Annotated in this window: 217 protein-coding genes and 3 pseudogenes (1 of these 220 running past the window's edge); 83 read left to right on the plus strand and 137 right to left on the minus strand. The window is 70.5% G+C overall.

Annotated features, from left to right (window positions below; all coding sequences use genetic code 11):
- The 5 genes from cofH to ABEA33_RS10195 all read left to right on the plus strand — a co-directional run.
- Positions 1-1554 (plus strand): 5-amino-6-(D-ribitylamino)uracil--L-tyrosine 4-hydroxyphenyl transferase CofH (cofH, locus tag ABEA33_RS10175; RefSeq protein ID WP_345526654.1); only part of this gene is annotated, 1554 nt, incomplete at its 5' end.
- Complete coding sequence (locus ABEA33_RS10180; protein ID WP_345526655.1) at positions 1551-1994, plus strand: DUF5709 domain-containing protein; 444 nt, start codon at positions 1551-1553, stop codon at positions 1992-1994. The genes cofH and ABEA33_RS10180, both read left to right, overlap by 4 nt.
- Positions 1995-1998: 4 nt before the next feature.
- Complete coding sequence (locus ABEA33_RS10185) at positions 1999-2793, plus strand: SDR family NAD(P)-dependent oxidoreductase (RefSeq protein ID WP_345526656.1); 795 nt, start codon at positions 1999-2001, stop codon at positions 2791-2793.
- A 75-nt stretch (positions 2794-2868) separates the two neighbouring features.
- Positions 2869-3015, plus strand: coding sequence for a GPGG-motif small membrane protein (locus ABEA33_RS10190; protein ID WP_345526657.1), 147 nt, complete (start codon positions 2869-2871; stop codon positions 3013-3015).
- Between the two features lie 66 nt (positions 3016-3081).
- Positions 3082-3948: a TIGR03619 family F420-dependent LLM class oxidoreductase gene (locus tag ABEA33_RS10195; RefSeq protein WP_345526658.1), complete on the plus strand. Its 867-nt coding sequence runs from the start codon at positions 3082-3084 to the stop codon at positions 3946-3948.
- Positions 3949-3954: 6 nt separating this feature from the next.
- Here the strand turns inward: ABEA33_RS10195 and ABEA33_RS10200 are convergent, their stop codons facing one another.
- From ABEA33_RS10200 to ABEA33_RS10230, 7 genes are all read right to left on the minus strand, one after another.
- Positions 3955-4395: an SRPBCC family protein gene (locus ABEA33_RS10200; protein WP_345526659.1), complete on the minus strand. Its 441-nt coding sequence runs from the start codon at positions 4393-4395 to the stop codon at positions 3955-3957.
- A gap of 185 nt (positions 4396-4580) precedes the next feature.
- Positions 4581-6176, minus strand: a complete 1596-nt coding sequence (gene guaA, locus ABEA33_RS10205; RefSeq protein WP_345526660.1) for a glutamine-hydrolyzing GMP synthase — start codon at positions 6174-6176, stop codon at positions 4581-4583.
- 223 nt (positions 6177-6399) lie between these two features.
- Complete coding sequence (locus ABEA33_RS10210) at positions 6400-8118, minus strand: GMC oxidoreductase (RefSeq protein ID WP_345526661.1); 1719 nt, start codon at positions 8116-8118, stop codon at positions 6400-6402.
- 1 nt (position 8119) lies between these two features.
- The gene (locus ABEA33_RS10215) at positions 8120-9742 is read right to left on the minus strand and encodes a succinic semialdehyde dehydrogenase (protein ID WP_345526662.1); all 1623 of its coding nucleotides are present in this window, start codon (positions 9740-9742) and stop codon (positions 8120-8122) included.
- Positions 9743-9927: 185 nt separating this feature from the next.
- Positions 9928-11367 (minus strand): aldehyde dehydrogenase, encoded by a 1440-nt coding sequence (locus ABEA33_RS10220; protein WP_345526663.1) that lies wholly within the window; start codon positions 11365-11367, stop codon positions 9928-9930.
- 33 nt (positions 11368-11400) lie between these two features.
- Positions 11401-12507, minus strand: coding sequence for an Rv3169 family protein (locus tag ABEA33_RS10225; RefSeq protein WP_345526664.1), 1107 nt, complete (start codon positions 12505-12507; stop codon positions 11401-11403).
- Between the two features lie 4 nt (positions 12508-12511).
- Positions 12512-13639: a phosphotransferase family protein gene (locus ABEA33_RS10230; RefSeq protein WP_345526665.1), complete on the minus strand. Its 1128-nt coding sequence runs from the start codon at positions 13637-13639 to the stop codon at positions 12512-12514.
- 296 nt (positions 13640-13935) lie between these two features.
- On the opposite strand from ABEA33_RS10230, the gene ABEA33_RS10235 reads away from it, so the two are divergent.
- Positions 13936-14886 carry a hypothetical protein gene (locus ABEA33_RS10235; RefSeq protein ID WP_345526666.1) on the plus strand — a complete coding sequence of 317 codons (951 nt, stop codon included), beginning with the start codon at positions 13936-13938 and terminating at the stop codon, positions 14884-14886.
- A gap of 98 nt (positions 14887-14984) precedes the next feature.
- Here ABEA33_RS10235 and ABEA33_RS10240 read toward each other — a convergent pair whose 3' ends face one another.
- The gene (locus tag ABEA33_RS10240) at positions 14985-16736 is read right to left on the minus strand and encodes a glycerol-3-phosphate dehydrogenase/oxidase (protein ID WP_345526667.1); all 1752 of its coding nucleotides are present in this window, start codon (positions 16734-16736) and stop codon (positions 14985-14987) included.
- 71 nt (positions 16737-16807) lie between these two features.
- On the opposite strand from ABEA33_RS10240, the gene ABEA33_RS10245 reads away from it, so the two are divergent.
- Complete coding sequence (locus tag ABEA33_RS10245; protein ID WP_345526668.1) at positions 16808-17998, plus strand: CapA family protein; 1191 nt, start codon at positions 16808-16810, stop codon at positions 17996-17998.
- Here ABEA33_RS10245 and ABEA33_RS10250 read toward each other — a convergent pair.
- From ABEA33_RS10250 to ABEA33_RS10270, 5 genes are read right to left on the minus strand one after another with little or no spacing between them, the layout of a single operon-like run.
- Positions 17989-18783, minus strand: a complete 795-nt coding sequence (locus ABEA33_RS10250) for a carbon-nitrogen hydrolase family protein (RefSeq protein ID WP_345526669.1) — start codon at positions 18781-18783, stop codon at positions 17989-17991. The two genes, ABEA33_RS10245 and ABEA33_RS10250, sit on opposite strands and share 10 nt — an antisense overlap.
- Positions 18780-19241 (minus strand): ribonuclease HI, encoded by a 462-nt coding sequence (rnhA, locus tag ABEA33_RS10255; protein WP_345526670.1) that lies wholly within the window; start codon positions 19239-19241, stop codon positions 18780-18782. Before rnhA ends, ABEA33_RS10250 begins: the two co-directional genes overlap by 4 nt.
- A complete protein-coding gene (locus ABEA33_RS10260) occupies positions 19238-20344 on the minus strand; it encodes a GuaB3 family IMP dehydrogenase-related protein (protein WP_345526671.1) in 1107 nt (368 codons plus the stop codon). The genes rnhA and ABEA33_RS10260 overlap by 4 nt, the downstream gene beginning before the upstream one ends.
- A 4-nt stretch (positions 20345-20348) precedes the next feature.
- On the minus strand, positions 20349-21851 hold the full coding sequence (guaB, locus tag ABEA33_RS10265; protein WP_345526672.1) for an IMP dehydrogenase: 1503 nt from the start codon (positions 21849-21851) through the stop codon (positions 20349-20351).
- 26 nt (positions 21852-21877) lie between these two features.
- On the minus strand, positions 21878-22774 hold the full coding sequence (locus ABEA33_RS10270) for a GNAT family N-acetyltransferase (RefSeq protein ID WP_345526673.1): 897 nt from the start codon (positions 22772-22774) through the stop codon (positions 21878-21880).
- A 107-nt stretch (positions 22775-22881) separates the two neighbouring features.
- Between ABEA33_RS10270 and ABEA33_RS10275 the strand changes: the two genes are divergently transcribed.
- A complete protein-coding gene (locus ABEA33_RS10275) occupies positions 22882-23181 on the plus strand; it encodes a YciI family protein (RefSeq protein ID WP_345526674.1) in 300 nt (99 codons plus the stop codon).
- Between the two features lie 7 nt (positions 23182-23188).
- Entirely contained in the window at positions 23189-24691 is a 1503-nt protein-coding gene (locus ABEA33_RS10280; RefSeq protein ID WP_345526675.1) for an ArnT family glycosyltransferase, read from the plus strand.
- 83 nt (positions 24692-24774) lie between these two features.
- Here the strand turns inward: ABEA33_RS10280 and groL are convergent, their stop codons facing one another.
- Both groL and groES read right to left on the minus strand, forming a co-directional pair.
- Positions 24775-26397, minus strand: coding sequence for a chaperonin GroEL (groL, locus tag ABEA33_RS10285; RefSeq protein WP_345526676.1), 1623 nt, complete (start codon positions 26395-26397; stop codon positions 24775-24777).
- A gap of 78 nt (positions 26398-26475) precedes the next feature.
- On the minus strand, positions 26476-26769 hold the full coding sequence (groES, locus tag ABEA33_RS10290) for a co-chaperone GroES (protein WP_056153156.1): 294 nt from the start codon (positions 26767-26769) through the stop codon (positions 26476-26478).
- Between the two features lie 191 nt (positions 26770-26960).
- On the opposite strand from groES, the gene ABEA33_RS10295 reads away from it, so the two are divergent.
- Positions 26961-28118 carry a class I SAM-dependent methyltransferase gene (locus tag ABEA33_RS10295; RefSeq protein WP_345526677.1) on the plus strand — a complete coding sequence of 386 codons (1158 nt, stop codon included), beginning with the start codon at positions 26961-26963 and terminating at the stop codon, positions 28116-28118.
- 105 nt (positions 28119-28223) lie between these two features.
- On the opposite strand, the gene ABEA33_RS10300 is transcribed toward ABEA33_RS10295, so the two are convergent.
- Complete coding sequence (locus ABEA33_RS10300; protein WP_345526679.1) at positions 28224-28832, minus strand: MBL fold metallo-hydrolase; 609 nt, start codon at positions 28830-28832, stop codon at positions 28224-28226.
- Positions 28829-29941, minus strand: coding sequence for an S-(hydroxymethyl)mycothiol dehydrogenase (locus tag ABEA33_RS10305; protein ID WP_345527102.1), 1113 nt, complete (start codon positions 29939-29941; stop codon positions 28829-28831). The genes ABEA33_RS10300 and ABEA33_RS10305 overlap by 4 nt, the downstream gene beginning before the upstream one ends.
- 97 nt (positions 29942-30038) lie before the next feature.
- On the opposite strand from ABEA33_RS10305, the gene ABEA33_RS10310 reads away from it, so the two are divergent.
- The 4 genes from ABEA33_RS10310 to ABEA33_RS10325 all read left to right on the plus strand — a co-directional run bounded on the left by ABEA33_RS10310 (position 30039) and on the right by ABEA33_RS10325 (position 34150).
- Positions 30039-30173: a hypothetical protein gene (locus ABEA33_RS10310; RefSeq protein WP_345526680.1), complete on the plus strand. Its 135-nt coding sequence runs from the start codon at positions 30039-30041 to the stop codon at positions 30171-30173.
- Positions 30174-30243: 70 nt separating this feature from the next.
- A complete protein-coding gene (locus ABEA33_RS10315) occupies positions 30244-30762 on the plus strand; it encodes a SigE family RNA polymerase sigma factor (protein WP_345526681.1) in 519 nt (172 codons plus the stop codon).
- On the plus strand, positions 30759-31913 hold the full coding sequence (locus ABEA33_RS10320) for a hypothetical protein (protein ID WP_345526682.1): 1155 nt from the start codon (positions 30759-30761) through the stop codon (positions 31911-31913). The genes ABEA33_RS10315 and ABEA33_RS10320 overlap by 4 nt, the downstream gene beginning before the upstream one ends.
- Before the next feature lie 65 nt (positions 31914-31978).
- Positions 31979-34150, plus strand: a complete 2172-nt coding sequence (locus ABEA33_RS10325) for an MMPL family transporter (protein WP_345526683.1) — start codon at positions 31979-31981, stop codon at positions 34148-34150.
- An 86-nt stretch (positions 34151-34236) separates the two neighbouring features.
- Here ABEA33_RS10325 and tsaD read toward each other — a convergent pair whose 3' ends face one another.
- Positions 34237-35280: a tRNA (adenosine(37)-N6)-threonylcarbamoyltransferase complex transferase subunit TsaD gene (gene tsaD, locus ABEA33_RS10330; protein ID WP_345526684.1), complete on the minus strand. Its 1044-nt coding sequence runs from the start codon at positions 35278-35280 to the stop codon at positions 34237-34239.
- Positions 35281-35284: 4 nt separating this feature from the next.
- Positions 35285-36082: a helix-turn-helix transcriptional regulator gene (locus ABEA33_RS10335; RefSeq protein WP_345526685.1), complete on the minus strand. Its 798-nt coding sequence runs from the start codon at positions 36080-36082 to the stop codon at positions 35285-35287.
- On the opposite strand from ABEA33_RS10335, the gene ABEA33_RS10340 reads away from it, so the two are divergent.
- Together ABEA33_RS10340 and ABEA33_RS10345 are read left to right on the plus strand one after the other, a co-directional pair.
- A complete protein-coding gene (locus ABEA33_RS10340) occupies positions 36081-36542 on the plus strand; it encodes a DUF2000 family protein (protein ID WP_345526686.1) in 462 nt (153 codons plus the stop codon). The two genes, ABEA33_RS10335 and ABEA33_RS10340, sit on opposite strands and share 2 nt — an antisense overlap.
- Before the next feature lie 53 nt (positions 36543-36595).
- Positions 36596-38242, plus strand: a complete 1647-nt coding sequence (locus ABEA33_RS10345; protein WP_345526687.1) for an HAD family acid phosphatase — start codon at positions 36596-36598, stop codon at positions 38240-38242.
- Here the strand turns inward: ABEA33_RS10345 and ABEA33_RS10350 are convergent.
- The 4 genes from ABEA33_RS10350 to ABEA33_RS10365 all read right to left on the minus strand — a co-directional run bounded on the left by ABEA33_RS10350 (position 38230) and on the right by ABEA33_RS10365 (position 41202).
- A complete protein-coding gene (locus tag ABEA33_RS10350) occupies positions 38230-38700 on the minus strand; it encodes a GNAT family N-acetyltransferase (protein WP_345526688.1) in 471 nt (156 codons plus the stop codon). The genes ABEA33_RS10345 and ABEA33_RS10350 overlap by 13 nt on opposite strands.
- Positions 38697-39359, minus strand: a complete 663-nt coding sequence (tsaB, locus tag ABEA33_RS10355) for a tRNA (adenosine(37)-N6)-threonylcarbamoyltransferase complex dimerization subunit type 1 TsaB (protein ID WP_345526689.1) — start codon at positions 39357-39359, stop codon at positions 38697-38699. Before tsaB ends, ABEA33_RS10350 begins: the two co-directional genes overlap by 4 nt.
- Before the next feature lie 209 nt (positions 39360-39568).
- Positions 39569-39958 (minus strand): mycothiol transferase, encoded by a 390-nt coding sequence (locus ABEA33_RS10360; RefSeq protein ID WP_345526690.1) that lies wholly within the window; start codon positions 39956-39958, stop codon positions 39569-39571.
- A 161-nt stretch (positions 39959-40119) separates the two neighbouring features.
- Entirely contained in the window at positions 40120-41202 is a 1083-nt protein-coding gene (locus ABEA33_RS10365; protein ID WP_345526691.1) for a DNA polymerase domain-containing protein, read from the minus strand.
- A 137-nt stretch (positions 41203-41339) separates the two neighbouring features.
- Between ABEA33_RS10365 and msrB the strand changes: the two genes are divergently transcribed.
- Positions 41340-41741 carry a peptide-methionine (R)-S-oxide reductase MsrB gene (gene msrB, locus ABEA33_RS10370; RefSeq protein ID WP_345526692.1) on the plus strand — a complete coding sequence of 134 codons (402 nt, stop codon included), beginning with the start codon at positions 41340-41342 and terminating at the stop codon, positions 41739-41741.
- Between the two features lie 188 nt (positions 41742-41929).
- Here msrB and ABEA33_RS10375 read toward each other — a convergent pair whose 3' ends face one another.
- The 8 genes and pseudogenes from ABEA33_RS10375 to ABEA33_RS10405 form a co-directional block, all read right to left on the minus strand.
- Positions 41930-42553, minus strand: coding sequence for a hypothetical protein (locus ABEA33_RS10375; RefSeq protein WP_345526693.1), 624 nt, complete (start codon positions 42551-42553; stop codon positions 41930-41932).
- A 49-nt stretch (positions 42554-42602) separates the two neighbouring features.
- Positions 42603-43310: a hydrogen peroxide-dependent heme synthase gene (hemQ, locus tag ABEA33_RS10380; RefSeq protein ID WP_345526694.1), complete on the minus strand. Its 708-nt coding sequence runs from the start codon at positions 43308-43310 to the stop codon at positions 42603-42605.
- Positions 43311-43446: 136 nt separating this feature from the next.
- Positions 43447-43692 (minus strand): annotated as a pseudogene (locus tag ABEA33_RS27445) (LuxR C-terminal-related transcriptional regulator); the annotation flags it as partial.
- A complete protein-coding gene (gene hemG, locus ABEA33_RS10385) occupies positions 43670-45016 on the minus strand; it encodes a protoporphyrinogen oxidase (RefSeq protein ID WP_345526695.1) in 1347 nt (448 codons plus the stop codon). The gene hemG and the pseudogene ABEA33_RS27445, both read right to left, overlap by 23 nt.
- A 79-nt stretch (positions 45017-45095) precedes the next feature.
- Positions 45096-45620, minus strand: a complete 525-nt coding sequence (locus tag ABEA33_RS10390) for a flavin reductase family protein (RefSeq protein ID WP_345526696.1) — start codon at positions 45618-45620, stop codon at positions 45096-45098.
- Positions 45617-46141, minus strand: a complete 525-nt coding sequence (locus tag ABEA33_RS10395; RefSeq protein WP_345526697.1) for an NADPH-dependent FMN reductase — start codon at positions 46139-46141, stop codon at positions 45617-45619. The genes ABEA33_RS10390 and ABEA33_RS10395 overlap by 4 nt, the downstream gene beginning before the upstream one ends.
- Positions 46138-47295, minus strand: a complete 1158-nt coding sequence (locus tag ABEA33_RS10400; protein ID WP_345526698.1) for an LLM class flavin-dependent oxidoreductase — start codon at positions 47293-47295, stop codon at positions 46138-46140. Before ABEA33_RS10400 ends, ABEA33_RS10395 begins: the two co-directional genes overlap by 4 nt.
- Positions 47289-48335: an acyl-CoA dehydrogenase family protein gene (locus tag ABEA33_RS10405; protein WP_345526699.1), complete on the minus strand. Its 1047-nt coding sequence runs from the start codon at positions 48333-48335 to the stop codon at positions 47289-47291. Before ABEA33_RS10405 ends, ABEA33_RS10400 begins: the two co-directional genes overlap by 7 nt.
- A 149-nt stretch (positions 48336-48484) precedes the next feature.
- Here ABEA33_RS10405 and ABEA33_RS10410 point away from each other — a divergent pair, with 149 nt between their 5' ends.
- Complete coding sequence (locus ABEA33_RS10410; protein ID WP_345526700.1) at positions 48485-49429, plus strand: LysR family transcriptional regulator; 945 nt, start codon at positions 48485-48487, stop codon at positions 49427-49429.
- A 13-nt stretch (positions 49430-49442) separates the two neighbouring features.
- Positions 49443-50429 carry a DUF4349 domain-containing protein gene (locus ABEA33_RS10415; RefSeq protein WP_345526701.1) on the plus strand — a complete coding sequence of 329 codons (987 nt, stop codon included), beginning with the start codon at positions 49443-49445 and terminating at the stop codon, positions 50427-50429.
- Here the strand turns inward: ABEA33_RS10415 and hemE are convergent.
- Positions 50426-51469 (minus strand): uroporphyrinogen decarboxylase, encoded by a 1044-nt coding sequence (gene hemE / locus ABEA33_RS10420; protein WP_345526702.1) that lies wholly within the window; start codon positions 51467-51469, stop codon positions 50426-50428. The genes ABEA33_RS10415 and hemE overlap by 4 nt on opposite strands.
- A gap of 70 nt (positions 51470-51539) precedes the next feature.
- Here hemE and ABEA33_RS10425 point away from each other — a divergent pair, with 70 nt between their 5' ends.
- The 3 genes from ABEA33_RS10425 (at position 51540) to ABEA33_RS10435 (ending at position 55187) form a co-directional block, all read left to right on the plus strand.
- Positions 51540-52178, plus strand: a complete 639-nt coding sequence (locus tag ABEA33_RS10425) for a DUF3000 domain-containing protein (RefSeq protein ID WP_345526703.1) — start codon at positions 51540-51542, stop codon at positions 52176-52178.
- 4 nt (positions 52179-52182) lie between these two features.
- Positions 52183-53493 (plus strand): ribonuclease D, encoded by a 1311-nt coding sequence (locus ABEA33_RS10430; RefSeq protein ID WP_345526704.1) that lies wholly within the window; start codon positions 52183-52185, stop codon positions 53491-53493.
- Between the two features lie 296 nt (positions 53494-53789).
- Entirely contained in the window at positions 53790-55187 is a 1398-nt protein-coding gene (locus ABEA33_RS10435) for a serine hydrolase domain-containing protein (protein WP_345526705.1), read from the plus strand.
- A gap of 3 nt (positions 55188-55190) precedes the next feature.
- Here the strand turns inward: ABEA33_RS10435 and ABEA33_RS10440 are convergent, their stop codons facing one another.
- The 5 genes from ABEA33_RS10440 to hrpA all read right to left on the minus strand — a co-directional run bounded on the left by ABEA33_RS10440 (position 55191) and on the right by hrpA (position 63242).
- The gene (locus ABEA33_RS10440) at positions 55191-56444 is read right to left on the minus strand and encodes an HNH endonuclease signature motif containing protein (protein WP_345526706.1); all 1254 of its coding nucleotides are present in this window, start codon (positions 56442-56444) and stop codon (positions 55191-55193) included.
- Positions 56445-56819: 375 nt separating this feature from the next.
- Positions 56820-58190 (minus strand): ABC transporter substrate-binding protein, encoded by a 1371-nt coding sequence (locus tag ABEA33_RS10445; protein WP_345526707.1) that lies wholly within the window; start codon positions 58188-58190, stop codon positions 56820-56822.
- 59 nt (positions 58191-58249) lie between these two features.
- Positions 58250-58714: a type II toxin-antitoxin system PemK/MazF family toxin gene (locus ABEA33_RS10450; protein WP_345526708.1), complete on the minus strand. Its 465-nt coding sequence runs from the start codon at positions 58712-58714 to the stop codon at positions 58250-58252.
- A gap of 150 nt (positions 58715-58864) precedes the next feature.
- Entirely contained in the window at positions 58865-59461 is a 597-nt protein-coding gene (locus ABEA33_RS10455; protein ID WP_345526709.1) for a hypothetical protein, read from the minus strand.
- 10 nt (positions 59462-59471) lie between these two features.
- Positions 59472-63242 (minus strand): ATP-dependent RNA helicase HrpA, encoded by a 3771-nt coding sequence (gene hrpA / locus ABEA33_RS10460; protein WP_345526710.1) that lies wholly within the window; start codon positions 63240-63242, stop codon positions 59472-59474.
- Between the two features lie 65 nt (positions 63243-63307).
- On the opposite strand from hrpA, the gene ABEA33_RS10465 reads away from it, so the two are divergent.
- Positions 63308-64819: an FAD-dependent oxidoreductase gene (locus tag ABEA33_RS10465; protein WP_345526711.1), complete on the plus strand. Its 1512-nt coding sequence runs from the start codon at positions 63308-63310 to the stop codon at positions 64817-64819.
- An 88-nt stretch (positions 64820-64907) separates the two neighbouring features.
- Here the strand turns inward: ABEA33_RS10465 and ABEA33_RS10470 are convergent, their stop codons facing one another.
- Positions 64908-65222: a hypothetical protein gene (locus ABEA33_RS10470; RefSeq protein ID WP_345526712.1), complete on the minus strand. Its 315-nt coding sequence runs from the start codon at positions 65220-65222 to the stop codon at positions 64908-64910.
- Positions 65223-65339: 117 nt separating this feature from the next.
- Between ABEA33_RS10470 and ABEA33_RS10475 the strand changes: the two genes are divergently transcribed.
- Positions 65340-66050, plus strand: coding sequence for a response regulator transcription factor (locus tag ABEA33_RS10475; RefSeq protein ID WP_345526713.1), 711 nt, complete (start codon positions 65340-65342; stop codon positions 66048-66050).
- Positions 66047-67507 (plus strand): sensor histidine kinase, encoded by a 1461-nt coding sequence (locus ABEA33_RS10480; RefSeq protein WP_345526714.1) that lies wholly within the window; start codon positions 66047-66049, stop codon positions 67505-67507. The genes ABEA33_RS10475 and ABEA33_RS10480 overlap by 4 nt, the downstream gene beginning before the upstream one ends.
- On the opposite strand, the gene ABEA33_RS10485 is transcribed toward ABEA33_RS10480, so the two are convergent.
- Complete coding sequence (locus ABEA33_RS10485; protein ID WP_345526715.1) at positions 67508-68119, minus strand: TetR/AcrR family transcriptional regulator; 612 nt, start codon at positions 68117-68119, stop codon at positions 67508-67510. It abuts the gene before it with no gap.
- A 49-nt stretch (positions 68120-68168) separates the two neighbouring features.
- On the opposite strand from ABEA33_RS10485, the gene ABEA33_RS10490 reads away from it, so the two are divergent.
- Positions 68169-69713 (plus strand): flavin-containing monooxygenase, encoded by a 1545-nt coding sequence (locus ABEA33_RS10490; protein ID WP_345526716.1) that lies wholly within the window; start codon positions 68169-68171, stop codon positions 69711-69713.
- Positions 69710-70546, plus strand: coding sequence for an SDR family NAD(P)-dependent oxidoreductase (locus tag ABEA33_RS10495; protein ID WP_345526717.1), 837 nt, complete (start codon positions 69710-69712; stop codon positions 70544-70546). Before ABEA33_RS10490 ends, ABEA33_RS10495 begins: the two co-directional genes overlap by 4 nt.
- Here ABEA33_RS10495 and ABEA33_RS10500 read toward each other — a convergent pair.
- Positions 70543-71907, minus strand: a complete 1365-nt coding sequence (locus ABEA33_RS10500) for a threonine/serine exporter family protein (RefSeq protein ID WP_345526718.1) — start codon at positions 71905-71907, stop codon at positions 70543-70545. The two genes, ABEA33_RS10495 and ABEA33_RS10500, sit on opposite strands and share 4 nt — an antisense overlap.
- Positions 71908-71944: 37 nt before the next feature.
- On the opposite strand from ABEA33_RS10500, the gene ABEA33_RS10505 reads away from it, so the two are divergent.
- A complete protein-coding gene (locus tag ABEA33_RS10505; protein WP_345526719.1) occupies positions 71945-72490 on the plus strand; it encodes a DUF402 domain-containing protein in 546 nt (181 codons plus the stop codon).
- A 20-nt stretch (positions 72491-72510) separates the two neighbouring features.
- Positions 72511-73638: a glutamate--cysteine ligase gene (locus tag ABEA33_RS10510; protein ID WP_345526720.1), complete on the plus strand. Its 1128-nt coding sequence runs from the start codon at positions 72511-72513 to the stop codon at positions 73636-73638.
- Between the two features lie 8 nt (positions 73639-73646).
- Here ABEA33_RS10510 and ABEA33_RS10515 read toward each other — a convergent pair whose 3' ends face one another.
- The 5 genes from ABEA33_RS10515 to ABEA33_RS10535 form a co-directional block, all read right to left on the minus strand.
- Positions 73647-74720 carry a DNA polymerase IV gene (locus ABEA33_RS10515; RefSeq protein WP_345526721.1) on the minus strand — a complete coding sequence of 358 codons (1074 nt, stop codon included), beginning with the start codon at positions 74718-74720 and terminating at the stop codon, positions 73647-73649.
- Positions 74717-75817, minus strand: a complete 1101-nt coding sequence (locus ABEA33_RS10520) for an FUSC family protein (RefSeq protein WP_345526722.1) — start codon at positions 75815-75817, stop codon at positions 74717-74719. Before ABEA33_RS10520 ends, ABEA33_RS10515 begins: the two co-directional genes overlap by 4 nt.
- A gap of 40 nt (positions 75818-75857) precedes the next feature.
- Positions 75858-76175 carry a hypothetical protein gene (locus ABEA33_RS10525; RefSeq protein WP_345526723.1) on the minus strand — a complete coding sequence of 106 codons (318 nt, stop codon included), beginning with the start codon at positions 76173-76175 and terminating at the stop codon, positions 75858-75860.
- A 194-nt stretch (positions 76176-76369) separates the two neighbouring features.
- Positions 76370-76729 carry a hypothetical protein gene (locus ABEA33_RS10530; RefSeq protein WP_345526724.1) on the minus strand — a complete coding sequence of 120 codons (360 nt, stop codon included), beginning with the start codon at positions 76727-76729 and terminating at the stop codon, positions 76370-76372.
- Positions 76730-76780: 51 nt separating this feature from the next.
- Complete coding sequence (locus ABEA33_RS10535; RefSeq protein WP_345526725.1) at positions 76781-78715, minus strand: hypothetical protein; 1935 nt, start codon at positions 78713-78715, stop codon at positions 76781-76783.
- 140 nt (positions 78716-78855) lie between these two features.
- Here ABEA33_RS10535 and ABEA33_RS10540 point away from each other — a divergent pair, with 140 nt between their 5' ends.
- Positions 78856-80262, plus strand: coding sequence for a WS/DGAT/MGAT family O-acyltransferase (locus ABEA33_RS10540; RefSeq protein ID WP_345526726.1), 1407 nt, complete (start codon positions 78856-78858; stop codon positions 80260-80262).
- Here ABEA33_RS10540 and ABEA33_RS10545 read toward each other — a convergent pair.
- Positions 80206-81117: an EamA family transporter gene (locus ABEA33_RS10545; RefSeq protein WP_345526727.1), complete on the minus strand. Its 912-nt coding sequence runs from the start codon at positions 81115-81117 to the stop codon at positions 80206-80208. The genes ABEA33_RS10540 and ABEA33_RS10545 overlap by 57 nt on opposite strands.
- A 68-nt stretch (positions 81118-81185) precedes the next feature.
- Here ABEA33_RS10545 and ABEA33_RS10550 point away from each other — a divergent pair, with 68 nt between their 5' ends.
- On the plus strand, positions 81186-82061 hold the full coding sequence (locus tag ABEA33_RS10550) for a LysR family transcriptional regulator (RefSeq protein ID WP_345526728.1): 876 nt from the start codon (positions 81186-81188) through the stop codon (positions 82059-82061).
- A gap of 130 nt (positions 82062-82191) precedes the next feature.
- Here the strand turns inward: ABEA33_RS10550 and ABEA33_RS10555 are convergent, their stop codons facing one another.
- Complete coding sequence (locus ABEA33_RS10555; RefSeq protein ID WP_345526729.1) at positions 82192-83379, minus strand: site-specific DNA-methyltransferase; 1188 nt, start codon at positions 83377-83379, stop codon at positions 82192-82194.
- Between the two features lie 69 nt (positions 83380-83448).
- Here ABEA33_RS10555 and ABEA33_RS10560 point away from each other — a divergent pair, with 69 nt between their 5' ends.
- Positions 83449-84696, plus strand: a complete 1248-nt coding sequence (locus ABEA33_RS10560; protein WP_345526730.1) for a phosphodiester glycosidase family protein — start codon at positions 83449-83451, stop codon at positions 84694-84696.
- A 2-nt stretch (positions 84697-84698) separates the two neighbouring features.
- Here the strand turns inward: ABEA33_RS10560 and ABEA33_RS10565 are convergent, their stop codons facing one another.
- Positions 84699-85142 carry a hypothetical protein gene (locus ABEA33_RS10565; RefSeq protein ID WP_345526731.1) on the minus strand — a complete coding sequence of 148 codons (444 nt, stop codon included), beginning with the start codon at positions 85140-85142 and terminating at the stop codon, positions 84699-84701.
- A 67-nt stretch (positions 85143-85209) separates the two neighbouring features.
- Between ABEA33_RS10565 and ABEA33_RS10570 the strand changes: the two genes are divergently transcribed.
- Positions 85210-85776 (plus strand): mismatch-specific DNA-glycosylase, encoded by a 567-nt coding sequence (locus ABEA33_RS10570; protein WP_345526733.1) that lies wholly within the window; start codon positions 85210-85212, stop codon positions 85774-85776.
- Here the strand turns inward: ABEA33_RS10570 and glgC are convergent.
- Positions 85773-87020, minus strand: coding sequence for a glucose-1-phosphate adenylyltransferase (gene glgC / locus ABEA33_RS10575; RefSeq protein ID WP_345526734.1), 1248 nt, complete (start codon positions 87018-87020; stop codon positions 85773-85775). The genes ABEA33_RS10570 and glgC overlap by 4 nt on opposite strands.
- 62 nt (positions 87021-87082) lie before the next feature.
- Here glgC and glgA point away from each other — a divergent pair, with 62 nt between their 5' ends.
- Both glgA and ABEA33_RS10585 read left to right on the plus strand, forming a co-directional pair.
- On the plus strand, positions 87083-88270 hold the full coding sequence (glgA, locus tag ABEA33_RS10580) for a glycogen synthase (RefSeq protein ID WP_345526735.1): 1188 nt from the start codon (positions 87083-87085) through the stop codon (positions 88268-88270).
- Positions 88271-88436: 166 nt separating this feature from the next.
- Positions 88437-89105 carry a hypothetical protein gene (locus tag ABEA33_RS10585; RefSeq protein WP_345526736.1) on the plus strand — a complete coding sequence of 223 codons (669 nt, stop codon included), beginning with the start codon at positions 88437-88439 and terminating at the stop codon, positions 89103-89105.
- Here the strand turns inward: ABEA33_RS10585 and ABEA33_RS10590 are convergent.
- The 6 genes from ABEA33_RS10590 to ABEA33_RS10615 all read right to left on the minus strand — a co-directional run bounded on the left by ABEA33_RS10590 (position 89090) and on the right by ABEA33_RS10615 (position 96604).
- Positions 89090-89470, minus strand: coding sequence for a DUF427 domain-containing protein (locus ABEA33_RS10590; protein WP_345526737.1), 381 nt, complete (start codon positions 89468-89470; stop codon positions 89090-89092). The two genes, ABEA33_RS10585 and ABEA33_RS10590, sit on opposite strands and share 16 nt — an antisense overlap.
- Positions 89471-89527: 57 nt before the next feature.
- Positions 89528-92440, minus strand: a complete 2913-nt coding sequence (locus tag ABEA33_RS10595) for a glycosyl hydrolase (protein ID WP_345526738.1) — start codon at positions 92438-92440, stop codon at positions 89528-89530.
- A 156-nt stretch (positions 92441-92596) separates the two neighbouring features.
- On the minus strand, positions 92597-93964 hold the full coding sequence (locus tag ABEA33_RS10600) for a GntP family permease (protein ID WP_345526739.1): 1368 nt from the start codon (positions 93962-93964) through the stop codon (positions 92597-92599).
- Positions 93964-94467, minus strand: a complete 504-nt coding sequence (locus ABEA33_RS10605) for a gluconokinase (RefSeq protein WP_345526740.1) — start codon at positions 94465-94467, stop codon at positions 93964-93966. The genes ABEA33_RS10600 and ABEA33_RS10605 overlap by 1 nt, the downstream gene beginning before the upstream one ends.
- A gap of 22 nt (positions 94468-94489) precedes the next feature.
- The gene (locus ABEA33_RS10610; protein WP_345526741.1) at positions 94490-95764 is read right to left on the minus strand and encodes a hypothetical protein; all 1275 of its coding nucleotides are present in this window, start codon (positions 95762-95764) and stop codon (positions 94490-94492) included.
- A gap of 69 nt (positions 95765-95833) precedes the next feature.
- Complete coding sequence (locus ABEA33_RS10615) at positions 95834-96604, minus strand: hypothetical protein (protein WP_345526742.1); 771 nt, start codon at positions 96602-96604, stop codon at positions 95834-95836.
- A gap of 149 nt (positions 96605-96753) precedes the next feature.
- Between ABEA33_RS10615 and ABEA33_RS10620 the strand changes: the two genes are divergently transcribed.
- The 6 genes from ABEA33_RS10620 (at position 96754) to ABEA33_RS10645 (ending at position 101464) form a co-directional block, all read left to right on the plus strand.
- On the plus strand, positions 96754-97929 hold the full coding sequence (locus ABEA33_RS10620) for an acyl-CoA dehydrogenase family protein (RefSeq protein WP_345526743.1): 1176 nt from the start codon (positions 96754-96756) through the stop codon (positions 97927-97929).
- A gap of 9 nt (positions 97930-97938) precedes the next feature.
- Positions 97939-99081, plus strand: coding sequence for an acyl-CoA dehydrogenase family protein (locus ABEA33_RS10625; protein ID WP_345526744.1), 1143 nt, complete (start codon positions 97939-97941; stop codon positions 99079-99081).
- 75 nt (positions 99082-99156) lie between these two features.
- Entirely contained in the window at positions 99157-99465 is a 309-nt protein-coding gene (locus ABEA33_RS10630; RefSeq protein ID WP_345526745.1) for a WXG100 family type VII secretion target, read from the plus strand.
- Positions 99465-99770, plus strand: coding sequence for a WXG100 family type VII secretion target (locus ABEA33_RS10635; RefSeq protein ID WP_345526746.1), 306 nt, complete (start codon positions 99465-99467; stop codon positions 99768-99770). The genes ABEA33_RS10630 and ABEA33_RS10635 overlap by 1 nt, the downstream gene beginning before the upstream one ends.
- Positions 99767-101164 (plus strand): RNase A-like domain-containing protein, encoded by a 1398-nt coding sequence (locus ABEA33_RS10640; protein WP_345526747.1) that lies wholly within the window; start codon positions 99767-99769, stop codon positions 101162-101164. The genes ABEA33_RS10635 and ABEA33_RS10640 overlap by 4 nt, the downstream gene beginning before the upstream one ends.
- A 15-nt stretch (positions 101165-101179) precedes the next feature.
- Positions 101180-101464, plus strand: coding sequence for a contact-dependent growth inhibition system immunity protein (locus ABEA33_RS10645; RefSeq protein WP_345526748.1), 285 nt, complete (start codon positions 101180-101182; stop codon positions 101462-101464).
- A gap of 94 nt (positions 101465-101558) precedes the next feature.
- On the opposite strand, the gene ABEA33_RS10650 is transcribed toward ABEA33_RS10645, so the two are convergent.
- Both ABEA33_RS10650 and ABEA33_RS10655 read right to left on the minus strand, forming a co-directional pair.
- The gene (locus ABEA33_RS10650) at positions 101559-101702 is read right to left on the minus strand and encodes a hypothetical protein (RefSeq protein WP_345526749.1); all 144 of its coding nucleotides are present in this window, start codon (positions 101700-101702) and stop codon (positions 101559-101561) included.
- Positions 101703-101796: 94 nt separating this feature from the next.
- Positions 101797-101958, minus strand: a complete 162-nt coding sequence (locus tag ABEA33_RS10655) for a hypothetical protein (RefSeq protein WP_345526750.1) — start codon at positions 101956-101958, stop codon at positions 101797-101799.
- A 29-nt stretch (positions 101959-101987) separates the two neighbouring features.
- Between ABEA33_RS10655 and ABEA33_RS10660 the strand changes: the two genes are divergently transcribed.
- Complete coding sequence (locus ABEA33_RS10660) at positions 101988-102590, plus strand: hypothetical protein (RefSeq protein ID WP_345526751.1); 603 nt, start codon at positions 101988-101990, stop codon at positions 102588-102590.
- Here the strand turns inward: ABEA33_RS10660 and ABEA33_RS10665 are convergent.
- The 8 genes from ABEA33_RS10665 to ABEA33_RS10700 form a co-directional block, all read right to left on the minus strand.
- Complete coding sequence (locus ABEA33_RS10665; protein ID WP_345526752.1) at positions 102583-104748, minus strand: glycoside hydrolase family 15 protein; 2166 nt, start codon at positions 104746-104748, stop codon at positions 102583-102585. The two genes, ABEA33_RS10660 and ABEA33_RS10665, sit on opposite strands and share 8 nt — an antisense overlap.
- Positions 104749-104787: 39 nt before the next feature.
- Positions 104788-105285: a DUF4234 domain-containing protein gene (locus ABEA33_RS10670; protein WP_345526753.1), complete on the minus strand. Its 498-nt coding sequence runs from the start codon at positions 105283-105285 to the stop codon at positions 104788-104790.
- Between the two features lie 103 nt (positions 105286-105388).
- Complete coding sequence (locus ABEA33_RS10675) at positions 105389-107227, minus strand: GH39 family glycosyl hydrolase (protein WP_345526754.1); 1839 nt, start codon at positions 107225-107227, stop codon at positions 105389-105391.
- Entirely contained in the window at positions 107224-108777 is a 1554-nt protein-coding gene (locus tag ABEA33_RS10680; RefSeq protein ID WP_345526755.1) for a glucoamylase family protein, read from the minus strand. The genes ABEA33_RS10675 and ABEA33_RS10680 overlap by 4 nt, the downstream gene beginning before the upstream one ends.
- 21 nt (positions 108778-108798) lie before the next feature.
- Positions 108799-109698 (minus strand): carbohydrate ABC transporter permease, encoded by a 900-nt coding sequence (locus ABEA33_RS10685; RefSeq protein WP_345526756.1) that lies wholly within the window; start codon positions 109696-109698, stop codon positions 108799-108801.
- A gap of 5 nt (positions 109699-109703) precedes the next feature.
- Complete coding sequence (locus ABEA33_RS10690) at positions 109704-110636, minus strand: carbohydrate ABC transporter permease (protein WP_345526757.1); 933 nt, start codon at positions 110634-110636, stop codon at positions 109704-109706.
- A gap of 1 nt (position 110637) precedes the next feature.
- Positions 110638-111921: a sugar ABC transporter substrate-binding protein gene (locus ABEA33_RS10695; protein WP_345526758.1), complete on the minus strand. Its 1284-nt coding sequence runs from the start codon at positions 111919-111921 to the stop codon at positions 110638-110640.
- On the minus strand, positions 111918-112895 hold the full coding sequence (locus tag ABEA33_RS10700) for a LacI family DNA-binding transcriptional regulator (RefSeq protein WP_345526759.1): 978 nt from the start codon (positions 112893-112895) through the stop codon (positions 111918-111920). The genes ABEA33_RS10695 and ABEA33_RS10700 overlap by 4 nt, the downstream gene beginning before the upstream one ends.
- Positions 112896-113084: 189 nt before the next feature.
- On the opposite strand from ABEA33_RS10700, the gene ABEA33_RS10705 reads away from it, so the two are divergent.
- The gene (locus ABEA33_RS10705) at positions 113085-113714 is read left to right on the plus strand and encodes a maleylpyruvate isomerase N-terminal domain-containing protein (protein ID WP_345526760.1); all 630 of its coding nucleotides are present in this window, start codon (positions 113085-113087) and stop codon (positions 113712-113714) included.
- A 7-nt stretch (positions 113715-113721) separates the two neighbouring features.
- Here ABEA33_RS10705 and ABEA33_RS10710 read toward each other — a convergent pair whose 3' ends face one another.
- From ABEA33_RS10710 to ABEA33_RS10720, 3 genes are read right to left on the minus strand one after another with little or no spacing between them, the layout of a single operon-like run.
- Complete coding sequence (locus tag ABEA33_RS10710; protein ID WP_345526761.1) at positions 113722-114111, minus strand: DUF2237 family protein; 390 nt, start codon at positions 114109-114111, stop codon at positions 113722-113724.
- A 12-nt stretch (positions 114112-114123) separates the two neighbouring features.
- Positions 114124-114552, minus strand: a complete 429-nt coding sequence (locus ABEA33_RS10715) for a hypothetical protein (RefSeq protein WP_345526762.1) — start codon at positions 114550-114552, stop codon at positions 114124-114126.
- An 11-nt stretch (positions 114553-114563) separates the two neighbouring features.
- Positions 114564-117731 carry a heavy metal translocating P-type ATPase gene (locus ABEA33_RS10720; protein WP_345526763.1) on the minus strand — a complete coding sequence of 1056 codons (3168 nt, stop codon included), beginning with the start codon at positions 117729-117731 and terminating at the stop codon, positions 114564-114566.
- 174 nt (positions 117732-117905) lie between these two features.
- Here ABEA33_RS10720 and ABEA33_RS10725 point away from each other — a divergent pair, with 174 nt between their 5' ends.
- Positions 117906-118064: a hypothetical protein gene (locus ABEA33_RS10725; protein WP_345526764.1), complete on the plus strand. Its 159-nt coding sequence runs from the start codon at positions 117906-117908 to the stop codon at positions 118062-118064.
- A gap of 18 nt (positions 118065-118082) precedes the next feature.
- Here ABEA33_RS10725 and ABEA33_RS10730 read toward each other — a convergent pair whose 3' ends face one another.
- The 3 genes from ABEA33_RS10730 to ABEA33_RS10740 all read right to left on the minus strand — a co-directional run bounded on the left by ABEA33_RS10730 (position 118083) and on the right by ABEA33_RS10740 (position 120408).
- The gene (locus ABEA33_RS10730; protein WP_345526765.1) at positions 118083-119072 is read right to left on the minus strand and encodes an aldo/keto reductase; all 990 of its coding nucleotides are present in this window, start codon (positions 119070-119072) and stop codon (positions 118083-118085) included.
- A 17-nt stretch (positions 119073-119089) separates the two neighbouring features.
- On the minus strand, positions 119090-119233 hold the full coding sequence (locus ABEA33_RS10735; protein WP_345526766.1) for a DUF1289 domain-containing protein: 144 nt from the start codon (positions 119231-119233) through the stop codon (positions 119090-119092).
- 338 nt (positions 119234-119571) lie between these two features.
- A complete protein-coding gene (locus tag ABEA33_RS10740) occupies positions 119572-120408 on the minus strand; it encodes a methyltransferase domain-containing protein (protein WP_345526767.1) in 837 nt (278 codons plus the stop codon).
- 31 nt (positions 120409-120439) lie between these two features.
- Between ABEA33_RS10740 and ABEA33_RS10745 the strand changes: the two genes are divergently transcribed.
- Positions 120440-120772 carry a TfoX/Sxy family protein gene (locus ABEA33_RS10745; RefSeq protein ID WP_345526768.1) on the plus strand — a complete coding sequence of 111 codons (333 nt, stop codon included), beginning with the start codon at positions 120440-120442 and terminating at the stop codon, positions 120770-120772.
- On the opposite strand, the gene ABEA33_RS10750 is transcribed toward ABEA33_RS10745, so the two are convergent.
- Together ABEA33_RS10750 and rlmC are read right to left on the minus strand one after the other, a co-directional pair.
- Entirely contained in the window at positions 120741-121097 is a 357-nt protein-coding gene (locus tag ABEA33_RS10750) for a TraR/DksA family transcriptional regulator (protein WP_345526769.1), read from the minus strand. The genes ABEA33_RS10745 and ABEA33_RS10750 overlap by 32 nt on opposite strands.
- Complete coding sequence (gene rlmC / locus ABEA33_RS10755) at positions 121094-122230, minus strand: 23S rRNA (uracil(747)-C(5))-methyltransferase RlmC (RefSeq protein ID WP_345526770.1); 1137 nt, start codon at positions 122228-122230, stop codon at positions 121094-121096. The genes ABEA33_RS10750 and rlmC overlap by 4 nt, the downstream gene beginning before the upstream one ends.
- Before the next feature lie 124 nt (positions 122231-122354).
- On the opposite strand from rlmC, the gene ABEA33_RS10760 reads away from it, so the two are divergent.
- The gene (locus tag ABEA33_RS10760; RefSeq protein WP_345526771.1) at positions 122355-123821 is read left to right on the plus strand and encodes an MFS transporter; all 1467 of its coding nucleotides are present in this window, start codon (positions 122355-122357) and stop codon (positions 123819-123821) included.
- Here the strand turns inward: ABEA33_RS10760 and ABEA33_RS10765 are convergent.
- On the minus strand, positions 123796-125430 hold the full coding sequence (locus ABEA33_RS10765; protein ID WP_345526772.1) for an alpha/beta hydrolase: 1635 nt from the start codon (positions 125428-125430) through the stop codon (positions 123796-123798). The two genes, ABEA33_RS10760 and ABEA33_RS10765, sit on opposite strands and share 26 nt — an antisense overlap.
- An 82-nt stretch (positions 125431-125512) precedes the next feature.
- Positions 125513-127819 carry an immune inhibitor A domain-containing protein gene (locus tag ABEA33_RS10770; protein ID WP_345526773.1) on the minus strand — a complete coding sequence of 769 codons (2307 nt, stop codon included), beginning with the start codon at positions 127817-127819 and terminating at the stop codon, positions 125513-125515.
- Between the two features lie 153 nt (positions 127820-127972).
- Here ABEA33_RS10770 and ABEA33_RS10775 point away from each other — a divergent pair, with 153 nt between their 5' ends.
- The gene (locus tag ABEA33_RS10775) at positions 127973-128398 is read left to right on the plus strand and encodes a DoxX family protein (protein ID WP_345526774.1); all 426 of its coding nucleotides are present in this window, start codon (positions 127973-127975) and stop codon (positions 128396-128398) included.
- An 18-nt stretch (positions 128399-128416) separates the two neighbouring features.
- Here the strand turns inward: ABEA33_RS10775 and ABEA33_RS10780 are convergent, their stop codons facing one another.
- On the minus strand, positions 128417-128581 hold the full coding sequence (locus tag ABEA33_RS10780) for a hypothetical protein (protein WP_345526775.1): 165 nt from the start codon (positions 128579-128581) through the stop codon (positions 128417-128419).
- A 145-nt stretch (positions 128582-128726) separates the two neighbouring features.
- On the opposite strand from ABEA33_RS10780, the gene ABEA33_RS10785 reads away from it, so the two are divergent.
- Positions 128727-129146, plus strand: coding sequence for an ATP-binding protein (locus ABEA33_RS10785; protein WP_345526776.1), 420 nt, complete (start codon positions 128727-128729; stop codon positions 129144-129146).
- Positions 129147-129236: 90 nt separating this feature from the next.
- Positions 129237-129488 carry a hypothetical protein gene (locus ABEA33_RS10790; RefSeq protein WP_345526777.1) on the plus strand — a complete coding sequence of 84 codons (252 nt, stop codon included), beginning with the start codon at positions 129237-129239 and terminating at the stop codon, positions 129486-129488.
- A 44-nt stretch (positions 129489-129532) separates the two neighbouring features.
- On the opposite strand, the gene ABEA33_RS10795 is transcribed toward ABEA33_RS10790, so the two are convergent.
- The 5 genes from ABEA33_RS10795 to ABEA33_RS10815 all read right to left on the minus strand — a co-directional run bounded on the left by ABEA33_RS10795 (position 129533) and on the right by ABEA33_RS10815 (position 134758).
- A complete protein-coding gene (locus ABEA33_RS10795; RefSeq protein ID WP_345526779.1) occupies positions 129533-130687 on the minus strand; it encodes a fatty acid desaturase family protein in 1155 nt (384 codons plus the stop codon).
- Positions 130688-130796: 109 nt separating this feature from the next.
- Positions 130797-132347 (minus strand): alkaline phosphatase D family protein, encoded by a 1551-nt coding sequence (locus ABEA33_RS10800; protein ID WP_345526780.1) that lies wholly within the window; start codon positions 132345-132347, stop codon positions 130797-130799.
- A 73-nt stretch (positions 132348-132420) separates the two neighbouring features.
- A complete protein-coding gene (locus ABEA33_RS10805; RefSeq protein ID WP_345526781.1) occupies positions 132421-133371 on the minus strand; it encodes a hypothetical protein in 951 nt (316 codons plus the stop codon).
- The gene (locus ABEA33_RS10810; RefSeq protein WP_345526782.1) at positions 133371-133775 is read right to left on the minus strand and encodes a hypothetical protein; all 405 of its coding nucleotides are present in this window, start codon (positions 133773-133775) and stop codon (positions 133371-133373) included. Before ABEA33_RS10810 ends, ABEA33_RS10805 begins: the two co-directional genes overlap by 1 nt.
- 38 nt (positions 133776-133813) lie before the next feature.
- Complete coding sequence (locus tag ABEA33_RS10815) at positions 133814-134758, minus strand: NERD domain-containing protein (RefSeq protein ID WP_345526783.1); 945 nt, start codon at positions 134756-134758, stop codon at positions 133814-133816.
- A 131-nt stretch (positions 134759-134889) separates the two neighbouring features.
- Here ABEA33_RS10815 and glsA point away from each other — a divergent pair, with 131 nt between their 5' ends.
- Positions 134890-135906, plus strand: coding sequence for a glutaminase A (glsA, locus tag ABEA33_RS10820; protein ID WP_345526784.1), 1017 nt, complete (start codon positions 134890-134892; stop codon positions 135904-135906).
- On the opposite strand, the gene ABEA33_RS10825 is transcribed toward glsA, so the two are convergent.
- Entirely contained in the window at positions 135903-137282 is a 1380-nt protein-coding gene (locus ABEA33_RS10825; protein ID WP_345526785.1) for an NAD-dependent succinate-semialdehyde dehydrogenase, read from the minus strand. The two genes, glsA and ABEA33_RS10825, sit on opposite strands and share 4 nt — an antisense overlap.
- A 129-nt stretch (positions 137283-137411) precedes the next feature.
- Here ABEA33_RS10825 and ABEA33_RS10830 point away from each other — a divergent pair, with 129 nt between their 5' ends.
- A complete protein-coding gene (locus ABEA33_RS10830) occupies positions 137412-137831 on the plus strand; it encodes a ScoMcrA-related endonuclease (protein WP_345526786.1) in 420 nt (139 codons plus the stop codon).
- 168 nt (positions 137832-137999) lie between these two features.
- On the opposite strand, the gene ABEA33_RS10835 is transcribed toward ABEA33_RS10830, so the two are convergent.
- From ABEA33_RS10835 to ABEA33_RS10845, 3 genes are all read right to left on the minus strand, one after another.
- The gene (locus ABEA33_RS10835; RefSeq protein ID WP_345526787.1) at positions 138000-138245 is read right to left on the minus strand and encodes a type II toxin-antitoxin system Phd/YefM family antitoxin; all 246 of its coding nucleotides are present in this window, start codon (positions 138243-138245) and stop codon (positions 138000-138002) included.
- A 36-nt stretch (positions 138246-138281) separates the two neighbouring features.
- The gene (locus ABEA33_RS10840; RefSeq protein ID WP_345526788.1) at positions 138282-139460 is read right to left on the minus strand and encodes a hypothetical protein; all 1179 of its coding nucleotides are present in this window, start codon (positions 139458-139460) and stop codon (positions 138282-138284) included.
- 119 nt (positions 139461-139579) lie between these two features.
- Positions 139580-140500 (minus strand): calcium-binding protein, encoded by a 921-nt coding sequence (locus tag ABEA33_RS10845; RefSeq protein WP_345526789.1) that lies wholly within the window; start codon positions 140498-140500, stop codon positions 139580-139582.
- A gap of 211 nt (positions 140501-140711) precedes the next feature.
- On the opposite strand from ABEA33_RS10845, the gene ABEA33_RS10850 reads away from it, so the two are divergent.
- Positions 140712-140996, plus strand: coding sequence for a hypothetical protein (locus ABEA33_RS10850; RefSeq protein WP_345526790.1), 285 nt, complete (start codon positions 140712-140714; stop codon positions 140994-140996).
- A gap of 211 nt (positions 140997-141207) precedes the next feature.
- On the opposite strand, the gene ABEA33_RS10855 is transcribed toward ABEA33_RS10850, so the two are convergent.
- Genes ABEA33_RS10855 through ABEA33_RS10865 form a run of 3 tightly spaced genes read right to left on the minus strand, consistent with a single transcriptional unit; the run spans position 141208 to position 144053 of the window.
- Positions 141208-142407, minus strand: coding sequence for a cysteine desulfurase-like protein (locus ABEA33_RS10855; protein ID WP_345526791.1), 1200 nt, complete (start codon positions 142405-142407; stop codon positions 141208-141210).
- A gap of 7 nt (positions 142408-142414) precedes the next feature.
- Positions 142415-143254: a helix-turn-helix transcriptional regulator gene (locus tag ABEA33_RS10860; RefSeq protein WP_345526792.1), complete on the minus strand. Its 840-nt coding sequence runs from the start codon at positions 143252-143254 to the stop codon at positions 142415-142417.
- Between the two features lie 22 nt (positions 143255-143276).
- Entirely contained in the window at positions 143277-144053 is a 777-nt protein-coding gene (locus ABEA33_RS10865) for an SDR family NAD(P)-dependent oxidoreductase (RefSeq protein ID WP_345526793.1), read from the minus strand.
- A 174-nt stretch (positions 144054-144227) separates the two neighbouring features.
- Between ABEA33_RS10865 and ABEA33_RS10870 the strand changes: the two genes are divergently transcribed.
- Together ABEA33_RS10870 and ABEA33_RS10875 are read left to right on the plus strand one after the other, a co-directional pair.
- Positions 144228-145217, plus strand: coding sequence for a hypothetical protein (locus ABEA33_RS10870; RefSeq protein WP_345526794.1), 990 nt, complete (start codon positions 144228-144230; stop codon positions 145215-145217).
- A gap of 15 nt (positions 145218-145232) precedes the next feature.
- Entirely contained in the window at positions 145233-145784 is a 552-nt protein-coding gene (locus ABEA33_RS10875; protein WP_345526795.1) for a Uma2 family endonuclease, read from the plus strand.
- Positions 145785-145825: 41 nt separating this feature from the next.
- On the opposite strand, the pseudogene ABEA33_RS10880 reads toward ABEA33_RS10875, so the two are convergent.
- Positions 145826-146966 (minus strand): annotated as a pseudogene (locus ABEA33_RS10880) (IS3 family transposase); the annotation flags it as partial.
- A 336-nt stretch (positions 146967-147302) separates the two neighbouring features.
- Between ABEA33_RS10880 and ABEA33_RS10885 the strand changes: the two are divergent.
- The gene (locus tag ABEA33_RS10885) at positions 147303-147530 is read left to right on the plus strand and encodes a ferredoxin (RefSeq protein ID WP_345526796.1); all 228 of its coding nucleotides are present in this window, start codon (positions 147303-147305) and stop codon (positions 147528-147530) included.
- A gap of 102 nt (positions 147531-147632) precedes the next feature.
- On the opposite strand, the gene ABEA33_RS10890 is transcribed toward ABEA33_RS10885, so the two are convergent.
- On the minus strand, positions 147633-148130 hold the full coding sequence (locus ABEA33_RS10890) for a group I truncated hemoglobin (protein ID WP_345526797.1): 498 nt from the start codon (positions 148128-148130) through the stop codon (positions 147633-147635).
- A gap of 112 nt (positions 148131-148242) precedes the next feature.
- Between ABEA33_RS10890 and ABEA33_RS10895 the strand changes: the two genes are divergently transcribed.
- Positions 148243-149187: a helix-turn-helix domain-containing protein gene (locus ABEA33_RS10895; RefSeq protein WP_345526798.1), complete on the plus strand. Its 945-nt coding sequence runs from the start codon at positions 148243-148245 to the stop codon at positions 149185-149187.
- Here ABEA33_RS10895 and ABEA33_RS10900 read toward each other — a convergent pair.
- The 13 genes from ABEA33_RS10900 to nrdR all read right to left on the minus strand — a co-directional run bounded on the left by ABEA33_RS10900 (position 149159) and on the right by nrdR (position 163255).
- On the minus strand, positions 149159-149389 hold the full coding sequence (locus ABEA33_RS10900; RefSeq protein WP_345526799.1) for an SDR family oxidoreductase: 231 nt from the start codon (positions 149387-149389) through the stop codon (positions 149159-149161). The two genes, ABEA33_RS10895 and ABEA33_RS10900, sit on opposite strands and share 29 nt — an antisense overlap.
- Before the next feature lie 115 nt (positions 149390-149504).
- The gene (locus ABEA33_RS10905; RefSeq protein ID WP_345526800.1) at positions 149505-150674 is read right to left on the minus strand and encodes an acyl-CoA dehydrogenase family protein; all 1170 of its coding nucleotides are present in this window, start codon (positions 150672-150674) and stop codon (positions 149505-149507) included.
- A gap of 81 nt (positions 150675-150755) precedes the next feature.
- The gene (locus tag ABEA33_RS10910) at positions 150756-152480 is read right to left on the minus strand and encodes an AMP-binding protein (RefSeq protein WP_345526801.1); all 1725 of its coding nucleotides are present in this window, start codon (positions 152478-152480) and stop codon (positions 150756-150758) included.
- Between the two features lie 134 nt (positions 152481-152614).
- On the minus strand, positions 152615-153607 hold the full coding sequence (locus tag ABEA33_RS10915) for a phenylacetaldoxime dehydratase family protein (protein WP_345526802.1): 993 nt from the start codon (positions 153605-153607) through the stop codon (positions 152615-152617).
- A gap of 129 nt (positions 153608-153736) precedes the next feature.
- Positions 153737-154135, minus strand: coding sequence for a (2Fe-2S) ferredoxin domain-containing protein (locus ABEA33_RS10920; protein ID WP_345526803.1), 399 nt, complete (start codon positions 154133-154135; stop codon positions 153737-153739).
- Positions 154136-154141: 6 nt separating this feature from the next.
- On the minus strand, positions 154142-154948 hold the full coding sequence (locus ABEA33_RS10925; protein WP_345526804.1) for a CbtA family protein: 807 nt from the start codon (positions 154946-154948) through the stop codon (positions 154142-154144).
- Positions 154949-154964: 16 nt separating this feature from the next.
- Positions 154965-155180, minus strand: a complete 216-nt coding sequence (locus ABEA33_RS10930) for a CbtB domain-containing protein (RefSeq protein WP_345526805.1) — start codon at positions 155178-155180, stop codon at positions 154965-154967.
- A gap of 44 nt (positions 155181-155224) precedes the next feature.
- On the minus strand, positions 155225-155698 hold the full coding sequence (locus tag ABEA33_RS10935) for a nitrile hydratase accessory protein (RefSeq protein WP_345526806.1): 474 nt from the start codon (positions 155696-155698) through the stop codon (positions 155225-155227).
- Positions 155698-156297: a nitrile hydratase subunit alpha gene (nthA, locus tag ABEA33_RS10940; protein WP_345526807.1), complete on the minus strand. Its 600-nt coding sequence runs from the start codon at positions 156295-156297 to the stop codon at positions 155698-155700. Before nthA ends, ABEA33_RS10935 begins: the two co-directional genes overlap by 1 nt.
- Positions 156294-157025, minus strand: coding sequence for a nitrile hydratase subunit beta (gene nthB, locus ABEA33_RS10945; RefSeq protein WP_345526808.1), 732 nt, complete (start codon positions 157023-157025; stop codon positions 156294-156296). The genes nthA and nthB overlap by 4 nt, the downstream gene beginning before the upstream one ends.
- Before the next feature lie 43 nt (positions 157026-157068).
- Positions 157069-158589, minus strand: coding sequence for an amidase (locus ABEA33_RS10950; RefSeq protein ID WP_345526809.1), 1521 nt, complete (start codon positions 158587-158589; stop codon positions 157069-157071).
- Positions 158590-159727: 1138 nt separating this feature from the next.
- The gene (locus ABEA33_RS10955) at positions 159728-162649 is read right to left on the minus strand and encodes a vitamin B12-dependent ribonucleotide reductase (protein ID WP_345526810.1); all 2922 of its coding nucleotides are present in this window, start codon (positions 162647-162649) and stop codon (positions 159728-159730) included.
- Between the two features lie 135 nt (positions 162650-162784).
- Positions 162785-163255, minus strand: coding sequence for a transcriptional regulator NrdR (nrdR, locus tag ABEA33_RS10960; RefSeq protein WP_345526811.1), 471 nt, complete (start codon positions 163253-163255; stop codon positions 162785-162787).
- A 379-nt stretch (positions 163256-163634) separates the two neighbouring features.
- On the opposite strand from nrdR, the gene ABEA33_RS10965 reads away from it, so the two are divergent.
- Positions 163635-164417, plus strand: coding sequence for a sigma-70 family RNA polymerase sigma factor (locus ABEA33_RS10965; protein ID WP_345526812.1), 783 nt, complete (start codon positions 163635-163637; stop codon positions 164415-164417).
- Positions 164418-164442: 25 nt separating this feature from the next.
- Here ABEA33_RS10965 and ABEA33_RS10970 read toward each other — a convergent pair whose 3' ends face one another.
- Positions 164443-165387, minus strand: a complete 945-nt coding sequence (locus ABEA33_RS10970) for an ATP-binding protein (RefSeq protein ID WP_345526813.1) — start codon at positions 165385-165387, stop codon at positions 164443-164445.
- A 78-nt stretch (positions 165388-165465) separates the two neighbouring features.
- On the opposite strand from ABEA33_RS10970, the gene ABEA33_RS10975 reads away from it, so the two are divergent.
- Positions 165466-165831, plus strand: coding sequence for a hypothetical protein (locus tag ABEA33_RS10975; RefSeq protein ID WP_345526814.1), 366 nt, complete (start codon positions 165466-165468; stop codon positions 165829-165831).
- On the opposite strand, the gene ABEA33_RS10980 is transcribed toward ABEA33_RS10975, so the two are convergent.
- Both ABEA33_RS10980 and ABEA33_RS10985 read right to left on the minus strand, forming a co-directional pair.
- A complete protein-coding gene (locus tag ABEA33_RS10980; RefSeq protein ID WP_345526815.1) occupies positions 165828-166235 on the minus strand; it encodes a DUF3052 domain-containing protein in 408 nt (135 codons plus the stop codon). The two genes, ABEA33_RS10975 and ABEA33_RS10980, sit on opposite strands and share 4 nt — an antisense overlap.
- Before the next feature lie 118 nt (positions 166236-166353).
- Positions 166354-166698 carry a LysM peptidoglycan-binding domain-containing protein gene (locus tag ABEA33_RS10985; RefSeq protein WP_345526816.1) on the minus strand — a complete coding sequence of 115 codons (345 nt, stop codon included), beginning with the start codon at positions 166696-166698 and terminating at the stop codon, positions 166354-166356.
- A 256-nt stretch (positions 166699-166954) separates the two neighbouring features.
- On the opposite strand from ABEA33_RS10985, the gene lexA reads away from it, so the two are divergent.
- The 3 genes from lexA (at position 166955) to ABEA33_RS11000 (ending at position 170291) form a co-directional block, all read left to right on the plus strand.
- Positions 166955-167671, plus strand: a complete 717-nt coding sequence (gene lexA, locus ABEA33_RS10990) for a transcriptional repressor LexA (RefSeq protein WP_345526817.1) — start codon at positions 166955-166957, stop codon at positions 167669-167671.
- Positions 167672-167759: 88 nt separating this feature from the next.
- Positions 167760-168584: a phosphatase PAP2 family protein gene (locus ABEA33_RS10995; protein ID WP_345526818.1), complete on the plus strand. Its 825-nt coding sequence runs from the start codon at positions 167760-167762 to the stop codon at positions 168582-168584.
- A gap of 138 nt (positions 168585-168722) precedes the next feature.
- Positions 168723-170291, plus strand: coding sequence for an MXAN_6640 family putative metalloprotease (locus tag ABEA33_RS11000; protein ID WP_345526819.1), 1569 nt, complete (start codon positions 168723-168725; stop codon positions 170289-170291).
- Here ABEA33_RS11000 and ABEA33_RS11005 read toward each other — a convergent pair.
- The 11 genes from ABEA33_RS11005 to ABEA33_RS11055 all read right to left on the minus strand — a co-directional run bounded on the left by ABEA33_RS11005 (position 170275) and on the right by ABEA33_RS11055 (position 183356).
- Positions 170275-172245, minus strand: a complete 1971-nt coding sequence (locus ABEA33_RS11005) for an ATP-dependent DNA helicase (protein ID WP_345526820.1) — start codon at positions 172243-172245, stop codon at positions 170275-170277. The genes ABEA33_RS11000 and ABEA33_RS11005 overlap by 17 nt on opposite strands.
- Positions 172246-172415: 170 nt before the next feature.
- Positions 172416-173102, minus strand: coding sequence for a sugar phosphate isomerase/epimerase family protein (locus tag ABEA33_RS11010; RefSeq protein WP_345527103.1), 687 nt, complete (start codon positions 173100-173102; stop codon positions 172416-172418).
- Positions 173103-173431: 329 nt separating this feature from the next.
- Positions 173432-174439, minus strand: coding sequence for a sugar phosphate isomerase/epimerase family protein (locus ABEA33_RS11015; RefSeq protein WP_345526821.1), 1008 nt, complete (start codon positions 174437-174439; stop codon positions 173432-173434).
- A gap of 11 nt (positions 174440-174450) precedes the next feature.
- Positions 174451-175614 carry a xylose isomerase gene (gene xylA, locus ABEA33_RS11020; RefSeq protein WP_345526822.1) on the minus strand — a complete coding sequence of 388 codons (1164 nt, stop codon included), beginning with the start codon at positions 175612-175614 and terminating at the stop codon, positions 174451-174453.
- Positions 175611-176804 (minus strand): Gfo/Idh/MocA family protein, encoded by a 1194-nt coding sequence (locus tag ABEA33_RS11025; RefSeq protein WP_345526823.1) that lies wholly within the window; start codon positions 176802-176804, stop codon positions 175611-175613. Before ABEA33_RS11025 ends, xylA begins: the two co-directional genes overlap by 4 nt.
- 70 nt (positions 176805-176874) lie before the next feature.
- The gene (locus ABEA33_RS11030; RefSeq protein ID WP_345526824.1) at positions 176875-177945 is read right to left on the minus strand and encodes a substrate-binding domain-containing protein; all 1071 of its coding nucleotides are present in this window, start codon (positions 177943-177945) and stop codon (positions 176875-176877) included.
- A 77-nt stretch (positions 177946-178022) separates the two neighbouring features.
- The gene (locus tag ABEA33_RS11035; protein ID WP_345526825.1) at positions 178023-179063 is read right to left on the minus strand and encodes an ABC transporter permease; all 1041 of its coding nucleotides are present in this window, start codon (positions 179061-179063) and stop codon (positions 178023-178025) included.
- Complete coding sequence (locus ABEA33_RS11040; protein ID WP_345526826.1) at positions 179060-180571, minus strand: sugar ABC transporter ATP-binding protein; 1512 nt, start codon at positions 180569-180571, stop codon at positions 179060-179062. Before ABEA33_RS11040 ends, ABEA33_RS11035 begins: the two co-directional genes overlap by 4 nt.
- On the minus strand, positions 180568-181779 hold the full coding sequence (locus ABEA33_RS11045; RefSeq protein ID WP_345526827.1) for an ROK family protein: 1212 nt from the start codon (positions 181777-181779) through the stop codon (positions 180568-180570). The genes ABEA33_RS11040 and ABEA33_RS11045 overlap by 4 nt, the downstream gene beginning before the upstream one ends.
- A gap of 182 nt (positions 181780-181961) precedes the next feature.
- Complete coding sequence (locus ABEA33_RS11050; RefSeq protein WP_345526828.1) at positions 181962-183152, minus strand: ROK family transcriptional regulator; 1191 nt, start codon at positions 183150-183152, stop codon at positions 181962-181964.
- Positions 183153-183200: 48 nt separating this feature from the next.
- A complete protein-coding gene (locus ABEA33_RS11055) occupies positions 183201-183356 on the minus strand; it encodes a hypothetical protein (protein ID WP_345526829.1) in 156 nt (51 codons plus the stop codon).
- A gap of 44 nt (positions 183357-183400) precedes the next feature.
- Here ABEA33_RS11055 and ABEA33_RS27450 point away from each other — a divergent pair.
- Positions 183401-183527: pseudogene (locus ABEA33_RS27450) on the plus strand (IS30 family transposase); the annotation flags it as partial.
- Between the two features lie 291 nt (positions 183528-183818).
- Here ABEA33_RS27450 and ABEA33_RS11060 read toward each other — a convergent pair.
- A complete protein-coding gene (locus tag ABEA33_RS11060) occupies positions 183819-184475 on the minus strand; it encodes an SGNH/GDSL hydrolase family protein (RefSeq protein WP_345526830.1) in 657 nt (218 codons plus the stop codon).
- A gap of 159 nt (positions 184476-184634) precedes the next feature.
- On the opposite strand from ABEA33_RS11060, the gene ABEA33_RS11065 reads away from it, so the two are divergent.
- Positions 184635-185519, plus strand: coding sequence for an alpha/beta fold hydrolase (locus ABEA33_RS11065; RefSeq protein ID WP_345526831.1), 885 nt, complete (start codon positions 184635-184637; stop codon positions 185517-185519).
- A 173-nt stretch (positions 185520-185692) separates the two neighbouring features.
- Here ABEA33_RS11065 and hflX read toward each other — a convergent pair whose 3' ends face one another.
- Complete coding sequence (gene hflX / locus ABEA33_RS11070; protein WP_345526832.1) at positions 185693-187177, minus strand: GTPase HflX; 1485 nt, start codon at positions 187175-187177, stop codon at positions 185693-185695.
- A 76-nt stretch (positions 187178-187253) separates the two neighbouring features.
- On the opposite strand from hflX, the gene ABEA33_RS11075 reads away from it, so the two are divergent.
- Positions 187254-188636: a Vgb family protein gene (locus tag ABEA33_RS11075; protein ID WP_345526833.1), complete on the plus strand. Its 1383-nt coding sequence runs from the start codon at positions 187254-187256 to the stop codon at positions 188634-188636.
- A gap of 4 nt (positions 188637-188640) precedes the next feature.
- Positions 188641-189240 carry a nucleoside/nucleotide kinase family protein gene (locus ABEA33_RS11080; protein ID WP_345526834.1) on the plus strand — a complete coding sequence of 200 codons (600 nt, stop codon included), beginning with the start codon at positions 188641-188643 and terminating at the stop codon, positions 189238-189240.
- Here the strand turns inward: ABEA33_RS11080 and ABEA33_RS11085 are convergent.
- Positions 189197-190006, minus strand: a complete 810-nt coding sequence (locus ABEA33_RS11085; RefSeq protein ID WP_345526835.1) for an AraC family transcriptional regulator — start codon at positions 190004-190006, stop codon at positions 189197-189199. The two genes, ABEA33_RS11080 and ABEA33_RS11085, sit on opposite strands and share 44 nt — an antisense overlap.
- A gap of 50 nt (positions 190007-190056) precedes the next feature.
- Between ABEA33_RS11085 and ABEA33_RS11090 the strand changes: the two genes are divergently transcribed.
- The gene (locus ABEA33_RS11090; RefSeq protein ID WP_345526836.1) at positions 190057-190581 is read left to right on the plus strand and encodes a maleylpyruvate isomerase family mycothiol-dependent enzyme; all 525 of its coding nucleotides are present in this window, start codon (positions 190057-190059) and stop codon (positions 190579-190581) included.
- Between the two features lie 60 nt (positions 190582-190641).
- Here ABEA33_RS11090 and ABEA33_RS11095 read toward each other — a convergent pair whose 3' ends face one another.
- The 7 genes from ABEA33_RS11095 to miaA form a co-directional block, all read right to left on the minus strand.
- The gene (locus ABEA33_RS11095; protein WP_345526837.1) at positions 190642-191418 is read right to left on the minus strand and encodes an SDR family NAD(P)-dependent oxidoreductase; all 777 of its coding nucleotides are present in this window, start codon (positions 191416-191418) and stop codon (positions 190642-190644) included.
- A gap of 21 nt (positions 191419-191439) precedes the next feature.
- Complete coding sequence (gene dapF, locus ABEA33_RS11100) at positions 191440-192273, minus strand: diaminopimelate epimerase (protein ID WP_345526838.1); 834 nt, start codon at positions 192271-192273, stop codon at positions 191440-191442.
- Positions 192266-192916, minus strand: a complete 651-nt coding sequence (locus ABEA33_RS11105; RefSeq protein WP_345526839.1) for an MSMEG_1061 family FMN-dependent PPOX-type flavoprotein — start codon at positions 192914-192916, stop codon at positions 192266-192268. The genes dapF and ABEA33_RS11105 overlap by 8 nt, the downstream gene beginning before the upstream one ends.
- Before the next feature lie 21 nt (positions 192917-192937).
- A complete protein-coding gene (gene ggt, locus ABEA33_RS11110) occupies positions 192938-194764 on the minus strand; it encodes a gamma-glutamyltransferase (protein ID WP_345526840.1) in 1827 nt (608 codons plus the stop codon).
- Between the two features lie 43 nt (positions 194765-194807).
- On the minus strand, positions 194808-195359 hold the full coding sequence (locus tag ABEA33_RS11115; protein WP_345526841.1) for a dihydrofolate reductase family protein: 552 nt from the start codon (positions 195357-195359) through the stop codon (positions 194808-194810).
- Positions 195356-196273 (minus strand): helix-turn-helix domain-containing protein, encoded by a 918-nt coding sequence (locus tag ABEA33_RS11120; protein ID WP_345526842.1) that lies wholly within the window; start codon positions 196271-196273, stop codon positions 195356-195358. The genes ABEA33_RS11115 and ABEA33_RS11120 overlap by 4 nt, the downstream gene beginning before the upstream one ends.
- 85 nt (positions 196274-196358) lie before the next feature.
- Positions 196359-197321 carry a tRNA (adenosine(37)-N6)-dimethylallyltransferase MiaA gene (gene miaA, locus ABEA33_RS11125; RefSeq protein WP_345526843.1) on the minus strand — a complete coding sequence of 321 codons (963 nt, stop codon included), beginning with the start codon at positions 197319-197321 and terminating at the stop codon, positions 196359-196361.
- Between the two features lie 18 nt (positions 197322-197339).
- Here miaA and ABEA33_RS11130 point away from each other — a divergent pair, with 18 nt between their 5' ends.
- From ABEA33_RS11130 to ABEA33_RS11155, 6 genes are read left to right on the plus strand one after another with little or no spacing between them, the layout of a single operon-like run.
- Complete coding sequence (locus ABEA33_RS11130; RefSeq protein WP_345526844.1) at positions 197340-197480, plus strand: hypothetical protein; 141 nt, start codon at positions 197340-197342, stop codon at positions 197478-197480.
- A gap of 1 nt (position 197481) precedes the next feature.
- Complete coding sequence (locus ABEA33_RS11135; protein ID WP_345526845.1) at positions 197482-197685, plus strand: antitoxin; 204 nt, start codon at positions 197482-197484, stop codon at positions 197683-197685.
- A gap of 9 nt (positions 197686-197694) precedes the next feature.
- Positions 197695-197847, plus strand: a complete 153-nt coding sequence (locus ABEA33_RS11140) for a hypothetical protein (protein ID WP_345526847.1) — start codon at positions 197695-197697, stop codon at positions 197845-197847.
- Positions 197844-198317: an NUDIX hydrolase gene (locus ABEA33_RS11145; RefSeq protein WP_345526848.1), complete on the plus strand. Its 474-nt coding sequence runs from the start codon at positions 197844-197846 to the stop codon at positions 198315-198317. Before ABEA33_RS11140 ends, ABEA33_RS11145 begins: the two co-directional genes overlap by 4 nt.
- Positions 198318-198327: 10 nt before the next feature.
- Positions 198328-198600, plus strand: coding sequence for a hypothetical protein (locus ABEA33_RS11150; RefSeq protein WP_345526849.1), 273 nt, complete (start codon positions 198328-198330; stop codon positions 198598-198600).
- Positions 198597-198872 carry a hypothetical protein gene (locus ABEA33_RS11155; protein ID WP_345526850.1) on the plus strand — a complete coding sequence of 92 codons (276 nt, stop codon included), beginning with the start codon at positions 198597-198599 and terminating at the stop codon, positions 198870-198872. The genes ABEA33_RS11150 and ABEA33_RS11155 overlap by 4 nt, the downstream gene beginning before the upstream one ends.
- Before the next feature lie 19 nt (positions 198873-198891).
- Here ABEA33_RS11155 and miaB read toward each other — a convergent pair whose 3' ends face one another.
- On the minus strand, positions 198892-200367 hold the full coding sequence (miaB, locus tag ABEA33_RS11160; RefSeq protein ID WP_345526851.1) for a tRNA (N6-isopentenyl adenosine(37)-C2)-methylthiotransferase MiaB: 1476 nt from the start codon (positions 200365-200367) through the stop codon (positions 198892-198894).
- A gap of 113 nt (positions 200368-200480) precedes the next feature.
- Here miaB and ABEA33_RS11165 point away from each other — a divergent pair, with 113 nt between their 5' ends.
- The 5 genes from ABEA33_RS11165 to ABEA33_RS11185 are packed head-to-tail and all read left to right on the plus strand — an operon-like array spanning position 200481 to position 205231.
- Positions 200481-201257, plus strand: coding sequence for an amino acid ABC transporter ATP-binding protein (locus tag ABEA33_RS11165; RefSeq protein ID WP_425577391.1), 777 nt, complete (start codon positions 200481-200483; stop codon positions 201255-201257).
- Between the two features lie 46 nt (positions 201258-201303).
- Positions 201304-202197, plus strand: a complete 894-nt coding sequence (locus tag ABEA33_RS11170) for a glutamate ABC transporter substrate-binding protein (RefSeq protein WP_345526852.1) — start codon at positions 201304-201306, stop codon at positions 202195-202197.
- 1 nt (position 202198) lies between these two features.
- Positions 202199-202849, plus strand: coding sequence for an amino acid ABC transporter permease (locus tag ABEA33_RS11175; protein ID WP_345526853.1), 651 nt, complete (start codon positions 202199-202201; stop codon positions 202847-202849).
- A complete protein-coding gene (locus tag ABEA33_RS11180; RefSeq protein ID WP_345526854.1) occupies positions 202846-203691 on the plus strand; it encodes an amino acid ABC transporter permease in 846 nt (281 codons plus the stop codon). Before ABEA33_RS11175 ends, ABEA33_RS11180 begins: the two co-directional genes overlap by 4 nt.
- A gap of 52 nt (positions 203692-203743) precedes the next feature.
- Positions 203744-205231 carry a CehA/McbA family metallohydrolase gene (locus tag ABEA33_RS11185; RefSeq protein ID WP_345526855.1) on the plus strand — a complete coding sequence of 496 codons (1488 nt, stop codon included), beginning with the start codon at positions 203744-203746 and terminating at the stop codon, positions 205229-205231.
- On the opposite strand, the gene ABEA33_RS11190 is transcribed toward ABEA33_RS11185, so the two are convergent.
- Entirely contained in the window at positions 205212-205676 is a 465-nt protein-coding gene (locus tag ABEA33_RS11190) for a hotdog fold domain-containing protein (RefSeq protein ID WP_345526856.1), read from the minus strand. The genes ABEA33_RS11185 and ABEA33_RS11190 overlap by 20 nt on opposite strands.
- Positions 205677-205993: 317 nt before the next feature.
- Between ABEA33_RS11190 and ABEA33_RS11195 the strand changes: the two genes are divergently transcribed.
- Together ABEA33_RS11195 and ABEA33_RS11200 are read left to right on the plus strand one after the other, a co-directional pair.
- Complete coding sequence (locus ABEA33_RS11195; RefSeq protein WP_345526857.1) at positions 205994-206839, plus strand: patatin-like phospholipase family protein; 846 nt, start codon at positions 205994-205996, stop codon at positions 206837-206839.
- Complete coding sequence (locus ABEA33_RS11200; RefSeq protein ID WP_345526858.1) at positions 206836-207009, plus strand: hypothetical protein; 174 nt, start codon at positions 206836-206838, stop codon at positions 207007-207009. Before ABEA33_RS11195 ends, ABEA33_RS11200 begins: the two co-directional genes overlap by 4 nt.
- 57 nt (positions 207010-207066) lie before the next feature.
- Here ABEA33_RS11200 and ABEA33_RS11205 read toward each other — a convergent pair whose 3' ends face one another.
- A complete protein-coding gene (locus ABEA33_RS11205; RefSeq protein WP_345526859.1) occupies positions 207067-207837 on the minus strand; it encodes a trans-aconitate 2-methyltransferase in 771 nt (256 codons plus the stop codon).
- Between the two features lie 65 nt (positions 207838-207902).
- Between ABEA33_RS11205 and ABEA33_RS11210 the strand changes: the two genes are divergently transcribed.
- A complete protein-coding gene (locus tag ABEA33_RS11210) occupies positions 207903-208391 on the plus strand; it encodes a MarR family winged helix-turn-helix transcriptional regulator (RefSeq protein WP_345526860.1) in 489 nt (162 codons plus the stop codon).
- A 46-nt stretch (positions 208392-208437) separates the two neighbouring features.
- Here the strand turns inward: ABEA33_RS11210 and ABEA33_RS11215 are convergent, their stop codons facing one another.
- From ABEA33_RS11215 to rsmA, 3 genes are read right to left on the minus strand one after another with little or no spacing between them, the layout of a single operon-like run.
- Entirely contained in the window at positions 208438-210228 is a 1791-nt protein-coding gene (locus ABEA33_RS11215) for an ABC-F family ATP-binding cassette domain-containing protein (protein WP_345526861.1), read from the minus strand.
- Complete coding sequence (locus ABEA33_RS11220; protein WP_345526862.1) at positions 210221-211135, minus strand: 4-(cytidine 5'-diphospho)-2-C-methyl-D-erythritol kinase; 915 nt, start codon at positions 211133-211135, stop codon at positions 210221-210223. The genes ABEA33_RS11215 and ABEA33_RS11220 overlap by 8 nt, the downstream gene beginning before the upstream one ends.
- Complete coding sequence (rsmA, locus tag ABEA33_RS11225) at positions 211132-212010, minus strand: 16S rRNA (adenine(1518)-N(6)/adenine(1519)-N(6))-dimethyltransferase RsmA (RefSeq protein WP_345526863.1); 879 nt, start codon at positions 212008-212010, stop codon at positions 211132-211134. Before rsmA ends, ABEA33_RS11220 begins: the two co-directional genes overlap by 4 nt.
- Before the next feature lie 119 nt (positions 212011-212129).
- On the opposite strand from rsmA, the gene ABEA33_RS11230 reads away from it, so the two are divergent.
- Positions 212130-215870 (plus strand): immune inhibitor A domain-containing protein, encoded by a 3741-nt coding sequence (locus ABEA33_RS11230; protein ID WP_345526864.1) that lies wholly within the window; start codon positions 212130-212132, stop codon positions 215868-215870.
- A gap of 60 nt (positions 215871-215930) precedes the next feature.
- On the opposite strand, the gene ABEA33_RS11235 is transcribed toward ABEA33_RS11230, so the two are convergent.
- Positions 215931-217076 carry a resuscitation-promoting factor gene (locus ABEA33_RS11235; protein WP_345526865.1) on the minus strand — a complete coding sequence of 382 codons (1146 nt, stop codon included), beginning with the start codon at positions 217074-217076 and terminating at the stop codon, positions 215931-215933.
- 190 nt (positions 217077-217266) lie between these two features.
- Between ABEA33_RS11235 and ABEA33_RS11240 the strand changes: the two genes are divergently transcribed.
- Positions 217267-218556, plus strand: coding sequence for an alpha/beta hydrolase domain-containing protein (locus ABEA33_RS11240; protein ID WP_345526866.1), 1290 nt, complete (start codon positions 217267-217269; stop codon positions 218554-218556).
- Positions 218557-218638: 82 nt separating this feature from the next.
- On the opposite strand, the gene ABEA33_RS11245 is transcribed toward ABEA33_RS11240, so the two are convergent.
- Genes ABEA33_RS11245 through rsmI form a run of 3 tightly spaced genes read right to left on the minus strand, consistent with a single transcriptional unit; the run spans position 218639 to position 221162 of the window.
- Positions 218639-219460: a TatD family hydrolase gene (locus tag ABEA33_RS11245; RefSeq protein ID WP_345526867.1), complete on the minus strand. Its 822-nt coding sequence runs from the start codon at positions 219458-219460 to the stop codon at positions 218639-218641.
- Entirely contained in the window at positions 219457-220308 is an 852-nt protein-coding gene (locus ABEA33_RS11250) for an alpha/beta fold hydrolase (protein WP_345526868.1), read from the minus strand. The genes ABEA33_RS11245 and ABEA33_RS11250 overlap by 4 nt, the downstream gene beginning before the upstream one ends.
- Positions 220305-221162 carry a 16S rRNA (cytidine(1402)-2'-O)-methyltransferase gene (gene rsmI, locus ABEA33_RS11255; RefSeq protein ID WP_345527105.1) on the minus strand — a complete coding sequence of 286 codons (858 nt, stop codon included), beginning with the start codon at positions 221160-221162 and terminating at the stop codon, positions 220305-220307. Before rsmI ends, ABEA33_RS11250 begins: the two co-directional genes overlap by 4 nt.
- A gap of 15 nt (positions 221163-221177) precedes the next feature.
- On the opposite strand from rsmI, the gene ABEA33_RS11260 reads away from it, so the two are divergent.
- A protein-coding gene (locus ABEA33_RS11260) for a dolichyl-phosphate-mannose--protein mannosyltransferase (RefSeq protein ID WP_345526869.1) crosses the window boundary here: on the plus strand, positions 221178-222689 show its 5' portion. 168 nt of this gene lie beyond the right edge of the window; only the first 1512 of its 1680 coding nucleotides appear in the window; its start codon is at positions 221178-221180; the stop codon falls past the right edge of the window.

A 222689-nucleotide genomic window follows, 5' to 3' on the forward strand; every position in this document is an offset into this window, starting at 1 on the left:
ACCCCCGACCACGTCAACCCCGAGCGGCCGTGGCCCTCGCTCGAGCGGCTGCGCGACCTGACCGCGCAGTGCGGCTTCGAGCTCACCGCCCGGTTGACCGTGCACCCCGAGTACGTCCGAGCGGCCCTCGCAGGTGGCAGCCCGTGGCTGGACCCGCGGGTCTCGGCCCACGTGGCCGCGCTCGCGACCGAGGACGGGCTCGCCCGGCCCGGCGTACGCCCCGTCGGCCTGCCCTGGCAGGAGCCCGACGGCGGGTTCGCGTCGCTGCAGACCAGCACCGGCCGCACCGACCTCTTCGAGGCCGTCGACCGGGAAGGACCCGGTGGGGGCCGCACCGACGACCGGCGCTCGGACTTCGCCAACGTCTACGGCGACTGGGACGAGGTCCAGCACGCGGCCGACCGCACCGCCGAGCACAGTGGCGGACCGGCCGTGCTGCACGCCGAGGGCGGCGAGGCACTGAAGGCAGCCGAGAAGGACCCCGGCAACCTCTCCGACGAGCACGCCCTGACCCTGATGACCGCCGAGGGCGACCTGCTGCGCGAGGTCTGCCGCCTCGCCGACGACCTGCGCCGCGAGACCGTCGGCGACGACGTGACCTACGTCGTCAACCGCAACATCAACTTCACCAACGTCTGTTACGTCGGCTGCAGGTTCTGCGCTTTCGCGCAGCGGCGCACCGACGCCGACGCCTACTCGCTGTCCCTCGACGAGGTCGCCGACCGCGCCCAGGAGGCCTGGGAGCTCGGCGCCACCGAGGTCTGCATGCAGGGCGGCATCGACCCCGAGCTGCCCGCGACGGCGTACTTCGACCTGGCCTCCGCCGTGAAGCAGCGGGTCCCGCAGATGCACGTGCACGCCTTCTCACCCATGGAGATCGTCAACGGCACCGCCCGCACCGGCCTCTCGATCGAGGACTTCCTGATCAAGGCCCGCGAGGCCGGCCTCGGCTCGCTGCCCGGCACCGCCGCCGAGATCCTCGACGACGAGGTCCGCTGGGTCCTCACCAAGGGCAAGCTCCCCACCCGCACCTGGGTCGAGATCGTCTCCACCGCCCACCGGGTGGGGCTGCCGACGACCTCGACGATGATGTACGGCCACGTCGACCACCCCCGCCACTGGGTCGGCCACCTCAAGGTGCTCGCCCGGATGCAGGACGCCGCCTTCGAGGCGGGTGCCGCGAGCTTCACCGAGTTCGTGCCGCTCCCGTTCGTCCACACCTCGGCGCCGATCTACCTCGCCGGCGTGGCCCGGCCGGGCCCGACGCTGCGCGACAACCTCGCCGTCCACGCGATGGCGCGGATCATGCTGCACGGCCGGATCCACAACATCCAGACGTCCTGGGTCAAGCTCGGCGTCGACGGCACCCGCGCCATGCTCCAATCGGGCGCCAACGACGTCGGTGGCACCCTGATGGAGGAGACGATCTCCCGGATGGCGGGCTCGGAGCACGGCTCCGCGAAGACCGTCGAGGAGCTCGTCGAGATCGGAGCCGGCATCGGCCGGCCCGTCCGCGAACGCACGACGACGTACGGCGAAGGGATACGACGGTGAGCAGCTCGGACAACGGCGACCAGGAGATCTACGGCGGCTACAGCGTCGACGACGAGGACCAGCCCGGCAACATCGACGACCTCGGCGACCCTTCGGTCGCCGACGAGCTCGACCGCGGCTACTCCCCGCCGGAGAAGTACTCCGCCGGCCAGGGCTACGGCAACACGCCCTGGGAGGAGGAGCACCGCGAGGGGATCGACCAGCGCATCGCCCAGGAGGACCCCGACATCGACCCGTACGCCGAGACGGGCGACGACGACTTCCTGGACGACGCCGAGGTCGGCGACAAGCGGGCCGGACGGTTGGTGGACACCGACCAGGGCCTCGGCGAGGACGAGGAGAAGGACCTGGTCGGCGACGACGTCGGGATCGACGACGGCGCGGCTTCGGCCGAGGAGGCCGCGATGCACGTGGTCGAGGACTACACCGAGGGCGACTGACGTCGTGCGGATCGACCTCCAGGGGCGGACCGCGCTCGTCACCGGCTCGACCCAGGGCATCGGCCTGGCCATCGCGCGCGGGCTGGCCGAGGCCGGCGCTCGCGTCGGGGTCAACGGCCGCTCGACCGCCTCGGTCGAGCATGCGATCGCAGAGCTCCACGGCGAGCTCCCGGACGCCGACCTGGTCCCGGTGGTCGCCGACGTGGCGTCCGAGGACGGCTTCGAGGCCGCCGTCGCGGCACTGCCCGCGGTGGACGTGCTGGTCAACAACCTCGGCATCTTCGAGTCCCGGCCGGCGCTGGAGATCACCGATGACGAGTGGCGGCGGTTCTTCGAGGTCAACGTGCTGGCCGCCGTACGCCTGACGCGGCACCACCTCCCCCGGATGGCCGGCCGCGGCTGGGGCCGGATCCTCTACATCGCAAGCGACTCCGCCGTGGTGATCCCCGCGGAGATGATCCACTACGGCATGTCCAAGACGGCCCTGCTCGCGGTCTCCCGCGGCTTCGCCAAGGAAGCGGCGGGCACCGGCGTGACCGTGAACTCGGTGATCGCCGGCCCCACGCACACCGGTGGCGTCGAGGAGTTCGTCTACCAGCTCGTCGACCGTGACCTGCCGTGGGACGAGGCGCAGCGCGAGTTCATGCGCAAGCACCGCCCGCAGTCGCTGATCCAGCGCCTGATCGAACCGGAGGAGATCGCCCACCTGGTGACCTACCTCAGCTCGCCGCTGTCTTCGGCCACGACCGGCGGCGCGCTCCGGGTCGACGGCGGGTACGTCGACAGCATCCTGCCCTGACCGGGGACTGAGACTCGTCGCACCGGGGTACAGACCTTCCGGCGCGGAGACTCCGCTGCCAAGGGAGGGAAAACCGTGCTGTTCCTGTTGTGGATCCTGGCCGTCATTCTCGTTGTCGGCGGCATCGTCCAGCTCTTCCGCGGCCAGCTGCTGTTCGGGATCGTGCTGATCATCGTCGGCCTGCTCGTCGGACCCGGTGGTGTCAGCATCTTCTCCAAGTAGTGCAACGACCCCACCCGACCGGCCACGTTGCTAGAACACGTTCTACCTTGGCCCTAGGGTGGGGTCGTGCGCTTCGCCATCAGCACCGCCTTCCAGCCGGTCGACCACCTGATCCCCCTGGCCCGCGCGGCCGACGAGCTCGGCTACCACTCGATCGCCGTGCCCGACCACGTGGTCGACCTCGAGGAGCTGGCGACGCCGTACCCCTACACGTCGGACGGCGCCCGTCGCTGGGACCACGACGCCGCGTGGCCCGACCCATGGGTGTTGATCGGCTCCCTGTCCGCCGTGACGACCCGGCTGCGCTTCCTCACCTCGGTCTATGTGCCGGCCATCCGCAACCCTTTCCAGGTCGCCAAGAGCGTCGGCACGGCTGCCGTGCTGTCGGGCAACCGGGTCAGCCTGGGGGTCGGGATCGGCTGGTGTCGCGAGGAGTTCGAGCTGCTCGGGCAGGACTTCTCGACGCGCGGGAAGCGCACCGACGAGGCGCTGGCCCTGATGGTCGAGCTCTGGAAGCCGGGCTGGACGGAGTTCGAGGGCACGTTCTACACCGCCCCGCGAATGGTCATGGAGCCGACCCCGAGCGAGCCGATCCCGATCATCGTCGGCGGACTGTCCGACATCGCCTTCCGCCGCGCCGCGCGCCATGACGGCTGGGTCGGCGACCTCTACTCGGTCGAGGAGGCGACGTCGATCGCCGGCAGGCTGGCAGCAGCACGGGCCGAGATCGGCGCGGAGGGCGACTTCTCGGTGATCACCGCGCTCAACGACGCCTTCCTGCCCGAGCACTTCGAGCAGGCCCGGTCCGGTGGCGTCACCGACTGCTGGACCATGCCGTGGGCCTACTACTTCGACCTCGGCGCCACCCTGGAGCAGAAGCTCGAGGCGATGGAGCGGTTCGCCGCCGACGTACTGCGGCCGCTGAACGGGTAGTCGGCCTCAGGCCGCAGAGCGACGCTCGGCGACGTACGCCAGGCGCCGCAGCGTCTCGACGTTGCGCCAGGTCAGCGGCGGGGTGCGCAGCACCTTCGGCACCAGCCGGCTCGGCCCGGAGATGACGTCCTCCTCGATGACGACGTTCGTCTCGGTGCCGATCGGCTCCAGCCGGATCGTGACCTCGGCCGTCCCGGCCGGACGGGAGCGGGCGTGCAGCCGCAGCATCGAGCCCGGCACCAGGTCGACCACCTCGGTGGTGTCGTCCAGGAGCAGCGGCCAGCTGCCGACCGAGTGGTGGAGCTTGGCGCCGACCGCGGGCCAGCGGTCGTCGACCTCCCGCATCCGGGACGCTCCGACCACCCAGAGGGGGTAGAGCCAGCCATCGGCGAGCACGTCCCAGACCTGCTCCGGTGTCGCCTGGATCCGCCGCGTGTTGGTCGCCATGGACCGTCCAGTACCCCGCGCTGGCGACTCACACGCACGACCGCGACCAGGTCCGGAAATGGAAAGAACCGCCGGGGTCTCGGGTCCCCGGCGGTTCGTGACAACTCTATGGGCTCGGACCCCGGTTGTCCGCCTACTTGCAGAAATCTTGAGAAAACTCCTGCGAACCGACGGATCCCGTCGGGTCACTCCCACTCGATGGTCCCCGGCGGCTTCGAGGTGATGTCGACGGTCACCCGGTTGATCTCGCGGACCTCGTTGGTGATGCGAGTCGAGATCCGCTCCATCAGGTCGTAGGGCAGCCGCGCCCAGTCTGCCGTCATCGCATCCTCGGAGGTGACCGGACGCAGCACGACCGGGTGCCCGTAGGTGCGGCCGTCGCCCTGGACGCCGACGGAGCGTACGTCGGCCAGCAGCACGACCGGCATCTGCCAGATGTCGCGGTCCAGGCCCGAGCGGGTCAGCTCCTCGCGGGCGATCGCGTCGGCCTCGCGCAGGATGTCGAGACGCTCACGGGTCACCTCGCCGATGATCCGGATGCCCAGGCCCGGTCCCGGGAACGGGTGCCGCCAGACGATCTCGCCCGGGAGGCCGAGCTGCTCGCCGACCAGCCGGACCTCGTCCTTGAAGAGCGTCCGCAGCGGCTCGACCAGCTCGAACTCGAGGTCGTCCGGGAGTCCGCCGACGTTGTGGTGGGACTTGATGTTGGAGGTACCCGCTCCCCCGCCCGACTCGACGACGTCGGGGTAGAGCGTGCCCTGCACCAGGAACGCGACCTTTTCGGCGCCGTCGCCCGTGACGGCACTCTGCTCGATTTCCGGGGCAAGGACCTCGGCCTCGGCGGCCTCGAAGGTGCGGATGAACTCGCGGCCGATGATCTTGCGCTTCTCCTCGGGGTCGGTGACCCCGGCGAGCGCGTCGAGGAACTGCTTCTCCGCGTCGACGACGACCAGCTCGGCACCGGTCGCGGCGACGAAGTCGCGCTCGATCTGCTCGGTCTCACCCTTGCGCATCAGCCCGTGGTCGACGTACACGCAGGTCAGCCGGTCGCCGATCGCGCGCTGCACGATCGCCGCGGCCACCGCCGAGTCGACGCCGCCGGACAGGCCGCAGATCGCCTTGCCGCGCTCGCCGATCTGGGTGCGGATCTTCTCGATCTGCTCGTCGACGATGTTGACCATGGTCCAGGTCTGGCGGCAGTGGGCGATGTCGACCAGGAAGTGCTCGAGCACCTTCTGACCGTGCTCGGTGTGCAGCACCTCCGGATGCCACTGCACGCCCGCGAGGCCACGCTCGACGTCCTCGAACGCCGCGACCGGCGTGACGTTCGTCGAGGCCAGCACGTCGAAGCCCGCCGGAGCCGCGACCACCGAGTCGCCGTGGGACATCCACACGGTGTGCGCGGACGGAATGTCGCCGAGGAGGGTGCCACCCTCGCTGACCGTGACCGCGGTGCGGCCGTACTCGCGGGCGCCCGTGGGGGCCACCTCGCCGCCGAGACCGCGCGCCATCAGCTGGAAGCCGTAGCACATGCCGAAGACGGGGGTGCCCGCCGTGAAGACCGCCGTGTCGATCCCCGGGGCGCCCTCGGCGTACACCGACGACGGTCCGCCGGACAGGACGATCGCCTTGGGGTTGCGCGCCAGCATCTCGGAGACGGGCATCGTGTGCGGCACGATCTCGGAGTAGACCCGCGCCTCGCGCACGCGGCGCGCGATCAGCTGGGCGTACTGCGCCCCGAAGTCGACCACCAGGACCAGGTCATGCTCAGCCGCCGTCATGTGCGAAGCCTATCGATCCTCCCCGCCAGGACCCGGCCGGGGAGGGAGGGATGGCCGGGCCCTGACCGTCCCTGCAACTGCGGAACAGCGCCTGGACATGGGACCCGGCGGTGGGAGGGAGCATGCTTGCCGGGTCCGCTGGCTCAACGAGAGGTAAAGACCCGGGTCACGGGAGCCACGGCCCCTTTTTTGGCATGGCTCTCGTCGAGCGTCGGGCCGACGCTCAGCTGACGCCGACGATCGGCAGGCGAAGCGCCCCCGGCGCGTGGTCCGGGACGACCGGCGAGACCGGACGGACCGGATTGATCCGGGTGTACGGCGACCCCAGGTCGGGGCGCCGATCGGAGTCGCCCTTGTTGGGCCAGAACGCCATCGCCCGCTCAGCTTGGGCAGTGATCGTCAGCGAGGGGTTGACCCCCAGGTTGGCGGTCACCGCGGAGCCATCGGCGACGTGCAGCCCGGGGTGGCCGTAGAGCCGCTGGTAGGGGTCGACCACACCGGTCGCGGGCGAGTCACCGATCGCGCAGCCACCGATGAAGTGCGCGGTCAGCGGCTTGTTGAAGGCGTCGCCGACCGCGCTGCCGGGGAAGCCGTTCATGATCTTGGCCATCGTCCGGATGGCCTCGTTGCCCGCGGGGATCCAGGTCGGGTTGGGCACGCCGTGACCCTGCTTCGAGGTGACGTACCGCTTGCGGGTGAGGGGGATCCGCTTCGTGTACGTCGTGATCGAGTTGTCGAGGCTCTGCATCACCAGGGCGATGACGGTGCGCTCCGACCAGTGCTTCATGTCGTAGAGGTTGGCGATGTCGCGCCGCTGCGCCCACATCTCCCGCAGCCAGGTGCGCCAGCGCGGCTCGTCGCCGTCGCCGTCGGTGAGCACCGACTGCAGCAGGGACATCAGGTTGCTGCCGGGCCCGTAGCGGACCGGCTCGATGTGCGTGTTGGCGTCGGGGTGGAAGCTCGAGGTGATCGCGATGCCCTGGCTGTAGTCGACGTCGGTGCCGCGAGGTGCGATGACCCCGCCGATGGACTCCGAGTTGGTGCGCGAGAGGTAGCCGATCCGGTCGGAGACCTGCGGCAGGTGCCCCTCGTCCTTCATCTGGTGCAGCAGCCGCTGCGTGCCGAGCGCGGACGCCGCGAACACGACCTGCTCCGCGGTGAGCACGCGCCTCGCCGTACGCCGGTTGATCTTGGCCTTCGTGTAGCGGACGTGCACGTCGTACCCACCGCTCTGACGGGGCGCCACCCGGGTGACCGTGGTGAGCGGCAGCACCTTCGCGCCGTTGCTCTCAGCGAGGTGGAGGTAGTTCTTGACCAGGGTGTTCTTCGCGTTGTGGCGGCAGCCCGTCATGCAGGAGCCGCAGCCGATGCAGGTCTTGCGCGCGGGCCCCGCACCGCCGAAGAACGGGTCGTCGACCGTCTGACCCATGCCGGTGCCCTCGTCGCCGAAGTAGACGCCGACCGGGGTCGGATGGAACGTGTCGGCCACGCCCATCTCGGTCGCGACCTTCTCCATCACGTCGTCGGACGGAGTGCGGAGGGGATTCTCGACCACGCCGAGCATCCGCTTGGCCTGGTCGTAGTACGGCGCGAGCTCGTCGCGCCAGTCGGTGATGTGGCTCCACTGCGCGTCGTCGTAGAACGGCGACATCGGTTCGTAGAGCGTGTTGGCGTAGACCAGCGAGCCGCCGCCCACTCCCGCGCCGGAGACGATCAGGCAGTCGCGGAGCGCGTCGATGCGCTGGATGCCGTAGCAGCCGACCTCGGGACGGAAGAGATACTTCGAGACCTCGAACGACGTCTCGGGCAGGTCCCCGTCCTCGAACCGGGCGCCGGCCTCGATCACGCCGACCCGGTAGCCCTTCTCGGTGAGCCGCAGGGCCGTGACCGAGCCGCCGAAGCCCGAGCCGATGACCAGGACGTCGAAGTCGCACTCCGCCACGTCAGGCCCGACCGAGCTTCTTGAGCAGGCGCAGGTTGAAGGTCATCACCTTCGCGTAGAGCTCGTCGGACATGCCGAGCTGCGGCCCGAGAGGCATCACCCGCTGGGTCGCGACCGACTGCGTCTCCGTGAACCGCAGCACCCCCTCCGCGCCCTGGCGCCGGCCGGTGCCGGACTCGCGCATGCCACCCATCGGGGTGTCGAGGCTGGCGAAGGTGGCGCCGAAGGCCTCGTTGATGTTGACCGTGCCGCACTTGATGTGGCGGGCAATGATGCGGGCGCGGGCGCCGTCCTGGCTGTAGATCGAGGCGTTCAGCCCGTACTCGCCGCCGTTGGCGCGCGCGACCGCGTCGGCCTCGTCGTGGAACCGGTAGAGCGACACGACCGGGCCGAAGGTCTCCTTGCCGAAGCAGGTCATGTCGGGCGTGACGCCCTCGAGGATCGTGGGCTCGAAGTAGTAGGGACCGAGGTCCGGACGGTGGTTGCCGCCGGTGAGCACCCGGGCGCCCTTGGCGACGGCGTCCTCGACGTGCGCGACGACGGTGTCGAGCTGCGCCTGGGAGATGAGCGTGCCCATGTCGTTGCCCCAGTCGAGGGTCGCACCCAGGGTCATCGCCTGGGTGCGGGCCACGAAGCGCTCGACGAACCGGTCGTAGACCTGGTCGGCGACGAACATCCGCTCGGTCGACACGCAGAGCTGGCCGGAGCTGGAGAACGACGCACGCACCGCGCCCTCGGCCGCCTTCTCCAGGTCGGCGTCTCGCAGCACGAGCAGGGGGTTCTTGCCACCCAGCTCGAGGGAGCTGCCGATCAGCCGGTCCGCACACGCCTTCGCGACGACGCGGCCGGTCGCGGTGGAGCCGGTGAAGCAGACGTAGTCGGCGCGCTCGATGATCGCGCCGCCGATCTCCGGTCCGGAGCCGGCCACGACCTGCCAGATGTCCTTCGGGAACCCGGCCTCCTCGAGCAGCTCGGCACCCAGCAGCGCGGACAGCATCGTCTGGGCGTCGGGCTTCGTGACGACGGCGTTGCCGGCGACGATCGCGGCCAGGCCGTCGATGAGCGCGAGGTCGAAGGGGTAGTTCCAGGGCGAGATGATCCCGACGACACCCTTGGGCACCCGGCTGATCTCGGCTCGGGTGAGCACGGGGAACACGCCGGGGACGCGGCGGGTGCCGAGGTGGCGGCTCGCCGTACGGCCGTAGTAGCGGGCGGTCAGCGCGACGTGCAGCGGCTCGTCGAAGGCGTGCTTGCGGGCCTTGCCGTTCTCCCACACGATCAGGTCGACGATCTCGTCCTGGCGGTCGAGCACGATGTCGTGCAGGCGCAGCAGCATCGCGGCCCGTACGTCGACAGGCGTGCGCGCCCAGGCGACCTGAGCCGGACGCGCCCGCGCGAACGCCTCGGCGACGTCTCGCGGCGTCGACTGCGGGATGTGCGCCAGCGGGGCGTCGTTGAGCGGCGACCGCACCTCGGCTGTCGTGCCGCTGGTCGCGACGAGGCGGGCGGTGAGCGCTGCGACGTACTCCGGCTCCAGCGCGTACGACGCCCGCGGGTCGTGCTCGGGGTCGGGCGGCCCGTCGAGGGCCGGATCGCCAGCGGGGTTCGGGTTCTGGGCGCTCATGGTGCTGAGGGTATGTGACCCGGATCTCCCGCACTACCTATCGGTAGGTTCCTGTGGGGTCTTACACATCGCCGCAGAGTGTCAAGCCTCGCGCAATGCGGGTTTCCCCGGCCGACCGGGGAAACCCGCGCGACACACCGACGGGGGCGGCGTGTCGCGCGGGTTTCGGCTGACAAGTCCCGGTGTCAGGGCTTGTAGATCGACTTCAGCTCTGTGTACTGCGACAGGCCCTCGGGGCCGAACTCGCGGCCGATGCCGGAGTTCTTGAAGCCGCCGAAGGGGGCAGCGAAGTCCATCGTGTACGTGTTCACGCCGTACGTGCCGGCACGCACCTGGCGGGCCACGTCGAGACCGGCCTCGACGTCGCCGGTCCACACGGTGCCGGCGAGGCCGTACTCCGAGTCGTTGGCGATCCGGACCGCGTCGTCCACGTCGTCGAAGGGGATCACCGAGAGGACCGGTCCGAAGATCTCCTCCTGCGCGATCCGCATCCCGTTGTTGACGTCGGCGAAGATCGTCGGCCGCACGTACCAGCCGGACGACAGTCCGTCGGGCATGCCGTTGCCGCCGAGGACCACGCGGGCGCCCTCCTCCTGGCCGAGCGCGATGTACTTCTCGACGCGCTCCTGCTGGCGCTGCGCGACCATCGGGCCGATCTCGGTGGCGGGGTCGAGCGGGTCGCCGACCTGCATGGCGCCCACGCCCGCCGCGAGCGCATCGACGACGTTGTCGTAGTTGGCGCGCGAGGCCAGAATCCGGGTCTGCGCGACGCAGGCCTGCCCGGAGTTCATCAGGGCGGTGAACTTGAGGCCCTCCACCGTCGCGTCGAGGTCGGCGTCGTCGAGGACGATGGCCGCCGACTTGCCGCCGAGCTCGAGCGAGACCCGCTTCAGCTGCTCGCCGCAGACCGCACCGATCTTGCGGCCGGCGGCGGTCGAGCCGGTGAACGCGACCTTGTCGATGCCCGGGTGCGCCACCAGGTGCTCGCCGACCTCACGACCCGCGGTCACGATGTTGACGACACCAGCGGGTACGCCGGCCTCCTGCAACAGCTCGGCCATCAGGTAGGTGTCGAGAGGGGTCTCCGGGGCAGGCTTGACCACGATCGTGCAGCCCGCGAGCAGCGCCGGGATCAGCTTGGACGTGATCGTGAACTGTGGGACGTTCCACGGCGGGATGGCCGCGACGACCCCGACAGGCTCGTGCCGGACGATGACCTCGCCGAGCGAGCCGGCGCGGGCCTCCTCCCAGGGGAAGGCGCGCGCGATGTTCAGGAACGCCTCGATCTGCATCCACGGCGCCGGCGCCTGGGCGAGGTTGGAGAAGGACAGCGGCGCGCCCATCTCGGTCGAGATGATCTCGGCCATGTCGCCGAGCTTGCCGGCGTACAGGTTCGAGAAGTTCTGCACGACGTCGATGCGTTCCTGCGGGCTCAGCCGCGGCCAGGGGCCGGAGTCGAAGGCACGACGGGCGGCTACGACGGCGGCGTCGATGTCCGCTTTGCTGCCCTCGGGCACGGTCGCGACGACCTGCTCGGAGTGGGGCGAGACGACCTGGATGGTGTCGCCGGTGGCGGGCGCGGCCCAATCGCCGTCGATGAAGAACGTGCTGCGGTCGAGGCTCATTGCGATCTCCTGGGTTCGGTGCTGTGAAGGCGGTCAGGGGGCGAGGGTGAAGAAGTCGGTGAAGCCCGAGGGGTCGTGGCGACCGATGCAGAAGTGCTCGAAGAGGCCGAAGCCCTCGGCGCCGTCGAGGGTCGCCCGTCCGACGTGGTCGACGCAGCCGAACATGAAGCGTCCCTGCACGGCCTGGTCGGCCATGTCGTACGTGACCCGCTCGGTGAAGCTCTCGCCCTTCCACATGCCGTGGGTCCAGTCGGGGTCGCCGCCGTACCCGCCGCCGACGTGGAGAGGTACGGCGAGGCGCGACTCGACCTCGATCACGACCGGCTTGCCCTCGGGCGTCGCAGCCGTGATGGTCGCGCCGGTGGGGATCCGGGTGCCCGAGGCGTAGTGGATGTCGATCAACGGCCAGCCGAGCTGCTCGACCCGGCCGTCCTTCCACATACGGGTGCAGTCGTTGAGCGTGCGGAAGCCGTCGGGGTCCTCCTGGACGATGATCACGACCGCGAAGTCCTCGAACTGCATCGGGACGTAGAGCCACCACATGCCCTCGAACGGCGGATCGGCCGGCGCTCCCGGAGGTTCCGCCTCCCCCACGGGGCGGATCCCCCAGGAACGGTCCCGGCTCCCGAGCCAGGTGGCCGGGTCGACGGTGATCTCCTCGCCGTCGACCACGATGGTGCCGCTCCAGGTGCCCAGCTGGGCGAAGCGCTGGGCGTCGAGCGTGACCCGGCTGCCCGAGCGCAGCACGTGCGGCTGCTCCTGGACGATGGGGCAGGTGCCCTCCCACGTCAGGTCCGCGGACATGCCCTCGGTCTCCTCGAGGACGATCCGGACCTTCTTGAGCGGGTCGGGGACCTCGATGCGGTAGTTGCCGACACGGGGGTTCATCCGGTCCTGGTCGATCAGGTCGGACAGGTGGACCGCGGTCTGCTTGCCGTTGCGCGCGACCAGGATGAAGGCGTCCTTGGTGCCGAGGTTGGGGTAGTAGCCGAGGCCGCTGATCACCATGATCTCGCCGGTGCGGTCGTGGGCGTTGAAGTACGACCGGTCGTAGAAGTTGCGGTCGCTGCTGTTGGCCCACGCGAGTGGTAGCGGTGCCTGGTGCAGCGGGAACTCGTCCAGCGGGCCGATGCCACTCACGTCGTCACGCTCCTGCTTCGCTGAGGAGCCGCTCGAGGAGCGGCTTGTGGTGGAAGAGCGACTCGACGTCCTCGGGACGCTCGATCTCGCCGAAGTGGATCTGGCGGGCGCCGGTGCGCATGAACACGATCGCCCACTGGACGCCGTTGTAGACGTGGTACCAGTGCAGGTCACCGAGCTCGACGCCCGCGATCTCCTCGTACGTCGCCACCACGTCCGCCTCGGCCAGGAAGTGCGGCATGCCGGGCATCTCGAGCATGCCGGTGATGGACTCGAAGACCTGGTGCGCGAAGAGGATCCAGCTGACGTCGAGCTCGCGCGGCCCGATCGCCGCCATCTCCCAGTCGAGCACCGCGACCGGCTCGAAGTCGGCGTACATCACGTTGCCGATCCGGGAGTCGCCCCAGCACAAGACGGTCTCGCCGGTCTCGGGGAGGTTGGCCTCCAACCACGCGAGCGCTCGCTCGATCATCGGCGAGCGGCCGATGTCGGGGACGGCGAAGTCGTACCAGGCGCGGGTGCGGGCGAGGTTCTTCTCGAGCAGCGTCGAGCCCGCATGGTGCGGCTCGAGGAACCCGAACGTCGTCGCGGCGTCCGGGATCGCGTGCAGCTTGGCGAGCACCTCGACGCTCGCGTCCTGCAGGCGGCGCTGGTCCTCGAGGGACGCGTCGTGCAGCCAGTTGTCGCCGAAGTTGTAGGGCAGCACGTCCTGCGGCACGACCCCCTCGATGCGGTCCATCAGGAAGAACGGCGTGCCCAGCACCTCACCGGTCGGCTCCATCCAGCGCACGGCCGGCACCGGTACGTCGGTCTGCTCACCGACGATCCGCATGGCGTCGTACTGGTCCTGCAGCGCGTAGTTGGGGAAGACGGGCAAGTCCTCCGCCGACGGTGCCACGCGCGCGACGTACTTCCCGGAACGGGCCTCGCCGCCCTCGGTCCAGGCGGCGTCGAGGATCAGGGTCTCCGACGACATCCCGTTGGTGTCGATACCGCTGTGCAGCGTGACGACCGGGTCGGCGCCCTCGGGCAGCTCGGTCGCCAGCCACTCGGCCAGTCGCGCGGGCAGCGTGCTCGCATCTCGGCTCGAGCGCTGCATCTTCAAGTCGGCTGGCGGTGGCGCCTGCGTCACGTGTCCCTCCCAGGATCTGCGTGTGACCTCGATCTCACACGTGACTGTCAGCATCGGTGGAACGTGTTCTAGTTGTCAACGGGAACCGCCGGTTTCCCCGGCTGCCCGGGGAAACCTGCCAACACGCCGCCAGCGGCACGGCGCGTCCGCAGTTTCCGGCTGACGACCCGTCTTTGTGACCTCAAGGACCGCACGGATCGAGCCGACAACCGTCCACAGGCAGCTCAGCAGCGTCGTTCTCCACAGTCGGCGGGGCCTGCGGGGTGAGCGTGAACCCGAACGGCGATCGATCTGCCATGAACTCCATCTCTGGTATCGACCTCCGACACGACAACCTGTTCCCGACCCGCGAGCTCCTGGCCGCCGGTCAGACCGACAAGAGCATCGCCGCCATGCTCCAGGCCGACGTGCTGCACCGGGTCCGACATGGCGCCTACACCTACGCCGCCCATTGGAACGAGCTCGACGAGGTCGAGAAGCGCATGCTCGTCGCTCACGCGGTGTTGTTGAATGCGCGAGCACCCGTCGCGCTCGCGGGCCCGAGCGCGGCGGACGTGTTCGGCGTTCCCGTCTGGCAGATGGGCGAGGAGGTCCATCTCGCGCGCCTGGACGGCAAGGCCGGCAGGCGCGAAGCAGGGCGGGTCGAGCACCGCGGCCACACCGTCTGCGAGGACCTCACCATCAGGAACGGCATCCCGGTCACCAGCGGAACACGCACGGCCGTCGACATGATCGCGCTGGCCGACACCGAACACGCCCTCGTGACGGTGAACGGATTGCTGCATGCCAAAGAGACTTCCATCGAGCTCATCCAGCGCCGGCTCGAGTCGATGACCTACGACCCACACACTCTCAACGCACCGGTTGTCCTAGGCCTCGCGGATGGCCGCTGCGAGTCTGCGGGAGAGACCCGGACCTTCTGCCTGTGTCGGCGACACCGGCTGCCGATGCCGATCCCGCAGGTCGAGATCCGCAACGGCAGCGGCAAAGTGGTGGCGCGGGTGGACTTCGCATGGCCAGAGCTCGGGGTGTTCGCGGAGTTCGACGGCAACGTGAAGTACCTGCGCCTGCGACGACCTGGTGAGTCGATCGAGCAGGTGGTGCTCCGGGAGAAGCGACGCGAGGAGCTGATCTGCGGGCTGACTGGATGGCGGTGCATCCGCATCATCTGGGCCGACCTGCATCATGCCGAGCGCACGGCTGCCCGGATCAGGGCGACCCTGGACGGTCTCCCCTGGGCCGCGTGAGCCCGGAGTCGTCAGCCAAAACCTGCGGACGCGCCGTTGCAGCAACGGCGTGTTGGCGGGTTTCCCCGGGCGGCCGGGGAAACCCCGCCGGGCCCCGGTCACACGATGTCGGCGACCTTCACCCGGGCCTCGTCGGCCTCCTGGTCGGTGAGCTTCAGCTGCGACTGCCGCTCGGCCTCGACCCGGCGGAGGTAGTGGTCGACCTCGTCCTCGGTCCGGGCGGAGTCCCAGCCGAGCTCGGCGGCCATCAGGCGGGCGGCGGCGGGGGCGGCACCGACGCCGCGGTCGAAGGTCTCGATCGAGATGCGGGTACGGCGGGTGAGGACGTCGTCGAGGTGCCGGGCGCCCTCGTGGGTGACGGCGTAGACGACCTCCGCGGCGAGGTAGTCCTCGGCCCCCTCCAACGGCAGCGCCAGGGACCGCCGGGACTCGACGAGCGAGAGCAGGTCGTCCACCAGGCCGCCGTACCGGCCGAGCAGGTGGTCGATCCGGGCGACGTGCAGCCCGGATCGACGGGCCAACAGCACCCGCTGGTTGGAGCGGGTCTCCCAGTCGGCGGCCCCGAGCAGGGGCACCCGGTCGGTGATCGAGTCGCGCACCCGCAGACCCAGCGTTGCCGAGAGCGAGTGCGCGGCCGCATCGACCGCGTCGCGACCCATCACGCGGTACGTCGTGAGCTTGCCGCCGGCGATCATGACGAGGCCGGGCACCGGCGTGACGACCGTGTGCTCGCGCGAGATCCGGGAGGTCGGCTCCGACTCTCCGGAGAGCAGTGGCCGCAGCCCGGCGTACACACCCTCGACGTCCTCGTGGTCGAGCGGCTCGCGGAGGATCGCGTTGACGTGCTCGAGGATGTAGTCGATGTCGGCCTTCGAGGCCGCGGGGTGCGCCTTGTCGAGGCTCCACGGCGTGTCCGTGGTGCCGATGATCCAGTGCCGGCCCCACGGGATCACGAACAGCACCGACTTCTCGGTGCGCACGATGAAGCCCGCCTCGGAGCGGATCCGGTCGCGCGGGACGACCAGGTGGATGCCCTTGGACGCCTGCACGTGCAGCGAGCCGCGACCGCCGACCATCTCCTGGATCTCGTCGGTCCAGACACCGGCGGCGTTCACCACGACCCGGGCGCGGATCTCGATCTCGGGGCTGTCCGGACCGGCCTCCAGGTCACGCGCGCGTACGCCGACGACGCGCTCACCCTCGCGCAGGAAGCCGATCACTTTGACCCGCGTCGCGACGTGCGCGCCGTGGGCGGCGGCCGTGCGGGCGATCGTGAGCGCGAGACGGGCGTCGTCGACCTGGCAGTCGTAGTACTTGATCGCCCCGCTGATCGTCTCGGTCTTGAAGTCGGGCGCGATCCGGGCGACCTGGCGCCGGAAGAGGTGCCGGTGCCGCGGCACCCCCATCTCGCGCCCAGAAATCGACAGAGCCCCGATCATCGCCATGCCGTCGTACAGCGCGAGCCCGGCGCCGACGTACGGCCGCTCCCACCCGCGGTGCGTCAGCGGGTAGAGGAACGGCACCGGCCGGACCAGGTGCGGCGCCAGCCGGGTGAGCAGCAGCCCGCGTTCCTGCAGCGCCTCGCGGACCAGTCCGAAGTCGAGCATCTCCAGGTAGCGCAGACCACCGTGGATCAGCTTGCTGCTCCGGCTGCTGGTGCCGCTCGCGATGTCGCGCTGCTCGAGGAGCCCGGTGCTCAGGCCGCGGGTCACGGCGTCCAGGGCGGTGCCCACCCCGACAATCCCGCCGCCGACGACCAGGACGTCGAGCTCGCCCTGGCCGCCGACGCCCGCCATCGAGGCGAGCGCCTGTTCGCGGGCTTCTGGACCGAGCGCACCGGAGCGGGTCATGCGTGCAGTCTTGCAAACCCGTATGTCTGCATTGTGACCCGCCGACGCGCGCGACCGTCCACACTGGCCGCGTGAACGTCCGACGCTGCCTGGCGATGGTGGGCGTCGCGGTGCTCGTGGCGCTCCTCGCGTCTGCATGCTCCGACGCGAACGGGATCGTGGACGGGATCGGCGGTCCGGCCGAGGGCGCGGCACCGACCAGCCCGGCCGTCGTCGAGCCGTCCGAGGACGTGACCGAGGAGCCGGGGCCGCGTACGGCGTCCGTCGTCATGGGTGGCGACCTGCTGTGGCACAACACCGTCTGGCACTCCGCGGCGGAGGACCACCACAGCACCGGACGCGGCGCCCGCTACGACTGGGACCCGATGTTCGCCGCGCTCAAGCCGCTCATCGAGTCGGCGGACCTCGCGATCTGCCATTCCGAAGTGCCCTTCGCCGCCCCGGGTGCGGCGCCGAAGAACTACCCGGTCTTCGCCGCACCGAGGTCCATCGCACCGTGGGTCGCGAGCATGGGCTGGGACGCCTGCACCACTGCCTCCAACCACAGCTGGGACCAAGGCTTCGACGGCGTGACCACGACGGCCAAGCTGTTCGAGGCCAACGACATTCCCTACATCGGCACGTTCCGCAACGAGGCCGAGCGCGATCAGCCGGTGATCCTGACGACGGCTGACGGGGTCGAGGTGGGCGTCGTCGCGGCGACGTACGGCCTCAACGGCTTCGTGACGCCGGACGACCAGTGGTGGGCGGTCTCGCAGACCACCGAGGTCCGCGACGACCTGCTCGACCAGGCCGCCCGCGCCCGGGCCGCCGGCGCCGACATCGTGATCGCGCACGTGCACTGGGGCACGGAGTACGACCACCTCCCCAACGCCGACCAGCTTGCCCTGGCCGATGCCCTCACTGCCTCGCCGAACGTCGACCTCGTGCTCGGCGAGCACGCCCACGTCGTCCAGCCGATCACCCAGGTCAACGGCAAATGGGTCGTCTACGGCTTCGGCAACATGGTCGCGCAGAACGAGGTCAAGCGGCCCGACGCGTACGAGGGCATCGCCATCGACTTCGAGTTCACCGAGCGGCCGGACGGCGGGTGGCTGGTCACCCGCGCCGCCTACGTGCCGACGCAGTGGAACCACTACAGGTCCGGCCACCCGATCCGGATCGTGGACGCCGCCGGGTCCCACCTCGACTCGGTCCGCAGAGCCGTCAACGGCGTCGGTCACAACCGCGGGCTGCGCGAGGAGAAGCTGACTCAGTCGTAGACGCGCGCGCCAAGCGTCGCCCGGTGGTCGTGGACCATCGTGTGCGTGGCGCGGGTCTGCTCGACGACGTCGGTGTCGAGCTCGGCGATCGCCAGGCCCTCCTCCTCGCCGAGGCGCGCGATCGGCCGACCCTCGGGGTCGTAGACCGCCGAGCCGCCGATGAACTCGTAGTCGCCGCACCGGCCGGTGAGTCCGGCGAACACGACGTACATGCCGTTCTCGACGGCGCGGGCCGCGTAGTAGAGGTCGCGGCGGTGCGCGCCGCCCGGGAAGTACGCCGACGAGCTCAGGTAGCCCATCGCTCCGTCACGCGCAGCCGCCTGCGCGTGCTCGGGGAAGCAGCCGTCGTAGCAGATCGACAACCCGAGCTCGACGCCGTCGACGGTGATCGAGGCACCGTGGTCGCCGGCCGTGAAGAGCTGCTTCTCGACGCCGTCGAGGTGCTGCTTGTCGTACGGCGCCGTGGCGGTGCCGTCCGGACGGACGACGACCTGCGACAGCCGGCGGGCGCCGCCGCGGCGCAGCGCCGTACCAGCCACGACGGTGACGCCGGCGGCCGCGGCCTCCCGGACCGGGTCGAGCCACGGACCGAGGTCGACGGCGTCCGGCAGCGCCCGGTCGAACGCGGCCACGTCGTACCCGGTCAGGAAGGCCTCGGGCAACACCAGCAGGCGCACGTCCTGGGTCGCCGCGAGCGCCGTCAGCCGGGCCGCCGTCGCGACGTTGGCACCAACGTCGCCCGAGACGGACGCCGCCTGGCCGGCGGCGACGAGAAGGCGCGTCACGTCCGGGCCGCCTCGACCGCCTCGGTGAGCCCGCGCGCCGCAAGCCGATCGGCGCGCTCGTTGCCCTCGTCGCCTGCGTGGCCCTTGACCCAGTGCCACTCGACGTCGTGCTTCTCGCACGCGGCGACCAGCTCCTGCCAGAGGTCGACGTTCTTGACCGGCTGCTTGGCCGACGTCTTCCAGCCGTTCTTGGCCCAGCCGGCGCACCACTTCATGATGCCGCTGCGGACGTAGGTGCTGTCGGTGTAGATGTGCACCACCGAGCGGCGGTTGAGCACGCCCAACGCCTTGATCGGCGCGGTCAGCTCCATCCGGTTGTTGGTGGTCTCGCCGGCCTCGCCGCCGCACAGCTCGAGCTCGCGGTCGCCGTACCGCAGCAGCGCACCCCAGCCGCCAGGCCCGGGGTTGGGGATGCAGGCACCGTCGGTGTGGATGGTGACGGGAGCCTCGTCTGTCACTCGACGACGACCTCGACCCGCTGGAACTCCTTGACCTCCGTGTAGCCGGTGGTGGCCATCGACCGACGCAGCGCGCCGACGAGGTTCATGGTGCCGTCGGCGACCCGCGACGGGCCGAAGAGGATCTCCTCGAGCGTGCCGACGGTCTCGAACTGCACCCGCTGCCCGCGCGGCAGGTCGTGGTGGTGCGCCTCGGTGCCCCAGTGGAACCCGCGACCTGGTGCGTCGGTGGCGCGCGCGAATGGCGAGCCCACCATCACCGCGTCGGCGCCACAGGCGATGGCCTTCGCGACATCGCCGGACTTGCCGATCGAGCCGTCGGCGATCACGTGGACATAGCGACCACCGGACTCGTCGAGATAGTCGCGGCGCGCGGCCGCAACGTCGGCGACCGCCGACGCCATCGGCACGGCGACGCCGAGCACGGTCCGCGTCGTGTGGGCCGCGCCCCCGCCGAACCCGACGAGTACGCCGGCCGCGCCGGTGCGCATCAGGTGCAGCGCGGCCTGATGGGTGGCGCAGCCACCGACGATGACCGGGACGTCGAGCTCGTAGATGAACTCCTTGAGGTTCAGCGGCTCCGCCTGCGACGACACGTGCTCAGCCGAGACCGTGGTACCGCGGATGACGAACATGTCGACACCGGCGTCGACGACCGCCTTGGCGAACTCCTTGGTGCGCTGCGGTGACAGCGAGCCGGCGACGGTGACGCCCGCGTCTCGGATCTGTCGCAGCCGCTCGGTGATCAGCTCGGACTTGATCGGCTCCGTGTAGATCTCCTGCATCCGCCGGGTCGCGTCCACACCCTGGAGCCCGGCGACCTCCTCGAGCAGCGGGTCCGGGTCGTCGTACCGCGTCCACAGGCCCTCGAGGTTGAGCACGCCGAGCCCGCCGAAGTTGCCCAGCGTGATCGCGGTCGCCGGCGACATCACCGAGTCCATCGGCGCGGCCAGCACGGGGATCTCGAACCGATAGGCGTCGATCTGCCAGGCGGTGCTGACCTCCTCGGGGTCGCGGGTGCGCCGCGAGGGCACGATCGCGATGTCGTCGAAGGAGTAGGCACGGCGCGCGCGCTTGGCCCGGCCGATCTCGATGTCCGTCACGTGATCAGCGTCCTGAGTAGTTGGGGGCTTCGACGGTCATCTGCACACCGTGCGGGTGGCTCTCCTGGAGCGAGGCCTGGGTGATCCGGACGAACCGGCCCTTCTCCTGCAGCTCGGGGACGGTCGCCGCGCCGACGTAGAACATCGACTGGGTGAGGCCGCCGATGAGCTGGTGGGCGACGGCGGCGAGCGGGCCGCGGAAGGCGACCTGGCCCTCGATGCCCTCGGGGACAATCTTGTCGTCGCTGGCAACCTCGGCCTGGAAGTAGCGGTCCTTGGAGTAGGACTTCTTGCCCCGGCTCGACATCGCGCCCAGCGAGCCCATGCCGCGGTAGGACTTGAACTGCTTGCCGTTGACGAACACCAGCTCTCCCGGCGACTCCTCGCAGCCCGCGAGCAGGGAGCCGAGCATCACGGTGTCGGCCCCGGCGACCAGCGCCTTGGCGATCTCGCCGGAGTACTTCATCCCGCCGTCGGCGATCACGGGCACGCCCGCGGGCTTGCACGCCAGCGAGGCCTCGTAGACGGCGGTGACCTGCGGGACGCCGACCCCGGTGACCACGCGCGTGGTGCAGATCGAGCCCGGTCCGACGCCGACCTTGACCGCGTCGGAGCCCGCGTCGACGAACGCCTGAGCGCCCTCGCGCGTCGCGACGTTGCCGCCGATCACCTGCACGTGTTTCGTGGCCGGGTCGGTCTTGAGGCGCTGGACCATGTCGAGCAGCATCCGGACGTTGCCGTGGGCGGTGTCGGCGACCAGCACGTCGACGCCGGCGTCGATGAGGGTGGTGGCGCGCTGCCAGGCGTCGCCGAAGTAGCCGATCGCCGCACCGACCATCAGCCGGCCGGCCCCGTCGTACGACGCGTTGGGGAACTGCTCGCCCTTGACGAAGTCCTTGACCGTGATCAACCCGGTGAGGTGGCCCGCGTCGTCGATGAGCGGGAGCCGCTCGCGCTTGTGTTGGCGCAGCAGGACCGTGGCGTCCTCGCGGCTGATGTCGGAGGGCCCGGTGATGAGCGGCATCGGCGTCATCACCTCGTCGACCTTGGTGGTCGCCCACTCGGCGACCGGGGTGAAGCGCAGGTCGCGGTTGGTGATCATGCCGATCAGCCGGTTGTCGGCGTCGACGACGGGGAAGCCGGAGATCCGGTACTCGCCGGCGAGCTTGTCGAGCTGCTCGAGCGTCGCGTCGCGGGAGATCGTGACCGGGTTGGAGATGATGCCGGTCTGGGTCCGCTTCACGAGGTCGACCTGGTAGGCCTGGTCCTCGATCGACAGGTTGCGGTGCAGCACGCCGAGGCCGCCCTGGCGGGCCATGGCGATCGCCATCCGCGACTCGGTGACGGTGTCCATCGCGGCGCTGACCAGCGGCACCCGCAGCGAGATCTCGCGCGTCAGCCGCGAGGTCATGTCGATGTCCGTGGGTGCCAGGTCGGAGTGACCCGGCAGCAGCAGGACGTCGTCGTAGGTCAGGCCCAGCGGGGCGAACTTCTCCGGCAGCTCCACTCCCCCAGCCTACCGGCGCCTCCCCCCTACAGACGAAGCGGCTTGAGGTCGCGGACGGGCACCCGCACGGTGAGTGTGTCCGACGCCATCCGGATCCGGCCCCGGAGGCCGGCGGCCATCACCATCGGGAGCACCGCCTGGTTGTCCGAGCGGGCGGTCAGCAGGATCTCGGTGGCGCCGAGCGAGTTGGCGAGCCGGGCCGCGTCGACGAGCAGCCGGGTGCCGATGCCTCGGCGCTGCCAGGCCGGGTCGACCCGCAGCGTGACCGGCCGTACGTCGGGCTCCTCGGCCGCGGGCCGGACCACGGCAAGACCGACGGCCTGACCGTCGATCATGGCCGAGACCGAGTCGTCGTCCGCGACGTAGTCGGGTGCGGCACCGCCGCCGACGCGGCGCCCCATGCTCGGCGCCAACGCGCTCTCGCGGGTGCGCTCGAGGACATCCGTGACCAGGTCGGCGATCGCCGCGCCTCGGGTGTGCTCGGTGGCGGTGAAGGGCGCCGTACGGCGCACCTGCACCTGGACGTCGCCGACGGTCATGTCCATCACGTCGACGCTGCTGTCCGGGCCTGCGGCCGGGTCGGACTCGGCGTCGAAGAGGCGGGCGACCACCTCCGGGAACGACGCGGGCTGGGCCAGGATCGTGCGGGCCGCCTGCACGTAGCGGGTCGGCTGGTCGGTCAGCGCGGCCTCCGTGCACGGCCCGGCGCTGACCGAGAGGCCGCCGGAGCGGCCGACCAGGTCGGCGAGGTCGGCCGCCGTCCAGTCGTCGGGGGTGCTGAGCACGAGCTCGTCGGTCACCGACTCCACACCCGGGAAGATCTGGAGACCCAGGATGTTGACGCCGGCCTCGCCACAGGTGGCCGCGAGCATGGCCAGTGCGCCCGGTCGGTCGGGCAGCGTCGTACGAACCCTCCACAGCATGCTTCCAGCGTGCGCGAGCGACGTTGCCGGATAGCAACCTGCACGTTTCCGGAGTGCTACGTCCTGCGTGCCACGTCCGCAGTGGTGGACCTGAGAGGCTGGGGTCCGTGCCCAGCTGGATCTACTTCCTCCACCCACCCCGGCCGGACTTCGCGGCAACGATGACCGCCGAGGAGTCGGCGGCCTTCGCCGAGCACTTCGACCACCTCCAGCGGCTGCTGGCAGACGGCGTGCTGGTGCTGGCCGGTCCCACCCTCGGCGAGACCAACACCGGCATCGCGGTCTTCGAGGCCGAGGACGAGGCCGCAGCGCGCCGGGTGATGGAGTCCGATCCGGCGATCTCCCGTGGCGTGGTCACCGGAGAGCTGCGGGAGATGCGCGTCTCGCTGCTGCGCGGACGCGACTGACCGCCAGATGAACCCAGGCACCAGCAGAGCCTCCCTGAGCGACTTCTGCCAGCGGCACGCGGTGGCGATCGCGGTCGTGCTGACCGTGGTGGCCCGGCTACCCGCACTGACTCGGCCGGTCCGCGCCGACGAGGCCGGCTTCCTGCTCGTAGCACGGGCATGGAGCCCGCAGACCGACAGCCTGTTCGGGGCGTACTGGGTGGACCGGCCGCCACCGCTGATCGCCGTCTTCGGCGCGGTCGATGCAATCGGCGGCGTGACCACGCTGCGTCTGCTGGGCGCGGTGATCGCCGGGCTCACGGTGCTGCTTGCCGCGGCCGTGGCGGGGACCGTGAGCGGACCCCGGGCGACCGTGTGGACCGCCGCTCTCGTCGCGGCCCTGCTCTCCAACCCGATGATCGACGTGGTCGCGGTCAAGGGCGAGCTCCTCGCCCTCCCCTGCGTGCTCGGCAGCATCCTGCTGACGCTGCTCGCCGTACGACGGCGAGCCTGGCCGCTCGCGTTCGTGGCCGGGGTCGCGGCCGCCCTCGCCATCGGCCTCAAGCAGAACCTCGCGACCGGGCTGGTCTTCGCCGGCGTGCTGCTGCTCGTCGGGTGGCGAACCGGATCGATCCCCGGCCGCTCCACGGCCGCGCTCGCGGCGGCCGGGCTGGCCGGTGCCGCGGTGCCCGTGCTCGCCACCATCGCCTGGGCGGAGGCCGCGGGCGTGCGGCTGTCGACACTCTGGGACACCGTCTATGGGTTCCGCGCGGACGCCGCGCGGGTGATCGCCGACGGCACGACCGACGCCCCCGAGCGCCGGGCCTGGATCCTGCTCGCGATCGCGCTCGGCACCGGGCTGCTGCTGGTGCTCGCCGGACCGTTCGCCCGGCTGCGCGAGCTGTGGCGCGACGACCCGCCGGTCACGGCGGCCACCATCGCCGTCGTGGCGGTCGACGTGGCCTCGCTCGCGGCCGGCGGCAGCTTCTGGCAGGACTACCTGCTCCCGCTCGTCCCCGGCGCCGCGCTGTGCACCGCCCTGCTCGCCGGCCGCGACGGGCGCACCGGTCGCACCATGCGCGGGCTCGTCGTCGCCGCGATCGTCTCGGCCGTGCTGGCGATGGCCTTCTGGCTGGTCTGGAACGCCACCGGACACCAGGAGTTCGACGAGGTCCGCACCGGCGAGGCGATCGCCGAGTCCGCCGAGCCGGGCGACACGCTCGTGGTCTTCGGCGGCCGCGCCGACCTCCAGCGGGTCAGCGGCCTCGACTCGCCGTACCCCTATCTCTGGAGCCTCCCGATGCGCACCCGGGACCCGGAGTACGCCGACCTCACGGCGCTCCTCGGGAGCAGCGAGGCCCCGACGTGGCTGGTCGAGTGGGTCGACCTCGATGCCTGGGCCGACGCCGGCGTGCCCGAGCTGCGCCGGGCGATCGACGAGCACTACGTCGAGGTCGGCACCACCTGCAACGGCAAGCCGATCTACCTGCTCCGCGGCGTCGACCGCCCGGAGGTCACGCCCGCCTGCTGAAATGCCGAGTCGGCGCAAAGTGACACCTGGTGAGGTCACTTTGCGCCGACTCGTGGGTCAATCAGCGCCGACTCGGCGGTTGATCAGTGGCCGTGGCCGTGCCCGTGGCCTGCGGCCGGGGCGTCGTCCTCTTCCTCGGGCTTCTCGACGATCAGCGTCTCGGTCGTGAGCAGCATGCCCGCGATCGAGGTGGCGTTGACCAGCGCGGAGCGGGTGACCTTGACCGGGTCCAGGACACCCTGGGCGACCAGGTCGCCGTACTCCTCGGTGGCGGCGTTGTAGCCGTTGCCGAGGCCGAGCTCGCGGACCTTGGTGGTCACGACGTAGCCGTTGACGCCGCCGTTCTCGGCGATCCAGCGCAGCGGCTCGTCGGCCGACTTGCGCACGATGCGCACGCCCGCCGCCTCGTCGCCCGTCAGGCCGAGGTCGTCGGAGAGGACCGACACCGCGTGGATGAGCGCGGAGCCACCGCCGGGGACGATGCCCTCCTCGATCGCGGCGCGCGTCGCGGAGACGGCGTCCTCGATGCGGTGCTTCTTCTCCTTGAGCTCCACCTCGGTGGCGGCGCCGACCTTGATCACGCAGACGCCCCCGGCGAGCTTCGCGAGGCGCTCCTGGAGCTTCTCGCGGTCCCAGTCGGAGTCGGTCGACTCGATCTCGGCCTTGATCTGGTTGACGCGACCGTCGACCTCGGCGCTGTCGCCAGCACCGTCGACGATCGTGGTGTCGTCCTTGGTGATCACGACGCGCCGGGCCTGGCCCAGCACCTCGAGACCCACCTGGTCGAGCTTGAGGCCGACCTCAGGAGCGACGATCTGACCACCGGTCAGGGTCGCGATGTCCTGCATCATCGCCTTGCGACGGTCACCGAAGGCCGGAGCCTTCACCGCGACGGCGTTGAACGTGCCGCGGATCTTGTTGACCACCAGGGTCGACAGCGCTTCGCCGTCGACGTCCTCGGCCAGGATGAAGAGCGGCTTGCCGGCGGCGATGACCTTCTCGAGCAGCGGGAGCAGCTCTGAGACCGACGAGATCTTGCCCTGGTGCAGCAGGATGTACGGGTCGTCGAGGACGGCCTCCATCCGCTCCGGGTCGGACACGAAGTACTGGCTGATGTAGCCCTTGTCGAACTGCATGCCCTCGGTGAACTCGAGCTCGGTGCCCATCGAGTTGGACTCCTCGACGGTGATGACACCGTCCTTGCCCACCTTGTCGAAGGCCTGCGAGAGCAGGTCGCCGATCACGCTGTCGCGGCTGGAGATGGTGGCGACGGACGCCATGTCCTCCACCGACTCGACCTCGCGGGCGGCCTCCTTGAGCGCGTCGCCGACGGCCTCGGCCGCGGCGTCCATGCCCCGCTTGAGGCCCATCGGGTTGGCACCCGCGGCCACGGCCCGGAGGCCCTCGTGGACCATCGCCTGGGCGAGCACGGTGGCGGTGGTGGTGCCGTCACCAGCGATGTCGTTGGTCTTGGTGGCCACCTCCTTGCACAGCTGCGCGCCGAGGTTCTCGAAGGGGTCGTCGAGCTCGATCTCACGGGCGACGGTCACACCGTCGTTCGTGATGGTCGGCGCGCCCCACTTCTTGTCGAGGACGACGTAGCGGCCCTTGGGGCCGAGCGTCACCTTGACGGCGTTGGCGAGCTTGTCCACGCCGCGCTCGAGGCTGCGGCGGGCGTTCTCGTCGAACTCCAGGATCTTGGGCATTGCTCTCCTCTAGAACGAGTTCGGGTCGTGAGTCCCAGCGGGCGCGTCAGCGCTCGCTGGGACTCACGACCCGGGAAATCAGGAAACGATCGCGAGGACGTCGCGGGCCGAGAGGATGAGGTACTCCTCGCCGGCGTACTTGACCTCGGTGCCGCCGTACTTGCTGTAGATGACCTTGTCGCCGACGCTGACGTCGAGCGGGACGCGGTTGCCGTTGTCGTCGATGCGACCGGGACCAACGCTCAGGACCTCGCCCTCCTGGGGCTTCTCCTTGGCGGTGTCCGGGATGACCAGGCCGGAAGCCGTGGTCTGCTCGGCCTCGAGGGCCTTGACAACGATCCGGTCCTCGAGAGGCTTGATGTTGACCGACACGATGTCGACCTCCACTTTCTGGCACTTCGATGGTGGGTGATGCACGTCTGGCGCCTGCGGTTCTGGTACGCCGTCGCGGGGGTCGCACCGGGACGCAGGCGCTGGCACACTCGCGGGGAGAGTGCCAGTTCAGAAACTAGCACTCTCCCCAACGGAGTGCCAGAGCACCCCCGTCCTGACAGGATCGGACCGTGGACCTCGACGCCTTCCGGTGGCTGCTGACCGACGACGGACAACAGCTGCTCGCCGCCGCAGTCGATGCGGGTGACGACTCCCTGGCCACGCAGACCCGGCTGCGGCGGACGGCGAAGCCGGCGCAGGTCGCCGTCGCGCTGACCCAGGCCACCCTGCGGGTCAAGGGGCGCGCGAAGTTCGGCGAGCTGGCTGACCGGATGTACTTCACGTCCGAGGGCCTCGAGCAAGCCACGCGGCTGCGAGTCGGCGAGCACCGGGCCGCGCGCCTAGTCGCGTCCTCCGCGCAGACCATGATCGACCTCGGCTGCGGGATCGGCGGCGACCTGATCGCCAGCGCCCGAGCCGGGCTCATCTGCGCCGGTGTCGACCTGGACCCGGTGCGCGTCGAGGTCGCCCGGGCCAACCTCGCCGCCCTCGGGCTCCCGGGTGCCGTCGAGGTTGCGGACGCGACGACGGTCGACCCGACACCGTTCGACGTGGCCTTCGCCGACCCCGCCCGACGGAGCGCGCGCGGCCGCAGCTTCGACGTCGACGACTGGACGCCGCCGTGGCCCTTCGTCGAACGACTCCTCACCCGCGACGCGTGCGTGAAGGTCGCGCCCGGCATCCCCCACGAGCTGGTCCCCCCTGGCGTAGAGGCCGAGTGGGTCAGCCACCACGGCGAGGTCAAGGAGGCCGCACTGTGGTCCGGGCGGCTCGCGACCACGGGCCGCCGGGCGACCGTGATCGGCGAGTCCGGGCTGGCGACGATCACCGACGAGGACGACCCTGGCGGCGACGTACGCCCGGTGGGTGAGTACCTCTACGAGCCCGACGGCGCGGTGATCCGCGCCGGGCTCGTCACCGCCGTCGCCGCCGGGGTCAACGGCGGGCTCGTCGACGAGCACATCGCCTACGTGACCTCCGACGAGTCGTTCCGTACGCCGTTCGCCCGCGGCTACCGCGTCATCGAGGAGCTCCCCTACCGGGAGAAGCAGCTGCGCGCGGCGCTGCGCGAGCGCGGCGTCGGTCGCCTGACCATCAAGAAGCGCGGCGTCGACATCGTGCCCGAGCAGCTGCGTAAGCGCCTCGACCTGCACGGCGAGCAAGAGGCCACGATCGTGCTGACCCGGGTCGCCGGGTCGGGCGTGGTCCTCCACGTGGCGCCGTTCTGAGGCCGCGGGTTTCCCCGGCTGCCCGGGGAAACCCGCCGACACGCCGTTGCCGCAACGGCGTGTCGGCGGGTTTCGGCTGACAACCCCCTGGTGTCAGCCGAGCTGCTAGTCGAGAGCGGCCTTCTCGGCACCGATCGTCGTGTCGTCACCGTGGCCGGTGTGGACGACCGTGTCGTCGGGCAGGGCGAAGAGCTTCGCCCGGATCGACTCCTTGATGAGGTCGCTGTCGGAGTACGACCGGCCCGTGGCGCCGGGCCCGCCCTGGAAGAGGGTGTCGCCGGTGAAGACGCAGCCGAGGTCGGGCGCGTAGAGGCAGACCGCACCCGGGGCGTGGCCGGGGGTGTGCAGCACCTGCAGTGTCGTGCCGCCCACCTCGATGGTCACTCCATCGGCGAGGTCGAGGTCCCACAGGTAGTCGGTGTGGGTGAGCTCCCACAGCACCTTGTCGTCGGGGTGCAGCATGATCGGCGCGACGACCTCCTCGCGCAGCGCCGGCGCGACCCGCACGTGGTCGTCGTGGGCGTGGGTGCAGACGATCGCCTTGACCTTGCGATCGCCCACGACGGCGAGGATGTCGGACACGCTGTGCGGCGCGTCGATCACGACGCACTCGGTGTCGTCCCCGACGACCCAGATGTTGTTGTCGACCTCGTGGGTCTCGCCGTCGAGGCTGAACGTGCCGCTCGAGACGGCGTGGTCGACGCGGGCCGTCACAGGATCACGACCGACCGCAGCACGCCGCCCTCGTGCATCTTCTCGAACGCGGCCTCGATGTCGCCGATGCCGATCTCCTCGGTGACGAACGCGTCCAAGTCGAGCCGGCCCTGCTGGTAGAGATCGACCAGCATCGGGAAGTCGCGGTCGGGCAGGCAGTCGCCGTACCAGCTGGACTTGAGCGCACCACCACGGCCGAAGACGTCGATGAGCGGCAGGTCCGGGACCTTCATGTCCGGGGTGGGTACGCCGACCAGGACGACCGTGCCGGCGAGGTCACGGGCGTAGAACGCCTGCTTCCAGGTCTCGGGTCGACCGACTGCCTCGATGACCACGTCGGCGCCGTCGGCGCCGGCGTACGTCTGCGCACAGATCCGCTTGATCTCCTCGATCGGGTCGACCTTCGAGGAGTCGACCGTGTGCGTGGCGCCGAGCTTCTTCGCCGCTTCGAGCTTCTTGGCGTCGATGTCGACGGCGATGATCGGCGACGCACCGGCCAGTGCCGAACCGGCGATCGCGGCGACGCCGACACCACCGCAGCCGATGACCGCCACCGACTTGCCACGGGTGACCGCACCGGTGTTGATCGCGGCACCGATGCCAGCCATCACGCCGCAGCCGAGCAGGCCGACGGCCGCGGCCCGGGCCGAAGGGTCAACCTTGGTGCACTGGCCGGCCGCGACCAGCGTCTTCTCGGCGAACGCGCCGATGCCGAGAGCGGGCGACAGCTCGGTGCCGGCGTCCGGACCCTCAGCCAGCGTCATCTTCTGGGTCGCATTGTGGGTGTTGAAGCAGTACTGCAGGTCGCCGCGCTTGCAGGCCCGGCACTCGCCGCAGACCGCACGCCAGTTGAGGATCACGAAGTCGCCGGGCGCGATCGCGGTGACATCAGGTCCCACGGCCTCGACCACTCCCGCGGCCTCGTGGCCGAGCAGGAACGGGAAGTCGTCGTTGATGCCACCCTCGCGGTAGTGCAGGTCGGTGTGGCAGACCCCGCAGGCCTGCACCTGCACCAGCGCCTCGCCCGGACCGGGGTCCGGGACGTTGATGGTCGTGAGCTCGACCGGCTGACCCTTGGCACGGGCGACCACGGCCTTGACCTGCTGCATGTTGATCCCTCTCATCGTCTCGTCTGGGTCCATGCAACCGTATGCGCGCCCGCCTCGTGTAGGGGGTGTGCAGGAGACGCGTACGAGGAGCGGTGCGATGACGGACTTCGAGTCCTGGCTCGTCGCCCGGGAGCCCACCCTCCAGCGGCTCGACGGCCACCTCGAGCTCGCGACCAGCCCCGTGCCGATCAGCGGCGCCGGGCCAGGCTACGTGCTCGGGCCAGGTCGCTGAGCGAGAATTGCAACCATTCGCAACCGACTTGCGTCTAGGGCGTGTGACGGTGGCGGAGATGGGAGCAGCGATGACGGATCGGGACGCCGACTTCACGGCGTACCTCCAGGCCCGTCAGGGTCGACTGCTGCGTACGGCGTACCTGCTCACCGGTGACCAGCACCAGGCCGAGGACCTCCTGCAGACCTCGCTGGCCAAGCTCTACCTGGCGTGGGACCGGGTGCACGACCGCGAGTCGGTCGACGCCTACGTCCGCCGGATCATGGTGAATGAGAACAACTCGCTCTGGCGCCGCGGCTGGCGTCGCCGCGAGCACCCGACCGATGTGGTCCCGGAGCTGCCGCCGGAGTCACCGGCGTACGACGACGGGGCCGGCGCCGCTCTGTGGGCGGCGGTCCAGACCCTGCCGCGCAAAGCGCGAGCGGTGCTGGTGCTCCGCTACTACGAGGAGCTGACCGAGGCGGAGACGGCCGAGGTGCTCGGCATCGCGGTCGGCACCGTGAAGTCCCAGGCAAGCCGCGCGCTCGCGACCCTCCGGGAGCGGGTCGCCGACGACCAGACCATCGGACTCGGGGAGGAGGAGCGATGAGCACGGAGGAGCGGCTCGGCCGCACGCTGCACGAGCACGCCGACGGCGTCGACGGCCGGCCGCTGACGCTCGGAGACGTACGAGGACGCGCCCGGCAGATCCGCCGGCGCCGCGCCGCTGCCGCAGCCGGCGGTCTCGCCCTCGTCGCGGCGGTCGCGCTGCCCGTCGCACTGCTCAGCGGAGCCGGCGGCGACAGCTCCGATCCGGACCCGGCGAAGCCCAGCCCGACCCGGGCCGTCGACCCCAACACCGGTGTCCCGACCCTGCAGGACGGCGTCATCATCTACGCGGACGGCCCGCGGATCCCACTGCCGGGCGAACTCCGTCAGACCGCCGACGGCTTCGCCGTCCTCGGGACCGACCGCTACGTCGTCACCTCGCCCGCACCGGACGGCGAACGGGAAGCGACCCTGGTCGACGAGGCCGGCCGGCAGGTGGACCGGTTCCCGCTCTACAGCGGGATCACCGCCACACCGGACGGGACCTCGGTCGCGTGGATCGCCCCTGACCGGACGCTGCACCTGCTCGTGGCGGGTTCCGACGCACCGAGCATCATCGCCCTGGGCGACGTCCGACCGACCCAGACGACGGCGATCACCGGCGACTGCGCCGACGTGTGCACGGTCGCCGTCCGCACCGCCAGGGGCGGTGATCTCGGCGGGACCGTCGTGGTCACCTCGGACGGTGACGTCACCACCGGCCCGGCCGGCGTACCCGCGGTCGCCGCCGTGTCACCGAACGGCTCGCTCATCGCGGGCTTCGACTCCGTCGACGAAGACGGCATCCATGTCTGCGGCGGCATGTACGACGTCGGGGTCGGTGACTACGTCTGGGACGGGTGCGAGCACAACGTCTTCCAGTTCTCGCCGGACGGGGCGCTGGTGGCGACCTCCTTCGGCGAGGGACTCGGCCCCACCGCCGTACGCATCCGAGACGCTCGCAGCGGCGCGACCATCGCCGAGCTCGGCGGCAGCCGGATCGCCAGCACCGCTTGGGAAGACGCAACGCACCTGCTTGTCGTCGTGGTGGAGGACGACGGCTCCACGTCGCTCCAGCGGATCGGGCTCGACGGTCCCCCGGAGACAGTGCTCGACGGCTTCACGACCAGCGGCGACGACCTGTCACCGCCGATCATCCTTCCGTTCACGTAGGGACCTCCCGATGTAGCCAAAAGTCGGAGGCAACCGGACACCGATCGTCGCTAGAGTTTCGGACTGTGTTCGCATCTCTCGGCCGTCTGGCCTCTCGTCGTCCCTGGTTCGTCATCGCCGCATGGGTGGTGCTGGCGATCGCCGTCGTCTCCTTGGCCCCGGCCCTGACAACCACGCAAGAAGAGTCCGAGTTCCTGCCCGACCACTACGAGTCGGTCCAGGCAGCGAAGATCCAGGAGGAGAAGTTCCCGGGCGCCACGACGCCGGCCGCGCTGATCATCTTCGAGCGCGAGGACGGCGCCGCGCTGACCGCCGACGACCAGGCGACGGTCGACCAGATCTCCAAGGACCTCGGCCCGAAGCTCGGCAAGGACACCTTCGTCCAGCAGGTCGCGACGGTCGGTCCCGACGGCAAGCCCAACATCTCCGAGGACGGCAAGATCCTGCTCGGTGTCGTCGGGCTCGCCGACGGCTCGACCGGCTTCGACACCCAGGCCTTCGACGACGCCAAGGCGATGCGTGACGACATCGCGGACCTCAACGACGGCACCGACCTCAAGGTGACGACCACCGGCTCCGTGCCGCAGGGCCTGGACTCCCAGGAGTCCAGTGAGCAGGCGCTGGCCATCGTCGGCATCGCGACCGTCGTCCTCATCGTGCTGCTGCTCGCGATCATCTTCCGCAGCGTCATCATCTGCCTGATGCCGATCGTCATCGTCACCATCGTCTCGTTCGTGGCGACCGGCCTGATCGGCTGGGCCAACGAGGCGTTCGACCTCAAGGCGGACTCCTCGATCCAGACCATCCTGGTCGTCGTCCTGTACGGCATCGGCACCGACTACATCCTGTTCTTCCTCTTCCGCTACCGCGAGCGGCTGCGCCTCGGTGAGGACACCAAGACGGCCGTCGTCCACGCTCTCGAGCGCGCCGGCGAGGCGATCGCCTCGGCGGGTGGCGCCGTGATCGTCGCGTTCCTCGCGCTGCTGCTCAGCTCGCTCGGCATCTTCAAGGCCATCGGTCCCGCTCTGGCGATCGCCGTCGCCGTGACCCTGCTGGCGGCGCTCACCCTCGTGCCGGCCGTCGTGACGGTGCTCGGCCGTGGGCTCTTCTGGCCGTCGAAGAAGTGGCGCCAGGAGCCCAAGTCTGCCCGTTTCGGCAGGATCGGTGAGAACCTCGGCCGTCGTCCCGGCGTCTTCGCCGCCGCCTCCGGCCTGCTCCTGGCGGTGCTCGCGGTCTTCGCGTTCGGCTTCAACCCGTCGTTCGACTTCAACTCGAGCCTGCCCGACGACGTCGAGTCGACGGAGGCCCTGCACACGTTCCAGGATCACTTCGCCGCCGGTGCGAGCGAGCCCGTGCCGGTGATCGTGCAGGCCGAGGACGGCAAGCTCGACGAGGCCGAGCTGCAGACGTTCGGTGACGCCCTGAGCAAGGCCGACGGGGTCGCCCAGGTCTATCCCGCCACGCTGTCCGACGACGGCACGACCGCTCAGGTCAGCATCGTGCTCGACAGCGACCCGGTCTCCGACCAAGCGCTGCAGGACGTCAAGGGTCCGATCCGGGACGCGGCGCACGACGCCGCGCCTGACGGCGCCGAGGCGTTCGTCGGCGGTACGCCGGGCATCTTCGCCGACTTGCAGTCGGCGATGGTGCGCGACTACAAGGTCGTCTTCCCGGTCGCGGCCCTCGTGATCATGCTGATCCTCGCCCTCCTGCTGCGCAGCCTGGTGGCGCCGCTCTACCTGATGGCCGCGGTCGGGCTCAGCTTCGCCGCCACGCTCGGTGCGACGGTCATCGTCTTCCAGTACATCGGGGGCGACGACGGCCTGATCTTCATGCTGCCGATCTACATCTACCTCTTCGTGACAGCGCTCGGCACGGACTACAACATCCTGATGATCGCCCGGTTGCGCGAGGAGGCCCGCGAGGGCAAGGAGCCGCGTCCCGCGGCCGCCGAGGCTCTCAAGCATGCCGGCCCGACCATCGCCGCGGCGGGCGTCATCCTGGCCGGCACGTTCGCCTCGCTGATGCTCAGCGGCAACAGCCTGATGATGTCGATGGGCTTCGCGCTCTCCTTCGGCATCTTCATCGCGGCGTTCGTGATGGCGATGTTCTTCACCCCCGCCCTCACCGCGCTGATCGGGCACGCCGCCTGGTGGCCCGGCCACGGTGACAAGAAGGCTCCCAAGGAGCTCGTCGACGAGTCGCCGTCCTCCGAGGACGTGCCGGTCGGTCAGTAACGGCGGCGTACCCACGGACGGAATGGTCGTCAGGACACCCTGAGAACAGCCATTTCGTCCGTGGGTAGCCCAACGGAGCCTTGTTGCTACACCAGGACGGTCGTCACCGGCTGGGAGGAGTCGGCGGGGAGGTCGAGGAGGGACGGGGTACGCCCGCGGGCGACCATCTCAGCGCCGAGCGCGGCGACCATCGCGCCGTTGTCGGTGCACAGGCCGGGGCGCGGGACCCGCACTCGGATGCCGGCCGCGGTGGCGCGCTCCTCGGCCATCGCCCGGAGTCGTGAGTTCGCGGCGACGCCGCCGCCGATCAGGATGTCCTCGATGCCCTCGCTGGACGCGGCGTCGATCGCCTTGCGGGTGAGCACGTCGCAGACGGCCTCCTGGAAGCTCGCCGCCACGTCGGCGACGGGCACCGGCTCCCCCGACCGTTCGCGCGCCTCGACCCAGCGGGCGACTGCGGTCTTGAGCCCGGAGAACGAGTAGTCGAACCGATGCCGCTCCAGGTCGCGCCGGGCGGTCAGCCCGCGCGGGAAGTCGATGTAGACGCTGTCCCCGTCACGCGCCACGCGGTCGATGTGCGGGCCACCCGGGAACGGCAGTCCCAGCAGCCGCGCGACCTTGTCGAATGCCTCGCCCGCCGCGTCGTCGATCGTCGACCCCATCGGGTCGACGCCCACGGTGACGTCCTCGACGCGCAGCAGGCTCGAGTGGCCGCCGCTGACGAGCATCGCCAGGCACGGCTCCGGCAGCGGGCCGTGCTCGAGCTGGTCGACGGCGACGTGCGCAGCGAGGTGGTTGACGCCATAGATCGGCTTGCCCAGCCCGATGGCGAGGGCCTTGGCCGCGGCGACCCCGACCATCAGGGCGCCGGCCAGGCCGGGTCCGCTGGTCACCGCGATCGCATCGACGTCGGACAGCTGGATGCCGGCGGTCTCGCAGGCGCGATCGATGGTCGGCACCATCGCCTCGAGGTGAGCTCGGCTGGCGACCTCTGGCACCACACCACCGAAGCGGGCGTGTTCGTCGACGCTGCTCGCGACGGCGTCGGCGAGCAGGGTGTGGCCGCTGACGATCCCGACGCCGGTCTCGTCGCAGGAGGTCTCGATCCCGAGGATCAGCGGCTCAGTCACAGGCTCATTGTGCCGACCGGGCGTACGCCGTGGGAGTGACCCCCAGCAGACGACGGAAGTGCCGGGTCAGATGCGCCTGGTCGTGGAACCCGACGGCGACCGCGACGTCGGCGGCCCGCTCCCCCGCCAGCAGCAGCTGCCGGGCCCGGTCGAGCCGGCGGCCGGTGAGGTAGCGATGCGGCGGGATGCCGAACTCGGCCCCGAACGCCCGCACCAGGTGGGTCGGGTGCGCGCCGAGCGCCCGGGCCGCGACGGACAGCGAGACGCCCTCGACCACGTCGGCGTCGAGGAGGTCCCGGAGGCGGTGGGCGAGCCGCGGATCCCGTCGTACGCCGGCCGGGGCGGTCGCGCCCGCCAAGCGCTGCCCGAGAGCGTCGGCGACGAGCTGCAGTCGGACCTCCGCCTCCAGCTCGTCCCCCTCTCGGCCGAGGGCGCCGAGCAGCCCGTGGACCGAGCCCCGCAGCGCCGGGTCGGCCCAGCCAGGGTGGTCGACCGCAGCGCCGATCCGGGCGACGTCGAGGACGTCCTCGTCGAGATAGACCACGCGCTTGCGAAAGCCGGTCGCCTCGACGGATCGCCCGTCGTGGGCGACGTGCGGCGGCAGCAGCGTCACCCGGTCGCCGAGCGCACCGTGCTGGTGCCGGTCGAGGTCGTAGCGGACCGTCCCCGTGTCCACGAGCAGGAGGGTCCAGGTGCCGTGCGTGTGAGCCGGGTAGGCGTGCTCGACGAAGTGCGCGTGCAGCACCTCCGACACCCCGGCGACCCGCGGGCGCCAGGCACGGACGGTCGGCCGCGGAGGCATGTCAGGAACGTACAAGACGACGCCGTACGCCGACCGGCACCGTGGACCCATGGCCTTCGACACCAAGATCGCGGTGCTGCTCCGCGACGACCTCGAGACGTGGCAAGAGCTCAATGCGACCGCGTTCCTCGTCAGCGGCGTGACCGCGGCGTACCCCCAGCTCGTCGGTGAGGCGTACGGCGACGCCGACGGCACGCCGTACCTCGCGATGCTCGGGCAGCCGGTGATGGTCTTCCAGGGCGACGCGGCGATGCTGCGGACGGCCCACGAGCGAGCGGTACGCCGGGGCGAGACCATCGGCGTCTTCACGAGCGACCTCTTCCGCACCGGCAACGACGAGGACAACCGCGCCGCCGTCGCCGCCGTGCGACGCGACGACCTCGACCTCGTCGGGATCGCGGTGCACGCGCCTCGCAACGCCGTCGACAAGATCCTCAAGGGTGCGGTGCTGCATCCCTGACGGGATCGACGTAGGTTGACCTGGTCCAGACCACTTCACCAGCAGGAGAGTCCATGCCCGTCTCGGGACGCATCGTTGCTCGCTCGCTCGTCGCCACGACCGCCGTGGCCCTCATCGCCGGCGGCGCCGTGCCGGCCGCCCAAGCCAACGCATCAGCCGACCGACCATCCGACCGATCAGCGCGGGCCGCCCTAGCGCCACGCACCACCTTCACGATGGCCGCCGACGGCTCCACCGGCGCCAAGGTCGGTGGCGAGCGGATCCCCAACATCGACTCGGTGAAGTCCACGATCCGCGCCTACTACAACGCCAAGGACGGCATCGCCGACAAGACGACCTCGCCGTACATCAGCGAGATGGCCAAGATCACGGCGAAGTCCCTGGCCGGCCTCCCGACCGTGGACCCGGCCGCCAAGAAGGCCATCGTGCTGGACGCCGACGACACCACGCTGTGGACCTACGACATGGAGGACGCGGCGATGAAGTTCAACTTCGACCCCGCGCTCCAGGACGTGTGGGTGCAGGAGAAGCGCTTCCCGGCGACGCCGTCGATGGTCGCGTACGTCAACGCCGTGCAGGCCAAGGGATACGCCGTCTTCGGCCTGACCGGACGCAACTCGGCCCAGGAGGACGCGACCCTGGCCAACCTGAGCACTCTCGGCTACACCGGCTTCACCAACGCCAACTTCTTCACCAAGTGGGTCGCCCCGGCCGACCAGCCGTCCTATGTCACCTGCGCGGCGGCGAAGTGCACGACGGTGGAGTACAAGGCCAACACCCGCAAGAACATCGAGCAGGACCTCGGCTACGACATCGCGCTCAACGTCGGCGACCAGTGGTCCGACCTCCAGGGCGGGTACGCCGACGCGACGCTCAAGCTGCCCAACCCGACGTACTACCTGCCCAGCCCCAACATCGCCGGAGCGCCGGCGAGCGACGCCGCGATGACGCCGCGCACCCGCTTCTCGATGCGCCCCTCCGGCTCGAGCGGACGCACCCAGGGTGGTGAGGGCATCCCCAACATCGACTCGGTGAAGTCCACGATCCGCACGTACTACGACGCGACCGACGGCATCGCCGACAAGACGAGCTCGCCGTACATCTCCCACATGGACCAGCTCACGACCGGGTGGGCGCGGCAGGTCAAGACCTCCTGTGCGACGTACACCCGCCCGAAGCACCACGGCAAGCACCGCAAGGCCGCGATCGTCCTCGATGCCGACGACACGACGCTGTGGACCTACGACATGGAGGACGCGGCGATGCACTTCAGCTTCGACCCCACACTCCAGAACGAGTGGGTGCAGCAGAGGCGCTTCGTGGCGACGCCTCTGATGAAGCGCGTGGTCCGGGCGGCGAAGCGCGGTGGCTGCCAGATCGTAGGCCTCACCGGCCGCAACGACAGTCAGCGGAAGGCGACGATCGACAACCTCAACGCGCAGTACGGCGCCGGCACGTTCAAGCCCCGCCTCTACTTCACGAAGTGGACCGGCACCGGCAAGAGCCAGCAGCCGTCGTACATCACCTGCAAGACGACTCCGTGCACGACGGCCGCCTACAAGTCGCAGACGCGCAAGCACGTCCAGCGCGACCTGGGCCTGAAGATCCTGGCCAACTTCGGCGACCAGTTCAGCGACCTCAAGGGTGGTCAGGCCGAGCGCGCCTACAAGCTGCCGAACCCGACGTACTACCTGCCCTGAGCCCCACCACAGCCGCGGACCAGTCCGCGGCGCAGCACTACGGCCGTGGCGCCGTCGCGGTAGTAGCGGCGGCGCCGGTCGACCTCGACGAACTCGCGCGCGGCGTAGAACGCAATCGCGCCGTCGTTGTCCTCGCGCACCTCGAGCAGGAGCCGGTCGGCTCCTCCCTCGCGGGCGAGGGCGACGACGGCGTCGAGGAGCTCGGAGGCCACGCCGGTACGCCGGTGGCCGGGGTCGACCGCGATCCGCTGGAGCTCGGCGATGTCGGCGACCACGCTGGCGGTCGCGTGCCCTACGACGGCTCCGTCGACCTCGGCCACCAGGTAGCTGATCGTCGGCAGGTTGCCGACGACGCCCTCGCGCACCAGGCCCTCCGACCAGGCGTCGACGCCGAGGTTGTCGAGCTCGAGGTCGGCGATGGCGGGCACGTCGGCCGCGGTTGCCGGCCGGACCGTCACGAGACCGGCTTGGCGGCGTGCGCGGCCACCGCGTCGGGACGGCGCAGGTAGAGCGGCTCCGGGTCGGTCAGCTCGGCGCGCTCCTCGGCCACGCAGCGCGCCAGCCACCCGGCGCTGGGCCCCTCTGGCCCGACCCGGCGCGGGAACGCCTCCGGATAGAGCACGGCACCCTGGCCCACCACCGGTGCGTCGGTCGCGAGCGCCGCCGGCTTGTCGACCAGCGGGCCGTCGACGCGCACGCCGGCGGCGTCGTACCGCGCGAGGTAGACCTCCTTGCGGCGGGCGTCGGTGGCGACCACGAAGTCCTCGGTGACTGCGCCGGTGTCGGCAGCCTCGATCGCGAGCGCGTCGAGCGAGCAGACGCCGTACACGGGAATGTCGAGGACGAACGCCAGCGTCCGCGCCGTGACCAGGCCGACCCGCAGGCCCGTGAACGGGCCTGGTCCGGTGCCGACCGCGATCGCCGTGAGGTCCTGGCGGACGATGCCCGCTGTCGTCATCGCGAGCTCGATGAGCGGGGCGAGCTGTTCGGCGTGCTTCATCGGGCGCTCGGCGAGGTGCTCGGTGACCACCCCGCGGATCACACCGTCGGAATCTGCGTCGGCGTCGTACAGAGCCACGGAGACCAGCGGAGAGGCGGTGTCGAAGGCGAGGAGCACGCCACGAACCTAACGTGTGGACGAACCCTTGCCGTCCTGTGGATCTCTTGTTGCCCGCCTGTGAGAATCGGGGTCATAGTGTTCTGGATGTAACAACGGCCGTCGCGGGACGTGGGGATCCGCGGGCTCTGGGGGGAGTGCCTCGGCCGATTCCGGAAGACCCGCTCCGCGCGCTTGGCTTCGGCCCTGAAGGCGGACGGGTCTTCTGTCTATTTCCGGACTTCCAGAGCCACGTCGAGCTGGCCGGCGTGCCGCGCGTACTCCGCCGGCACGTCGTCGGCGGCAACCGCCCAGCGGCCCTCTTCCTGGTGCCACGGCTCGTCGACGGTCCAGTCGCCCCACGGCTCGTCCACCACCTCGCCCAGGAAGCCCCAGACGAACCAACGCTGCTCCATGTGCAGCGCGTGGCTGAGCAGCTCGATCGGCGTCCATCCGCTCGGCACGCTGCCGGTGCGCTGCTCGTCGGCCGGAAGCGCGAGCACGGCCGCAGCCAGATCCGCCCGGACCCAGTCGAGGTACGCCGTCCAGCGCGGCGCACCGGCCGCGCCGTGCTTGTCCGGCTCGAAGTCGTCGCGGTCCATCCGTTGGCCGTCGATCACCGCTCGAGCGTAGTGAGAAAGCTGTCTGGACCGGCCTCAGCTCCGGCGACACCCGTCCGATGAGTTCATTCGCAAAAGCCCCAGCTGCCACGCGCTCGGACTGACTCCCCCAGGTCGGTCCGAGAAGGTGGCAGCGGGGGCCTTGCGCATCTCGGCCGGTTTCAGTCCTCGATCCGGTTGCCGTCCTCGTCCCAGTGCGACTCGACCTTCTTGCTCGGCTGCACGCGCGGCGGCTCCCCCGGCATCTTGGGGTAGTCCGGCGGGAAGTTCAGCTCGCCACCGGGGAGCTCCTCCCAGAGCTTCAGCAGCGGCTCGAGCGAGTGCGCCGTGTCGTCGATGCCCGCCCACGGGTCGCCGTCGGCCACCCGGTCCGGGACCGTGAAGAGGTTGTAGTCGCGCGGGTCCGTGACGCCGGCCAGCTCGTCCCAGGTCATCGGCGTCGAGACCGGAGCGCCGGGCAGCGGGCGCAGGGAGTACGCCGAGGCGATCGTGCGGTCGCGGTTGTTCTGGTTGAAGTCGACGAAGATCCGCTCGCCGCGCTCCTCCTTCCACCATTCGACGGTCACGCCGTCGTCGCGGCGGGCGAGCTCGCGTCCGAAGCCGATCGCGGCGTGCCGGAGGTCGGTGAACTCCCACTCGGGCTTGACCCGCACGAAGATGTGGACGCCTCTGTTGCCGGAGGTCTTCGGGTAGCCCGTGATGCCGAGCTCCTCGAGCAGCTCGCGCGCGACCCCGGCCACGCGCACGGCGTCGGCGAACGTCGTGCCCGGCTGCGGGTCGAGGTCGATCCGGAGCTCATCGGGGTGGTCGACATCGGCGCGGCGTACCGGCCAGGGATGGAAGACCAGGGTGCCCATGTGCGCGCACCAGACCGGGACGGCGATCTCGGTCGGGCAGATCTCCTCTGCGGTCCGGCCGGACGGGAAGGTGATCTGCACCGTCTCGAGGTAGTCGGGAGCGCCCTTGGGCACCCTCTTCTGGTAGAACGCGTCGGCATCCTTGTCCTGCGGCCCGGTGGCCAGCCGCATGCCCTCGCGTACGCCGGACGTCCAGCGCTCAAGGGCGGTCGGCCGATCCCGGAGCGCCCGCATCAGGCCGTCGTCGACGCTCGCGAAGTACTCCGCGACCATCAGCTTGGTGACCTCGGGCGTGCTGTCGGTGGCCTCGTAGATCACCCGGTCCGGGCTGGAGACGCGTACAGCGCGGCCGCCCGCGTCGACCTCGGCAGCAGGTGTCTTCGGCATGGACCCACGCTAGCCGGGTCGTCCGCCTGAGGAGCACCTATAGCTAGCCGAGAGGCGGACGACCCGATCTACAGCACTCGTTTACACTCGGCGTCAACCTTTCTCGGAGGGCTTTGCCGACCGATTAGATTGGGGGCATGGCTTACAACGTGGCGAAGACCGACGAAGAGTGGCGCGAGGAGCTCTCGCCGGAGGAGTACGCCGTACTCCGCCAGGCCGGCACCGAGCGGGCGTTCGTCGGCGAGTACACCGACACCGAGACGAACGGCATCTACCGCTGCAAGGCATGCCAGGCCAAGCTCTTCGAGTCCGACACCAAGTTCCACTCGGGGTGCGGCTGGCCGTCGTTCTACCAGCCGATCTCGGACACGATCGAGTACATCGAGGACAACACCCACGGGATGAAGCGGGTCGAGGTCCGCTGCGCCAACTGCGGCTCGCACCTCGGACATGTCTTCCCCGACGGCTACGGCACCCCGACCGGCGACCGCTACTGCATCAACTCGATCAGCCTGACCCTCGAGCCGGCCGACAGGTAACGATCCCGGCTAGCGCCGCCGGACCACCTTCGTCCGCAGCGACGTCCGGACGAAGGTCTGGTACGCCGTCGCCGACGCCTCCACCCGTACGCTGACCCGCTTGCCCACCTGGCCCGGCTTCAGGGTCCAATCGTCAGGGGCAGCACCCTAGTCAGCGGGGCCTTGTCTCCGCAGCAAAAGCGACTAACTCAACTGACTAACATCGAATGGACGACCACGACGCTCTCTCCGTACGTCGTGTCCGCCCAGTCCTGCAGCGTGCCGTCGTCGTACGTGACATCGACGAGCACCCGCGGACCATCGACGTACGCGCCCTGGGCACCGGGCAGGTCCGCGACCTCGCCGCGGACGACCTCGAGCTCGGCCCCGTCGAGGCGCGCAGCCGGCGCGGGGTACGCCGGTCCCTCGACCGGCAGCGCGTCGTAGAGCGGAGCCGGGACGGCCTGCGTCGAGGTCAGGCGCTTGCCGTCCCAGGTCCCGGTGAGGGCGAACTGTCCCCAGCGGACGTCGCCCTGCTCCTCGAACATGCCGTCGTGATCACCCCAATCCCAGCCGAGCAGCTCGGGTCCACTGCACTGTGGCGGGTACGACTCGGCGACCGGACCGAGGCACACCTCGGGGGTCCCGGTGTCCATGACCGTCACGAGGCCGGCGGTGTGGACCGGGCCGGGAGCGGCCGGCACCGCGGTCGGGCGACCGGCGCTCGGTCGCGGTGCTGCCGGGTCCGTCGCGGTGGCGTCGCCGTCGCTTCCGCACGCGGCGAACAGCGCGGCGGTCAGGAGCAGGGCAGCACCGGCAAGGGCGGTCTTCATGCCGGTACGACGCGTTCGCCCGAGGTCTGGTTCCGGTGCAGACCTCAGATCAGGGCAGGCGGTCGACCAGCTCGGCGATCTCGACCCGGGCGCCGGTGTAGAACGGCACCTCCTCACGGACGTGCCGACGAGCCTCGGAGCCGCGCAGGTGCCGCATCAGGTCCACGATGCGGGAGAGGTCGTCGGCCTCGAACGCCAGGATCCACTCGTAGTCGCCGAGCGAGAAGCTGGCGACCGTGTTGGCGCGGACGTCCTTGTAGTCACGGGCCATCTTGCCGTGGTCGGCGAGCATCCGGCGGCGCTCGGAGTCCTCGAGGAGGTACCACTCGTAGGACCGTACGAAGGGGTAGACCGAGACGTGCTTCTTCGGCTCCTCGTCGCTCAGGAACGCCGGCACGTGGCTCTTGTTGAACTCCGCCGGGCGGTGCAGCGCCATCTGCGACCACACCGGGGAGAGTCGCATGCCGAACGCCGTACGGCGGAAGCGGTTGTAGGCGGCCTGCAGCTCCTCGGACGTGGTGGCGTGCCACCAGACCATCAGGTCGGCGTCGGCACGGATGCCGCTGACGTCGTACACGCCGCGGACGACGACGTCGGCCTCGGCGAGCTCGGCGAAGAGCTTCTCGACCTCGGCAGCCTCGGCCGCCCGGTCGGCGTCCTCGTCGTCCGAGAGAGTGATGTCGAGGCGGAACACCGACCACATCGTGTAGCGGATGGTGTCGTTGATGTCGCGGGCCTGCTGTGCCTTGGAGCTCATGCGTCCATTGTGACGCGCCCTCACTCGCGGCCGTAGCCCGCCTCCTCCCGGGCCGGGATGATCGCCTCGGCCCGGCCGGCGGCGTGCGGCTTGGCGTAGATGCCCGAGACGGCGTTGCGCACGGTCTGTTGGAGACGTAGAGCTCCCCCGCGATGGCGTCGTTAGACTTGCCGACCGCGAGCAGCCGCAACACGTCGCGCTCCCGGTCGGTGAGGTCGGGGAACGGCTCGGGCTGTACGTCGCCAAGCTCGTCGCGGCCTACGCCGAGCGCACGACTGTCGAGGGGACCCCGGTGGTCTGATCTCCCGTCGAGTGACGCGAGATCGCCCTCACTCGAGCCTTGTTGGGGCGAATTCGCGTCACTCGACGATCCTGGCGGCAGCCAGGTGCGCCGACGCGATCACAGCGGGGATGCCGACACCGTCGTAGGCGGCACCGCAGAGGGCGAGGCCGGGTACGGCGGCGACAGCCGCGCGGATCCGGGCGACCCGGTCGAGGTGGCCGACGGCGTACTGCGGGAGCCCGCCGCCCCAGCGCTGCACATGGGTGTCGACGGGCGCGGCCCGGACCCCCGCAGCGTCGCGCAGGTCGGCGAGCGACCAGGCGACCAGATCCTCGTCGGAGGTCTGGAGCGCGGTCTCCTCGCCGTACCGGCCCAACGAGGTGCGCAGCAGGAGCAGCCCGTCGCCCGCCTCACGCACCCAGCCCCACTTGGCGAAGGAGAAGGTCGCCGCCTTGATCCGGTGCCGCTCGAGCGGCGGGACCAGGAAGCCGGAGGAGTCGGTGGCGGCGAGCTCGGGCACCGACGACGCGTCGAAGGCGAAGGTCACCACCGCCATCGACGCGTACCCGATCCCGGCGAGCTCGACCGCGGCCACCGGCGCGACCGAGCCGAGGAGCCGGGCAGTCGGTGCCGCCGGGGTCGCCAGTACGACGGCGTCCGCGGTGACCAGCTCCGGCGAGGTCGTCGACCCGATCGTCAGGGAGAAGCCCGCGGCGGTGCGGACCAGCTCGCGCACGGTGGCATCGACCCGGACATCCAGCCCATCGGCCAGCGCCGTCGGCAGCTGCCCCATGCCACCGGGGATGCCGGCGAAGACCGGCGCGTCGGAGACGGGTACGGCGGCCCCCTGCTCCAGCACCGACCCGCGGCCGGCGTACGCGACCAGCTGGGGTACGGCGGCCCGGGCGGAGATCAGCCGGGCGTTGCCGGCGTACACCCCACCGAGCAGCGGCTCGACGAGCCGGTCGGTGACCTCCGGGCCGAAGCGCCGGTCGACCAGTGCACCGACGGAGACGTCGTCGACCAGCGGCTCCGGCGGGAGTCCCGGCTCGCGACGGACCCGCTCCAGGCCCTCGGGCGAGAGCACGCCCGACGCGGCGAGCTGGTCGAGGTCGAGCGGGACACCCATCAGCGAGCGTGGCAGCGGACGGAGCGAGCCGCCGGTCCAGATGCGCGACGAGGCGGAGGTCGGGTGCACGATCGGCAGGCCGAGCGAGCGCGCCAGCTGGATCCCTTCGGGCCGGCGGTTGAGCATCGCCTCGGCGCCGACGTCGACGCTCACTCCGCCGACGGTGGCCCGCAGCAGCTTGCCGCCGACGCGCGCCGACGACTCGAGCACGAGCACGTCGTGGCCGGCGGCGACCAGGTCGCGGGCCGCGGTCAGCCCGGCGACTCCGGCGCCGACCACCACGACTGTGCCCATGCCCTCACTCTGCCAAAGGCCAGCCCGGACCGCGGCGACGGGTGCGGCCGCCACGGCCCGGGGGTTCAACCCACCGCGGTCACGCGGAGTCGGCGAGAGTGCCGAACGCGCTGCGGTGGAAGACGAGTGGCCGTGCTGTGTCGGCGTGCTCGATCGCGTGCAGCTGGAGCAGCACGATGGTGTGGTCGCCGGCCTCGACCTCGCGGTAGACCGAGCAGTCGAACATCGCGAGGCCGTCGTCCAGCGTGACGGCGCCGTCGCCGGTCGCGGTGACGGCGATCCCGTCGAAGCGGTGCTCGACGGGGCCGGCCAGCTGGCGGCAGACCGCGCCGTGGTGGTCGGCGAGGATCGTGACGCCGAGGTGCGCCGCCTGCCGCAGGGTCGGCCAGGTCTTCGAGGTGTTGGCGACCGAGAACGACACCAGTGCCGGCTCGAGACTCACGGAGGTGAAGGAGCTCGCGGCGAGCCCGACCAGCTGCCCGTCGACCTCGGAGGCCACGGCGACCACGCCGCTCGGGAAGACGCCGAAGGCCTCGCGGAGCCGCACCGCGTCGAGGTCCTGGTTGGTGGTCAACACGGTGTCGACAGGCGCTGGGGTGGTCATGCCGAGCCCCCGGTCCTGCTCCCGAGCAGCGCGGTGACCGCGGGCTTCGAGATCTCGAGCCAGTGGGCGTACGCCGCCGGGTCGTCGTACGCCGAGTCCACGACGTAGAGGCCCTTGGTCGCGACCACGCCGCCGATCTCGGTGAGCACCGGGCGCAGCGACAGCTCCGGCGCGAGCGCGTGGCCCGGGCCGGCGCCGAGCATGAGGGGCACGGCGACGCCACGCAGCCCATCGGTCGCGAACCGGTCGAGGAAGAGCTTGAGCAGCCCGGTGTAGGTCCCCTTGTACGTCGGCGACGCGAAGACCACGAGGTCGGCGGACCCGACAGCGGCGACCAGCCCGGCCACTGTCTCGTCCTTCCAGTCGAGGATCGCCGCGCCGAGGTCGGCGAGGTCGACGACGAGCTCCGGCGCCTGGCCGGACAGCTCGGTGGCGACGTACGTCGCTGCGTCGAGCGTGCGGCTCTTCGGCTTGGGGTTGCCCACCACCACCGCCACCTCGAGGGCTCCCGTGCGGGTCACGACGCGGCAGCCTTCGACGAGCCGAACGGCACGGCGGCCGTGGTCGACTGCTGCGGCTCCGGATGCTCCCAGAGACCGCGCCGAGCCAGCTCGGGCAGCACGCCCTCGCCGAACCAGTAGGACTCCTCCAGGTGCGGATAGCCGGACAGCACGAACTCGTCGATGCCGACCGCCTGGTACTGCTCGATCAGGTCGGCGATCTCCGCGTCGCTGCCGACCATCGCGGTGCCCGCGCCACCGCGGACCAGACCGATGCCGGCCCAGAGGTTGGGGTGGATCTCGAGCCCGTCCTTGCAGCCCTGGTTGAGCTCGAGCATCCGGGCCTGGCCGACGGACTCGCTCTTCTTCAGGCCGGCCTGGACCCGGGCGACGTCCTCGTCGGAGATCCCGGCGAGCAGTCGATCCGCCTCGGCCCAGGCGGCTTCGGAGGTGTCGCGCGCGATGGTGTGCAGCCGGATGCCGAAGCGGATCTGGCCCTCACGCCCCTCGTCGGCCGCGAGCTTGCGGATCCACTCGACCTTCTCGGCCACGGCCGCCGGCGGCTCGCCCCAGGTGAGGTAGACGTCGACGTGCTTGGCCGCGACCTTCCCGGCCGCCGGCGACGAGCCACCGAAGTAGATCTCGGGCAGCGGGTCGGGGATCTGGCTGAGCACGGCCTCCTCGACGTGCAGGTGCTCGCCCTCGAAGGTCACCGGCTCGCCGGTCCAGAGCTTGCGCACGATCGTGAGGAACTCGTCGCACCGCTCGTAGCGGCCGTCCTTGTCGAGGAAGTCGCCGAACATCCGCTGCTCGTGGCTCTCCCCGCCGGTGACGACGTTGAGCGCGAGCCGCCCGCCGGAGAGGTTCTGGAAGGTCCCGGCCATCTGGGCCGCGATGAGGGGCGAGGTCAGGCCGGGACGGAACGCCACCAGGAACTTGAGCCGCTCGGAGACCTGGCTCAGCATCGCCGTGGACACCCAGGCGTCTTCGCACCAGGCACCGGTCGGAGTCAGCGCAGCCTCGAAGCCCAGCTGCTCGGCGCTGCGCGCGATCTGGCCGAGGTAGGGCACGGACGCCGGGCGACCAGAGGGGCCGGCCTCGACACCGTGGCCGCCGCCGACGACCTGACGGCCGTCGCCGCCGTTGGTGGGCAGGAACCAGTGGAACTTCAACATGGGTTGCCTTTCGTCTTGCGGGTCTCGACAAGCTCGATCACCGGGATCACAGCTGGCCGTGGTTGGGGGGCAGCGTCCCGTCGACGGCGTACCGCCCGAGGTGCTGAACCTTCCACAACGCGGGGTCGTGCAGGGTGTGCGTGCGTGCGTTGCGCCAGTGGCGGTCGAGGTTCAGCGAGCCCAGCGCGGAGCGAGTGCCGAACCCCGGCGTCCGGATAGCGGCGGCTCTTGGTGGTCACGAACGCCGCGGCCTCGTCGAGCGCGGCCCGGGCGATGCCGGCATCGATCGCGGCGTGCAGCAGCTGCGCGAACGCGCCGTACGTCTGCGGGCCCTCGAAGGTGTGGTGGTACGGCGTGATCCGCGACGTGTGCACGGCGACGTTGCGCAGCTGCACGGAGCCACTGGCGGTGGTCCGCTGGCCCATGCCGTCCCAATCGTCGACCACGGTGACGCCGTCGGCACGCCGGTCGACCCACGCCACGTGCATCGGCCCGTCCTCACCGAGGTGGGCGAGGACCGGGATCCAGTCCGCGAAGAGGGCGCCGGTGCTGTAGCCCTTGTCACCGTCGAGGCGCCACAGGTCCTCGCCGGCCGGGCGCAGCGTGGTGCGGTAGTCACGCACGTGCTTGGTGCCCACCTCGGACTGCGCGTTGCCGAACCGCCTGCCCTCCAGCGCCTCCCCGAAGAAGAACGCCTGCTGGGAGCGGGTGCCCCGGTGGCGCATCGCGTTGACGTAGACGAAGTGGCTGTGCGGGATCTGTGCGACGTTGGGGTCGCCGATCGCGAGCAGCCGGAACACCTCGGCGACGGCACCGGCGGGCAGGTCGGCGCCGCCGTACTCGCACGGGACGGTGATGCCCAGGAGACCGGACGCCGACAGCACCGCCAGCTGCTCGACCGGCAGGATCCGGAGAGCGTCCCGCTCGGCGGCACCCACGGCGAGCTCGGCGGAGACGGCAGCCGCGGCCGACACCGCCGACGCCGCGTCGAGCACGGGTACGGCGTGGTCGAGCTCGTCGAACGTCGTCGCTGCGCTCATCATGACTTCCTCCCCGGCCGATCGCTTATGTCTATCAGATTGCTTGACTTATAGTCGGAATGCAAGGCCAGGCGGGTCACCGTGCCGACGGTTCCGTCGAGAGGGTGACAGGCAGTGCCTTCCACAACGCCCCAACAGGAGGAGACCGGGTGCGTATCGAACAGCTGGAGTACCTCGCGGCGGTGACCCAGCACGGGTCGCTGCGCCGCGCGAGCGAGCAGCTGCACATCTCGCAGCCGGCGCTCAGCGAGGCGGTCACGAAGCTCGAGCGCGAGCTCGGGGTCACCCTCCTGGACCGGCGCCGCTCCGGAGCGCGAATCAGTCAGCGCGGTGGCGAGCTCCAGCAGTACATGGTCGAGGTGCTCGAGGCCGTCGACCGCCTGCGCACCGCCGCGGGCGACCAGCAGGCCGGGCACCCGGTGGTCCGCATCGGCACCGTGAGCACGGCGACGTCGACCCTGCTGGTGCCGGCGGTGCGGGAGTTCCGTGGCACCCACAGCGGCAGCACCGTCGAGGTCCTCAACCTTCAGCAGGCCGAGATCGACCAGGGCTTGCGGGAGGGCATCCTCGACCTCGGCCTGGTCAACACGCTCGCCGGCGACGACCCGCCGACCGACCTCGTCAGCACCACCCTCGTGCACGGCCGGCCGGTCGCGGTGCTGTCGGCCGGGCACCCGCTGACGGCGTACGACGAGGTCACCCCCGACCAGCTGCGCGCCGAGCCGTTCGTTGCGATGCGCGCGGGCTATCTGATGCACCGCTTCGTCCACCGGCTCTTCGGGCAGGACATGCCGTCGGTCTCGTACACGACCGACGGCGCCGAGCTCGGCAAGATCATGGTCGCCGAGGGACTCGGCCCGACCGTACTGCCGGACTACAGCGTCGTCGGAGACCCGATGGAGCGCGCCGGGCTGATCACCTACCGCCCGCTCGCCGGTGACCGCACGTCGGTCAGCCTGGTGCTGCGGCAACGCCGCCAGCAGCACGTGCCGCGGGCGGTGCGCGACCTCGAGACCGCGCTCCTCAGCCTGGCGCGGGCGCATCGGAACGGCTCTACTGGAACGGATCGGTCGGAACCGAACGGGAGCCGGTGACGTCCGAGCGGACATGACCCTGACACCCGCCCGCATCCTGATCCCGGCGCTGCTCGTCGCGGCGCTCGCCCTGACCGGCTGTGCCTCCGGCAACGACGACTCGGACGACGGCGGGTCGAGCGCCGGCGTCCCCGACGCCCCGGCCCCCGCGTCCCAGCAGCGAGAGCTCGCCAACGCTTTGGAGGGGGACGTCGACGCCGAGCTCGCCGACGAGGCCGCCGCCGACAGCGACTCGGCCGGGAAGCCCGCCGAGTCCGCCGCGAAGTCCGACACCTACACCGCCCCGGAGCAGGCGCTGATCCGCAAGGGCAACGTGGCGCTGCGCGCCGACGACGTCGGGAGGGCGCAGATCGAGGTGCAGAAGGTCGTCGACAAGCATGCCGGGCAGGTCACCGACGAGAAGTCACAGTCCGACGACGACGGCAAGGCGGCGTTCACCAGGATGGTCCTGCGGGTCCCCTCGGAGGACTTCCCGAAGGCGGTCGAGGAGCTCAAGGAGATCGGCGAGCTGGAGTCGGCCACCACCAACCAGGACGACGTCACCTCCGAGGTGATCGACGTGCAGACCCGGCTGAAGGTGCAGAAGCGCAGCATCGCGCGGATCTCGGTGCTCTTCCAGCGGGCGCAGAACATCCGCGACATCATGGCGATCGAGTCGGAGCTCTCGCAGCGGCAGGCGGACCTCGAGGCGCTCGAGCAGCAGGCGGCGTACCTCGCCAACCAGACCTCGCTGTCCACGATCGTGGTCAGCATCGACCTGATCCCGGACAAGAAGGCGGAGCCGAAGGACGAGGACGACGCCGGGTTCGTGGCCGGGCTCAGCGCCGGTTGGGGCGCCCTGTCGACCTTCGCCGTCGGCCTGGCCACCGCCGTCGGAGCGCTGCTGCCATGGCTGGTCGTGCTCGGGCTGGTCGGCGTCCCGACCCTGCTGCTGGTGCGGTCGCTGCGACGTCGTACGCCGACTCCCGCCGCCGCCGAGGCGGCGCCGCCGACCGACTAGTCGAGCGAGTAGCCCTGGACGAACTCGGTCAGCCGCTTGAGCTGGTCGGGGTTCGTCGCGGGGAGCACGCCGTGGCCCAGGTTGAACACGTGGCCGCGAGCGGCGCGCCCCGCCTCGATGATCTCGCCGGCGCGGGCGGTCATCACCTCGGTCGGGGCGAAGACGAGGGTCGGGTCGAGGTTGCCCTGCACCGAGCGGTCGCCGACCCGGGCGATGGCGTCATCGAGGGGCGTGCGCCAGTCGACACCGACCACGTCGGCGCCGGCCTCCCCCATCAGGCCGAGCAGGTTCGACGTACCTACGCCGAAGTGGATGCGCGGCACGCCGAGCTCCCCGGCGCGCGCGAGCACCCGGGCGGAGTGCGGCATCACGTGCTCGCGGTAGTCGCGGGGGGTGAGCGCGCCGGCCCACGAGTCGAAGAGCTGGATCGCCGAGGCCCCCGCCTCGACCTGCACCTCGAGGTAGGCCGCCGAGATGCCGGCGATCTTGCGCATCAGCGCGTCCCAGACGTCGGGGGCGCCGAACATCATCGCCTTGGTCTTCGCGTGGTCCTTCGAGGGACCGCCCTCGACGAGGTACGACGCGACCGTGAACGGCGCACCCGCGAACCCGATCAGCGGCGTGCCACCGAGCTCTCCGACCAGCTCGCGCACGGCGGCGGTGATGAACGGCACCTGCTCAGGCGTGAGGTCAGGGATCGCCGCGACGTCGGTGAGGGTGCGCACCGGGCTCGCGACGACCGGGCCGATGCCGGGCTTGATGTCGAGATCGACGCCGATGGCCTTGAGCGGCAGCACGATGTCGGAGAAGAAGATGGCGGCGTCGACGCCGTACCGGCGGACCGGCTGGAGGGTTATCTCCACCACCAGGGCGGGGTCCATGCAGGACTCCAGCATGCCCACGCCCTCGCGGACGGCGAGGTACTCCGGCAGCGACCGACCCGCCTGGCGCATGAACCAGACCGGCGTGTGCGGCACCGGTTGGCCGCGGACCGCCTTGAGGAAGGCGCTGCTCGCGAGGTCGTCATGCGGGTCGGGCATGACCGAAGCCTCGCAGGTCAGTCGGCGTGTTCGCACATCCGCAGCGCGCGGACCGACCTACTGTGAACACATGGTGGTCGGTCAGGAGACACACCCGGCGACGGGTGCGAGCGCGGCTCCGGTCGAGTTCCGTGAGGCCGTGGCCACGATGCACGCTGCCCGGTTGCGCCCGGAGATCCTCTGCGAGGAGATGCCGGCGCCACAGCGAATCGCCCCGTGGGCGTCGGCGCTGTCCGCCGACGTCACCGTCGACGGCGTCGACGTCGGGACCGGCCGGATCATCCTGCTGCACGACCCCGCCGGCAACGAGGCGTGGTCGGGCACCTTCCGCTGCGTCGCCTACGCCCGCGCCGAGGTCGACCTCGAGCTGATCACCGACCCGATGCTGGCGATGGTCGGCTGGACCTGGCTGACAGAGGCACTGGACGAGCACGGCGCGGCGTACCTCGCCGCCTCGGGCACAGTCACCCGGGTCGCGACCGAGAGCTTCGGCGGGATGGCCGACGAAGGTGGGACCGCCCAGATCGAGATCCGCGCCTCCTGGACGCCGGTGACGCCCGATGACGCCCCCGATCTGGCGCCGCTCGACCTCGCTCCCCACGTCGAGGCCTGGGGCGAGCTCCTGTGCACCTCGGCCGGACTTCCTCCCGTGCCCGACGGCGTGGCCCTGATGCCCAGCCGCCGCGGCCAACGGGGCGGCGGACGCTGACCTGATGTCCGACGAAGAAGTAGGCACCACCCCCGCTCCACCCTCGGAAACGACACCTGAGACGGCGCCGCCGCCGATGCTCACCCTGCGCGACGGCATGCCGCCGCTGGTCGAGACGCCACCGGCCCTCGCCGAGATGTGCGAGCTGCTCGCTGCAGGCACCGGGCCGGTCGCCATCGACGCCGAGCGCGCGTCCGGCTACCGCTACTCCTCGCGGGCCTACCTGATCCAGCTGCGCCGCGAGGGCTCCGGGTCGTTCATGGTCGACCCGATCGGCTTCGAGTCGCTCGAACCGCTGCATCGCACGCTCGAGGGCACCGAGTGGATCCTGCACGCCGCGACCCAGGACCTGCCGTGCCTCAACGAGGTCGGGCTCTACCCCACCGCACTCTTCGACACCGAGCTCGCCGGCCGTCTGCTCGGCTATCCTCGCGTCGGCCTGGCCACCCTGGTCGAGACGCTGCTCGGCTTCCGCCTGGCCAAGGAGCACTCCGCCGTCGACTGGTCGACCCGACCGCTGCCGTTGCCGTGGCTGGAGTACGCCGCGCTCGACGTCGAGGTGCTGGTCGAGCTGCGTGACCTGCTGGCCGCCGAGCTCATCGAGACCGGCAAGGACGAGTGGGCCCGCCAGGAGTTCGACTACCTGCGCAGCTTCGTCCCCGCCGTACGCACCGATGCCTGGCGCCGGACGTCCGGGGTGCATCGGGTGCGCGGTCGACGCGCGCTGGCCGCCGTACGCGAGCTCTGGGAGACCCGCAACGAGATCGCCGAGCAGCGCGACGTGACGCCCGGCCGGATCCTCCCCGACGCCGCGATCGTGGTCGCCGCCACCGCACTGCCGACCGACCGCGACGCCCTGATGGCCACGAAGGGCTTCCACGGCCGCGGTGCCGACCGCTACGCCTCCCGCTGGGTCGCCGCTCTCAACCGCGCCGCCCAGATGGACGAGGAGGACCTGCCGACCCGCACCCCCCGCGGTGACGGGCCACCGCTGCCGCGCGCCTGGGCAGAGAAGGACCCCGTCGCCGCCCGCCGGCTCGTGCTGGCTCGCGAGGCGCTGACCGCCGTCGCCGAGGAGCACCACCTCCCCGTCGAGAACGTCCTCACCCCCGACTACCTGCGCCGCACGCTCTGGACTCCACCGAAGGCGCGCGAGCCCGAGGCGCTCGCCGCCGCCGTCGCGGACCAGCTCGCCGGGTACGGCGCGCGCCCGTGGCAGGTCGAGCTCGCCGGCCCGGTCCTGGTCGACGCGATCCTCACCGCCGACGCCGAGCCCGAAGTCGTCGTACCTCCCGCCGCCCTGACCGACGACTGAACGTCAGGTCTGGACTCGGCGAGCGAGGAAGACCAGTTCCTTCCCGGGCCGCTCCGGAGCATCGCGCACCTCGTCGACCTGGAAGCCGTGCGCGGCGAGGTCCGCCTCGTCTCCTCCCGAGGACGGAAGCGCAGCGTGGAGGGAGCCAAGCCAGGTGTGGATCGGGCTAGGCCCGGTCAGGTGAGCGCACGGCGGTGACGCGGGTCGCGAGCTGGGTGACATCGGATGAGCAGCGTCGGTGGACGTGACGTCTGATGGCATGCTCCTGAGAGCGCGATCCGCACCAGGAGGGCACCATGGCCGCAACCAGTGTCCTTCGAGTGCGGCACCGACTGGCCGAACTCGCCGAAGCCCACGATGTCCCGGGTGCGTCGGTCTCGGTGTTCGCCGACGGTGAGGTCGTCGACGCGGCCGTGGGGACGGTCAACCTCCGGACTGGCGTCGAGGTGCGGCCCGATTCGCCGTTCATGATCCAGTCGATCACGAAGGTGTGGACCGCGACCCTCGTGATGCAGCTGGTCGACGAGGACCTCGTCGCCCTGGACGAACCCATCACCCGATACCTGCCCGGCTTCCGGACCGCCGACCGGCCGGCGAGCGCAGGCATCACGGTCCGCCACCTGCTCACGCACACCGGCGGCTTCGAGGGTGACCTCTGGGCTGCGACGACCACCGATGACGACGCACTGAAGCTCTTCGTCGACGAGCACGTCTCACGTGCCACCCAGTACCTCGAGCCGGGTCGCGCCTACTCCTACTGCAGCGCGGGTCTCGGAGTGCTGGGACGGCTGGTCGAGGCGCTCCGCGGCACGACGTACGCCGTGGCCCTGCGTCGCTACCTGACCGATCCACTCGGCGTCGACGAGGTGGCCTTCGATGCTGGTGAGGCGATGGGCTTCCGCACCGCGATCGGCCATGTCCGTCCCGGACCGGGCGAGCCGTTGAGAACGCTGCCGACCTGGGCCGTGCTGCCGCTGTCCAACCCTGCCGCCGGCAACCAGCTCGCCATGCCGGCACGCGGTCTGATCGAGTTCGCTCAGATGCACCTGGCTGACGGTCGGGCACCGCGGGGAGCCCGGCTGCTCTCGGCTGAGAGTGCCCGGATGATGCGGACGCCTCAAGTCGCCGTACCGGCGACCTTCGGCGGACCCGTGGACCAGGGTCTGGGGTGGCGACTCACGGCCGCGGGGCGCGTGGCTGAGCACGGCGGCGACGCCCCAGGATGCGCAGCGATGCTGCGACTGGTGCCGGATCGGCAGGTCGCTGTCGCAGTGTTGGGCAATGGCGGCGACATGACCGGCCTGGTGAGTACATTGTGCGACGAGCTGCTCAGCGAACTGGCCGGCGTCGCACCGCGGGTGCTCGGCTCGGTGCCGCACCAGACAGCTGTCGATGACCCGGACCGCTACTGCGGGAGGTACGAGCTCCGCAACCGGGTCGCCGAGGTCTCCACCGACGATCAGCGGCGCCTGTGGCTCACCCAAGAGGAGCGCAACGAAGCAGCCTGGATGTCTATGCTCGCTGGCATTGACTCCCGACCGGAGACCTTCGAGCTGCGGAGGGTCGAAGGCGGGCGGTTCGCGCGGCTCGACCGTGAAGGCGAGATGGCGGGCGTCGTCGAGTTCATCGACACCGACAGCATGGGGCGGGCTCGCTTCCTGCACGACGGTCGAGCTGCGCCGAGGGTCGACTGAGCTCTAGGGCCGTCGGTGGAAGCTGACCTTGCGTCCTGGGTGTCGGGTCAGCTCGTAGGTGGGGTCGTGGGCTCGGGCGTGGTGTCTCGGGCAGAGGAGTCCGCCGTTGTGGAGGTCCGTTGCGCCACCGTCGGCCCATCGCTGCCAGTGGTGTGCGTGACACATCCAGGGTGGCCAGTCACAGCCCTCGGCGACACAGCCGCCGTCGCGGAGGGCCATCGCGAGCAGCTGGGCCTTGCTGAACAGGCGGCGGGCACGTCCGACATCGAGGACCTGGGAGTCGCCGTCGAGGACGACGGGGATGATCCGGGCGGTGCAGGCGAGCCGGCGTGCTTCCCTCGGGCTGATCCGGTCGCCGGTGTCGAGGAGACCGGCCTTCGCCAGCTTCCCGGTGAGGGTGTCGAGGTCGATGGTCACGACGATGGTGGCGTCGGTGCCGCCGACCTTCGGCAGGTGCTTGGCGGTGATGCGTTCGATGAGCTCGGCCAACGCCCTCCCCAGCCGCTCCGGCCCCGGCCGGCGTTCCACACCTGCGCCCGCACCGTGGGTCGCGGCCTGGTGCTTGGGGGCGGCGATCGCCAGCAGCATCTTCCGCAACCTGGCGGCCTGCGCCGTGGGCAGGGTGAACCGTCCGTAGGTCTTGCCGTGCCCGTCGTCGGTCATCGTCAACCGGGCCGCCAGGGCCGCCTTGGCCTCTTCCCTCTCGAGGAGGTCGGCCTCGTGGGCATCGGCCAGCTCGGGTGCCACCACCTCGAGCAGCCGGTGGCCGAGGATCCTCAGGGTGCGGGCGTCGTGCTCCTGCGCCGCGGCGACCAGGTGCCGCTCGGCTCTGATCACCAGGTCCGGGTCCAGGTCCTCGGGCAGGTCCTTGACCGCGCGGATGATCACCTGGGCCTGCTCGACCCGCAGATCCCCGCGCGCCAACGCGGCACGGACCAGGTCGTGCGTGGCCAGGTCGTAGCCCAACCGCACCGTCCGCGCAGCCGCCGGGCGGGTCTCCTTCACCGTGTGCGCGAGCCAGTTCGCCGTCGACGTGGCACCCACCTCCTGGCCGACCTGCAGCTCGTCGGCGTGCGCCGCGACCCGGGACCGCAGTTCGGCGACCTGCGCTTCGAGGCGGGTCAGCTCCACCAAAGTCGATGCGGTCTCGGCAGCATCCATCGACCACACCGACGCGTCGACCAGGGTGTCGACGATGTGGCGCAGGTGCGCGGTCGCCGAGGCCACCTGGTGGCGAGGTGTGGTCATCGCGGTCATGGGTCCAGCCAACCCGTTCCCACCGATGTCCGCATCCCGGCGCCGTCGGCCCGTGGACAACGCTGCCGCAAGCAGCGTTGTGGACGACAAGTGGCCCGGGTGGTGGTGGCTTCGAGGCTCGGGCCCGGCGGCCCTCACACCTCAACCACCGTGGCCCAAACGCGGCACACCGGTCCGACCAGGGGGCCGGCGTCCATCCGATAGGCGCGCTCTTCTCGGCTGGAGACGGTGGGGTCAAGGGCGCGAAGCGGCGAAGCGAACCCTTGACCCCACCGGCGGAAGCCGCACCATGGCGCCGTACGGAAGGACGACGAACCAGCACACCCCGACACTCACCGCGGGCCTGGCGGCCCTCACACCTCAACCACCGGGTGCTTACTCCGAAGGTGACTCCGACGGGCTGGGGGCGTCCGCGGCCGACTCGGGGTCGAGGACCGGCTTGGACTCGTCATCGATCTGGGTCGTGATCGCGTCGAGGTCGAGGACACCGACGCCATAGACCATCTGCTCCAGGCTCGGAGCGACGGTCTCCTCGAGCTCCGGCATGGTGTCGATCAGTGGCGGCTCCACCATCGAGCGGACGCTGGAGTTGAAGAACGTGGCGTGCTCGGGGCGGCGGCCGGGCTGCAGGAAGTCGTCGGCGAGCGCGACCTCGACGTTGGCGGGCTGCAGGTAGCCGGTACTCGCGACCAGGCCGACCCAGTCGGAGGAGACCTCGTGGACGATGAAGTCCGCGGCGATGGCAGGGCTCGCCGTCTGCGCCGACATGCACAAGGCGGTCACGTCGCCGACGGTCGCGGCGCCGTCGAGCTTCGGCATCGGCATCACGTCGAAGTCGAGGTTGTTCTTCTGGCGCAGGATCGGCGTCAGTGAGCGGTCGCCGGCGATCATGCCGAGCTTGCCACGCAGGAACCACCGCAAGGCCGCCGCCTGGTCGAGCTGGGACTCGTCGAGCGTCACCTGCGGGTTGCGGAGCAGCTCGAGGGTGCGTTCGAGTGCGTCCTTGCTGCTGTCACTGGAGAACGCGAGCGACGTCGGCGGGTCGGCTTCGTCGAAGACAGTGCCACCACCGGAGAGGATGAAAGGCGACAGTCCGTCGATCGTCGGCGCGATGTGCACGCCCTTGGACCCGCGGGCCGGCCGGCTGGCGAACTCCGCCGCGGCGGTGAACTGGTCGAAGGACCAGCTGGTCGCTTCCTCGTCGGGCGCGTCCAGGCCGCGGTTGCGCATCCGGTCGAAGTTGACCAGCCGCTTGTTGTAGTAGATGACCTTCGGCGTAACGCCGTACGGCATGCACTGCAGGTGGTCGTCGGTGCTGAGCGCCTGCAGGGCGTCGCGCGAGTAGGTGTCGCCGAACTCGACACCGCGCTCGTCGAGCAGCTCGTCGACCGGCTGGGTGTAGCCGTTCTCGAGCAGCCACGACAGGTCGGACCGCGACGACATGAAGATGTCGGGGACGGCCGCGCCACCCTCGATGTCGGCGCGCATCGCGGCCTGGGTCGGCCAGCTCTCAATGGTGACGTCGGTGGAGTCGGGGTCGAGGTTCCAGGCATCGACGGTGGCCCGGAACGCCCGCTGGACGTCGCGCGGCCCCACGACACCGAACACGAGCTTGTCCGGAGGTGCCGTCGAGCTCGGGCTCGGGGTGGGAGGAGTCGGGTCGTCCGGCGAGTCGTCCGTGCAGGCGGCGGTGGCCAACACCGACGCCACGGCAACGCACGCCAGCAGTCCCCGGGTAACCCTCACCAGACCTCCTCAGACCCGTACTCATAGGCGCGCCCGGGCAGTCCCGGGCGCCGCCCACCCTAGCGACCCAGCGGATGGAACCGGCTCGCAGCAGCCACCACTCGGTCGAACGTCACACGGTCCAGCGCCGCACCCTCACGCCGTACGGCGGACGTGTCGAGCCGGATCAGCCGATCGAGCCGGACCTCGCTGGGCCGGCGCTGCCGGTCCCACCCGCCCGCGCCGACATCCATCCAGTGCCGACCCCACCGGGCCTCGTCGGCCGCGTCGCGGTCGTGGTCCTTGCTGGTGAGCATCAGGCCCAGGAACTGACCGTCCTGGACGCCGATCAGCAGCACCGGCCGGTCCTTGCCCTGCTGCGGGTCGTCCTCGAACGGCACCCACCCCCACACGACCTCACCGGGGTCGGGGCGGCCGTCGGCGCGCGGCGCGTACGAGACGCCAGCGGGATCCGACGAGATGAGATCGGACGAGGCGGGAGCGGACGGGACAGGGCGGCGGAAGAGTCGCCGGAGCAGTCGCATGCCCGAAGCGTAGGACTCGGACCTGGATGTGCGAGCCGGAAGAAGAAGTACGCCGGACCGGGAGCGCCTCACGGCGCGTGGCCGCTCGTGGCGGCTAATTTTGGGACCCGGGGCTGCCGCGGTCCGGCGTACTCAGAGAGTCTAACCGGGTCAGGCCAGCCCTTGTTCCAGTTCGAGGTGTCCGGCTTCCTCGAGCTGCTCGGAGAGCAGCAGCATCCGCTGCACCTCCGCGTCGGTGGGGTCGCTCAACGAGGCCCGACCGGCCGCGACGACCCGCGCGAAGGCGGCCGCGCGCAGCAGCACGTCGGCGAAGTCACTTCCCGCGATCCCCCGGAGCACCTGGTCGATCATCGCCTTGAGCTGCTCCGGTCCGGGCGGGTCCGCCACTCCCGCGACCACCCGTGCGACCTGGGCACTGCGCTGCCCGGCCTCGAACTGGCGCGAGACGGCGAGCGGGTCGGCGTACACCCACGAGCGCAGCAGGTAGAGCCGCCACAGGCAGCCGGCCAGCGAGTCCGCGGGCGAGCCCGACCAGACCTCGGCGATGGTCTCGATGCCCTCGGTGTCGGCGAGGTGCAGCAGCCGCTCGGACACCTCGGCGTCGTCCGCTGCGCGCGTGCCGCGCACCAGGAGCTGCGCGGCGCGGTCGGCCGCCTCGCTGACCAGGGCCGGGTCCGTGCCGCCGACCAGCGCCTCGAAGTAGTTGGCCCCGGGCGTCATCGGGCGGTGGTGGGGGCGGTCGTTCACGCTCTGCACACTACGTGGCGAGGCTACCTCGGATGCGTTGGTCACTCACCGGGTACGGCGTCCCGAGCTGCTGGGCCCACAGCGAGACCCGGTACTCCTCGAGCATCCACCGCACCTGGCGCAGTTGCTCCCCCGGCGGCCGACCGGCCGGGAGCGCCTCGACCTGGTGCAGATAGGCGTCCTGGAGGTCGGCGACCTGGTCCATCAGCTGTCGGTCGCGGTTGAGCTGGCCGTCGAGGCGCTCCCGGCGCTGCTCGAGCGCAGTGAGGTACGTCGGGTAGCGCCGCAGCTGGGTCGCGCCGGCTTCGCCCACGAACCCGGCGTGCACCAGTCGAGCGAGCTGCGCGCGCATGTCGGTGAGGGCGGGCAGCATCAGCATCTCGGCGCGACCGCTCAGCGCCTTCTCCGCCTGCCGCCATGCACCGAGCACGCGGATCACGTCGGCCATCGTGGCGCGTAGGTGCGCCTCGTGGTCGCGCCGCGCCTCGGCCAGCAGAGCGTCGTACGACGCCCGGTCGTGCACCACCGGTCGGGCATCCACTACGGCCTGCACGACCGCGGCGCGGCAGTCCTCAAGCAGCTCGGAGACGTTCGGGTACGGCGACCCGGCGAGGCCGAGCTTCTCCACGTTGGTCAGGTCAGGGAGGATCGCCGGCACCGGCGAGGGGATGGCGAGGAGCAGCAGGCGTCGTACGCCCAGCCGATGCCGCGCCTCCTGCTCGTCCTCGGACCCGAAGACCTGCAGCCCGACCGTCGCGCCCTCGTCGACGAGGGCTGGGAAGACCCGCACCTGGTGGCCGGCCCGCACCTGCTCGAAGGACGCCTCGATCGTGTCGAAGGCCCACGTCGTCTCGCCGGTGCGCGCCAGCCCGCTGTCGGTCGCGACCTCCGCGATGGCGGCGGCGAACTGCGGCCGCAGCGGCTCCTTCAACGCCTCCAGGTCCTTGCCGCGTGCCTGCTCGTGGCCGTGCTCGTCGACGACGCGGTACGTCGGGCGCAGGTGCTCGGGGATCTTGGACCAGTCCCAGGCCTCGCGGGGCACGACGACGCCGGTCGTCGAGCGGCACCAGCGCTCGAGGGCGTCGAGCAGCGGCTCCTCCCCCGGTGGCACGGCCGCGAGGAACTCCCGCGCCTTGTTGGGCGCGGGCACGAACGTGACCCGGAGGTTCTTCGGCAGGCTGCGGATCAGGCTGGTGACCAGCTCCTCGCGCAGGCCGGGGACGTTCCAGGAGAAGTCGTCGGCCTCGACGCGGTTGAGGGTCGCGACCGGCACGTCGATGGTGAGTCCGTCGTCCGCGGCACCCGGCTCGAAGTGGTAGCTGATCGGGAAGGTGAGGCCTCCTCCGTCCCACCGCTCGGGGTAGTCGGCCTCGGTCACCTGGTCGGCCGCGTCGTGGGTCAACATCGACGGGTCGAAGTCGAGCAGGTCGGGACGCTGCCGTCGTTCGTCCTTCCACCACCGGTCGAAGTGCGCTCCACTCACCACGTCAGGGCCGACCCGGGCGTCGTAGAAGTCGAAGAGCGTGTGCTCGTCGACCACGATGTCGCGGCGGCGGGCGCGGTGCTCGAGCTCCTCGGCCTCCTCCAGCAGGCGCCGATTGGTCTCCGTGAAGCGGTGGCGGGTGTGCCACTCGCCGTACACCAGTGCGTGCCGGATGAAGAGCTCCCGGGCAAGGGGGACGTCGACCTTGCCGTAGGAGACGAGACGGTCGGCGACGAGCGGTACGCCGTACAGCGTGACGCGCTCGTGGGCCATCACGGAGGCGCGCTTCTTGGACCAGTGCGGCTCGGAGTAGGTGCGCTTGGCGAGGTCGCCGGCGAGGCGCTCGGCCCACTCGGGCTTGATCGCGGCGTTCTGCCGGGCCCAGAGGCGGCTGGTCTCGACGAGCTCGCCCGCCATCAGGAACTGCGGCTGCTTCCGAGCCAGCCCGCTGCCCGGGAAGATCGCGAACTTCGCGCCCCGGGCGCCGAGGTACTCCCGCATCGGCCGCCGGCCACCGCCGCTCCCGGTGGTCGAGCCTGTCGAGACCCGCTCCTCGAGCAGCCCGATGTGGGAGAGCAGACCCGAGAGCAGCGCCTGGTGGATCCCGTCCGCGTCCGGGTTGTCTGCCGGGTGCCCGACGTCGATCTTCATCTCCTTCGCGACCTGGCGCAGCTGGGACTCGAAGTCCTGCCACTCACGGACGCGGAGGTAGTTCAGGTACTCGCGCTTGCACATCCGGCGGAACGCCGACGAGGAGAGCTCCTTCTGCTGCTCCTTGAGGTAGCGCCAGAGGTTGAGCCAGGTCAGGAAGTCGCTCCCCTCGGCCTTGAAGCGCGCGTGCTGCTGGTCTGCCTGCGCCTGGAACTCCGCCGGTCGCTCACGCGGGTCCTGCAGCGACAGCGCAGCCGCGATCACGATCACCTCGCGCACACAGCCGAGCCGCTCGGCCTCGAGGATCATCCGCGCGAGCCGCGGGTCGATCGGCAACCGGGCCAGGCGGCGTCCGACCTTGGTGAGCCGGGCGTCTCCGGTGGATAGCGCGCCGAGCTCCTCCAGCAGCTGCACGCCGGCCGACACGTTGCGCTTGTCCGGCGGCTCCACGAACGGGAACCTGGCGATGTCGCCGAGCCCGAGCGAGGTCATCTGCAGGATCACGCTGGCCAGGTTGGTGCGCAGGATCTCCGGGTCGGTGAACTCGGGGCGGCCCTCGAAGTCCTCCTCCGAGTAGAGACGTACGGCGATGCCGGCCTCGACGCGACCGCACCGGCCCGAGCGCTGGTTGGCCGAGGCCTGGCTGATCGGCTCGATCGGCAGGCGCTGGACCTTGGTGCGCACCGAGTAGCGGCTGATCCGCGCGACGCCGGTGTCCACGACGTACCGGATGCCCGGGACGGTCAGCGAGGTCTCCGCCACGTTGGTGGCGAGCACGACCCGGCGTACCGACGCACCGTGTGAGGAGAACACGCGGTGCTGCTCGGCGGCCGAGAGTCGCGAGTAGAGGGGGACGATCTCGGTCCGCACCAGGTCCTTCATCGCGTCGGCGGTGTCGCGGATCTCTCGCTCGCCGGGCAGGAACACCAGGACGTCACCCGGCCCCTCGGCGGAGAGCTCCTTGACCGCGTCGACGATCGCCTCGGTCTGGTCACGTACGACGACCTCGCCCTCGTCGTCCTCCTCGTCGAAGGCCATCAACGGTCGATAGCGCACCTCGACCGGGTAGGTGCGCCCGGAGACCTCGATGACGGGCGCGTCGAAGTGCTTGGCGAACCGGTCCACATCGATGGTCGCCGAGGTGATGATCAGCTTCAGGTCCGGTCGCCGCGGCAGCAGCCGCTTGAGGTAGCCGAGCAGGAAGTCGATGTTGAGGCTGCGCTCGTGAGCCTCGTCGATGATGATCGTGTCGTACTTCTTGAGCATCCGGTCGCGCTGCAGCTCCGCGAGCAGGATGCCGTCGGTCATCAGCTTGACCCGGCTCGACCTCGACGTCCGGTCGGTGAAGCGGACCTGGTAGCCGACCAGGTCGCCCAGCTCGGTGCCCAGCTCGCTCGCGATCCGCTCGGCCACCGAACGTGCCGCGATCCGTCGCGGCTGGGTGTGCCCGATCAGGCCGCCACCGTCCTTGCCGCGCACGCCGCGGCCGAGCTCGAGGCAGATCTTCGGGAGCTGGGTGGTCTTCCCCGACCCGGTCTCGCCCGCCACGATCACGACCTGGTGGTCTCGGATCGCCTCGGCGATGTCGTCGCGACGCTGGCTGACCGGCAGCTCCGGCGGATACGTGATCTGGAGCTCGTCGGTCATGGCGGTTCCATTCTGCCCGGGCCGTCCACAGGGTTTGCAGTTAGAACGTGTTCTAGTATTCGACCATGACCGAGGAGCGCGAGTACGACGTCGTCGTGGTGGGTTCGGGTGGCGGGGCCATGACCGGGGCGTTCCTCGCCCAGAAGGCCGGCCTGTCGACCGTCGTCGTCGAGAAGACGCCGCTCATCGGCGGCACCTCGGCGTACTCCGGCGGCGCCTGCTGGCTCCCGGGCAGCCAGGTGCAGCAGCGCGCCGGGATCGGCGACTCGACCGAAGGTGCCCGCGACTACCTCGGTGCGATCCTCGAGGACCCGGACGCCGCCAAGATCGAGGCGTTCCTGGCGCACTCCCCCGAGCTGGTGGCCGAGCTCGAGGAGGCGGGGCTGCCCTTCGAGTGGCTCCCGTTCGCGGAGTACTACGACGCCCCCGGCCGGGTCGCCATGGGCCGGTCCATCCAGCCGGCCAGCATCAAGCGTGGGGAGCTGCCTCCCGAGGTCGCCGAGCTGGTGCGGCCTCCGGTCGAGCGCGACCGGGTCGGCGAGGGCGGCCGCAACACCCTCAGCGGCGGACAGGCGCTGATCGCCCGGCTGGCCGCGCTGCACGCCGCGGCCGGCGGTGAGATCCGCACCAACCTGCCCGTCACCGGACTGGTCGTCGACGACGAGCGCGTCGTCGGCGTCGCGGCGATGACGCCCGAAGGCCCGGTCGAGATCCGGGCGCGTCGCGGCGTCCTGGTCGCCGCGGGCGGATTCGAGGGCAACGCGGCGCTGCGTGCCGAGCACGGGGTGCCCGGCGACGTGGCCTGGACGATGGCGCCTCGCCAGACCAACACCGGCGAGCCGATCGAGGCCGGCATCGCGATCGGCGCGGCCGCCGACTTCCGGGGCGTGGGCTGGTTCTGCCCCGGCCTGGAGCAGCCCGACGGCAGGGGCTCGTTCACGCTCGGGTTCCGGTCCGGGCTGATGGTCGACGCGAGCGGCAACCGCTACGCCAACGAGTGCCTGCCCTACGACCGGTTCGGCCGCGAGATGGCGAAGGCACCGGAGCGGATCCCGTCCTGGTACGTCTTCGACTCCCGCGAGGGCGGGCGGCTGCCGGCGATCGCGATGCCCGAGGGTGACCCGGCCGAGCACCTCGCTGCCGGCACCTGGGTGCGGGCCGACACGCTCGCCGAGCTGGCCGACCTGACCGGCGTACCCACCGACGCGCTCGCCGCCACCGTCGAGCGCTACAACGGCTTCTGCAAGACCGGCGTCGACGAGGACTTCGGTCGCGGCGAGGACGAGTACGACACGTTCTTCGCCGGCGGCACCGGACCCAACAAAGCACTCACTGCATGCGACCAGCCGCCGTACTTCGCGGCACGCTTCGTGCTCTCCGACCTCGGCACCAAGGGCGGCCTCGTCACCGACGCCTCGGGCCGGGTGCTGCGCGAGGACGGCACGGCGATCGCCGGGCTCTACGCCTCGTCGAACTCGGCCGCCTCGGTGTTCGGCGGCGTCTACCCCGGTCCGGGCGCCCCGCTCGGCTCGGCGATGGTGTTCGCGTCGCTCGCCGTGCGCGACATCACCGCCTGAGCGTCGCCCCGCTGGTCGAGCAGCGAAGGCGCCCTGGCGCCTGAGTGTCGTCGAGACCCCGCAACCGGCCCGCCTCCTCAACCACCGATCAGCTGTCGGTGTCGTCGTCCTGCTGTTGTCCCTGCTGGCCAGCGGGCGGCTGCGGCATCCCGTTGCCGTTGCCGGGACCGCCATGCTGGAACCGCTGGCCGGGCCCACCGTCACGGAAGTCGTTGTCGGGGCCGTCGGAGTGCACCGCGTACCCGATGATGCCGCCGGCGAGACCGCCGATCAGCAGCGTGGCCACGGCGATGGCGGCGACCACCGGGAGGCCGAGGGTGCGGCGCACCTTCGGCGCCGGCGGCTCGACAGGCGGAGGCGGAAGCGGAGGCTCGGACGCAAGAGGCACGGTCTGCTCGGTCATGGCCCGAGGGTGACCGGACGACCTGTGCTGGACCTGTGCGCGGGCGGTGAGCAGGTCGTGAACTCGCCACAGGAAGCTCACAGGAAAGGCACAAGTACTGTCGGCAAGGTGTCAGCCATGGACCTGACCCGCCCCGATGGCACTCCCTTGCGCGTGCTGGTCGTCGACGACGAGATCAACATCGCCGAGCTGGTGTCGATGGCGCTGCGCTACGAGGGCTGGGACGTGCGCGCGGCGCACACCGGCTCGAAGGCAGTAGCCGCGGCCAAGGACATGAGGCCCGACGCCGTGGTGCTCGACATGATGCTGCCGGACTTCGACGGGCTCGAGGTGCTGCGCCGGATGCGCGCCACCCAGCCCGACCTCCCGGTCGTCTTCCTCACCGCGCGCGACGCCGTCGAGGACCGGATCGCCGGCCTGACCGCCGGCGGCGACGACTACGTCACCAAGCCGTTCTCGCTCGAGGAGCTGGTCGCCCGGCTGCGCGCCCTGATGCGCCGGGCCGGCGCCCAGCAGGCGGTGACGTCGTCCGTCCTCACCGTCGGCGACCTCGAGCTCGACGAGGACAGCCACGAGGTACGCCGCGGCGGGCAGGACATCATGCTGACGGCGACCGAGTTCGAGCTGCTGCGATTCCTGATGCGCAACCCGCGCCGGGTGCTGAGCAAGGCCCAGATACTCGACCGGGTCTGGAACTACGACTTCGGCGGCCAGGCCAACATCGTCGAGCTCTACATCTCCTACCTGCGCAAGAAGATCGACGCCGGTCGCGAGCCGATGATCCACACCATGCGCGGTGCGGGATACGTGCTGAAGCCGGCGTCGTGACCAAGGTCCGCGACCGCTTCGCGTCGCTGACCTCCAGGTTGGTCGTCACGACGGTCCTGTTGGTCCTGGTGGTGTCGGTGCTCATCGGGACCGCGACTACGTTCGCGGTCCGCAGCTATCTCACGGACCAGCTCGACCATGACGTCGCCTCAGCGCTCGTCCGCGCCGAGCGGCCGCCGATCGGAGGCAACCTGCCCTCCCCTGACGGTGCCGGCAACGCCCGTCAGTTCCAGGAGCGACCAGGCTTCGCGCCGGGTGGATTGACGGCCTACCACTTCGAGGACTACGACCCTCCGTGGTTCGGCTGGGTGACGCGCCAGCAGGAGGACGGGACGATCGGAGACGTCCAACTGTCGGACGACGCGCTCGCTGAGCTCGCGGCGCTCCCGTCGGACGAGGAGCCGCGGCAGGTAGACCTCGACGGCGTCGGCAGCTATCGCGTGCTGGTCAACGAACAGGGCACCGTCGTCGCCGGACTCCCGACGGCCGACGTCGATGACGTCGTCGCCAACCTGATCTGGTGGGAGGCCCTGCTCGCGGGCATGGCAGTGCTGGCGAGCGCCGGCGCAGCCCTGCTCGTCGTACGCCGCCAGCTGCGTCCCTTGCGCGAGGTCGCGGCGACCGCGCACACCGTCGCCGAACTACCGCTCGCGGAGGGCGAGATCGACCTCACCGAGCGAGTCCCCGACCACCTCACCGACGAGCGCACCGAGGTCGGCCAGGTGGGCTCGGCCCTCAACACCCTGCTCGAGCACGTCGAGACCTCGCTGGCAGCAAGACACCGCAGCGAGCAGCAGGTGCGGCAGTTCGTCGCCGATGCCTCGCACGAGCTGCGCACTCCACTGGCGACGATCGCCGGCTACACCGAGCTCGCCCGCCGGCGACCGGACGACGCCGCGATGCTCGGGACCGCCCTCGACAAGGTCGAGGAGGAGTCGGGACGGATGACCTCGCTGGTCGAGGACCTGCTGCTGCTGGCCCGCCTCGACGCCGGCCGCCCGCTCGAGCGCAAGCCCGTCGACCTCACCCGCCTGCTGGTGGAAGCGGTCTCCGACGCGCGTGTGATCGACCCGGACCACCGGTGGCGGGTCGACATCCCCGACGACCTCATCGACTGCCCCGCCCTCGTCACCGGCGACGAGCTGCGACTGCACCAGGTCATCACCAACCTGCTCACCAACGCCCGCAAGTACACGCCGGACGGCACCACGGTGACGGTGTCGGTACGCCGCGGCGGGTTCGCCGTCCACGACGACGGCCCGGGCTTCCCGCCGGACCTGGTAGACCACGCCTTCGAGCGGTTCGCCCGCGGCGACGCCGCTCGCACCCGCGGCCAGGAGATGGGCGTCGGCCTCGGGCTCGCGCTGGTCGACGCGATCGTGTCCGCGCACGGCGGCCGGGTGACGCTCCGGTCAGTCCCCGGCGACACCACGGTGGACGTCACGTTGGCGGGCTAGCTAGTCCGGAATCGCCTCGACGACGGCGCGCAGCGAGCCCGCGATGATCGCGAGCAGCTGGTCGCGAGTGACGCCGCCAGGGTCGTCGATCCAGGCGAGCACGAGCTCCTCGGTCATCGCCGACCAGCCGCGCACGACGAGGCGGGTCGCCGGAGTGTCAGGGACAATCTCGCCCTCCCCAGAATCCGCGACGGCGTCCTCGCGGAAGATCCGGCTGTTGAGAGCTGCCCTGGCCTCTTCGTAGATCGCCCGCAGGCTCTCGTTGCCACCGGCGGCGGCCTTGACCAGGGAGACGTAGCCCTCGTGGTTGGCCACCACGTAGTCGACGTACGCCCTCACCGACGTGAGCAGTCGCTCCAGCGGCTCACCGTCGGTCGGCGGCGTGGTCTGCGCGATCAGGTCGTCAGCGGCGTGACGTACGACGGCCTCGTGGAAGGCCTGCTTGCTGCCGAAGTAGTGGTAGAGCAGGCCACGCGAAATGCCTGCCTCCTCGGCGAGCAGGTCGATCGACAGCTCGTCCAGGGAGCGGTGCGCCAGCAGTCGCACGCCGAGGTCGAGCAGCTGCTCACGACGCTGCTCCGGTGAGAGCCGGGTGCGGGGGGTGGTGGTCACGGTCCTCACTCTATTGACGGTCGTTCAATAACGGAAGTACGGTCGGCGCATGACTGCACCGCAGGTTGGCGCGCAGGTCGGCCAGCACGTCGACCATCTCATCGTCGGCGCCGGATTCGCGGGACTTTGCGCCGCGATCAAGCTCCAGGAGGACGGGGAGCGCGACTTCCTCGTCATCGAGAAGGCCGCCGAGGTCGGCGGCACCTGGCGCGACAACACCTATCCGGGCGCGGCCTGCGACGTACCGAGCCAGCTCTACTCGTTCTCGTTCGCGCCCAACCCGGAGTGGAGCAGCTCCTACTCCCCCGGCGCCGAGATCCAGGAGTACATCCGCGGAGTAGCCGAGCGGTCGGGGACACTGGACCGCTTCCACTTCGACACCAGCTTCGACGACGCCGCCTGGGACGAGGCATCCGGTCGCTGGACCGTGCAGGTCACCGGGCCGACCGGCTCTCGCACCCTGACCGCCACCACCCTGATCCTCGGGGCCGGCGGCCTCTCCGAACCGCGCCTCCCCGACCTCGAGGGCATCGCGGACTTCCAGGGAGAGCTCTTCCACTCGGCCCGCTGGGATCACTCCGTCGACCTGACCGGCAAGCGGGTCGCCGTGATCGGCACCGGCGCCTCAGCGATCCAGATCGTGCCCGAGATGCAGCAGGCTCTGCAATCCACTGGCGGTCACCTCGACGTCTACCAGCGCACCGCGCCGTGGGTGATCCCGCGCAACGACCGGGTCTACGGGAAGCTCGAGCGACAAGCGCTGCGGCGGATCCCCATGCTCGGCAGGCTCTACCGGACCGGCATCTACTGGGCCCACGAGGGCTACGTGCCGGCGTTCACGATCGAGCCGAAGATGGCGGCACCGGCGAAGAAGGCGGCCGCCGCCAACATCGCCAAGGGCATCAAGGACCCGGCGCTGCGCGCCCAGGTCACGCCGTACTTCGAATTCGGCTGCAAGCGGGTGCTGCGGTCCAACACCTACTACCCGGCGCTCGCGGCCGGCAACACCGAGCTCGTGACCGACCGGATCGCGAAGGTCACCGGCGACGCGATCGTCACCGCCGACGGTGTGGAGCGACCGGTCGACGTGATTGTCGTGGCGACCGGCTTCTACACGACCGAGCTGCCCGTGACCGAGCACATCAGGGGCACGAGTGGACGCACGCTCGCCGACACCTGGCGCGAGAGCGGCATGGCGGCCTACAAGGGCACGACCGTGCCCGGCTTCCCCAACCTCTTCATGCTCGTCGGCCCCAACACCGGCCAGGGCCACACCAGCATGGTCTTCATCATCGAGTCGCAGGTCGCCTACGTCCGCGACGCCATCCGCACGATGCGCGCCCGGGGCTGGGCATCCGTCGAGCCGCGGCCGCGCGCCGCCAAGCGGTGGAACGCCGATCTCCAGCGCCGGATGAAGCGCACGGTGTGGACCCGAGGTGGCTGCCAGAGCTGGTACCTCGACGAGCACGGTCGCAACACGACCCTGTGGCCCAAGTCGACCGTCACCTTCCGACGCCAGCTCGCCAGGTTCGACGCCGACGCCTACGACGTACGTCGCACCAACGCCCCGAGCCGAGAGGACGTCCCCGCATGAAGAGCTTCGACGGCAAGGTCGCCGTGATCACCGGCGCCGGATCAGGCATCGGCCGCGCGCTGGCCGTCAACCTCGCCGGCAAGGGAGCACGGCTCGCACTGTCTGACGTGAACGACGACGGCCTGGCGCAGACCGTCGACCTGGTCAAGAACGCCGGCGCTCGTGAGGTGCGCTCCGACCACCTCGACGTGGCCGACCGCGCCGCGTTCACGGCGTACGCCGCCGTGGTCGTCGAGCACTTCGGTCGGGTCAATCTGGTGGTCAACAACGCAGGGGTGGCGCTCGCCGGGGACCTGGTCGACCTCGAGTACCCCGACATGGACTGGATCATGGGGATCAACTTCTGGGGGGTCGTACACGGCACCAAGGAGTTCCTGCCGCACCTGATCGCGTCCGGCGACGGCCACCTGGTCAACATCTCGTCGCTCTTCGGGCTGGTCTCGATGCCCGGGCAGAGCATGTACAACGCCGCGAAGTACGCCGTACGCGGGATGTCCGAGGCGGTCCGCGAGGAGATGCTCGTGGCCGGTCACCCGGTCGGGGTGACCGTCGTGCACCCCGGCGGCATCAAGACCGCGATCGCGCGCAACGCCCGCTACTCCGACCAGGAGGACGGCGTCGAGAGCGCGAAGTTCTTCGACAAGAAGCTCGCCCGGATGGCTCCCGAACGAGCGGCCGAGATCATCCTCAAGGGCGTCGAGACCGACAAGGCCCGCGTGCTGGTCGGGATCGACGCTCACGCCGTCCACCAGCTCGCGAAGCTGCTCGGCTCGCGCTACCAGGACGTCTTCGCCAACCGCGCCAAGAAGATCGCGCCGACGAAGATCGTCTAGGAGTCCTGGCGCTTGCGGCGCTCACGCCGGCCGGCGTGGGTCGGACGCCCCCGGAGCGGGCCGACCAGGCGCGGACCGGCCAGGCGGCTCTCGAGCCGTTGCGCCTCGCGGTGCACCGGCTGCGCGACGTACTCGCCGAGGATCACGCCCGCCGACAGCGCGGTCGCGACCGACGCCGCGGTGATCAGCGCCAGCAGTCCCTCGGATGTCTCCGTGCCGCCCTCGGTCAGCAGGCTGAGGCCGCGGTAGATCGAAAGTCCCGGCAGCAGCGGCACGACGGCGGAGACCACGATGACCAGCGGCGGGATCCGCAGCCTGGCGGCGATGCCGTAGCTGATGAAGCCGACGAAGACGGCCGCGAACGCCGTCGGCCAGGTGCGTCCGAACCCGCCGATGGTGATCGACTGCGTGATCGTCATCGCTGCGGCGGCGATCAGGCCGATCGGGACGAAGCTGCGCCGAGGCGCGTACGACGCGAACGCGAAGCCCGCGGCACAGATGGCGGCGCCGAGCGCCATGACCGGCACGCCCTCGAGGTCCCCGCCCAGACCGGGGTCGATCTGGCCGACGTCGACGCCGATCACCTGGCCGAAGGTGAGGCCACCGCTGACGCCGGCGATGATGCCCGCGGTGGCGAGCAGCGCCTCCGTCAGCCGTGCTCCCGCGGTGACGTAGAACCCGGACAGCGCGTCCTGGAGCGCGCCCATGAAGCCGATCCCGGCGAGCAGCATGACGATGTTGGCGGTCACGACCAGCGACGGGTCCAGGTCGAGCGGCGTCGCCTCCGCGACCGCCGCCGCGAGCACCGCGATCGCGGTCGCGACGCCGCCGCCCGCGACCTGCCGGTAGAACGCCGGCAGCCGACGCCGCGACATCACCAGCTGCAGCCGGTCGATGCTGACCGCGGCGACGAAGGCGATCGCGACGACCGGCAGGTTGCCGCCGAGCTGCAGTCCGACGCCCGCGCACATCACGCCCCAGCCGAGGCTGACCGCCCAGCGCGGCAGGATGTGGCCCGACGACACGATCCGACCGAGACGGTTGCGCGCCTCCTTCAGGTCGCAGTCGCCGTTGAGCACGTCGCGGGTCAGGTGGTCGACGAGCGTCAGGTCCTCGTAGTCGATGTCGCGGTGCTTCACCTGCCGGATCAGCACGTACGCCGGCTCCTCGGGATCGGCCTGATAGCTCATCGACAGCTGGGTGAAGGTGACGTCGACCTCCGGGTTGCGGGCGCCGAGCTGCCACGACAGCGACTGCATCGCGGCGGTGACGTCCGCCGCGCCAGCTCCCGACGAGAGCAGCAGCTCACCGACCCGGAGACAGAAGTCCAGGGTCAGGTTGAGCTCGCGTGCTTCCAGCATGGGCGCCATCGTGGCAGCCCCGTGGTAGACAACGCACGTGGCACCACCGAACCCCGGCGACGCCGTCCGCGTCGTCATGACCAAGTGGGGCGACCGGCCGCACTGGGAGTTCGACTGCCGCTTCCTGGGCAGTGACGACCACGGCGACTGGCTCGGCATCGCAGCGGGCACCACGATGACCCGACCGGGCGCGACGTACGTCGCGGGGACGAACCAGCTCGGCCTCGTACCCGCGCCCGGGCCCGACGTCGGACGCGGCTGGCTCGCGACCTTCCACGACGCCGGCGGGCCGCTGCGCGTGTACGTCGACATCACCTCGCCGCCGGTCTGGGACGGCGCGGTGGTGCGGGCGATCGACCTCGACCTCGACGTCCTCTGCGGACCGACCGGGCGGGTGTGGATCGACGACGAGGACGAGTTCGCCGACCACCGAGCCCGGTTCGGTTACCCCGACGACGTCTCCCGCGGGGCGATGAGGTCGTGCGACCTCGTGCACGCACAGGTCCTGGACCGGCGGCCGCCGTACGACGGTGACAGTGCCGCCGCCTGGCTCGCCCGACTGGGGGACCTGCTCGCGCCGTGACCTGTGGAACGCTGTACTACGTGCGCATCGACTTCCACGGATCTCCCGAGCCGACGCTCGGTGTCGAGTGGGAGCTCGCGCTGGTCGACAGGCGTACCCGCGACCTGCGCAACGACGCCACCCATCTCTTCGCCCGGGCCAAGCCCCGGCTCGCCGACCCGGGCAAGCTGCACAAGGAGCTGCTGCGCAACACGGTCGAGATCGTGAGCGGGATCTGCCACACGGTCGGCGAGGCGATGGACGACGTCCGCGGCACGCTCGAGGCGGTGATCCCGGCCGGCGACGAGCTCGACATCGACCTCTTCGGCGCAGGCACCCATCCCTTCGCGTCGTGGACGGTGCAGGAGCTGTCCGAGGGACATCGCTACGAGGAGCTGATCAACCGCACCCAGTGGTGGGGTCGGCAGATGCTGATCTGGGGCGTGCACGTGCATGTCGGTCTGCCGTCGCGGGAGCGGGTGATGCCGGTCCTGTCGGCGTTGCTCAACTACCACCCCCACCTGCAGGCGCTCTCTGCCTCGTCGCCGATCTGGGCCGGCGTCGACACCGGCTACGCCTCCAACCGTGCCCTGATGTTCCAGCAGCTGCCGACGGCGGGGCTGCCGTTCCAGTTCGCGCAGTGGTCGGAGTACGAGTCCTTCGTGCAGGACCAGCTGACCACCGGGGTCATCGACGAGCTCAACGAGATCCGGTGGGACGTCCGGCCGGCGGCCCACCTGGGCACCATCGAGAACCGGATCTGCGACGGCGTCTCGACGCTCCCCGAGCTGGCCGCCCTCACCGCGCTCACGCACTGCCTGGTCGTCGACCTCGACACCCGGCTCGCGGCCGGCGAGGACCTCCCCACGCTGCCGCCCTGGCACGTCCAGGAGAACAAGTGGCGCGCCGCGCGCTACGGCCTCGACGCGATCATCATCACCGATGCCGCGTCCAACGAGCGCCTGGTCACCGACGACCTCGCCGAGCTCGTCGAACGCCTCTCCCCCGTCGCTGACCGGCTGGGCTGCTCCGCCGAGCTCGCCTCGGTGATCGAGCTGCCGCAGCGCGGTGCGTCGTACCAGCGCCAACGCATGGTCGCCGCCGAGCACGAGGGCGACCTGGTCGCCGTCGTCGACTCGGTCGTCCGCGAGCTGAGAGAGGGGCTCTAGCCCCGGCCTCAGTAGCCCTCTGGTGGCGGCACCATCTCCAGGCGCACGCCGAGCAGCCGGACCGCCCGGTCGTGCTCGACCCGGTCGAGCAGCGAGACCGCCGCGGCCGCGAGCACCTCCGGGTCGTTGGTCGCCTCCGGGAGGGTGAGGCTGCGCGAGAGGGTGATGAACGGCCTGAGCCGGATCTTCAGTCCCACCCGCGCCGCCGGACGGCCCTCGCCGTCGATGTCGGCGACCACCCGCCGAGTGATGCGGCGGACGGCGTCGGCGACCTCGTCCCAGTCCTCGATGTCTGTCTGGAACGTCTCCTCCCGTCCGTGGGCGCGCGGCACCCACGGCGTCGGGTCCACCAGGCTGGGGTCCTCGCCCCGGCCGAGCCGGTGCAGCCATGGCCCGGTCGACGGACCGACCTCGGCGGCGAGCACCCGGACGTCGGAGTGGGCGAGCTGGTCGACGGTGTCGATGCCGAGAGCGGCCAATCGCTTGCCTGTCCTGCCACCGATGCCCCACAGCGCCGTCGTAGGTCGGTCCCCCATCACCTCTTCCCAGTTGTCGGCCGTCAGCTGCCACACCCCGCGCGGCTTGCCGAAGTCGGTCGCGATCTTGGCGCGGAGCTTGTTGTCACCGATGCCGACCGAGCAGTGCAGCTCGGTCGCCGCCAGCACCTCCGCGCGGATGTGCTCCGCGAACACCCGCGGGTCGCCCAGGTCTCCGTGCCCTGGACCTGCCGCGAGGAACGCCTCGTCCCAGCCGAGCACCTGCACGACCACCGGCACTCCGCCCCACTCCAGGGACCGCAGCGTGGCCATCACCTCCTCGGACGCGACGTTGTAGGCCTCGTGGTCGACCGGCAGGAAGACCGCCTCCGGGCACTTGCGCACCGCCACCCGCAGCGGCATCCCGGAGCCCACCCCGAAGGCGCGGGCGGCGTACGACGCCGTCGACACGACGCCCCGCTCCGTCGGGTCGCCCCGTCCGCCGACCACGACGGGCAGCCCGGCCAGCTCGGGGTGCCGCAGCACCTCGACCGCGGCGAGGAACTCGTCGAGGTCGACGTGCAGCACCCAGGGCTGGCCGCTCATCGTGGTGGCGGTGGCAGGGCGTCCGTGGACTCGAGCTGCCCGAGGCCGGTGACCATCAGCAGGTCGACGACGACCGAACGGATCTGGGCGAGCACCGCCTCCGCGGCCAGCACTTCGGTGCGCTCCACCTTGCCGGTCGCGTCGCCGACCGTCAGCAGCGCGTCCCGGGCAGCGACGGCCATCCGGTCGGAGGCAAGCTCGTCGGCCGCCATGTCGGCGGCGTCGGCGAGGTCGAGCGCCAGCAGCGAGTAGGAGTCCGGCACCGGACGCCGGTGGTAGGCGGCCACCGCCGTCTGCCGGACCAGGACGCGGGTGCTCCGCAGGGCGCGGTCGAGCGGGTCGACCAGGTCGACCATCTTGCGCAGGTCGCCCTTGTGCCGGACCCGGAAGGGCGACGACTCCACGACCGACAATCCCTCGTCGGCCGCGTCCTTCAGCTCTCGGATCAGCGAGTCCGTCGTCCGTGCGTCGGCCAGCAGGGCCATCGCCCGCTCCACTTCGCCGTCGGTCATCACCTCCCCCGCCGCTCGCAGGAGCGTCGAGATCTTGCGCATCACGACCGCGGCCTGCTCTCGGGGCCGACGTAGCGGCGCGGCGGGCACCACCGTGGCGGCCACCAGAGCCACCACTCCTCCGACCACCGCATCGGTCCAGCGCGTGAACGCCGCACCCGGGTCAGGCACCAGCGACGCGACCACGATCGACTGCACCGCCGCCTGGGTGACGAAGAGCTGCCCGCCGTCGAGCAGGAACGCCGCGGACATCGCGAGCGCGACGATCAGGGCGATCTGCCACCCGCCCGAGCCCAGCCAGGCCACCAGCAGATCCGCCAGGAACACGCCCACCGCGACGCCGACGGTGACCTCGGCGACCCGCCGCAGGCGCTGCCCGTACGACGTCCCGAGCGCGACCACGGCGGCGACCGGGGCGAAGAACGGCGTCGGGTGGCCGAGCAGGTCGGAGGCGATGAACCAGGCCACGCCGGCCGCCACCGCGCACTGCGCGATCTGCCAGCGCTTCGCCTCCCAGCGCTTGACCCGAGTCCGGACGGACGTCCGCCCGACGTGCCACATGCGGTCGAGCGGTCCGGCCTCCACGGGGCCGATCCTGCCACGCGCGAGCAGCGGCGACGGTCACTCATCCGGCGTGCGCCCACTCAAGTGCCTGTTGCAGGTCGGCGAGGTCGCGGTACCAGGTGCGCACCTCGGTCCGGCAGCGCACCCGATCGACCCGGGCGTCGTACTCACCGCACTCGGCGCGTGCCTCCGAGTCGGTCGGCGGATAGAGCGCCGAGCCGTCGTAGTGGCGGATCTCGAAGCCGTTGGCCGCGTCGCCGGTGACCTCGACGATCGTGTCACCGGGCGGCGAGTCGTCTGCGGCGACGGCGACCACGCCGAAGCCACAGCCGAGGGTGGCGACGATGCCGGCGACGATCAAGGCGGTCAGATGTCTCATGGGCTGCTCCCGGAGGTCGAGCACCGGCCGATCCGGTGCGCTGACGACGTTAGGAGCGGACGGGGACGTCGAGAGCCGTGACGTCCACCGCCTGTGGAGACCGGCGTCGGGAGCCGCGCTGTGGACGGCAGGCGGGCTCAGCCAGCGAGCTCCACCGAGATTCGTGGTGTCGTCGCACCCGCCGGCGATCGACGTCAGCGCACTCCCATGCCTCGGCGAGCGGCACCATGTGGTCGATGTCGAGATCGGCCGGGGGTATGTTGCGAGACCCCGTCGTAGTACGAGAACCAGCGCTCTCCGGTCAGTGCACAGCCCGACCCGACCGACGGTCTCTCCTCGGCTTCCGCGATCATCACCTCATGACGGGTGTTGCACCCGTCGCCGTCGGCGTCGACCCCCAGCGTGAAGAGGTCGCGGTCGTAGCCGGTGCGCACCTCGCTCGCCACCGGCAGGTCGGTGAGGCATGAGGGATCTCCCGAGACGAGGCCGACGGTGGTCCCCTCGACCTCACCGCGAGAGCCCGTCCCCGCGCAACGGTGAATCCCCTTGCTCACCGCTCCGTTCGCAAGGGGTTCACCGTACGGCGGGCTCAGGGCCCCAGGCACTCAGCTCGGGTCACGGGCCTCTCGAGGGTTCGGCAGGAACTGTCCGAGGAACACTCCGTCAATCAGCACCGGCCGACCGCTCGAGACCACGCGGAGCTGCAGGGTCCGCTTCTGGGACCTGAGCGAGTCGCGGTCGGCCGGCAGCGGCACCATTCGCTTGGCCGGCCCGGCCGTGCTCAGCGTGCGGATGCGCCGGCCGCCGAGCAGCACCTCGACCTTTCCGCCGCGCGGGACCTGGCGCACGAGGAGCATCAACGAGGTGAAGGGGTAATTGCGGAAGGTGAGCGTCGCCCCCTTGCGGGTGCTCCTCAGCAAGGTGTTCCGGTAGCTCTTGGCGTCGCGCACCCGCGACCATCCCTTCGACCGGTGCAGCCCACGGTCGTCCACCGGGGCCATCGTGCACCGTACGGGCGACTCGTCGCCGACGTTGCCGACGCCGTCCGTCGCGCGGGCCTGGAAGCAACGCGTGCTACCGGGCGCCACCCGGAGCGCCCGTTGGGTCCGACTGGTGGCGCCGACGGCGGTGCGCCACCGGAGGTCGCCGTTGCCCTGACGCGGACCGAAGTCAGCGACCTGGAGCCGGTACGACGCGACGCCGCTCCAGTCGTCTCGTCCCGACCACCGGGCGATCAGCCGGTTGTCGAGGTTCGCGCGGGACACGTTCCGAGGCGTCGTCATGGGGCCGACGTGGTCGTTCGCGCTGACCCGCACGTCGTCGCCCCCGTCGGTCCACGCCGTGGGCGCCACGCCGTCCTGGCTTCCCACGGCTGCGGGCGAGGGCGTCGCGAGGCGGGCGTCCGCCGCGGTCGCAACGGTGCCGAGGGTGGCGGTCGGTCCCCACGTCGTACCGGACCGGAAGGCCGCGCGCACGGTGCACCCCGCCGCGTCCGGGCGGCACCACGACACGGCCTGCCCGCCCGGGCCGGCGCTGGCGGCGAACTGGTCCGCGCCGAGCACGCCGGCGCCCGAGTCCAGCGTGACGGGTGCCGACCACGCGCCTGCGGTCGACACCCCGAGCGCCGACGACTTCACCGACCAGGTGCTGTCGTCCTGCTCCCGCCAGACGAGCACGTGATCCCCCGGTCCGAGGAACTTGGCGAGGGAAGGCTCAGCTGCGTTACCTGCCGAGGCGGGTACGCCGAAGACCTGCCACGACCCGAGCCGGTCCAGCAGAGCGGTCCGCACCTCGGCGGCGGCGGACCCCGCCTTCTCGACCCAGGCGATCTCACCCGATGCGCTGAAGGCGAGGTCCGCGTACGTCGAACCGGTCCGCCCGAGCGCCTGGGGGGATCGGTTGCCCACCATGTTGAGCAGCAGCTGCTGGCTGCGGTCAGGCGCCTGCGACACCCACACGACGTACGGGAAGTCGAACGGCGCGAGGCCACCGGCGGTCTCGACGAACGTCACCTCTGCCGCGGGCGCCACCTCGACCAACGAGGATCCGTTGCGGGCGACCAGTCGCTGCTTCCCGTCACCGAGGTCCTCGGCCCAGACGAGGTGCTCCCCGGCCGTGGTCACGGTGCCGGGGACGACGTGGTCGGCGACGACCGTCGGCAGCGTCGCCCCGAGGTCGCTCGGGCGCAGGCCGACCGTGCTCAGGGTGCTGCCGACGCTGTAGGACACGGTGAGTCCAGCCAGCTGCTCGAGGCGCGGCGCCCCCGTGGGGTCGGCAAGCGTGATCGGCGCGGACCAGGCGGCACCCGGACGTCGGTAGGCCAGCACGACGTCGTCGGTGGCGGCGTCGACCCAGGTGAGGACAGTCCCCTGCGCATGCGTCGACGGGTCGACAAAGGTGTCGACCTGCAGCTGGGTGACCTGGTCTCCGGTGTCGACCAGGTCGTCGGTGTCGACCCAGGTGGGTGCGGCCGACGCCGGCAGCACGGCCAACCCGGACAGGACCAGACCGGCGACGCCGGCCAGGGTGGTGCGCTTCATCAGCGACAACCTCTCACTCGGACGGCGCGCGTCCCGCGCCTCTCACCCTGGAGAGCGTCCAGGAACCAGAACGCGTTACATCCTTGTGGCGACGGTCACCGAGGTCCACACTCGGACGACTCACCAACGTAAGGGGCGGCGTGGTCTCACTGATCGATCCGACAGGTGCGTCGTTCCTCCTCGTCGAGAACCGCAGCATGCCGATGCACGTCGGCGGACTCCAGCTCTTCGAGAGGCCGGAGGGGGCCGGGCGCGGCTACGGCCGCGAGATGTACGAGTCGATGCGTGACGTGGAGGAGATCGCACCACTCTTCCTCAAGCGCCCGCACCGCTCCCTGTCGACCGCGGGCCAGCTCGCGTGGGTCGAGGACGAGCAGTTCGACATCGACCACCACATCCAGCACAGCGCGCTGCCGAAGCCCGGCCGGATCCGCGAGCTGCTCGACCTCAGCGGGCGGTTGCACAGCACCCGGCTGGCCTGGGAGCGGCCGCTGTGGGAGGCCCACGTCATCGAGGGACTGCGCGACGGCCGGGTCGCGCTCTACACGAAGATTCATCACTCCCTCGTCGACGGCGTCGCCGCGATGCGGCTGGTCCAGAGCACGCTCACCGACGATCCCGACCTGCGGGAGATGCCGCCGCCGTGGGACGCCCGGACCCGTCGCGGCCGCACCCGGACGCCGCGCAGCAGCGACGAGACCGGGCTCGCCGAGATCCCCACCCAGGTGCTGCGATCGGCCCTCGCCATCACCGCAGAGGCGGCCGGCATGCCGAGCGCTCTGATCAAGACCATCAGCAAGAGCGTGCGCAACGAGACCTCCTCGGTCTCGCTCTACGCACCGCGCACGATCTTCAACGAGAAGATCACGGCGTCGCGGCGGTTCGCGGCGCAGGACTGGCCGATCGAGCGGCTGCAGGCGATCGGCAAGGCGATCGGCACGACGATCAACGACGTCGTCCTCGCGATGTGCGGCGGCGCCGTACGCCGCTACCTGCTCGAGCTCGACGCACTCCCCGAGGCACCGCTGGTCGCGATGGTGCCGATCGGCCTGAAGGCGAAGGAGTCCCACCTCGCCTCCACCGACGGCGGCAACGCCGTCGGGTCGGTGATGTGCCAGCTCGGCACCGACCTCGAGGACCCCGTCGACCGGCTGATGGTGATCCACACCGCGATGCAGGACGGCAAGCAGGCACTGTCGACGATGACGCCCCTGCAGATCATCGCGATGAGCGCGCTGGGCCAGGCGCCCGCGATCGCCGCACCGATGCTGCGGATGTCGGGCCTGGTGCGGCCGCCGTACAACCTGATCATCAGCAACGTCCCCGGTCCCCGGACCACGCAGTACTGGAACGGCGCCCGGATGGTCGGCCACTACCCGCTGTCGATCCCGATCAACGGGATGGCTCTCAACATCACCTGCATCTCGTACGACGGCAACCTCGGCTTCGGCTTGATCGGCTGCCGCCGGACGGTGCCGCACCTGCAGCGGCTACTGACCTACCTCGACCGCGAGCTGGTCGCGCTGGAGCGAGCCGCCGGGGTCTGACGGCCGGTCTGACGGCAGGGCCTCTCGCGCGCCACTGCGCTCGGCACCGACACCCGCGGCGACGACGAGGCCGACGCCCAGCACGCCGAGCAGGTTCGGCACCTGGTGCAGCGCGACGAACCCGATCACCAGCGCGAACGCCGGCTCCAGCGCCATCAGCGTGCCGAAGGCACCCGCCGTCAATCGACGCAGCGCGAGCAGCTCGAGGGTGAACGGGACCACCGGGAGCAGGATCGCCAGTCCCAGACCGACCAGCAGCAGCTCGGGGCTCAACCGGCCGACGACGCTCGGCCCGGCGACCACCGTCGCAGTCAGGGCCGCGACCGGCATCGAGATCGCGAGCCCGGCGATGCCGCTGACCTCGTCGCCGACCCGCTGGGTGAGCAGGATGTACGCCGCCCAGCAGGCGGCTGCCCCGAGAGCGAACGCCACCCCGACCGGATCGGCGGTCCCCGCCCACGGCTGGGTCAGGAAGACGACTCCGGCTGCGGCGAGCAGCGCCCAGAGGCGGCCGGTGCCGCGACTGCGGACCACGGCCACGCCCAGCGGGCCGAGGAACTCCAGCGCACTCGCCGTACCCAGAGGCAGCCGGGCGACCGCCGCCATGAACAGCATGGTCAGGCCGGCCGTGACGACGCCGAGCGCGATGCCGGCTCGCAGCGCCTCACGGCTGAACGCCGACCGTCGCGGGCGCACGATCATCAGCATGAGCGCACCGGCCCACACGAGCCGGAGCCAGGCGGCGCCCTCGGCGCCGATCTGGTCGATCAGCCCGACGGAGGCGGCCAGGCCGAGCTGGACGCAGAGCATGGAGACGATCGCCATCGAGGCTCCGGCACGGGACTGGGACTTCATGCGTCCAGTACAGACCCGGACATTCGTCCACGTCCACGTGACTTTGCTGGACATATCGTTCAGCGATCGTGAACGATGCTGCCATGGACGTACGGCGCCTCCGGCTGCTCCTCGAGCTCTCCCGCCTGGGCTCGATGCACGAGGTCGCCGCCGAGCTCGGCACCACCACCTCGGCCGTGTCCCAGGGCATCGCGGCCCTGGCTCGCGAGGTCGGCACGCCACTTGTCGAGCCAGACGGCCGCCGGGTCCGCCTCACCCCGGCGGGGCACCGACTCGCCGAGCACGCGGTCGCCATCCTGGCCTCGGTCGAGGCCGCGCGGCTCGACCTCGACCCGGCCGCCGAACCCGCCGGAGTGGTGCGGGTCGCGGGGTTCGCGACCGCGATCCGTCGGTCCCTGCTCCCCGCGATGGACGACCTGGCGCGCACCCACCCCGGGATCGAGGTGCGGGTGCACGAGTACGAGCCGTTGGAGGCCTTCGACCTACTCGCCCGCGACGACGTCGATCTCGCGCTCACCTACGACTACAACCTCGCTCCCTCGTCCTGGCGCAGCGACCACGACGTCGCCGACCTCTGGAGCGTCGACTGGGGGCTCGGAGTTCCGGCCCGGGAGAGGCGCGCACCGTTCACGTCGTACGCCGAGCGCGACTGGATCGTGAACTCCCGCAACACCGCCGACGAGGAGGTGCTGCGCATGCTCGCGTCGATGGCCGGGTTCACGCCGCGCGTCGTGCACCGCATCGATGCGCTGGAGCTGGTCGACGACCTGATCGTCGCCGGTCGGGGCATCGGGCTGCTGCCCCGCGGGCGTGCCTCGCGCCGCGGGGTACGCGTGCTGCCGCTGACCGACCCACTCGTCACCATGCGGGCGTACGCCGTGACCCGCCGCGGCCGCGATCGGTGGCCGCCGTTGCGGGCAGTCCTGGACCGACTGACCGCCTGAGCCTGGTTGTCCCCGCCCGGAGACCCGTTGGTCGAGCTTGTCGAGACCCCGGCAGCCGAAGCCGACGTCCAGGCTGCGGGGTCTCGACGACGCTCGCTGGCGCTCGCTGCTCGACCACCGGCGGTCCGGCCTAGACGGACAGCTCCTCGTAGCCGCCGCCGACCGTGTCGGCGACCGCCTGCAGCCGGGCCCGGGTGATGTCGGCGACGGTGAGCAGACCGGCGGCGTGGGCGTTGGACCCGGCGCGGGTGGGCTCCGCGGAGTTGATGCTCACGCAGCGGCGCGAGCCGCCGTCGGCGGCGTTCTGGAGGGCGACAGCGTGCCCCGTCGTACCGCTCCCGGCGAAGAAGTCCACCACCAGCGCGTCGTCGGGCATGGTCCCGAGGATCCGGCGGATCAGCCCGGTCGGCTTCGGCGACTCGAAGACGTGGCCGACCAGCTCCTTGAGCTCGGCGACCGCGGTGTCGGTCGACCCGACCTCCTCGGCGAGCCAGATGGTGCGCAGCTTCTTGCGCCGCCCGCCCGGGGTGTCCCGGAGCATCCAGTCGCGCTGGTAGACGTCGATCCGGTCGCCGTTCTTGCCCTTGACCACCCGGCAGACCACGTCGTCCGGCCGCTCCTCGATGAGCGGCCTGCTCCACCGCCACACGGCGGGCCGGCCGTCGCCGAAGACCGGCTCGATCTCGACCGCGCCGTCGTACGGCGTCGTGCTCACCCGTCCGCTCTCCGGGTCGCCCCACACGGTGAAGTGCAGGGTCCGGGCGGTGAGCGGGTTGAACTTCTTGTTCGTGTTGCGCAGCGGCAGCAGCCGGTAGCGCCGGCCGTCGGGCGCGGTCAGGTTGAAGTCGCGCTCGTCGACGGAGTCGGAGCTGCTCGCGTCGAGGACGGTACGGCGGGCATCCCGGGCGTAGACGAGGACGTACTCATGGTTGGTGGCGAACCCCCGGCCGAGCTGGCGGCCCTTGGGGTTGAGGTTGACCACGACCTGGGCGAGCAGGTTGTCCTCGCCGAAGACCTCGTCCATCAGCAGCCGCAGGTGCGCGACCTCGTTGTCGTCGATGCTGACGAAGATCGCACCGGTGTCGGCGAGCACCTCGCGCGCCGCCACCAGACGCGGCTCCATCATCGCGATCCAGGCCTGGTGCCGGCTGCGGCGCGAACCGTCCGCGCGGAAGTCGTCGTGGTAGGCGAAGTCGTTGCCGGTGTTGTAGGGCGGGTCGATGTAGACCAGGTCGACCGGCCGCCCCAGGCGGACCGGCAGCGTCGGCAACACGTCGAGGTTGTCGCCCTCGACGAACACGTTCTGCGCCTCGCCCACAGGCTGAGAGTAGAGACACGCGCCACCGTGATGCCCCAACCTCGCCGAGCGCGACCTACTATCGGCCAGGTGCGTACTCGGGGGTCGATCGTCGTAGGGGTGCTGTCGTGCGCCCTCGTAGCGGGTGCGCCCGCCCTGGCCGAGGACGCCGGCAGGCCATCCGACCAGCAGTCGGCACGGCACGACGTACGCCGCGATCTGCACCCCGAGCACACCTCCGACGGTCAGCCCGGCTGGATCGCGCCGCCGACCAGCCCCTACGCCCGCTTCACCGCGCCGCGACGGATCGACGTCGCCGAGCACGAGATCGCCCCGGGCGTGACGCTCACGCAGTGGACGCAGATCGACTCCCGCGGCCCGATCCAGGCGCACCTGCTCGCGATCAACCCGAAGACTCCCGGCCTCCGGATCGACTACGCCGACTCCGGGACGGTCCGCGGGGTCGCGACCGTCCCTGAGATCCTCAAGCGCACCGCCCGCTCGGTGGCGGGAGTCAACGGCGACTTCTACGACATCGGGCGCACCGGCGCGCCGCTCGGCCTCGGCAAGGACCGGAAGCACGTCGTCCTCCACGGCCGCAAGACGGGCTGGAACTCGGCGTTCTACTTCGACAGCCGCAACCGGCCGACGATCGGCCAGCTGCCGCTCAACATGCGCGTGAAGCACCACCCGGAGATCCCGCTCACCGACCTGAACTCGCCGTACGTCGCCGCCGACAGCGTCGGCTACTACACCAAGCGCTGGGGCAAGACCGCCGGCTCCGCCATGACGCAGGGCCAGCGCACGAAGGTGCGCGCCGTGTGGATCCGCAACCGCAAGGTCGTGCGCGTGTCCACGAAGGTCAAGGCCGACAAGACGATCCCGGGCAGCGTGCTGATCGGCCGGGGGGCCGGCGCCCGCGCCCTGCGCGGTCTCAAGAAGGGCATGCGGGTCGTCGTCCGCGCCGGGCTCAAGGGCAAGCCCCGGATGGCGATCACCGGCAACCAGCTGCTGATCACCGACGGCGTCGTCAGCGTGATCGACAACCGGGTGATGCACCCGCGGACGGCGGTCGGGATCGACAACGACACCGGCGAGGTCCTGCTGCTCGTGATCGACGGTCGGAGCAAGGCCAGCCGCGGCTACACGATGCTGGAGCTCGCCAACCTGATGGTCGACCTGGGCGCCGACACGGCCCTCAACCTCGACGGCGGCGGCTCCTCGACGATGGTGGCCAGGAGCGCTGACGGCCGCAACCGCGTCGTCAACGTCCCCTCGGACGCCTACCTGCGCAAGGTGACGAACGCCCTAGCGGTCACCTACACCCCGCCGAAGTAGCCCTACGCCGGCACCAGCACCAGGGCGACCGTGGTGATCGGCGCGAAGCACTCCTTCGTCGGCGACGGGAGTACGGCGTGCAGGGCGACGTCATCGCCGGTGCCCGTGCCCACGACCCTCGTCGGCACCTCGCACCCGACCGCGACGACCGCGGCAGCGAGCTGCTGACCCTCGGGGACCTCGGTCTTGCCAGCGGCCGTCACGATCTCGCCCCCGAGCTCGTCGTTGCGGAACTGGTCGGCGTACGCCTGGACGGCGGCGTCGTCGGCGAGCACCGTCGGCTCGGTCGTGACCTCGCCGCCTGCGGAGGTGCCGGTCAGCAGGGCGACCTGGGTGACCGCTGGGCCGACACCCGGGTCCGGCGCGTCGTTTGCCGAGTCCTGGGCGTCACTGCCGCAGGCGGTGAGCGCCAAGAGAAGCCCGAGCGCACCGAGAGTTCGTCGCATGACCATGGGACGGTAGCCGGTCCGCCCGGGTTCCCAGAGAGACGGCAGAGCGTGGCAGGCTGCGCGGGTGCCCCGCTTCACCCGCGCCGAGCTCGAGTCCTACCGCGACGCCGAGGTGCCCGACCTCATCGGCCCCGACCTGCGGCTGCTCTTCGTCGGCATCAACCCCGGTCTGTGGACCGCAGCCACGCAGACGCACTTCGCGCACCCGGTCAACCGCTTCTACCCCGCGCTCCTCGAGGCCGGGATCGTCACCACGCCGATCAGCCCCTCGGCGGGCATGACCGACGAGGATCGCGGGCGCCTGCGCGCTCGCGGCATCGGCATCACCAACATCGTCCGCCGCGCCACCGCCAGGGCCTCCGAGCTCACCGACGAGGAGCTGCGGGCCGGCGGTGTCGAGCTGGCCGCGACGGTCCGGCGTACGGCGCCGAAGGTGGTGGCGATCGCCGGGATCACGGCGTACCGCACGGCCTTCGGGCGGCGGAAGGCCGTGCCCGGCAGGCAGCCCGACCCGTTCGAGGGCGCCGAGCTCTGGATCGTGCCGAACCCCAGCGGTCTCAACGCCCACGAGACCGTCCACACGCTTGCCGTCGCGTACGGCGCGGCCGCGCGGGCTGCAGGGGTCCTCTAGACCGGGAAGGCCTGGTCCTTGCCCAGCACCGTCAGCCCGTCCTCGACCAGGAACCCGCGCGCCCGGTCGTCGTCGGGATCGACTCCGAGGCGCGCGCCCGGCGGTACCACGACGTTCTTGTCCAGGATCGCGTTGCGGACGACGGCGCCGTCGCCGATCTGCACACCGTTCATCAGCACCGAGCCGGTCACCTCTGCACCGGCGCCGACCCACACCGCCGGGGACAGCACCGAGCTCTGGACGCGACCGCCCGTGACGACGACACCCGGCGAGAGCACAGCCTCGTCGACGAACGGCGTCTGCCCGGCGGCGCCCTTCACCAGCTTGGCCGGCGGCTGCGGGCCGTAGGAGGTGTAGATCGGCCAGTCGAAGTTGTAGAGGTTGAAGACCGGCAGTGGCGAGACGACGTCCATGTGCGCGTCGTAGTACGACGAGAGCGTCCCGACGTCGCGCCAGTAGCCACGGTCTCGGTCGGTCGAGCCCGCGACGTCGTTGTTCTTGTAGTCGTAGACGGCGGCCTGCTGGCGCCGTACGAACGACGGCACGATGTCGCCGCCCATGTCGTGCTTCGAGCCGATCTCCGTGGCGTCGCGGGTGACCGCCTCCACCAGCGCAGCGGCGTCGAACACGTAGTTGCCCATCGACGCGAGCACCTCGCCGGGGCTGTCCGGCAGACCGACCGGGCTGGTCGGCTTCTCGAGGAAGTCGCGGATCTTGGACGGGTCGTCGGGGTGCACGTCGATGACGCCGAACTGGTCGGCCAGCTCGATCGGCTGCCGGATCGCGGCGACCGTGCAGGCAGCCCCGCTCGCGACGTGCGCCTTCACCATCTGGTGGAAGTCCATCCGGTAGACGTGGTCGGCGCCCACCACGATCACGATGTCGGGCTTCTCGTCCTTGATCAGGTTCAGCGACTGGTAGATCGCGTCGGCACTGCCGAGGTACCAGTTCTTGCCGACCCGCTGCTGCGCCGGCACCGGGGTCACGTAGTTGCCGAGCATCGTCGACATCCGCCAGGTCTGGGTGACGTGCCGGTCGAGGCTGTGCGACTTGTACTGCGTCAGCACGACGACCTGGAGGTAGCCGCTGTTGACCACGTTGGAGAGCGCGAAGTCGATCAGCCGGTAGATGCCCGCAAAGGGCACCGCCGGCTTCGCCCGGTCCGCGGTGAGCGGCATCAGCCTCTTGCCCTCACCTCCCGCGAGGACGATCGCGAGGACCTTCTTGCGGGAACCGATAGCCATGGGGCCAACGTAGTCGGGCCCGCGGCCACCGCGAAGTGGGCCGGCGCGTTAGGTTCGGCATCGTGCGAGTCGACGTCCTTTCCCGTGAATATCCGCCCGAGGTGTACGGCGGCGCCGGCGTCCACGTCGCCGAGCTGGTCAGGGCACTCCGTGCCCGATCCGACGTCGAGGCACACGTGCACGCGTTCGGTGCTCTTCGGGACGAGCCGCTGACCTCGTCGTACGCCGACCTCACCGAGCTGTCCGGCGCCAACGCGGCGCTGCGCACCCTCGGCGTCGACCTGACCATCGCCGACGGCTGCGCCGGCACCGACCTGGTGCACTCGCACACCTGGTACGCCAACTTCGCCGGCCACCTCGCCTCGCTGCTACACGGCGTGCCGCACGTCGTCTCGGCGCACTCGCTCGAGCCGCTGCGGCCGTGGAAGGCCGAGCAGCTCGGTGGCGGCTACGCGGTCTCGTCGTACGTCGAGAAGACGTCGTACGAAGCGGCGGCTGCCGTCATCGCGGTGTCGGCGGCGATGCGTGACGACGTGCTCTCGTCGTACCCCTCGATCGACCCGGCGCGGGTGCACGTCGTGCACAACGGCATCGACACCGCCGACTGGGCGCCGATCGTGAACCCCGACCGGGTGCGCGAGCTGGGCGTCGACCCGGACCGGCCGTCGGTGGTGTTCGTCGGCCGGATCACCCGGCAGAAGGGACTGCCCCTCTTCCTGCGTGCCTGTGCCGAGCTGCCGTCGGAGGTGCAGGTGGTGCTGTGCGCGGGAGCGCCCGACACCCCGGAGATCATGGCTGAGGTCGAGGGCCTGGTCTCCGACCTCCGGGCCGGCCGCGACGGCGTGGTCTGGATCGCCGAGATGCTGCCGCGTCCCGACGTGGTCGCGCTGCTGACAGCCGCCACCGTGTTCGCGTGCCCGTCGATCTACGAGCCGCTCGGCATCGTCAACCTCGAAGCGATGGCCTGCGAGACCGCCGTCGTCGCCACCGCGACCGGCGGCATCCCCGAGGTCGTCGTCCACGGCGAGACCGGGAGGCTGGTCCCGATCCTCCAGGCCAGCGACGGCACCGGCACGCCGCTCGACCCGGAGCAGTACGTCGCCGACTTCGCCGAGGCGCTGATCGCAGTGGTCTCCGACCCCGCTCGAGCGGCCGAGATGGGTCGGGCCGGGCGGGCGCGGGCGATCTCCGACTTCTCGTGGGAAGCGATCGCCGAGCGGACGGTGGAGGTCTACCGTTCGGTGCTGTGACGCCTGCCGCCACGCGCCGGGACGTCATCCGAATCGTGGGCTAGAGGCCTCGATTCGTATGACGTCTTGAGGACAGCGCGCTCTGGCGACCGCGGCAACGAACGCGCCCCCGCCGGCAGCCGGATCTTCCTCGACACCGGAGCAGGATGCCCTACCGTGAGCGCTCGTGACCAAGACAATCTTCGTCGTCTGGGGAGACGACCTCCCGACCAGCCTGCGTGACCGCGGGCTGCACGCACGGCTCGCCGCGGCCGGCGTGCGCCGCCTCCAGGTCAACATCCAGGACGAGCACATCGCGGGAGCGATGCGGATCGACCACCTCGACGAGCCGATCGCGGGTTTCGTGACGGTCTGGGACGTCGAGGCGGCACCGGTCGCCGAGGTGCTGCGGACCGTCGCGACCAGCGTGCACGCGTACGCCGTCGACGAGCGCCGCCGCCTCGACCCGCCCGAGAGCTGGGACGGCAGCCGCGCCGACGCGCTCGCCAACGTCGCCGTTCTCCGGAGGCCGGACGAGCTCGACCAGGCGGAGTGGCTGCGGCGCTGGATGATCGACCACACCGCGGTCGGGATCCGCACCCAGGCCACGTTCGGCTACATCCAGAACATCGTCACGGCGCCCCTGACCGACGACGCACCACGCATCGACGGCATCGTCGAGGAGCTCTTCCCGAGCGCCGCGGTCACCGACATCCACGCGTTCTACGGCAGCGGCGGCGACGACGCCGAGCTCGGCCGTCGGATCGACGTGCTGATGGCGAGCGTCGGCCGGATCGGCGCCGACCGGCAGATCGACTTGGTGCCGACCAGCCGCTACCTCTACGCGCTCGGGTAGCTCCGCACGTCGACCACGTGGGGGTAGAACGCGACGTGACCGGCGATCGCGGCGACCGCGGCGTACGGCGCCTCGTAGGTCCACACGGCGTTGTCGTGGGTCTCACCGTCGGCGGCCAGGCTGTAGTAGGAGGCCTCGCCCTTGTAGGGGCAGTACGTCGCGTGGTCGGTGCGCTCCAGCAGGGTCGGGTCGACGTCGGACAGCGGCACGTACTGCACTGCCGGATAGCTCGCCTCCTGCAGTGTGAGCGCCGACGTGGTGTCGGCGACCGTGCGCTCCCCCAGCATCACGACGACCCGGTCGTCGTTGGGTGTGACGGTGATGGGGTGGTGGGCATCCGGGATCAGCACAGGCTTCTCGCTCATACCCGGAGAACACCGGCCGCCCGGCAAGGATTCCGGGCGGCCGGCATGTCGACCTGTTCAGCCCTTCGACTCCACCAGCCGCACCGGACCGAGAACCCCCGACGGCATCGCGTCCCAGTCCTGCGGCTTCTTGCCGGAGCGCCAGCTCATGAAGTGCGGCAGTTCGAGCTCGCCGCGCTGCGCCAGCGCACGGCACCGATTGGCAGCGAGGTTGGTGACCTCGAGCTCCAGCACGTTGCGGCCGCGACGGAGCGCGCCTCCCAGCGGGACCCGGTAGGGGATCGCCCACGCCGTCCCGACGTCCACCCCGTTGACGCGCACCCGCGCGCTCTCGCACAGCTCGCCGAGGTCGAGCAGCCAGTCGCGCTTCGCGTCGGCAGCATCGAGCTCGAGCGTCGTCCGGTAGAGCGCGGTGCCCGAGAACGCGACTTCGGCCGGTCCGAGCTCGGACCACGACACCAAGGCGTCGAGCCTTCGAGCGGCCGGCAGCTCCGGGCCGCCCTCCACGAAGGTGAGCTCCCACGGGCCGTCGACCGCTCGGGTGCGGCCGCCGGGGATCGCCAGGTCGGCGACGGGGCCGGCGAGCCGGCGCCGGTCGAACGTGCGCAGGATGACGCTCTGCCCGGGCTCCAGGTGCAGCCGCACCTGGGTACGACGACCCGCAGCCCGCTGCTCGGCTCGACCCCGCGTGTTGCGGAGCGGGTCGAGCAACCCGACCGAGCGCGCGTCGACGCCGATCTCCTGCCAGCCCGAGACGGTCTCGGCGCCGACGTTGGCGACGAAGTAGTGCCAACCCTGGCGATGCCGGCGGCGCAGCACCCGCAGCCCGGTGTCCGCGAGCGGCTCGCGCACCGCGCCTGCGCTCTCCAGCGCCGCGTCGAGCGCCGCACCCTGGGCAGCGACCACGACGTGGCCCCGACCGACTCGGTGCCAGCCGGTGCGTCCGCGCACCGGGCGGGCGGTCATCGCCTCGGCCAGCCGACGGAACCTGCGCCGACGGGAGGCCAGGTCGCCGTACCCCGGGACGTCGGAGGGCAGCCTGTCGACGAAGACGACGGTCCCGCCGCCAGCGGCCAGGTCGTGGAGCCGCTGCATGGTGTCGAGCGGGACGAGCTCGGCTCGCGGGACCACGACGACGGCGTACCGGCTGTGCCGGTTGCGGACCTCGCCACGACGACCCGAGAACTCCTGCAGCTGGGTGTCCGAGACCCAGTCGAGCTGCCAGCCGCGCTGCTCGATCGGCTCGACGACGGCGCCGGGCGACTCGGGGTCGCCGTACATCCACGGCGTGCCGCGCCAGGCGTAGTCGGGGGTGAGCTCGCGTTCCTCGCCGGCCAGACCGCCCTTCGGGCGCGACCACTGGTCGGCCTGCGGCCAGTAGACCAGGACGTCGTTGCCGTGCTCGCCGTCCTGGAGGATCGACTGGCAGCGGGTGATGTAGGCGTTCAGCTCGGGCAGGTCCCGCCACAGCGTGTTGGCGGGGCTGACCTCGGTCGAGGCGTAGAAGGAGAAGCCGGGCCAGGCGACGTCGTCCGGTGAGTACGCCGAACCGTGGAACAGCACGTGGTTGACGCCCGCCGAGAAGAGCAGGTCCACGGCGGGCTTCGCCTGCGACAGCGATACGTGGTAATGCTCGTCGCGCCAGGTGATCGTCTCCGCGCCGACCAGCGTCGTGCCCTTCAGGTGGGCCGACGAGGACGCCATCCGCCACACCAGCGACACCGGGGGCGCCGCCGTGCCGAGGCCCTGCCGGAGCCCGGGGATCGGCACGAGCTCGGCGCCGGTGTACTCGGTCTCCGGGATGTCGCTGGCCGCGTAGACGTCGAGCAGGTTGGCCGGCGACCCGTGGGCCTGGTTGCGGGTGAGCCAGCCGTGCCCCTTGCTCCACCTGCCCCAGGGCTTCGCGAACCGCTCGACGAAGAGCTCCGAGAAGGTCTGGCGTACGTCGGCCATCACCCGCAGCGCGGTGTCGTCGACGTCGCCCTCCGCGAAGACGTCGGGCAGGTACGGCGTGACGTCGTACCCGCGCAGCCGCTCGAAGTCGGCGAGGAACGTCCGGTGCCAGTCGGTCGCCTCCAGCTCGTAGGAGTCGTGGAACGACGCACGCAGGCCGCGCCGACCGGCGCCGAGCGCCGCGTCGAGTCGGTCGAGGTGCGGCCGCACCCCGGTGCCACCCGTGTAGTCCGACATCAGGCCCTTGCCGCCGGGCCCCGCGCGCTCGACCCGCTTGAGGGCGAGACCCGCGAAGACACCGGTGAGTTGCCAGCTGCCGGGAGGTGCCGTCCAGTCGAGCCGGCCGTCAGTGCCGACCTTGTCCGTCAGGACGACGGTCTCCCCGCTGGTCGCCTCGCGCGCCACCAGTGCGCTGAGCGGCGGCTCGGGCAGCGGGTCCATCGGCGGTCGCAGGTCGGGCCGCGACAGCTTCTCCTCATCGACGAGGCCAGGATGACCCGGCTGCTCGGTCCGCACCGGGTCCTCGAGCCGCTGCCCCTCAGTCAGCTGCCAGCGCGCGACGAGCGCCCGGCCGGCCGAGTGCTCCGGGGTGATCCACGGACCACCCATGGTCCACCCGGAGCCGCTGGTCAGGTCGACCTGCATGCCGAGCCGCGCCGCCTGCTTGGTCGTGTGGTCAAGCGCTGCCACCCACGGGGCGGAGAGGTACTCGAGGTCTCGGTCCTCGTACCCCTGGGCCTCGTAGATCGGCTGCACCTCGACCCCGCCGAGACCTGCCTGGTGCAGCTGGAGCAGGTTCCGGGTGAGCCCGGCACCGGTCACCGCGCTGCCGAGCCACCACCAGCGGACCCACGGCCGGGTCTCCGCGGTGAACCGCGGCCAGCGCAGGGCGGAGCTGCCGGTCTGGCGACCGTCCCCCGGCACCGGCGGCGCGGAGGAGGCCTCCCCTGGGGCGATGGTGGTGGAGACCGCAGCAGCTGCGACCGAACCCTGGACGAACGTACGTCGACGAAGCACGTGCACTTTCCCTTCCCGAGCAGGATGGTTGGCGTGAAACGCTGCCGCCGCTTGTGACGGCAGCCACACCCTGCCCAGTGGAAAGTGAATTGAAACGCTTCAATCGATCGCGGGTGTCCGATCGTCGGCTGAGAGCGTTGGAGACCTGGTCCCCAGCTAGATGAAGATCCCGAGGATCAGCACCACTATCAGGCCGGTCACCGACAGCACGGTCTCCATCAGCGACCAGGTCTTGATCGTCTGCCCGACGGTCATCCCGAAGTACTCCTTGACCAGCCAGAAGCCGGCGTCGTTGACGTGGGAGAAGAAGAGCGAACCCGCGCCGACCGCGAGCACGACGAGCGAGGTCTCACCCGTCGACAGGCCTTGGACGAGCCCGATCATCAACGAGCTCGCGGTGATCGTGGCGACCGTCGCCGAGCCGGTGGCGAGACGGATGAGTACGGCGAGCACCCAGGCGAGCAGCAGCACGGAGATGTTCGCGTCGCTGGCCCAGTCGGCCAGCCGGGTGCCGATGCCGGTGTCGACCAACACCTGCTTGAAGCCGCCGCCCGCGGACACGATCAGCAGGATGCCGGCGATCGGTGGGAGGGCGGCCGACACGGTGTCGGACAGCTTCTGCTTGTCCATCCCGACGCGGATGCCGAACGTGTACATCGCGACCAGGACCGAGATCAGCAGCGCGATGAACGGGTTGCCGATGACGTCGCCGACCTGCTGGACGTTGTTGTCGGGATCGTCGATGACGATGTCGACGATCGCCTTGCCGAGCATCAGCACGACCGGCAGCAGGACGGTGGCCAGGGTGACGGCGAACGACGGGCGGGTGATCGACTCGTCGCGCTCCGGAGCATCGAACGTGTCCGGCGCCTCGAGGGGCACCCAGCGGCCGGCGATGCTCCCGAAGAGCGGGCCGGCCACGACGATCGTCGGCACCGCGACGACCAGTCCGAGAGCGAGGGTGACGCCGAGGTCCGCGCCCAGGTAGTCGATGGCAGTGACCGGGCCGGGGTGCGGGGGCACGAAGCCGTGCATCGCGGACAGCCCGGCCAGGGCGGGGATGCCGACGGTGATCAGCGAGACCTGCGCACGCCTGGACACCAGGTAGATGACCGGCATCAGCAGCACCAGGCCGATCTCGAAGAACATCGGGAGTCCGATCAGCGCACCGACGCCGGCCATCGCCCAGGGCAACATCCGCCCGGACGCGTTGCCGACGATGGTGTCGACGATCTGGTCGGCGCCACCCGAGTCGGCCAGCAGCTTGGCGAACATCGCGCCCAGCGCGATCAGGGCGCCGACGCCCGCGGCCGTCGTACCGAAGCCGGTGGTGAAAGACACCAGGACGCCGTCATCGCCGCCGAGGTTCTCACCGGCGACGACGCCCACCGTGAGGGCGCCCAGGATCAGCGCGATGAAAGGGTGCAGCTTGAGCAGCGTGATCAGGACGACGATCACCGCGATGCCCGCGAGCGCCGCGGTGATCAGCTGCCAGCCTGCGGCTACCGGTTCGACGACGTCCATCAGGTCTGCTCGGTCTCACGGCTCATGTGGTCTACATACCCCTGCACGATGTCGTCGACACTCTGGTCCACATCGAGGACGATCCCGTCCTCGTCGGGCGCCAGCGGCTCCAGGGTCGCGAACTGCGAGGTGAGCAGCGAGGCCGGCATGAAGTGACCCGGTCTGGCGGCCTGCCGCGCGGCGATCACGTCACGTGTGCCCTCGAGCAGCAGGAACTGCACGTTCGGCGCGTGGTGCCGGATCTGGTCGCGGTACTTCCGCTTCAGGGCCGAGCAGCTCATCACACCGCCGTCCTCGTAGACGGCCAGCCACTCACCCACCAGCGCGAGCCACGGGAAGCGGTCCTCGTCGTTGAGCGCTTCGCCGCGGCTCATCTTGGCGATGTTGGCGGAGGGGTGGAGGTCGTCGGCGTCGGCGAACGGCACCCGGAACCGCTGCGCGATCGCCGCGCCGACGGTGGACTTGCCCGAGCCCGAGACGCCCATCACTACGAGAGGTCGCATGGACCTCAACCTAGCGCCCGAGCTAGTCGGAAGCGCCGCCCTCTGCTGACTCTGCCGGCGCCGACTGCTCGGCCGCGGGCGGGTCGGAGGCCGGGGTCGCCGGCTCGCTCGCGTGCTCGACCGCGGGTGGGGTCTCCTGCGCCGCGGGCTCCGCGGGCGGGGTCTCTGCGGCAGGCGTGGGGGTGTCCGCAGGCGGCTGGACCGGCGCCGCAGGCGCCTTCCTGGGCGCGTCCGAGGTGACCGGTGTCGACGGGTCGCCGGACGGCTCATCGCCCGCGGGCGGGTCGGACGGGTTCGCGGAGGGGTGCTCGCTGGGCTCCTCGGGGCCCACGACCTTGATGGTCATCGGCGCCGAGACGCTGCCCTCGAACCGGGCGCGGTCATAGAGCTTCCAGCGGTAGGTCGTGGACTCCTCGGGCCGTACGACGACCGACGGGTTCGGGCCGGGCGCGACGTCCACCGTCTCCCAGGGACCGTCGCCCGTCTTGGCCTCCAGGACGACCCGTCCGGTGACCGGGGCTCCCGAGCCGTCGACGACGCTGCCGGTCAGCGTGACCCGCTGCCCGGGCTCGACGGCGGCGTCCGGACCGGAGATCGTCGTACGCGTGGTGAAGCCCTCGAAGTCGTACGTCGTGACGCCGGTCGAGGTGCCGATCCGCCAGGAATCGGTGTTGAAGGCGTTGCCGTCACACCCGAACCCGACCATGTAGAAGCCGGCACCGTCGCCGCCCATGGCCTGGGTGAACGCCGAGATGCCCGACGACCCGACCACGCCACCGATCGGCTGCTGGGTCGACATGTCGTACTGCGTCCAGGCGAAGCCCTGCCCTGTCACGTTGACCGGGGTCCACACGCCTGCCGAGACGGCGAGTGGTGCGCGGCCGACCCACATCAGGCTGGTGCCGACGTCCTTCGGGGCCTGGTAGCCGACGTACGCCACACCGGTCGTCCCGGCGTCGGCGTGCACCGACATGCCAGCGGTCGTGGTGGCGGCGACCCGGTCGACGTAGCTGACCGACCCGATCGCATTGCCGCCCACGAGGTCGAAGCCGAGGCTGCGCCTGTTGCCGGGCCGACCGGGCACGACGCCGATCGTCGGGGCGACCGGCTCCGCCGTACGACCGAAGACAGAGTCGCAGCCGACCAGGTTGAGCTGGGACCGGCTGCCCTCGGGAAGGGCGGAGCCACGCACGACGACGGTCGAGTCACCGGACGCCTCGGCACCGGGCAGGGTCAGGGCGCCGGCCGCCACCACAGTCGCGACCGCCCCGGCCACGACCTTGAATCGCCGACGCACTCTGCTCTCCAGTTCCACCCGTTGCTCCCGAGATCCGGCTTACAGGCTACGTCGTATCCGGCTGGATGTTCAGGGAGTGGGCGAAGTAATCACCTGAGGTTCAGCGGGAGTTTCGCTCGGCGACGGGGTCGACGACTCCATGGGCGACGGGGTGGGCGCGTCGCTGGGGGTCGGCTCTCCCGTGGGTGACACGCCAGGGCTCTCACTCGGGGTCTCGCTCGGGCTTGCGTCGTCGGTCGGGTCCGGGCTATCGCTCGGGCCCGGGTCGTCACCCCTGCCCGGGCCGCCCTCGCGCACGTGGGTGATCGTCGTACCGCTGTCGTCGCTGGACCCGCCCGTGAACGAGGAGACCGACCGGCCGGCGATCACCTCGAACACGGTGATCACGACGACCGCGATCAGGAACAGCACTCCTGCGCCGAGGAGGATCCGTCGCCAGGGCAGCAGCGTCAGGCGCTCGCGCCAGCTCGGGGGCGCAGCCGCCAGCGCGGCGGCGTCCAGCTCTTCGTGCGCCTCCTCGAGCCGCTCGTCGGCGTGCTCCAGGTGGCCCTCCTGGGCCTCGACGTCGTCGGCGCGCTCGGCCCGGCGTACCTCTGCGTGCGCGATGCCGACCTTCTGCATCGCGCTCGCCTGCGCCTTGGCCAGGCTGCGCTTGCTGCTCGACAGGCCCTGGGTGAAGAGAGCGCTCGAGATGGTCACGACGATGCTGCCCACCGCCGCACCGATGATCGTCCCGACCGCGCCGAGCGTCGAGAGCAGGATCGCCGAGGCCACCGCCGCCAGCGCACCCGCGACCGTGCGGGTCCAGTCGATGTGGGCGCCATCGCTCTTGTCGTTCATCGCCGTCCAGTATGCCGAGCGCCTGGGCGCGCCAACTGCCTGTGCGCAGCGCCCAAGAAGGCCGTCTCAAGAGCCTACTGAGCGGTCACTTCGTGCAGGCGGCAGGCATGATGGGACCGTTCACCAGGAGCCACCCAGGAGGTGCACCGATGCAGCTGGCGCTGTCGGCCGAGGACGCCGAGTTCCGCGACCAGATGCGGGAGTTCTTCACCACGAAGATCCCGCAGGAGATCCGCGACGCCGTCCGTGATCGCCGCGAGCTCGGCAAGGACGCGTTCGTCCAGAGCATGCAGATCCTCAACGAGGCCGGCCTCGCGGTGCCGAACTGGCCCGTCGAGTGGGGTGGCCGGGACTGGACGCCGCTGCGCCGCCACATCTGGCACGAGGAGATGCAGCGCGCCTACGTGCCGACTCCCCTCGCGTTCAACGCCTCGATGATCGGGCCGGTGATCGCGCAGTTCGCCTCGCAGGAGATGAAGGAGCGGTTCCTCCCGAAGACCGCGAACCTCGACATCTGGTGGTCGCAGGGCTTCTCCGAGCCCGACGCCGGCTCCGACCTCGCGTCGCTGCGCACCAGCGCCGTACGCGACGGGGACGAGTACGTCGTCAACGGGCAGAAGACCTGGACCACGCTCGGCCAGTACGGCGACTGGATCTTCACCCTGGTCCGGACGAACCCCGACGTGAAGAGGCAGGCCGGCATCTCGCTGCTGCTGATCGACATGACCTCCGAGGGTGTCGACGTACGCCCGATCGAGCTGATCGACGGAGGCCACGAGGTCAACGAGGTCTGGTTCGACAACGTGCGCGTGCCCGTCGAGAACCTCGTCGGCGAGGAGAACCGCGCCTGGGACTACGCCAAGTTCCTGCTCGGCAACGAGCGCGTCGGCGTCGCCCCCGTGGGCGCCACCAAGAGCTCGCTCGCGCAGGCGAAGGAGTGGGCGGCCACCATCTCCGTCGGCGACGACAAGACGCTGCTCGACGACCCGCTCGTCTCGACCCGGATCGCCGAGCTCGAGAACGAGCTGCTCGCCCTCGAGCTCACCGCGCTGCGCGTGGTGGCCAACTCAACCGACGGCAAGCCGCACCCGGCCTCGTCAGTGCTCAAGCTCAAGGGCACCGAGCTCCAGCAGGCGGTGACCGAGCTGATCGTCGACCTCGCCGGCCCGGCCTCGGCCGCCAGCGGCGCCCGCGACGACTCGGACCTGCCCTGGTGGGCCACGCACTCCGTGCCGGTCTACCTCAACTTCCGCAAGGCCTCGATCTACGGCGGCTCCAACGAGGTGCAGCGCCAGATCATCGCCCGCACGATCCTGGGACTCTGAGGAGGAGACATGGACTTCACCTATGACGAGGAGCAGCAGGCGCTGCGCGAGGCCGTCCGCGGTCTGGTCGGCAAGGCCTACTCCGACTTCGAGAACCGCCGCCGGGCCGCAGCCGACGACCCCGGCTTCAGCGAGAAGGTCTGGACCCAGCTCGCCGAGATGGGCGTGCTGGGGTTGCCCTTCGACGAGGCGTACGGCGGCATGGGCGCCGGCGCGATCGAGGTGGGCATCGTCGCCCAGGAGCTCGGCCGGGTCGTCGCACCCGAGCCGTTCCTGACCTCGGTGGTGCTGGCCGGCGGCCTGATCGCCGCGACCGGCTCCGAGGAGCAGAAGACCGAGCTGCTCGGTGCGCTGTCGGCCGGCGAGCTGGTCCCGACCCTCGCGCACGCGGAGCCCGGCTCACGCTGGCAGCCGACCGCCTCGGCCGTCACGGCGACCGGCTCGGGTGACGCGTGGACCCTGTCCGGCGTCAAGGAGCCGGTGCCGAACGGCGTACGCGCGGACGTGCTCGTGGTGAGTGCCGCGCTGCCCGACGGCGGCACCGGTCTGTTCGTGGTCACCTCGGACGCGTCCGGGCTCACCCGCGACGGCTACCCGACCCACGACGGCGGCCGGGCCGCGAAGGTGACCTTCGCCGAGACCCCCGCCGTGCCGCTGGGCCCGGCCGAGGACCGCGCGGGTGTGGTCGCTCGGGTGCTCGACATCGCCCGGATCACCGCGTGCAATGAAGCGATCGGGCTGATGGAGGTAGCGCTCGAGAACACGACGGCGTACCTCAAGAGCCGCAAGCAGTTCGGCGTCACGCTGAACACCTTCCAGGCGCTGAACTTCCGCTCGGCCGACATGTACGTGTCGCTCGAGCTCGCCCGCAGCCTGGCGACCTGGGCGTCGATGGTGCTGGCCGAGGGCTCCGGCGAGGAGGCCGCCACCGCGGCAGCCCGCGCCTCGCTCGGCGTCAGCCGCGCCGGCCGGCACATCGGCCAGGAGGCGATCCAGCTCCACGGCGGCATCGGCATGACGGCGGAGTACAGCATCGGCACCTACACGAGCCGGCTCACCGCGCTCGACCACCTCTTCGGCGACGGCAACCACCACCTGGGGCTGCTCGCCGCGGGCATCGGCGGGTACGACGAGGTCGACCCGCTGCCCTGATCCCGCGGGCTGGGTTATCCACAGATCGACGAACGGTGGTGTCCCCGGGCCTCCGGCCCGGGGATGCTGCTTTTCATGGACGTCCGCCTCGAACATCCCGCCTTCCGGGCCACGGTCGCCGACGTCGCAGCCGCCGCTGACCGACTCCGCACCGACCGCGACCGGGTCACCCGCCAGGTCGACGTCCTGCTCGACGGCGGCTGGAGCGGACCGGCCGCTGCGGCGTACGCCGAGGGCTGGTCGGACTGGTGCGCGGGCGCCGAGCGGGTGCTCGACGGGCTGGTCGAGATGGGCCGGCTCCTCGCCGCGGTCCATGCGGACCTGACCGAGCGCGACCTCGGCTCACAGTCCGCGATAGATCGGCTGACGGCGAGGTTGGGCTGATGGCTGGGTTCGATTCTCTGGCGGTGGACCTCGATCTGCTCGACGAGACCGTCGCGGACATGGCTCGCTCGGGTGAGGCGCTCGACGTGCTGCTCGACGAGGTCTCGCGACGGGTGGCGGCGCTGCACGTGACCTGGGCCGGCTCGGCGGCCATCGCCCAGGAGGGCGCGCAGGCGGAGTGGGCGGCCGGGTTCCGCGACATGCGCGCGGCGCTCGCTGCAATGCGGGCCGTCGGTCGGACGGCCCACGACAGCTATCGCGACGCCGCCGCGACCAACCTGCAGATGTGGGAGCAGGTCTCGTGAGGCTGGCGGTCAGCGAACAGGGCTACTCCTCCGCGGTGGAGTCGCTGGTGAGCGGCAACAAGCTGGCCGCCCAGACCGCGACTCGCCTGGCCGGACGCCTCTGGGGGTACGGCGGGATGGCCGGCGACGACTCGACCGCCACCGACTTCGCGACGTCGTACGACGATGGTGCGGGTGCGTCGATCGAGGCGCTGGAGTCGATGGTCGGTGCCTTCGGCGCGCTCGGGAAGCTGGTCGAGGCGTCGTTGTCGAACCACGCCCACGCCGATGCGCGATCCACCCTGCCTGGTTGGGCGCGGTCGGTGGTCGGCCCTCCGACGGTGGCCGACCACGCCGTCGGCGTACTCCTGGCGCCGCCGCCCTCCTCGCTCGGCTCCGACTCCGGTGGACCGGGCGGCGCAGCCGGGCTCGTGCTCGACGTGCTGCAGGACGTGTTCTGGCCGAGCGCCGACACCGGCCGCTTGCGTGCGGCCGCCGACGCCTGGACCACCGCCGGCGTGGCCGTCGGCCTGCTGTCCGCCCACTGCGACTCGGCGCTCGCCGCTCTCGACGGCGAACGCTCCCCCGAGGTCCCGGTCGCCGTCGCCGTGATCCGCGACGTACGGTCCCGGGTCGTCGACCTCGCCGCCCAGCTCGACGCCCTCGGCGCCGCTTGCTCCGAGTACGCCGAGCACGTCGACACGAAGCGCTCCGAGCTCCTCTCGCTGCTGGAGGACCTGGCCCGGGAGCTCGCCCTCGGCGCGATCATCGCCGGCGGCATCTCGATCGTCTCCGGTGGTGCTGCCGCCGGAGCAGCCGGCGGCCTCGGCGCTGCTCGCCTCGCCGCCGCCAGCAGCAAGGCCCGCGGCATCCTCGACAGCCTGCGGGTCCTGGCGGGTGGCACCGCCCTCGGCGTGCGGCCGGTGGCCGTGACGGCGGGTGAGATCGGCGCGCGCACCGAGCGGATCAATGCCGCGCGGGTGATGTTGATGGAGGCAAGTGGGCAGGGCGTTGCCCGCGGGTATCAGCTAGGGAAACTCCGGCCGGGCTGGTTGCCAGCGCACGAGAAGTTCGGCCACACGATGGAACGACACGTCGGCAGGTCAGTCGAGTACCTACGGGGGCGGCTGCGAGACCAGCCACGACTAAAGGCCGCCTCCACCTTTCGCAATCAGAAGGAGGCAGAGACGGCGATCGAGCGCACCCTCCGGCGCAACGAGCAGGAAGTTCTCGACTGGCTCAAGACTGCCAAGGACAGCCAGGCGTTTCGGGCTGACCTCGGGAATGACATCGGCGACGTGTTGGTCCGAGCAACCGGTGAGGTCGTGCAGGCCCACAAGGTCAAAATCGTGCTTCTGCCGGACAGATCAGCGACCGGCGGCTGGCGGTTGATCACGGCCCATCCGTACCTCTGAGGCAGAATTGTGATCATGAGCCGCAGCGCACTCTCCACGTTCGTCGGCGTGTATCTCGACGAAGACATCTTCGAGAACTACGCCAACGAGTTCGAGGCTGTCGACGACTTCGCCGGCAAGAACCCTGAACTGGCCAGCAAGCTGCCCGCCGAGATCTTGAGCGTTCTCGGAACGCACGACGACGAGGCGAGTCTCGAAGCACTCCTCCAGGAGTTCGGAATCGGGATCGACACCGATGGCCTCACCTACCGCGAGTGGCTCACCCAGATCGCCGACCGGGTCCGAGCAGCGACCGTCTGAGCAGGACACCAGGCCTGGGAGGTCATACCAATCGTGGCGCAGAGACCACAATTCGTATGACGTCCCGGACCCGGAGGCGAGAAACGCACCGAAGTCATCGCACGTGCGTCTGGAGGCGCAGCATCTCGAACTCGACCTGGCGCTGCTGCTGCTGGCGCATCGCCTGAAGTCGCTGGTGCTTGTCCTCGTTCGACATCGCCCGCCACTGCTGACGGCGCTGCATGTGGATGGTGCTCATGACGTTCCTCTCGGGCAGATGCCCGCCACCCTGGCGAGCACGCCCATCGTGGGCTCCCCCGCTTGGGGGCCACTGGGAACCGACTTGAGGCGCGTCAGCCCGCGGGCTTCTCGCTCTCCGCGAGCCGCTCGTGCAGCCGGTCGCGGACCTGCTCGGGGGACAGCTGCGCCCGTTGGCGCTGGTCGCGCGCGATGATGGCCCCGGACGCGGCCACTCCGGCCACTCCTGCCAGCCCGAGAATCTTCCACAGCTTCACGAGGACTCCTCCATGACACTGGACCGTCGATGACAATCACGCTCGACCAGGCGGTCGACCTGACGCGCACCGGGGACCTGTGGCTGTTCCGCGGGTCCTCGGCCGCTGACCACGCTATCCGGATGGTGACGAACGCGCCCGTCAACCACGTGGGCATGGCGGTCGTGCTCGACGACCTGCCGCCGCTGATGTGGCACGCCGAGCTCGGCAAGGGGCTGCGCGACGTGTGGACGGACAACCACCACCGCGGCGTCCAGCTGCACGACCTGCGCGAGGCCGTGGTCCAGTGGACCGGGCGCTACGAGCAGCAGGCGTGGCTGCGCCAGCTCGACGCCCCGGTCACCCGCGAGATGGAGGACGCGGTGCTGCAGACGATCGCGCGGCTAGACGGCACGCCGTTCCCCTCCACGGCCAAGCTGGTCGGGCGCTGGGCGCGTGGTCGGGTACGGCGCGCCGCGTCGGCCGAGCTGACCTACTGCGCCGAGGTCGTCGCGGCTACGTACGAGGCGATGGGGCTGCTCGGCACCGGCCGCCCGACCAACTACTACGACCCGGGCCGGTTCTGGTCCGGCGACGACCTCGAGCTGCTCCGCGGAGCCCAGCTCGGCACCGAGATAGCGGTCGTCACCTGACGTAGCGATCGGCCACCACGGCAGGCTGGTCGACGGGGTGCCCACTCTGGATCGACCAGGCGAGGCGCACCAGCTGCGCGTGCGACCACACCAGCGGTGTGGCCGAACGTGTTCCCTCGCCTGCCGGGCAGCACGCCCGACCGCTCGGCGACCGCTGGTCCCAGACCTGCTCCGCGAGCATGTCGCTCGGGCCGGACGCCACCGCCATCGTGGCCAGGTACTGCGCGGCATCCTCCCCCGCGGCCACGGCGTACTCCCCTCGCTCGCCGGTGAGGATCGGCCACCCGCGGCCCAGCGTCTTGTGGGCGCCCGGGTCCGTGATCACCCACTGTCCGCCGGATCGCGTCTCGCCGTACCCGTCGCGGGTGAACCGGTGCCAGAACGGGCCGAGCGGGGTGTCGACCTTCAACCGAGCGTCCACGACGGCGAGGCTGTTGCGCACCGCCGGGTCGTCGGGCGAGAGGATGCCGAGGCGCACCAGGTCGAGGAAGCTCGGGTCCACCACTCGACGCTGGTCGATCTTCTTCGGACCACCGTCACCCATCTCGTACGTCGTGCCGCGGTTGGGCCGACCGTCCTTGGTCAGGCGCAGGAAGTACGGCGCGGCCGACAGCGGACCGTTGCGGGTCACCGTCCACCGCTTGACCCGTGACTGCCACCGGTCGGCGACGGCCAGCCACTGGCGCGCCAACCGAGGATGCCTCTTCACCCTGGCCAAATCGGCCGCTGAGACGAGCCCGGCGATCTGGGCGGCGATCGAGTTGGGCGAGTAGCCGGACTGGTTCTCCCACCTCTCCTGCGGGCTGTACGGCGCCCGCCGACCCGTGTCCTCGTCGCGGAAGGACACCAGGAAGCGGGCCGCCTTGCGCACGCCGCGCCAGGTCGCCGCGTCCCGCTTCCCGACGAGGTGCGCGAGCACGATCGGGAGCGCGACCTCGTCGAGCTGGAGCTCGCTCCACACCGGCTTGCCGGACACGTCGGAGTTCTGCGGGAAGGAGCCGTCCTTCTTCTGCTGGGTGCCGAACAGCCAGCCGACCATCCGGCGCGCGGCGGCTCGGTCGCCTATCGCCCACAGGGCTGTGCCGAACTGGTAGGCGTCGCGTGACCAGACGAGGTGGTAGGCCCCCGACGGCGACGACAGGTCCTTCACTTCGTCGCCCCACACCCACGGGGCCGACGGCGAGGCGATGAAGGCCCCGCGGTGCACCTTGTCCTCCGCGGCGGCGAGGACGAGCGCGGAGGCGAGGTACTGGTCGCGTACGGCGTCCGCGCTCGCCGGCACGTCCTTCAGCCCGGCGAGGTAGCGGTGCCAGCCGCGGTCGTAGCGCGCGCTCACGGCAGACCAGCTGGTCGTGGCGGTGCTCCCGGACGCCTCGGCCGCACCCTGCGGCCGCTTCCCGAAGCCCAGGGCCAGCCTCGCCTGGAGCGGCGCCGCCGGGCGTGCCGTGCCGCCGACTCGGCCGACCTGGACGACGTTGCCGGGCCCGGCAGGCTGGTCGACCCGGTCGAGGTCGCCGTCCTGGCGCAGGTCGCGCCACGGGTCGGAGCCCGTCCCCAGCAGCCCCGTCGCCGTCTGGGTGAACGCCGGGCGTGACCGCAGTGCGGTCGACACGTTGCCGTCGTGGGCGGCGAGGAAGTGGCGCCGGGTCGTGCCGTGGTCGTCCATGCCGTCGTTGCCGAGCGCGGGGTCGTAGAGCGCGTAGAGCCGGTAGCTGCCACCGTCCAGGGACTCGAGCCGTGCCCGGACCACGAGGCTGTCGTGCCGCGGGTCCGTGACGACCTCCTGGGTCAGCCGGTAGCGGTCCGGGTGGCGGTTGCCGGACTGCCGGAACCGCAGGCTGCGCGGGTCGGGTCGGGTGACAGCGGCAGCGGCCGTCGGACGGTCGACGAAGCCGTCGCCGACGACCACGAGCTCGAGGGTCCGCACACTCGGCGTCGACAGGTCGGGGTAGAAGACTTCACTGACCCGTCCGCCCTGGAGCGTGAACCAGACGTTGCTGCCGCGCGAACGCGCCGCACCGAAGCCGGTCTTGTCGGCCTCGGTCCAGGTGGACTTCGCACCTGGCGCCGGGGCGGACGCCGCGTTGACGGGAGCGAGGGAGACGCCGGCGACCGCGGTGGCGAGCACCGCGGCGCCGGCGATCAAGCGTGGGTCCATGAGGCGCCGGTACCCCGTGACCCGCGTCACAAACGACGATCAGGCAGGCGCGCCCTGCGACTTCCAGTACTCGTTGAGCGCACCGTTGGTCTTCACGAACCAGACGATCGCGCCAACGAAGAAGAACCAGCCGAGCAGCAGGAACCAGAGCCCGGTCGCGGCACTCACCGGCTTCTGCTGACCCTTGCGCGCGTAGAGGCCACCGACCTCGTTCGAGCTGAGGAAGGGCATCACGATCGAGACGACGATCGCGAGGATCAGTGCGATCGGGCCGCCGATGCCGTTGCCGGTGTGCTGCTTCATCTCGTCGTGGGTCTTGTAGTACCAGTACCAGGTGTAGAAGCCGAGCGTGACGATCGTCAGCAGGACGCAGGTGCCGGTGCTGCGGACCTTGCCGATCGGGCCGTCTGCGGGTCCGGCCATCGGCGCCAGCGCGCCGCCCGCCATTGCCGGCGCCGGGACGCCGCCGGTCGGAGCGGGTGCAGGGGTGCCGTACGGCGGAGGCGCGGAGGCGGTGGGGTCGTTGCTCTCGGTCATGACACAGTCCTCAGGTTGATGGGACGAACACCTGAGGCTAGGGCCGCTGCACCCCGTCGGCGGCCATTTCCGCCAAACCCTCGGGTGTGTCAGAGCCCGGTCGTCAGGTCAGGGTCAACAGGCTCATCGCCGGCATCGGGAGCGTCAGGTCGACGCTCACGGTGCCCGCGGCGTCGGCCATGACCGCCCGCGGGGACTCGATTTCGTCGAGCCGATCGGCCGCCTTGAGCTGCGCCCACTGCTCCGCGTCCGGCCAGTCCTGGCCGTCTTCACGCAGCCGACCCCAGGCCGCCGCGACGTTGGAGTGGTGCTGGTCCACCCGCTCGTGCACCAGCTGGTAGGTCGCTCCGGGCTCCAGCCCGGTGAGCTCCACGCGGACGTCACGGGCGAGCTCGTCCGATCCGGCCGCCTTGGTCTGGTCCAGCGTGAGGTTCCACAGCAGGGCGGTGACGCCGATCTCTCCGGTGGCCGCGATCACCTCGATGAGCGATCCGGCACCGTCGCCCGTCGACGACGCCGCCAGCCGGCGCGATCCGAGCCGCTCCAGCATCGCCAGCGCCCACCACCGTGGCTTGCGCAGCTCACCGACGGTGCGCAGCCCGAATCCACCGTGCAGCAGGGCAGGCGGCCGGCCCAGCTCCTCGAAGTGGTCGGAGACCACCCAGTAGGACAGCGCCTCGATGCGGCCCATCGCCGATGCCATCCCGCGCAGCAGGAAGGTGCCCGCGAAGACCGCGTCACTGACCTCGTTGAAGTGCGTCGGCGTGACACCCCACTCGGTCCACCAGATGGGCGTGCCCTCGTGGCCGTAGCGCGCGAGCGTCGGCCTGAAGTCCAACGGCGGCGAGCCGTAGGTGTGGGTCGAGATGAAGTCGACCGGGACGTCGGCCTCCTCGGCGTGCGCGAGCAGCTCCTCGACCCAGCCGGCCGCCGCGGACGACGGGCCGCCGACCACGAGCCGGTCGTCGACCGAGCGGACCGCGGCGACGGTGACGTCGTACATCTGGAGGTACTCCTCGGGCGTGCCCGACCAGAAGACCTCGAGGTTGGCCTCGTTCCAGACCTCGAACGACCAGTGCTCGACGACCTCGTCGCCGTACCTCTCGATGAGGTGCGCCGTCAGGTCGCGCACCAGGTCGTGCCAGCGGCTCCAGTCCTTCGGCGGCGAGACGATCGCGTCGTAGTCGAAGACCGTCTTCGACGGGTCGCTTGCCAGGTCGTGCGGCATGAAGGAGATCTCGACGACCGGATAGAGCCCGAGCGCGCGGACGTGGTCGTAGACCCGGTCCACTCCCCCGAAGTCGTGGACCGGGCCCCCGTCCACCTCGCGGTAGACGCCGAGGTCGTCGCAGAGGATCGCGTGCGCCCGCACATGGGTCACACCGAGCTCCTCGTGCGCGGCGCGCAGCGCCGCCGAGAGCTCCTCCCCGACCACGCTGCCTCCGGTGGTGTCGGTCGAGAGCGCGTGGGACAGGTGCTCGGACCCGATCATCGGCCGCCACGGCCGGTCCAGCTCACCGAGGTCCGAGCCGGTGTCGATCGAGACGGTCACCGACCCCGCCGTCGCGAGCGGCACCGCCGACACGGGCGCGGACAGCGGGCCCTCGACGTGCACGTCGGAGAGCGACGCGACGGCGTACCACCGCTCCACCCCCGGCGTCCCCGTCGTGTCGACGTACGGCGGGTGCGGGACCGCGAGCACGTCCCGGCCGGCGTGGTCGAGCTCCGACCACGGGCCGTTCGCGCTCTCGGCCACGTGGACCTGGTAGCCCACGGCGCCGTCGACCGGCTTCCAGTCGAGCGTCACCTGGGACCCGCCGGCGACTGCGACCGTGCCGTCGGGCGGATCGAGCTCTGGTGCGTTGCCGGCGAAGGAGACGCCGGTGCGCAGACCGATCCGGGAGTTCCAGTCAGCGCGTGCGTCGCTGTTGGCAGAGCTCATCGGGCGAACACCTCCTGCTTCATCAGCGGACGCAGGGAGGTCTCCAGGGCGCCCCGGGCGACGTAGCGCCGCATGTCGTCGTCGGCCAGCGCGTTGCCGAGCGCGGCCATCACCATCCCCTGGTCGAGGGACAGGTAGTGCTTCGAGACCTGGCCGCTGCGGACCGCGACGGCGTCGTAGAAGCCACCCCTGCCGTAGGCGTCGAAGTCGCGCTCGATCTTGGCCAGGTTGGCGCGCGCCGCCTTCGGCGCGTAGCGCAGCGCGAGGAACGACGCGTGCGGCGTCACCACCCCGTCGCCATACGACGTCGGCGCGGGCGAGCCCTCGCGACAACCCTCGAAGGGCTGGTCGACGGTCGTGCGCTCCTGGTCGGAGGTGTAGCCGGCACCGTCCAGGCCGAGCTGGTCGACGCCGTATTCGCGATACCCGCCGGCCGGGTTGTTGGAGGGCGAGAAGCCCCAGTAGCCGTAGGCCGCCTCATCCAGTCCGTGCTGGATCTGACCGCGCACGTAGCGCGGGTGGTTGACGCCCCACGACCGCGCGCCCCACCGCTCCTCGGGCACGAACAGCGGCACCATCAGCGCCTCGAACATGCTGCCGCCCCAGGTCGGCACGATGTTGGTGCCGCGATACGGCAGGGCACCCTCGAAGACGTCGATGCTCTCGCCGCCGGCGGAGTAGCTCTGCCACGAGCCGACCGGCTTGGTCTCCGTCCACGCCCAGTCGCAGGTGTCGTTGGGGAAGGTCCGGAACGTGCCGTAGTAGTGCTTGGCCGGGATCTGGCCGGACGCGATGCCGAGGTAGGACGCCATCCGCGGTTCGGTGTTGAACGCGCCGTAGTGGTGGCCGGTGTACCAGACGTCGGTGCCCATGTCGCAGTAGTCGCCGAGGACCGGCGCGGTCTCCTGCGGGTCCTCGTCCCAGAAGCCGCCGCGGATCTGGCCTCCCTGGCCTTCGGCCTCGTTGTAGTAGCAACCGAAGTCCATGCCGTCGCGGATCGCGTCGGCCCTCGGCTTCAGCTGCCGATCGGCGCGGGAGACCAGCAGCAGCGCGGTGGCGAGCCACCCGTTGTCGACGCTGGAGAGGAACGGCTTGATCGTGCTGCCGTCGGTCGGGAAGGTCCGGAGCTTCTCGCCGTTCGCCGGGCTGTACCAGTTGTAGAACATGCCGGACGCCTCGTGGCGCTCCAGGTCGGCGACCGTGCCGATGGTCCGCGCCATCCGGCGGTGCGCCTCACGCTTGTCGATCAGTCCGGTGTCGCGGGCGACGACCGTCGACCAGAGGTAGGCGCCGATGTTGGTGGGCGAGGTGTACGCCGCACGCGAGCCAGCGCTGAGATCGCCGCCGACGTTGTCGGCGGGCAGCCCGGTGCGGGGCACCACCATCGCCCGGACCGACCGCCATGTGTCCGCGGCGTACCTCTCCAGGGTGCGGTCACCACGGTCGTGGCCGCGTCGTTCGTTCTCGAGGTCGGCGCTCGCAACGGAGGCCGGAGCAAGCAGGACGGTCGCGAGAGCGGCGACCAGGACGGTGCGCACCGAGTTGCGCATGAGGATCTCCTGACGGGTTGGTTACTTCATGCCGGTCATGGCGACGCCCTGCATGATGTAGCGCTGCAGGAGCAGGAAGACGACGAGCACGGGGATGACGACGACGACCGAGCCGGCGAGCAGCAGGCCGTACTGGGTGGCGTTCTGGCCGACGGCGTACAGCGCGAGCGCGACGGGCAGGGTGAACTTGTCCTCCGAGGTGGCGACCACCAGCGGCCACAGGAAGTTGTTCCACGACGTGAGGAAGGTGAGCACGCCCAGCGTGGCGATCGCCGGCCCGCACAGCGGCATGATCACGCGGGCGAAGATCGTCAGCTCACCGGCGCCGTCGACGCGGGCGGCCTGGATCAGCTCGTCGGGCAGGCCGAGGATGTACTGCCGCATCAGGAACACCCCGAACGGCCCGGCCAGGAACGGCAGGATCATCCCGGGCAGCGTGTTGGTGAGGCCGAGGTTGGTGGTCAGCACGAAGAGCGGCACGAAGGTCACCACGCCGGGCACCATCAGCGTGCCGAGCACCAGCGCGAAGAGCACCCGCTTGCCGGGGAACTCCAGCTTGGCGAGGGCGTAGCCCAGCATCGAGCAGAAGACGACGTTGCCGAGCGTCACCGCGACGGCGACGATCGTGGAGTTCAAGAAGTACGTCGGGAAGTCGAGCCGGGTGAAGAGCTGGTCGTAGTTCTCCGTCGTCACGTCCTGCGGCCACCAGGTGGGCGGGATCGCGCGTACCTCGGCCTCGGGCTTGAACGACGACACCACCATCCAGATGAACGGGACGACGACCAGGAAGAGGCCGACCGCCATCACGACGTACAGCCAGCCGGGGGTGCGGATGCCGTCGGCACCACGCTTCTGCTTGGGGGCCTTCCAGTCCGCCGGCTCCTCCGGTACCGCGGTCGGGGTCGCGAGGGTTTGGGTCATGTCGATCAGTCCTTGGTCCGCAGCAGGCGGAACTGGAAGAAGGTGAGCAGCACGATCGCGAGGAAGAGCAGGTAGCTGGCGGCCGCGGCGTACCCGTAGTTGCCGTAGCCGAACTGGTCGAACGTGAAGAACGTGACCGACCGCGTCGAGTCGAGCGGCCCGCCCTTCGTCATCACGAACGCCTCCTCGAAGAACTGCAGGTAGCCGATGCCGGTGATGACGGCACCGAAGAGCAGCACCGGTCGCAGTGCCGGCAACGTGATGAACCGGAAGCGGCTCCAGCCGGACGCGCCGTCGACCTCGGCTGCCTCGACCTGCTCGCGCGGCACGGTCTGGAGCCCGGCCAGGAAGATGACCATCAGGGTCCCGAAGTTGCGCCATGCGGCCATCACCACCAACGACGGCAATGCGGTGGTCGTGGAGTCGAGCCAGGCCGGCCCGTCGATGCCGACCCAGCCGAGCGCGGCGTTCACCAGGCCGCCCTCGTCGCGCAGGATGTACTTCCAGACCACCGAGACCGCGACGATGCTGGTCACGACCGGGAGGTAGAAGCCGACGCGGAAGAAGCCGCGCGAGCGGCTCAGCCCGTTGAGCCCCACGGCGACCGCGAGCGCGAGCGCCATCGTGAGCGGCACGCCGAGCACCAGGTAGAGCAGGGTGTTGAGCGTGACCTTGCGGAAGAGCGGGTCCTGCACCAGGTCGACGTAGTTGTCGAGGCCGACGAACTGCACCGCGAACGGCGAGCGCAGGTCGGTGCTGCGCATGTCGGTGAAGCTCATCCCGAGGCTCGCGAGCACCGGACCCGCCGTGAACACCAGGAAGAGCACGACGAACGGCGAGGCGAGGATCCACCCGGCGACGGCCTGCCCCCGCCGATCCGGCGGTCGAGCCTGTCGAGACCCCCGCATCCGAGCGGGGCCCTGTGTCACGGCGCTCATGTCAGAGCCCGGTGCCGATCGACTGCGCGTCGGACTGCATCTGCTTGACCGCGTCCTCACCGGACAGGTCGCCCCGCGCGGCCTGCTCGACGAGACCGTCGATGGAGGCCGCGACCTGTTCCCAGGTGGGTACGGCGGGGGGCGACTGCGCGTCGCTGAGCTGCTCGCCGAACACCTTCAGCTGCGGGTCGGTCGACAGCTCGCCGGTCTCCCACGCGGCCTGCACGGCCGGCAGGTCGCCGACCTCGTCGTAGAAGTCCTGCTGGACCTCGGGCTCGGACAGCCACTGCACGAGCTTCCAGGCACCGTCGGGGTTGTCGGAGTCCTGGAAGACGGCCAGGTCACCGCCGCCCACGAACGACGTACCCATGCCCTCGTCCTTGCCGGGCAGAGGTGCGACGGCGTACTCGCTCTCGTCGAGCCCCGCGTCCTCGACCAGGCCGGTGTGCCACGGCCCGGAGATGAAGGAGCCGAACGTCCCCTCGGCGAAGCCGCTCTCCAGCTCGCCCGGGTCGAGCGTGCGGGTGAGCGAGAGCCCGTCGTCGAAGTACGACGTGTAGTAGTCGAGCGCCTCGGCCATCTCGGGCGAGTCGATCGTGTACTCGGTGCCCTCCTCGTTGGTGAGGGTCGCGCCGTCGGTCCAGGCGAACGGGAGATAGCTCTGCCAGGAGCCGGTCTGGCCGGGCTGCAGGTTGAGCCCGTACTTCGCGCCGCCCTTGGACTCCAGGTCCTTCGCGAACTGCTTGAGGTCGTCCCAGTTCGTCGGCGCTTCGTCCCAGCCGGCCTTCGTGGCCAGATCCGTGCGGTAGAAGAGGACCCGGGTCTCGACGTACCAGGGCACGCCGTACGACGTGCCGCCGACCTCGGTGGACTGCCAGGCACCCGGGAAGTAGTCCGTCTCCTCGACGAGGCCCTCCGGGGTAGGCATCAGGCCACCCGCCTCGGCGAACTCGCCCATCCAGGTGGTGCCGATCAGGCTCACGTCGGGGCCCTCGCCGGCCGCGATCGCAGTGGAGATCTTGTCGTGCGCGGACTCCCACGGGACCGCGGTGACCTTCACCGTCGCGTCGGGGTTGGCGTCCTCGAAGTCTTCGACGAAGTCACCGAGCTTCTCGCCCTCGGTGCCCATGGCCCAGACCTCGATGGTGCCCTCGGCCTTGCCGTCGGAGATCGCGGTGCTCTGCTCCTCGCCTTCTGCTCCGGTGTCGTCGCTGCGTCCGCAGGCGGTGAACGCGAGGCTGGCTGCGGCCGCGAGGCCGACCAGACTGATGGTGGTGCGGTTCATGCGTGTTCCTTCCCGAGTGTGGTGCTGGTGCGGATCACGAGCTGCGTGGGCAGGACCTCGTGTCGTGGTGTGCTGCGGGTCCCGACGATCAGCTCGTCGAGCAGGCGTGCGGCGGTCGAGCCGAGGGCGCGCATCGGCTGGCGCACGGTGGTCAGGCCGGCGTACCGCGCGGCCATCACGTCGTCCCAGCCGGTGACCTTGACCCGGCCCGGGATGTCGACGCCGGCGGCGCGCAGCCGGCCGAGCATGCCGAGCGCGAGCTCGTCGTTGGCACAGACGAAGGCGTCGGGCAGCGCGCGGGTGAGGTAGTCGCCGACGAGGTGCGCGCCGGCGGTCTCGTCGAGGTCGTCGACGTGGTGGAGCTCGACGTCGTGAGATACCTCCTGGACCCCGGCGAAGCGCTCGGCCACGTCAGGGGAGGTCGAAGGGTCCCCGACGAAGACCAGGCGGTGGGCGCCGAGGTCCAGGAGGTGCTGGGTGAGCGCCTGCGCGCTGATGCGGTTCTCCGCGTTGACTGCGTCCACGCCGCCGACGGGCGGGCGGGCGACGAGAACGACGTTGGCGCCACGGGCCGCGAGTCGCTCGACGCTCTCGTCGGAGACGGTGCGGCCGAGGATCACCAGCCCGTCACAGCGCTCGGCCATCGCCTGGACGGCTGCGTCCGCGTCGTCGCGGCCGCGGGTCGAGAGGATCAGCACGGACCGGCCGAGCTCGGCGGCGACCGACTCGTAGCCGAGCACGACCTCGGCGTAGTAGGGGCCGGACAGGTCCGGGAAGACGATGCCGTTGGCGGCGTGCCGGCGCTCGGCGAGCTGGCGGCCGAGCTGGCTGGGCACGAACTCGAGAGCGGCCGCAGCGGCACGGACCTTGTCCCGGGTCGCCGGTCGCACGGCCTCGGAGTCACGCATCACCCGAGAGACCGTGGCGATGGAGACGCCGGCCTCCCGCGCGACGTCGCGGATCGTTGCCCTCATCCGCGCCACCTCCCGAGTTGGTGATGAAACCGGTTACACGCAGTCTTTACCCGGGTGTAACCGCGATCACACCTCCGGGTTCCAGGCTTTACTTCCGGGGTGTCGTGGCGGGGTAGTCCCTGACGTCATGGCGCTCGCTGGGCGAGAAAGGGAGCCACATCGGCAGGCGCTACCCCGACGATGGAGTGCATGAGCAGCCTCAGCGAGACCCGCGCGACGTACGAGCTCGCGGCCACCGCGTTCCTCGACCTGGCGGCGCAGGTGCCGCTCGAGAGGTACGCCGAGCCCGGCCTCGGCAACTGGGACCTCCGTGCACTGATCGGGCACACCGGCCGCTCGTTCGTCACGGTGGCGACGTATCTGGCCACCCGGGCCGACGCGGTCGAGACCGAGGACGCTGCCGACTACTTCGCGGTGGTGAACCGGCTGGCCCACGGCACCACCCGCGACGCCATCCACCAGCGCGGCATCGAGGCGGGGGTGGCCCTCGGCGAGGACCCGCTCGCCAGCCTGCGCCGGTCGCGCGAGGAGGCCGACCTCGCGCTCGGGATGCTCGACGGCGTGGACGTCGTGGTGACGACCGCAGGCGGGGGCATGCGCGTGAGCGACTACCTGCCGACTCGCACCTTCGAGCTGACCGTGCACTGCCTCGACATCGCCCGCGCCACCGGCCTGGACTTCACCCCGCCCACCGAAGCCCTCGCCGACACGCTCGCCCTGGCCAGCGCCAGCGCGCTGCGACAGGGGCTCGGCACCGATGTACTCCTGGCCCTCACCGGCCGCCAGCCGCTGCCGCAGGGCGCATCGGTCGTCCCCTGACCGCGAGTCAGAGGAGCGAGCTGGCGTCCCCTGGGACGTCGACGGCGTGCTCCTGGAGGCGCGCGAGCGGCACGATCTCGAGGGTGCGCGCGTTGGTCGATGCGAGTACGACGGGCGGGGCGAGCCCGTCCTCGTAGGCTTCCAGCCACCGGGAGGCGACCACGCACCAGCGGTCGCCGGGGGCCAGGCCGAGGAAGCCGTACTCCGGCCGGGGCGTCGAGAGGTCGTTGCCGACCGTGCGCTGGTGGCGGAGGAAGTCCTCGGTCACCACGGCGCAGATCGAGTGCAGCCCCACGTCCTCGGGACCGCACGAGCAGTAGCCGTCGCGGTAGAACCCGGTCATGGGTTCGGTGCCGCACGGCTCGAGCTCGCCACCGAGGACGTTGCGCTCTGCCATCGTCGAGACAGCTCAGTCGGCCAGCGACCAGACGCCGGGCTGACCCTTGGTCATCACGCCCTCGGCGACCAGCGCTTGGCGGGCCCGCCGAGCGGCGTACCGCCAGCGCAGCTCACCCTCGGGGGTCTTGTCGTGGTCGGCCGTCGTGAGACGCTCACCCAACGCGGCCTCCAGCGCGACGAACAGGTCCTCCTGCTCGAGGTTGCCGCCGTGCTCGCGGAGCACCTCGAGGATGTCGGCCTTGAGGGCGTCGGGCGGGGTCCACTTGCGCGGGACCACGCGGGCGGGTGCCGACGGCGGGGCCACCTTGCGCCGAGTCACGGGCGAGGCCCGGGGCGTCGAGACCCGGGCGGCAGGCGGCGGTGGAGGTGCCGGCGGGTTGCCGTGGATGCACGTGCTCCAAGGAAGGTCACACAGGTCGCAGTAGTCCGGCTCGCTCATCGCTGCCAACACTAACGCGCGTGCACGACGAACGGCGCGGTGACCACGGCGCCGTCCGCCAGCCGCACCTGCGCCCACACCCGGTAGGCGCCGGGCGCGTCGAAGCGAACGTGCAGGTCGAGCTCCGGCCCGAACTCGGTCCCCGGCAGCGCCGGCACCGGTCGGCCGCGGGAGTCGAACGTCTCCGCGTGCCGGTGCTGGAAGTCCAGGTCCTGCAGGTCGCTGCCGTCCGCGCGCATCACCACGACGTGCCCGGCGGCGCCCAGGTAGGGCCGCAGGTCGTCGGGGACGCCGAGCGTGAAGTCGCTGGTGTCGCCGACGTGGGCCTCGCCGTCGAGGGTGATGCGTACGCCGTCGACAGTCGCACTCCGCACCTCACTTGGAACGTCGCCCTCGGCTAGGGCCTCGACGGATGGCGGGTCACCGGCAACCGTCAGCTCAGTGGCGTCCAGCACGTCGGCCATCTGGCCCTGCTGGCGCATCTCGGCGTGCAGCGCGTAGGTCCCCGCGGTCGGGAAGGTCGCCTCGACCTCGAACACACCCTCCTCGCCGGTGGGCTCGGGGTGCAGGTGCGCGAAGGTGCCGAGGTCGGCGCGGGTCACGATCAGGTGCATCCACACCTGGTGGGTGCGGACCAGGTCGCCGACCGGCTCACCGGACTCGGCATCGCGCACCGAGATCGTGATCGTGGCGGGCTCGCCGGGTCGTACGCCGGCGGGCACGTCGTACGCCACCGAGAGGCCGGCGTCGTGCGCGCTCATCGGCGGGACGTCGGTCTCCTCCATGACGCTCATCTGCGGCCGCATCGGCATGCCCATGCCCTGCTGGAAGGCGAGCACGCCGTTCATGCCGCGCTCAGCCTGGTCGGTCCGGCTGAGCCCGGTGAACCCGACCCCGATGGCGATCGCGAGCACCGCGATCCCGGCCAGGTAGGCACTGTCGGCGATGCGGCCGCGAGAGGGCTTGCGCAGCCGCAGCGCGTTGGTGACGACGCTGACCGAGCTCATCGCCATCGCGGCGCCGGCGAGCACCGGGTCGAGCAGCAGCCCGTCCCACCAGTAGAGGGCGCCGGCCGCGACCGGGATCAGCAGCACGTTGTAGGCGAACGCCCAGGCCAGACCCTGCTTGATCGTCGTGACCGTACGTCGCGACAGCTCGATCGCGGAGACGACGCCGTGCAGGTCGCCCCCGACGAGCGTGATGTCGGAGGCAGCGACGGCAACGTCCGCGCCGGTGCCGATCGCGATGCCGAGGTCGGCGCGAGCCAGCGCGGGTGCGTCGTTGACGCCGTCGCCGACCATGGCGACGACCTGGCCGGCGGCCTGGAGCTCAGCGACCCGGGCCGCCTTGTCGGCGGGCCGTACGTCGGCCAGCACGTGGTCGATGCCCACCTCGGCCGCGACCGCGCGCGCGGTCGCCTCGTGGTCACCGGTGACCATCCAGACCTCGAGCCCGAGCTCCTTCAGCGCCGCAACCGCGGCTGCCGAGGTGGGCTTCACGGTGTCGGCGACGTCGATGCGGCCGGCGTACGCGCCGTCGACGGCCACCAGGATTCCGCCGCCGTCGGCCGTGACTCCGTGGGTCGCCAGGTGCGCGACGTTGCCGGCGACGACCGTGCGACCGCCGACGATCGCGACCACGCCGTGGCCCGGCACGGAGTCGAAGCTGTCGACGGCCGGGAGGTTCAGGCCTCGCTCACGGGCGCCGCGGACGACGGCCTCGCCGACCGGATGCTCGCTGCCGACCTCCGCCGCGGCGACCAGGGCCAGCAGCTCGTCGGCATCCCAGCCGCCGGAGGTGGCGACCTCGCGGACGTCGGGGCGGCCCCGGGTGACAGTGCCCGTCTTGTCGAGCACGACGGCGGTGAGCCGCCGCGCGGTCTCGAGGGCCTGGCCGTCACCGATGAGGATGCCCAGCTCGGCGGCCCGTCCGGTGCCGACCATCACCGCGGTCGGCGTGGCCAGCCCCAGCGCGCACGGGCAGGCGATGATCAGCACCGCGACCGTCGTACCGATCGCGAGGGTGAGGCGCTCGCCCTCCGGGCCGAACGCCAGCCAGCTCAGGAAGGTCACCAGTGCGACCACCAGCACGGCCGGCACGAACCAGGCGGACACCCGGTCGGCGAGCCGCTGCATCGGCGGCGCGGAGGCCTGGGCGTCCTCGACCAGGCGGACGATCTGGGCGAGCGTGCTGTCGGCCCCGACCGCGGTGGTGCGGACGACGAGGGTGCCGGTCGTGTTGACCGTGGCGCCGATGACCGTCGCACCGACGGCCTTGTCGACCGGCACGCTCTCGCCGGTCAACATCGACTCGTCGACGGCCGACCGGCCGTCGGTGACGACGCCGTCGACCGGCAGCTTCTCCCCCGGGCGCACCCGCACGAGGTCCCCGACGGCGACGTCGGCGAGAGGTACGTCGACCTCCGTCTCGCCTCGGAGCACCCGCGCTGTCGCCGGGGCCAGGTCGACCAGCGCGCGGAGCGAGGAGGCCGTGCGCTTCTTGGCCTTCAGCTCCAGCCAGCGCCCCATCAGGATCAGCGCGACCACGATCAGCGCGCTCTCGAAGTAGAGGTGCAGCGGCAGCCCCCAGCGCTCGGCGAGGCCGGGCCAGAGCACCACGAACGCGCCGTACCCGTACGCCACGCCGGTGCCGAGCGCGACCAGCGTGTCCATGCTGGTGGTGCGGTGCCGGAGGTTGACCCAGGCCTGGCGGTAGATGTCCTGCCCGGCCCAGAACTGCACGACGGTCGCCACGACGAGCACCAACGGCATCAGCCAGTCCATGGTGTCGATGTAGAGCGGGATGTACATCAACGCCATCAGTGCAAGGCCGGTCACCAGAGCGACCTGCCAGCGGCGGCGGAGCTTCCCGATCTCGGCATCGCGCCGGGCATCCAACGTTGCGATCGGGTCGGCGACCGGGTCGCTCGGCTCCTCGGTCCGCGTCGGACGGCGCAGCGTCCCGGCGTACCCGGCCTTCTCGACCGCGGCGGTCAGCGCCTCGGCGTCCACCGCCCGGGCGTCGTACGTCACGGCGGCGGTCTCGGTCGCGAGGTTCACCGAGGCGTCGACCACGCCGTCGACGCGGGTCAGCGCCTTGGCGACGCGGTTGACGCAGGACGCGCAGGTCATCCCTTCGATGTCGAGGGTCGACTCGGTCAGCGTCCCGGTGGTGCTCATGCGATTGACCGTAACATACCCCCAGGGGGTACCCAACGCGAAGTATCTCAGCGGGTCTGAGGTACCCGGGCGACACCCGGGCACGCGCAACCTAGGGAGTTCCTCCGATGTGGGCAGATGCCTCAGGCGAGCACCTTGGGGTCACCGACAACGACCCACCAAGGAGTGACCACGATGATCGCCTCGATCTCGATCGCAGATCCCACTGCCGCCCTCATGCTCGCCGAGCTCGAGGTCGACAGCTACGGCAGCGTGCGCACCCGCCGCGGCAACCTGCGCCGCCGGCAGCGCCGCTTCCAGCAGCACGCTCGGCTGCGCAAGCTGCTCGCCTGAAGCCAGACAGGAGAGCCGCTACCAGCGCCCGTGGACCGCAGCCCGGAAGTGCTCGTCGTAGATCCGGCGTACGCCGTCGAGCAGCGCCTCGGGCAACGGGTCCGCGTCGCCGGCGGCCGCGTTGGCGCGGGCCTGGCCGGCGTTGCGCGCACCCGGGATCACCGTCGTGACGCCGGGCTGCTGCCACGCCCACGCGAGGGCGACCTCAGCCGGGCTCAGCCCGGTCGGGCCGACCTCGTCGATGAGCGCCGAGAACTCCCGCGCCGACCGCACCCCGGTCTCGAAGTCCACGCCCGCGAACGTCTCCCCCACGTCGAAGGCGCTGCCGTCGCGGTTGTAGGTGCGGTGGTCGTCAGCGGCGAAGGTCGTGCTCTCGTCGTACTTGCCCGACAGCAGCCCGGACGCCAGTGGGACCCGGGCGATGATCGCGACACCGGCCTCCTGGGCCGCCGGCAGCACCGCGTCGAGCGGCTTGAGCCGGAACGCGTTGAGGATGATCTGGATCGACGCGACGTGCGGTCGAGCGATCGCGGAGAGGGCCTGGTCGCAGGTCTCGACGCTGAGGCCGTACGCCGCGATCGCGCCCTCGTCGACCAGCGTGTCCAGGGCGTCGTACGTCGCGTCCGCGTCGACGGTCGCGCTAGGTGGGCAGTGCAGCTGCACCAGGTCGAGGGTGTCGACGCCGAGGTTGCGGCGGGACCGATCGGTCCAGGCCCGGAAGTTGTCGAGGGAGTAGTTCTCGGGCACCTGGTCCATCCGGCGACCCATCTTGGTGGCGACCGTGATGCCCTCGTGCGTCTCGAGGAACTTGCCGATGACCTGCTCGCTGCGCCCGTCGCCGTACACGTCGGCGGTGTCGAAGAAGGTCACCCCGGCCTCGACCGACGCCTCGAGCACCGCGAGCGCGTCGCCCTCGGTGACGTCTCCCCAGTCCGCGCCGAGCTGCCAGGTGCCCAGACCGACGACCGAGATCTGGCGGGCCGTCCTACCGAGGGTTCGCTGCTCCATGCAGCGAGTCTGTCAGGTCAGTCGGCCCGCACCAGGAGGAGGACCCGGGCATCGCGCGCGACCTGCTGGTGCTGGGCCTGACGGAGCCGGGCGAGCCGGTGCTGCTTCTCCGCGGGCGTGAGTGAGCGCCAGTCACGCCGTCGATCGAGGGTTCGTTGCATGCCATGCAGGAGCGGGTCCCGTCGATCCAGATACCTCGATGACCACCGGACGGGGCTCGCGGCGCTATGCCACGATGTGCCCCTGCGCGCACTGCTGATCGGGCTGCTCACGCTTGCCCTCATCCCCGTCCTCGCCGGTCCGACTGCCTCCGCGCAACCCGCCGACGACTGGCACGGGTCGCGTCAGGCGAAGCCGTCGGCGTACGCGTGGCTGGACGACGGCACCCCCGATGTCGACTACGAGCTCATCGTGGTCCGCGGCCTCACGGTCGGCCAGGTCCGTCCGCCTCGGCACCATCAAGCGGAGCACCGGCCCGTAGAGAAGGCGACCGCTCTACTCAGTCCTTGCGACAGACGAACCCGAACACCGTGATCGCTGAGAACGCCCAGCCCGCTTCGGCTGCGGCCGCCTGGCTGCGCAGTGCCTCGTCCGCCTGGGCCTGCGTCAGGGTCCCGTCGGAGACGGCCTGCTCGGCGGCCAGCCGCGACATGTGCGAGCCCATCAGCACGTCCTGCGGGAAGACGAGGGCCGACGAGCCGACGTCGGGATCGACGTGCAGGCCGGCCGTCATCGCCTGCCGCGGCAGGTGTCGCGCGGCCATCGGGTTGGCGATCTGGGACATGAACGCGTCCAGCATCGCGCGGCCCACAGCCGGATCGATGTCGGACTCGACCCGCGAGGCGTGGTCGGAGTCGAGCAGCAGCGCGCGACCGCCGGGCCGCAGCACCCGCGCGATCTCCACGACCGCGGCCTGAGCGTCGGGGACATGCTGGAGCACCCGCTCGCACCAGACGACGTCGACGCTCGCGTCGGGCAGCGGCAGCTCGGTCGCCAGCCCCTGGCAGAACTCGACCTCGACCCCGTGGCTCGCACAGCGCTCCTCGGCCACTTTGCGGAGCATCCCGTTGGGCTCGATGCCGAGCACCCGGGCGTCCGGCCCGGCGAGCCGGGCCAGTCGGCGGGTCATCGTCCCGGTGCCACTCCCGATGTCGACGCAGGTGTCGCCCCGCCGTACGTCCCCGGCCGCGAGCGCCCACGCCCGCAGTCGCTCGATCGACGGGGCCGCGTCCTGGGCGTCGAGCACGCTCACCATCGCGTGCACCGCGCCCTCGTCCACGGTCTCCGGCCGGAAGGCCGTGCCGAGCGTGAACGACGTGCCGCTGATCTCACTCATGCTCATGCCCCAGGTTGGCACAATCGGCGCCATGTCGTACGACGAGGCGCTGGCCGATCAGCTGCGCGAGATCGCATCGGGGGTGGCCGGCATCAGCGAGCGGAAGATGTTCGGCGGACTGGCCTTCCTCGTGCACGGCAACATGGCGGTCGCGGCCAGCGGCGAGGGCGGCCTACTCCTCCGCTGCCCACCCGAGCGCACCGACGAGCTCCTGGCTGAGCCGCACACCGACGAGTTCGTGATGCGCGAGCGCTCGATGACCGGCTGGCTCCGCGTCGACCCACCCGGACTGGCGACGTACGACGCCGTCGAGCGCTGGGCGACGATCGGACTCAGCTATGCCGGGACGCTGCCGCCGAAGTAGCGCACCCGACGCAGGTCGTCGCAGTCGGCCGCACCTCGAGCCGCCCCTCCGGGATCGGCTGCCCGCAGACGACACAGACCCCGTACCTGCCGCTCTCGAGCCGCTCGAGAGCGGCAGCCACGGCGCGAAGCTGCTCCTCGGCCTGCTGCACCAGGGCTCCCACCTGCGACCGCTCGAAGGCGATCGTCGCGCCCTCAGGGTCGTGCTCGTCGTCGGCGTTGCTGTCCTTCGACGCCTCGACGAAGCCGCGGTAGTCGCCGCGCAGGTCGGCAAGCCGCCGCGTCGTACGCCGCCGCTCCACCGCCAGGAGCTCGCGTGCGTTCATCGGCGCCGCAGCAAGGTGAGCACCTCGTAGTGGCCGGTGTTCGGGAACATGTCCAGCAGCTGCCCGCGCACCGGCCGCAGCGACGGCATCGCGGCGAGGTCCTTGGCCAGCGTGACGGCGTTGCAGCTGGAGTAGAGGACGTGCCCGACACCCGAGGACTCCAGCCAGCCGCTCAGCTGCGGCCCGATCCCGCGGCGGGGCGGGTTGACCACCACGAGGTCGGGCGGTGCGGTCGAGCCCAGGGCGTACGCCGTCGCGTCGCCGACCTCGAAGCGCACGTCCGCGAGCCCGGCCTCGGCCGCGGTCTGCGAGGCGCTCGCGACCGCCTCCCGACTGATCTCGATGCCGGTCACCGCGACACCCGACCGCGCCAGGGCCAGCGCGAAGCCCCCGACACCGCAGTAGAGGTCCCACACGGAGGTCGGCGCGAGGTCGGCGGTCCAGGCGCGGGCGCGCTCGTACAGCTCCGTCGCCATCGCGGTGTTGGTCTGGAAGAAGCTCTGCGGCCGCAGGTACAGGTCCGGGCCGGCGACCCGCATCCGCAGCGTCTCCTGCTCGGTCAGCACGATCTCACGCTCGCCCTCGAGCACCGCCTTGTGCTCGGGCTGGAGGTTCACCGAGGCGACGACCAGCGCAGGCAGCGCCTCCCGCAAGGCCGGCAAGTGCTTGCGGATCCGCGACACCGGCTCCTGCGAGCGCAGCACGAACCGCACCATCAGCTCCCCATCGGGCGACTCCGTCACGAGGAGGTGCTTCAGCTCACCAAGGCGGGCCGGCACGTCGTACGGCGTGAGCGCGGCCGTGCGCACGAACTCCGCGAGCACCGGCAGCGCTGCCTGGATGCCGGCGGTGTGCAGCGGGCAGTCGCGCAGGTCCACCCCGCCACCAGCAGGGTTGAGGATGCCGAGCGTCGGGTCGTCCACCGAACCGCTGACGACCATCTTCGCCTTGTTGCGGAAGCCCAGCTGGGCGCTCGCCACCGGCCGCTCCCACGCGAGGTCGGGGTCGAGCAGCTCCGCGACCTGGCGCTGCTTGTCGGCCAACTGCGCGTCGTACGGCAGCCCGAGCCAACTGCAGGACCGGCAACGGCCGGCGTCGAAGTGGTGGCAGAGCTGGTCAACGGCGAGAGACATGGCCCGCTCAGGCTACGGGCGCGAGCCGAATCACACTCGATCTGAACTGGTTGACGGAATCAACCGACGCGGGCCGCGGTTGCCGCTGTTACGCCGACTTCCGCGCTCCAGCCGTTAGGAACCGATGACCTCCCCCGCCAAGCGCCGCACCGACTACCGCCTCACCTTCCTGGTGCTGTGCGTGGGAGTCGCGTCGTTCTCGCTCCTCCAGTCGATGGTCAACCCCGTGCTGCCGACGATTCAGGCCGCTCTCGACACCGACCAGGCGACGGTCACCTGGGTGCTGACGGCGTACCTGGTGTCCGCCTCGATCTTCACGCCGATCATCGGCCGCGTCGGCGACAAGGTCGGCAAGGAGCGGATGCTCGTCGTCGCGCTCGGCGCGCTGGCCGTCGGCTCGCTGCTGGCGGCCGTCGCCGGCAGCATCGGCGTGCTCATCGCCGCCCGGGTGATCCAGGGCATCGGTGGCGGCGTGCTGCCGCTGACCTTCGGCATCGTCCGCGACGAGTTCCCTCGCGAGAAGGTCGCCTCGGCGATCGGCACGTCGGCCGCGCTGCTCGCCGTCGGTGGCGGCGTCGGCCTGGTGATCGCTGGACCGCTGGTCGAGGCGCTGAGCTACCACTGGCTGTTCTGGATCCCGATGGCGATGACCGTGGTCGCCGCCATCGCCGCCTTCGTGTGGGTCCCCGAGTCCCCCGAGCGAACGCCCGGCAAGATCAACGTCGGCACCGCCTTCCTGATGTCGGCATGGCTGGTCGCGCTGCTGGTCGGCGTCAGCCAGGGCCACCACTGGGGCTGGGGCTCGGCGAAGGTGGTCGGCCTCTTCGTCACCGCTGCGATCCTGCTGCCCGTGTGGGTGCTCGCCGAGACCCGCAGCAAGGAGCCGCTCGTCGACATGAAGATGATGCGGATCCCGACCGTGTGGACCGTCAACCTGGTCGCGCTCCTCTTCGGCATGGGCATGTACTCGATGTTCGCGTTCGTCCCGCAGTTCCTGCAGACGCCTGAGGTCGCCGGCTACGGGTTCGGCCTCAGCGTCACCGAGTCCGGCCTGATGCTGCTTCCGCAGACGATCGCCAGCTTCATCGGCGGCGTCGCCGCCGGCCGGTTCGCGACCCGCTTCGGCTCGAAGAACCTGCTCGTCGTCGGCGCAGCGCTCACCGCCATCGGCACCTTCGGGATGGCCTTCACCCACGACGAGATCTGGATGGTCCTCGTCGAGACCACCATCCTCGGCCTGGCCTTCGGCCTTGCGTTCGCCGCGATGTCCAACCTCGTCGTCGCCGCGGTCCCGCAGAGCCAGACCGGTGTCGCGAGCGGCATGAACACCAACATCCGCACGGTCGGCGGCGCGATCGGCTCGGCCGTCCTCGGCACCGTCGTCACCAGCAACCTGCAGCCGATCGGCGTGCCGACCGAGGCCGGCTACACCCATGGCTTCCTGCTGCTCGCGATCACGTCGACGGCCGCTGCGGTCGTGGCCGTGATGGTGCCGGTCGTCAAGGCCAAGACGCACGTCGTGCCCGGCCCCCAGGCCGAGTGGGAGGCCGAGCACGACGTGGCGACTAGCGCTTCAGCGTCGCAGCCGTGATCAGGTCGCGGAGCTTGCCGAGCCGGTCCTGAGCGACGGCCGCCTTCCGGGCCGCTGCCGTCGGTGACGTCGCCTCCGGCGGCGGCACTGGCTCGCACTGCACGTCGGAGCGGTTGCCACGCACCCGCGTCGGCAGCGCGCCGGTGAGCAGGTAGTCAGCGATCCGATCGTCGGTGCAGGCCACCCCCGACAGCGATCCCGCGTGCGTCGTACCGCCCACGCCTTCGATCAGCACCGAGCGCGGGAACCGCTTGCGGACCTCCAGCGCGCCGGCGTACGGCGTCGCGGAGTCCTCGGTCTCGGAGATCAGCAGCACCGGCGGAGCGTGCTTGCCCTTCATGTCGACCGGCCGGCCGGACGGAGCCGCCCAGTCGAGGCACGGCGTGTTGTACCAGGTGTTGTTCCAGGCGAGGAACGGTGCGTAGCGATGGATCCGCCAGGCGTCCTTCTCCCACGTCTTCCACTTCGAGGGCCAGGCCGCGTCGGTGCACTGGACCGCGAGGTAGTTGGCGAAGGTGTTGTCGGAGCCGGGTCCGGTCGGGTCGCCGTAGTAGTCCTTGGCCGGATCGAGATCCCCGCCCGCCGCAGCGATCAGCACATGCGCGACGGCGTCCCAGTCGTAGACGTAGTAGGCCGCACCCACGAAGACGTCGTTCCAGTCCGCCGCCCCGAAGTCCGGCTCCGGCGCGTCGGTCAGCTGGTCGAGCACGTCGTAGTAGATGTCGCGGACGGCGTCACCGTCGGTGCCGAGCCCGTACGCCGCGTCGTTGTCCGCAATCCAGTCGAAGAACGTGTTGATGTTCTTGTCGAACTGCTTCTCCTGCTCGAGGTTGGCGTCGTACCAGACGTCGGTCGGGTTGACGACGCCGTCGAGCACGAACCGGCGCACCCGCTCGGGGTACTTCGTCGCGTAGACCTGCGCGAGGTAGGTGCCGTACGAGAAGCCGTAGAAGTTGATCTTGGACGCACCGAGCGCCTTGCGGATGGTGTCCATGTCCTGCACCCAGTCGACCGTGCGGGTGTGGCGCAGGAGCTTCCCTCCGGCGGCCGCGCAGTCGTCGGCGTACGCCGAGGCCTTGCTCCACCAGTACTCACGAATCCCGCGGTGGTCCGGTACGTACGCCGGACGGCCGGCCGCGAAGTAGTCGGGGTCGCAGCTGAGCGACGGCACGCTGCGGCCGACGCCGCGCGGGTCGAACCCGATCCAGTCGTACGGGTCGCCGCCGCCCTTGGGGACGGCTGCGCCGAGGCGGGAGAGGCCGAGGCCGGAGCCACCGGGCCCACCCGGGTTGACCAGCATCGGTCCCTGGGCGGCCGCGTCGGGGGTCTTGTGCGCGATCTTCGAGACCGCGAGCTGGATCTTCTCGCCGCGCGGCTTGCCGTAGTCGAGCGGCACGGTGAGCATCCCGCAGGTCGCGCCCGCGTTGCGCAGGCTGGCCGTCGGGCACTCGCCCCACGTGATCGGCGGCGGCGTGTAGCCGGGCGAACCGTGGTGGTTGCCGTGGTGGGGCCGCTGCTGGTGGTGCTGCGGAGCCGCGGTCGCGACTCCGGTGGCTGCGAGTCCGAGCCCGAGGGTGATGGCTGCGGCCGCACTGATCAGCTTCCTCATACGAGGATTCCTTCCCGAAGAGTGGACCGGGACCCGACGCGTTCGGCGTCGAGCCCCGGCGTGGAACATGTGAGCTGGACGGTCAGTTGACGCGGACCGTCATGATCCCCTTCTTGTCGTTCGTCGAGAGCACCCGGATCTTCGTCCCGGTGCCACCGACGATCACGCTGCCGAGGGGGTTGTCCTCGTCGTAGTAGGCGTAGGGGTCGGTGTCGTCGAACACCTTCTGCGCCGCTTGCGACTTCTGGACGAGCGTGGTGCGCTGGGTCCCACCTGCGGTCGCCAGCTCCCGGTGCAGGCTGAGCGCCGGCGTCTTCTCGAGGCCGAACGTCGAGTCGTACGCCTGGATCCGGTTGCGTGCGATGGTCCCGTCACTCCACGACAGCGCCGTGGCGTGGGCGTCGACCGGCAGGGCCTCGCCGCCACCCGGGTGCTGGCTGGTGTTGTTGTCGGAGTAGAGCGAGTTGGCGTACCAGACGAGCAGGCCGTTCTGGTAGGGGAAGTGCTCGACCTTGTCCGGCGACGTGGCGAGCCAGCCGAAGTTGTACGGGCCCTTCTTGAGCGTGCTGTCGTAGCCGGCGTACTGCCGGTTCTCCGCGAGGTAGTAATGCTCGTACGGCACGGTGTAGCTGCCGTTGTCGACCACGATGAACTTGTCCGTGGCCCAGCTGGGTGCGCCGTCCTCGACCCCGGTGGTCAGCGCCGTGCCGACAGCGATGTCGTCGACCTTGAACCCGGCGAAGTGCTCGGCGGCGTCGTTGAACATCCGGAAGCGGACCTTGGCGCTCTTGCCGGCGTACGCCGACAGGTCGGCGATCAGGTCCACCCAGGCGTCAGCACTGGAGCCCGTGATGCCCTCCCCGTCGTTCTGGTTGTTGGGGTCAGTGTTCGTGGACTTGTTGGTGTGCACCGGGGTGAAGGTCGTGCCGCCGTCGGTCGAGATCTCGGCGTACGCGTAGTCCCAGTTCGTCTCGATGTCGTAGTTGACCTTCGCCGTGAGCTGCCCGCCCGCGGGGACGGTGAAGCTCGGGCTGGTCACGGTCGCGGTGCGGCTGTCGCCCTGCCCGGAGTAGAAGTACTTCGAACCGGAGGCGGCGCCGCCGATGTCGATCTTCTCCTGGCCCGGTGGCAGGTTCACCAGCAGGGCCTGGGCGTTCTTGGTCGCGTGGTACGACGGACCCATCTTCACCTCGGCACGTCGACCGGCCCCCACCTGGGCGTAGTCGAGCCATCCCAGGAACAGCTTCTCGGTGGCACCCATGTGGTTCGGCGTGGTGCCGATGGCGTTGCCCGGGTCGCTCATCCACGAGCCGGAGCTCATCAGGTTCCAGAAGCCGGTGCCGTTCTCGCCGCCGTTGGTGTCGTAGTAGTCCGGAAGGCCGAGGTCGTGGCCGAACTCGTGCGCGAACACGCCGAGGCCGCCGTTCTCCGGCTCCGTCGTGTAGTCGCGGATCCAGATACCGGTGTTGGCGATCTGGATGCCGCCCTTCTGGGCGCCGCCGACCGGGCCGGTCTTGCCGTTGGGGTTGACCGACCAGCGGTGCGACCAGATGGCCGACTCCGGAGCGCCGGCCTCTTCGCCCTCGCCGGCGTGGATCGCCTGGAAGTGGTCGATGTAGCCGTCAGGCTCGTTGAAGTCGCCGTCACCGTCGTAGTCGAACCGGTCCCAGATGTCGAACGAGGCGAGGTACGCCTTGATCTCTGCGTCGCTCTTGCCGGCCGCCTTCTCGGCGTTGTACCAGGCCGTGGCGCTGTCGGTGATGAAGCGCGTCATGTCCACGTTGGACTCGGTCTGGCCGTAGCTGGCCTCGTTGTTGGGCACGGTCACCCAGTCGCTGACGTCGCCCTCGAGGTCGAAGCGACCGCTGGACATCTCCTTGTAGACACCCCTGAAGGACTCGCCGTCCTGCTCGGGCATGCCGTTGAAGAACATGTCCATGTAGTGCTGGCGGTCGAAGTCCGCCTTCCAGTACGTGCTGTTGTCGTCCGCCCCGGGCTTCGGGATCTGGCCGGCGGCCGGCCCGGCGGGCGCGGTCGGGAAACGCGGGTCGACGGTGCTGCCGAAGCCGACCAGGAAGGTGAGCAGCTGCGCGGTCTCCTGGGTGCCGTACTCGACCCACTGACCGGGCGCGACCTTGATGGCCTTCGAGCCGCCACGGTTCTGGACGTCGCGCTTGCCGGTGGCCAGCAGGTCGACACCCTTCTGCTTGAGCTCGCGCCGCTTGCTCTCGCGCGGGTCCTTCCTGTCGTCCTGCTTGTGATGGCTTGCCTGCTGGGCGTCCGATCCTGAGTCGACCGCCGGCGTCGCAGTGGCCTGTCCGGGCATGACGACGGCCGCGAGCGTCAAGCTCGCGGCCGCAGCAAGGACGCCCGAGATGCGTCGCTTCACGTATCTTCCTCCGAGAGGTTGTCAGCGTCCCGAGTGACGCTGTGTGGACCCCGATGTCCACGATTCGCACCCCATCACGAGAATTCCTCTCGTGTAAAGACCCTTGGACGCAAAGAGAATCGGATGTCGGCCGGGTCGACTACCGTCATCGGCATGAGCCTCCTTGACTCTCCCCCCACCTCCCGGCCGCGCACCCTGGCCCGTCTCCTGCTCGGCGCGATCCTGGTCTTCGCGGGGATCAGCCACCTCACGTTTGCGCGCCAGGAGTTCGAGGCGCAGGTGCCGGAGTGGTTCCCGATCGACGACGACCCGGTCGTGATCGCGTCGGGGTTCGTGGAGATCAGCCTGGGCGCGGCGCTGATCGCGTTCGGTCGCGGGCGGGTCGGGGTCGGCTTCGTGGTGGCGGCGTTCTTCGTCGCGATCTTCCCCGGCAACATCGCGCAGTACGTCGACGGCGCGGACGCCTTCGGTCTCGACACCGACCAGAAGCGGTTCATCCGCCTGTTCTTCCAGCCCCTGCTGGTGGCCTGGGCACTGTGGGCGACCGGCGCCTGGCGCGACCGCAGCGCCCCACGCTGAGGTCGTGGACTCCGCTGCCTACGCCGGGGACACATCCCGGAAGTCGTCGATCTTGGTGTCCAGCGCGATGCCGAAGAGGAACAGCGCGACGATCGCCTTGACCGCCAGCTGGAAGCCGTCGGCGAGGTGCAGGTCCAACTGGTCGATGTCCGTGGCGAGCACCGAGAGGTGGGTCGTCGTCATGCCGAACATTAACCGTGGTCAAGCGTTGAGTCGGATGAGTTTCCCGCACAATCTGCAATGAATCCCTGGACAGCAGTTTCCGGCTCGCGGTACGGGGCACACCTTCTGTGACCGGCGACGCGCCCGGTCCGAAATGAGGGGGACGATGAGCAGCACCGGGGGGCAGATGTCGGAGCGCACCACTCGACTCGCGCTCGCGCCGTCCGCCGAGACCGGTTCGCTGGCGCGCCAGGCCCTGCGACAGCTTTTCGCGACCGCCCGGATCGATCGGGACACCAGCGAGACCGCCGTACTGCTGGCCAACGAGCTGGTGACCAACGCCGTCGAGCACGGCCGCGGCTCGGCGTACCTCGACGCCGTCGTCGAGGTCGACGCCATCCGCCTCGAGGTCACCGACTCGAGCACCGTCGAGCCGCAACCGAACACCACGGTCTCCGAGCTCGACGAGCGCGGCCGTGGCCTGATGTTGATCGACGCGCTCGCAACACGCTGGGGCGTCCGTCCGCGACCGGACGGCAAGACCGTGTGGTGCGAGCTCGAGCTCTCCCCAGCCACTTTGGCCTAACCGAGAACCTGTTCTAGCACCGTCGCCTGCGTCACCAACGGCTTCTGGCGACGGCCCGACCCGCAGTCGACGGCGGAGGGCGATGCCCCATTGCGCGAATCGCACTCCCGCCTCGCGGCAGCGGTCAGCACCGCGGTCAACGTGGCGTCCACGTGGCCGGCCAAGCAGGTCCACCTCTACTTCCGGCGCGAGCGTCCGCTCCCCAAGAACATCCGCGCGCACCTCGACGGCAAGCCGCTCGAGGACTACGGGGCGCCGCGAGGTCGCTGGGGGGCGGCGCTCGGCGTACAGGCCAACGGACCGGAGGTCTTCGCCCCAACGGGAAGGCGCTCCGGTGGTTGAGGAAGGCCGCCAGGCCCGTCTCGAAACCCCGGAAGCGGACCCGCTCAGCTCGGACGCTTGACCAGCTGACGCAGCTGCGGCACCAGGTTGCGGCGGTTGGTCTCGGCCAGCCAGCCGTTGGGCAGCGACAGCCGGACGACCTTGTGCCAGGCGCTCGCGACCTGCTTGACCAACGGGCGGGAGTTGTAGTCGAGGTCGAACTTGTCGAACACCGCGCGCACCTTCGGCGCGATCTCGAAGTAGCGGTTGCTCGGCAGGTCCGGGTAGATGTGGTGCTCGATCTGGTGCGACAGGTTGCCGGTCATCAGGTGCAGGAAGCGCGAGCCGGAGATGTTGGCGGAGCCGAGCATCTGGCGGATGTACCACTCCCCCTTGGTCTCCTTCTCGGGCAGCTCCGGCTGCTCGAAGGTCGACACCCCCTCGGGGAAGTGGCCGCACATGATCACCGAGTGACTCCACAGGTTGCGGACCAGGTTGGCGGTCGCGTTGGCGGCGAGCGTCGACTTCCACGCCGGACCCGACAGCGCCGGGTAGACGACGAAGTCCTTGCCCAGCTGGCGCCGGGCCTTCGCCAGCGTCAGCCTCACCTCGGCCTTCTTCTCCGGCGACATCTTCCGCTTGTCGCGGATGTGGTCGCCGAGGTCGAGGTCGAACATCGCGATGCCGTACTCGAAGATGCACGCCGTCACGAAGTTCCAGGCTGGCTGCACGAGGTAGCGGCGCTTCCACTCCTGGTCCTCGTCGACGCGCATGATGCCGTAGCCGAGGTCGTTGTCCTGGCCGATGATGTTGGTGTAGGTGTGGTGGGTCTGGTTGTGGGCCCTCTGCCACTGCGCCGCCGGTGTGACGTGGTCCCACTCCCACGTCGACGAGTGGATCTTGGGGTCGCGCATCCAGTCCCACTGACCGTGCAGGACGTTGTGCCCGATCTCCATGTTGTCGAGGATCTTGGCCAGCGACAGGCCCGCCGTGCCGATCAGCCACATGTGCTTGGAGCGACTGCGCATCAACACCGCGCGGCTCCCGAGCTCGATCAGCCGCTGCGCGCGCACCACGCGCCGGATGTACGCCGCGTCGCGCGCCCCGCGGCTGTCGAGCACGTCCTGCCGGATCGCGTCGAGCTCCGCACCCAGGCGGTCGACCTGGCCCGGCGTCAGTCCGCCGTTGAGGGTGGGGGTGTGCTCGAGCGTTGCGGTCATGCTCCTCAGTGTGCACCCGGTTGGCAAGGGTGACCTAAGTTGCAGGTGTCTCCGTATAGACGTCCGGAGTGAGCGGACACACCGTCCGTATGTCGTCCCGCGGCGGCTGTCAGACCTCCGGCTCCAGCTCCTTGCTGAACAGCACCGCACCGGAGAGGTCACGCAGGCTCACCGTCAGCAGACCCTCGGCATCGATCGCCGCGTGCCCGAAGAACTGGTTGCCGGTGCGGGGCGACTCGTTGGGTGCCGCGGCGTACTTGCTGAAGACCACCTCCGGGCCGAAGGTCGCGTCCAGCTCGTTGGGACCGAACGTGCCGGCCGCGATCGGGCCGGCAACGAACTCCCAGAACGGGTCGAAGTCGGTGAAGGCCGCACGCGCCGGGTCGTAGTGGTGCGCCGCGCAGTAGTGCACGTCGGCGGTCATCCAGACGACGTTGCGTACGCCGGCGCGCTTGAACGCCTGCAGCACGCCGGCGATCTCGAGCTCCTTGCCGAGCGGGGCACCGGGGTCGCGGTTGGCCAGGCTCTCCTGGTTGACCGCGCCGTCGGGCACGACCAGGCCGAGTGGCAGGTCGGCGGCGACCACCTTCCACGTCGCGCGCGACCGGCGTACCTCCCGGATCAGCCAGTCGGTCTGCTCCGCGCCGAGGATGTGGGTGCCCCCAGGCTCCAGCCCGGACGTGTTGGGGTCCTTGAACGTGCGCATGTCGAGGCAGAAGACATCCAGGTGCCGGCCCCGCTCGACCTTGCGATAGATCCGGGCGGGCGCGAACCCGTCGCCGCGACGGTGGGCACGCGGGTCGGCGATCGGCTGGTACTCCTGCCACGCACGTCGGGCCCGGAGCGCGAGCACGTCGACCCGCTTCTCGGTGTAGCGGTCGTCCTCGATGATCTGCCCGGGATACCAGTTGTTGCGCGTCTCATGGTCATCCCACTGCGCCAGGATCGGTACGGCCGCGGCGAGCTGCCGGAAGTTGTGGTCGAGGTGTGTATAGCGGTGCCGGCCGCGGTACTCGTCCAGCGACTCGGCCACCTTGCCCACGCCCTCGGCGACGACGTTGCGCCAGATCTGACCGTCGGGCTCGGTGACGGTCCTCGCGATCGGGCCGTCGGCGTAGATCGTGTCGCCCGAGTGCAGGAAGAAGTCGGGCCGGGTCTCGAGCATCCGCCGGTAGCCGACCAGGCCGCCGAGATCCGGGTTGATGCCCCAGCCCTGGCCACAGCTGTCTCCGGTCCACACGAAGCTGGTCGGCGTACGCCACTCCGACGCGGTCGCAAAGCTCGCCACCTGGGACTCGCCCCGACGACCGCGTTCGTCCTCGAACGAGAGGCGTACGTCGTACTCGCGCCCCGGCGCGAGCCGGTCGAGCGCGATCTTCGCGGTGAAGTCCGTCTCGGCGGTCGCCCACGGCCCCCGGATCCGGGTGCGGTGCCGCCCGCTGCCGAACTCAGCGATCAGCCGGCCCCGCCCCGACGAGCGCGCCCACAGCACGGCCTCGCGGGTGGTCACGTCGCCGGACTGCACGCCGTACGGGAGCTCGAGCCGACGGGAGACGAGGCTCGCGGCCGCGTTGGTCGCGGGGACGAGAGTGGCACCGGCCCCGAGGGCGCCAGCGCGGAAGAGGGTACGTCGATGAAGGTGCTTCCCGAGAGTGGTCACGCCATCACGCTGCCCGCGCCAGGCACCATCGGGGTGACGCGCAGGTGACGTCTCGTCGTACCTCTGGCAAGCGTCAGTACTCGGCGTCGACGCCCGGGAAGGCCACCTCGCGGGCACCCTCGACCTCGGCCAGCTGCTCGCAGGTGCCCGCATCGAGGTCGCAGGCGAGCAGGAAGCCGGGCGTCGTGTCGGGCACGGTGGGGTCGAAGCTCATCGGGTAGTGGTCCTGCGCCAGCACCAGCATCGTGTGGTCGTCGAGCCAGCCGCCCTGGGTCTGGAAGCGGTGGCCGAAGTCGACCTGCACATGCCGGACCCGCAGCTTCCCGGTGGTGGTCGCGTCGACCCGGTAGCGGCCGTCGGGCGACCAGTACTCGTAGCCGCTCGTCGGCTTCAGGTCGGGCTCGTCGTCGGAGGCCGTGCTCTCGCCCGTCCGGAGGTCGGTCGTGACGACCGCGCCGCTTCCCGCAGAGTTGCGCCAGACCAGCTGGTCGTCGGTCAGGTCGATGACGCTGGGCGGGAGCTCCTCGTAGAGGTCGGCGAGGTCGTCGCCCTCCTCCCCGCCCATGCCGTCGGCACTCTCGTAGATCCGCCCGCCGGTCCGGGTGTCCACGACGACGACCTGGGCCACCCGTCCGGAAGGGCGCTTCGGTCCGTTGCGCTCGATCCACGCCGCCAGCTCGCCGTCGGGCGAGGTGATCAGGTTGGTGTAGACGTCGTTCACCGGCTCCATCGCGGCACCGACGTAGAACACCTCGTGGAAGGGACCATTGTTCGGGTCCTGGGTGACCTCGAGATAGAGGCCGTACGGCGTCCAGCTCATCGACCGCACGAGCTGCGGGCTCACGTCGTACGTCGTGTCGCCGACGTGGACCGTCGAGCGCTGCGCCCAGACCAGCTGCCCGGGCTCGAACACCGCCGATCGCGGCGTACCTGTCGGCTCTCGTACGCCGGCCGGGTCACCCGTGCTGTCGCCGCACCCAACGAGGAGCCCGACGAGCAGCACCAGCCCGACCAGGCCTCGCATCAGCAGCGGTCGAGGCTGCGCAGCGCGTAGGCGCGTTCGCCGGTGATACCGACGTTGCTGCCCACCAGCAGCCAGACCCGCGAGCCCGGCTCGAAGTCGAGCGACACCGGGCTGCTGACGGCGCCTCGCGCCACCGTGCGGGTGTAGGTCCAGGCGCGGGCCGGCTGTCCGTCGGCCCGCACCCGGTTGAGGCCGGCGGCCGCACGGTCGGTGCCGTTGGTGTTGTTGACCCGGACCTTCACACGGACCTTGCCGTTGGCCAGGCCGACCTTGCAGGCTTGCGTCACGGCTCCGTGCCACCGCTCGGTCGGCGTCCACGCCGCCTGGGCCGGGGCGGCGGCCAGGGTCGTGGCGGCCAGCAGGCCGGTCGAGAGGAGCGCGAGGAGAGTACGGCGGAGAGTCATGGACTGACCGTGCCCCGTACACCGGCGGGCTAACCGCCCTACTCGATCTCCCAGCGCGCCCGGTCGGCGCGCTTGTCACCCACGGTGGTCTCGAAGAACGCCGCGCCGCGATCCGGCGAGACTGTGAACCGGTAGGTCAGGACCCGCTCCTTGCCAGGCTCGAGCTGGACCCCGGCCAGCTCCACCTGGGTGCCCGTCGCGGGGTCGGCCTGGTGGAGGTTGTCGAGTTCGAGGCCGGTCTCGAGGCTGTCCATGTCGAAGGGCCGGTCGCCGTCGTTGCGCACCGTCAGCCGGACGACGTAGCGCCGTCCACCTCCGTCCACCTCCTCGGCCGTCAGCTCCAGGGGTGGTCGGGTCGTCGTACCCACCACCCGGACCACCTCTCCGATGACGGGGGTCGATGGTGGGTCGCCGGCGCGGGCGTCCTCCACCCTGGCGGCGGCCCACGGCGTCGCCGCCACCGTGGCTGCCGTGACGAGGAGGAACAGACCGAGGCGGCCCGTCGACCCGGCGCTCCGATCACGGCGGGACGAGGCGGCACCGACGACCGACGTACGTGACGGCGACCAGTCTCCGGGCGTCATCGCCGACGCGACGAAGGCCTGGGCCGAGCCCAGCTCGTCGGGGTCGAGCACACGGTCCAGGCTGAGCAGGAGCGGGACGATCTCCTCCGGCGAGCACACGACGACGTCGCGCACGTTGACCTCAGGATGGTCGCCGGCGAAGCAGAGCACCGGGTGCACCATGCCCCGATCCAGCGACGCCCCGATCGCGAGCACGTCGGCGGCGACCGCGCACGCACTGGCGGCCGACTTGAGAGGCGGGCTCGAGTCGATCACGAAGACCCCACCGGGACCCACGACGACGTGATCGACGGTGGCACCCGAAGGCCCTGGCCACCGCACGTGGTGCAGGACCGTCCAGTCCGCCGGCAGCGCCACCAGGGCGCGCGCGGTCTGCTCCGCAGCATCTGTGTCGGCCATGGCGACCTCCCCGTTTCGGATCGGACGCTAAGCGCGAGCGAGGTCGCTTCGATACGGGTGCGGAGAAGAAATGGCCGAATGGCTGACACTGGAGCCCTACGCTGCTGGGACGCCCCCTCCAACGAGGACCGATGACGAACCACTCCATGCACGCGGAGCTCCCGTTCGACGAGGAGTCCCAGCCGCCTCCCGTCTCGACCGGTGACCTGCCCGGCGCCGACCAGGTGCGGGCGGTCGTCGACGACGCCTACCAGCGCTACCGCACCGACACGTCGGGCACGGTCGCCGACTACATCCCGGTGCTGGGCAAGGCCTCCCCGGACCTGTTCGGCATCTACGTGGTGGGCGCTCGCGGCCAGTCGTACGGCGTCGGCGACGTGGAGACGACGTTCTCGATCCAGAGCGTCTCCAAGCCGTTCGTCTTCGCGCTGGCGTGCCATCAGGTCGGGTACGACGCGGCGCGGCACAAGCTCGGCGTGAACGGCACCGGCTTCCCCTTCGACTCGCTGATCGCCGTCGAGCTCAACCCCGCGCGCACCATGAACCCGCTCGTCAACGCCGGCGCGATCGCGGCCACCAGCCTCCTGGCCGGCGACACGGCCGAGGAGAAGTGGCAGACGGTCCGCACCGGGCTGTCCATGTTCGCGGGCCGCGAGCTGACCATGAGCACCGAGGTCTACGAGTCCGAGACGGCGACCAACCGGCGCAACCGCGGGATCGCGCAGGTGCTGGAGAGCTACGGCCGCCTCTACTTCGATCCCGAGGCGGCCACCGACGTCTACACCCGCCAGTGCTCGCTCGAGGTCACCGCGCGCGACCTCGCGGTGATGGCCGCGACGCTCGCCAACGGCGGCATGAACCCGGTGACCGGCGTCCAGGTCCTCGCCCCGGGCGTGTGCCGCCGGGTGCTCGCGGTGATGGCGATCGCCGGCCTCTACGAGCTGTCCGGCGACTGGCTCTACGAGATCGGCATGCCCGGCAAGAGCGGGGTGAGCGGCGGGATCGTCACGGTCTCGCCGGGCAAGGGCGGGCTCGCGACGTACTCCCCGCCGCTCGACGACGCCGGCAACAGCGTGCGCGGGCAGCTCGCGACGAAGTACCTGGCCGAGCGGCTCGGCCTCAACCTCTTCGCGTCCGAGCCCGCCTAGCCGACCTTCGGCTTGTAGATGAGCTTCTTGTTGACGAACTCCTCGATGCCGTACGCCCCGAGCTCGCGGCCCACGCCGGAGCGCTTGGTGCCACCGAACGGCAGGTCCGCGGCCGAGCCCTGAGCGGTGTTGATCCAGACCATCCCGGTGTCGAGGCGATCGGCGATCTGCTCGGCGTACGCCGGGTCCTCGCTCCACACGACTCCCCCGAGGCCGAAGGGCGAGCTGTTGGCCAGCTCGACCGCCTCGTCGGCGTCGGCGACCTTGTAGATGACCGCCGCCGGGCCGAAGAGCTCCTCCCTGTAGGCACGCATCTCGGGCGTCACGTCGGTCAGGACGGTCGCCTCCATGAAGGAGCCGGGACGGTCGACGCGCTTGCCACCGGCCTTGACGGTCGCGCCCTTGGCGACGGCGTCGTCGATCTGCTCGAGCAGGTTGTTGAGCGCGCCCTCGGACGAGAGCGGCCCGTACGCCGAGCTCGGGTCGGTCGGGTCACCGGGCGTCAGGCCGGACATCGCGGCGGTGAACTGGTCCACGAAGTCGTCGTACAGCTCGTCGACCACGATCATCCGCTTCGCGGCGTTGCAGGCCTGGCCGGCGTTGCCCATCCGGCCCTGGACTGCAGCCTTCACGGCCTTCCCGAGGTCGTCGGCGCCGAGCACGATGAACGGGTCCGAGCCGCCGAGCTCGAGCACGACCTTCTTGAGGTTGCGGCCGGCCACCTCGGCCACGGCCGCGCCGGCCCGCTCGCTGCCGGTCACCGAGACTCCGACCAGCCGCTCGTCGGCGATCATGTCGGCTGCCTGGTCGTTGGTGGCGAAGACGTTGATGTAGGCATCCTCCGGGAGCCCGGCGTCGTGGAAGATCTGCTCCATCGCGAGCGCCGACTCCGGACACTGCGGCGCGTGCTTGAGGATGATCGTGTTGCCGATCATCAGGTTGGGCGCGGCAAACCTGGCGACCTGGTAGTAGGGGAAGTTCCACGGCATGATCCCGAGCAGCGCCCCCACCGGCTCCTTGCGGACCAGCGCGTCGCCGCCCATCGCCGGGTTGAGCGGGGTGTCCGCCAGCAGGTCCGGTCCCTGCTCGGCGTAGTAGCGGTAGATCGAGGCGACCAGCTTGATCTCGCCCTTCGCCTCCGGGATCCGCTTGCCCATCTCGCGGGCGATGATCGCGGCCAGCTCGTCGCGCCGCTCGTCGTACAGGTCGGCGACGCGCAGCAGGACCTTCGTCCGCTCGCTCTTGTCGGTCGTCTTCCACGCGCCGTACGCCGCGTGCGACCGCGCCAGGACGTCCTGGATGTCGGCGTCCGTCGCGGTCTCGAACTCCTGCTCGACCTCGCCGGTGGACGGGTTCACTACCTGGTAGTCGCTCATGAACTCCACCGTACGTCGGCCTCGTTGGTCGAGCAGCGAGCGCCAGCGAGCATCGTCGAGACGCCGCAGCCGACAAGCGGCGCCGCTCGAGAATGAGGGATCGCGGCGCTGCGGACCTACTGTGGGCCCATGGTCGCCTTCTCTGCAGTCACCCGTCAGCACGTCCTCGCCGCGATCAGCGAGTACGACGAGGTGGGGCAGGACGAGTTCCTCGGCCGCTACGGCTTCGCCCCCTCACGCGAGCACGTCGTGCGCCACGGCAACCAGAGCTACGACTCCAAGGTCCTGCTCGGTGCCGCCCTCGGCTACGCCACCGGGACCGCGGCGACCTCCGACGAGTTCACGAGCAGCAAGACCGCTGCCGCCAAGGTGCTGCGCGACCTCGACTTCGACGTCCTCTCCCCGGAGAAGGCCGACACCGTCGTCGCCGTACCGACCACGACCATCGCCAACGCGCGGCGGACCAACGGCATCGAGCCCGTCGTCGCGATCTGCCCGACCTGCTTCCTCGCCGTGTCCGCCAACGGGGCCTGCGACAACTGCGACTGACGGTCCCGCCACTGGTCGAGCGTCGCCCTTCGGTGGTCGAGCAGGGAGGGCCGCTAGGCCCGAGCGTCGTCGAGACCCCCGCAGCCGACAAGCGCGGCTGAGTGCATCGGTCAGTTCAGGAGCGTGAGCCGGGCCCTCGCCGCGGCGCACGTGTGAAGCGCTGGCGCGTCACCCGCGCTCGTCACGGAGAGCGTCGAGCGTACGCCGCACGGTCACGTCGAGCGTGACCCGCGGAAGGACGGAGAATCCGCCGCGCCGTCGCGCTGGATGCACGCGCCGCAGGTCGGGCGGCGGGTCCGCGACCGGGCCCAGCCGGGCGATGGGGACACCACCGTCGGTGACCGTGAACGACTCCCCGGCCTCGACAGCCCGCAGCACCTCGTCGCTGCGGGTCCGTAACTCGCGATGGCTCACCGTCTCCACCTGGCCAACCGTACCGCCTAGCGCAGCTCAGGCGGCGTCCTCCAGGCCCTCCGTCAGGGCACGGCACGCTCGGCCGGCAGGATCGGGAAGGGTGTCGCCCAGCACCTCGAGCCACGCGTGGTCGGCCGGGCCGAGACGGCGTGGCAGGTGCGGCAGGACGTCGGGAGCGAGCAGTTCCGCGGCCACGCAGGGCCAGAGGTCGAGAGGTTCCGGTTCGGTCCCGCCGCTGCTCGCGGTGTGTCGAGCAAGTGCGATCACCGCCTCCGCGGTGACAATCCCGTCGGGGTCTCGTGGGATCGGCGAGGGGAGGAAGTCGTGCAGGGCGAGCAGTGAGATGTTGCTCGGCACGTCGGTGACCAGGAAGTTGCCGTGCACCAGGTCCACGAAGTAGTCCTCGGTGCCGGCGACGGTGCGCAACGCGTCGAGCCACGCACGGGGATCGGCGGCGACCTGGTCTGCCGTCTTCTCGGCCACCCCGAGCGGAACGCCGTCGAGCATCGGCCCGCACTCGGTCGGCACCACCCGGGCCAGAGCGCAGTCCCCGGGCTCCTCCAGGACGGCCGCTCCCAGGTTGGGAGTCTCCAACCCCTCGCCGGACGCCAGGTCCGTCCACGCCAGTAGCGCCGGCTCCCGGCTCTCGAGACGCAGCGCCCGGATCGGCGCCGCGACCCACTCGTGGATCCGGTCGGCACCAGCCACCAGGTCAGGCGTCGCCCATGCATGCAGGAATCGCTCCAGTCCGCCGTACTCGTAGATGAGTAGCTGGCGGTGGACCCAGTCGTGGTCCATCACCTTGGTCTGGACATCGACGGCGTCGACACCGGGCAGCTCGTCAGGTCCGCGCAGCTCGATGGCGATGCGCATGGCCTCCTGTCGGGCGCCGCGGAGGGCGGGGTCGAACTGGATCAGTGACTGCTCGAGGATCCACCGCGACGTCGCCCAGCCCGGCAGGAGCCCGCCGAGCTGCACCACCTGGGCAAGCCGTGCCACCCGATCCGGGTTCCAGAAGAACCGCCCATCCCTGTCTGTCGCGTGAGTCTCCACGATCTCCAGTGCACCGGCCGCGTCACCGCGCGCCTCGGCCTCGACGACGGCCTGCATGACCTGCAGCATCCGCAGGTCGAGCTCGTGCGACGGCCGCTCCCGGCGACGGTGATCGTTGCGGCGGCTCGACTTCTTCGGACGGCGTCCTCGTGACTTCGGCATGCCTCCAGCGAACGCCGCCGTCGCTCGCACCACCAGCCCCGAACGGCGATCTGTGGAGAACTCAGTGCTGCCGCCCCTCCTGTGGATGAGTTCCTTGACGCGGCGCGGCATGTGGTGCGTCAGCGGATCGCGACCCTGCGCTCGCAGGCAGCAGCGGTGTCGCGTCCCGGGCCGCCGTCGCAGAGGTCTCGGCTGATGCCGCCGTCGAGGATGTCGGCGCCACGCTCGCCGAACAGCCGGTCACGGCCGTCGAAGCCGCGCAGGATGTCGGCGCCGTCCCCGCCTCGGATCTGGTCGCGCCCGAGTCCGCCGCTGACCCAGTCGTTGCCGTCACCGGTGAGCACCGTGTCGTTGCCCGGGCCGCCGTACACGAGGTCGTTGCGCCCGCCGCTCTTGATGACGTCGTTGCCGGCGTCCCCGCACAGCACGTCCTTCCTCGGGGTCCCGACGATCACGTTGCTGCCGCCGTTGCCGGCCTTGGTGCACAGCGGCGGGACGACGATGTCGTCGACGGCCTCGACGCGGTTGATCACCGCACCGGCGGCATCGACGAACGTGAGGACGGCACGGTCGAAGACCCGCGCGTTCGTGTACCTCACGGTCTGGTCGAGGGCGCCGTTCGCGTTGAAGTTCACGAACTCGGTCCCGACCTGGGTGGCGTCGCGGAAGACCTCCAGCCGTGCCCTGTGGGTCGCGTCGGTGTCGTCGTTGCCGAACGCCAGCACGATGGCGGTCGTCGGCGACGTGAACCTGATGTCGAGGCCCGCGCCGGCGCCGAACGACGCGATGCCGTTGCCGTCCGTCGCCGGTGCAGCGCTGACCACCTGGATGGTGCCCCCTGCCGTGGCCCGGAAGCTGACGTCGGGCGTCGCGACGCTGACGAAGCCGGCCGGCTTGGCCCCAGCCGTGTCGCCGGTGAAGTCGATGGTCGTGCTGGTCGGTGTGATGGCCGCGGCCTGGCCGCCGGAGATCAGCGTCCCGGACAGCGCTACGACGAGTGCGGCCCCCAGTGCGGCTGCCGTCTTGAGCTTGTCCTGCATGGGCTTCCCCTTCCGGAGCAGGCACCCGGCGTGCCTGATTCAGTTGAGGAGCGAGATCGACCAGATGCAGTACGCCGGTCGGCGTGCATACCCTCTATTGGGGAAATTGCACGATCCCTTGGACCGGCCTGGCGGTGGTCGAGCAGACAGGGCCGCTGGGCCCAAGCGTCGTCGAGACCCCGGCAACGGACAGGCGACCCTGAGCTCTGCCATGCTCCGCGCGTGCATCGGGACCTGGAACCTCGCCGGCCGATGGACCGCGGATCACCTCGACTTCGTCCTGGGGTTGGACTGCGAGGTCCTGCTCCTGACCGAGGTCAGTGAGCGACTCCAGGTTCGAGACCATCACCTTCACCCCTGCGAGCAGGCGATGACGCCGAAGCGGCGTTGGGCTGCGGTCCTGAGCCGCGAGCCCATCACACCGCTCCCCGATCCGCATCCGGCCAGCGCCGCGGGACGGATCGGGACCTCGACGTACTGCAGCTCGGTGCTCTAGTGGCGGTCCTGCGGCCCCCCGCCAGCCGTGGGGCGAGGGCTCGCACGCCGACACGACCGCGCGGACGGTCGAGCGCCTGCGGACGAGTCTGCCGAGCACCAACCTGATCTGGGGCGGCGACTGGAACCACGTCCTCGAGGGGCGCGAGTACGGCGGAGGGCAGCTCTCCGACCACGACGCGTACGTCGCCGTCGTGGATCTCTGACCTTCGCTACTTCGCCATCTCGGCGACTCCCGCCAAGAGCCGGTCCACGTCGTCGGCGCTGGAGTACGGCGCCAGCCCGGCACGCAGCGCACCCGTGTCACCGAGGCCGAGCCACCGCGACGCCTCGATCGCGTAGAAGTTGCTCGCCGGTGCGTTGACGCCCAGGCCGGCCAGGTGCTCGTACACCGCCCGGTCATCGCGGCCCTCGACGGTGAAGAAGACCGTCGGCGTACGCCGCGCGGGTGCGCCGTACAGCCGGACGCGGTCGATGCCCCGAAGCCCGTCGAGCAGCCGGCCGAGGAGCTTGTCCTCGTACTCCTCCACAGCACGCATCGACTCGAGCACCCGCGCCCGCCGGTCCGTCGCGTCCGAGGCGAGTCCGGCGACGTAGTCGACTGCTGCCGTCGTGCCGGCGAGGATCTCGTAGGGCAGCGTGCCGAGCTCGAACCGCTCCGGCACCTGGTCCTTCGACGGCACCAGCTTGTCCGGGCGGAGGCTCTCGAGCAGCTCCGGCGCCGCCACCACGATGCCGTGGTGTGGGCCGAAGAACTTGTACGGCGAGCAGCTGAAGAAGTCGACACCCAGGGCAACGACGTCGATCGGTGCGTGCGGCGTGAGGTGCACGCCGTCGACGTACACCAGCGCCCCCACGTCGTGCGCGGCCCCGGCGATCGCCGGGAGGTCGGGCCGGGTGCCCAGCACGTTGGAGGCACCGGTCACCGCGACGACCCGGGTGCGCTCGTTGACCTCCGCCCGGACGGCGTCCACCTCGAGCTCGCCGCTCTGGCGGTCGAACCCGACCCACCGCACCTCGACTCCCGCGCGCTCGGCCGCCTGCACCCACGGCCGGATGTTGGAGTCGTGGTCGAGCCGGGTCACCACCACCTCGTCACCCGCGACCCACTGCTTGGCGAGCGCCCGCGACACGTCGTACGCCGCCTGCGTCGCCGACCGCGTGAACACGACCCCACGCGCGTCGCAACCGAGCAGGTCGGCGACGGCGCTGCGAGCGCCGACGACCACGTCCTCGGCCCTGCGCTCGGTGGCCGTGACCGTCCCGCGGTTGGAGAGCCCCGCCGTCATCGTGGCGGCGATCGCAGCTGCCACCTGGTGCGGGACCTGGCTGCCGCCCGGCCCGTCGAAGTAGGCCGTCCCTCCGTCCAGGGCCGGGAAGTCGCTGCGGACGCGGGAGAGGTCGAAGTCCATGCCGCCATCATCCCTGCAGCTGCTGCGACCCGATCACGGAGATCAGCCGCAGCTTCTCGGCGCTCTCGCTGCCCGGGACGGCGGTGAAGACGAGCAGCCCCTGGGACTGGTCGAGGTCGTAGAGCGTCTGGCAGTAGACCTCGACGACGCCGACCTCGGGGTGCCGGATCCGCTTGATCTTCAGGTGCTGGAGCCCCACCTCGTGCTCGGCCCAGATCCGCGCGAAGTCCGGACTCGTGGCGAGCAGCTTGTCCACGATCTCCCCGGCGCGCGAGGCGGCGCCGTCGCGGGTGTACGCCGCGCGCAGGTCTGCGGTGAAGATCCGGCCGTGCAGGTCGTGGTCCGCCTCGGGGTAGAGGTCCCGCGACGAGGGGTCGGTCCACCAGCGGTAGACGACGCTGCGCGCCAGTCCGTCGTACGACGTCTCGTCGCCGACCAGCGCGATCGCCGGCGGCGTCTGCAGCAGCGTCTCGCCGAGCCCGTTGACCACCATCGCGGGCGTGTCCTGGAGGCGGTCGATCACCCGCATCAGCCCGGCGTCGACGTGGTCGGTGCGCAGCGCGCGCTGTGGCGCTGCGTGGCCGCCGAGGCGGAAGAGGTGGTCGCGCTCGTCGAGCGACAGCCGCAGGCCACGGGCGAGCGCCGCGAGCATCTGCTCGGACGGGGTGGTGCTGCGCTGCTGCTCGATCCGGGAGTAGTAGTCCACCGACATCCCGCACAGCGCGGCGATCTCCTCGCGGCGCAGGCCGCCCGTACGCCGACGCGGCCCGCGCGGCAGGCCGACGTCCTCGGGCTGCAGCGCCTCGCGCCGGGTCCGGAGGAAGTCGGCGAGCTGGGCGCGGTCCATGGCGGTCATTGTCGCGCTTGCCTCACAGGTTCATGCCGCCAGACGCCTCGACGCGCTGGCCGGTGACCCAGCCCATCGCGTCCGAGGCGAGCGCGGCGACCGCCGCACCGATGTCGTCGGGGTCGCCGACGTGCCCCATCGCGATCAGCCCGGAGAGGTGGTCGCGCACCTGGTCGCTGTCGCGCAGGTAGCCGCCGCCGAAGTCCGTGCCCGTCGCCCCGGGAGCGATCGTGTTGACCGCGATCCGCCTGCTGCCCAGCGCCTTCGCGAGGTAGCGGGTGTAGACCTCGATCGCGCCCTTCATCGACGCGTAGACGGCGTACGACGGGTCGCCGGTGAAGCGGGTCAGGCCAGTCGAGGTGTTGATGATCCGGCCGCCGTCGGCCAGCAGCGGCAGCAGCTCCTGGGTGAGCAGCACCGGGCCGGTGAAGTGGACCGCCGTCAGCTGCTGCACCTGCGCGAGGGTGGTCTCCCCCAGCGGCGTCTCCAGCATCGCGCCCGCGTTGTTGACCAGGACGTCGAACGAGTCGCGCCCCCAGTCGTCCTTCAGCGCCCGCCGTACGTCATCGGCGAACGCCGCGAAGCTGTCGACCTCGGTCGTGTCGAGGCGGTACGCCGCGGCCTTGCGCCCCAGCGCCTCGATCCGCGCGACGACGTCCTGCGCCTCGTCCGCGTTGCTGCGGTAGGTGAGGATCACGTCCACGCCGGACTCCGCGAGAGCCACCGCCTCGCTGCGGCCGAGGCCGCGGTTGGCTCCGGTGACGAGGGCGATCTTCTGGCTGGTGCTCTGAGTGGTCACATCTCCACGGTGCCTCGGCCGGCGATCCGGAGGAAGGCCGCGCCTATCCAGGGAGCGGGAGTCCGTGGCTGAGGCTCTGTCCCCTCCACGGCTCACTCTGGAGCTGTGGATGACGCCGGCAGGCGGGCGGCCGTTCGGGCGAGACTCGGGACCTCGCGACCGACAGGAGACCCCATGCCCACCCCCCTGCCAGAGATAGACGAAGCCCTGCACGACGTGCTCGTCACACTCGTCCGCGAGCGCGGACCCCTCGGACTCCGCACGCTGACCCGACAGGCACGACTCACGGCTGGACGAGGGAGCCTCGACGAGGTCGCCGTCGCAGCCGTCGTCGACCGGGCGACGCTGCTCGTCGAGCATCCAGACGGTCAGGTCGCCTACCTCGGCGACGTGCTCGACGGCATCGTGCTCACCCATCGCGTCCGCGGCTCGCTGCGGGACCGCGCCGACCTGTGGCTGGGACACGGCGTCCAGCCTTTCCTGGCGATGGCCTGCCACACCCCGCTCCCGCTCGTGACCGGTGGCGAGGCACGACTCGCTGAGACCGAGGACCCCGTGCTGCTGGGGCCGGACGGGTGGCTGCCGACCGCGGAGCACGGCGACCTGATCGCGCTGCACTGGCGCGGCGGTCGGCTCGCCGTACGCATCGTCGATCCCGACGAGCTCGCCGGCCCGGTCGAGGAGGACGTCGTACGTCGGCTGCTGTCCGAACGCTGCCGGACCGAACGATGGTGGACGGGCGACGACGAGGACTGGGTGCGCAACGCGCTCCTCCTTGAGGCTCTCGGCCGTGCCCGGCTGGAGGATCCCGACCTGTTGTCGACGCCGCACGCTCCGCTCGGCCAGATCCTCTACGACCCGCTCAGCCGCGACCCTGGTGCACACTGGCGCGACACGGCGGCGCTGCGCCAGCTCGAGTCCGTGAGCTTCTACGTCGAGGGCATGCCGGTCTCGCTTGATCGGGAGCTGCGCCGCCGCGCGAAGCAGTACGGCATGACGCTCGACCAGTTCATCGTCGCCCTGCTCGGCCATCTGGCCTGGCGCACGCCGTTCGCCGAGGATCTGGAGCCGTGGGACGACTGGTGGCCCGAGGACCGGGATCGTCGGCCTGCCGCCGTCACGCCACTTCGCCTCGCCGACGGCCACCCCGATCACACGGGGTGAGGCACCATGGAGCGCATGACGACGCTCCCGCGCGGCCGGTCCATGACCCGCGCCAACCTGGAGGCGCTGCTCGACGACGGCTGGCGCCATGAGCTCGTCGACGGCGCGCTCGTCACGACGCCGGCGCCCCGGTGGCGGCATCAGTCGGCGATCGTTCGGCTCCTCGTCGCGCTCGACGCCACCTGCCCCGGCGACCTGCGCGTCGTGGTGGCACCGTTCTCGGTGGTCCTCGGCCCGGACACGGTCGTGCAACCCGATCTCCTCGTCGCTCCTCGGGCCGCGATCACCGAGACCGAACTGCTGGGGGCCCCGGTCCTCGCCGTCGAGGTCCTCTCACCGTCGACGACCCACATCGACCTCGGGCTCAAGAAGCAGCGGTACGCCGCCGCCGGCTGTCCGGCGTACTGGGTCGTCGATCCGGGCACCACCTCCACCGAGCCGTCGATCACCGCGTTCGCGCTCGAGGACGGCATCTACGTCGAGGCCGCGGCCTCCCGCGGCGACGAACCGCTCACCGTGGCGTCGCCCTATCCGGTCCGAGTCGTCCCCGCCGAGCTCATCACCTGACCTGGGACTGCTGCACGATCAGGTGACAGGTTGGGTCGCACGGCCTGAGTGGCCGATGCGGTCATGATGGTCTCGTACTCGATGGGGGTCAATTCGGCCGAGGCCGTCTTGTCGCCGGCGTCGGTGGTAGGTCCTCTCGATCCAGGTCACGATCGCGATCCAGAGCTCCTCGCGGGTGGTCCAGGTGCGTCGGTCCAGGACGTTCTTCCGCAGGAGCGCGAAGAACGATTCCATGGCGGCGTTGTCGCCGGCGGCGCCTACGCGTCCCATCGAGCCGACCAGGTCGTGGCGGTTCAGGGCGCAGCCGGCCACGTCCACCCCTGCAGCCGCGCGGCGTGCGACTGCGTTGTGCAGGGCACCGACCGCGAGACGTGACTTCATCCTCGCGTCGATCGAGTAGCCGACGATCCGGTTGGAGTACACCTCCTTGATCGCGCACAGGTAGAGCTTGCCCTCGCCGGTGTGGTGCCGGTGATGTCGCTCAACCACAGCTTGTTCGGCGCCTGCGCGGTGAGGTTCCGTTTCACGAGGTCGTCGTGGACAGGCGGACCTGGCTTCTTACCGTTCCTGGCACGCTTCTTGCCGAACACGCTCCACCAGCCGTTGTCCGAGCAGATCCGCCACGCAGTCCTGGCCGCCATCGACTCGCCGGCGTCGGCGGCTTCGTCGACCAGGAACCGGTAGCCGAACGCAGGGTCATCGGTGTGGGCGTCGAACCACGCGTTCGCGCGGTACGCCTCGTCGAGATCGGCAGCCGTGACCGGCGAGGCCAGCCAACGGTAGTAGGGCTGGCGGGCGACCTTCAGTACCCAGCACATCACCGTCACGGGCACCTTATCGGCGCATCCACGGCGGCCAGCTGGCGGACGAGCGGGTACATCATTTCCCGGCAGGTTCGCCTGCGACAGATACGCCGAGGCGCGGCGCAGGACCTCGTTCTCCTGCTCGAGCAGCCGGTACGGCGCCGCAACTCACGCAGCTCGGCCAACTCACTCGAGGTCACCCCTGGCCCGGCCCCGGGCTTCGACCTGTCCCGACGTCACTGGTCCGCAACCAGTTGCCCAAACAGGACTCGGCGATGCCGAAGTCGTCGGCGATCTGCTTCAGCGAGACACCGGGCTCACGGATGCGAGCGACCCGGACCACGTCCTCACGCAACTCCTTGGGATAGGACTTCGGCACAGTACACATCCTCCCAGCGGCACCTCCCGGCACCACAAACCAGTTGTCACCTATTCGTGCAGCAGTCCCGAGCCGCCGCCAATGGATGCTCAGGAAGCACCGGTGCACGACCTCGTCGTAGGAGAATCCTTGGGTGATCAACGACAGCACCTCGGTCTGGCGATCAGTGAGGGCGGCGATGCCGCCGAGGCGGTACGCCCGGCGCTCGGAGTCACTCCCTCGCTCGGCGCCGAGTTCCGGACTGATAGCTCCTTGTCCAGATGTCTACCGACCTTGACGCACGGTCTCGCCTCCTCCCAAAGTCGGCAGGGACTCCACACGCACCAGAGGAGAGACATGACCAAGATCGAGCCTGCCAGTGCCTCCTCGAAGTGGCGCGTGGAGGTATCGCCGGCGTGCATCTCAGCCGGGGTTTGCCTGGCGCTAGCCCCCGACCACTTCGAGCTCGTTGGAGTCCGCGCGAGGCCTATTACAGGCTTGATTGACAGCACGGAGGATGTCGCACTCATTCGGGACGCCGAGGACGATTGCCCGGTTGGCGCGATCTCGGTGATCAAGGAGTAGGACGTGACCGTCCTGCCGTGGGAGCCGCCAGGTCACGGTCATCCCGGCCAGGTTGGGGAATCACCCCTCAACCGTGCGTCAGCGCAGCGCGGCATGTCGCCGTCACGACCCGGCAGCTGGCCACCGAACCCCGACGCTCTCCATTCCCTCCATGATGTCCATGTCCGGGTGCTCCTGGAGGACATCCTTGAAGGTCGGGCTCCCGACGACCACCGGCTTGAACGATCGCAGGAACTCGTCGACCTCACGAGCCTCGCGCTCCGGAATGTTGAACTCCACATACGCGGGAGTCACGATCTCGTCGAACAAGGCCGTCCAGTACTCCTCAGTGATGCCCATGCCACGGTGCGCGGTCGCCATGTCAGGGCCGGTGTAGGTGTGGGGCCCGCCCCAGTGCTCCCCGAGGAACTCCACGAACCCGCTGATCTCCTCCTGGACTTCGGCTTGCGTCTTGTGGTTCCAGATGTGGCCAATGGTCGGGTTGAGCATGGCGCGCTGCACCAGCGTCTTGGCCAAGAACTTGACGGACTCGAGGCCCCCCAAGCGGTCGTAAAGGGACGGCTCCTCGATGGGTGCGCTCTGGTTTGCGATGTGGGTCATGTCCTGACCTTCCGGCGGACGCGCCGACAGGGCTACCGGATGCGACATATCGACAAGATCGGTGGCCGAACGCAGACTCGACAGGGGGCATGACATGGTTCACATTGATGGTATGGAGGTCGACACCCGTGCGGTGCCGTCGCGTGAACGCTTGGAGTACTGGCACCACAGCGTGAGCGACCGCTTCGTCCCGCTGCTCGCCACGCCGACGAGCGGAGAGCTTCACGGACGCATCCGAAGTGTCGAAATCGCCGAGACCAGGGCACGTCGCATCGCCGGGATCGAACACCGATTCCAGCGCCGCATACGCGACATTGAACGCAGCGTCGGCACCGAGCAACTCAACCTCGTTTTCGTCAACCGCGGCGAGACCGTGGTCGAGCAGGACGCGCGCACTGCCACCATACGGCCGGGCGACTTTCTCTTCTACGACAGCAGTCGACCCTTTGAATTCCGCACCCACGGCGCCTTCGATTACACAATCCTACTCATGCCCAAACACCGGCTCGGCTTGTCGGCGCAGGTGTACGAGGCATGTACAGCGCGGCCGCAGTCGTGCCGTAACCCCATCGGGGCCAGTGCGCGCAGCCTCACGTCATCGCTCGTCGGTTCGACCACGCTCGATATCGACGATCATCGCCAGCTGGCCCTGCAGGAGGCGGTGCTGCGAGCGGTTGCCTCACTGATACCCACCGCGGACATCCGGCCACCCGCCGAGATGTTTGTCGCCCTGGCGCGAGCCCACATCCGCCGCAACCTCTTCGACCCAGGCATGTCGCCAGCTACGGTCGCACAGGCTGTCGGCATCTCGGTCAGCTATCTCCATCGGCTCTTCTCCAACGAGCAAGAGACGGTCGCCGCGCTGATCCGCGAGGAGCGACTCCAAGCGGCCATGCGGCGACTCACGTCCCCCGCACACGCTTCCGAGTCCATCTCGGACATCGGCCGTGCCTGCGGGCTCGAGGATCCCGCTCACTTCAGCCGGGTCGTTCGCGCTCGCTTCGGCGTGGCGCCACGCGAGCTGCGGCTCAAGGGGTTTCCGCCCACCTGTAGTTGAGGTGATGGGGCCGAGCGTCGCTGGCTGCTTGGTCGAGCGCTGTGGCGACGCTGCCCGCGCCGGTGACGTCGGTGGGCACGTACTCGACACCGACGATCGTCTTGGCGCTGACGATGGCAGAGTCCAGGTCTAGGGCGTAGATCCTGGCGCCGGCCTCAGCGAGAGCTGCGACGGTGGCGGGCTCCCAGGCCGGACGCTCCACCGGTGACAACGGTGGTCGTGTCGGCAACGTGCACAGTTTCGTCACTTTGTTGTTCGCGTAGGGCGATTCCGCCCTCTCGGGGCTTCTCGGGGGCTCTCGGGGGTCGCGCGCTCCTTCACCCCGACACGGCGATGGCACCTGCGGTCTGTCGGTCCAGCGCTCGGCTGATGACCAGGCGCTGGATCTGGTTGGTGCCCTCGAATATCTGCATCACCTTGGCCTCGCGCATGTAACGCTCGACCGGGAAGTCGCGGGTGTAGCCGTATCCGCCGAGGACTTGCACCGCGTCCGTGGTGACCCTCATCGCGTTGTCAGTGGCGACCAACTTGGCGACCGAGGCCTGGGTGCTGAACGGCACGCCGCGGTCTCTCAAACGTGCCGCGGCGAGATACGTCGCGCGGGCGGACTGGACGGCTGCTTCCATGTCGGCGAGCAGGAACGCGAGCCCTTGGTGGTCGATGATGCGCTGCCCGAACGTGGCCCGGTCCTGGGCGTGGGCGACCGCACAGTCGAGCGCTCCTTGGGCGAGGCCGGTGGCGACGGCAGCTATGCCGAGCCTTCCAGCGTCCAGCCCGGCCAGTGCGATCTTGAGGCCGTCGCCCTCCTCGCCCAGCCGGCGGTCTGCGGGGAGGCGCACGCCGTCGAGTCGGATGGTCGTGGTGTGGGAGCCGGTCAGTCCCATCTTCTTCTCGGGTGGGTCGGAGAAGAGCCCGTCAGCGTCAGCCGGGACAAGGAAGCACGAGATGCCATTGCGGTCGGGGGAGGTGCGGGCCATGACTTTGTAGAAGTCAGCTTGGCCGCCGTGCGTGGTCCAGGCCTTCACGCCGGTGAGAACGTAGTCGTCTCCGTCCCTGACGGCCCGGGTGGTCAGGGCGGCCGGGTCGGATCCGGCTTGTGGTTCGGAGAGGCAGTAGGCGCCGAGCAGGGTCCCACCGAGCATGTTGGGAAGCCACTGCTGCTTCTGTGCTTCGGTGCCGCGGTGGGCGAGCCCGAAGCACGACAGGGCATGGACCGAAACGCCGACCCCGACGCTGGCCCAGACCGAGGCGATCTCCTCCAGCACCTGCAGGTACACCTCGTACGGCTGGCCGCCTCCGCCGTACTCCTCGGGGTACGGGAGACTGAGGAGTCCTGCCTCCCCCAGGAGCCGGAACACGTCGCGGGGGAAGGTCTCGGTGGCTTCAGCCTCGGCGGCGAGCGGTTCGAGCTCTTTGACACTGAGCTCTCGGACGAGCTGGATGAGGTCGGCCGACTCTTCGGTCGGCATGACGCGGTTGGCGGGCACTGCGGTTCTCCGTCGGGCTCGGCAACCACCCGGGCAGGGTGGGGATGGTCTGGGAGTCAGGGCTGGGACGCGACTGGGCGCTCAGTGTCTGAGGTTGGGGAAGTCGTCGTCGCGGAACTCGCCGGGCGGGCGGTCGTCGATGAGTTCCTTCTCTCGGTTGCGGAGCTCGACGCGCCGGATCTTTCCCGAAATGGTCTTGGGCAGTTCGTAGAACTCCAGCCGTCGCACCCTCAGGTACGGCGCGAGGTGCTCGCGGGCGTACGCGAGGATCGACTTCGCGGTCTCGGCGCTGGGCTCGTGGCCGGCGACCAGGGCGATGTAAGCCTTGGGCACCGCGAGGCGGACGGGGTCGGGTGCCGGGACGACAGCGGCTTCGGCGACTGCGGGATGTTCGATGAGGACCGATTCGAGCTCGAAAGGGCTGACCTTGTAGTCCGAGGCCTTGAATACATCGTCGGTGCGGCCGATGTATGTGAAGTAGCCCTCGGCGTCTCGTTCGGCGACGTCGCCGGTGTGGTAGCAGCCGTCGGCCATGGCGTCGGCGTTGCGTTCGGTGTCGCCTTGGTAACCGGTCATCAGCGTAAGCGGCTTATGGCTGAGGTCGAGGCAGATCTCGCCCTCACCGGGCCCGTCCACGTGGTTGCCGTCGGGGTCGACGAGGACGACACGCACACCGGGAAGAGCCCGACCCATCGACCCGGCCTTCACGGGCTGTCCGGGGGTGTTGGCGATGGTGGCAGTCATCTCTGTCTGGCCGAAGCCGTCACGGATGGTGAGCCCCCAGTGTCGCTGCACCTGACTGATGACTTCCGGGTTCAACGGCTCTCCTGCTGCGATCGCCTCGCGCAGGGAGCCCGGCCCCCCGGAAAGGTCAGCGTTGATGAGCATCCGCCACACCGTCGGTGGTGCGCAGAACGTGGTAACGCCTTCGGAGCGGATCTGGTGCAAGAGGGCCCTGGCGTCGAAGCGGGCGTAGTTGTAGACGAGGATCGTCGCCTCGGCCAGCCAGGGCGCGAAGAAGTTGGACCAGGCGTGCTTGGCCCATCCTGGGCTTGAGATGTTGAGGTGCACGTCGCCCGGCTGGAGCCCGAGCCAGTACATCGTGGTCAGATGGCCGACCGGGTAGGTGACGTGCGTGTGTTCGACGAGCTTGGGCCGGCTGGTGGTGCCGGAGGTGAAGTAGAGCAGGAGGCGGTCGTTGCTGCCGTTGCCCGGATGCGTGGACGCCTTCGTGGCCTGGTCACACGGAATGTCGTAGGCGTCCCGGTAAGACACCCAACCTCCGACGGAGTCCGAGCCAACGACGAACCGTAGGTAGGTGCCGGGGACGCCGTCGAACTTGGTGGTGTCGCCTGCGTTGCTGATGACCGCCCGAGCGTTACCGCGGTCGAGGCGGTCAACCAGCTCGGCCGTACCGACCGCAGTCGTGGTGGGCATGATGACCGCACCGATGCGGATCAGGGCGAGCATGCTCTCCCAGAGCTCGACCTGGTTGCCGAGCATCACGATGACGCTGTCGCCGCTTCGTACGCCGTGGGCGCTCAGGTGGGCGGCGACCTTGTCGGAGCGCCGCGCCATCTCGTTGAAGGAGTACGAGGCGCGGGAGCCGTCCTCCTCGACTAGCACGAGTGCAGGCGTCTTGTTGCCGCGTGCGATCGGGTCGAACCAGTCGTGGACGAAGTTGAAGTGTGCGCCGATGTCGGGCCACGAGAAGCTGGACAGGACTTCGTCGTAGGTCGTGCGCAACCGCAGCAGATCGTCCCTGGCCTCTCGCAGGGCTAGGGTGGCGAGCTTTCCTTCAGTCATGGTGCGATTCAGTCCTCGGTCGATCGGTGGCGACGGGTGGAGACGATGCTGATGGATGTGGGACGTGGATGGAGAGGGGCGGGAGATGTGGTGACCGCCCGGACCGGGGCAGGAGGCCCCGGACCGGGCGGTGCTTACGGGGGTATCGCGTCGGAGACCGACACCTCGTGGTAGAGACGGAGCTTCTCGAGTCCTTCGACGACGTTGAAGAACGTTACGAAGATCCTCAGGTGCGTGGGGTGGGACTCGGCCCATCGCTCGAGCTGGGCCAAGGACCGCCAGTGCCCTATGTTGTAGCTCTCGTCGAGAGGGTTGCCGTCGATGTCGATGCTGCGCACGAACCGGTTGCTGTAGCAGCCCAGCGTTTCACCGTTGTCTCGCAGGAAGTCCATGCCGGCCTCGAGGCTGGGCAGGATCTCGACGAGGTACAACGAGCGTTCCTCGTCGCCGGTGGTTCGCCAGTCCTGGCCGGAGCGGATGAGCGCGATGTTGTCGTGGCCACGTACGACGACCCGGCCGCCTGCGCCGGGATCGCCCGAGACGACGACGATGTGGTTGGACGGCTCCATCCAGTCCGTCTGGGACAACGGGATGCGGTCGCGCATGGAACCCCAGTAGCGGTGCTCGCTGATCTCACCGCTGGTCTTGCCCATCAGCCCGCCGACGCCGGGGAAGTCCTCGGTGAACGCGTAGAGGGTCTCGTACTGATCGACACGTGGGGCGACTATCTCGCGGAAGTAGCCCAGTCCCTCGTTGAGCCGCTCGTCGGAGCTCCACCAACCGTTGACCGCGTCCGAATGCAGCCAGCGGCGGCAGGCAGCGGGGTCGGCCCAGTACCCGACGACTACCAGGTTGTGATGGTCTTGGTTGTCGACGTGGTCGGTCATGTCGTGGCTGACGGGCCCGTCGGGCACCTCGAAGGAGCTGTCGATCTGGCGCAACGCCGTCAAAGCTGCGGGCCGCTCGGGGCTATCGGCGTACTGCACCCCGAGGTAGGCCATAACGACCTGGCTCAGTGACTCGTCGGCCCCGGCGACGAACATCGGGAAGGGAGTCTCGTACTCGTCGGGGACGCGCCTGGACAGGGTTCGCGCGCACTTCAGGTGCGTGTCGATCGCTGATTCCATGGTCGCTTGCTTCGTTTCCTTGGTTCGTGAATGGGCTTCGTGGATGGAGGTCGGATGGAGGGTGAATGGAGTCGGTGTGGTCTGGGCGGATGTGTCAACTGTCGGGTTGCCGACTGCTCTCCGGCGCTCTCAGAAGCCAGCGCCGATGCGGCGCAGGCCGGCAGCGCTCAGTACCTCTCCGAGCTCCTGCGGTGGTGTGGCTATGCCGGGTCCCCCGTCGAGGACCCACCGCGCCACGAGCCGCGCGCGTGCTGGCGTGTTGACGTGGGGGACCCATGCCGGGCGTGCGCCTGCTTCGCGCCCTGCCGGGGACGGGTTGACGACGACGACGTTGGACAGGTCGCAGGCCCACAGGCAGTCGACTCGCGCGAGCGTGGACTGCTCTCCGATGCTCGACTCGAGGAGCGCTGCGATGGCGTCGTGGTCGATGTCGGGGTGCTTGCGGACCGTGCCGCAGCAGCAGCCCCGGCACAGGCGGACCCGGGGACCGCCGCCCGCTGAGGGCGTTCTGAGCGAGGCGACGGTCATCGGATATCAGACGCCGGCCGGCGTGTGTGCTGGTTCGGCGGTGGCTGGTGCGGTGGCGTGCGACCGGGCTGGGGTGCTGAGGAACGCCAGCACCGAGCCGAGCACGAGCCACATCACGCCGATCTGAGCTAGGGACCGCGTCCGGAACTGCCAGATGAGGTCGGCCGGGACCGTGGCGGGGATCGCGTCGGTGGCGTTCGGGAGCGCCCACATCCCGAAGGTCGCGCCGAGGAGGCCGACCGCGGTGGCTGCCAACGCACGGTGTTCCGGGCTCAACGCTCGGTGGCGAGCGACGGCGGTGACCGCGGCCGCCAGCGCGGCGGCACACACAATCGTGGCGATGTAGACGAGGGTGCGGGTGTCGACGGTGTCCGGGTCACCGACCGCGGGCGGGTTGGCGGGGATGACGATCGCGGGCGCCAGGGTGAAGGCAGCGAACCCGACGCCGGTGAGGAACATGACCGTGCCCGTGGTGCCTCGCCCCGGAATCCGAGAGTGCAGGTACCGGTGGGCCAGCGCGAACGCGATGCCGATGAGGACGCCGACGACCAGCACGGTCACGAGCCCGGTGACGATCTGTTCGCTCCGGCCGATGATGGCGTCACCGCCGTGGCTGTGGGCCCCCACGTCGCCTGCGTGAGTGTGCGCGGCAGGTGCTTCGGCTCCGGCTTCTTCGAGTGCGATGGCCTTCTTGATGACGGGTTCGACGACCCAGTACTGGACTGCGGCACCGACACCGCCGGCGACCAGGCCGGCCAGCGCGCCGTTGCTGACGGTGCGGCCCAACGGGGTGCTCGTGGTCGTGACGCTCATGGCTGCCCGCTCGAGCTCAGTGGCACGGCACGCCGAGCGCGTGCCGTGCGTCGTGGGTGGCCTCGTGCAGGTAGCTCGCGGCGCCCGAGGACAGCAGCAGCCCGTTCTCCTGAAGCAGGAAGAGGACGCTGAGCAGCGCGAACGCGATGAGGGCGAGCGTGATGGCGGTGGCGGTGGTCGTGGTGGCGGGTGCCGCGGCGGCGGTGCCGGCGGGGGTGGGGGTGTGACTCATGATGGGCCTTCCTTCGGTGGGGTGCGGCGGCGGTACCGGTCGGTTCAGGTGGTGCGGCGAGCCGGGTCGATCGCAATCGGCTCGGTGTGGGCCTCGTGGTGGTTGCGGTTGGGCGGCAGGGCGAGGACGTCACGGGTCTGGTGGTCCAGGTCTCCCTGGTCGACCACCCCGGACTGCGCAAGGACGTCCTCGAGCGCGGCCACCCAGTGCTGGTAGTAGGACCACTTCGAGTCAGCGGTGCGGTCGGGGTCGTTCTCCCACGTCTGGATCGATGCGATGAGGGCTTGCTGGAACGTCGACCAGTCGAAGCCGAGCTCGCGGTGGGCGGCCACCGCCATCGCGAACGCCCGGATCTCCCAGGGGTGCTCGAACCCGAGTCGCTCGGGGTCCGCGCCGGGCAGGCCACACACCAGGTCGGCCACGGTACGGCGTCGCTCGTCGAGCTCGGCTGGGTTGGTCCGCGGGTCCGGCAGCACGTCGGTTCCGGTGCTCGATGCGCTGCTAGCTGCGGTGGTCATCACTGCACCGGGGCGACGGGGCCGACGCCGATCATCGAGTCACGGGTGATGAGGGCTAGGAGCTGCTCCTCCGACCAGCCCTCGGTGCCAGCTGGACGCTGCGGCAGGACCCAGTAGCGCATCTCGCTGCTCGAGTCCCACACGCGGACCTCGACGTCGTCGGTGAGGGCGTAGCCGAACGCCTCACGCAGCACCTTGCGGGGTTCGCGTGTGATGGCGGCGCGGTACTGGGGGTCCTTGTACCAGTTCGGCGGCAGTCCGAGTACGGGCCAGGGGTAGCACGAGCACAGGGTGCAGACGATGACGTTGTGGACGATGTCGGTGTCCTCGACGACGACCATGTCCTCGCCTTGGAGGCCGCTGATGCCGAGCTCCTTACAGGCCTCGCTGGCGTCGGCGACGAGCCGGGCCTTGAAGTCCGGGTCGCTCCAGGCCTTGGCGACGACCTTCGCGCCGAGTTGGGGGCCGACCTCGTGCTCGTAGATCTCGACCATCCGGTCGACGGCTTGGGTGGTCATCACGCCCTGCTCGATGAGCATGGACTCGAGCGCCTTCACGCGGGCCGCGATCTCTTCTGGGGTCCTGATCCTGTCGCTCATGCGTGGGCTCCTTCGTGGGTGGTGGCAGTGGTGTTCTCGGCCGGCGTCACGAGTTCCAGGTAGGGGTCCCAGACGTCGAAGTAGACCGACCCGTTGGGCTCGGCGTTCTCAGATCCCCACAGCTCGTCGTTGGTGAACCGGAGCGTGTAGACGTGCTCGGGGCTCTCGCCGAGACCGTTGCCGGCGGTGTCGGGGTAGATGAACACGCCGTGGGCCAGAACGATCTCCCCGACTGCGCCGCGGATATAGCGGGCGCGGCGGGTGTGCCCTTTGGGGGCGGTGCGGTCGACGCGCACGATGTCGCCGACCTTGAACCGGGCGACCTTCTCCACGTCGCGCTTGGCGGTGGCGCCGGCCGGGACGACGACGTTGAGGAACGCGAGCAGGTCGGGGTCGTCCTCATGGTCGGGAAGGGGGGCGTCGGGGTGGGCCAGGTAGTACTCGGTGCGCCGGTCGAGCTCGGCCATGTCGAGCTTGCCGGCCTGGGCGCCGTGGTGCTCGATGGTGTGTACCCAGTGCTCGTAGTAGGGCGACTTGAGGTACACCGCCGGATCGATGAGTTCGATGCCGTGGCGGAACGAGTCCACACCGAAGTACCCGGCGCGGAAGCACAGGGCGAACATCGGGAACACATGCTTCTCCCACTCGGCGCGGAAGACCGGTTCGTTCTCGGGGACGACCACGGGGCCGACGCCGTCAGTGCCAGCGAGGTCAAAGACTCCGTTCATGCGTGCTACTCCTCTTCTTGGGTCTGCTGAGGCCTGCTTGGGTCTACTTGCGGGTGGGGGCGGTGAGGGTGCCGAGCGTGTGCTCGAAGGCGTGGGCGGCGCGGAGCACGGCTGCGTCCTCGAACTTCTTGCCGATGACCATGAGGCCGACCGGGAGGCCGTCGCTGAGGCCGGCGGGGATGGTGCAGGCGGGGTGGCCGGTCACGTCGAAGGGCGCGGTGTTGGTGACCATGTCCAGGGCACGGGTGACGATTTCCTCTGCGGATGCGTCGGCTGCGGGGATGAGGCTGGCGGTGATGGGCAGCGTCGGCATCACGAGCACGTCGTAGGTGTCGAGTGCGGTGTCGTAGGCGGCTGCGAGGAGCGGTTCGAGGTTGCGGGCCTTGCCGTAGCTGGCCGCGTACCCGTTGCGCAGTGCGTGTGTGCCGCCGAGCGCGACGAGCTTGACGGTCTCGGAGAAGGCTGCCGGGTTCTCTCGCCACCTCTGGCCGTAGTACGCCATCAGGTCGGGGTCGTAGGCGCCCTTCCAGTTCAGGCCGTAGGCGTTGCCGTCGATCATCTGCCAGGTGGCGCCCTCGACGGAGATGACGTCCCACAGCGCCTGTCCGTGCTTGTGCCACGGGATTGATACCTCCTCGGCGGTGTGATCGGCTGCGGTCAGCTGCTCGACGGCTCGGCGTACGGTCGCGTTGACGCCGGCGTCGGAGTTCGCCTGCTCGAAACCTTCGGTGACGACACCGATCCGCAGCCCGCGACCCAGAGACGTCACCGCGCTCACGTAGTCCTCGACGGTGAGCCCTGCGGGCTGTCGCGGGTCCTTGCCGTCGGGCCCGGCGATGACGGCCAGCAAGGCCGCGGCGTCGGCGACCGTCGGTGCGATGGGGCCGAGGTGGTCGATGGTCTGCTCGATGGGAAACGCGCCGGTGTAGGGCACGAGCCCGAATGTGGGCTTGTGTCCGACCACGCCGCAGAACGCGGCGGGGATCCGGATGGAGCCGCCCTGGTCGCCTCCGATCGCGAGGTCGACCTCCCCGGCCGCCACCAGCGCCCCGCTGCCGCTGGAGGATCCGCCGGCGGTGCGGTCGGTGTCCCACGGGTTACGGATGGGACCGTTCTTCGCGGTGTGGGAGGCACCGGAAAAGCACAGGTCCTCGCACACCGACTTGCCCGCGATGGTTGCGCCGGCATCGAGGAGGCGCGAGACGACCGTGGCATCCGTGCTGGGTACGAAGCCGCGGACGGTCTCGGAGCCGTTCATCATGGGGACGCCCGCGACAGCCACGTTGTCCTTGATCGCCACCCGCTTGCCGGCCAGGGGACCGGTGGGAGTGGTCCTCAAATCGGTCGTCACGTACCAGGCGCCCAACGGGTTCTCGGTCGGCTCAGACCACTTCCGGTCCGGGGCCGTCGGAGCCACCTCGTGCTGGTACAGCTCGTCGACGATGGCCCAGGACCCCAGTAGGCCGGCAGCAGCGGCGGTGTAGAAGTCCAGGTCCTCCTCGTCGATGCCGAGGCGCAGGTCGGCGGCAAGGGCTTCAACGTCGGGGCGAGTGGGCAAATCCATGGCGGGGTCCTCCGTGCATCGGGGCTGGCGTCGCGTGCTCCGCGCTCTTCGCTGCGCCGACCGGAAGGGGACGTCAGACGGATCGCGTCTTGGGGTGGGAGTCAACGTTTGAGGGACAGCCTGCGTCAACGCCCGAGTACGTATGAGTACTCGTATGACTGGGGACGTGCAAGGCTCGGGTAGCCATCGTCAATTGGCCGTTCGGCTGCCACTTACCGGCTCTTGACGGAAGGAGCGCGCGGGCCTGCCTGCCTCGGAGAAGGTCGAGTTCTGACGCGCGAGCGTGTGCGACCAGTTCGTCCCGCTCTTGGTGGAGACGACCGGCTCCTTTCAGTTCACTATCGGCCTCCTCCCCAAACGCCTCCTTCCCCTGCCGCCAGAGACGCTGATCCTGGCACCGCCAGGGCCACCACCCCGGACTCAGGCGCGGGGGCCGCGCTGGGCGCGTTGCTGACGTCGCTTGCCAGCGGTCGGGCCGCCGGCGCGGACCTCACACAGCAGATCGCACTCCGGCACGCACTCCTGAGCCTCGACGTCGCGTTCGTGTCCGACGAGGTCGCCGCCGGCGGTCCTCCCTCGGTGCACCTCGCGTTGACCAAGTCGCACATCGTGCGACACCTCGGCCAACCCGACCTCACACCCACTCAGGTCGCACAGGGTGCGGGATCTCGCAGAGCTACCTGCACCGGCTCTTTGCGAGCGATGGCGAAACCGTCTCCGGGTACATCCGCGAACGGCGAGGTCGTCCTCGCGCTGGCTGACCGGCAGCGACTCCAAGGCGCCCGACGCGACATCGTCACCTCGCTACGCGACCAACCCATCAAGGAGATCGCCGGCCGATGGGGCATCCCGAACCCACGGCACGACGAAGGTCGCGGGGCGCTTTGGCGGCTCTTCACAGTTGAGCAGTTCGGCGCCCCCTTCGGGGCGCACCGTGGTGCGCGAAATTCGGGGCTGCTGACGGTTGCGGGCGATGGGTCTCGGCTGGATCCTGATCGGCCCGCTGCCTGGCTCGCTTGACGCAAGAACAGAAGGGGCGGTCCGGAGTCCCGGACCGCCCCTTCTATTTTTCTGATCAGTTCTCAGTCGAGTGACACAACTGATGACATCACTGGTGACGACCCAGTGAGATTCGACATCAGCTGCAGCCGCTGGTGCTGCCGCAGCCCTCGCAGACGTAGCAGGAGCCGGCGGGGCGCATCTTGGTGCCGCAGGTGAAGCAGAGCGGCGAGTCGACGGCGGTGCCGGTGATCTGTTCGAGGAGCTCGGCGCTGGTGTGGGCCGTGGTGGGCTTGGCCGAGGCCGCCTCGTTGGCTGCGGGGGTCTCGACGACGCTCGGCGCTGGCGCGCCTCCCTGCTCGACCACCGGGGCGTCGGCCGCCGCGGTCGGCTCAAGGACGTCGATCTCGATGAGCTCAGCCGAGTTGTTGCCGGTCTCGGGGACGGGCTCGTAGGAGCCGGTCTCGAGGTAGCGCTGGCGCTCGTCGGCCGAGTAGATGCCGAGGCCCTCGCGGGTCTCGAAGTCCAGGTAGTCGAGGGCCAGCCGGCGGAAGACGTAGTCCATGACGGACTGGGCCATCCGGATGTCGGCGTCGTCGGTGAGGCCGGCGGGCTCGAAGCGCTGGTTGGTGTACTTCGAGACGAAGGTCTCCAGCGGCACGCCGTACTGCAGGCCGATCGAGATCGAGATCGAGAACGCGTCCATCACGCCGGCCAGGGTCGAGCCCTGCTTGCCGAGCTTGAGGAAGATCTCGCCGAGCGTGCCGTCCTCGTGAGCACCCGAGGTCATGTAGCCCTCGGCGCCACCCACGGTGAAGGAGGTGGTGCGTGCGATGCGGGACTTCGGGAGGCGCTTGCGGACCGGGGCGTAGACGACCTTCTCGATCACCTTCGGCTCGGCCTCGACCACGGCCGCGGCGTTGGAGTCCGCGCCCTTGTTCTCGCCCTTGCCGCCGGAGAGCGGCTGGCCGACCTTGCAGTTGTCGCGGTAGACGGCCGTCGCCTTGAGGCCGAGCTTCCAGGACTGCAGGTAGATGTCCTCGATCTCCTCGACGGTCGCCGACTCCGGCAGGTTGACCGTCTTGCTGATCGCGCCGGACAGGAACGGCTGGGCCGCCGCCATCATCCGCACGTGACCCATCGGGGCCAGGGCGCGGACGCCCATCGCGGTGTCGAAGATCTCGTAGTGCTCGGTCTTCAGGCTCGGGGCGTCGATCACGTGGCCGTGCTCGGCGATGTAGCTGACGATCGCCTCGACCTGCTCCTCGACGTAGCCGAGCTTGCGCAGCGCCCGTGGGATCGTCTGGTTGACGATCTGCATGGAGCCGCCGCCGACCAGCTTCTTGAACTTGACCAGCGAGAAGTCCGGCTCGATGCCGGTCGTGTCGCAGTCCATCATGAAGCCGATCGTGCCGGTGGGCGCGAGCACCGAGGCCTGCGCGTTGCGGAAGCCGTTGGCCGCCCCGATCTCCTGCACGTCGGCCCAGGCCTGGGTGGCGAGCTGGTGGACCTGGCGGTCGGCGATGCCGAGCGTGCGGACCGTGTCGTTGGCGGCCTGGTGCTTGCGCATGACCCGCTTGTGGGCCTCCGCGTTGCGGGCGTAGCCGTTGTAGGGACCGACGATGCCGGCGAGCTCCGCCGAGCGCTTGTACGACGTGCCGGTCATCAGCGACGTGATCGTGGCGGCCATCGCGCGGCCACCGTCGGAGTCGTAGCCGAGGCCCATCGCCATCAGCAGCGCGCCGAGGTTGGCGTAGCCGATGCCGAGCTGGCGGTAGTCGCGGGTGGTGTCGCCGATCGCCTCGGTCGGGAAGTCGGCGAAGCAGATCGAGATGTCCATCGCGGTGATGATGAACTCGACGGCCTTCGCGAACAGCTCCGCGTCGAAGGTGTCGTCGTCTTTGAGGAACTTGAGCAGGTTGAGCGACGCCAGGTTGCACGAGGAGTTGTCGAGCGACATGTACTCCGAGCACGGGTTGGACGCGGTGATCCGGCCCGTCTCCGGGTTGGTGTGCCAGTCGTTGATCGTGTCGTCGTACTGCAGACCCGGGTCGGCGCAGGCCCAGGCGGCCTCGCTGATCTTGCGGAAGAGGTCGCGGGCGTCGACGGTCTCGATGACCTCGCCGGTGCCGCGCGAGCGCAACCCGAACTCGGTGCCGTCCTCGACGGCACGCATGAACGCGTCGTTGACGCGGACCGAGTTGTTGGCGTTCTGGTACTGGACGCTCGTGATGTCGGCGCCACCGAGGTCCATGTCGAACCCGGCGTCGCGGAGGGCGCGGATCTTGTCCTCCTCCTTGGCCTTGGTCATCACGAACTCTTCGATGTCCGGGTGGTCGACGTCGAGGACGACCATCTTGGCCGCACGACGCGTGGCGCCGCCCGACTTGATGGTGCCGGCCGAGGCGTCGGCGCCGCGCATGAACGAGACGGGGCCGGACGCCGTGCCACCGGAGGAGAGCAGCTCCTTGGAGGAGCGGATGCGGGAGAGGTTCAGGCCGGCGCCGGAGCCGCCCTTGAAGATGAAGCCCTCTTCCTTGTACCAGTTCAGGATCGAGTCCATCGAGTCGTCGACGGAGAGGATGAAGCAGGCCGAGACCTGCTGCGGCGACGGCGTGCCGACGTTGAACCAGACGGGGCTGTTGAACGAGAAGTACTGGTGCACGAGCAGCCAGGTGAGCTCGTGCTCGAAGACCTCGGCGTCGGCGGCGGACTCGAAGTAGCCGTGGTCCGTGCCGGCCTTCGTGTAGGTCTTCACGATGCGGTCGATGAGCTGCTTGAGGCTCCACTCACGCACGTCGGTGCCGACGGCGCCACGGAAGTACTTCGTCGTGACGATGGTCGAGGCGTTGACCGACCAGAAGTCGGGGTACTCCACCCCGCGCTGCTCGAAGACCGTGACACCGGTCTTCCAGTTGGTCTGCACGACATCGCGACGCTCCCACGTCAGCTCGTCGTAGGGATGCACGCCCGCAGTGCTGAAGACCCGATCGATCTTCAGGCCGTTGCCTGTCTTGCCCGACTGCGCGCCCTTCGCGCCGCCGCTCACCGTCTCGGTCATCCCTCTTGTGTCCCGTCTGTCGAGGTTGGTGTTTCGATCATTGCTGCTGGCACCGACAGCGCTCTGGCTGTGGTGCCGACGATGGTGGGCCCGGCGCGCGTAGCTTCCCCACTGCGCACGCCGGGCCGTCTGGGGTCAGCCCGTCGGAACGGGCTGAGGGGTGCGCTCTGCGCGCAGCATCGCGATCTCGTCCTCGAAGTCGTCCGCGGACTCGAAGGCCCGATAGACGCTCGCGAACCGCAGGTAGGCGACCTCGTCGAGCTGCCGCAGCGGCCCGAGGATCGCCAGCCCCACCTCGTGGGCGGGGACTTCGGCGGCACCGGCGAGCCGGAGCGCGTCCTCGACGTCCTGGCCGAGGCAGGCGAGCTGGTCCTCGGTCACCGGGCGGCCCTTGCAGGCCTTCCGGACGCCGGAGATCGCCTTGTCGCGGGTGAACGGCTCGCTCGCGCCGGAGCGCTTGAGCACCGTCAGTTGCATCAGCTCCACGGTCGTGAATCGGCGTTCGCACGCCGAGCAGGTACGCCGACGGCGGATCGAGCCGCCGTCGTCGGCGACCCGCGAGTCGAGCACCCGGGTGTCGGTGTTGCGGCAGTACGGACAGTGCACGGGTGCTCCTCTCAGGACCTGGGCGCGCCACGAACCACCCCGAATGAGGGGTGCGTAGCCTGTGGATATCGGGGGTCTCACTGTGTACAACAGCCCTGCACCTGTGGGTCTTCCACCCTGTTCTGTGAACTAGATGTGGATAACTACACCGGTGTAAGTACTAGATGTAGTGGTAACGGTACGCCCGCTCGGAGGGTGGCGCAAGTAGCGCGGAGAACTTCCTCGACGCCCGGGCGACGACTTGACAAACCCGCAGGTCAGGGCCCCTCCCGGGCCCCGACATCGCCGTACGGCGAGGGCGTGTCGGGGAGCCGATCAGGGAGCCGTGTTCACCCGTGCGGGTGGTTTATGGCTGCACTAGCGGCGGCAGATGGAGGACATGGAGAACTCAGCCACCGCCAGATCGGTGGAATCCCGCTCCGAGACCACCGCCCGCCTCTTCGCCGAGCGCAGCGACGCTCGGCCCGCAGACCGAGCCGCGTTCGACGACGAGCTCATCCGCCTCAACATGCGCGTGGCCATCGACGCCACCCGCCGCTTCCGCAACAAGGGGATCGCCACCGACGATCTGCAGCAGGTCGCCTACCTCGGTCTGGTCAAGGCCGTGAAGGGCTTCGACCCCGCCCGCGGCCACGACTTCCTCAGCTTCGCGATCCCGACCATCCGCGGGGAGGTGCGCCGCCACTTCCGCGACCTGGGCTGGGCGGTGCGTCCGCCGCGCTCCATCCAGGAGACGCAGAGCAAGATGATCGCCTGCGAGGCCGAGCTCCTGCAGCGGCTCGGCCACCCGCCGCGGCCCAGTGACTTCGCCACCTACCTCGGTCTCGAGTTCGACGCCGTGGTCGAGGCGCTCGGCGCCAACGGCTGCTTCTCGCCGGTCTCGCTCGACGCACCGGCCGGCGCCGACGACGAGGCGCTCACGCAGCGCCTCGGCTTCGACGACCACGGCTTCGACGTGGCCGAGGCGCGCGCCGTGCTCGCTCCCCTGCTGGCTCGCCTCACCCCGCGCGAGCGCAAGATCGTCGAGCTGCGGTTCTTCCGAGGCTGCACGCAGTCGGAGATCGGCCGCGAGATCGGCGTCACCCAGATGCAGGTGTCCCGACTGCTGACCCGACTGATCGCTCGGATGCGCGAACAGATGGAGGTCTCCGCCGCCGCCTGATGCATGCTCGACAAACGATGTTGGCTCAGGAGACGAAGGAGCGGGCGTCGTCGGGTAGGTCGAGCACGAACCACGACGTCGTCCCGACGGAGTCCCGCACCGAGCCCCAGCTGTCGCTGAGGGCCTCGACCAGCACCAGGCCGCGGCCGAAGACCCGCATCGGGTCCTCGTCCACGACCACCTGGACCTCCGGACCGCCGGCGCCACCGTGGTCGCGGACGGCGACGGTCAGCAGGCCCTCGTCGAGGGTGAGGGTCAGCTCGCTGGAGGCGCCACCATGGATGACGGCGTTGGTCACCAGCTCGGAGAGACAGAGCTGCGCGGTCTCGACCGGGTCGTCGTCGACGCTCCAGTCAGCGAGCGTCCCGCGCAGGAACTTGCGAGCGATACCCGCCGAGCGTAGATCGTCGTCGAGGGTGAGCGACGCCGTCTTGGCGGACGCATCGACCTCGGTCGGCGACGGACCGGCGGGGGTCGCAGCACCATGAGTGCGCAGCCGGCGTACGGCGTCCGCCGCATGCTGGGCGAGGGCGGCGAGCGCGTCGCGCTGCTCAGCGTCGAAGGCCTGCTCGCGGTCGTAGTAGACGATCACGCCACCGATCGGGGTGGTCGCACCGTGCAGCGGGAACACCGCCAGGGCGCGGGTGCCGGCCGCGCGCTGAATGGCCACCAGCTCGGCGTACCGGCCACCGAACGAGTCGAGGTCGCCGCAGACCACGACGCTGGTGCGCACGACTCCGGTCAGCGGCACGTCGTCGTACGCGTCGATGTGGCACCAGTCCGCGGCAGTCTCAGCAGCCGTGGCCGGCAGGAACCGTAGGCGTCGGCCGCCGCCCTCCACCAGGGCGACGCCGGCGCGCCGTACGGCGGGAAGGGCGAGCAGCTCATCGAGGACCGCCCGCGCGACCGCATCGACGTCGGCCGCTGTAGCCAGCCCGACGGGAACGGAACCTGCCCGGGAGTTCCCCACGCCCGACAGCGTAGTTCACCCCTTCGGGGGGACCGGCGCGTTGCCGCGGCGTCAGGGACGATCGGACACAATGGCGCGGTGACGGGTGCGACGGGAGGCAAGCGGGCGGGGTCTCGCCGCGGACCGCGCGCCAAGAGGTCGCTCCAGCCGGTCCTGCTCGTCCTGGCCGCCGGCATCACCCTGTCGGTCGTGGCCTGGGGATACCTCGTGTACGCCGCCATCGACTTCGGCTCGAGCGCCCGCGGTGGCGACTCCACGGCCTGGTGGTTCCTCGGCCTCGCGTCGGTCGGCGCAGTCGCGTGCCTCTTCTTCGGGCTGATGCTGGTCGCTCGCCTGCTGCGGCGCCTCGGCATCACCAGGGCGCCCGAACGACCCGCCCCCGCCGCCAGTGGCGACGAGCCTGAGTCGCCTCGCCCGATCGGTGGTCGGCGGGCGGCTCGCTAGCGGTCCTTGAGCCGGCGCACGAACTTCAGGCCCGACCAGGTGTCGTCGATCGCGGCAACCTTCACGTCGACCCAGCCCAGGCGCAGTCCGAGGGCGCGCACCGCTGCGTCGTCGAGGTCGCTCACGATGCCGAGCGCCTTCTGCGCTGCCTTCTTGGGCCAGCACACCCACACCATCCCGGCGGTCACGGTCCGGTCGAAGATCGTCGGCAGCCGCGACTCCAGCTCGCCCAGTCGGGTCTGGAAGGTCAGCGTGACGTCGAGGCTCGATCCCGGCAGCCGGCGTACGACGCGCGCGCCGGTCTGGCCCAGCTCGAAGCCCGCAGGGGCCCGGTCGAGCAGCACCAGGTGCTCGTCCCCTATCCCCAGCTTGCGCAGCAGCGGAGTGCCTGAGTAGCCAGCCATGGCGAAGACCCTAGTGAAGTGCCGCGAGGGGCGGAGCCACGTGGCTCCGCCCCTCGTCTTCCCCGGTCCGTCGAGCGGGGTCGAAGCGCTCGACGAAATCTGTGTGGCCTCGAGGCAGTCAGTCGACAGGAATGAGCAGGCGCTGGCCGGAGACGAGCATCCCGGAGTCGAGCGCGTTGAGCTTCGAGATGCGATCGATCATCGAGGCGACGTCGCCGTCGTCGGCGGCCGCTGCGGCGATGTCCCACAGGGTGTCGCCGGGGCCGACCATCACGACGGCGGACGGCTCGGGCGTGCCGGCCTTGTCGGTGGCGACGGAGCCCGCGGCCACCACGATGCCGACGGCAAGGACCGCCATCAGGGCCAGCATCACGACCACGACGCGGCCTCGCCGGGTGAGGCGGACCGTGCTGCGCGGGCGGGTGCTCGACTGGAACATCTGGTCGATCGTCATGGTGCTCATCGGTGGCTCCTGGGGAAGTGGTCTTCTCGGTAACACCATTTCTAGTGGCGGCCACCGACAGCCGGTCTCGGCCTGCCTGGACCATCATCTCGATCAGGTGTTCGATCGAACGTGTGTACGACGTTAGAGCACGTGTTCGAACGACGCAAGAGGTCGACCGAACAATTGTTCGATGGATCTTCGACGGCCGGTGCGCCGACACGCCCGTTCGAACAAATGTTTGAACCGAGCGGCCGCGATGGCTAGCGTGTGACCCATGGCCAAGAAGATGACGGTGCGCGAGCTGCCCGACGGGCCGCCCGATGCCACCGGGCTCACCCCGCGACAGCAGCGCGTCCTCGCGACGATCAAGGACTCGATCGAGATGCGCGGCTACCCGCCGAGCATGCGTGAGATCGGCGAGGCCGTCGGGCTGACCAGCTCCTCGAGCGTCGCCCACCAGCTGAAGACGCTGGAGGAGAAGGGCTTCCTCAAGCGTGACCCCAACCGTCCCCGGGCGCTCGAGGTGTTCCTGCCCGAGGTGATGGCCGCCCGACGTTCGCTCGGCACGGCCGACGACTCGTCGTACGACGAGACCGGCGTGGGCGACCAGGTGCCGTCGGCGGCGTACGTCCCGCTGATCGGCCGGATCGCCGCCGGTGGGCCGATCCTGGCGGAGGAGCGGTACGACGACGTCTTCCCGCTCCCGAAGCAGCTGGTGGGCGAGGGCGAGCTCTTCCTGCTCGAGGTTTCCGGCGACTCGATGGTCGAGGCGGCCATCTGCGACGGCGACTACGTGGTCATCCGCAAGGAGCAGACTGCGGAGAACGGGGACATCGTCGCGGCACTGCTCGACGGCGAGGCGACGGTCAAGACTCTGCAGCGCAAGGACGGAAAGGTGTGGCTCCTGCCGCACAACCCGAACTACGATCCCATTGACGGCACTGACGCGACCATCCTCGGGAAGGTGACTGCGGTGCTGCGGCGGGTCTGATCACCCGGGAATGACCTGATCGGACCCGGGGTTCATCAAGGGGGACATCCCCGATGGCACGGGAGGGCCGATGAAAGACGCTGGTGCTGTGACCACGGCACCTGCTCTTGCCCGCCAGCGGACGAAGACCCGCTGGGCTCGTGCTGCCCTCGAGCTGCTGCTCATCCTCGCGCTCTGGGTGTTCTACAGCCTGGCCCGGCTGCTCGCCGACACGAGCCTGCAGCCCGCGCTGGCCCGGGCCAACGACCTGCTCCACGTCGAGACCCTCCTGGGCATCCACTGGGAGGTTCCGCTCAACCAGCTCTTCACCGACCATCGCGTGCTCGGCCTTGCCGGCAGCTACTGGTACGCCTCGCTGCACTACGTCGTGACCGCGGCCGTGCTGATCTGGTTGTGGCGACTGGGCACCGACCGCTACGGGCCCGCTCGGCGGGCGCTCGTCATCGGCACGCTGCTCGGCCTCGCGGCGTACCTCGTGATGCCGACGGCGCCGCCGCGCTTCATCAGTGGATACGTCGACGTCCTCAGCCTGCACGCAGCCGACGGCTGGTGGGGCGCCGACGCGTCCGCACCGCGCGGACTGGGCGGGCTGACCAACGAGCTGGCCGCGTTCCCCTCTCTCCACGCCGGCTGGTCCCTGTGGGTGGCCCTGGCGCTGCAGGTCTACGCGACCCGCAGGTGGGTGCGCGTGCTCGGTTGGGCGTATGCCGTGGGCACCGCGATCGTGATCGTCGGGACCGGCAACCACTGGGTCATCGACGCTGTCGTCGGCTGGCTGGTGATTCTGGTCGGCTGGGCGGCCGCCCGGGCCGTCGGTCGCATCCCGCTGCCGCGACTGTGGCCACGCAGCGACCGGACCAGACGAACCCTGGACCCACCACCAGCACACGAGGACGCCCCAGTCGTCGACTGATGGCGGGGCCGGATCCCGCCGTCGGTCGAGCAGCGAGCACCCGCGCTGCGGGGGTCTCGACAAGCTCGAACCACCGGCGACCCGCCGCCGACGCGCCGGAGTTGGGCGTTTCTTGGCTCGATCGTGGACAGTGGTGGGGTGCGCCTTCCTACTCTCGGCCGTCTGACCCTGCCCGCGACGAGCCTGCTCGTCGGCGCGCTCGCCTGGGGGGTCATGAGCGCACCTGCGTACGCCGAGGCGGACAACCCCGAGCTCGTTCCTGCGACCGAGACGGGTGCGGCCGAGGCCGCGACCAGTGCGCTCGACCAGGTCGAGGGGATCCTCGACCCGACGGCGGTAGAGAGTGCCACCCCGTCGGTCGGCGACAGCCGGGACCTGACCCTGGCCCTGCGTGATCTGCGGCTGCGTCAGGACGACCTCCCGCGCGCCGAGCGGGCGCGCGCCCGGGCGCTGGCGGAGCGTCCCCCCAAGGCGTACGGCTGGGCCAACGAGCAGACCAAGGCCTTCGCCGCGGTCGTCGTCCACTGGGATCTCGGCAAGACGCCGATGTCCCACGTCGACGATGCGGGCGCCGTGGCCGACCAGGTGCTGGCGACGTACGCCGCCGCCGGCTACCGGGCCCCGATGTCGGACGGCACCGCGGGCGGCGACGCGCGGCTCGACATCTACCTGGTCGACTTCGGGGCGGCCGGCCACCCAGAGCTCTACGGCTTCTGCGACGCCTCCGAGCTCCCGGCGCAGAACGGCCCGTACAACACGCCGGCGTACTGCGCGTTCGACCACGACTTCGCGAACTTCCCGCAGCGGTCGTGGATCGAGAACCTCAAGGTGACCGCGGCGCACGAGCTCTTCCACGCCACTCAGTTCGCCTACGACTACACCGAGGACGCCTGGTTCATGGAGGCGACGGCGACGTGGGCGGAGGACGAGGTCTACGACGAGATCAACGACAACCGGCAGTACCTCGCCGCCAGCCCGCTGCGCCAGCCCGGACAGGCGCTGGACCAGTTCGACGCGAGCGGGCGTCAGTACGGCGAGTGGATCTTCTTCCGCTACCTGTCCGAGCGTTTCCCCGAGGCACAGGGCGAGCTGCCCGTGATCGTGCGCAAGATCTGGGAGCGCGCCGACAGCTCGCGTGGCCCCCGCTACGACAGCTACTCGATCCAGGCGGTGAGCAGGGAGCTCGCCTCCCGCGGCACCGACCTGCGTCGCGTGTATGCCCAGTTCGGCGCCGCCAACCGGCAGCCGGGACGGCACTACGAAGAGGGCTCGAGCTACCCGAAGGCCAGGGCCGCGCGATCGTGGACCTTCAGCCCGAAGCGGCACGACACCCGCTGGCAGGTCGCAAAGGTCGACCACCTCGCCACCAAGACCGTGCAGGTCAAGCCCAGCCGGTCCATGAAGCACTGGCGTCTGCGGGTCGTCGTCGACCTGCCGAACAAGAATCGCGGCGTTGCCGCGATCGTGACGACGTACGACAAGCGGGGTCGACCGACCAGCCGGTTCGTGCCCGTGTCGAAGCGCGGCAACGGCAAGGCCCTCGTCGCCTTCAACGCCCGCAAGGTCACCCGGGTCGACGTCACCCTCTCCAACGCCGGCATTCGCTACGGCGGGTGCTGGCGCGACATGGAGCACCGTTACTCCTGCAGCGGCACGCCGAAGGACGACAACCGCCGAATGCGCTACCGCGTCATTGCGGTGCGCTGAGCCGCTTCAACGCCTGTCGTACGACGGCGGGGTCGGTCGTCGTCCACATCGGCGGCAGGCTCGCCTTGAGGAAGCTGCCATAGCGCGCCGTCGCCAGGCGCGCGTCGAGCACGGCGACGACGCCGCGGTCGGTGTGGGTCCGGATGAGCCGACCGGCGCCCTGCGCGAGCAGCAGCGCGGCATGGGTGGCCGCCACCTGCATGAAGCCGTTGCCGCCGGCCTGGTCGGCGGCCTTCTGGCGCGCGCTGAGCAGCGGGTCGTCGGGGCGCGGGAACGGGATCCGGTCGATCAGCACCAGCTGGCAGGTGTCGCCCGGGACGTCGAGGCCCTGCCACAGGCTCAGGGTGCCGAAGAGGCAGATGTGCGGGTCGCCGACGAACTGCGCCGCGAGCTCCGGCAGCTGCGCATCACCCTGGGCGAGGGTCGTCAGGTGCGGGAGCCGCTCACGAACCACCTCGGCCGCGGCCTCCGCAGCGCGGCGTGACGAGAACAGCCCGAGGGTGCGACCGTCGGCGGCGTCGACGAGCTCCACGATCTCGTCGAGCGTGGCCTTGCTCATGCCGTCGCGACCGGGGGGCGGCAGGTGCTTGGCGACGTACAGGATCCCCTGGCGGCCGTAGTCGAACGGGCTGCCGACATCGAGCCCACGCCACGGCATCACCCCGTCGGAACGGTCCGGCGCCGGCTGGCCCTCGACGACCCGCTCGGTCGGCTTGAGGCCCACGCTGGTCGCCACCGACGCGAAGTCGCCACCGAGCATCAGCGTGGCGGAGGTGAACACGACGGTCTTGTCGGCGAGCAGCTTGTCGCGCATCGGGCCCCAGACCTGGAGCGGCGCGACGCACAGCCGTGGGGGCATCCGCTCGGTGCCCTCCGACATCCAGAGCACGTCGGAGTCGAGGTCGGCGGCCATCCGGTCGGCGGTCGCGAAGACCTCCTGCACCGCGCCCCTTGCCTGGGTCAGCCCGGCGTCGGCGTCCTCGCCGGCCTTGGGGTACGCCGACACACACGCGCGGGCAGCGTCACGCACCAGCACGAGCGCGTCGGAGAGCTGCTCGGGGATCCGCTCGAACCGTCCCGGGCTGGCCTCCCCGATCGCGTCGCGCAGTGCGTCGGCGGCGTCGGCCAGGTCGTCGGCCTGGTCGCCCTCGACGTGGCGCTGGCTACGGCGGGCGGCGCGCTCGACCTCGGCGGCCCACAACTCGTCGGTCGCCGCCTGGGTCACCCGGGTGGTCAGCTCGTGGGCCTCGTCGATCACGACGACGTCGTAGTCCGGGATCATCGGCACGCTCTCGATGGCGTCGATCGCGAGGAGGGAGTGGTTGGTGACGATCAAGTGGGATCGGTGCGCCTTCTCCTTGGCAAGCTCGGCGAAGCACTCCTGGCCGAACGGGCACTTGGCCGCGCCCAGGCACTCGCGGTGGTTGACGCTGACCTGGCGCCACTCGCGGTCGGTATGTCGCGGCGCCCGGTCGCGCTCACCGCTGCCCTTGCCCTCGACCTCCTGCTCGGCCCAACCGCGCAGCTCGAGCACCTTCTTGCCCAGTGATCCCTCCGGGAGCACGACGTCGAGGGCGCCCTGCTCGTCGGGCACGCCCTCGCGGATGCGGTGCAGGCAGGCGTAGTTGGAGCGGCCCTTGAGTACGGCGTACGACGTGTCGACGCCGCTGTCCTTCACGGCCTCGACCAGCCGCGGCAGGTCGCGCTCGACGAGCTGGTGCTGCAGCGCGAGCGTCGCGGTGGCGACCACGACCCGGTCGCGATGGAGCAGGCTCGGCACCAGGTAGGCGAGCGACTTGCCGGTGCCGGTGCCGGCCTGGACGAGCAGGTGCTGCTCGTTCTTCATCGCGTGCGTGACGGCCTCGGCCATCTGCACCTGGCCCGCGCGCTCCTGCCCGCCGAGGGCTGTCACGGCCGTGGACAGCAGCTCGGTCACGGAAGGGGCGTCGGGCACCCGAGAACCCTAGCCGCGACCGGGGACTCGCCTGCACGACTATCCCCAGGGTGTCCTCCGGTGGTCGAGCAGCGAGCGCCAGCGAGCGTCGTCGAGACCCCCGCACCCGAGCGCCTGCCTTGGCTGCGAGGGTCTCGACAAGCTCGACCAACGGCTGTCGACCGCGCCCGTCAGTACCTCACGTGGTCGAGGTAGAGGTGGCCGACGGCGGCGCTGGTGAGGGGCGTGACGTCGGGGGTGTCGTTCTCGACGATGTACTCCTCCACCTGGTGACTGCGGAAGATCCGCGGGAAGTCGACGACGCCGGTGCCGAGGTCGCACATGTCCCCCGTGGTGACATCGCGATCCTTGACGTGGAACTGCCGCACCGTCTGCGGTGCGTCCCGGATCACGTCGATCGCGAACCGGTCGGGGTCGGCGGCGCCGGTGTTCACGCCTCCGGTGTAGGCCCAGTAGAGGTCGACCTCGAGGTGCACCAGGCGCTTGTCGAGCCGCGACGTCAGCACCTCCCACGGGGTCAGCCCACCGCCGAGGTCGATCGTGAACTCGTGGGCGTGGTTGTGGTAGCCGTACTTCAGCCCGTAGCGGCGGGCGACCGCCGCCTCGGCGTTCATCTGGTCGGCCCACAGCTGCCAGTCCGACAGCGAGTTCGAGTTGAGGTACGGCACGTTGACGTACTTCTGGCCGAGGATCAACGCGTTCTCCAGCTTGGTCCGCAGTGCAGCCGAGTCGGCGCTGATGCCGTCGTGGCTCGACGACGCGCGGATGCCGAGGCTGTTGAGCTGAGCGCGCATCGCACTCGGCGTACGCCCGTAGAGGCCGGCGAGCTCGATCTTCTCGTAGCCGTACTGCGCCAGGCGGTCAGCACCAGGTCGACACCGGCGGGCGTGGTCATCGCCGCCCGCAGCGTGTACAACTGGATGCTGATCTCGTCGTGAGGCACCGACCGGCGACGCCCATGGCCGCGGTCGTGACCCGCGGACGCCGACGCGGGAGCGGCCAGGCCACTCCCGAGTACGGCGGCGCCGGCGACACCCGCCGCCGCTCCACGGAACAGTGAGCGGCGGCTGGCGCCCTTCTCCTCGAGCGAGCGGCGCAGCGCGCCCTCGCCGTCATAGCCGAAACAAATGACGAACTTCCTTCCCGAGACGTGCACGTGCTCCCGGACCGATCGGTCCGGGAAGATCTACTCCTTCGTGGCGAACGCCGCGTCGAACGCGGCCTCCGGTGCGTCGAAGGCCAGGCGGCGGACGAACTCGAGCGCCTCCGGGGCGCCGACCAGGCGGTCCATGCCGGCGTCCTCCCACTCGACCGAGATCGGCCCGTCGTACCCGATGGTGTTGAGCATCCGGAAGCACTGCTCCCACGGGACGTCGCCGTGCCCGGTGGACACGAAGTCCCAGCCGCGACGCGGGTCGGCCCACGGCAGGTGCGACCCCATCCGGCCGTTGCGGCCGTTGCCGGTCTGACGCTTCGCGTCCTTGCAGTCGACGTGGTAGATCCGGTCCTTGAAGTCCCAGAGGAAGCCCGCCGGGTCGAGGTCCTGCCAGACGAAGTGGGACGGGTCCCAGTTCAGGCCGAACGCCTCGCGGTGCCCGATCGCCTCCATCGTGGCGACCGTCGTCCAGTAGTCGTAGGCGATCTCGGAGGGGTGCACCTCGTGGGCGAACCGCACGCCGCACTCGTCGAAGACGTCGAGGATCGGGTTCCACCGGTCGGCGAAGTCGCGGTAGCCGGCGGCCACCATCTCCTCCGTCGCCGGCGGGAACATCGCAACGTACTTCCAGATCGAGGAGCCGGTGAAGCCGACGACGGTCTTCACGCCGAGGCGCTGCGCCGTACGGGCCGTCATCTTCATCTCCTCGGCCGCCCGCTGCCGGACACCCTCGGCGTCACCGTCACCCCAGACCTTTGCGGAGAGGATCGCCTCGTGCCGCGCGTCGATCGGGTCGTCGCAGACGGCCTGGCCCTTGAGGTGGTTGGAGATCGCGTAGACGCTCAGGCCGTGCTTCTCGAGCAGGTCGAGCTTGCCCTGGATGTACGCGTCGTCCTCAGCGCCCTGCCACGGGTCGAGGTGGTCGCCCCAACAGGCGATCTCGAGGCCGTCGTACCCCCACTCTGAGGCGAGCCGAGCGACCTCCTCGAACGGCAGGTCGGCCCACTGGCCGGTGAACAGCGTGATCGGTCGTGGCATGTCAGTTCCTTTCAGCGGACACCGAGCAGGTGCTCCATCGCGAGCTGGTCGAGGGCTTCCAAGGCAACGCTGCGAGTGCGCAGCGCGTCGAGGTCGTACGACGCGTTGCGGACGTCGTCGAGCGACTCCCCCGGTGCGACCGTGGGCAGCTCGAGCTCCAAGACACCGGCCGCCTCGACCGCCGCGGCGACCTCGGGGTCGGCGCGGAAGGCCTGCACCTTCTCCCGCAGGATCAGGTAGTTGCGCATGCAGCCGCGAGCCGACTCCCAGACACCGTCCATGGCCTCGGCGCGCGGCGGCTTGTAGTCGAAGTGGACGTAGCCGTCGTAGCGCCGGTCGGTGCCGGCGCCGAGCATCGCATCCACGGTCCAGAACGCCCCGCGCAGGTTGCCCGCACCGAAGCGCAGGTCCTGGTCGAAGCGCGGCCCGTGCTGCCCGTTGAGGTCGATGTGGAAGAGCTTGTCGTGCCACAGCGCCTGGGCGATGCCGTGCGCGAAGTTGAGCCCGGCCATCTCCTCGTGCCCGACCTCGGGGTTGAGACCGACCATCTCCGGGTGCTCGAGCTCGGAGATCAGCGCGATCGCATGCCCGAGGGTCGGCAGCAGGATGTCGCCGCGCGGCTCGTTGGGCTTGGGCTCCAGGGCGAACCGCATGTCGTAGCCCTGCTCCCGCACGTAGGCACAGACCGTGTTGAGCGCGTCGCGGAAGCGGTCCATCGCCGCGCCGACGTTCTTGCTGGCGCCGTGCTCGGCGCCCTCGCGCCCGCCCCACATGACGAACGTCTTCGCGCCGAGCGAGGCCGCGAGGTCGATGTTGCGGAGAACCTTGGCCAGCGCGTAGCGGCGCACCTCGCGGTTGTTGGCCGTGATCGCGCCCTCCTTGAAGACCGGGTCGGAGAACGTGTTGGTCGTGACCATCTCCACGACGAGGCCGGTGTCGGAGAGCGCCGTACGGAACCGCTCGAGCGTCGCCTCGCGCTGGGCCTCGTCGGGCAACAGGTCGTCGTCGTGGAAGGTCACCGCGGCGGCGCCGAGCTCAGCGAGCTTGTACGTCGCCTCCACCGGGTCGAGCAGGTCGCGCGACGCCGGGCCGAAGACGTCGACGCCCTGCCAGCCGACGGTCCACAGGCCGAACGAGAACTTGTCGTCGGGACTGGGAGTGAAGCGGTCACTCATGAGGGGGGAATCTCCTGCCAGGTGCGGGTGTCTGAGCTCGTCTCGACCGCGGCCAGCACCTGCTGGACCTGTAGGCCGTCGGCGAACGAGGGGCTCGGGTCGGTGCCGTCGGCGATCGCGGTGACGAGGTCGACGACCTGATGGGTGAAGCCGTGCTCGTAGCCGAGCCCGTGGCCGGGCGGCCACCAAGCCGCGACGTACGGGTGGACGGACTCGGTGGCGATGATCCGCCGGAAGCCTGCGACCTCGGCGTCGTCACGGGCGTCGAAGTACTCGAGGACGTTCATGTCCTCGAAGTCGAAGGCCAGGCTGCCGAGCGAGCCGTTGACCTCGATCCGGATGGCGTTCTTGCGGCCGGTGGCGAAGCGGGTCGCCTCGAAGACGCCCATCGCGCCACCGGCGAAGGTGGCGAGGAACGACGCGGCGTCGTCCACGGTGACCGGGCCGCGCTCGGTCGAGGCCGTGCCCGAGAGTCCTCCCAGAGATCCAGCAGAGTGAGACTCGGCGTACGGCCGCTCCTTGACGAAGGTCTCGAGGCGGCCGGTGAGCTCGGTGATCCGGGAGCCGGTGATGAACTGGGTCAGGTCGATGACGTGGGCGCCGATGTCGCCGAGCGCACCCGAGCCGGCCCTCTCCTTGTCCAGCCGCCACGACAGCGGCGCCTCGGGGTCGGCGATCCAGTCCTGGAGGTACTGCGCGCGGACGTGCCGGATGTCGCCGACCCGTCCCTCGGCGACCAGCTGCCGGGCCAGCCCGATGGCGGGCACGCGGCGGTAGGTGAAGCCGACCATGGCGCGTACGCCGCGGGAGCGGGCCTGGTCGGCTGCGGCGGTCATGGCCTCCGCCTCGGCGACGGTGTTGGCCAATGGCTTCTCGCACAGGACGTGCTTGCCGGCCTCGAGTGCGGCGATCGCGATCTCGGCGTGGGTGTCGCCCGGCGTGCAGATGTCGACGACGTCGATGTCGTCGCGCGCGATGACCTCGCGCCAGTCCGTCGAGCTCTCGGCCCAGCCCAGACGGGCGGCCGCCTCGGCCGCTCGGCCGGCGTCGCGGCCGACGACCACCGCCATCTCGGGGTGGGCGGGTAGAGCGAAGAAGTGGGGCGCGGTGCGCCAGGCCTGCGAGTGGGCGTTGCCCATGAACGCGTGGCCGATCATCGCGACACGCAGGGAACTGCTCGGGTCGGTCATGCGATCTCCCGGGTGGAGGTGCCCGCCCCCGGCCCTGACGGAGAGGGGGCCGGAGGCGGGCAGGTGTCGGTCAGGACGTGAAGGCGGAGCCGATGAACTGGTCGACGTTGTCCGCGGTCACGACCGGCGCGTAGAGCTGGACGGTGCGGGGCACCTCGACCTCGACCAGGTCCGACATCGACTTGCCCTGGACCAGCAGTCGGGCGAGCTTCACGCCGTCGGCGGCCTGCGTCGACGGGTAGATGACCGTCGCCTTGAGGGCGCTGTCACCGGACTGGATCGCCTCCATGGCGTTCTTCGAGCCGGCGCCGCCGATCATCGTGAACTCGTCGCGACCGGCGTTGTCGATCGCGGCCAGGACGCCGACGCCCTGGTCGTCGTCGTGGTTCCACAGGTAGTCGATCTTGGGCGCGGCCTGGAGCAGCTGCTCGGCGGCGTCCGAGCCACCCTCGACGGTGAAGTCGGCGGCGACGCGGTTGTCGACGTTGAGGCCGCACTCGGACAGCGCGTCCTTGAAGCCACGACTGCGGTCCTGGGTCAGCGGCAGCGAGTCGATGCCGGCGATCTCGGCGACGACGGCGTCCTTGTTGCCGTCGGCCTGCTCGCACACGTAGGCACCGGCCGAGACGCCCATGCCGTAGTTGTCGCCGAGGACGGTGACGCGTGCAGCGTTCGGGTCGTCGAACTCCCGGTCGACGTTGATCACCGGGATGCCGGCGTCCATCGCCTTGAGGGCGACCGGCGTCATCGCTGCGCCGTCGAAGGGCAGCAGCACGATCGCGTCGACCTTGTCGTTGATGAAGGTCTCGACCTGGCTGATCTGGACGGAGACGTCGTTGGTGCCGTCGGCGACGCGGAGATCGACGTCGTCGTACTTCGCGGCCTCCTTCTGGGCGGACTCGGTGATCGAGCCCATCCAGCCGTGGTCGGCGGCCGGTGCGGAGAAGCCGATGACGACCTTGTCGCCGGACTCGTCGTTGGAGCCCGCCGCGGCCGCGGTGCTCGGGGCGCTGGCTGCGTCGTCGTCGCCGCCGCCGGAGTCGTTGCTGGTGCAGGCAGCGAGGGACAGGGCCGCGACGCCGGCGACCAGGCCGACGGCGAGGCGCTTCCTGGATCTCAGGGTGGTTGACCGCAGGGACATGGTGGTGCTCCTTGAGTGGTGCGGAGGTGTGGTGCGGATGTGGAGGTGGTGCAGGGGTGGTGCAGTGGCGGGTGCTGCTAGGTGCTGCTCCGAGACGCCAACCGCTGCTGCAGGAGCACGGCGGCGACGATGATGGCTCCCTTGAAGAGCTGCTGCTCGGAGAAGGAGCGGTTGTTGAGGATGAAGATGTTGGTGAGCGTCGAGAAGATGACGACGCCGAGCACGGTGCCGACGATGGTGCCGCGGCCCCCGGTCAGCAGCGTGCCGCCGATGACCACCGCCGCGATCGCGTCGAGCTCGTAGAGGTTGCCGTGCGTCGAGGTGCCGGTCGTGGTCTTGGCGACCAGCAGCAGGGCGGCGATGCCGGCACACACGCCGACGAGTACGTAGAGGTAGACGGTGTGCCGCTTGACGTTGATGCCGGCCAGGCGGGCCGCCTCGAGGTTGCCGCCGACAGCGACCGTACGACGACCGAAGGTCGTGCGGTTGAGCAGCACCCAGCCGATGATCGCGACGAGGGCGAAGACCCAGATCTGGACGTCGACGCCCAGGATCTCGCGGTTGAAGAACTCCTTGAACCCGCTGACGTCGGCACCGTCGGCGCCCAAGATCTGGGTCTTCTTGTCGCTGATGATCTCGGCCAGGCCGCGGGCGCTGGCCAGCATCGCGAGCGTCATGATGAACGGCACGATGTTGCCGTAGGCGATGAGCACACCGTTGATGAGGCCGCACGCGGCGCCGACGAGCAGAGCGACCAGCACCATCACCGACCAGTGGGTGTCCGATGCCATCGTCTGGGTGGACACCGTGGTGCACCAGACCGACGACAGGGCGACGACCGCGCCGACCGAGAGGTCGATGCCCCCGCCGATGATCACGAACGTCATGCCGATGCTGACGACACCGATCGTGGCGGCGAGCCGCAGGATCGTCAGGGCGTTGTCGGTCGAGCTGAACCGATCACCGGCGGTGATCGCGCCGACGATGCAGATCAGCACCAGCGCAACGACGAGGCCGGCGTTGCGGCCGACGCTGGTGCGCAGCAGGGCGAGGATCGGGTTGCCCTCCCGGTCCGTCTCGAGCGCCGCTTGCTCGACGCGGGCAGTGTCCTGGCTCATGCCGGAACCTTTCCTTCCATGACGAGGTCGAGGACCCTCGCTTCGTCGATCTCGGTGGCGGCGGACTGGTGGACGACCTCGCCCTCGCGGACGACGAGGACCCAGTCGGCGAGACCGAGGACCTCCTCGATCTCGCTCGAGACGACGACCACGGCGACTCCGCGATCGGCCAGGGACCTGATGAGCTGGTAGATCTCCGAGCGGGCGCCGACGTCGACGCCCCGCGTGGGCTCGTCGAGGAGCAGCACCCGGCAGTCGCGCAGCAGCCATCGGGCGAGCACGATCTTCTGCTGGTTGCCCCCCGAGAGGGTGCGGACGGCCCGGGTCACGCCGTCGGGTCGTACGTCGAGGCTGGTCGTCAGCTCCAGGGCGCGGCGGCGCTCCTCCCCCCGGTCGAGGAAGCCGAACCGGGCGAACCGGCTCATCGACGACACCGTGATGTTCTTGAACACGGCCTCGTCGAGCAGCAGGCCCTGGCTCTTGCGCTCCTCGGGGGCCAGCCCCATGCCGGCGCGGACGGACGACGTCACGGAGCCGCGCCGTACCCGCTTGCCGTCGACGCTGACCTCGCCCGACGAAGCGCGGCGGGCGCCGTACAGCGTCTCGACGATCTCGGACCGGCCGGCGCCGACCAGACCTGCTAGGCCGACGATCTCGCCGGCGCGCACGGTGAGGTCGACTCCCGTGAACACGCCGGCGAGGCTGAGGTCCCGCACCTGGAGCACCGGTGCACCGCGGTCGCGCGCGGTCTCGGGCCGGGGCGGGAAGACGTACTCGATCGAACGGCCGGTCATCAGACGGATCAGCTCGGCGGTCGGAGTGTCCGCGACGGCCAGGCCGGTCGCGACGGTGCGACCGTCCTTGAGGACCGTGATCCGGTGGCCGATCTCGCGGATCTCCTCCAGCCGGTGGGAGATGTAGACGACGGCGACGCCCTCCTCGGTGAGGTCGCGGATCACCCGGAAGAGGTTCTTGACGCCCTTCTGGTCGAGCACGGCGGACGGCTCGTCGAGGACGAGCAGCCGGGTGTCGTGCGAGAGAGCGCGGGCCATGCTGACGATCTGCTGGGACGCAGGCGAGAGCTCACCGACGATGCGGGTCGGCGAGATCTCGGGGTGCCCGAGCCGGGCCAGCAGCTCCCGCACCCGCTTGTGGGCCTGGCCGCGCTGGGTGAACCCGGCCCGGGAGATCTCGTGGCCGAGGAAGACGTTCTCGGTCACGTCGAGGTGCGGCACCAGGTCGAGCTCCTGGTAGATCGTCGCCACACCGTGCTCGATCGCCTTGGCCGGCGAGGAGAACGACGTCTCCTGGCCGTCCCAGGTGATCGTCCCGTCGTCCGGCTGGTGGAAGCCCGAGAGCACCTTGATCAGCGTCGACTTGCCGGCGCCGTTCTGGCCGAGCAGGCAGTGCACCTCGCCGGGGCGGACGTCGAGGTCCACACCGTCGAGCGCGCGGACGCCGGGGAACTCCTTGACGATCCCCGTCATCTGCAGCAGGACGTCTGTCATCGGTCTCCTCCCAGGAGGGCGGCGGCGCGCGGCGGCGCCACCAGGGTCGGGTCGTCGAAGACGGGCTCGAGGGCGACGGCGGCGCCACCCCGGACCGCGGCGGTGAAGCCCAGCGTCGAGAACTCGACCCGGGTGCCACCGGCCTGCGGCGCGAGTACGCCGGCGAGCAGGTGCTCCTCGATGGCGGGACGCATGTGGTGACCGATCTCGGCGAAGTAGCCGCTGAGCACGATCGCCGACGGGTTGAGCGCGTTGGTGAGCATCGCGGCACCGATCCCGATCCAGTTGCCGACCGCGTCCAGCGCGGCGATGGTCCGGGTGTCGCCGAGGTCGGCGCGCCGGTTGAGCTCGGCCAGCCGCTCGTCGAGCGAGAGAGCCGGGTCGCGCATCGGGTCGTCCGGGTCGGCGGCCCCGTCGAGCAGCGCACGCAGACCGCAGACGGTCTCCCAGCAGCCGACCCGTCCGCAGCCACAGCGACGACCGCCCGGCTCGACGATCATGTGGCCGAACTCCCCGGCGTACCCCTGGTGTCCGCGCAGCAGCCGGCCGGCCGCGACGATGCCGCCGCCGACACCGACCTCGCCGAAGATCACCAGGATGTCCTGGCGGTTCGGGTCGCCGGGCACGGCCTCGGCGATCGCGGCGAGGTTGCCCTCGTTCTCGATGGAGACGGGGTACGCCGCGCCGAGGCGGGCGCGCAGCTCGGAGCCGACCGGGACGTCGCGCCAGCGCAGGTTCGGGCCGACCGTCAGCACCTCACGGGGTCGGTCGAGCAGGCCGGCCACGCCGACGGTGACGCCGATCGTGTGGGCACCGCTGGCCCGGACGTCGTCGTCGGTGCGCTCGATGAGCTCCACCAGCCGGTCCAGCACCTCGTCGACGGCGAGCTTGTGGGCCTCGAGGGCGATACGGTGCTCCGCGACGACATTGCCAGCCAGGTCGAGGGCGATGACGGCCACGTGGTTGACGTTGATCTCGGCGCCGATCCCGCAGACCGCGGCGCCGTCGAGCTCGACCGACGTACCCGGGCGGCCCATCCCGCCGCGTTCGACGCCGGCGGCGCGGACCAGGCCGAGGTCGGCCAGCTCGGCGACCAGCGCGGAGACGGCGGTCCGGGTCAGCCCGAGCTCGGTGGCGAGGCGGGCCCGCGAGCGCGGCCCGTGGTCGCGCAGCTGGCGGAGGACGAGGGAGAGCTTGGCAGTGCGCACCCGAGACCTCCGACCCCTCGACGCGTGCCGTCAGCCCCTGTGACTGCGGTCACTCATTTGTTGAGATGCCGCACAAAGTAGGCCGCAACAGCCGAAGGTTGCAAGCGTTTCAAGCGAAAGATTCCAAAGTTCTGCACAAACTTTGCAAAGTCATCTTCGAAAGTTTGACCTAGGACGACGCTCTAGGGGGCGTAGACCGACGCGCTGATCATCCGGGCGGCACCGATCACGCCGCCCTCGTCGCCGAGCTCGCTCAGCACGATCGGGAGGTTGCCGGTGGCCAGCGGGAGGGAGCGCCGGTAGGTCACACCGCGGATCTCGGCGAGCAACGCATGCCCCAGTCCGGTGACCCGGCCGCCGATGACGATCAGGCCTGGGTTGAAGAACGACACCAGGCCGGCGAGCACCTGGCCGATGTGGCGACCGCTCTCGCGGATCAGCTGGACCGCCTGGGCGTCACCTTGGGAGACCGCGATGCCGACGTCGGCGGCCGAGAGCTCGCCCTTCTCGCTGAGCAGGGCGGCGAGCGCCGGCGAGCGGCCGCTGCGGGCTGCGGTAGCCGCGTCGCGAGCCAGCGCCGCGCCGCCGGAGAAGGCTTCGAGGCAGCCGGTGTTGCCGCACGCGCAGGTCGGGCCGAAGTCCTCGACCCGGATGTGCCCGATGTCGCCGGCACAGCCGTTGACGCCGCGGTAGAGCTCGCCGTCGATGACGATGCCGCAGCCGATACCGGTGCCGATCTTGACGAAGAGGAAGTCCTGGGCGCCCTTGGCCACACCCGCGTGCTGCTCCCCCACGGCCAACACGTTCACGTCGTTGTCGAGCATGACCGGGCAGCCGAGCTCGCGGGAGACCGCGTCGCGGACCGGGTAGCCGTCCCAGCCCGGCATGATCGGCGGCGACACCGACACCCCACGGTTGAAGTCGACCGGGCCCGGTACGCCGATCCCGGCCCCCATCACCTGGTCGACGCCCACCTCCGCCATCACCTCGCGCACCAGCTCCAACGCCGCCGCGAGCACGATCTCCGGCCCCTGCCGGATGTCGCTGGTGCGGTGCCGGGTCGCCAGTACGGTGAGGCGGCCGTCGGTGACACCCACGGACATGCCGGTCGCACCGATGGAGATGCCGACGAACCGGATGTCGGGCGAGAGGTCCACCAGGGTCGAACGACGACCCCCGCGCGACGCCGCCGGACCGGCCTCCTGGGCCAGGCCGAGCTCGGCCAGGCGCGCGACCTCCGCCGCGACCGTCGTACGGCTGACTTGGAGTCGGTCCGCGAGCTGGGCCTTCGAGAGCGCCCCCTCGTCACGGAGCTGGGCGAGGATCCGGGCCTGCATCGGGCTTTCGGCCCGGCCCGCCAGGGAATGACGCACGCGGGGAGTCTCCCACGGTTGTCCACAGAGACACCCGACAACAGGGACCTAGGGCTTGCGCCAGACCGAGACGTGACTCTCACTGTCGGAGGTGAACGCGCTCCGATCCCAGTCCGCGAAGCGCATTTCGAGCTCCATGCCAGCGAGCTCGGCCATCAAGTAGCGCTCGGCCGCCGCCTCGACCCACACGTGGCTGCTCGTCATACCGCCGAAGCCTCGACGACTGGATCGCACGGTGTCGAAGGGGTATTGCGTTCGAGCTGCCTGGGCTCTATGCGGGCGATCGGCGGATGCGGGTGAGTCACGAGACGATCAACCAGTCGCTGTTCATCCAGACCCAAGGGCGAGCTGAAGCGGGAGCTGACCGCTCATCTGTGCAGCCTCAACACCCGCCCCCGCAAGAGCCTCGACTGGCAGACTCCCGGCCAGGCACTCAACACGGGGCTCGTTGCAACAGCCAGTTGAATCCGCCTCCGCGTTGTTCATACGTTCGTGCGAGATTCCCGCACGAACGTTCGAACAACCGAAACGTGGGTGCCGCCAAGGAGCCTGTGGAGGAGGCTCGCCACCCTGGGGCCGACTGTGATGGGCTCGGGTGATGCCGTACCTGATGGACACCGGCGGCCGTCCACCCACCGGGGCGGCGGGCCGGGCAGCCCTCATACCTCAACGTGCGAGTACGACGAGTTGACTGGCGACGTAGTCGCCGAACTGGGCGTGGCCGGCCGGGGTGAGGTGGAGGCGGTCGCCGAGGTAGGGCAGGTCGAGGTGGGTGGTGCTGATGTAGGCGACGTCGTACCGCTCGGACAGCGAGGCCAGGAGCGCGTCGACGTGGGGTACGGCGCGGTCGCGGGACGGGGCGGTCGCGGGGCCGACGATGACGATGCGCTGGCCACGCAGCTCGCGCATCAGGCGGGCGAAGCCGGCGCGAATGTCGGCGTCGGGCTGGTCGTAGTCGTTGAGGCCACCCTCGACCACGACGAGGGCGGCACCGCGTCGCATGGCGCGGGGTGCGCGGTCGGCGAAGGCGACGTGTGAGCAGCTGCTGGCGTGAGCGCTGAAGCCCGAGCCGGAGAAGCCGGCGACGTGGACGGCACCCGGCAGCCGGGACGGCCACGAGTTCGTGGCGCGGTCCAGGCCGAGGCCCGCCGACCACGAGTCGCCGATGACGACGACGCGCTCCCCGGAGCCGTGGTCGGCCGCCGCGCGAGCGCGGGAGTCAGCGGTGAACCTCTCGCACCGGGGGACGTCGGCACTCTGGGCGCGCACGCCGAGCGCGACGGTCAGCGCCGCCACCATCACCGCAATCACGACCGCGCCCATCAGCCACGGCCGTCGTACCGACCAGATCAACGAACCTCAGCTCCCCGCGCTTTTCGCCACGCTGTGCCCCACCACAAGACTCAGCGACAGGACGGCGCAGATGTTCCGGAATGACGAAGATTCCTCGGCAGCGCTACCGAATCGTGATCTTCTAAGCCGGTGAGCGACCTCCTCCACGTCACCGGGCCCGACGCACGCACGATCGAGACCCTGGTGGGAGGAGACCCGGATGGGTTCGGTCTGCTCTTCCACGGCGGCTCACCGTCGGCCGTTGCGGCGTACCCATCGTTCGACGAAACCGCCCGTGCGCTCGGCCTGCGGCTGGTGACGCTCTCTCGGCCCGGGTACGGCGGGTCGACGCCGCGTCCCGCGCCCGGGCGGTACGCCGACGACGTGGTCGAGAGCGCGTCGGTGCTCGACCACCTCGGCATCGATGAGTTCATCACGCTGGGCTGGTCCGGCGGCGGTCCGCGGGCGCTCGCGTGCGCCGCGCTGCTGCCCGACCGGTGTCGCGCCGCCGCGTCGCTGGCCGGCGTTGCGCCGTACCTCGGCGAGGGGCTGGACTGGTTCGCCGGTATGGCCGAGGAGAACCACGAGGAGTACCACGCGGCCGAGCAGGGTCCAGAGGTCTACGAGGCGTTCGTGGTCGACCACATCCTGCCGATGCTGGCGGCGACACCCGACCAGATGGCCGAGGCGATGGGCGGGCTGGTGACGCCGGTCGACAAGGCCATGGTCACCGACGAGTTCGCGGACTGGATGAGCCGCACCTTCAACGCTGCGGGAGCGCAGGGCGCGGCCGGCGTCCGCGACGACGGCATCGCCGCGGTGAGCCCGTGGGGCTTCGACCTGGCCGACATCCGGGTGCCGGTCTCGATCTGGCAGGGACGTCAGGACGCGATGGTGCCGTTCGGGCACGGCGAGTGGCTCGCCACCCACGTGCCGGGCGCCGAGGCGCACCTCTTCGAGGACGAGGGACACCTGTCGCTGGTCGGCAGGCTCGAGGAGATCCTCACCGACCTCAAGCGACTCGCTGGGCTGTAGCCACCAGCGCCGGCGTGCGCCCGCGCCGGGACCCATCCGCTGGCGATCCCGTGCACGACGAAGAACCCCGCCACCAGCAGGCCGAGACCGATGACGACCGCCGCCAGCGAGTGCGCGAGCGTCAGCATCAGTCCGGCGAGGGCGAGGAAGCACCCCGCAGGCAGGACGGCGCGTCAGACGGCGTAGGCCTCGAGCTCGCCCGCGAGGTCCGCGTTGGCCCGACCGACCACGATCGTGCCGTCGCCGGTGTGCTCGAGCGAGTCGATCTCGCCCTGCTGGTGCAGGCGGTTGATCAGGTCTCCGCGCTCGTAGGGCAGTAGCGCCTTGAACTCGACACCCGGACGCGGCAGCTCCCCCTCGACCAGCGCGAGCGCCTCGGCGATGCCCTCGCCGGTCTTGGCGGAGACGACCACCGAGTGCGGTTCGCGCTGACGCAGCCGGGCGAGCACCATCGGGTCGGCCAGGTCGGCCTTGTTGATGATGACCAGCTCGGGCACCTTGGTGGCGCCGATCTCGGCGAAGACCTCACGGACGGCGGTGATCTGGCCCTCGGGGTCCGGGTGGGAGCCGTCGACGACGTGCAGGATCAGGTCGGAGTCGGCGACCTCCTCGAGCGTGCTCCGGAACGCCTCCACCAGCTGGTGCGGCAGGTGTCGGACGAACCCCACGGTGTCGCTCATGGTGTAGATCCGGCCGTCCGACGTCGTCGTACGACGCGTGGTCGGATCGAGCGTCGCGAAGAGCGCGTCCTCGACCAGTACGCCGGCGTCGGTCAACCGGTTGAGCAGCGAGGACTTGCCGGCGTTGGTGTAGCCCGCGATCGAGACGCTCGGGATGTGGTTGCGACGGCGCTCCTGGCGCTTGGTGTCGCGGGTGCCCTTCATCTCGCGCAGGTCGCGACGGAGCTTGGCGATCTTGGTGTTGATCCGGCGCCGGTCGTTCTCGATCTTGGTCTCACCGGGGCCACGGCTACCGATACCGGCACCGCCGGCGACCCGGCCTCCGGCCTGGCGGGAGAGGTTGCCACCCCAGCCGCGCAGGCGCTGCTTCATGTAGTTGAGCTGGGCCAGCTCGGTCTGGGCCTGCGCCTCGCCGGAGCGGGCGTGCTGGGCGAAGATGTCGAGGATCAGCGCGGTCCGGTCGACGACCTTGACCTTGAGCTTGTCCTCGAGGTTCCTGAGCTGGCTGGGCGCGAGCTCACCGTCGCAGATCACCGTGTCGGCCCCGGTCGCCTGGACGATCTCGGCGATGCCCTCGACCTTGCCGCGACCGACGTACGTCGCAGGGTCGGGTGTCTGCCGACGCTGGTAGATCGCCTCCAGCACCTCGGACCCCGCGGTCTCGGCCAGCAGCGCGAGCTCGGCCATGGAGTTCTCGGCGTCCTCGACGGTGCCCTCGGTCCAGACACCGACGAGCACCACGCGCTCCAGCCGGAGCTGGCGGTACTCGACCTCGGTGATGTCCTCGAGCTCGGTGCGCAGACCGGCGACCCGCCGGAGCTGGTGTCGCTCGGCGAGCTGCATGGCGCCGACCGTCGGGTCCTCCTCCGGGTCGTCCCCGGAGTAGCCCGACTCGACCTCGTCGTCGGCCCAGTCGTCGGTGTCCTCGAGCTCGGTGTCGAGGCTGAAGTCTGGATCGATCTCATGTGCGTTCGTCATACGGCTTCCAGAGTACGTTCACCCGCCTCAACCAGCGAACCGATTAGCGGATCCCCCCGGGTGGTAGGAACAGGTCATGCTTCGTAGCCTCGTCGCCCAGCTCACGTCCATCACCCTCGCCGCCAGTGGCCTCACCATCGCGCTCGCCGGGGCAGCGCCGCCCGCCACGGCAGGGACAACCGTCTTCCCGGTGCCCACGAGCGAGGCCGGCGTCGGCCGGATCGTGACCGCTCCGGACGGCACGATGTGGTTCACCGAGGAGGACGCCAACAAGGTCGGCAAGGTGACGCCGGGCGGCCAGGTCACGGAGTTCGCGTTCCCCGCCGAGTTCCCGGGCACCACGAGGCTCAAGGATCTCGACGTCGCACCGGACGGCACGATCTGGGTGCTCTACGAGTCGGGCGAGAAGCTCCGACACATCCGGCCCGACGGCTCGACGATCACCGACTGGTCGCTGGACGCGCAGGGCGACCCCGTCGGCGACTCGGTGCGCGTCGCCCCCAACGGCACAGCGTGGGTGGTCGGCCAATTCGACGAGTCGATCGTGGCGACCGTGACCGACAGCGGCGGGCAGCTCCTCCCCAATCCTCCCGAATGTGAGGACTCCCTCGGGATGGGAGTCGACGGCTCAATGTGGTGCCGCACGAGCTCGGGCCTCAACCACCTGAACCCAGCGGGCGGCGGGGTCAGCTACCCGGCCAACAACTACGCGGCGTACCCCTATGCGATCGCGGCCGGCCCGGTCGGGTCGATCTGGTTCGGCCGCTACTTCAGCGGCACCATGTTCACCTCCCCCGACGACGGCGAGGTCGGCTACCTCGACGCCGCCACGTCGCAGGTCACGGCGTACGACACCGGCAGCCGCACGGCGCCGGCCGACCTGGTGCAGGGGCCGGACGGCAACATGTGGTTCACGAGCATCGGCGCCGCAGCCGGCATCGGCCACATCTCGGCCGGCGGCCGGGGCGCACTGACCGCGATCGGCGGCTACGAGCCGGAGTCGCTGACCTTCGCGAAGGACGGCGCGATCTTCGCGACCGACCCGACCAACAACGTGATCATCCGGGTGACGACCGACCAGCTCCAGCGGACCAACGTCGACCCGGGTGACGGGTCGGTCTTCACCCAGCCGACCACCCGCCCGCTGGTCGGCACCGTGGTCGTCCCGCGCAAGCCGGTCGCGGTGCGCAAGGGCCGGGTGCCGACGACCGTCGCCTGCCCGAAGACGGCGGTCGGCTGCCGCGGCACGGTCACCCTGCGCTCGGTCCAGAAGGGGCATCGCCCGGTCGCCCGCGCAGTGTCGTACGCCCTCAAGCCCGGCAAGAAGAAGACCGTGCGGCTCGCGCTCACGAAGGCCGGCACCAAGGCCGTGCGACCCGGCAGGGTCACCAAGCTGCGCGTCGAGCTGACCCAGAAGGGCGCGAAGACCGTGCGCAAGGTCGTGAAGGTGCGACGCTGACCGGGTGAACCTGCCCGCCGTCCCGCCCGGCATCCGTCTGCTCGGCATCACCGGTGCGCCGGGGGTCGGGAAGACCACGGTCGCCACCGCCCTGCGCCTGCCGGTGGTGCCGATGGACGGCTTCCACTACGCCGACGTCGAGCTCGTACGGCGCGGCCTGCGCGACCGCAAGGGTGCACCGGAGACGTTCGACGCGGAGGGGTACGCCGCACTGCTCGCCCGGGTGCGGGCCGGTGAGCCGGACGTGGTCGCGCCGATGTTCGAGCGCGCCCTGGAGCAGCCGATCGCAGGGGCGATCGCGGTGCCCGCGACCGGCACGGTCGTCACGGAGGGCAACTACCTGCTGCTCGACGAGCCGCGCTGGCGCGTCGTACGAGAGCAGCTCGATGTGGTGTGGCACCTGCACGTCGACGACGGCGTACGGCGTGAGCGGCTGGTCGCGCGGCACGTCGAGTTCGGCAAGACGCCTGCTGAGGCGAGAGCGTGGGTCGCCCGGGTCGACGACGCCAACGCCGCGCTCGTCGAGGTCGCGGCCGCCCGGGCAGACGTCGTGGTGGAGCTCAGCGAGGCTCGGCCGCGAACTCCCCCGGCGTCACGCCGGTGACGGCGCGCCAGTCGCGGCCGAAGTGGGCCTGGTCGGCGTAGCCCAGGTCGGCGGCGACGCGGGCCAGGTCGGGCCGGTCGGTGTCGCGCAGGCGCTCGGCGGCCTCGTGCAGCCGGCGCCGCTGGATCAGCCACTTCGGCGACAGCCCGATGCGGCGGGCGGTCAGTCGTTGCAAGGTGCGCTCGGTGATCGCGAACTTCTCGCAGACCTGTCCGACCCGTTGCACCTGCTGGTCGCCCTCGACGTACTCGACGATCGCGTTGACCAACCGCCCCTCGTCGTCGACGGGGAGCAGCGCCGCGAGCGCCTCCTCGACCGCCGCGACCGCGCCCTGCTGGCGGTCCGGGTCGTCGGGGTCGTCGCCGACCGCCTCCCGGATCCGGCCCGCCAGTGCCTCGTCGGGGAGCGGGACCGCCTGGTCAGTGAGCTGGTCGACGCTGCCGCCGACGAGAGCGGCGCCGGCGGCCGGCTGGAGCATCGTGCCGAGCGCCCAACCCGAGCCGGTCAGCTCCTGGGTCGACAGGCCTGTGCTCGGGCCGACGAGCAGCGCGTAATCGTGGGAGACGACGATCAGGCAGACGGGGTACTGCAGCACCCGCTGCACCGACACCTGACCGGCCGGAAGAGACCACACCGGCATCCAGTAGCGGCGTACGACGTCGACGAGGAGGGGGCTCGGCGCGAACCGGTGGATGGGCGGGGTGTACCCGCTCGCGTCGAGCAGGTGGGCGCGCTCCGTCGGATCGATCCGGCGGTTGTCTGTCATGTGTCGGATTCTTTCAAGAACCACCGACATCCACACGCCACGCTGGAGGCATGAACTTCTACCTCGACGCAGCCGACCGCTTCAGTGCCATCGTGGACGCGACCAGCGACTGGTCCGCGACCAGTCCCTGCGAACGCTGGACCGCCGCCGACGTCGTGGACCACGTGGTCGACACCGAGCGCCGGTTCCTGGAGGGCCAGGGGGCCGAGCTGGGTGAGCGTCCGACCGGCGACCCGGCCACCGTGTGGGCGCAGCACCTGGCCGCCGTACGTCCGCTCGTGTCCGACGAGGCGTTCCGTGGTCGCGAGTACGACGGCTTCTTCGGTCGTACGACGGTCGGCGCGACCCTCGACAACTTCTACGGGTTCGACCTGGTCGTGCACGGCTGGGACCTCGGGTCCGCCAGCGGTCGGCCGACGACCTTCACCGACGCCGACATGGACGCGATGGAGCAGGCGTTCGTGGGCTTCGGCGACCACGCGTACGACGAGGGCGTCTTCCGCCAGCCCGTGGAGGTCGCCGACGACGCCCCGCGCCAGGAGCGGCTCCTGGCGCGGATGGGGCGCTCCGCCTGACGGGTCGTCCGCCTGACAGGCACCTATGGCTAGCGGAGAGGCGGACGACCCGATCAGCGACTACTTCGGGGGCATCCGGATGCCGCCGTCGACGCGGACGACCTCGGCGTTCATGTAGCTGTTGGTGATGCACTCGACGACCATGCTGGCGAGCTCGTCGGGGACGCCGAGGCGCTTCGGGAAGAGCACGTTGGAGCCGAGGTTGGCCTTGAAGGCGTCGGCGTCCGGGCCCTCGCCGTAGATCGGGGTGTCGATCAGGCCGGGGGCAACGGTGTTGAGGCGAATGCCCGAGGCGGACAGGTCGCGGGCGACCGGGAGGGTCATGCCGACGACGCCGCCCTTGGAGGCGGAGTACGACGCCTGGCCGATCTGGCCGTCGAAGGCGGCGACGCTGGCGAGGTTGCAGATGGCACCGCGGCAGCCGTCGGCGTCGGGCTCGTTGCGGCTCATCGCCGTGGCCGCGATGCGGGTCATGTCGAAGGTGCCGATCAGGTTGATCGCGATCACCTTGCGGAAGGCGTCCAGGTCGTGCGCCGAGTCGAACTCGCCGTCGCGCCCGATGGTGCGCTGGGCCCATCCGATGCCGGCGGAGTTGACGACCGCACGCAGCGGCGCGATCTCGGCGGCGGCGTTGACCGCTGCCTTGATCTGATCGGTGTTGGTCACGTCGACCTGGGCGAAGACGCCGCCGATCTCCTGGGCGAGGGCTTCACCCCTGTCGGCCTGCAGGTCGGCGACCACGACGATCGCGCCCTTGGCGGCGAGCTGGCGGGCGGCAGCCGCGCCGATGCCCGACGCGCCCCCCGTGACGATGGCACTGGCTCCGTTGATGTCCATGGCTCCGGAGCATAGAACCCGCTACAGATCGGTGACGCCCCGGGCCACGACCACGGCGGGACCGGTGAGCAGGATCCGATTGCCGGCCGTCCAGGTGACGGTGAGGGTGCCACCGGGCACGTCGACCCGGTAGGCGACGTCCTCGGCCGGAGGCCCGCCGTCCGATGACAGAGCCCCGTCGGCCACCGCGGCCGCCACCATCACGGCGCCGGCACCGGTCCCGCAGGAGCGGGTCTCCCCCGAGCCGCGCTCATGGACCCGCATCGCGACGTGCCGGTCGCCGCGGCGTACGACGAACTCGACGTTGACGCCGTGGGGATACGTCGCCTCGTCGTGCTCGGGAGCCGCCAGCAGGTTGCCGGCGTCGTCGAGCGAGTCGACGAAGGCGACCGCGTGCGGGTTGCCCATGTCGACGTGGCGCGCAACCCAGGCGTGACCGGGCACGGCGACCTTGGACTCCCCGAGGACGGTCGGCTCCCCCAGGTCGGCGGTGATCAGGTCGCCGTCGACGAGCAGGGTCTTCACGCCGTCCCGGGTGCCGATCGGGATCGGCTGCGACGGGTCGACGAGGCCCTCCTCGACGAGGTGCCGGGCGAAGACCCGGATGCCGTTGCCGCACATCTCCGACACCGAGCCGTCGGCGTTGCGGTAGTCCATGAACCACAGATCGCTCTCGCGGACCACCCGCAGGACACCGTCGCCGCCGATGCCGGCACGCCGGTCGCAGAGGGCACGGACCCGCTCGGCGGAGAGATCCCCGTGCACCGAGCCGTCGTGGTCGGGCAGCAGGACGAAGTCGTTCTCCGTGCCGTGCCCCTTGAGGAAGGCGTACTCCGGCCCAGCCGAGTCAGGCATGGGACGCTCCGTAGAGACCCCTGGCGTAGTTGTCCTCCGCGTAGTAGGCGTCGAGCTCGTCCAGGCTCATCCCACTCGGCTCGGCCTCCTTCGCGATCACCGCGCGGCGCGGCACCGTGCCGTTGGGGTCCCAGGTCTCCGGCTTCCACAGGCCTGAGCGCAGGAACGCCTTCGCGCAGTGGAAGAAGATCTCCTCGATCTCGACGACCACGGCCAGGATCGGCCGGTGGCCCTTCACCATCATGTCAGCGAAGAACGGCGCGTCGCTGACGAGCCGGGCGCGTCCGTTGACGCGCAGCGTGTCGCCGCGGCCGGGGATGAAGAAGTTCAGGCCGACGTGGGGGTTCTGGAGGATGTTCTTGTAGCCGTCGGCCCGCTTGTTGCCCGGCCGCTCGGCCAGCGCGATGCTGCGGTCGTCGATGACGTGGACCAGCTGGCCGGCCGGGTCACCCTTCGGTGAGGCGTCGCACTCGCCCAGGGCGGAGGCGGTCGCGAGCACGCAGAACGGCGTCGCCGCAAGCCAGTCGCGGTCGACGTCCAGCAGTGCGGTGCGACCCTTGTCGCGGGCGCGCTCGTTGGGCTCACCGAGCAGACCGACGAGGTCGTCGACGGTCGTGATCTCGGTCCAGGTGGAGGTGGTCACACCATCACGATACGGGCCCCGTCACCTGGGTTTGACGACCGCTGCCGCACCTCCCCCACGACGCTGCGGCTCGGCGACGGCAGTCAGCCGCTTGCCGGCCCCGAACTCGATGCCGGTGGCCGCGCCGATCTCGTGGGTGCCGGTGAAGATGTCCGCATAGGTGACGACGTCGTGGCCGAGCGCCTCGAGCACGGCGCCGTACTGCTGCTCGAACGCCGGCTCCGCCTGGTCGGTCGCGGTGTTGCGCTGCGTGACCCGCGGCGCGGCGATCGCCTCGGGGAGGGTCATCTCGAAGTCGAGCCGGTTGACCAGCATCTGGAGCACCGTCGTGATGATGGTCGACCCGCCGGGTGAGCCGAGGGCGAGGACGGGCTTGCCCTTCTCGAGCACGATCGTCGGCGACATCGAGGAGCGCGGCCGCTTGAGGGGCTCGATCCGGTTGGGGTCCTTCGGGTCGTACGCCGCACTGAAGTCGGTCAGCTCGTTGTTGAGCAGGAAGCCGCGCCCCGGCACGACCATGCCGGAGCCACCGGTCTGCTCGATCGTCAACGTGTATTCGACGACGTTGCCCCACTTGTCGGCGACGGTGAGGTTGGTGGTCTCGGTGTTCTCCGTGTCGTTGGTGGTCGTGCCGACGCTGCGGACGGGCGTGCACGTGCCGTCGTACGACGTGATGTCACCGGCCTCGACGGGCTTCTTCAGTGTGGTGGCGAGGTTGATCTGGCAGGCGCGCTCGGCGGCGAACTTGTCGGAGAGCAGGTCGCGCAGCGGCACCTTGACCTGCTTGGGATCACCGACGTACGCGCCGCGGTCCGCGAAGGACAGCGCGCTGGCCTCCAGGTAGAGGTGCAGCGCCTGCACCCGAGGCAGCGCGCCGAGGTCGTAGCGCTCGAGGATGTTCAGAGCCTCGCCGACCGTCGAACCGCCGGACGACGACGGCGCCATGCCGTAGACATCGAGGCCGCGGTAGCCGATCTTGGTCGGCTTCTGGTCGAGCGCGCGGTAGCGCTTCAGGTCACGCTTGACCAGGTAGCCCTTCGGGACGGGGAGCTTGGTCGACTTCGTCGTCGGTGGCGTGCGGACGGCGTCGACGATCTCGTCGGCGATCACGCCGTTGTAGAAGGGCTTCAGGCCCTCGCGCGCCAGCAGCCGGTACGTCGCCGCGAGGTCCGGGTTGCGGAACGTGCTGCCGACCCGGGGTGCGTGCCCGCCTCGCCAGTAGAGCCGCTTGGTGGGCACGAACGCCTTGAACCGCAACTTGTTCTGGACGACCTGACCACGGAAGGTCGGGTCGACCTCGAAGCCGCGGTCGGCGAGCCTGGCCGCCGGTCGCAGCGACTTCCCGAGCGACCGGGTGCCCCAGCGATCGAGCGCGCGCTGCCAGGTCGCCAGGGTGCCGGGCACCCCGACGGAGACGCCGCTGGTGACGAGCTCCGGCGAGAAGTTGTAGGGCTTCTTCGTCTTCGGGTCGATGAACGCGTCGTGCGGCATCGCGGCGGGCGCCGTCTCGCGACCGTCGATCGTCTGCACCTTGCCGGTCTTGGCCGAGTAGTGGACGAAGTAGCCACCGCCACCGATCCCGGCACTGAACGGCTCCGTGACACCCAGCGCGGCGGCCGTGGCGACGGCGGCGTCGGTGGCGTTGCCACCGGCGCGCAGCACCCGGAGCCCGACCTGAGTGGCGTAGGGGTCGACCGAGGTGACCGCGCCGCCCGAGCCGTACGCCGTGGCCTTCTTGGGCGGCTGCGCCTCCCGTGGTCGGTCCGGCTGAGCCGCCTGGGACGGCGCAGAGACGACCACCAGGCCGGCGGTGAGGGACAGGGCTGCGAGGACCGCGACGGAACGCATGGATCAACTCCCGAGAAGTAGTTGCTCCTATCCCGGTGCCCGCTCAGTCGGGACGTAAACGCGGCCCCACGACGCGGTAGCGCGCCCCGATGAACGCCTTGTTGCGGTCGACCTCCAGCAGCTCCAGGTCGAACCGCCGCGGAAACAGCGGCTTGCCCGACCCCACGGTCACCGGTGCGATCGACACCACGACCTCGTCGAGCAGGCCGGCCTCCGCGAACTGCGCGGCCAGGTCGCCGCCGCCGACCATCCAGAGATCCTTGTCGCCCGCGGCGGCCACCATCTCGGCGTGCACCTCGGTCACCGGCGCCGTCGTGAGCCGGACGGACTCCGCCGCCAACGGCAGGTCGCGGTGGGTGAACACCCAGCTGGGCTGCTCGTAGGCCCAGGCCTCGCCGGTCGTGGCGTTGTGCGCGAGGACCCACTCGTACGTCGTCGAGCCCATCGCGATCGCGCCGATCGTCGCGATGAACTCGCCGTAGTTGAACGGGCCGTCCTCGTCGATCGGCTGGGTCAGCAGCCAGTCGAGGGAGTCGTTGTCGTCGGCGAGGAACCCGTCGAGGGTCGTCGCGGTGTAGAAGACGGTCTTGGTCATGGGGTGACTCCTGTACGTCGTCGTAACCAGTCGATCGGATCACCGTGGTCGACCTCGACCCCGGCCGAGCGCAGCAGGTGGCGCGCCATCAGTCTCCGGTGAGCACCGAAGGTCAGCACGTGCGCGACGACGCTCCCGAGCTGGAAGCTCTCGGGTGGCTCGCACAGCGCGTCGACGAGCCGGTCGTCCCAGGCGCCGCGGCGGTCGATGTCGCGGACGATCGCCAGCCAGCGCGGCGCGATCACCTCGTGCCGCGCCCGCAGCTCGGCGGGTTCGTCGCCGGCACGCGCGGGGATCTCCCCGCCTTCGATGGACGCGACCCAGACCTCCTTGGCCCAGACGTGGTGCTCGAGCACCGCGGCGACCGACGTCTCCTCACCGTCCCAGGACAGGACCGTGTTGCCGGGGAGCCGTACGACCCGGTAGTCCTCGTCGGACAGCTGCTTGGCGCGGTCGATCAGCTCGGCGGTGTCGTCGAGGTCGTGCTGGACGAGCTGCTCGGTGAGGGGGTTCATGGTCGCCTCCTTGGCGTGCACCCACAGGGAGGTCGGCGGGTGGAAGTGGATGCCGTTGGGGGCGGGCAACCAGTGACTGCCGGTCGCCGGCTGGCTCGGCGGACGCCCGAAGGCACTGGAGAACGCGCGGCTGAACCCGTCGACGGACTCGTAGCCGGCCGCGAACGCCACGTCGGTCACGGTCGCGCCCTGCCGGAGCTGCCAGGCGGCGCGCTCCAGCATCACCCGACGCCGCATCGCGACCGGCGGTTCACCGGCACCGGCGGAGAGCTGGCGCGCGAAGTGGTACGGCGACGAGTGAGCCCCGCCGGCCATGTCGTCGAGGCGGCGATGGCCCTCGTCCAGCACCGCGTCGAGCAGTTCGCGCAGCCGGTCGCGCGCCGGTCTGGTCTCGGTCATGACCCCAGTCTGGACTCGGTCACCGACCGACCGCCCGACCGATCTTGCTGTGGTTTCGAGGCTCGGGCCTAGCGGCCCTCACACCTCAACCTCCGAGATCGGTGGTTGAGGTGCGAAGCCCGCTAGGGCTGAGCCTCGAAACCACCCCGACGGCACGATCCGCGAGCTCGGGGTCGTCGTACCGCAGCCAGACGATCCGCGGGTCCTTGCGGAACCACCCGTCCTGCCGCCGCGCGAACCTCCTGGTGGCGAAGATCGTGCGCTGGCGCGCCTCGTCCAGCGTGAGCTCGCCACGTAGGTGCGCCACCACCTCGCGGTAGCCGATCGCCACCGACGCGGTCCGCCCCTCGGCGAGCCCCTCGTCGAGCAGGCGCTCCACCTCGGCCACGAAGCCGGCCTCGAACATCAGGTCCACCCGGCGCTCGATCCGCTCGTCCAGGGTCGGCCGATCGATGTCGACACCGATCTGGACGGTGTGCGGGTCGGCGTACTCCAGCCTCGGCAGCGAAGCACTGTAGGGCCGGCCGGTGATCTCGATGACCTCGAGCGCGCGGACGGTACGCCGCCCGTTCTCGACCAGCATCCGGCCGGCGGCCTCCGGGTCCAGCGTGCGCAGCCGGTCGTAGAGGGCCTCGGGTCCGAGCTCGGCGAGCTCGGCCTCCAACCGCTCCCGGATGGCCGCGTCGGTCGCCGGGAACTCGAACCGGTCCACGATCGCCCGCGTGTAGAGCGCCGACCCCCCGACGAGGACGGGGGTGCGTCCGGCGGCGCGCAGCTCGACCACGACCGCGCGCGCCCACCCCTGGAACTCGGCCACCGTCGCGGGATCGCCGACGTCGAGGGTGTCGAGGAGGTGGTGCGGGATGCCGCGCCGCTCGGCGACCGGCAGCTTCGCCGTCCCGACGTCCATGCCGCGGTAGACCTGCATGGCGTCGGTGTTGACCACCTCACCGCCGAGCCGCTCGGCGAGGTCGAGCGAGAGGTTGGTCTTGCCGGAGGCGGTGGCCCCGACGACGGCCACGATCGGGACCGTCGGGGTTGGCTGCACGTGGCTAGTGTGGCAAACATGAGTCAGACCTCGAAGCCACCCGGAGAGCACGAGAGCGAGCTGCCCGACGAGCGCGACGCCACGCGACCTGCCGGCGAGCAGGAGGAGAATGCGGAGACGTCGCTCGACGAACCATCTGACGGCTCAGGAGGTGAGTGAGATGAGCTTCTTCGACAAGGCCAAGGACACGGTCTCGGACGCCGTGGACAAGCACGGCGACAAGATCGCCAGCGGCATCGACAAGGCTGCCGACCTCGCGGACGGCAAGACCGGCGGCAAGCACAGCGAGAGGATCCGGAGCGGTGCCGACAAGGCCAAGGACGCCCTGGACAAGCTCGACGGCAAGAACGACGACATCCGCTGAGGTGAAGCTGTGAGCGAGTTCGACACGGAAGAGCCGGTGCTCGACGAGGCCCCCGGCGAGGACGAGGTCCTCTCCGACGAGACCGGCACGATCTATGACGCGACCGGCGAGGCCGAGACCACGCCGCATGACCTCGAGGACGACGACGAGGACGAGGAGTGACGCAGGCTCCAGCGCACGGCCGCTTCGTGGTCGTGCCCGCGGCGTACGTCTTCCTGCTCCGCGACGGCGACACCGGGACGGAGGTGCTGCTGCAACTGCGGCAGAACACCGGCTACATGGACGACCACTGGGCCGCCGCCGCGGCCGGGCACATCGAGAGGGGCGAGACGGCGTACGACGCCGCGCAACGCGAGGCGCGCGAGGAGCTCGGCGTCGCCGACCTGGACCTGTCGTTCGTGACGTCGATGCAGCGCACTCGTCACGACGAGCCGATCGATGAGCGCGTCGACTTCTTCTTCACCGCCCGCTCGTGGACGGGCGAGCCCCGGATCATCGAGCCCGACAAGGCCGCCGACCTGCGTTGGTGTCCGCTCGACGCCCTGCCCGACCCGGTGGTGCCGCACGAGCTGTCGGTGTTGGAGGCGCTGCGAACGGGTACCACCACGGCGTACTCCACCTTCGGCTTCTAGGAGACCCCCCGTGACGTCCGACGACACCGACCTCGGCCCGATGCCCGACCCGGTCATCGAGCCCGGCGAGCCCAACCCCGGGGGTGTCGATGCCCTCCAGGACGACAGCGGCCCGATCGCCATCCCCGACCTCACCGCCGACGAGAACCCGGCGCTCGAGGACAAGGCGCCAGAGACCGTGAAGAAGGGGGTCTCCGACAGCGAGGACACCTCCACCGAGGCCACGGCGACGGGCAGCGGCGGCGAGACCGACCACCAGCCGGAGAAGGAGTCGCCGGCATGAACGGCGACGACAGCGACGAGGAGCTGCAGTCCTCGACGCCCGGGTCGAGCGGACCGGAGCGAGCCGCCGGCGGGATGGGGGTCAGCAGCGAGCGGGTCGGCCCCACCGGGCCCGGCCAGACCGCGACCGACGGGCTGCGTGACGTCTCGGAGCACGAGCGCGAGCCCGACGAGGAGACACTCCCCGAGCAGTCGCCGGGCAACCCGGAGGAGAACCCTGAGGGCATCCCGCCCAAGGCGGGCTACTCGGACCAGGACCCGCGCTCAGACTGAGCCTCGACCTGGGCGCGAGTCAGCGGCAGGCGGGGGCGTCCGGGAGCGGGGCGGGTACGCCGAGCGTCGGCATGCCGAGCGTGACGCCGGCGGGCGTCGCCGGGGCCGCGTTCCTGGCCTCCCAGGCGTCGCCCGAGCGGGTCCGTCGTACGGCGGTCGCCGGGCCGTCCGCGACCAGGTGGTGCGGGGCGGCGTACGTGACCTCCACGGTGACCATGTCCCCCGGGCGAACGTCGACGCCCTCGGGCGGGGTGAAGTGCACGAGCCGGTTGTCGGGACCGCGGCCCGAGAGGCGGTGGGTCGCCTTGTCCTTGCGGCCCTCACCCTCGGAGACCATCAGCTCGACGCGGCGGCCGACCAGCTTCTTGCCCTCTTCCCAGGCGACGTCGTTGACCAGCGCCGCGAGCCGCTCGTAGCGGTCCTTGACCACCTCGGGCGAGATCTGGTCGTCGAGCGTGGCGGCGGGAGTGCCGGGCCGCTTGGAGTACTGGAACGTGAACGCCCCGGAGAAGCGCGCCTCGCGGACGACGTCGAGCGTCGCCTGGAAGTCCTCCTCGGTCTCGCCCGGGAAGCCCACGATGATGTCGGTCGTGATCGCGGCCTCCGGCATAGCGGCGCGGACCCGCTCGATGATGCCGAGGTACTTCGCCTGGCGGTAGGACCGGCGCATGTCTTTGAGCACCTTGTCGGAGCCCGACTGCAGCGGCATGTGCAGCGAGGGCATCACGTTCGGTGTCTCGGCCATCGCCTCGATGACGTCGTCGGTGAACTCGGCCGGGTGCGGGCTCGTGAAGCGGACCCGCTCGAGCCCCTCGATCTCACCGCAGGCGCGCAGCAGCTTGGAGAACGCCTGCCGGTCGCCGAACTCCACGCCGTACGCGTTGACGTTCTGGCCCAGCAGGGTGATCTCGGAGACGCCCTCGGCGACCAGCGCCTCGACCTCGGCCAGGATCTCGCCGGGGCGACGATCCTTCTCCTTGCCGCGCAGTGCGGGGACGATGCAGAACGTGCAGGTGTTGTTGCACCCGACCGAGATCGACACCCAGGCGGCGTACGCCGAGTCGCGCTTGGTCGGCAGCGTCGACGGGAAGACCTCGAGCGACTCGAGGATCTCGACCTGCGCCTCCTCCATCACCCGCGCCCGCTCCAGGAGCACAGGAAGGGAGCCGATGTTGTGGGTCCCGAAGACGACGTCGACGTACGGCGCCTTGGCGGTGATCGTCGAGCGGTCCTTCTGCGCCAGGCAGCCGCCGACGGCGATCTGCATGCCCGGGTTGGCGGCCTTGATCGGCGCCAGGTGCGAGAGGTTGCCGTAGAGCTTGTTGTCGGCGTTCTCACGCACCGCGCACGTGTTGAAGACGACCACGTCGGCCTGGGCGTCCGCGGGGGCCGCGACGTACCCGGCGCCCTCCAGCAGCCCGGTGAGGCGCTCGGAGTCGTGGACGTTCATCTGGCACCCGTAGGTGCGGACCTCGTACGTGCGTGCGCTACTCATGACGGTCCAAGGTTACGGCGCCCGGTCGCTCGGCACGGAATCGCACGACATCGACCCTCCGACCCCAGGCACCCATAGCCGGATCGGGTGATACGTGGATAGTCTCTCGGTGCATGACGACGCTGGAGTCCGACCCCGCCGCCACCACGCAAGGGGACGCCCTGGTCGTGCTCGACCACGTGGACAAGTGGTTCGGCGACCTGCACGTCCTCCAGGACATCAACATCTCCGTACGCCGCGGCGAGGTCGTCGTCGTGATCGGGCCCTCCGGCTCCGGCAAGTCCACGCTCTGCCGGGCGATCAACCGTCTCGAGACCATCGACAAGGGCTCGATCAGCCTCGACGGCAAGCCGCTGCCCCAGGAGGGCAAGGCGCTCGCCAACCTCCGCGCCGAGGTCGGGATGGTGTTCCAGAGCTTCAACCTCTTCGCCCACAAGACGATCCTGCAGAACGTCACGCTCGGCCCGATCAAGGTCCGCGGCATCGGCAAGCAGGAGGCCGAGAAGAGCGCGATGCAGCTGCTCGAGCGGGTGGGTGTCGCCCAGCAGGCCAACAAGTACCCGGCGCAGCTCTCCGGCGGCCAGCAGCAACGCGTGGCCATCGCCCGTGCGCTGGCGATGGAGCCGAAGCTGATGCTCTTCGACGAGCCGACCTCCGCGCTCGACCCGGAGATGATCAAGGAGGTCCTCGACGTGATGGTCGACCTCGCGCGGCGCGGGATGACGATGATCGTCGTCACCCACGAGATGGGCTTCGCCCGCACCGCGGCCGACCGGGTGCTCTTCATGTCCGATGGCGCGGTCGTCGAGGAGGGCACTCCTGAGCAGTTCTTCACCAACCCGGAGACCGCCCGGGCGCGCGACTTCCTGGACAAGATCCTCAAGCACTGATTTCCGGCACTGACATGTGGCACCACTCGGGAAAAGGGAGACACAGATGAAGTACCTACGGATCAAGGCGGCGTTCGCCGCGGCCGGGATGGCGCTGGCGCTCGCAGCGTGCGGCGACGCGGGCAACGACGACAGCGACGACGGCCCCGACGTGGAAGCCCAGGAGAACGCCGCTGACGACTTCGACGACGGCACGCGCATGAAGGAGCTCGCCGAGAGCGGGAACATCACGATCGGCGTGAAGTTCGACCAGCCGGGGATCGGCTTCAAGGGCGCCACCGACGACATGCCGAAGGGATTCGACCCCGAGATCGGCAAGATCCTCGCCGCCGATCTGGGCATCGACGCCGCCGACATCACCTGGGAGGAGACGATCTCGGACAACCGCGAGCCGTTCATCCAGAACGGCAAGGTCGACCTGGTCATCGCGTCGTACTCGATCACCGACGAGCGACGCGAGGTCGTCGGACAGGCCGGGCCCTACTACGTCACCGGCCAGCAGCTGCTGGTGGGCGCCGACAGCGACATCGACAGCCTCGACGACGTCAAGGGCACCGAGGTCTGCTCGGTCACCGGCTCGACCTCACTGGAGAACATCGAGGCCGAGGGCGCCAAGCCGCGCGGCTTCGACACCTACTCCGAGTGCGTCGACCAGGTGCTCAACGGCACTGTCGACGCGATGACCACCGACGGCGCGATCCTGCTGGGCTACGCGGCGGAGAACCCCGACCAGCTCAAGGTCGTCGTGGACCCCTTCTCCGAGGAGCGGTACGGCGTCGGGTACTCGCTGGACTCACCGGAGATGTGCGAGTGGATCACCGACACGCTCAAGGACGCCCAGGAGGACGGCGACTGGGCGACCGCGTTCGAGGCGACGCTCGGCCAGTCCGGGGTGGAGACGCCCGACCCGCCCGCGATGGACGAGTGCCCCGCCGCCTGACATGGAGGACCTGATCGACCAGTCCGACCTGGTGCTCCAGGCGTTTTGGCTGACCATCCAGCTGGCCGTCCTGTCCGGCCTCTGCTCGCTCCTGTTCGGAACGGTGCTGGCCGCGATGCGCGTCGGCCCTGTCTCGGTGCTGCGCGCGGCGGCGACGACGTACGTGACGTTGGTACGCAACACCCCGCTGCTGCTCGTCTTCGTCTTCGTCTTCGTCGCGGCGCCCAACATCGGCTGGTTCGTGGGCACGCCCTTCCTGGTCAAGGGCGTGATCGCGGTCAGCGTCTACACCTCTGCCTTCGTCTGCGAGGCCGTCCGGTCCGGGGTCAATGCCGTGGCGCTGGGACAGGCGGAGGCAGCCCGGGCGATCGGCCTGACCTTCGGGCAGACGATGGGCTCAGTGGTGCTCCCCCAGGCCTACCGCGCGAGCGTGCCGCCGCTGGCGAGCGTGCTGATCGCGATGACCAAGAACACCTCGATCGCCGCGGTCTTCGGTTTGATGGAGCTGACCGGCCGGATGCGCTACTTCAGCAACAACAGCGCCGACGACACGGTCATCTTCGTGGTCTTCGCGGCCCTGTACATCGTGCTCGTCGAGCTGATCTCGGTCGGCGCGATCGGCCTCGAGCGCCGTTGGAGGGCCGCCCGATGACCTCCGTCCTGTTCGACATCCCCGGGCCGCGCACGCGCCGTCGGCACCGCATGTACGCCGTCGTCGCCGGCCTCGCACTGCTGGCCCTGGCAGCGTGGTTCCTGAAGGTGCTCAACGACAACGGAGAGCTCGCCTACGAGCTCTGGGAGCCCTTCCTGACGCCCGCCTACATCGAGGTGCTCTGGCAGGGACTGCTCGACACGCTCGCCATGGCGGCGCTCGCCGTGCTGCTCGCGGTCGTGCTGGGCGCGGTCCTCGGTGTCGGCAAGCTCTCCGACCATCGCGCGGTCCGGGTGCCGTCGTGGCTGGTCGTCGAGTTCTTCCGCGCCGTGCCGCTCCTCCTGCTGATCATCTTCCTGTTCCTCGGCCCTCTCCGGCTGAGCCCCTACTGGTCGGTCGTCGTCGGACTGACGCTCTACAACGGCGCGGTGCTGGCCGAGATCTTCCGCGCAGGCGTCCTCGCGGTGCCCAAGGGGCAGGCGGAGGCGGCGTACGCCATCGGCATGCGCAAGACGCAGGTGATGATGCAGATCCAGCTGCCGCAGGCGGTGAAGATCATGATCCCGGCGATCATCAGCCAGTGCGTGGTGGCGCTCAAGGACACCAGTCTCGGCTTCTACGTGCTCGCTCCCGGCCTCACGACGGTGGGCCGCCGGATCTGGATCGAGTTCGGCAACCAGTTCCAGACCGCGGTCGTGCTGTCCGCGATCTACATCCTCTGCAACCTCGTGCTGACCGCCCTGGCCACCTGGGTGCAGCGCAAGTACGTCGGGGAGCAGAAGCTCGTCGTCCCGATGATCGGAGCGGCGGCCGGGGAGAGTGCCGGCAGGGGCGGCCTCTGATTCGGGGGTTCGTTGCGCGGCTCCGCAGGGGATGGCGCATCCTGTCTCCACCATGACCGACGCACACCTCGATCGCCGCGCCCTCCTGCTCGCCGGAGCAGGCGTCGCCACCACCGCAGCCCTCGTCACCTTCGAGCCCGCCTCGGCCGGCGTGCGCAAGCGCACCAAGGTCTTCAAGGGCCGCTTCCGGGGCAACATCCCGGACTGGCACTACCTGCCGTTCACCGTGCCGCACGGCGTCACCCGCATCTCGGTCAAGTACTCGTTCGAGCCGATCGACACGGGCTACGGCACCTCGTTCAACGTCGTCGACATCGGCATCTTCGACAACGCGGGTGCCGGCCTCGGCAACGCGAAGGGCTTCCGCGGCTGGTCGGGCGGCGCGCGGCGCTCGTTCTCCATCAGCCGCACCTCGGCGACGCCCGGCTACCTCGCCGGGCCGATCACGCCCGGTCGCTGGCGGATCGCCCTCGGCCCCTACCAGCTCCAAGGGGCCGGTACGCCGTACCGCGTCGAGGTCACCCTCCACTTCGGCGAGCGGGGGCCGAAGTTCAAGCCGTCGCCCGCCCCGACGTCCGTGCCCGGCAAGGGCGCCGACTGGTACCGCGGCGACCTGCATGTGCACACCGTCCACTCGGACGGCTCCCAGACCCAGCGGGAGGTGCTCAAGTACGCGAAGGCCGCCCGGCTCGACTTCATCGGGACCTCCGAGCACAACACCTCCTCGGCGACGCGGACCTGGGGCCGCATGGTCCCCCGGGACTTCCTGGTCATCTCCGGCGAGGAGGTCACGACCCGGTCCGGGCACTGGCTGGCGACCGGACTGCCCGCCGGCACCTGGATCGACTGGCGCTACCGGCCCGAGGACGGCAAGCTCGCTCGCTTCACCGAGCAGGTCCGCTCGGTCGGCGGGCTCTCCATCGCGGCACACCCCAACCAGGTCGGCGGCGGCAACGGCTGGGGCTTCGGCTTCACCGACGTGGACGCGATCGAGGTCTGGAACGGTCCGTGGAGCGGTGACGACCAGACGACGGTCGCGCAGTGGCACGCCCTGCTGAGCAGCGGCACCTTCAAGCCGGCGGTCGGCAACTCCGACACCCACAAGCAGTCCCAGCAGATCGGGCTCGCCCAGACGATCGTGCGGGCCTCCAGCCTGTCCACGTCCGCGATCATCGCGGGCTACCGCGGTGGCCACTCCTGGATCGCCGGTTCGTCCGCGGTCCAGCTCGAGTTCACCGCGACCCTGAACGGAGGGACACCGGTCTCGTGCGGCGATCGACTGCCGAGCCTCATCGGCGACCCGGTCGCCGTACGCCTGCGCGTCACCGGCGTCGCCACCGGCTGCGTCGCCACGCTGATCGGACCGGGTACGGCGACGTACGGCACGGCGACCGCGGACGCGGCCGGCCAGCTCGTGCTCGACGCGGTCGTGCCCGGCGGTACGGCGTTCGTGCGGGCCGAGGTCCGTCAGGCCGCGTCGCCGACCGACCCGATGGTCGCGCTGACGAACCCGATCTTCCTCACCGCTTCCGCGGGGTGACCCAGAGGCGGATGACGCCCTCGATGACGACCGTCCCGTCGGCGAGCACGCCGCGCACCTGGACGGGCACGTCAGGGTTCTCCGCGATCCACTGCTCCGGCTCGGTCTCGGCGATGCAGGTGACGTCGCCGGTCGCCTTGGCGGTGTAGGCGACCTCCATCCCCTTGGGGATCCAGCGCTTGTCGGCCGGGATCGTCGCCTCGGCCAACGCCCCCATCGCAGCCTCGAGCCCGTTGCACAGCGCGATCGCGTGCACGCTCTTGAGGTGGTTGTGGACCCGTCGCCGATTCGGGATCAGCAGCTCGACGCGGTTGGGCTCCAGGGTGAGGAACCGCGGCCGGATCGAGGCGAAGTACGGCGCCTTCCGGGCGAAGAGGAACGAGAAGACCCGCTGGCCGAGGGGTAGCACGGTGGCCTTGTTCCAGAGGGTGAGGACCTGGCTCATGCCACCACATTACCCGTTGGTAACTTCGAGGCGCACCTGACACATGTCAATTCCGGCTGCTACCGCCTCACCGGCCGCTCGGCCGCGCAGGCTCGGAACGCCGTGGTCAACCTGGCCGGGCTGCACGGCCCGCGCTGGTGCGACCCGACGCTGCTCGACGTCGAGGGCCTCCAGATCAGGCTCCGGGCCCCGACGACGCGTCGCTGATGGCCGAGCTCTGCGGACCCGCGACCGACATCTTCGTCGATGGTCTGGCTGCGCGGCGATCCGCGACCTCGACAGCCTCGCGCTGGTGCCTGCCCAGTAGCGTCACAGCCATGACGCTTCGACGCGGGTTGGTGCTGGGCGGCGGCGGGATCACCGGGATCGCCTGGGAGACGGGCCTGCTCCTCGGGCTCCAGGATCTCGGCATAGACGTGACCACGGCGGACGCCGTGATCGGCACCTCGGCCGGCTCGGTGGTCGGAGCCCAGATCACGACCGGGATCACGCTCGAGGACCTCTTCGCCTACCAGGTCTCCACGCCCAAGCCCGCGCCGCTCGCGACGATCGGGCCGGGAGTGCTGGCCGGCTTCGCCTGGTCGATGGTGCGCGCTCGGGGTGACCTCGACAGATTCGGGCGCCTCGTCGGCCAGTGGTCCGTACGCCGGGCCGCCGCGGGCAAGACGCCCACCCTGGAGGAGCGCTTCGCGGCGATCCGCGAGCGGCTGCCGATCCAGGAGTGGGCCGGCGACCGACGGCTGATCGTCACCGCCGTGGACGTCACGAGCGGCAGCCTCCGGATCTTCGGCGACGCCGACGGCATCTCGCTGGTCGAGGCCGTCGCCGCCAGCTGTGCTGTGCCGGGCGTCTACCCACCCGTCCCGATCGCGGGACGCCTCTACATCGACGGCGGTGCCAGGTCGGGGTCGAACGCGGACGTGGTCTCCGACTGCGACCGGGTCCTCGCGTTCACCCCGGTCGACCGCGCCATCGGCCGGATGCGGACGGCGGGCCAGCTGCTCGGGTCCATCCCGCACCTCGCCGTCTCCCCGGACGCCGACTCCGTGGCCGCGATCGGCAAGAACGTGCTCGACCCCGCCCGGCGGGCGGCGTCAGCACGGGCCGGCCGGGCCCAGGCCGCCGTGGTCGCGCCGCTCGCACGAGAGATCTGGAGCTCATGAGCAACGTCAGCTGGGGCCTGTTGTTCGTCGCCCTCCTCTGCCTCGTCCCGGTCGTCGGCGGCATCGTGCTGCTCACCTACGACGGCGGCGCGGCCCTCGGCTGGGGCCTGATCGGCTTCTTCGGCGCCGGCGTCGTGGTGCTCGGCCGCAAGGCGATCACCGGCAAGTAGCGGCGGACGTCATACGGACAGTGCGTCCGTTTGCTCCGTCCGTATGACGTCCCGCGGCTAGCCCGACACCCGCGTCACCACGAAGATCCGGCGGAACGGCAGCACGACGCCGTACGCGTGCTCGGGGTACGCCGCCGCGAGCCGACGCTTGAACTCCGCCTCGAAGCCGGGCCGCAGGTCGTCGGGGAGCGCCTGGAGCGTCGGACGCGCGCCAGTGCCGGAGACCCAGGTGAAGACGGGGTCAGGGCCGGCGAGCAGGTGGAGGTACGTCGTCTCCCAGGCGTCGACCGTGCATCCGAGTCCGGCAAGCGCGTCGAGGTAGACGGCGGGGTCGTGGCTGATGGGGACCGCGACACCGGCCGTGTGCTGGGCGTACGGCGCCTCCCCGGCGAGCTCGTCGCGGATCGTGTGGCTCGGCTCGCCGAAGTTGCCGGGCACCTGGAAGGCGAGCCAGCCGCCGGGCGCGACCGCACGCACCAGGGCGGGCAGCAGGTCGAGATGCCCGGGCACCCACTGCAGGGTGGCGTTGGAGACCAGCACGTCGACCGGCGCCGCGGGCGTCCACCGGCGCAGGTCAGCGACGTCGAACGTGACGCGACTGTCGGCGCCGCGCGCCTTGGCGATCATCTCGGGACTTGAGTCCAGGCCGACGACGGAGGCGCCCGGCCAGCGATCGGCGAGCAGCGCGGTGAGGTTGCCGGGGCCGCAGCCCAGGTCGACGACGGTGCGCGGATCGGCCGCGGCGACGCGCGCGATCAGGTCCACGAACGGCCGGCCGCGCTCGTCGGCGTACGTGAGGTAGCGGTCGGGGTCCCAGGTGTGGCTCACCTCGTCATCGTGCGCTCGTAGTATCTTGATGTCAAGATTCTCGATGTATCCGCTACGCTCGCCCCATGCGGGACGAGGTCGACGAGCTGGTGGAGGCCTGGGCGGCCGAACGCCCCGACCTCGACCTCGCGCCCGTCGAGGTGTTCAGCCGGATCAGCCGGTTGGGTCGCCACCTCGACCTGGCTCGCCGCGACGCCTTCACCGCGGCGCAGGTCGAGTCCTGGGAGTTCGACGTGCTGGCCGCGCTGCGCCGAGCCGGTACGCCGTACGAGCTCTCCCCCGGCAAGCTGCTGCGCGAGACCCTGGTGACCAGCGGCACCATGACCAACCGCGTCGACCGCCTGGTCGACCGTGGCCTGGTCGAGCGGCTGCCCGACCCCCGCGACCGCCGCGGCGTCCTGGTGCGACTCACGCCCGAGGGCAAGGTCGCCGTCGACAGCGCCTTCGAGAAGCTCCTCGAAGCAGAGCAGACCTTCCTCGCCGAGCTGCCCGACAAGGACCGGGTGCGGCTGGCCGCGCTGCTGCGGACCCTGCTCGCGCCGTTCGCCGACTGAGCCGACCGGGCCGACCGGGCCGACCGGGCCGACTGATGCGAGCCGGCTACTCGAGCAGCTCCGACGCCTCCAGCCACTCCAGCTCGAGCTCGTCCTTCTCGGTCGCCAGCGCCGTCAGCCGGGCGCTGAGCCCGGCGAGCCTCTCGTAGTCCTGCGCGTGCTCCAGGATCTCGGCGTTGATCTGAGTCTCCTCGACCGTGATCCGCGCCAGCCGCTTCTCGATCCGCGAGACCGCCTTGCGGGCGGCCCGCTCCTCGGCGCCCCCGATCTTGGCCTTCGCCTTGGTGGCCGTGGCATCGGCGGCCTGCTGCGACGCCGAGCCCACGTCGGGCTGGCCGGACGCAAGCCCGGCATGACGACGCTCGAGGTACTCGTCGACGCCGCGGGGCAGCATCGAGATCTGGCCGTCGCCGAGCAGCGCCCACACCGAGTCGGTCACCCGCTCGAGGAAGTAGCGGTCGTGGGAGACCACGATCAGCGTCCCGGGCCAGCCGTCGAGGAAGTCCTCGAGGACGTTGAGGGTGTCGATGTCGAGGTCGTTGGTGGGCTCGTCGAGCAGCAGCACGTTGGGCTCGTCGAGCAGCAGCATCAGCAGCTGGAAGCGGCGCCGCTCGCCGCCCGAGAGGTCGCCGATCCGGGCGGTCAGCTTGTCGCCGGTGAAGCCGAAGCGCTCCAGCATCGACGTCGCCGTGATCTCGCTGCCGTCCGCGGTCTTGGTGACCCGGCGGAACGACTCCACCATCGGCAGCACCCTGCCGTCGGGGTCGAGGTCGTCGAGCTGCTGGGTCAGGTGCCGCAGCGCGACCGTCCGGCCCTGCTTGACCTTGCCCGCCGCGGGTGCGAGCGCACCCGAGATCAGGTTGAGCACCGAGCTCTTGCCCGCCCCGTTGACGCCCACGATGCCGACACGGTCGCCGGGGCCGAGGCGCCAGGTCGCGTGCTTCAGCAGCGTGCGCTCCCCGCGGACCAGATCGGCGTCCTCGATGTCGATGACGTCCTTGCCGAGCCGCTGGGTCGCGAACTTCTGGAGCTCGAGGCGGTCCCGCGGTGGCGGCACGTCCTCGATCAGCGCGTTGGCGGCGTCGATGCGGAACTTCGGCTTCGAGGTCCGCGCCGGCGGGCCGCGGCGCAGCCAGGCCAGCTCCTTGCGGGCCAGGTTCTGCCTGCGGATCTCGGAGGCCGACGCCTGACGGGAGCGCTCCGCCTTGGCCAGCACGTACGCCGCGTAGCCGCCCTCGTAGGCGTCGACCGCTCCGTCGTGGACCTCCCAGGTCCATTGGCAGACCTCGTCGAGGAACCATCGGTCGTGGGTGACGACCACCAGCGCGGAGGTGCGCTTCACCAGGTGTTGGGCCAGCCAGGCCACGGCCTCGACATCGAGGTGGTTGGTGGGTTCGTCGAGCACGATCAGGTCGTGGTCGCCGAGCAGCAGCGCCGCCAGGGAGCACCGGCGCCGCTCACCGCCGGACAGCCCGTCGACCGCCCGGTCGAGCGCGACCCCGGCGAGCAGCACCTCGACGATCTCGCGCATCCGGTAGTCGGCGGCCCACTCGTGGTCGGAGCGACCGCCGAGCACGGCCTCGCGCACGGTGTGGGTGTCGTCGAGCTCGTCGCCCTGGTGGAGGTAGCCGATGAGCAGGCCGCGCTGCTGGGAGACGCGGCCGGAGTCGGGCTCCTCGATGCCGGTCATCACCTCGAGCAGGGTCGTCTTGCCGTCACCGTTGCGGCCGACGATGCCGATCCGCTCACCGACGCCGATGCCGAGCGAGACCTCGGTGAGCAGCGGGCGGACGCCGTACGACTTGGAGACGCGCTCGAGGTTGAGGAGGTTAGACATAGGACACCGGGTGCGCTCCGGCGACAGCGCCTGTGGTGACGAGTACGACGTCGTGCGCGGCGCGCAGCTCTGCCGCCGTCTCGCGGGCCTGGTCGGCGGACTCGCAGAGGAAGACGCAGGTCGGACCCGAGCCGGTGACGACGCCGCGCAGCGCTCCGGCCGACTCCCCTGCGGCGATCAGCTTCGCGAGGTCCGGGCGGAGGTCGAGCGCCGCGGGCTGCAGGTCGTTGTGCAGGGCCGCCGCGAGGGCGTGCGGGTCGCCGGCCTCGAGGGCGGCGAGCAGCGGCTCCGGCATCGGGGGTACGGCGGGGGCGTCCGGGAACAGCCGGTCGAAGTGGCGGTAGATCTCCGGCGTCGACAGGCCGATCGGCGACGGCACCAGGACCCACCACCAGGTGCCGGTGTCGGTCACGGGCTCCACGACCTCGCCTCGGCCGGTGCCGAGGGCGGTGCCGCCGACCAGCGCGAACGGCACGTCGCTGCCCAGCTGCGCGGCCAGCGCGAGCAGGTCGTCATCGGAGGTGTTCGCCTCCCAGAGCCGGTCGAGCGCAACCAGAGCGGCGGCGGCGTCGGCCGAGCCGCCCGCCATCCCGCCGGCGACCGGGATCGCCTTGTCGATGTGGACCGACCCGCTCACGGCCAGCCCGTGATGCCCGGCGAGCAGCGCGGCGGCCCGGTCGACGATGTTGTCGCCGTCGAGCGGGACGTGGCTACGATCCATCCAGTCGGACACCGTGACGTCGACCGACCAGCTGTCGCCATCCTCGACCGTGAGGTCGTCGTAGACGCCGACCGCCTGGTAGACGCTCGTGAGGGGGTGGAAGCCGTCCTCCCGCGGGGCCCCGACCCCGAGATGGAGGTTGATCTTGGCCGGCGCGCGGACCGTCAACGTCTTGCCCAACGTCATGCGTGGTGCTCCTGGTGGTCCGGCAGTGCCTCGGCCAGCCGGACGAAGTCGTGGATGGTCAGTGTCTCGCCCCGCGTGAGCGGCTCGATGCCCGCCCCCGCCAGGGCGGCGTCGACGGCGTCACCGGGAGCGATGTTGCGTAGTGCGCCGCGCAACGCCTTGCGGCGGTGGGCGAACGCCGCGTCGATGATGGCGAAGACCCGCTCGCGCGACACCGTCGTGGTGGGCGGCGGTCGGTGCGTCCAGGCGACCAGCCCGGAGTCGACGTTGGGCGCCGGCCAGAAGACGTTGCGACCGATCGTGCCGGCCCGGCGTACGTCGGCGTACCAGGCGGCCTTGACCGACGGGACGCCGTACACCTTGGAGCCGGGGGCGGCGGCCAGCCGGTCGGCCACCTCGGCCTGCACCATGACCAGCCCATGCCGCAGAGACGGCAGCAGCGCCATCAGGTGCAGGAGCACCGGCACCGACACGTTGTAGGGCAGGTTGGCGACCAGCGCGGTCGGCTGCGGGCCGGGCACGGCATCGACGCGCAGGGCATCGGCGTGCACGACCTGGAAGTGGTCGACCTGGTCGGGGGCGTACGCCGATATCGTCTCCGGCAACAGCTCCGCCAGCTTGTCGTCGAGCTCGATCGCGACCACCCGTCCGGCGACCTCGAGGAGCGCCAGCGTGAGCGAACCGAGTCCCGGGCCGACCTCCAGGACGACGTCGTCAGCGGTGATGCCCGACTCACGCACGATCCGCCGCACGGTGTTGGGGTCGATCACGAAGTTCTGGCCGCGCTGCTTGGTCGGACGCAGGTCCAGCCGCGCCGCGAGCGAACGCACCTCCGCCGGGCCCAGCAGGCGCGGAACGGCGGGGGTCTCGGACATGGTCGCCAGCGTAGTCAGCGCGACGGCGGTTCCCGATTTCCGGACTTCGCCAGCACCGGAATAGGTAGGGTCCGACCAACATCCCCGCCGGCTCGGGCCGTGCTGACTCGGAGGATCACATGAGACGCGTCCTGCCTGCCCTCACCACCCTCGCCGTCGCCGCGGTGCTCCCGGTCGTCGCGACTCCCGTGCAGGCGACTCCCGTCGGCGCCCCGAGCGGGAGCGATCACGCCGACACCGGCGTGACGCGCTCCGACAACCGGGCGACCCCGGCGTCCTCGAGGCAGACGGCGCTGCGCCAGGCGGCCGTGCAGCAGCTGATGTCCGGCGAGGCCAAGCTCCAGGGCAAGGGCCGGGCGCGCACCATCCTGATGGCTGACGGCGCCGAGGTCTCCTATCCAGCGACCCAGCACGCGAAGCTGTTGACCTTCCTGGTCGACTTCGGGTCCGGCGAGGGCAACCCGGACTTCCCCACGCAGACCTCAGGGCCGGTCCACAACGAGATCCCGGAGCCCGGGCCGTCGGACAACAGCACGTACTGGAAGCCGGCCTTCGACCGCCAGCACTACCTCGACATGTTCTTCAACGGCCTGGACGACCAGGACGGCCAGTCGTTCAAGGGCATCTACAGGGAGATGTCCAGCGGCAGGTTCGATGTGTCCGGCGACGTGTCCGACTGGGTCAGCGTCGACCACCCGTCGTCGTACTACTCGCAGGCGAACGGCGAGGAGAGCGAGGAGGACATGGCTGCCTTCATCGGCGACAGCGCGACAGCGTGGCTCGACGACGCGACCGCGACGATGTCGGACCAGCAGGTGCAGGACTACCTCGCCGGGTTCGACCAGTGGGACCGCTACGACGCCGACAACGACGGCAACTTCAACGAGCCCGACGGCTACATCGACCACTTCCAGGCGATCCACGCCGGCCCCGGCGAGGAGGCCGGAGCAGCCCCCTGGACGATCTGGTCGCACCGCAGCGGTGCCGCCTTCGACCCAGATCTCTCGACCGGCCCGGACTGCGTGTCCACGACCGCGGACCCGTGCTTCCTGCCTGGGGGCGTCGAGATCGGTGACACCGGCTACTGGATCTTCGACTACACCACGGAGCCCGAGGACGGCGGACTCGGCGTGTTCGCCCACGAGTTCGGCCACGATCTCGGCCTGCCGGACTACTACGACACCGACGCACCGCCCGGCATCGACAACAGCACCGGCTTCTGGAACCTGATGAGCGCCGGGTCGTGGTTGTCCGACGAGGGCCACGCCAACGGCACGACCCCCAACCACATGGGGGCCTACGACAAGTACTACCTGGGGTGGTACGGCCCCGGGGACACCGACCTCGAGATCGTCGACGGTCTCGCCGACGCGGCGACGACGGTTACGCTCGGGCCGAGCCACCACGCGACGACGACCGGGAAGCAGGCCGTGCGTGTGGACCTGCCGGACGGTGAGGCGACGATCGACGGCCCCGTGGCCAGCAGCGACGACGGCGCCTACCTCTACTCGGACAACAGGAGCTCGTCGGACGCGCTGGCCACCAGCCCGCCGATCGGGGTGCCGGACGTGCCCCAACCGATGCTGACCGCGAAGGTCGCCTACGCCACCGAGCAGCACTACGACTACGCCTACCTCTGGGTCTACGACGTCGCGGCCGGGGAGTGGTCACCGACCCCGATCGAGACCAGCGAGTCGACCGATGCCAACCCGAAGAATCAGAACCTGGGCAACGGCATCACCGGGAGCTCCGGCGGATGGGTCGACCTCACGGCCGACCTGTCGGCGTACGCCGGCAAGACCGTGCGGCTCCAGTGGGAGTACCTCACCGACCCGGGCACCCTGGGTGCGTTCGGCTTCGCACTCGACGAGATCGCCCTGGGCGACTACGACACCGGCTTCGACGTCCCCGTCGTGGACTGGGAGCTGGCGGGCGGCTTCACCGCCGTGCGGGACGACCAGTACTCGATCACCTACCCGCAGGCCTACTTCATCGAGAACCGGCAGTACGCCGGCTACGACAGCACCCTGCGGTCCGGGCCGTACAGCTGGGGTCACAACGTCAGCGAGGAGCCGTTCACGGTCTCCGACCGGTTCCCCTACCAGGACGGGCTGCTGGTCTGGTACGTCAACGGACGCTACGGCGACAACAACACCAGCCAGCACCCGGGTGGCGGCGTCACGCTGCCGGTGGACGCCAGCGCCGCGGCACAGGTGTGGCGCCACGAGGACGACCCGATCGACCTCGCCGACTCGCGTCTCCAGGGCTTCGACGCCACCTTCGACGTCGACCAGACCGATGCGCTGGAGCTGGACATGGAGTTCCAGCCGGGTCTCACCGGGAGCCTGAACGTCCCCGCGCACCCGAGCATCCCGGTCTTCGACGACAGCGACGTCAACGGCTACTACGACGACTCGCTCCCGGGCAGCGGCGTCCTCAGCACGAAGGTCGCCGGCGCCGGCACGATGGTGCAGGTCATCTCCTCCGACGAGACGACCGGCGAGATGGTCGTCAAGATCGGCAAGCGGTTCGTGGCCGCCACCAGCTCGGCGACGATCGACGGCGACGAGTCGTTCGGCGGCACCCTCACCGCAACGCCCCCGGCCTGGTTCCAGGACGACGTGACCGCCACGGTCGCCTGGCTGCGCGACGGCACGCCCATCGAGGCTGCAGACGGGACCGAGTATGAGATCACGGCGGCCGACGTCGGCCACACGGTCTCTGCCGAGGTCACCGGGAGCAAGAACGACTACCAGGACACGACGGTCGAGACCGCAGGCATCCTGGCGGTCGCCGACCCGGCGCCGGAGCCGGACACCCAGCCGAGCGTCACCGGGACCACGCAGGTGGGCCAGACGCTCACCGCCCATGCCGCCGAGTGGCCGCTGGAGGGTAGCTCCACCTTCGCCTGGTCGGTCGGCGGCCAGTCGAGAGGCACAGGGACGACCTACGTCGTCAAGCCCGAAGACCTCGGCCACGCGATCACGCTGACCGAGACGTTCTCCAGCCCCGGCTACGAGGACGCCACCGCCACGGCCGACAGCGCCGTGGTCACGAAGGGAACCGCTCCTCAGGCAACGGCGGCCACGAGCTTCACCGGCACCGCACAGGTCGGCCAGCGGCTCACGGCCGTGAAGGCGACCTGGCCGGTCGCAGGAGAGTCGACCTTCACGTGGACGGCGGGCGGCACCCCCGTCGGGACGGGCACGACGTACGTCGTCGCGACCGCCGACCTCGGCAAGTCGGTCACGGTCACGGAGACCTTCACCAGCCCCGGCTACGACGTCGCCACCAGCGCGGTCGCCAGTGCGGCAGTCATCGCCGGAGCGGCCCCGGTCGCGACCGCCCAGCCGAGGATCTCCGGGGCGGTCCGGGTCGGATCGACCCTCAGGGCGATCCCGGGCACCTGGCCGACGGCTGGCACCTCGACCTTCGTCTGGGGGGTCGCCGGCCAGACGGTCGGGACGGGGACGTCGTACGCCGTCCGGCCCGCCGACGTCGGCAAGCCGTTGAAGCTGATGGAGACGCTCACCGTCACGGGGTACGACAACGGCAGGTCGAGCACCGAGTCGGCGACCGTCGCGAAGGCACCGGTCGCGTTGTCGGTCGCCATCGGCAAGGCCAAGAAGGGCAAGAAGGTGCCGGTGACCGTCACCCCGAAGTCCGGCCGTCTGAAGGTGTCCGGCAAGGTCACGGTGACCTACGCAGGCAAGAAGGTCGGCTCTCTGACCCTCAAGAAGGGGAAGGTCACCGTGAAGCTGCCGGCGAAGCTGCAGGGCAAGTACTGGCTGACGATCGCGTACGCCGGCACCAGCGTGTTCGCGAAGGCAGGCAAGACGGTCGCCGTCAAGGTGAAGTAGCCGCATGACGAAGGGCCCCGGTGCGGTGCACCGGGGCCCTTCGTCGTTGTCAGCGCTGGGTCAGCGAGGCAGACCGAGCTTGGCCGCACAACCCGGCCAAGCGCCGTAGCCGCCGGACGCGTCACGGACCTTGGTCGCGATCGCGATCTGGGTCTCGCGGCTGGCGTTGCTCGGCAGGCCGGTGCCGCCGTAGGCGTGCCAGGTGCCGAGGTTGAACTGCAGGCCGCCGTAGTAGCCGTTGCCGGTGTTGATGGCCCAGTTGCCGCCGGCCTCGCACTGGGCGAGCCGGTCCCAGACCGAGTTGCCGCCGGCGAAGTTGGCGGCCGGAGCCTTGGTGCCGACCTCGACGATCTCGTCGACGGGCTGGCGCCGCACGTCCTGCTGGAGGACCTTCTTCTCGGCGAGCTTGCCGTTGCGGATGACGATCCGGTAGGTGACGTCGCGCAGGCCGGTCCTGCCGTCGCGCACGACGGTGGTCTCGCCCTCGTACATCGAGGAGTCCTCGCGCTCGACGGTGCCGAAGTCGACGACCTCGCCGTTCACGCGCTTCTTGAGCACCCGGACGTCGGTGAAGACCAGCTTGTCGCCGTCCTCGAGGACGTGGTCGATCGCGGGCTCGGTGCGGTCGTGCTTGCCGACGTCGACGCCCAGCTCGTCGAGAGCGTCCTCGACGGTGAGCGCGGTCAGCGTGCGCTTCACGGCCTTGCGGTCGCCGACCTGGACGGTCAGCTTCTTCGGGGTGACGACGTCGAGCGTCATGCCCTCGCGGTCGATGCCGCCTCCGCGGCTGGCGGAGAGGTCGGCGCCGGCGTACCGCTGGCCGATCTCGTCGAGAGCGCGAGACACCGTGGTCGACGTGACCCAGTAGGTCTTCGGCTCGCCGTCGACGTTGACCTCGAAGGGCCGGGCGAAGTGGACCGAGATGCGCGTGCCGTCGTCGATCGGCTCATCGAGCCCCGGCGCGACGTCGTCGCGACCGGTGACCTCGACGCCCTGGTCGGCGAGGACGTCGCCGACGGTGCCGCCGCCGAAGGCGCTGACCTCCTGCGACTTCCCGTCGAGGGTCACGGTGACGGACTTGCTCAGTGCCGTGTAGCCGAAGGTGGTGCCGGCGACGGCGAGGACGACCACCGTGGCGAGGGCGATCATCAGGGGTCGACTGGTGGTGGCCTTGCGCAGCCAGGTGGTGTGCTCGTTGTCGGGCACGGTTCTCCGAACGTCGTACTCTCCGGGCCTCGGGCGCCAGCGGCCAGGAAACAGCCGCCGACAGCGTGCGAAATCAGGTCCCGATCCCGGCCATCAGTGGTTCAGACCACCAGCCTTCCCCGGTGATTGCAAACCGAACTTGTCATATTTCGGTACGTCGTGACGGGGATCTCGTGGGTAAAGTCGCCGCGTGCCAGCCTCCTCCCGTGCCGATTTTGCGCCCCTGACCAGCGGAAACGGCGTCTCGCTGATGGCCGCGACCACCGGCCCGGACCTCGCCGCCGCCGGGTGGGCGGAGACCGAGCTCCTCGCCTCCGGGACGGCGAGGTCGTACGGCGAGCACCCGGACGCGGCGTACCGCACCCGCGTTGTCGTCCGCCGGCCCGCTGACGCCGCGGCCAGCGGGACGCTGGTGGTCGAGTGGCTCAACGTCAGCAGTGGCTCGGACGCCGGACCGGACTGGACCTACCTCGCCGAGGAGCTGGTCCGTCGCGGTCATGCCTGGGCGGGCGTGTCGGCGCAGTACATCGGTGTGGAGGGCGGATCGGCCGCGGTCGACGCGGGGGCCGGGGTCTCCGGCTTGAAGGGGGTCGACCCGGAGCGGTACGGCTCGCTGCTGCACCCGGGCGACGCCTACTCCTACGACATCTACACCCAGGTGGCCCGCGGACTCGCTGCCTCGCTCGGTGCCTCGTGCGTGCTGGCGGTCGGCGAGTCGCAGTCGGCGTACGCGCTTACGACGTACGTCAACGTGGTGCACGCGCACAGCACCTTCTTCGACGGGTTCCTGGTGCACAGCCGGCCCCGCTCGGCGATGCCCCTCGGCGAGCCCGGGTGCGGCATCGACCTCACCGCCCGGATCGCCGCAGCGCCCACGCCGATCCGCGACGACGTCGACGTGCCGGTGATCATCGTGCAGACCGAAGGTGACCTCTTCGGGCGCCTCGCCTACCTGGCGGCGCGGCAGCCGGACGCACCACTTCTCCGGTTGTGGGAGGTGGCGGGCGCGGCACACGCGGACCGCTTCCAGATCGGCGAGTTCGAGTCGCTCCTGGGCTGCCCCGACCCGGTCAACCGGGGCCAGCAGGTCTACGTCGTGCGTGCGGCGCTGCGGTGGCTGGAGTCGTGGGCGCGAGGTGGGTCCGCGGCGCCCTCGGCGCCGCGGTTGTCGGTGGCCGGGTCGGGCTTCTCGTTCGATGCCGTCGGCAACGTGGTGGGTGGGGTGCGGACGCCAGTCGTCGAGGCACCCGTCGAGGTGTTGTCCGGCACCGCCGCCCCGGACGCGTCGCCCATCTGCCAGCTCTTCGGCCGGACGCTGCCGGTGGCCCCAGACCTGCTAACGACCCGGTGGCCGTCGCGCGCGGCGTACCTGTCGGCGTATGAATCGGCGACGGATGCCGCGATCTCTGCCGGGTTCGTGCTCGCCGAGGACCGATCCGCCGTACTGGCTGAGGCGCGTCCGGACCTCCTGCCGGGCTGAGGTCCTCGGGCTCTTCGTGAGGTTCTGGGGGTTTGCAAAGCCCCAGAACCTCAGGGATACCCGGTGAACCGGGTATCCCTGACTACCAACCCCCACCGAACGCCGCCTCCGTGTTCCCGTCGATGGCGGCGCACAGCTCACCCAGGTCGTCACCGCGGACGGCGGCCATCGCGCGGACGGTGATCGGGACCAGGTAGGACCCGTTGACCTGGCCTCGGTGCGGCGTCGGCGTGAGGTACGGCGCGTCGGTCTCGACCAGCACTCGGTCGAGCGGAGCCACCGCGAGCGCCTCGCGGAGGGCCGACGCGTTCTTGAACGTCACCGTGCCGGCAAAGGAGAGGTAGGCCCCGCGCGAGAGGCACTCACGCGCAAGCAGCGCGTCGCCGGAGAAGCAGTGCATCACCCACCGGTCGGGGGTGCCCTCGGAGTCGAGCACCCGCAGCACGTCGTCGTGGGCGTCGCGGTCGTGGATGACCAGCGTCTTGTCGAGGCGCTTGGCGATGTCGATGTGCCGCCGGAACGACTCCTCCTGGACGGCCCGCCCCTCCTCACCCGTGCGGAAGTAGTCGAGGCCGGTCTCCCCCACGGCCCGCACGCGGTCGTGCGCGCCGGCGAGCGCCTCGATCTCGACCAGCGCCTCGTCGAGGTCGGCCAGACGAGGCGCCTCGTTGGGGTGCAGGGCCACACCTGCCACCAGCGCGTCGTACGACGCCGCGGCCTCGACCGCCCACCGCGCGCCCGGCAGGTCGCAGCCGATCTGCACGATCCGGGTCACCCCGACGGCGGCAGCGGCGGCCAGCGCCTCCTCCACCGGGACGGCCGGGTCGTCGCCGCGATCGATGTCGAGGTGGCAGTGGTTGTCGACGACCGGGTGCGGGAGCGGCTCAGGTGCGGGTGGTTTCACGCCCCGACCTCGCTGGCCAGGACCCGCTCGATGATCGCGGCGGCGCAGTCGTCGGGCGCCTGGGTCGGGATCCAGTGGCTGACGCCGGGCAACTCGAGGAACTGGTACGGCGCAGCCACCCAGTCCTTCGTGGCTTCGGCGCCGGAGCGGGTGATCGCGATGTCCCGATCGCTCCAGACGAAGGTCGTCGGCACCGTCGTCTTGTGATCGGTCTCGCCCGGCTTGAGCAACGGGAGCGCGCGGTACCAGCCCAGCGCGTGCGGCAGCGCGCCGTACGCCACGATCTCCTGCCGGAAGCGGGTCACCTCCTCGGCGGTCATCCCGGCCCTGCTCATGCTCTGGTCGAAGCGACCCCCGGCGCGGCGGGCGCTGAGCTCAGGCAGCAGCGGGACGTTGAAGAACAGCATGTAGCGCGACCGGCGCCGCTGGCTCTTGGTCTTCATCGCCCGCGCGAACGCCGCCGGGTGCGGCACCGAGACAGCGGTCCAGCTGCGCAGCAGGTCAGGACGGCGCAGGGTGACGGCCCAGCCGACGGCCGCACCCCAGTCGTGTCCGACCAGGTGCACCGGCTCGCCGACCTCCTCGATCAGGGCGGCGACGTCGCCGACGAGGTTGGACACCTTGTAGTCCCGCCTACGTCGCGGGCGCGCACCCGGCGAGTAGCCGCGCTGATCGAGGGCGATCGTCCGCAGCCCGGCCTCGTGCAGCAGCGGCGCGACCAGGCGCCAGGTCGAGCTGCGTTCGGGGAAGCCGTGCAGCAGCACCACCGGCTTCCCGTCGCGCGGCCCCTCATCGAGCACGTCGAAGGTGAAGCCGTCGTGGTGGAGGGTGCGCATGCGGTCGGTCATGTCTTCCGTTCTCCCCCGTGCACGAGGTTGTAGACCTCGCGCTTGGGTACGCCGGCGCGCCGAGCGACCTCGACGATCGCCTCCTTGCGGCGGACACCCTCGGCCTCGAGCTCGGCGACCGCCGCGAGCAGGCTGGCGGGGTCCGACCCGACCTCGGCGTACGGCGCGGCGCCGGCCACCACGATCGTGACCTCACCGCGGACACCTTCCGCGGCCCACTCGACCAGGTCCGCGAGCGGCCCTCGGCGTACCTCTTCATGGGTCTTGGTGAGCTCGCGGCACACCGCGGCGGCCCGGTCGCCACCCCAGGCCTCGGCCATCGCCGACAGCGCCGCCTCGGTGCGGTGCGGCGCCTCGAAGAAGACCATGGTGCGGGGCTCTCGGAGCAGCTCTGCCAGCCGCCGCGAGCGCTCCCCCGCCTTGCGCGGCAGGAAGCCCTCGAAGCAGAACCGGTCGACCGGCAGCCCGCTGACAGCCAGCGCGGTCAGCACCGCGGACGGGCCGGGAACGGCCGTCACGGGCACGTCGTGCTCGACGGCGGCGACGACCAGCCGATAGCCGGGATCCGAGACGCTGGGCATCCCGGCATCGGTCACGAGCAGCACCCGCTCGCCTGCGAGCAGCGCCTCCAGGAGCACCGGCGTCCGCGCGGTCTCGTTGCCCTCGAAGTAGGACACGATGCGACCGGTCACGGTGACGCCGAGGTCGTTGGTGAGCCGGCGCAGCCGGCGAGTGTCCTCGGCGGCCACGACGTCGGCCGTCGCGAGCTCCTCGGCAAGGCGCGGTGGCGCGTCGGCGACCCGCCCGATCGGCGTGGCCGCGAGGACGAGCACACCGACGTCAGGAGTCACGATCTAGAGTCTTCCACCGTGACGACCGCCGCGCCGCCCGAGCCCCCGAAGGAGCGTGTCGGCCTCTCCACCAACGCCGCCGGCGACGCCGTACCTTCGGCGTGGCAGCGAGCGCGGACCCGGATGCGCGCGGAGGACCCGTTCGTCGGCTGGGCGAGCAGCATCGCGGTCGCGCTGCTGGCGCTCTTCCTGCGGCTGTGGCACCTCGGCAAGCCGCGCGAGTTCGAGTTCGACGAGACCTACTACGCCAAGGACGCCTGGTCGCTCCTGCACCACGGCTACGCCCGGGACTACGTCGACAAGGCCAACGAGCACATCCTCGCCGGCCAGACCAGCGGTCAGTGGAAGTCCACCCCCGAGATGGCCGTCCACCCGGACGTGGGCAAGTGGCTGATCGCGCTGGGCGAGAAGGCGTTCGGCATGGACCCGTTCGGCTGGCGGGTGTCGGCTGCCGTCGCCGGGGCGCTGATGGTGCTGCTGATGTGCCGGCTCGCGCGTCGGCTCACCGGGTCGACGCTGCTCGGCTGCATCGCCGGCCTGCTGCTGTGCTTCGACGGGCTGCACTTCGTGCTGTCCCGGCTCGCGCTGCTCGACATCTTCGTGGCGTTCTTCATCCTCTGCGGCGTGCACTGCATCGTGGCCGACCGGGACTGGTACCGCGCCACGATGGCGCGCCTGGTGCCCGAGCAGGTCAACGACTTCCGGGCCTGGGGGCCCGTCCGCGGGCTGCTCTTCCGGCCCTGGCTGGTCGCCGCCGGCGTCAGCTGGGGCCTCGCGGTCGGCACGAAGTGGGAGGCGCTCTACCCCCTGGCGGCGTTCGGGCTGCTCGCCTGGCTGTGGTCCGCCGGCGCCCGAAGGTCGTTCGGGGTCCGGTGGTCGCTCCCGAAGTCCGTGCTCGCCGACGGCGTCCCGGCGTTCATCCAGATCGTGCTCGTCGGCGTGATCGTCTACATCGCGAGCTGGTCGGGCTGGCTGGCCAACGCCCACACCTACGAGGAGCACCTCTCCGCGACGCAGTACACCCACTACAACGGCGGCAAGGACTGGCCGACCCGCACCGAGCCGGACGCCGAGGGTCTCAGCGAGGTGACCCAGTCGCTGCGGTCGCTCTGGTACTATCACCAGGACGTCTACGCGTTCCACACCCACTTCCTCAACGACAGCTCGCACACCTACGCCTCCAAGCCTTCCGGCTGGCTGCTGCTCAACCGGCCGGTCGGGGTCGCCGCCGACACCGACATCAAGCCGGGCACCCAGGGGTGCGACGCCCCGGCGGGCAGCGACTGCCTGCGCCAGGTGCTGCTGCTCGGCTCCCCGGCCATCTGGTGGGCGGGCTCGCTCGCGCTGCTCTTCGCGCTGGTGATGTGGGTCGGCGCCCGCGACTGGCGCTACGGCGTCGTGGTCGTCGGGGCCGCGTCGACCTGGCTGCCGTGGCTGCAGTACGACGACCGCCCGATCTTCTCGTTCTACGCGATCATCACGCTGCCGTTCATGGTCCTCGCGATCACCATGGCCATCGGGCGTCTGCTG

The organism is Nocardioides endophyticus (assembly GCF_039543845.1).
GTDB classification, from domain to species: Bacteria; Actinomycetota; Actinomycetes; order Propionibacteriales; family Nocardioidaceae; genus Nocardioides; species Nocardioides endophyticus.

Excerpts from the sequence above, each read along its gene's own strand:
- ABEA33_RS11115 (WP_345526841.1), bottom strand. The coding sequence starts at position 195,359 with ATGACCAAGACCGTCTTCTACACCGCGACGACCCTCGACGGGTTCCTC.
- hemQ (WP_345526694.1), bottom strand. The coding sequence starts at position 43,310 with ATGAGCTCCAAGGCACAGCAGGCCCGCGACATCAACGACACCATCCGC.
- ABEA33_RS10875 (WP_345526795.1), top strand. The coding sequence starts at position 145,233 with ATGACGACGCTCCCGCGCGGCCGGTCCATGACCCGCGCCAACCTGGAG.
- ABEA33_RS10825 (WP_345526785.1), bottom strand. The coding sequence starts at position 137,282 with ATGAGCGACTACCAGGTAGTGAACCCGTCCACCGGCGAGGTCGAGCAG.
- xylA (WP_345526822.1), bottom strand. The coding sequence starts at position 175,614 with ATGAGTGACCGCTTCACTCCCAGTCCCGACGACAAGTTCTCGTTCGGC.
- ABEA33_RS10495 (WP_345526717.1), top strand. The coding sequence starts at position 69,710 with ATGAAGAGCTTCGACGGCAAGGTCGCCGTGATCACCGGCGCCGGATCA.
- ABEA33_RS10955 (WP_345526810.1), bottom strand. The coding sequence starts at position 162,649 with ATGACCGAGACGGTGAGCGGCGGCGCGAAGGGCGCGCAGTCGGGCAAG.
- ABEA33_RS10220 (WP_345526663.1), bottom strand. The coding sequence starts at position 11,367 with ATGAGCCTCGACCGCAGCACGTTCTTCATCGACGGCGATTGGGCCGCG.
- ABEA33_RS10685 (WP_345526756.1), bottom strand. The coding sequence starts at position 109,698 with ATGACCCAAACCCTCGCGACCCCGACCGCGGTACCGGAGGAGCCGGCG.
- ABEA33_RS10885 (WP_345526796.1), top strand. The coding sequence starts at position 147,303 with ATGACCAAGATCGAGCCTGCCAGTGCCTCCTCGAAGTGGCGCGTGGAG.
- ABEA33_RS10980 (WP_345526815.1), bottom strand. The coding sequence starts at position 166,235 with ATGGCTGGCTACTCAGGCACTCCGCTGCTGCGCAAGCTGGGGATAGGG.
- ABEA33_RS10840 (WP_345526788.1), bottom strand. The coding sequence starts at position 139,460 with ATGCCGAAGTCACGAGGACGCCGTCCGAAGAAGTCGAGCCGCCGCAAC.
- ABEA33_RS11025 (WP_345526823.1), bottom strand. The coding sequence starts at position 176,804 with ATGACCGACCCGAGCAGTTCCCTGCGTGTCGCGATGATCGGCCACGCG.
- ABEA33_RS11180 (WP_345526854.1), top strand. The coding sequence starts at position 202,846 with ATGACCTCCGTCCTGTTCGACATCCCCGGGCCGCGCACGCGCCGTCGG.
- ABEA33_RS10680 (WP_345526755.1), bottom strand. The coding sequence starts at position 108,777 with ATGCGCAACTCGGTGCGCACCGTCCTGGTCGCCGCTCTCGCGACCGTC.
- ABEA33_RS10715 (WP_345526762.1), bottom strand. The coding sequence starts at position 114,552 with ATGAGCGAGCCGGACTACTGCGACCTGTGTGACCTTCCTTGGAGCACG.
- ABEA33_RS11040 (WP_345526826.1), bottom strand. The coding sequence starts at position 180,571 with ATGACAGACGTCCTGCTGCAGATGACGGGGATCGTCAAGGAGTTCCCC.
- ABEA33_RS11085 (WP_345526835.1), bottom strand. The coding sequence starts at position 190,006 with ATGACAGACAACCGCCGGATCGATCCGACGGAGCGCGCCCACCTGCTC.
- ABEA33_RS10435 (WP_345526705.1), top strand. The coding sequence starts at position 53,790 with ATGGCCGCAACCAGTGTCCTTCGAGTGCGGCACCGACTGGCCGAACTC.
- ggt (WP_345526840.1), bottom strand. The coding sequence starts at position 194,764 with ATGCGTTCCGTCGCGGTCCTCGCAGCCCTGTCCCTCACCGCCGGCCTG.
- ABEA33_RS11055 (WP_345526829.1), bottom strand. The coding sequence starts at position 183,356 with ATGACGAGCAGCCACGTGTGGGTCGAGGCGGCGGCCGAGCGCTACTTG.
- ABEA33_RS10340 (WP_345526686.1), top strand. The coding sequence starts at position 36,081 with ATGTCAGGAACGTACAAGACGACGCCGTACGCCGACCGGCACCGTGGA.
- ABEA33_RS10750 (WP_345526769.1), bottom strand. The coding sequence starts at position 121,097 with ATGAACGCACGCGAGCTCCTGGCGGTGGAGCGGCGGCGTACGACGCGG.
- ABEA33_RS10935 (WP_345526806.1), bottom strand. The coding sequence starts at position 155,698 with ATGACCACCGCAGCTAGCAGCGCATCGAGCACCGGAACCGACGTGCTG.
- nthB (WP_345526808.1), bottom strand. The coding sequence starts at position 157,025 with ATGAACGGAGTCTTTGACCTCGCTGGCACTGACGGCGTCGGCCCCGTG.
- ABEA33_RS10470 (WP_345526712.1), bottom strand. The coding sequence starts at position 65,222 with ATGACCGAGCAGACCGTGCCTCTTGCGTCCGAGCCTCCGCTTCCGCCT.
- ABEA33_RS11030 (WP_345526824.1), bottom strand. The coding sequence starts at position 177,945 with ATGTCCCTGCGGTCAACCACCCTGAGATCCAGGAAGCGCCTCGCCGTC.
- ABEA33_RS11060 (WP_345526830.1), bottom strand. The coding sequence starts at position 184,475 with ATGGGCGCGGTCGTGATTGCGGTGATGGTGGCGGCGCTGACCGTCGCG.
- ABEA33_RS11195 (WP_345526857.1), top strand. The coding sequence starts at position 205,994 with ATGACGCTTCGACGCGGGTTGGTGCTGGGCGGCGGCGGGATCACCGGG.
- ABEA33_RS10660 (WP_345526751.1), top strand. The coding sequence starts at position 101,988 with ATGACAATCACGCTCGACCAGGCGGTCGACCTGACGCGCACCGGGGAC.
- ABEA33_RS10490 (WP_345526716.1), top strand. The coding sequence starts at position 68,169 with ATGACTGCACCGCAGGTTGGCGCGCAGGTCGGCCAGCACGTCGACCAT.
- ABEA33_RS11090 (WP_345526836.1), top strand. The coding sequence starts at position 190,057 with ATGAACTTCTACCTCGACGCAGCCGACCGCTTCAGTGCCATCGTGGAC.
- ABEA33_RS10525 (WP_345526723.1), bottom strand. The coding sequence starts at position 76,175 with ATGAGACATCTGACCGCCTTGATCGTCGCCGGCATCGTCGCCACCCTC.
- ABEA33_RS10910 (WP_345526801.1), bottom strand. The coding sequence starts at position 152,480 with ATGACTGAAGGAAAGCTCGCCACCCTAGCCCTGCGAGAGGCCAGGGAC.
- ABEA33_RS10620 (WP_345526743.1), top strand. The coding sequence starts at position 96,754 with ATGCAGCTGGCGCTGTCGGCCGAGGACGCCGAGTTCCGCGACCAGATG.
- ABEA33_RS11175 (WP_345526853.1), top strand. The coding sequence starts at position 202,199 with ATGGAGGACCTGATCGACCAGTCCGACCTGGTGCTCCAGGCGTTTTGG.
- ABEA33_RS10775 (WP_345526774.1), top strand. The coding sequence starts at position 127,973 with ATGAGCCTCCTTGACTCTCCCCCCACCTCCCGGCCGCGCACCCTGGCC.
- ABEA33_RS10235 (WP_345526666.1), top strand. The coding sequence starts at position 13,936 with ATGAACTCCATCTCTGGTATCGACCTCCGACACGACAACCTGTTCCCG.
- ABEA33_RS10310 (WP_345526680.1), top strand. The coding sequence starts at position 30,039 with ATGACGGACTTCGAGTCCTGGCTCGTCGCCCGGGAGCCCACCCTCCAG.
- ABEA33_RS10845 (WP_345526789.1), bottom strand. The coding sequence starts at position 140,500 with ATGCAGGACAAGCTCAAGACGGCAGCCGCACTGGGGGCCGCACTCGTC.
- ABEA33_RS10695 (WP_345526758.1), bottom strand. The coding sequence starts at position 111,921 with ATGAACCGCACCACCATCAGTCTGGTCGGCCTCGCGGCCGCAGCCAGC.
- dapF (WP_345526838.1), bottom strand. The coding sequence starts at position 192,273 with ATGCCTGACTCGGCTGGGCCGGAGTACGCCTTCCTCAAGGGGCACGGC.
- ABEA33_RS10465 (WP_345526711.1), top strand. The coding sequence starts at position 63,308 with ATGACCGAGGAGCGCGAGTACGACGTCGTCGTGGTGGGTTCGGGTGGC.
- ABEA33_RS10860 (WP_345526792.1), bottom strand. The coding sequence starts at position 143,254 with ATGGACCGCGCCCAGCTCGCCGACTTCCTCCGGACCCGGCGCGAGGCG.
- hflX (WP_345526832.1), bottom strand. The coding sequence starts at position 187,177 with ATGACGAACGCACATGAGATCGATCCAGACTTCAGCCTCGACACCGAG.
- ABEA33_RS10535 (WP_345526725.1), bottom strand. The coding sequence starts at position 78,715 with ATGAAGCGCACCACCCTGGCCGGCGTCGCCGGTCTGGTCCTGTCCGGG.
- ABEA33_RS10700 (WP_345526759.1), bottom strand. The coding sequence starts at position 112,895 with ATGAGGGCAACGATCCGCGACGTCGCGCGGGAGGCCGGCGTCTCCATC.
- ABEA33_RS10475 (WP_345526713.1), top strand. The coding sequence starts at position 65,340 with ATGGACCTGACCCGCCCCGATGGCACTCCCTTGCGCGTGCTGGTCGTC.
- ABEA33_RS10805 (WP_345526781.1), bottom strand. The coding sequence starts at position 133,371 with ATGCGAGGCCTGGTCGGGCTGGTGCTGCTCGTCGGGCTCCTCGTTGGG.
- ABEA33_RS10415 (WP_345526701.1), top strand. The coding sequence starts at position 49,443 with ATGACCCTGACACCCGCCCGCATCCTGATCCCGGCGCTGCTCGTCGCG.
- ABEA33_RS10855 (WP_345526791.1), bottom strand. The coding sequence starts at position 142,407 with ATGGACTTCGACCTCTCCCGCGTCCGCAGCGACTTCCCGGCCCTGGAC.
- ABEA33_RS10725 (WP_345526764.1), top strand. The coding sequence starts at position 117,906 with ATGATCGCCTCGATCTCGATCGCAGATCCCACTGCCGCCCTCATGCTC.
- ABEA33_RS10920 (WP_345526803.1), bottom strand. The coding sequence starts at position 154,135 with ATGACCGTCGCCTCGCTCAGAACGCCCTCAGCGGGCGGCGGTCCCCGG.
- ABEA33_RS10645 (WP_345526748.1), top strand. The coding sequence starts at position 101,180 with ATGAGCCGCAGCGCACTCTCCACGTTCGTCGGCGTGTATCTCGACGAA.
- ABEA33_RS10890 (WP_345526797.1), bottom strand. The coding sequence starts at position 148,130 with ATGACCCACATCGCAAACCAGAGCGCACCCATCGAGGAGCCGTCCCTT.
- ABEA33_RS10635 (WP_345526746.1), top strand. The coding sequence starts at position 99,465 with ATGGCTGGGTTCGATTCTCTGGCGGTGGACCTCGATCTGCTCGACGAG.
- ABEA33_RS11120 (WP_345526842.1), bottom strand. The coding sequence starts at position 196,273 with ATGACCGAGACCAGACCGGCGCGCGACCGGCTGCGCGAACTGCTCGAC.
- ABEA33_RS10375 (WP_345526693.1), bottom strand. The coding sequence starts at position 42,553 with ATGAAGACCGCCCTTGCCGGTGCTGCCCTGCTCCTGACCGCCGCGCTG.
- ABEA33_RS11215 (WP_345526861.1), bottom strand. The coding sequence starts at position 210,228 with ATGTCTAACCTCCTCAACCTCGAGCGCGTCTCCAAGTCGTACGGCGTC.
- ABEA33_RS10565 (WP_345526731.1), bottom strand. The coding sequence starts at position 85,142 with ATGCGACGAACTCTCGGTGCGCTCGGGCTTCTCTTGGCGCTCACCGCC.
- ABEA33_RS10400 (WP_345526698.1), bottom strand. The coding sequence starts at position 47,295 with ATGTTGAAGTTCCACTGGTTCCTGCCCACCAACGGCGGCGACGGCCGT.
- ABEA33_RS11095 (WP_345526837.1), bottom strand. The coding sequence starts at position 191,418 with ATGGACATCAACGGAGCCAGTGCCATCGTCACGGGGGGCGCGTCGGGC.
- ABEA33_RS10705 (WP_345526760.1), top strand. The coding sequence starts at position 113,085 with ATGAGCAGCCTCAGCGAGACCCGCGCGACGTACGAGCTCGCGGCCACC.
- ABEA33_RS10440 (WP_345526706.1), bottom strand. The coding sequence starts at position 56,444 with ATGACCGCGATGACCACACCTCGCCACCAGGTGGCCTCGGCGACCGCG.
- ABEA33_RS10405 (WP_345526699.1), bottom strand. The coding sequence starts at position 48,335 with ATGAGCGCAGCGACGACGTTCGACGAGCTCGACCACGCCGTACCCGTG.
- ABEA33_RS10305 (WP_345527102.1), bottom strand. The coding sequence starts at position 29,941 with ATGCAGCAGGTCAAGGCCGTGGTCGCCCGTGCCAAGGGTCAGCCGGTC.
- ABEA33_RS10215 (WP_345526662.1), bottom strand. The coding sequence starts at position 9,742 with ATGAGCGCCCAGAACCCGAACCCCGCTGGCGATCCGGCCCTCGACGGG.
- ABEA33_RS11130 (WP_345526844.1), top strand. The coding sequence starts at position 197,340 with ATGAGTCAGACCTCGAAGCCACCCGGAGAGCACGAGAGCGAGCTGCCC.
- ABEA33_RS10430 (WP_345526704.1), top strand. The coding sequence starts at position 52,183 with ATGTCCGACGAAGAAGTAGGCACCACCCCCGCTCCACCCTCGGAAACG.
- ABEA33_RS10785 (WP_345526776.1), top strand. The coding sequence starts at position 128,727 with ATGAGCAGCACCGGGGGGCAGATGTCGGAGCGCACCACTCGACTCGCG.
- ABEA33_RS11135 (WP_345526845.1), top strand. The coding sequence starts at position 197,482 with ATGAGCTTCTTCGACAAGGCCAAGGACACGGTCTCGGACGCCGTGGAC.
- ABEA33_RS10605 (WP_345526740.1), bottom strand. The coding sequence starts at position 94,467 with ATGCGACCTCTCGTAGTGATGGGCGTCTCGGGCTCGGGCAAGTCCACC.
- glsA (WP_345526784.1), top strand. The coding sequence starts at position 134,890 with ATGACGAACCACTCCATGCACGCGGAGCTCCCGTTCGACGAGGAGTCC.
- ABEA33_RS10280 (WP_345526675.1), top strand. The coding sequence starts at position 23,189 with ATGAACCCAGGCACCAGCAGAGCCTCCCTGAGCGACTTCTGCCAGCGG.
- ABEA33_RS11210 (WP_345526860.1), top strand. The coding sequence starts at position 207,903 with ATGCGGGACGAGGTCGACGAGCTGGTGGAGGCCTGGGCGGCCGAACGC.
- ABEA33_RS11230 (WP_345526864.1), top strand. The coding sequence starts at position 212,130 with ATGAGACGCGTCCTGCCTGCCCTCACCACCCTCGCCGTCGCCGCGGTG.
- ABEA33_RS10830 (WP_345526786.1), top strand. The coding sequence starts at position 137,412 with ATGGTCGCCTTCTCTGCAGTCACCCGTCAGCACGTCCTCGCCGCGATC.
- groL (WP_345526676.1), bottom strand. The coding sequence starts at position 26,397 with ATGCCCAAGATCCTGGAGTTCGACGAGAACGCCCGCCGCAGCCTCGAG.
- ABEA33_RS10730 (WP_345526765.1), bottom strand. The coding sequence starts at position 119,072 with ATGGAGCAGCGAACCCTCGGTAGGACGGCCCGCCAGATCTCGGTCGTC.
- ABEA33_RS11035 (WP_345526825.1), bottom strand. The coding sequence starts at position 179,063 with ATGAGCCAGGACACTGCCCGCGTCGAGCAAGCGGCGCTCGAGACGGAC.
- guaA (WP_345526660.1), bottom strand. The coding sequence starts at position 6,176 with ATGACGGCGGCTGAGCATGACCTGGTCCTGGTGGTCGACTTCGGGGCG.
- ABEA33_RS10965 (WP_345526812.1), top strand. The coding sequence starts at position 163,635 with ATGGAGAACTCAGCCACCGCCAGATCGGTGGAATCCCGCTCCGAGACC.
- ABEA33_RS11250 (WP_345526868.1), bottom strand. The coding sequence starts at position 220,308 with ATGACCGACCGCATGCGCACCCTCCACCACGACGGCTTCACCTTCGAC.
- msrB (WP_345526692.1), top strand. The coding sequence starts at position 41,340 with ATGGCTTACAACGTGGCGAAGACCGACGAAGAGTGGCGCGAGGAGCTC.
- ABEA33_RS11185 (WP_345526855.1), top strand. The coding sequence starts at position 203,744 with ATGACCGACGCACACCTCGATCGCCGCGCCCTCCTGCTCGCCGGAGCA.
- ABEA33_RS10810 (WP_345526782.1), bottom strand. The coding sequence starts at position 133,775 with ATGACTCTCCGCCGTACTCTCCTCGCGCTCCTCTCGACCGGCCTGCTG.
- ABEA33_RS10630 (WP_345526745.1), top strand. The coding sequence starts at position 99,157 with ATGGACGTCCGCCTCGAACATCCCGCCTTCCGGGCCACGGTCGCCGAC.
- ABEA33_RS10665 (WP_345526752.1), bottom strand. The coding sequence starts at position 104,748 with ATGGACCCACGCTTGATCGCCGGCGCCGCGGTGCTCGCCACCGCGGTC.
- nthA (WP_345526807.1), bottom strand. The coding sequence starts at position 156,297 with ATGAGCGACAGGATCAGGACCCCAGAAGAGATCGCGGCCCGCGTGAAG.
- ABEA33_RS10930 (WP_345526805.1), bottom strand. The coding sequence starts at position 155,180 with ATGAGTCACACCCCCACCCCCGCCGGCACCGCCGCCGCGGCACCCGCC.
- ABEA33_RS10320 (WP_345526682.1), top strand. The coding sequence starts at position 30,759 with ATGAGCACGGAGGAGCGGCTCGGCCGCACGCTGCACGAGCACGCCGAC.
- ABEA33_RS10895 (WP_345526798.1), top strand. The coding sequence starts at position 148,243 with ATGGAGGTCGACACCCGTGCGGTGCCGTCGCGTGAACGCTTGGAGTAC.
- ABEA33_RS11190 (WP_345526856.1), bottom strand. The coding sequence starts at position 205,676 with ATGAGCCAGGTCCTCACCCTCTGGAACAAGGCCACCGTGCTACCCCTC.
- rlmC (WP_345526770.1), bottom strand. The coding sequence starts at position 122,230 with ATGTCTCTCGCCGTTGACCAGCTCTGCCACCACTTCGACGCCGGCCGT.
- ABEA33_RS11220 (WP_345526862.1), bottom strand. The coding sequence starts at position 211,135 with ATGACGTTGGGCAAGACGTTGACGGTCCGCGCGCCGGCCAAGATCAAC.
- ABEA33_RS10590 (WP_345526737.1), bottom strand. The coding sequence starts at position 89,470 with ATGAGCGAGAAGCCTGTGCTGATCCCGGATGCCCACCACCCCATCACC.
- ABEA33_RS11155 (WP_345526850.1), top strand. The coding sequence starts at position 198,597 with ATGAACGGCGACGACAGCGACGAGGAGCTGCAGTCCTCGACGCCCGGG.
- ABEA33_RS10390 (WP_345526696.1), bottom strand. The coding sequence starts at position 45,620 with ATGACCACCCCAGCGCCTGTCGACACCGTGTTGACCACCAACCAGGAC.
- ABEA33_RS10795 (WP_345526779.1), bottom strand. The coding sequence starts at position 130,687 with ATGACCGCAACGCTCGAGCACACCCCCACCCTCAACGGCGGACTGACG.
- ABEA33_RS10780 (WP_345526775.1), bottom strand. The coding sequence starts at position 128,581 with ATGACGACGACCCACCTCTCGGTGCTCGCCACGGACATCGACCAGTTG.
- ABEA33_RS10815 (WP_345526783.1), bottom strand. The coding sequence starts at position 134,758 with ATGGCCGACACAGATGCTGCGGAGCAGACCGCGCGCGCCCTGGTGGCG.
- ABEA33_RS10315 (WP_345526681.1), top strand. The coding sequence starts at position 30,244 with ATGACGGATCGGGACGCCGACTTCACGGCGTACCTCCAGGCCCGTCAG.
- lexA (WP_345526817.1), top strand. The coding sequence starts at position 166,955 with ATGGCCAAGAAGATGACGGTGCGCGAGCTGCCCGACGGGCCGCCCGAT.
- ABEA33_RS10240 (WP_345526667.1), bottom strand. The coding sequence starts at position 16,736 with ATGACCCGCTCCGGTGCGCTCGGTCCAGAAGCCCGCGAACAGGCGCTC.
- ABEA33_RS10745 (WP_345526768.1), top strand. The coding sequence starts at position 120,440 with ATGTCGTACGACGAGGCGCTGGCCGATCAGCTGCGCGAGATCGCATCG.
- ABEA33_RS10690 (WP_345526757.1), bottom strand. The coding sequence starts at position 110,636 with ATGAGCGCCGTGACACAGGGCCCCGCTCGGATGCGGGGGTCTCGACAG.
- ABEA33_RS10625 (WP_345526744.1), top strand. The coding sequence starts at position 97,939 with ATGGACTTCACCTATGACGAGGAGCAGCAGGCGCTGCGCGAGGCCGTC.
- hemG (WP_345526695.1), bottom strand. The coding sequence starts at position 45,016 with ATGGGCACAGTCGTGGTGGTCGGCGCCGGAGTCGCCGGGCTGACCGCG.
- ABEA33_RS10425 (WP_345526703.1), top strand. The coding sequence starts at position 51,540 with ATGGTGGTCGGTCAGGAGACACACCCGGCGACGGGTGCGAGCGCGGCT.
- ABEA33_RS10345 (WP_345526687.1), top strand. The coding sequence starts at position 36,596 with ATGCCCGTCTCGGGACGCATCGTTGCTCGCTCGCTCGTCGCCACGACC.
- ABEA33_RS10720 (WP_345526763.1), bottom strand. The coding sequence starts at position 117,731 with ATGAGCACCACCGGGACGCTGACCGAGTCGACCCTCGACATCGAAGGG.
- ABEA33_RS10650 (WP_345526749.1), bottom strand. The coding sequence starts at position 101,702 with ATGAGCACCATCCACATGCAGCGCCGTCAGCAGTGGCGGGCGATGTCG.
- ABEA33_RS10615 (WP_345526742.1), bottom strand. The coding sequence starts at position 96,604 with ATGAACGACAAGAGCGATGGCGCCCACATCGACTGGACCCGCACGGTC.
- ABEA33_RS10710 (WP_345526761.1), bottom strand. The coding sequence starts at position 114,111 with ATGGCAGAGCGCAACGTCCTCGGTGGCGAGCTCGAGCCGTGCGGCACC.
- ABEA33_RS10950 (WP_345526809.1), bottom strand. The coding sequence starts at position 158,589 with ATGGATTTGCCCACTCGCCCCGACGTTGAAGCCCTTGCCGCCGACCTG.
- ABEA33_RS10915 (WP_345526802.1), bottom strand. The coding sequence starts at position 153,607 with ATGGAATCAGCGATCGACACGCACCTGAAGTGCGCGCGAACCCTGTCC.
- ABEA33_RS10870 (WP_345526794.1), top strand. The coding sequence starts at position 144,228 with ATGCCCACCCCCCTGCCAGAGATAGACGAAGCCCTGCACGACGTGCTC.
- glgC (WP_345526734.1), bottom strand. The coding sequence starts at position 87,020 with ATGGCTATCGGTTCCCGCAAGAAGGTCCTCGCGATCGTCCTCGCGGGA.
- ABEA33_RS10600 (WP_345526739.1), bottom strand. The coding sequence starts at position 93,964 with ATGGACGTCGTCGAACCGGTAGCCGCAGGCTGGCAGCTGATCACCGCG.
- ABEA33_RS11075 (WP_345526833.1), top strand. The coding sequence starts at position 187,254 with ATGCTTCGTAGCCTCGTCGCCCAGCTCACGTCCATCACCCTCGCCGCC.
- ABEA33_RS10925 (WP_345526804.1), bottom strand. The coding sequence starts at position 154,948 with ATGAGCGTCACGACCACGAGCACCCCGTTGGGCCGCACCGTCAGCAAC.
- ABEA33_RS10760 (WP_345526771.1), top strand. The coding sequence starts at position 122,355 with ATGACCTCCCCCGCCAAGCGCCGCACCGACTACCGCCTCACCTTCCTG.
- miaB (WP_345526851.1), bottom strand. The coding sequence starts at position 200,367 with ATGAGTAGCGCACGCACGTACGAGGTCCGCACCTACGGGTGCCAGATG.
- ABEA33_RS10200 (WP_345526659.1), bottom strand. The coding sequence starts at position 4,395 with ATGGCGACCAACACGCGGCGGATCCAGGCGACACCGGAGCAGGTCTGG.
- ABEA33_RS11170 (WP_345526852.1), top strand. The coding sequence starts at position 201,304 with ATGAAGTACCTACGGATCAAGGCGGCGTTCGCCGCGGCCGGGATGGCG.
- ABEA33_RS11165 (WP_425577391.1), top strand. The coding sequence starts at position 200,481 with ATGACGACGCTGGAGTCCGACCCCGCCGCCACCACGCAAGGGGACGCC.
- ABEA33_RS11015 (WP_345526821.1), bottom strand. The coding sequence starts at position 174,439 with ATGCCACGACCGATCACGCTGTTCACCGGCCAGTGGGCCGACCTGCCG.
- ABEA33_RS10500 (WP_345526718.1), bottom strand. The coding sequence starts at position 71,907 with ATGCTGGAAGCACGCGAGCTCAACCTGACCCTGGACTTCTGTCTCCGG.
- rsmA (WP_345526863.1), bottom strand. The coding sequence starts at position 212,010 with ATGTCCGAGACCCCCGCCGTTCCGCGCCTGCTGGGCCCGGCGGAGGTG.
- ABEA33_RS10985 (WP_345526816.1), bottom strand. The coding sequence starts at position 166,698 with ATGAGCACCATGACGATCGACCAGATGTTCCAGTCGAGCACCCGCCCG.
- ABEA33_RS11200 (WP_345526858.1), top strand. The coding sequence starts at position 206,836 with ATGAGCAACGTCAGCTGGGGCCTGTTGTTCGTCGCCCTCCTCTGCCTC.
- ABEA33_RS10515 (WP_345526721.1), bottom strand. The coding sequence starts at position 74,720 with ATGAGCGGCCAGCCCTGGGTGCTGCACGTCGACCTCGACGAGTTCCTC.
- ABEA33_RS10740 (WP_345526767.1), bottom strand. The coding sequence starts at position 120,408 with ATGAGTGAGATCAGCGGCACGTCGTTCACGCTCGGCACGGCCTTCCGG.
- ABEA33_RS10365 (WP_345526691.1), bottom strand. The coding sequence starts at position 41,202 with ATGCCGAAGACACCTGCTGCCGAGGTCGACGCGGGCGGCCGCGCTGTA.
- hrpA (WP_345526710.1), bottom strand. The coding sequence starts at position 63,242 with ATGACCGACGAGCTCCAGATCACGTATCCGCCGGAGCTGCCGGTCAGC.
- ABEA33_RS10765 (WP_345526772.1), bottom strand. The coding sequence starts at position 125,430 with ATGAGGAAGCTGATCAGTGCGGCCGCAGCCATCACCCTCGGGCTCGGA.
- ABEA33_RS10545 (WP_345526727.1), bottom strand. The coding sequence starts at position 81,117 with ATGAAGTCCCAGTCCCGTGCCGGAGCCTCGATGGCGATCGTCTCCATG.
- ABEA33_RS10335 (WP_345526685.1), bottom strand. The coding sequence starts at position 36,082 with ATGCCTCCGCGGCCGACCGTCCGTGCCTGGCGCCCGCGGGTCGCCGGG.
- ABEA33_RS10450 (WP_345526708.1), bottom strand. The coding sequence starts at position 58,714 with ATGCGACTGCTCCGGCGACTCTTCCGCCGCCCTGTCCCGTCCGCTCCC.
- ABEA33_RS10270 (WP_345526673.1), bottom strand. The coding sequence starts at position 22,774 with ATGCTGTGGAGGGTTCGTACGACGCTGCCCGACCGACCGGGCGCACTG.
- hemE (WP_345526702.1), bottom strand. The coding sequence starts at position 51,469 with ATGCCCGACCCGCATGACGACCTCGCGAGCAGCGCCTTCCTCAAGGCG.
- ABEA33_RS10850 (WP_345526790.1), top strand. The coding sequence starts at position 140,712 with ATGCTCCGCGCGTGCATCGGGACCTGGAACCTCGCCGGCCGATGGACC.
- ABEA33_RS10670 (WP_345526753.1), bottom strand. The coding sequence starts at position 105,285 with ATGACCGAGAGCAACGACCCCACCGCCTCCGCGCCTCCGCCGTACGGC.
- ABEA33_RS10735 (WP_345526766.1), bottom strand. The coding sequence starts at position 119,233 with ATGCAACGAACCCTCGATCGACGGCGTGACTGGCGCTCACTCACGCCC.
- ABEA33_RS10675 (WP_345526754.1), bottom strand. The coding sequence starts at position 107,227 with ATGAGCTCTGCCAACAGCGACGCACGCGCTGACTGGAACTCCCGGATC.